Source organism: Pseudomonas sp. R1-15, from assembly GCF_051132085.1.
Classification (GTDB): Bacteria; Pseudomonadota; Gammaproteobacteria; order Pseudomonadales; family Pseudomonadaceae; genus Aquipseudomonas.
Genome location: NZ_CP071660.1, coordinates 4,020,407 through 4,249,452, shown reverse-complemented (window position 1 = coordinate 4,249,452; position 229,046 = coordinate 4,020,407). Strand labels below are relative to the sequence as shown.

204 protein-coding genes are annotated in these 229,046 nt (G+C 60.4%); 127 read left to right on the top strand and 77 right to left on the bottom strand.

What is annotated here, in order from left to right:
• The first annotated feature begins 221 nt into the window (after positions 1-221).
• From flhA to J3P97_RS19100, 14 genes are all read left to right on the top strand, one after another.
• Complete coding sequence (gene flhA / locus J3P97_RS19165) at positions 222-2,351, top strand: flagellar biosynthesis protein FlhA (protein WP_434572646.1); 2,130 nt, start codon at positions 222-224, stop codon at positions 2,349-2,351.
• An 11-nt stretch (positions 2,352-2,362) separates the two neighbouring features.
• Positions 2,363-3,712: a flagellar biosynthesis protein FlhF gene (gene flhF / locus J3P97_RS19160; protein WP_434572648.1), complete on the top strand. Its 1,350-nt coding sequence runs from the start codon at positions 2,363-2,365 to the stop codon at positions 3,710-3,712.
• 116 nt (positions 3,713-3,828) lie between these two features.
• The gene (gene fleN / locus J3P97_RS19155) at positions 3,829-4,659 is read left to right on the top strand and encodes a flagellar synthesis regulator FleN (RefSeq protein WP_003184001.1); all 831 of its coding nucleotides are present in this window, start codon (positions 3,829-3,831) and stop codon (positions 4,657-4,659) included.
• The gene (gene fliA, locus J3P97_RS19150) at positions 4,656-5,399 is read left to right on the top strand and encodes an RNA polymerase sigma factor FliA (protein ID WP_014337177.1); all 744 of its coding nucleotides are present in this window, start codon (positions 4,656-4,658) and stop codon (positions 5,397-5,399) included. Before fleN ends, fliA begins: the two co-directional genes overlap by 4 nt.
• Before the next feature lie 167 nt (positions 5,400-5,566).
• Entirely contained in the window at positions 5,567-5,938 is a 372-nt protein-coding gene (locus J3P97_RS19145) for a chemotaxis response regulator CheY (RefSeq protein ID WP_003183998.1), read from the top strand.
• Between the two features lie 18 nt (positions 5,939-5,956).
• Complete coding sequence (locus J3P97_RS19140) at positions 5,957-6,742, top strand: protein phosphatase CheZ (RefSeq protein WP_305499630.1); 786 nt, start codon at positions 5,957-5,959, stop codon at positions 6,740-6,742.
• A 30-nt stretch (positions 6,743-6,772) separates the two neighbouring features.
• Positions 6,773-9,016 carry a chemotaxis protein CheA gene (locus tag J3P97_RS19135; RefSeq protein ID WP_434672523.1) on the top strand — a complete coding sequence of 748 codons (2,244 nt, stop codon included), beginning with the start codon at positions 6,773-6,775 and terminating at the stop codon, positions 9,014-9,016.
• A 48-nt stretch (positions 9,017-9,064) separates the two neighbouring features.
• The gene (locus J3P97_RS19130) at positions 9,065-10,201 is read left to right on the top strand and encodes a protein-glutamate methylesterase/protein-glutamine glutaminase (protein WP_434572655.1); all 1,137 of its coding nucleotides are present in this window, start codon (positions 9,065-9,067) and stop codon (positions 10,199-10,201) included.
• On the top strand, positions 10,201-10,941 hold the full coding sequence (locus tag J3P97_RS19125; protein WP_305499634.1) for a flagellar motor protein: 741 nt from the start codon (positions 10,201-10,203) through the stop codon (positions 10,939-10,941). Before J3P97_RS19130 ends, J3P97_RS19125 begins: the two co-directional genes overlap by 1 nt.
• A 15-nt stretch (positions 10,942-10,956) precedes the next feature.
• On the top strand, positions 10,957-11,841 hold the full coding sequence (gene motD, locus J3P97_RS19120; RefSeq protein ID WP_434572659.1) for a flagellar motor protein MotD: 885 nt from the start codon (positions 10,957-10,959) through the stop codon (positions 11,839-11,841).
• 49 nt (positions 11,842-11,890) lie between these two features.
• Positions 11,891-12,682, top strand: a complete 792-nt coding sequence (locus J3P97_RS19115; protein WP_434572661.1) for a ParA family protein — start codon at positions 11,891-11,893, stop codon at positions 12,680-12,682.
• 96 nt (positions 12,683-12,778) lie between these two features.
• On the top strand, positions 12,779-13,663 hold the full coding sequence (locus J3P97_RS19110; protein ID WP_434572663.1) for a chemotaxis protein CheW: 885 nt from the start codon (positions 12,779-12,781) through the stop codon (positions 13,661-13,663).
• Positions 13,664-13,735: 72 nt separating this feature from the next.
• Complete coding sequence (locus J3P97_RS19105; protein WP_003199144.1) at positions 13,736-14,221, top strand: chemotaxis protein CheW; 486 nt, start codon at positions 13,736-13,738, stop codon at positions 14,219-14,221.
• Position 14,222: 1 nt separating this feature from the next.
• Positions 14,223-14,618: a DUF2802 domain-containing protein gene (locus J3P97_RS19100; protein ID WP_305499641.1), complete on the top strand. Its 396-nt coding sequence runs from the start codon at positions 14,223-14,225 to the stop codon at positions 14,616-14,618.
• A gap of 714 nt (positions 14,619-15,332) precedes the next feature.
• Here the strand turns inward: J3P97_RS19100 and J3P97_RS19095 are convergent.
• Both J3P97_RS19095 and J3P97_RS19090 read right to left on the bottom strand, forming a co-directional pair.
• Positions 15,333-15,662, bottom strand: a complete 330-nt coding sequence (locus tag J3P97_RS19095; protein ID WP_434572665.1) for an EscU/YscU/HrcU family type III secretion system export apparatus switch protein — start codon at positions 15,660-15,662, stop codon at positions 15,333-15,335.
• Positions 15,659-17,230, bottom strand: a complete 1,572-nt coding sequence (locus tag J3P97_RS19090) for a flagellar hook-length control protein FliK (protein ID WP_434672522.1) — start codon at positions 17,228-17,230, stop codon at positions 15,659-15,661. The genes J3P97_RS19095 and J3P97_RS19090 overlap by 4 nt, the downstream gene beginning before the upstream one ends.
• Positions 17,231-17,428: 198 nt before the next feature.
• On the opposite strand from J3P97_RS19090, the gene ccmA reads away from it, so the two are divergent.
• From ccmA to J3P97_RS19030, 12 genes are all read left to right on the top strand, one after another.
• Positions 17,429-18,064, top strand: a complete 636-nt coding sequence (gene ccmA, locus J3P97_RS19085; RefSeq protein WP_434629265.1) for a cytochrome c biogenesis heme-transporting ATPase CcmA — start codon at positions 17,429-17,431, stop codon at positions 18,062-18,064.
• Entirely contained in the window at positions 18,061-18,729 is a 669-nt protein-coding gene (gene ccmB, locus J3P97_RS19080) for a heme exporter protein CcmB (RefSeq protein ID WP_434672521.1), read from the top strand. Before ccmA ends, ccmB begins: the two co-directional genes overlap by 4 nt.
• A gap of 95 nt (positions 18,730-18,824) precedes the next feature.
• Complete coding sequence (locus tag J3P97_RS19075) at positions 18,825-19,580, top strand: heme ABC transporter permease (RefSeq protein ID WP_434672520.1); 756 nt, start codon at positions 18,825-18,827, stop codon at positions 19,578-19,580.
• On the top strand, positions 19,577-19,753 hold the full coding sequence (gene ccmD, locus J3P97_RS19070) for a heme exporter protein CcmD (RefSeq protein ID WP_007939192.1): 177 nt from the start codon (positions 19,577-19,579) through the stop codon (positions 19,751-19,753). Before J3P97_RS19075 ends, ccmD begins: the two co-directional genes overlap by 4 nt.
• Positions 19,750-20,211, top strand: coding sequence for a cytochrome c maturation protein CcmE (gene ccmE, locus J3P97_RS19065; RefSeq protein ID WP_434572675.1), 462 nt, complete (start codon positions 19,750-19,752; stop codon positions 20,209-20,211). The genes ccmD and ccmE overlap by 4 nt, the downstream gene beginning before the upstream one ends.
• Positions 20,212-20,214: 3 nt before the next feature.
• Positions 20,215-22,203 (top strand): heme lyase CcmF/NrfE family subunit, encoded by a 1,989-nt coding sequence (locus J3P97_RS19060; RefSeq protein ID WP_434672519.1) that lies wholly within the window; start codon positions 20,215-20,217, stop codon positions 22,201-22,203.
• Complete coding sequence (locus J3P97_RS19055; protein ID WP_095963989.1) at positions 22,200-22,736, top strand: DsbE family thiol:disulfide interchange protein; 537 nt, start codon at positions 22,200-22,202, stop codon at positions 22,734-22,736. Before J3P97_RS19060 ends, J3P97_RS19055 begins: the two co-directional genes overlap by 4 nt.
• A complete protein-coding gene (locus J3P97_RS19050) occupies positions 22,733-23,206 on the top strand; it encodes a cytochrome c-type biogenesis protein (RefSeq protein WP_434601454.1) in 474 nt (157 codons plus the stop codon). Before J3P97_RS19055 ends, J3P97_RS19050 begins: the two co-directional genes overlap by 4 nt.
• Positions 23,199-24,401, top strand: coding sequence for a c-type cytochrome biogenesis protein CcmI (gene ccmI, locus J3P97_RS19045; protein WP_434672518.1), 1,203 nt, complete (start codon positions 23,199-23,201; stop codon positions 24,399-24,401). The genes J3P97_RS19050 and ccmI overlap by 8 nt, the downstream gene beginning before the upstream one ends.
• 14 nt (positions 24,402-24,415) lie before the next feature.
• Positions 24,416-24,823, top strand: a complete 408-nt coding sequence (locus J3P97_RS19040) for a hypothetical protein (RefSeq protein WP_305499657.1) — start codon at positions 24,416-24,418, stop codon at positions 24,821-24,823.
• A gap of 236 nt (positions 24,824-25,059) precedes the next feature.
• Positions 25,060-25,935 (top strand): polyamine aminopropyltransferase, encoded by an 876-nt coding sequence (gene speE / locus J3P97_RS19035; RefSeq protein ID WP_434672517.1) that lies wholly within the window; start codon positions 25,060-25,062, stop codon positions 25,933-25,935.
• Positions 25,936-26,319: 384 nt separating this feature from the next.
• The gene (locus J3P97_RS19030) at positions 26,320-28,413 is read left to right on the top strand and encodes an LTA synthase family protein (RefSeq protein ID WP_434672516.1); all 2,094 of its coding nucleotides are present in this window, start codon (positions 26,320-26,322) and stop codon (positions 28,411-28,413) included.
• A gap of 57 nt (positions 28,414-28,470) precedes the next feature.
• Here the strand turns inward: J3P97_RS19030 and J3P97_RS19025 are convergent, their stop codons facing one another.
• Positions 28,471-28,623 carry a DUF3309 family protein gene (locus J3P97_RS19025; protein WP_018606531.1) on the bottom strand — a complete coding sequence of 51 codons (153 nt, stop codon included), beginning with the start codon at positions 28,621-28,623 and terminating at the stop codon, positions 28,471-28,473.
• A 412-nt stretch (positions 28,624-29,035) separates the two neighbouring features.
• On the opposite strand from J3P97_RS19025, the gene J3P97_RS19020 reads away from it, so the two are divergent.
• The 3 genes from J3P97_RS19020 (at position 29,036) to csrA (ending at position 30,579) form a co-directional block, all read left to right on the top strand.
• Positions 29,036-29,845, top strand: a complete 810-nt coding sequence (locus J3P97_RS19020; RefSeq protein WP_434672515.1) for an SDR family oxidoreductase — start codon at positions 29,036-29,038, stop codon at positions 29,843-29,845.
• Between the two features lie 63 nt (positions 29,846-29,908).
• A complete protein-coding gene (locus J3P97_RS19015; protein ID WP_434601449.1) occupies positions 29,909-30,241 on the top strand; it encodes a YnfA family protein in 333 nt (110 codons plus the stop codon).
• A gap of 146 nt (positions 30,242-30,387) precedes the next feature.
• Positions 30,388-30,579, top strand: coding sequence for a carbon storage regulator CsrA (gene csrA, locus J3P97_RS19010; RefSeq protein WP_434572688.1), 192 nt, complete (start codon positions 30,388-30,390; stop codon positions 30,577-30,579).
• On the opposite strand, the gene J3P97_RS19005 is transcribed toward csrA, so the two are convergent.
• The 4 genes from J3P97_RS19005 to J3P97_RS18990 form a co-directional block, all read right to left on the bottom strand.
• Entirely contained in the window at positions 30,576-30,803 is a 228-nt protein-coding gene (locus tag J3P97_RS19005; protein WP_305499664.1) for a YheU family protein, read from the bottom strand. The genes csrA and J3P97_RS19005 overlap by 4 nt on opposite strands.
• 182 nt (positions 30,804-30,985) lie before the next feature.
• The gene (locus J3P97_RS19000; RefSeq protein ID WP_434572690.1) at positions 30,986-32,176 is read right to left on the bottom strand and encodes an osmoprotectant NAGGN system M42 family peptidase; all 1,191 of its coding nucleotides are present in this window, start codon (positions 32,174-32,176) and stop codon (positions 30,986-30,988) included.
• Between the two features lie 163 nt (positions 32,177-32,339).
• A complete protein-coding gene (gene ngg, locus J3P97_RS18995) occupies positions 32,340-34,085 on the bottom strand; it encodes an N-acetylglutaminylglutamine synthetase (protein WP_434672514.1) in 1,746 nt (581 codons plus the stop codon).
• 3 nt (positions 34,086-34,088) lie between these two features.
• A complete protein-coding gene (locus J3P97_RS18990) occupies positions 34,089-35,861 on the bottom strand; it encodes an N-acetylglutaminylglutamine amidotransferase (RefSeq protein WP_434672513.1) in 1,773 nt (590 codons plus the stop codon).
• Positions 35,862-36,641: 780 nt separating this feature from the next.
• Here J3P97_RS18990 and J3P97_RS18985 point away from each other — a divergent pair.
• Positions 36,642-37,979, top strand: a complete 1,338-nt coding sequence (locus J3P97_RS18985; RefSeq protein ID WP_434672512.1) for an O-antigen ligase family protein — start codon at positions 36,642-36,644, stop codon at positions 37,977-37,979.
• 53 nt (positions 37,980-38,032) lie between these two features.
• Here J3P97_RS18985 and mnmC read toward each other — a convergent pair whose 3' ends face one another.
• Positions 38,033-40,015, bottom strand: coding sequence for a bifunctional tRNA (5-methylaminomethyl-2-thiouridine)(34)-methyltransferase MnmD/FAD-dependent 5-carboxymethylaminomethyl-2-thiouridine(34) oxidoreductase MnmC (gene mnmC, locus J3P97_RS18980; protein ID WP_434672511.1), 1,983 nt, complete (start codon positions 40,013-40,015; stop codon positions 38,033-38,035).
• 150 nt (positions 40,016-40,165) lie between these two features.
• Between mnmC and pap the strand changes: the two genes are divergently transcribed.
• Both pap and J3P97_RS18970 read left to right on the top strand, forming a co-directional pair.
• On the top strand, positions 40,166-41,677 hold the full coding sequence (gene pap, locus J3P97_RS18975) for a polyphosphate:AMP phosphotransferase (protein ID WP_434672510.1): 1,512 nt from the start codon (positions 40,166-40,168) through the stop codon (positions 41,675-41,677).
• Positions 41,678-41,783: 106 nt separating this feature from the next.
• Positions 41,784-42,968, top strand: a complete 1,185-nt coding sequence (locus tag J3P97_RS18970) for a thiolase family protein (protein WP_434672509.1) — start codon at positions 41,784-41,786, stop codon at positions 42,966-42,968.
• Positions 42,969-43,102: 134 nt separating this feature from the next.
• On the opposite strand, the gene J3P97_RS18965 is transcribed toward J3P97_RS18970, so the two are convergent.
• Positions 43,103-43,306 carry a DUF6316 family protein gene (locus J3P97_RS18965; protein WP_305499671.1) on the bottom strand — a complete coding sequence of 68 codons (204 nt, stop codon included), beginning with the start codon at positions 43,304-43,306 and terminating at the stop codon, positions 43,103-43,105.
• A gap of 188 nt (positions 43,307-43,494) precedes the next feature.
• Here J3P97_RS18965 and J3P97_RS18960 point away from each other — a divergent pair, with 188 nt between their 5' ends.
• On the top strand, positions 43,495-44,457 hold the full coding sequence (locus J3P97_RS18960) for a DMT family transporter (RefSeq protein WP_434672508.1): 963 nt from the start codon (positions 43,495-43,497) through the stop codon (positions 44,455-44,457).
• 54 nt (positions 44,458-44,511) lie between these two features.
• Here J3P97_RS18960 and J3P97_RS18955 read toward each other — a convergent pair whose 3' ends face one another.
• Positions 44,512-45,906 (bottom strand): class II fumarate hydratase, encoded by a 1,395-nt coding sequence (locus tag J3P97_RS18955; RefSeq protein WP_434672507.1) that lies wholly within the window; start codon positions 45,904-45,906, stop codon positions 44,512-44,514.
• A gap of 190 nt (positions 45,907-46,096) precedes the next feature.
• Here J3P97_RS18955 and J3P97_RS18950 point away from each other — a divergent pair, with 190 nt between their 5' ends.
• From J3P97_RS18950 to J3P97_RS18920, 7 genes are all read left to right on the top strand, one after another.
• A complete protein-coding gene (locus tag J3P97_RS18950; protein ID WP_030141033.1) occupies positions 46,097-46,618 on the top strand; it encodes a DUF2059 domain-containing protein in 522 nt (173 codons plus the stop codon).
• A gap of 13 nt (positions 46,619-46,631) precedes the next feature.
• Entirely contained in the window at positions 46,632-46,931 is a 300-nt protein-coding gene (locus J3P97_RS18945) for a BolA family protein (RefSeq protein ID WP_434601443.1), read from the top strand.
• 133 nt (positions 46,932-47,064) lie between these two features.
• On the top strand, positions 47,065-48,006 hold the full coding sequence (locus tag J3P97_RS18940) for a rhodanese-related sulfurtransferase (protein WP_434572706.1): 942 nt from the start codon (positions 47,065-47,067) through the stop codon (positions 48,004-48,006).
• Between the two features lie 3 nt (positions 48,007-48,009).
• Positions 48,010-48,645: a DsbA family protein gene (locus tag J3P97_RS18935; protein WP_434672506.1), complete on the top strand. Its 636-nt coding sequence runs from the start codon at positions 48,010-48,012 to the stop codon at positions 48,643-48,645.
• Positions 48,638-50,467 (top strand): ABC transporter ATP-binding protein, encoded by a 1,830-nt coding sequence (locus tag J3P97_RS18930; protein WP_434672505.1) that lies wholly within the window; start codon positions 48,638-48,640, stop codon positions 50,465-50,467. The genes J3P97_RS18935 and J3P97_RS18930 overlap by 8 nt, the downstream gene beginning before the upstream one ends.
• Positions 50,468-50,658: 191 nt before the next feature.
• On the top strand, positions 50,659-53,118 hold the full coding sequence (locus J3P97_RS18925; RefSeq protein WP_434572712.1) for an EAL domain-containing protein: 2,460 nt from the start codon (positions 50,659-50,661) through the stop codon (positions 53,116-53,118).
• Positions 53,119-53,197: 79 nt separating this feature from the next.
• Positions 53,198-53,968, top strand: a complete 771-nt coding sequence (locus J3P97_RS18920) for a TenA family transcriptional regulator (protein WP_434605177.1) — start codon at positions 53,198-53,200, stop codon at positions 53,966-53,968.
• Between the two features lie 180 nt (positions 53,969-54,148).
• On the opposite strand, the gene J3P97_RS18915 is transcribed toward J3P97_RS18920, so the two are convergent.
• From J3P97_RS18915 to J3P97_RS18895, 5 genes are all read right to left on the bottom strand, one after another.
• A complete protein-coding gene (locus J3P97_RS18915; protein WP_434672504.1) occupies positions 54,149-55,075 on the bottom strand; it encodes a GGDEF domain-containing protein in 927 nt (308 codons plus the stop codon).
• Between the two features lie 353 nt (positions 55,076-55,428).
• Complete coding sequence (locus J3P97_RS18910) at positions 55,429-56,169, bottom strand: YciK family oxidoreductase (protein ID WP_434601439.1); 741 nt, start codon at positions 56,167-56,169, stop codon at positions 55,429-55,431.
• 177 nt (positions 56,170-56,346) lie between these two features.
• Complete coding sequence (mupP, locus tag J3P97_RS18905) at positions 56,347-57,018, bottom strand: N-acetylmuramic acid 6-phosphate phosphatase MupP (protein ID WP_434601438.1); 672 nt, start codon at positions 57,016-57,018, stop codon at positions 56,347-56,349.
• A 4-nt stretch (positions 57,019-57,022) separates the two neighbouring features.
• The gene (gene ubiG / locus J3P97_RS18900) at positions 57,023-57,721 is read right to left on the bottom strand and encodes a bifunctional 2-polyprenyl-6-hydroxyphenol methylase/3-demethylubiquinol 3-O-methyltransferase UbiG (protein ID WP_434672503.1); all 699 of its coding nucleotides are present in this window, start codon (positions 57,719-57,721) and stop codon (positions 57,023-57,025) included.
• 60 nt (positions 57,722-57,781) lie between these two features.
• Positions 57,782-59,113, bottom strand: a complete 1,332-nt coding sequence (locus J3P97_RS18895; RefSeq protein ID WP_434601437.1) for a TRZ/ATZ family hydrolase — start codon at positions 59,111-59,113, stop codon at positions 57,782-57,784.
• 106 nt (positions 59,114-59,219) lie between these two features.
• Between J3P97_RS18895 and mtnA the strand changes: the two genes are divergently transcribed.
• The 21 genes from mtnA to J3P97_RS18790 all read left to right on the top strand — a co-directional run bounded on the left by mtnA (position 59,220) and on the right by J3P97_RS18790 (position 85,564).
• On the top strand, positions 59,220-60,296 hold the full coding sequence (mtnA, locus tag J3P97_RS18890; protein WP_434572721.1) for an S-methyl-5-thioribose-1-phosphate isomerase: 1,077 nt from the start codon (positions 59,220-59,222) through the stop codon (positions 60,294-60,296).
• A gap of 423 nt (positions 60,297-60,719) precedes the next feature.
• A complete protein-coding gene (gene gyrA / locus J3P97_RS18885) occupies positions 60,720-63,383 on the top strand; it encodes a DNA gyrase subunit A (RefSeq protein ID WP_434656521.1) in 2,664 nt (887 codons plus the stop codon).
• A 302-nt stretch (positions 63,384-63,685) separates the two neighbouring features.
• Positions 63,686-64,771, top strand: a complete 1,086-nt coding sequence (gene serC, locus J3P97_RS18880; protein ID WP_434601436.1) for a 3-phosphoserine/phosphohydroxythreonine transaminase — start codon at positions 63,686-63,688, stop codon at positions 64,769-64,771.
• Positions 64,771-65,865 carry a prephenate dehydratase gene (pheA, locus tag J3P97_RS18875; RefSeq protein WP_305499689.1) on the top strand — a complete coding sequence of 365 codons (1,095 nt, stop codon included), beginning with the start codon at positions 64,771-64,773 and terminating at the stop codon, positions 65,863-65,865. Before serC ends, pheA begins: the two co-directional genes overlap by 1 nt.
• Before the next feature lie 12 nt (positions 65,866-65,877).
• Positions 65,878-66,990: a histidinol-phosphate transaminase gene (hisC, locus tag J3P97_RS18870; protein ID WP_434629318.1), complete on the top strand. Its 1,113-nt coding sequence runs from the start codon at positions 65,878-65,880 to the stop codon at positions 66,988-66,990.
• Between the two features lie 28 nt (positions 66,991-67,018).
• Positions 67,019-69,226: a bifunctional prephenate dehydrogenase/3-phosphoshikimate 1-carboxyvinyltransferase gene (locus J3P97_RS18865; RefSeq protein WP_305501208.1), complete on the top strand. Its 2,208-nt coding sequence runs from the start codon at positions 67,019-67,021 to the stop codon at positions 69,224-69,226.
• Positions 69,223-69,912 carry a (d)CMP kinase gene (cmk, locus tag J3P97_RS18860; protein WP_434572729.1) on the top strand — a complete coding sequence of 230 codons (690 nt, stop codon included), beginning with the start codon at positions 69,223-69,225 and terminating at the stop codon, positions 69,910-69,912. Before J3P97_RS18865 ends, cmk begins: the two co-directional genes overlap by 4 nt.
• 119 nt (positions 69,913-70,031) lie before the next feature.
• Positions 70,032-71,720 (top strand): 30S ribosomal protein S1, encoded by a 1,689-nt coding sequence (gene rpsA / locus J3P97_RS18855; RefSeq protein WP_186704721.1) that lies wholly within the window; start codon positions 70,032-70,034, stop codon positions 71,718-71,720.
• A 202-nt stretch (positions 71,721-71,922) separates the two neighbouring features.
• Positions 71,923-72,201, top strand: a complete 279-nt coding sequence (locus J3P97_RS18850; RefSeq protein ID WP_434601434.1) for a hypothetical protein — start codon at positions 71,923-71,925, stop codon at positions 72,199-72,201.
• A gap of 145 nt (positions 72,202-72,346) precedes the next feature.
• On the top strand, positions 72,347-72,634 hold the full coding sequence (gene ihfB, locus J3P97_RS18845; protein WP_434572733.1) for an integration host factor subunit beta: 288 nt from the start codon (positions 72,347-72,349) through the stop codon (positions 72,632-72,634).
• A gap of 27 nt (positions 72,635-72,661) precedes the next feature.
• A complete protein-coding gene (locus tag J3P97_RS18840; RefSeq protein ID WP_434572735.1) occupies positions 72,662-72,895 on the top strand; it encodes a lipopolysaccharide assembly protein LapA domain-containing protein in 234 nt (77 codons plus the stop codon).
• Between the two features lie 539 nt (positions 72,896-73,434).
• The gene (locus J3P97_RS18835; protein WP_434672502.1) at positions 73,435-74,859 is read left to right on the top strand and encodes a sugar transporter; all 1,425 of its coding nucleotides are present in this window, start codon (positions 73,435-73,437) and stop codon (positions 74,857-74,859) included.
• Positions 74,860-75,149: 290 nt separating this feature from the next.
• The gene (locus J3P97_RS18830) at positions 75,150-76,352 is read left to right on the top strand and encodes a glycosyltransferase (RefSeq protein ID WP_434672501.1); all 1,203 of its coding nucleotides are present in this window, start codon (positions 75,150-75,152) and stop codon (positions 76,350-76,352) included.
• A 2-nt stretch (positions 76,353-76,354) separates the two neighbouring features.
• Complete coding sequence (locus J3P97_RS18825) at positions 76,355-77,389, top strand: polysaccharide biosynthesis protein (protein WP_434574137.1); 1,035 nt, start codon at positions 76,355-76,357, stop codon at positions 77,387-77,389.
• Between the two features lie 4 nt (positions 77,390-77,393).
• Positions 77,394-78,512 (top strand): UDP-2-acetamido-2,6-beta-L-arabino-hexul-4-ose reductase, encoded by a 1,119-nt coding sequence (gene wbjC / locus J3P97_RS18820; RefSeq protein ID WP_434672500.1) that lies wholly within the window; start codon positions 77,394-77,396, stop codon positions 78,510-78,512.
• A gap of 56 nt (positions 78,513-78,568) precedes the next feature.
• Positions 78,569-79,699, top strand: a complete 1,131-nt coding sequence (wecB, locus tag J3P97_RS18815; RefSeq protein ID WP_434572739.1) for a non-hydrolyzing UDP-N-acetylglucosamine 2-epimerase — start codon at positions 78,569-78,571, stop codon at positions 79,697-79,699.
• A 5-nt stretch (positions 79,700-79,704) separates the two neighbouring features.
• Positions 79,705-80,925: a glycosyltransferase family 4 protein gene (locus J3P97_RS18810; RefSeq protein WP_434672499.1), complete on the top strand. Its 1,221-nt coding sequence runs from the start codon at positions 79,705-79,707 to the stop codon at positions 80,923-80,925.
• 44 nt (positions 80,926-80,969) lie between these two features.
• A complete protein-coding gene (locus J3P97_RS18805) occupies positions 80,970-81,566 on the top strand; it encodes a sugar transferase (RefSeq protein ID WP_434672498.1) in 597 nt (198 codons plus the stop codon).
• A complete protein-coding gene (locus tag J3P97_RS18800) occupies positions 81,563-82,189 on the top strand; it encodes an acetyltransferase (protein WP_434572744.1) in 627 nt (208 codons plus the stop codon). Before J3P97_RS18805 ends, J3P97_RS18800 begins: the two co-directional genes overlap by 4 nt.
• Before the next feature lie 77 nt (positions 82,190-82,266).
• A complete protein-coding gene (locus J3P97_RS18795; protein ID WP_434672497.1) occupies positions 82,267-83,445 on the top strand; it encodes a DegT/DnrJ/EryC1/StrS family aminotransferase in 1,179 nt (392 codons plus the stop codon).
• Between the two features lie 124 nt (positions 83,446-83,569).
• Complete coding sequence (locus J3P97_RS18790) at positions 83,570-85,564, top strand: polysaccharide biosynthesis protein (RefSeq protein WP_434672496.1); 1,995 nt, start codon at positions 83,570-83,572, stop codon at positions 85,562-85,564.
• A gap of 144 nt (positions 85,565-85,708) precedes the next feature.
• Here J3P97_RS18790 and rffA read toward each other — a convergent pair whose 3' ends face one another.
• The 7 genes from rffA to J3P97_RS18755 form a co-directional block, all read right to left on the bottom strand.
• Entirely contained in the window at positions 85,709-86,848 is a 1,140-nt protein-coding gene (gene rffA / locus J3P97_RS18785; protein ID WP_434672495.1) for a dTDP-4-amino-4,6-dideoxygalactose transaminase, read from the bottom strand.
• Positions 86,845-87,615, bottom strand: a complete 771-nt coding sequence (locus tag J3P97_RS18780) for a class I SAM-dependent methyltransferase (RefSeq protein ID WP_434572751.1) — start codon at positions 87,613-87,615, stop codon at positions 86,845-86,847. The genes rffA and J3P97_RS18780 overlap by 4 nt, the downstream gene beginning before the upstream one ends.
• 24 nt (positions 87,616-87,639) lie before the next feature.
• A complete protein-coding gene (locus tag J3P97_RS18775) occupies positions 87,640-88,596 on the bottom strand; it encodes a lysylphosphatidylglycerol synthase transmembrane domain-containing protein (protein WP_434672494.1) in 957 nt (318 codons plus the stop codon).
• A gap of 121 nt (positions 88,597-88,717) precedes the next feature.
• Positions 88,718-88,954, bottom strand: coding sequence for an acyl carrier protein (locus J3P97_RS18770; protein ID WP_434672493.1), 237 nt, complete (start codon positions 88,952-88,954; stop codon positions 88,718-88,720).
• Positions 88,955-89,060: 106 nt separating this feature from the next.
• Entirely contained in the window at positions 89,061-89,690 is a 630-nt protein-coding gene (locus J3P97_RS18765) for a hypothetical protein (protein ID WP_434672492.1), read from the bottom strand.
• The gene (locus tag J3P97_RS18760) at positions 89,687-90,583 is read right to left on the bottom strand and encodes a DapH/DapD/GlmU-related protein (RefSeq protein ID WP_434672491.1); all 897 of its coding nucleotides are present in this window, start codon (positions 90,581-90,583) and stop codon (positions 89,687-89,689) included. The genes J3P97_RS18765 and J3P97_RS18760 overlap by 4 nt, the downstream gene beginning before the upstream one ends.
• Positions 90,584-90,586: 3 nt before the next feature.
• Positions 90,587-91,537 (bottom strand): glycosyltransferase family 2 protein, encoded by a 951-nt coding sequence (locus J3P97_RS18755; RefSeq protein WP_434572760.1) that lies wholly within the window; start codon positions 91,535-91,537, stop codon positions 90,587-90,589.
• A gap of 472 nt (positions 91,538-92,009) precedes the next feature.
• Between J3P97_RS18755 and J3P97_RS18750 the strand changes: the two genes are divergently transcribed.
• From J3P97_RS18750 to J3P97_RS18735, 4 genes are all read left to right on the top strand, one after another.
• Positions 92,010-93,716, top strand: a complete 1,707-nt coding sequence (locus tag J3P97_RS18750; RefSeq protein ID WP_434672490.1) for a hypothetical protein — start codon at positions 92,010-92,012, stop codon at positions 93,714-93,716.
• Positions 93,717-93,940: 224 nt separating this feature from the next.
• Positions 93,941-94,276: a ComEA family DNA-binding protein gene (locus J3P97_RS18745; RefSeq protein WP_434672489.1), complete on the top strand. Its 336-nt coding sequence runs from the start codon at positions 93,941-93,943 to the stop codon at positions 94,274-94,276.
• A gap of 217 nt (positions 94,277-94,493) precedes the next feature.
• Positions 94,494-95,495 (top strand): MraY family glycosyltransferase, encoded by a 1,002-nt coding sequence (locus J3P97_RS18740; protein ID WP_434674573.1) that lies wholly within the window; start codon positions 94,494-94,496, stop codon positions 95,493-95,495.
• A 183-nt stretch (positions 95,496-95,678) separates the two neighbouring features.
• A complete protein-coding gene (locus J3P97_RS18735; protein ID WP_434672488.1) occupies positions 95,679-96,530 on the top strand; it encodes an urea carboxylase-associated family protein in 852 nt (283 codons plus the stop codon).
• Positions 96,531-96,690: 160 nt separating this feature from the next.
• Here the strand turns inward: J3P97_RS18735 and J3P97_RS18730 are convergent, their stop codons facing one another.
• From J3P97_RS18730 to rfbB, 5 genes are all read right to left on the bottom strand, one after another.
• A complete protein-coding gene (locus J3P97_RS18730) occupies positions 96,691-96,858 on the bottom strand; it encodes a DUF2897 family protein (protein WP_003183831.1) in 168 nt (55 codons plus the stop codon).
• A gap of 118 nt (positions 96,859-96,976) precedes the next feature.
• On the bottom strand, positions 96,977-98,341 hold the full coding sequence (eat, locus tag J3P97_RS18725; protein ID WP_434572766.1) for an ethanolamine permease: 1,365 nt from the start codon (positions 98,339-98,341) through the stop codon (positions 96,977-96,979).
• 205 nt (positions 98,342-98,546) lie between these two features.
• Entirely contained in the window at positions 98,547-99,440 is an 894-nt protein-coding gene (gene rfbD, locus J3P97_RS18720; protein WP_434672487.1) for a dTDP-4-dehydrorhamnose reductase, read from the bottom strand.
• Positions 99,437-100,333, bottom strand: coding sequence for a glucose-1-phosphate thymidylyltransferase RfbA (gene rfbA, locus J3P97_RS18715; protein WP_434674572.1), 897 nt, complete (start codon positions 100,331-100,333; stop codon positions 99,437-99,439). Before rfbA ends, rfbD begins: the two co-directional genes overlap by 4 nt.
• Positions 100,330-101,412 (bottom strand): dTDP-glucose 4,6-dehydratase, encoded by a 1,083-nt coding sequence (gene rfbB / locus J3P97_RS18710; protein WP_434672486.1) that lies wholly within the window; start codon positions 101,410-101,412, stop codon positions 100,330-100,332. The genes rfbA and rfbB overlap by 4 nt, the downstream gene beginning before the upstream one ends.
• A 283-nt stretch (positions 101,413-101,695) precedes the next feature.
• Here rfbB and kdpF point away from each other — a divergent pair, with 283 nt between their 5' ends.
• The 6 genes from kdpF to J3P97_RS18680 all read left to right on the top strand — a co-directional run bounded on the left by kdpF (position 101,696) and on the right by J3P97_RS18680 (position 109,672).
• The gene (gene kdpF, locus J3P97_RS18705) at positions 101,696-101,785 is read left to right on the top strand and encodes a K(+)-transporting ATPase subunit F (RefSeq protein WP_003218754.1); all 90 of its coding nucleotides are present in this window, start codon (positions 101,696-101,698) and stop codon (positions 101,783-101,785) included.
• An 8-nt stretch (positions 101,786-101,793) separates the two neighbouring features.
• The gene (gene kdpA, locus J3P97_RS18700; protein ID WP_434672485.1) at positions 101,794-103,488 is read left to right on the top strand and encodes a potassium-transporting ATPase subunit KdpA; all 1,695 of its coding nucleotides are present in this window, start codon (positions 101,794-101,796) and stop codon (positions 103,486-103,488) included.
• 10 nt (positions 103,489-103,498) lie between these two features.
• The gene (kdpB, locus tag J3P97_RS18695) at positions 103,499-105,553 is read left to right on the top strand and encodes a potassium-transporting ATPase subunit KdpB (protein ID WP_434672484.1); all 2,055 of its coding nucleotides are present in this window, start codon (positions 103,499-103,501) and stop codon (positions 105,551-105,553) included.
• A 46-nt stretch (positions 105,554-105,599) separates the two neighbouring features.
• Positions 105,600-106,145 (top strand): potassium-transporting ATPase subunit KdpC, encoded by a 546-nt coding sequence (gene kdpC, locus J3P97_RS18690; protein WP_434601413.1) that lies wholly within the window; start codon positions 105,600-105,602, stop codon positions 106,143-106,145.
• Positions 106,146-106,273: 128 nt separating this feature from the next.
• The gene (locus J3P97_RS18685) at positions 106,274-108,925 is read left to right on the top strand and encodes a DUF4118 domain-containing protein (RefSeq protein WP_434672483.1); all 2,652 of its coding nucleotides are present in this window, start codon (positions 106,274-106,276) and stop codon (positions 108,923-108,925) included.
• Between the two features lie 48 nt (positions 108,926-108,973).
• A complete protein-coding gene (locus tag J3P97_RS18680; protein WP_434629402.1) occupies positions 108,974-109,672 on the top strand; it encodes a response regulator in 699 nt (232 codons plus the stop codon).
• A gap of 113 nt (positions 109,673-109,785) precedes the next feature.
• Here the strand turns inward: J3P97_RS18680 and J3P97_RS18675 are convergent, their stop codons facing one another.
• A complete protein-coding gene (locus tag J3P97_RS18675; protein WP_305499728.1) occupies positions 109,786-110,823 on the bottom strand; it encodes a patatin-like phospholipase family protein in 1,038 nt (345 codons plus the stop codon).
• A 207-nt stretch (positions 110,824-111,030) separates the two neighbouring features.
• On the opposite strand from J3P97_RS18675, the gene J3P97_RS18670 reads away from it, so the two are divergent.
• The 3 genes from J3P97_RS18670 (at position 111,031) to J3P97_RS18660 (ending at position 113,206) form a co-directional block, all read left to right on the top strand.
• On the top strand, positions 111,031-111,321 hold the full coding sequence (locus tag J3P97_RS18670) for a hypothetical protein (RefSeq protein WP_014337256.1): 291 nt from the start codon (positions 111,031-111,033) through the stop codon (positions 111,319-111,321).
• Positions 111,322-111,416: 95 nt separating this feature from the next.
• Positions 111,417-112,178, top strand: a complete 762-nt coding sequence (locus J3P97_RS18665) for a CHAD domain-containing protein (protein WP_434672482.1) — start codon at positions 111,417-111,419, stop codon at positions 112,176-112,178.
• Between the two features lie 230 nt (positions 112,179-112,408).
• Complete coding sequence (locus J3P97_RS18660) at positions 112,409-113,206, top strand: acyl-CoA thioesterase (protein WP_434672481.1); 798 nt, start codon at positions 112,409-112,411, stop codon at positions 113,204-113,206.
• A gap of 14 nt (positions 113,207-113,220) precedes the next feature.
• Here J3P97_RS18660 and J3P97_RS18655 read toward each other — a convergent pair whose 3' ends face one another.
• The 3 genes from J3P97_RS18655 to J3P97_RS18645 form a co-directional block, all read right to left on the bottom strand.
• A complete protein-coding gene (locus J3P97_RS18655) occupies positions 113,221-113,583 on the bottom strand; it encodes an Mpo1-like protein (protein WP_305499732.1) in 363 nt (120 codons plus the stop codon).
• Positions 113,584-113,870: 287 nt separating this feature from the next.
• Entirely contained in the window at positions 113,871-115,088 is a 1,218-nt protein-coding gene (locus J3P97_RS18650) for a methyl-accepting chemotaxis protein (protein ID WP_434672480.1), read from the bottom strand.
• Positions 115,089-115,294: 206 nt separating this feature from the next.
• Positions 115,295-116,101, bottom strand: coding sequence for a TatD family hydrolase (locus tag J3P97_RS18645; protein WP_434601408.1), 807 nt, complete (start codon positions 116,099-116,101; stop codon positions 115,295-115,297).
• Positions 116,102-116,336: 235 nt separating this feature from the next.
• On the opposite strand from J3P97_RS18645, the gene J3P97_RS18640 reads away from it, so the two are divergent.
• From J3P97_RS18640 to J3P97_RS18630, 3 genes are all read left to right on the top strand, one after another.
• The gene (locus J3P97_RS18640) at positions 116,337-117,758 is read left to right on the top strand and encodes a transglycosylase SLT domain-containing protein (RefSeq protein ID WP_434672479.1); all 1,422 of its coding nucleotides are present in this window, start codon (positions 116,337-116,339) and stop codon (positions 117,756-117,758) included.
• 100 nt (positions 117,759-117,858) lie between these two features.
• Positions 117,859-118,296, top strand: coding sequence for a DoxX family protein (locus J3P97_RS18635; RefSeq protein WP_434572789.1), 438 nt, complete (start codon positions 117,859-117,861; stop codon positions 118,294-118,296).
• 247 nt (positions 118,297-118,543) lie between these two features.
• Positions 118,544-118,852 carry a class I SAM-dependent methyltransferase gene (locus J3P97_RS18630; RefSeq protein WP_434572791.1) on the top strand — a complete coding sequence of 103 codons (309 nt, stop codon included), beginning with the start codon at positions 118,544-118,546 and terminating at the stop codon, positions 118,850-118,852.
• A gap of 11 nt (positions 118,853-118,863) precedes the next feature.
• On the opposite strand, the gene greB is transcribed toward J3P97_RS18630, so the two are convergent.
• The 3 genes from greB to J3P97_RS18615 are packed head-to-tail and all read right to left on the bottom strand — an operon-like array spanning position 118,864 to position 122,583.
• Positions 118,864-119,361 carry a transcription elongation factor GreB gene (gene greB / locus J3P97_RS18625; protein ID WP_434672478.1) on the bottom strand — a complete coding sequence of 166 codons (498 nt, stop codon included), beginning with the start codon at positions 119,359-119,361 and terminating at the stop codon, positions 118,864-118,866.
• A gap of 34 nt (positions 119,362-119,395) precedes the next feature.
• The gene (locus J3P97_RS18620; RefSeq protein WP_434672477.1) at positions 119,396-121,900 is read right to left on the bottom strand and encodes an ABC transporter permease; all 2,505 of its coding nucleotides are present in this window, start codon (positions 121,898-121,900) and stop codon (positions 119,396-119,398) included.
• On the bottom strand, positions 121,900-122,583 hold the full coding sequence (locus J3P97_RS18615; RefSeq protein WP_305499741.1) for an ABC transporter ATP-binding protein: 684 nt from the start codon (positions 122,581-122,583) through the stop codon (positions 121,900-121,902). The genes J3P97_RS18620 and J3P97_RS18615 overlap by 1 nt, the downstream gene beginning before the upstream one ends.
• A gap of 10 nt (positions 122,584-122,593) precedes the next feature.
• Between J3P97_RS18615 and J3P97_RS18610 the strand changes: the two genes are divergently transcribed.
• The 3 genes from J3P97_RS18610 (at position 122,594) to J3P97_RS18600 (ending at position 124,754) form a co-directional block, all read left to right on the top strand.
• Positions 122,594-123,199, top strand: a complete 606-nt coding sequence (locus tag J3P97_RS18610; protein WP_434629432.1) for an arylesterase — start codon at positions 122,594-122,596, stop codon at positions 123,197-123,199.
• 56 nt (positions 123,200-123,255) lie between these two features.
• On the top strand, positions 123,256-123,549 hold the full coding sequence (locus tag J3P97_RS18605; RefSeq protein ID WP_024776677.1) for a hypothetical protein: 294 nt from the start codon (positions 123,256-123,258) through the stop codon (positions 123,547-123,549).
• 233 nt (positions 123,550-123,782) lie between these two features.
• Positions 123,783-124,754 (top strand): L,D-transpeptidase family protein, encoded by a 972-nt coding sequence (locus tag J3P97_RS18600; RefSeq protein ID WP_305499745.1) that lies wholly within the window; start codon positions 123,783-123,785, stop codon positions 124,752-124,754.
• 128 nt (positions 124,755-124,882) lie between these two features.
• Here J3P97_RS18600 and oprI read toward each other — a convergent pair whose 3' ends face one another.
• Complete coding sequence (oprI, locus tag J3P97_RS18595; protein ID WP_011335311.1) at positions 124,883-125,134, bottom strand: outer membrane lipoprotei OprI; 252 nt, start codon at positions 125,132-125,134, stop codon at positions 124,883-124,885.
• A gap of 636 nt (positions 125,135-125,770) precedes the next feature.
• On the opposite strand from oprI, the gene J3P97_RS18590 reads away from it, so the two are divergent.
• Positions 125,771-126,052 (top strand): GNAT family N-acetyltransferase, encoded by a 282-nt coding sequence (locus tag J3P97_RS18590; protein ID WP_186610534.1) that lies wholly within the window; start codon positions 125,771-125,773, stop codon positions 126,050-126,052.
• A gap of 82 nt (positions 126,053-126,134) precedes the next feature.
• On the opposite strand, the gene J3P97_RS18585 is transcribed toward J3P97_RS18590, so the two are convergent.
• Entirely contained in the window at positions 126,135-127,211 is a 1,077-nt protein-coding gene (locus tag J3P97_RS18585; RefSeq protein WP_305499748.1) for a 3-deoxy-7-phosphoheptulonate synthase, read from the bottom strand.
• 265 nt (positions 127,212-127,476) lie between these two features.
• Between J3P97_RS18585 and J3P97_RS18580 the strand changes: the two genes are divergently transcribed.
• From J3P97_RS18580 to cysB, 4 genes are all read left to right on the top strand, one after another.
• Positions 127,477-128,430: a putative 2-dehydropantoate 2-reductase gene (locus J3P97_RS18580; protein ID WP_434601404.1), complete on the top strand. Its 954-nt coding sequence runs from the start codon at positions 127,477-127,479 to the stop codon at positions 128,428-128,430.
• A 20-nt stretch (positions 128,431-128,450) separates the two neighbouring features.
• Positions 128,451-129,356, top strand: a complete 906-nt coding sequence (locus J3P97_RS18575; protein ID WP_434572801.1) for a 5'-nucleotidase — start codon at positions 128,451-128,453, stop codon at positions 129,354-129,356.
• Positions 129,357-129,423: 67 nt separating this feature from the next.
• Positions 129,424-129,924 carry a universal stress protein gene (locus J3P97_RS18570; protein ID WP_305499752.1) on the top strand — a complete coding sequence of 167 codons (501 nt, stop codon included), beginning with the start codon at positions 129,424-129,426 and terminating at the stop codon, positions 129,922-129,924.
• Between the two features lie 112 nt (positions 129,925-130,036).
• The gene (cysB, locus tag J3P97_RS18565; RefSeq protein ID WP_003183769.1) at positions 130,037-131,011 is read left to right on the top strand and encodes an HTH-type transcriptional regulator CysB; all 975 of its coding nucleotides are present in this window, start codon (positions 130,037-130,039) and stop codon (positions 131,009-131,011) included.
• Between the two features lie 8 nt (positions 131,012-131,019).
• Here cysB and J3P97_RS18560 read toward each other — a convergent pair whose 3' ends face one another.
• A complete protein-coding gene (locus tag J3P97_RS18560) occupies positions 131,020-131,502 on the bottom strand; it encodes a GreA/GreB family elongation factor (RefSeq protein ID WP_305499756.1) in 483 nt (160 codons plus the stop codon).
• A gap of 2 nt (positions 131,503-131,504) precedes the next feature.
• Entirely contained in the window at positions 131,505-131,897 is a 393-nt protein-coding gene (locus tag J3P97_RS18555) for a hypothetical protein (RefSeq protein ID WP_434672476.1), read from the bottom strand.
• Positions 131,898-132,020: 123 nt separating this feature from the next.
• Here J3P97_RS18555 and earP point away from each other — a divergent pair, with 123 nt between their 5' ends.
• A complete protein-coding gene (earP, locus tag J3P97_RS18550; RefSeq protein WP_434672475.1) occupies positions 132,021-133,154 on the top strand; it encodes an elongation factor P maturation arginine rhamnosyltransferase EarP in 1,134 nt (377 codons plus the stop codon).
• Between the two features lie 48 nt (positions 133,155-133,202).
• Complete coding sequence (locus tag J3P97_RS18545; protein WP_003226785.1) at positions 133,203-133,772, top strand: elongation factor P; 570 nt, start codon at positions 133,203-133,205, stop codon at positions 133,770-133,772.
• 89 nt (positions 133,773-133,861) lie between these two features.
• On the opposite strand, the gene J3P97_RS18540 is transcribed toward J3P97_RS18545, so the two are convergent.
• The 3 genes from J3P97_RS18540 to J3P97_RS18530 form a co-directional block, all read right to left on the bottom strand.
• Positions 133,862-134,875 carry an alpha/beta hydrolase gene (locus J3P97_RS18540; protein WP_434672474.1) on the bottom strand — a complete coding sequence of 338 codons (1,014 nt, stop codon included), beginning with the start codon at positions 134,873-134,875 and terminating at the stop codon, positions 133,862-133,864.
• 35 nt (positions 134,876-134,910) lie between these two features.
• On the bottom strand, positions 134,911-135,330 hold the full coding sequence (locus tag J3P97_RS18535; RefSeq protein ID WP_305499765.1) for an organic hydroperoxide resistance protein: 420 nt from the start codon (positions 135,328-135,330) through the stop codon (positions 134,911-134,913).
• 932 nt (positions 135,331-136,262) lie between these two features.
• Entirely contained in the window at positions 136,263-136,724 is a 462-nt protein-coding gene (locus J3P97_RS18530; RefSeq protein ID WP_434572811.1) for a MarR family winged helix-turn-helix transcriptional regulator, read from the bottom strand.
• Positions 136,725-136,883: 159 nt separating this feature from the next.
• Here J3P97_RS18530 and J3P97_RS18525 point away from each other — a divergent pair, with 159 nt between their 5' ends.
• Positions 136,884-137,621: a sulfite exporter TauE/SafE family protein gene (locus J3P97_RS18525; RefSeq protein ID WP_434631224.1), complete on the top strand. Its 738-nt coding sequence runs from the start codon at positions 136,884-136,886 to the stop codon at positions 137,619-137,621.
• Here the strand turns inward: J3P97_RS18525 and J3P97_RS18520 are convergent.
• On the bottom strand, positions 137,611-138,465 hold the full coding sequence (locus tag J3P97_RS18520; protein ID WP_420764840.1) for a LysR substrate-binding domain-containing protein: 855 nt from the start codon (positions 138,463-138,465) through the stop codon (positions 137,611-137,613). The genes J3P97_RS18525 and J3P97_RS18520 overlap by 11 nt on opposite strands.
• A 97-nt stretch (positions 138,466-138,562) precedes the next feature.
• On the opposite strand from J3P97_RS18520, the gene J3P97_RS18515 reads away from it, so the two are divergent.
• Positions 138,563-138,784, top strand: coding sequence for a DUF1127 domain-containing protein (locus J3P97_RS18515; RefSeq protein WP_305499769.1), 222 nt, complete (start codon positions 138,563-138,565; stop codon positions 138,782-138,784).
• 64 nt (positions 138,785-138,848) lie between these two features.
• A complete protein-coding gene (locus J3P97_RS18510; protein ID WP_434672473.1) occupies positions 138,849-140,078 on the top strand; it encodes a winged helix-turn-helix domain-containing protein in 1,230 nt (409 codons plus the stop codon).
• A 134-nt stretch (positions 140,079-140,212) separates the two neighbouring features.
• Here the strand turns inward: J3P97_RS18510 and J3P97_RS18505 are convergent, their stop codons facing one another.
• Positions 140,213-141,559 (bottom strand): class II 3-deoxy-7-phosphoheptulonate synthase, encoded by a 1,347-nt coding sequence (locus J3P97_RS18505; RefSeq protein ID WP_434672472.1) that lies wholly within the window; start codon positions 141,557-141,559, stop codon positions 140,213-140,215.
• Between the two features lie 141 nt (positions 141,560-141,700).
• On the opposite strand from J3P97_RS18505, the gene J3P97_RS18500 reads away from it, so the two are divergent.
• Complete coding sequence (locus J3P97_RS18500; protein WP_305499774.1) at positions 141,701-142,456, top strand: spermidine synthase; 756 nt, start codon at positions 141,701-141,703, stop codon at positions 142,454-142,456.
• Between the two features lie 499 nt (positions 142,457-142,955).
• Complete coding sequence (locus tag J3P97_RS18495) at positions 142,956-144,629, top strand: DEAD/DEAH box helicase (RefSeq protein ID WP_305499776.1); 1,674 nt, start codon at positions 142,956-142,958, stop codon at positions 144,627-144,629.
• A gap of 186 nt (positions 144,630-144,815) precedes the next feature.
• Here the strand turns inward: J3P97_RS18495 and J3P97_RS18490 are convergent, their stop codons facing one another.
• Positions 144,816-145,583: a DODA-type extradiol aromatic ring-opening family dioxygenase gene (locus J3P97_RS18490; RefSeq protein WP_434601399.1), complete on the bottom strand. Its 768-nt coding sequence runs from the start codon at positions 145,581-145,583 to the stop codon at positions 144,816-144,818.
• 105 nt (positions 145,584-145,688) lie between these two features.
• Here J3P97_RS18490 and J3P97_RS18485 point away from each other — a divergent pair, with 105 nt between their 5' ends.
• The gene (locus J3P97_RS18485) at positions 145,689-146,393 is read left to right on the top strand and encodes a thiopurine S-methyltransferase (RefSeq protein ID WP_434572819.1); all 705 of its coding nucleotides are present in this window, start codon (positions 145,689-145,691) and stop codon (positions 146,391-146,393) included.
• A gap of 51 nt (positions 146,394-146,444) precedes the next feature.
• On the opposite strand, the gene htpX is transcribed toward J3P97_RS18485, so the two are convergent.
• Positions 146,445-147,332 carry a protease HtpX gene (gene htpX / locus J3P97_RS18480; protein ID WP_003183732.1) on the bottom strand — a complete coding sequence of 296 codons (888 nt, stop codon included), beginning with the start codon at positions 147,330-147,332 and terminating at the stop codon, positions 146,445-146,447.
• A 298-nt stretch (positions 147,333-147,630) separates the two neighbouring features.
• Positions 147,631-148,842, bottom strand: coding sequence for a pyridoxal phosphate-dependent aminotransferase (locus tag J3P97_RS18475; RefSeq protein WP_018603142.1), 1,212 nt, complete (start codon positions 148,840-148,842; stop codon positions 147,631-147,633).
• 220 nt (positions 148,843-149,062) lie between these two features.
• Between J3P97_RS18475 and msrB the strand changes: the two genes are divergently transcribed.
• From msrB to J3P97_RS18460, 3 genes are all read left to right on the top strand, one after another.
• Complete coding sequence (gene msrB / locus J3P97_RS18470; RefSeq protein ID WP_434672471.1) at positions 149,063-149,458, top strand: peptide-methionine (R)-S-oxide reductase MsrB; 396 nt, start codon at positions 149,063-149,065, stop codon at positions 149,456-149,458.
• A gap of 241 nt (positions 149,459-149,699) precedes the next feature.
• On the top strand, positions 149,700-150,185 hold the full coding sequence (locus tag J3P97_RS18465; RefSeq protein WP_434601396.1) for a glutathione peroxidase: 486 nt from the start codon (positions 149,700-149,702) through the stop codon (positions 150,183-150,185).
• Positions 150,182-150,643: a MarR family winged helix-turn-helix transcriptional regulator gene (locus J3P97_RS18460; RefSeq protein ID WP_434672470.1), complete on the top strand. Its 462-nt coding sequence runs from the start codon at positions 150,182-150,184 to the stop codon at positions 150,641-150,643. Before J3P97_RS18465 ends, J3P97_RS18460 begins: the two co-directional genes overlap by 4 nt.
• Here the strand turns inward: J3P97_RS18460 and J3P97_RS18455 are convergent.
• The gene (locus J3P97_RS18455; RefSeq protein ID WP_434672469.1) at positions 150,627-152,948 is read right to left on the bottom strand and encodes a response regulator; all 2,322 of its coding nucleotides are present in this window, start codon (positions 152,946-152,948) and stop codon (positions 150,627-150,629) included. The two genes, J3P97_RS18460 and J3P97_RS18455, sit on opposite strands and share 17 nt — an antisense overlap.
• A 163-nt stretch (positions 152,949-153,111) precedes the next feature.
• On the opposite strand from J3P97_RS18455, the gene J3P97_RS18450 reads away from it, so the two are divergent.
• Together J3P97_RS18450 and J3P97_RS18445 are read left to right on the top strand one after the other, a co-directional pair.
• A complete protein-coding gene (locus J3P97_RS18450; protein WP_434672468.1) occupies positions 153,112-154,002 on the top strand; it encodes an ATP-binding protein in 891 nt (296 codons plus the stop codon).
• Positions 153,999-154,481: a GAF domain-containing protein gene (locus J3P97_RS18445; protein ID WP_434572830.1), complete on the top strand. Its 483-nt coding sequence runs from the start codon at positions 153,999-154,001 to the stop codon at positions 154,479-154,481. The genes J3P97_RS18450 and J3P97_RS18445 overlap by 4 nt, the downstream gene beginning before the upstream one ends.
• On the opposite strand, the gene J3P97_RS18440 is transcribed toward J3P97_RS18445, so the two are convergent.
• The 7 genes from J3P97_RS18440 to J3P97_RS18410 all read right to left on the bottom strand — a co-directional run bounded on the left by J3P97_RS18440 (position 154,482) and on the right by J3P97_RS18410 (position 164,622).
• Positions 154,482-157,430, bottom strand: a complete 2,949-nt coding sequence (locus J3P97_RS18440; RefSeq protein WP_434672467.1) for an HD domain-containing phosphohydrolase — start codon at positions 157,428-157,430, stop codon at positions 154,482-154,484.
• A 77-nt stretch (positions 157,431-157,507) separates the two neighbouring features.
• On the bottom strand, positions 157,508-161,065 hold the full coding sequence (locus J3P97_RS18435) for a transporter substrate-binding domain-containing protein (RefSeq protein ID WP_434672466.1): 3,558 nt from the start codon (positions 161,063-161,065) through the stop codon (positions 157,508-157,510).
• Positions 161,066-161,139: 74 nt separating this feature from the next.
• Positions 161,140-161,766: a response regulator transcription factor gene (locus J3P97_RS18430; protein WP_305499795.1), complete on the bottom strand. Its 627-nt coding sequence runs from the start codon at positions 161,764-161,766 to the stop codon at positions 161,140-161,142.
• 323 nt (positions 161,767-162,089) lie between these two features.
• Positions 162,090-163,418 (bottom strand): deoxyguanosinetriphosphate triphosphohydrolase, encoded by a 1,329-nt coding sequence (locus tag J3P97_RS18425; protein ID WP_305499797.1) that lies wholly within the window; start codon positions 163,416-163,418, stop codon positions 162,090-162,092.
• A gap of 165 nt (positions 163,419-163,583) precedes the next feature.
• Positions 163,584-163,919, bottom strand: a complete 336-nt coding sequence (locus tag J3P97_RS18420) for a hypothetical protein (RefSeq protein WP_434572837.1) — start codon at positions 163,917-163,919, stop codon at positions 163,584-163,586.
• A complete protein-coding gene (locus J3P97_RS18415; protein WP_305499799.1) occupies positions 163,916-164,305 on the bottom strand; it encodes a phage holin family protein in 390 nt (129 codons plus the stop codon). The genes J3P97_RS18420 and J3P97_RS18415 overlap by 4 nt, the downstream gene beginning before the upstream one ends.
• 2 nt (positions 164,306-164,307) lie before the next feature.
• Positions 164,308-164,622: a DUF883 family protein gene (locus J3P97_RS18410; RefSeq protein ID WP_434572838.1), complete on the bottom strand. Its 315-nt coding sequence runs from the start codon at positions 164,620-164,622 to the stop codon at positions 164,308-164,310.
• Between the two features lie 327 nt (positions 164,623-164,949).
• Between J3P97_RS18410 and J3P97_RS18405 the strand changes: the two genes are divergently transcribed.
• Positions 164,950-166,158, top strand: a complete 1,209-nt coding sequence (locus J3P97_RS18405) for an ammonium transporter (protein WP_434601392.1) — start codon at positions 164,950-164,952, stop codon at positions 166,156-166,158.
• An 8-nt stretch (positions 166,159-166,166) separates the two neighbouring features.
• Here the strand turns inward: J3P97_RS18405 and J3P97_RS18400 are convergent, their stop codons facing one another.
• Positions 166,167-167,879, bottom strand: coding sequence for a cation:proton antiporter (locus J3P97_RS18400; protein WP_434672465.1), 1,713 nt, complete (start codon positions 167,877-167,879; stop codon positions 166,167-166,169).
• Between the two features lie 188 nt (positions 167,880-168,067).
• Here J3P97_RS18400 and J3P97_RS18395 point away from each other — a divergent pair, with 188 nt between their 5' ends.
• From J3P97_RS18395 to J3P97_RS18385, 3 genes are all read left to right on the top strand, one after another.
• Complete coding sequence (locus J3P97_RS18395) at positions 168,068-168,307, top strand: glutaredoxin family protein (RefSeq protein ID WP_434574141.1); 240 nt, start codon at positions 168,068-168,070, stop codon at positions 168,305-168,307.
• 91 nt (positions 168,308-168,398) lie between these two features.
• Positions 168,399-168,719, top strand: a complete 321-nt coding sequence (locus J3P97_RS18390) for a transcriptional regulator (RefSeq protein ID WP_434572844.1) — start codon at positions 168,399-168,401, stop codon at positions 168,717-168,719.
• A 70-nt stretch (positions 168,720-168,789) separates the two neighbouring features.
• Positions 168,790-169,680, top strand: a complete 891-nt coding sequence (locus J3P97_RS18385; protein ID WP_434672464.1) for a pseudouridine synthase — start codon at positions 168,790-168,792, stop codon at positions 169,678-169,680.
• Between the two features lie 77 nt (positions 169,681-169,757).
• Here the strand turns inward: J3P97_RS18385 and J3P97_RS18380 are convergent, their stop codons facing one another.
• Together J3P97_RS18380 and mobA are read right to left on the bottom strand one after the other, a co-directional pair.
• Complete coding sequence (locus J3P97_RS18380) at positions 169,758-169,979, bottom strand: YgdI/YgdR family lipoprotein (protein WP_025212647.1); 222 nt, start codon at positions 169,977-169,979, stop codon at positions 169,758-169,760.
• Between the two features lie 75 nt (positions 169,980-170,054).
• Positions 170,055-170,657: a molybdenum cofactor guanylyltransferase MobA gene (mobA, locus tag J3P97_RS18375; protein WP_434572848.1), complete on the bottom strand. Its 603-nt coding sequence runs from the start codon at positions 170,655-170,657 to the stop codon at positions 170,055-170,057.
• Between the two features lie 78 nt (positions 170,658-170,735).
• Here mobA and moaB point away from each other — a divergent pair, with 78 nt between their 5' ends.
• Both moaB and J3P97_RS18365 read left to right on the top strand, forming a co-directional pair.
• On the top strand, positions 170,736-171,275 hold the full coding sequence (gene moaB, locus J3P97_RS18370; RefSeq protein ID WP_434672463.1) for a molybdenum cofactor biosynthesis protein B: 540 nt from the start codon (positions 170,736-170,738) through the stop codon (positions 171,273-171,275).
• A 22-nt stretch (positions 171,276-171,297) separates the two neighbouring features.
• Positions 171,298-172,485, top strand: coding sequence for a molybdopterin molybdotransferase MoeA (locus tag J3P97_RS18365; protein WP_434674571.1), 1,188 nt, complete (start codon positions 171,298-171,300; stop codon positions 172,483-172,485).
• A gap of 50 nt (positions 172,486-172,535) precedes the next feature.
• Here J3P97_RS18365 and J3P97_RS18360 read toward each other — a convergent pair whose 3' ends face one another.
• Positions 172,536-172,844: a hypothetical protein gene (locus J3P97_RS18360; RefSeq protein ID WP_305499812.1), complete on the bottom strand. Its 309-nt coding sequence runs from the start codon at positions 172,842-172,844 to the stop codon at positions 172,536-172,538.
• A 338-nt stretch (positions 172,845-173,182) separates the two neighbouring features.
• Here J3P97_RS18360 and yegS point away from each other — a divergent pair, with 338 nt between their 5' ends.
• Positions 173,183-174,100 (top strand): lipid kinase YegS, encoded by a 918-nt coding sequence (yegS, locus tag J3P97_RS18355; protein ID WP_305499814.1) that lies wholly within the window; start codon positions 173,183-173,185, stop codon positions 174,098-174,100.
• Here yegS and J3P97_RS18350 read toward each other — a convergent pair.
• The 3 genes from J3P97_RS18350 to J3P97_RS18340 all read right to left on the bottom strand — a co-directional run bounded on the left by J3P97_RS18350 (position 174,084) and on the right by J3P97_RS18340 (position 176,337).
• Entirely contained in the window at positions 174,084-174,743 is a 660-nt protein-coding gene (locus J3P97_RS18350) for a response regulator (protein WP_305499816.1), read from the bottom strand. The genes yegS and J3P97_RS18350 overlap by 17 nt on opposite strands.
• Complete coding sequence (locus tag J3P97_RS18345) at positions 174,740-175,633, bottom strand: sensor histidine kinase (RefSeq protein ID WP_434674570.1); 894 nt, start codon at positions 175,631-175,633, stop codon at positions 174,740-174,742. The genes J3P97_RS18350 and J3P97_RS18345 overlap by 4 nt, the downstream gene beginning before the upstream one ends.
• 233 nt (positions 175,634-175,866) lie before the next feature.
• A complete protein-coding gene (locus J3P97_RS18340; RefSeq protein WP_434601388.1) occupies positions 175,867-176,337 on the bottom strand; it encodes a hypothetical protein in 471 nt (156 codons plus the stop codon).
• Between the two features lie 459 nt (positions 176,338-176,796).
• On the opposite strand from J3P97_RS18340, the gene J3P97_RS18335 reads away from it, so the two are divergent.
• Positions 176,797-177,720, top strand: a complete 924-nt coding sequence (locus tag J3P97_RS18335; RefSeq protein ID WP_214999118.1) for a chemotaxis protein CheV — start codon at positions 176,797-176,799, stop codon at positions 177,718-177,720.
• Positions 177,721-177,792: 72 nt separating this feature from the next.
• A complete protein-coding gene (locus J3P97_RS18330; RefSeq protein WP_434601387.1) occupies positions 177,793-178,602 on the top strand; it encodes an MOSC domain-containing protein in 810 nt (269 codons plus the stop codon).
• A gap of 100 nt (positions 178,603-178,702) precedes the next feature.
• Here the strand turns inward: J3P97_RS18330 and J3P97_RS18325 are convergent, their stop codons facing one another.
• Together J3P97_RS18325 and J3P97_RS18320 are read right to left on the bottom strand one after the other, a co-directional pair.
• The gene (locus tag J3P97_RS18325; RefSeq protein WP_003183665.1) at positions 178,703-178,987 is read right to left on the bottom strand and encodes a pyrimidine/purine nucleoside phosphorylase; all 285 of its coding nucleotides are present in this window, start codon (positions 178,985-178,987) and stop codon (positions 178,703-178,705) included.
• Positions 178,988-179,074: 87 nt separating this feature from the next.
• Positions 179,075-179,617, bottom strand: a complete 543-nt coding sequence (locus tag J3P97_RS18320) for an exonuclease domain-containing protein (RefSeq protein ID WP_305499825.1) — start codon at positions 179,615-179,617, stop codon at positions 179,075-179,077.
• A 322-nt stretch (positions 179,618-179,939) separates the two neighbouring features.
• On the opposite strand from J3P97_RS18320, the gene J3P97_RS18315 reads away from it, so the two are divergent.
• Both J3P97_RS18315 and J3P97_RS18310 read left to right on the top strand, forming a co-directional pair.
• A complete protein-coding gene (locus J3P97_RS18315) occupies positions 179,940-180,716 on the top strand; it encodes a substrate-binding periplasmic protein (RefSeq protein ID WP_434672462.1) in 777 nt (258 codons plus the stop codon).
• A 68-nt stretch (positions 180,717-180,784) separates the two neighbouring features.
• Positions 180,785-181,798 carry a GNAT family N-acetyltransferase gene (locus J3P97_RS18310; RefSeq protein ID WP_434672461.1) on the top strand — a complete coding sequence of 338 codons (1,014 nt, stop codon included), beginning with the start codon at positions 180,785-180,787 and terminating at the stop codon, positions 181,796-181,798.
• Between the two features lie 112 nt (positions 181,799-181,910).
• Here the strand turns inward: J3P97_RS18310 and J3P97_RS18305 are convergent, their stop codons facing one another.
• On the bottom strand, positions 181,911-182,459 hold the full coding sequence (locus tag J3P97_RS18305; protein ID WP_025212663.1) for an RNA polymerase factor sigma-70: 549 nt from the start codon (positions 182,457-182,459) through the stop codon (positions 181,911-181,913).
• A 281-nt stretch (positions 182,460-182,740) separates the two neighbouring features.
• Here J3P97_RS18305 and J3P97_RS18300 point away from each other — a divergent pair, with 281 nt between their 5' ends.
• Complete coding sequence (locus J3P97_RS18300) at positions 182,741-195,724, top strand: non-ribosomal peptide synthetase (protein ID WP_434672460.1); 12,984 nt, start codon at positions 182,741-182,743, stop codon at positions 195,722-195,724.
• Positions 195,725-195,915: 191 nt separating this feature from the next.
• Complete coding sequence (locus J3P97_RS18295) at positions 195,916-196,728, top strand: alpha/beta fold hydrolase (RefSeq protein WP_434672459.1); 813 nt, start codon at positions 195,916-195,918, stop codon at positions 196,726-196,728.
• 158 nt (positions 196,729-196,886) lie between these two features.
• Here the strand turns inward: J3P97_RS18295 and dsbG are convergent, their stop codons facing one another.
• Genes dsbG through dsbD form a run of 3 tightly spaced genes read right to left on the bottom strand, consistent with a single transcriptional unit; the run spans position 196,887 to position 200,226 of the window.
• Positions 196,887-197,654, bottom strand: a complete 768-nt coding sequence (dsbG, locus tag J3P97_RS18290; protein ID WP_434572866.1) for a thiol:disulfide interchange protein DsbG — start codon at positions 197,652-197,654, stop codon at positions 196,887-196,889.
• The gene (locus J3P97_RS18285; RefSeq protein ID WP_434672458.1) at positions 197,630-198,499 is read right to left on the bottom strand and encodes a prolipoprotein diacylglyceryl transferase family protein; all 870 of its coding nucleotides are present in this window, start codon (positions 198,497-198,499) and stop codon (positions 197,630-197,632) included. The genes dsbG and J3P97_RS18285 overlap by 25 nt, the downstream gene beginning before the upstream one ends.
• Positions 198,499-200,226 (bottom strand): protein-disulfide reductase DsbD, encoded by a 1,728-nt coding sequence (gene dsbD, locus J3P97_RS18280; protein ID WP_434672457.1) that lies wholly within the window; start codon positions 200,224-200,226, stop codon positions 198,499-198,501. The genes J3P97_RS18285 and dsbD overlap by 1 nt, the downstream gene beginning before the upstream one ends.
• A gap of 175 nt (positions 200,227-200,401) precedes the next feature.
• On the opposite strand from dsbD, the gene J3P97_RS18275 reads away from it, so the two are divergent.
• From J3P97_RS18275 to J3P97_RS18260, 4 genes are all read left to right on the top strand, one after another.
• On the top strand, positions 200,402-201,082 hold the full coding sequence (locus tag J3P97_RS18275; protein ID WP_305499838.1) for a response regulator: 681 nt from the start codon (positions 200,402-200,404) through the stop codon (positions 201,080-201,082).
• A complete protein-coding gene (locus J3P97_RS18270; RefSeq protein WP_434672456.1) occupies positions 201,079-202,413 on the top strand; it encodes an ATP-binding protein in 1,335 nt (444 codons plus the stop codon). Before J3P97_RS18275 ends, J3P97_RS18270 begins: the two co-directional genes overlap by 4 nt.
• Positions 202,414-202,674: 261 nt before the next feature.
• Positions 202,675-204,087 carry an aspartate aminotransferase family protein gene (locus tag J3P97_RS18265; RefSeq protein ID WP_434672455.1) on the top strand — a complete coding sequence of 471 codons (1,413 nt, stop codon included), beginning with the start codon at positions 202,675-202,677 and terminating at the stop codon, positions 204,085-204,087.
• Positions 204,088-204,171: 84 nt separating this feature from the next.
• Entirely contained in the window at positions 204,172-204,399 is a 228-nt protein-coding gene (locus tag J3P97_RS18260; protein WP_434572877.1) for an MbtH family protein, read from the top strand.
• Positions 204,400-204,518: 119 nt separating this feature from the next.
• Here the strand turns inward: J3P97_RS18260 and ppsR are convergent, their stop codons facing one another.
• Positions 204,519-205,337, bottom strand: coding sequence for a posphoenolpyruvate synthetase regulatory kinase/phosphorylase PpsR (ppsR, locus tag J3P97_RS18255; protein WP_434572879.1), 819 nt, complete (start codon positions 205,335-205,337; stop codon positions 204,519-204,521).
• A gap of 182 nt (positions 205,338-205,519) precedes the next feature.
• On the opposite strand from ppsR, the gene ppsA reads away from it, so the two are divergent.
• The 11 genes from ppsA (at position 205,520) to J3P97_RS18200 (ending at position 215,260) form a co-directional block, all read left to right on the top strand.
• Entirely contained in the window at positions 205,520-207,895 is a 2,376-nt protein-coding gene (gene ppsA / locus J3P97_RS18250; RefSeq protein WP_434629532.1) for a phosphoenolpyruvate synthase, read from the top strand.
• A 223-nt stretch (positions 207,896-208,118) separates the two neighbouring features.
• Complete coding sequence (locus J3P97_RS18245; RefSeq protein ID WP_434601380.1) at positions 208,119-209,108, top strand: alpha/beta fold hydrolase; 990 nt, start codon at positions 208,119-208,121, stop codon at positions 209,106-209,108.
• Between the two features lie 126 nt (positions 209,109-209,234).
• Positions 209,235-209,726 carry a ribonuclease E activity regulator RraA gene (rraA, locus tag J3P97_RS18240; protein WP_305499847.1) on the top strand — a complete coding sequence of 164 codons (492 nt, stop codon included), beginning with the start codon at positions 209,235-209,237 and terminating at the stop codon, positions 209,724-209,726.
• 25 nt (positions 209,727-209,751) lie between these two features.
• Complete coding sequence (locus J3P97_RS18235) at positions 209,752-210,747, top strand: zinc transporter ZntB (protein WP_434572885.1); 996 nt, start codon at positions 209,752-209,754, stop codon at positions 210,745-210,747.
• Positions 210,748-210,812: 65 nt separating this feature from the next.
• Positions 210,813-211,058, top strand: coding sequence for a hypothetical protein (locus tag J3P97_RS18230; RefSeq protein ID WP_014337331.1), 246 nt, complete (start codon positions 210,813-210,815; stop codon positions 211,056-211,058).
• 2 nt (positions 211,059-211,060) lie between these two features.
• Entirely contained in the window at positions 211,061-211,885 is an 825-nt protein-coding gene (locus J3P97_RS18225) for a mechanosensitive ion channel family protein (protein ID WP_305499852.1), read from the top strand.
• Between the two features lie 91 nt (positions 211,886-211,976).
• Positions 211,977-212,567, top strand: coding sequence for an RNA polymerase sigma factor SigX (gene sigX, locus J3P97_RS18220; protein WP_025212681.1), 591 nt, complete (start codon positions 211,977-211,979; stop codon positions 212,565-212,567).
• Positions 212,568-212,674: 107 nt separating this feature from the next.
• Positions 212,675-213,709 (top strand): OmpA family protein, encoded by a 1,035-nt coding sequence (locus tag J3P97_RS18215; RefSeq protein ID WP_058542369.1) that lies wholly within the window; start codon positions 212,675-212,677, stop codon positions 213,707-213,709.
• 351 nt (positions 213,710-214,060) lie between these two features.
• Positions 214,061-214,258 (top strand): nucleoid-structuring protein H-NS, encoded by a 198-nt coding sequence (locus J3P97_RS18210; protein ID WP_434674604.1) that lies wholly within the window; start codon positions 214,061-214,063, stop codon positions 214,256-214,258.
• Between the two features lie 261 nt (positions 214,259-214,519).
• On the top strand, positions 214,520-214,750 hold the full coding sequence (locus tag J3P97_RS18205; RefSeq protein WP_434674603.1) for a nucleoid-structuring protein H-NS: 231 nt from the start codon (positions 214,520-214,522) through the stop codon (positions 214,748-214,750).
• A 261-nt stretch (positions 214,751-215,011) separates the two neighbouring features.
• On the top strand, positions 215,012-215,260 hold the full coding sequence (locus J3P97_RS18200) for a nucleoid-structuring protein H-NS (RefSeq protein ID WP_434674602.1): 249 nt from the start codon (positions 215,012-215,014) through the stop codon (positions 215,258-215,260).
• A gap of 145 nt (positions 215,261-215,405) precedes the next feature.
• Here J3P97_RS18200 and cobA read toward each other — a convergent pair whose 3' ends face one another.
• The 8 genes from cobA to J3P97_RS18160 all read right to left on the bottom strand — a co-directional run bounded on the left by cobA (position 215,406) and on the right by J3P97_RS18160 (position 227,146).
• On the bottom strand, positions 215,406-216,161 hold the full coding sequence (gene cobA / locus J3P97_RS18195; protein ID WP_434601379.1) for a uroporphyrinogen-III C-methyltransferase: 756 nt from the start codon (positions 216,159-216,161) through the stop codon (positions 215,406-215,408).
• 10 nt (positions 216,162-216,171) lie between these two features.
• Complete coding sequence (locus J3P97_RS18190; RefSeq protein ID WP_434672454.1) at positions 216,172-218,889, bottom strand: nitrate reductase; 2,718 nt, start codon at positions 218,887-218,889, stop codon at positions 216,172-216,174.
• Positions 218,889-219,206, bottom strand: coding sequence for a nitrite reductase small subunit NirD (nirD, locus tag J3P97_RS18185; RefSeq protein ID WP_434629546.1), 318 nt, complete (start codon positions 219,204-219,206; stop codon positions 218,889-218,891). Before nirD ends, J3P97_RS18190 begins: the two co-directional genes overlap by 1 nt.
• The gene (gene nirB, locus J3P97_RS18180) at positions 219,203-221,656 is read right to left on the bottom strand and encodes a nitrite reductase large subunit NirB (protein WP_434672453.1); all 2,454 of its coding nucleotides are present in this window, start codon (positions 221,654-221,656) and stop codon (positions 219,203-219,205) included. Before nirB ends, nirD begins: the two co-directional genes overlap by 4 nt.
• 418 nt (positions 221,657-222,074) lie before the next feature.
• Complete coding sequence (locus tag J3P97_RS18175) at positions 222,075-223,745, bottom strand: protein kinase domain-containing protein (protein ID WP_434672452.1); 1,671 nt, start codon at positions 223,743-223,745, stop codon at positions 222,075-222,077.
• A gap of 9 nt (positions 223,746-223,754) precedes the next feature.
• Positions 223,755-224,966 carry a nitrate/nitrite transporter gene (locus J3P97_RS18170; RefSeq protein WP_434672451.1) on the bottom strand — a complete coding sequence of 404 codons (1,212 nt, stop codon included), beginning with the start codon at positions 224,964-224,966 and terminating at the stop codon, positions 223,755-223,757.
• Between the two features lie 378 nt (positions 224,967-225,344).
• Positions 225,345-225,920 (bottom strand): ANTAR domain-containing response regulator, encoded by a 576-nt coding sequence (locus tag J3P97_RS18165; RefSeq protein ID WP_047737436.1) that lies wholly within the window; start codon positions 225,918-225,920, stop codon positions 225,345-225,347.
• Positions 225,921-225,934: 14 nt separating this feature from the next.
• A complete protein-coding gene (locus J3P97_RS18160; protein WP_434601374.1) occupies positions 225,935-227,146 on the bottom strand; it encodes a CmpA/NrtA family ABC transporter substrate-binding protein in 1,212 nt (403 codons plus the stop codon).
• A gap of 233 nt (positions 227,147-227,379) precedes the next feature.
• Here J3P97_RS18160 and J3P97_RS18155 point away from each other — a divergent pair, with 233 nt between their 5' ends.
• Entirely contained in the window at positions 227,380-228,399 is a 1,020-nt protein-coding gene (locus tag J3P97_RS18155; RefSeq protein ID WP_434656661.1) for a quinone-dependent dihydroorotate dehydrogenase, read from the top strand.
• Positions 228,400-228,698: 299 nt separating this feature from the next.
• Here J3P97_RS18155 and rmf read toward each other — a convergent pair whose 3' ends face one another.
• Entirely contained in the window at positions 228,699-228,914 is a 216-nt protein-coding gene (gene rmf / locus J3P97_RS18150) for a ribosome modulation factor (RefSeq protein WP_003223300.1), read from the bottom strand.
• Positions 228,915-229,046 lie beyond the last annotated feature (132 nt).

Sequence of the window (229,046 nt, the reverse complement as noted above, 5' to 3'; positions counted from 1 at the left end):
TATCACCCTGTGGGAGCGAGCCTGCTCGCAAATGCGCCGATCCAGTCGATGCAGGCGCCGACTGACAAACCGCTTTCGCGAGCGGGCTCGCTCCTACAGGGTTGAAGTCGCTTCGGCCTTTCTATTTCAAGCTTTTGCAAAAGTTGGAAAGCTTCTTGCAATACCCCGTCTGCGCCCCCTCCGGGCGTCAAAAGTTTGCTTCACAGGAACGGGGAATATTGGTGGATCGCTCTCAGTTATTCAGCACCGCACGCAGCAACGTAGCCGACCTCAGCCGGGGGAATCTGGGTGTGCCGCTGTTGCTGCTGGTCATGCTCGCCATGATGATGCTGCCGATACCGCCGTTCCTGCTCGACGTGTTCTTCACGTTCAACATTGCGCTGTCCATCGTGGTACTGCTGGTTTGCGTATACGCTCTGCGGCCGCTGGATTTCGCGGTGTTTCCAACCATCCTGCTGGTGGCGACGCTGATGCGCCTGGCGCTGAACGTGGCGTCCACTCGCGTGGTCATGCTCCACGGCCAGGACGGCCACGCTGCCGCCGGTAAGGTGATCCAGGCCTTCGGTGAAGTGGTGATCGGCGGTAACTACGTGGTCGGTATCGTGGTTTTCGCCATCCTGATGATCATCAACTTCGTCGTGGTGACCAAGGGTGCCGGGCGGATTTCCGAGGTGAGCGCGCGTTTCACCCTCGATGCGATGCCCGGCAAGCAGATGGCGATCGACGCCGACCTCAACGCCGGCCTGATCGATCAGAACCAGGCCAAGGCTCGTCGTCTTGACGTGGCTCAGGAGGCCGAGTTCTACGGTTCCATGGACGGTGCGAGCAAGTTCGTGCGTGGCGACGCCATCGCCGGCCTGCTGATTCTGTTCATCAACCTCATCGGCGGGATGGCCGTCGGTATCTTCCAGCACGGTATGACGTTCGGTGATGCTGGCAGGGTCTACGCCTTGCTGACCATCGGTGACGGTTTGGTGGCGCAATTGCCATCACTGTTGTTATCCACAGCTGCCGCGATCATGGTGACCCGTGCTTCGGGCTCCGAAGACATGGGCAAGCAGATCAATCGCCAGATGTTCGCTTCGCCCAAGGCCCTGGCCGTGGCGGCCGGCCTGATGGCGGTGATGGGTATCGTGCCGGGCATGCCCCACGTGTCGTTCCTGAGCATGGCTGCCCTGGCTGCTGGTGGCGCCTACCTGTTCTGGAAAAAGCAGAACGGGCAAAAGGTCCAGGCGCTGGAAGAGGTCAAGCGTCAGCAGGAACTGCTGCCATCGCCGGCGCGGGCCATGGAAACCAAGGAGTTGGGTTGGGACGATGTGACGCCGATCGACATGATCGGCCTGGAAGTCGGCTACCGCCTCATCCCACTGGTCGACCGCAACCAGGGTGGTCAACTGCTGGCCCGGATCAAGGGCGTGCGCAAGAAGCTGTCCCAGGACCTGGGCTTCCTGATGCCCACCGTGCATATCCGCGACAACCTCGATCTGGCCCCAAGCGCCTATCGCCTGACGCTCATGGGCGTGATCCTGGCCGAAGCAGAGATCTATCCCGACCGCGAGCTGGCGATCAACCCAGGACAGGTCTACGGTTCGCTCAACGGTATTACCGCCAAGGATCCGGCTTTCGGCCTGGAAGCGGTGTGGATCGAAATCAGCCAGCGGGCCCAGGCGCAATCGCTCGGTTATACCGTGGTAGACGCCAGCACCGTGGTGGCGACCCACTTGAACCAGATTTTGTACAAGCACTCCAGCGAGCTGATCGGCCACGAGGAAGTCCAGCAATTGCTGCAAGTACTGGCCAAAGGCTCGCCAAAACTGGCCGAGGAGCTGGTGCCGGGCGTGGTGTCGCTGTCGCAGTTGCTCAAGGTGTTGCAGGCGCTGTTGGCCGAACAGGTCCCGGTGCGCGACATTCGCAGTATCGCCGAAGCCATCGCCAACAACGCTTCGAAGAGTCAAGATACCGCCGCGTTGGTCGCTGCGGTGCGAGTCGGCGTATCCCGCGCAATCGTCCAAAGCATTGTAGGCACTGAGTCTGAGCTGCCTGTGATCACTCTGGAGCCAAGGTTGGAACAGATATTGCTCAATAGTCTGCAGAAGGCAGGACAAGGCTCGGAAGAGGGTGTTCTGCTGGAGCCAAGCATGGCCGAGAAGCTGCAGCGTTCGTTGATCGAAGCAGCCCAGCGGCAAGAGATGCAAGGCCAACCGGTGATCCTGCTGGTGGCCGGTCCGATTCGCGCGATGCTCTCGCGATTCGGTCGCCTCGCGGTCCCGGGGCTGCATGTGCTGGCGTACCAGGAAATACCGGACAACAAGCAAGTGACCATCGTTGCGACAGTAGGGCCCAACGGCTGAGGTAGTGGTTTATGCAAGTGAAGCGTTTTTTTGCCGCCGATATGCGTCAGGCCATGAAGCTGGTACGTGACGAGCTGGGCGCTGAAGCAGCCATCATCGGTAATCGCCGGATCGCCGGCGGTGTCGAGCTGACGGCTGCCCTGGATTACAAATTGTCGGCGCTGGCCCCACGGGTTCCGAACATGGAGCTTGAGGATGAGCTGCGCAAGACCCAGTCGCGCATCGCCAGCGCCCAGGCCGAACTGAGCCTGCGCAGCAGCGAAGGCGAAGGCAGCGCGGGGACCAATCGTCAATTGTTCGCCGGCCAGCCACTGACGGCCGGCCTGCCGCTGACCGCTGCCGAACCGCTGATCGAGCCAGCCCAGGCCGAGCCGCGTCGTCCGGTACCGGCGCCAGCCGCGCCAGCCGCGGGTGTCGACCCACGTGCCCTGGACTCGATGCGCTTTGAACTCAACAGCCTGCGTGAGCTGATGGAAGTCCAGCTTGGCTCGTTGGCCTGGAACCAGCTGCAAGGCAGCCGTCCGGCCCAGGCCAACCTGTGGCGTCGCCTGCAACGCATCGGCTTGTCCGGCCCGTTGTCCCGCGACCTGCTGGCACTGATCAACGATATCGAAGAGCCTCGCCAGGCCTGGCGCATGCTGTTGGCGCACCTGGCGCGGATGATCGCCACGCCGGAAGTCGAGCCGCTGGAAGAGGGCGGGGTGATTGCCATGGTCGGCCCGGCCGGCATGGGCAAGACCACCACCCTGGCCAAGCTCGCCGCCCGTTATGTACTCAAGTACGGCGCCCAGAGCATCGCCCTGGTGAGCATGGACAGTTTCCGCATTGGCGCCCAGGAGCAACTCAAGACCCTGGGCCGGATCCTCAACGTGTCGGTGACCCATGTGGATCCGGGCCAATCGCTGGCCCAGGCGCTGGAACCACTGCTGCGCAAGCGCGTCGTGCTGATCGACACCGCCGGCCTGCAAGCCAGCGATCCGGCCCTGCGCATGCAGTTGGAAAGCCTGGCCGGGCGTGGCATCAAGTCAAAAAATTATCTCGTGTTGGCAACCACCAGCCAGAAACAGGTTCTAACCGCCGCATACCACAGCTACAAACGCTGCGGGCTGGCCGGCTGCATCCTGACCAAGCTGGACGAAACGGCAAGCCTGGGCGAGGTGTTGAGCCTGGCGATCGGTCATGAACTACCGGTGGCCTACCTGACCGACGGGCCGCGGATCCCGGATGATTTGCATCTGCCGCGCCGTCATCAACTGGTCAGTCGTGCCGTGAGTGTGCAAATGCAGGAAGAACCCAGCGACGAAGCCATGGCTGACATGTTCGCTGACATCTACCACAGCCCGACCAAGCAGGTCGGCTGAGGTAATCATGAATATTTTTTGTACCTACATCGATGGTCTGCCATGCATTGTTCCGTATGCGAACGCGCAGCCAGTAATGTGGCCTCCGTCTAAGTAAGACAAGGTAAAGAACGAACATGGGCAGCATGCATCCCGTACAGGTGATCGCGGTGACCGGCGGCAAAGGTGGCGTCGGGAAGACTAACGTGTCAGTGAACTTGTCCCTGGCTCTGGCAGAGCTTGGCCGACGGGTCATGCTGCTGGACGCCGACCTGGGCCTGGCGAACGTCGACGTGCTGCTGGGGCTCACCCCCAAGCGCACGCTGGCGGACGTGATCGAAGGCCGCTGCGAACTGCGCGACGTGCTCCTCCAGGGGCCTGGCGGGATTCGCATCGTGCCGGCCGCCTCCGGTACCCAAAGCATGGTTCACCTGACGCCGGCGCAGCACGCCGGCCTGATCCAGGCTTTCAGCGACATCGGCGACAACCTCGATGTGCTGGTGATCGACACGGCCGCCGGTATCGGTGACTCGGTGGTCAGTTTTGTCCGCGCCGCCCAGGAAGTCCTGCTGGTGGTTTGCGACGAACCGACCTCCATCACCGATGCCTACGCCCTGATCAAACTGCTTAACCGCGACTATGGCATGAACCGCTTCCGCGTCCTGGCCAACATGGCCCAGAGCCCGCAGGAAGGACGCAACCTGTTCGCCAAGTTGACGAAGGTCACGGATCGCTTCCTGGACGTCGCCCTACAATATGTCGGCGCAGTGCCTTACGACGAAAGCGTACGCAAGGCTGTCCAGAAGCAACGTGCCGTCTATGAAGCTTTTCCACGTTCCAAATGCGCGCTGGCGTTCAAGGCTATCGCCCAGAAGGTCGATACCTGGCCGCTGCCGGCCAACCCTCGCGGGCATCTGGAATTTTTCGTCGAGCGTCTCGTGCAACAAACGGCAGGGCCCGTGTTATGACAGCCAGCGGTTACAACCATCTCTACAAAAAATCGGCACGGGACGCCCAGTACGAACTGATCGAGCGTTATGCGCCGTTGGTCAAGCGCATCGCCTATCACTTGCTGGCACGCTTGCCGGCCAGCGTCCAGGTCGAAGACTTGATCCAGGCGGGCATGATCGGCCTGCTCGAAGTGTCGAACAAATACGACGCGAGCAAGGGCGCCAGTTTCGAAACGTATGCCGGTATCCGGATTCGCGGAGCGATGCTCGATGAAGTCCGCAAGGGCGACTGGGCGCCGCGTTCGGTGCACCGCAATACCCGTATGGTCAGTGACGCAATCCGCGCGATTGAAGCTAAAACCGGGCGTGACGCTAAAGATCACGAAGTTGCGGCCGAACTCCAGTTGAGTCTCGATGATTATTACGGGATTTTGAACGATACCTTGGGCAGCCGCCTGTTCAGTTTCGACGACCTTTTGCAGGACGGCGAGCACGAAGGGCTGCACGAGGACAATGCGAGTGCTCACATGGAGCCGTCGCGTGACCTGGAAGACGAACGTTTCCAGAGCGCGCTGGCGGATGCGATTGCCAATTTGCCGGAGCGTGAGCGACTGGTCTTGGCGCTGTACTACGACGAAGAGCTGAACCTCAAGGAAATCGGTGAGGTCCTGGGGGTCAGCGAATCGCGGGTCAGCCAGTTACACAGCCAGTGCGCGGCCCGCTTGCGGGGGCGTTTGGGGGAGTGGCGAGCGCGCTGACAGGCAGTGTGGGGACGCTGCGAGCGGGGCTGGCATGGCATGTGCCGGGCCAGTCTCCATCCGTGGGACTCCATACCGTTGTCGAGTGTTGTGCCGGATTGATTGAAATGGCGCGTCCAGGTGCTGGGCGCGTTTAAGACTGCTTGGAGGTCGAATTGGACAAGAACATGAAAATCCTCATCGTTGATGACTTCTCAACGATGCGGCGGATCATAAAAAACCTGTTGCGTGACCTCGGGTTCACCAACACGGTCGAGGCTGACGATGGCACCACTGCCATTCCAGTCCTCAACAGCGGGAGCATCGACTTTCTGGTGACTGACTGGAACATGCCCGGCATGACCGGTATCGACTTGCTGCGCCACGTGCGCGCCGATGAAAAACTCAAGCACCTGCCGGTGCTGATGGTCACCGCCGAAGCCAAGCGCGAGCAGATCATCGAAGCGGCCCAGGCCGGTGTAAACGGCTATGTGGTCAAACCCTTCACGGCCCAGGCGTTGAAAGAGAAGATCGAAAAAATCTTCGAACGCATCGGTTAACGGCGCCACGGGGGAGCTATGGACAACGAATCTTCAATGGGCGATTTCGAATCGACCCTGAAAAAACATGCCCGCGAACTGGTCGACAGCCTTGAAAAGGGCCGCTTCGGTGACGCGGTTCAAATGATTCATGAGCTCAACCAGACCCGTGACCGCGGTCTGTACCAGGAAGTCGGCAAGCTCACCCGTGAACTGCACAGCGCGATCGTCAATTTCCAGATCGATCCGAACATGCCACAGGCCGAGGAAGTCTCGCAGATCACCGACGCCACCGAGCGCCTGGGGTATGTGGTCAAGCTGACCGAAGCCGCGGCCAACCGCACCATGGACCTGGTGGAAAGCGCTACTCCGCTGGTCAACGGCCTGAGCGAGGAAGCCCAGGCGTTGAGTACCGATTGGGGGCGCTTCATGCGTCGCGAAGTCGGTGCCGAGGAGTTTCGCGAGTTGGCCCGTCGGGTCGACGGTTTCCTGACGCGCAGCAGCAGCGAAAACCGCGCCGTGGCGAGCAATCTCAATGACATCCTGCTGGCCCAGGACTACCAGGACCTGACAGGCCAGGTGATCAAGCGCGTGACCCAGTTGGTTACCGAAGTGGAAAGCAATTTGCTCAAACTGGTACTCATGGCCAGCCAGGTTGATCGCTTTGCCGGCATCGAACACGACCGTGCGGCGATACTTGCTGAAAAAGATCCACAAAAACATCTCTCTCAGGGTGAAGGTCCGCAGATTCATGCCGATAAAAGAGAAGACGTTGTGTCCGGTCAGGACGATGTGGACGATTTGTTGTCCAGCCTTGGATTTTGAGTTTTAGCCCTATTTTAGGAGCAGCCATTAATGAGCTTCGGCGCCGATGAAGAGATCCTTCAGGATTTCCTGGTTGAGGCCGGCGAGATTCTAGAGCAACTGTCCGAACAGCTGGTCGAGCTGGAAAGCCGACCAGATGATGCGGATCTGCTCAATGCAATTTTTCGCGGTTTCCACACTGTAAAAGGAGGCGCCGGCTTCCTCCAGCTCAATGAGCTGGTGGAGTGCTGCCACATTGCCGAAAACGTGTTCGACATCCTGCGCAAGGGTGAGCGTCGCGTTGACTCGGAATTGATGGACGTCGTGCTCGAAGCGCTGGATGCGGTCAACAGCATGTTCAGCGAAGTGCGCGAGCGTTCGCCGATCACCCCCGCCACGCCTGAGCTGCTTGCTGCATTGGCGCGCCTGGCCGAGCCGCAGTCGGCTGACGAAGCCGCGCCGGTTGCCGAGCCGGTGGCTGAAGAGCCGGTTGCCGAGGAATCGGGTGACATTACCGACCACGAATTTGAGTCGCTGCTGGACTCGCTGAGTGCCGTCAAGGCCCAGGCTGAGGCTCCGGCGGCACCCGCCGCAACCGCTGCGCCAGCCGCCGCTGCCGCCGGCAGTGATGAAATCACCGACGCCGAGTTCGAGTCGTTGCTCGACCAGCTCCACGGCAAGGGCCAGTTCGCCCCTGATGCCGTTGCCGCCCCGGTAACACCGGCCGCGCCGAAGGCTGCGGGGGATAACTCCGACATCACCGACGACGAGTTCGAAGCACTGCTCGACCAGTTGCACGGCAAGGGCACCTTTGCCGTCGATGCGCTGGATTCGGCCATCGCTGCTGCGCCAGCCCGGGCCAAGCCAACCGCGGCCGCCGCCGGTGGCGACCTGATCAGCGACCACGAATTCGAATCACTGCTCGACGAATTGCACGGCAAGGGCAAGTTCAGCGAAGTCGGGACGGCCACCGCCGCCACTGCTGCGCCGGCCGCCAAGGCCGTGCCCAAGCCCGCTGCCAAGGCACCGGAGCCGAAGGCCGAGACACCCAAGCCTGCCGCCGCCGCAGCGCCGGCACCAGCCCGCGCGCCGTCTGCGCCGCCTGCGGAGAAACCGGCCAGCGAAGCCGAAACCACCGTTCGGGTCGACACCGCGCGCCTGGACGAAATCATGAACATGGTCGGCGAACTGGTGCTGGTGCGTAACCGCCTGGTGCGCCTGGGCCTCAACAGCCAGGACGAAGCGATGTCCAAGGCCGTGTCGAACCTCGACGTGGTCACGGCTGACCTGCAGACCGCGGTCATGAAGACCCGGATGCAGCCGATCAAGAAAGTCTTCGGGCGCTTCCCGCGCCTGGTTCGTGACCTGGCTCGCCAGCTCAAGAAAGAGATCAACCTGGAACTGGTGGGTGAAGAGACCGACCTCGACAAGAACCTTGTCGAGGCCCTGGCCGACCCGCTGGTCCACTTGGTGCGCAACGCGGTTGACCACGGCATCGAGTCGCCGGAAGAGCGCGAGGCCTCGGGCAAGGTCCGCAGCGGCAAGGTGATCCTGGCCGCCGAGCAGGAGGGCGACCACATCCTGCTGTCGATCTCCGACGACGGCAAGGGCATGGACCCGCACGTACTCCGGGCGATCGCGGTGAAACGCGGCGTAATGGACAAGGACGCGGCCGATCGCCTGAGCGACACCGAGTGCTACAACCTGATTTTCGCTCCGGGCTTCTCGACCAAGACCGAGATATCCGACGTGTCGGGTCGTGGCGTGGGCATGGACGTGGTGAAAACCAAGATTTCCCAGCTCAACGGCTCGATCAACATCTACTCGACCAAGGGCCAGGGCTCGAAAATCGTCATCAAGGTCCCGTTGACCCTGGCGATCATGCCGACCCTGATGGTGATGCTGGGCAACCAGGCCTTCGCCTTCCCGCTGGTCAACGTCAACGAGATCTTCCACCTCGACCTGTCGCGCACCAACGTGGTCGACGGCCAGGAAGTGGTCATCGTGCGGGACAAGGCGCTGCCGCTGTTCTACCTCAAGCGCTGGCTGGTCAGCTCCGCCGCTCATGTCGAGCAGGGCGAGGGCCACGTGGTGATCCTTTCGGTGGGCACCCAGCGGATCGGCTTCGTCGTCGACCAACTGGTTGGCCAGGAAGAAGTGGTCATCAAGCCGTTGGGCAAGATGCTCCAAGGCACCCCGGGCATGTCCGGCGCCACCATCACCGGCGACGGCCGCATCGCGTTGATTCTCGATGTGCCTAGCATGCTCAAGCGCTACGCCGCCCGGCGTATTTGATTCTGGAGGGGTGCGGCCTGGCGCCGCGCCTCGTCTAACGGAGTGTTTATGGTAGTTAAAGTCCTGGTGGTGGACGATTCGGGGTTCTTCCGCCGCCGCGTCTCGGAAATTCTTTCGGCGGACACCAGCATTCAGGTCGTCGGTACGGCGACCAACGGCAAAGAGGCGATCGATCAGGCGCTGGCGCTCAAGCCGGACGTGATCACCATGGACTACGAGATGCCGATGATGGATGGCATCACGGCGGTGCGGCATATCATGCAGCGCTGCCCGACCCCGGTATTGATGTTCTCGTCCCTGACCCATGAAGGCGCCCGTGTCACCCTCGATGCGCTGGACGCCGGGGCGGTCGATTTCCTGCCGAAGAATTTCGAAGACATCTCGCGCAACCCGGACAAGGTCCGCCAGTTGCTGTGCGAGAAAGTCCACAGCATTTCCCGCAGCAATCGCCGGGTCAGTGCCTACAGCGCACCGGCGCCCGCGCCGGTTGTTGCGCCGACGTCCGCGCCCGCGTCTTCTTCCTCGTCGAGCAGCTTCAATCCGGCCCCGGTACGCAGTGCTCCGGCACCGGCGCCGGCGCGTTCGGCACCGGCCAGCGCAGCGTCGCCGGCACCCAAGCGCAAGGCCTACAAACTGGTTGCCATCGGTACGTCCACCGGCGGCCCGGTGGCGCTGCAGCGGGTCCTGACCCAACTGCCGGCGAATTTCCCGGCGCCCATCGTGCTGATCCAGCACATGCCTGCGGCGTTCACCAAGGCGTTTGCCGAGCGCCTGGACAAACTCTGCCGCATCAGCGTCAAGGAAGCCGAGGACGGCGACATCCTGCGGCCGGGGCTGGCGCTGTTGGCGCCGGGTGGCAAGCAGATGATGATCGACGGCCGTGGCGCGGTGAAAATCCTGCCAGGTGACGAGCGTCTCAACTACAAGCCTTGCGTGGACATTACCTTCGGTTCCGCGGCGAAGTCCTACGGCGACAAAGTTCTGGCGGTGGTCCTCACCGGCATGGGCGCTGACGGTCGCGAGGGCGCGCGCCTGCTCAAGCAGGGCGGCAGCGCGATCTGGGCCCAGGACGAGGCCAGTTGCGTGATCTATGGCATGCCCATGGCAATCGTCAAGGCCGACCTGGCCGACGCGGTCTACAGCCTGGACGACATAGGTAAACATCTGGTCGAGGCGTGCCTGTAATGGACGTGCTCAGCCTGATCGGCATCATCATGGCGTTCGTCGCCATCATTGGTGGCAATTACCTGGAAGGCGGTCACCTCGGCGCGTTGGCCAATGGCCCGGCCGCGTTGATCGTGATCGGTGGCACCGTAGGCGCTGCGCTGTTGCAGTCGCCGATGAGCGCCTTCAAGCGCGCCATGCAGGTATTGGTGTGGATTCTGTTCCCGCCGCGGGTCGACCTGGCCGGCGGCATCGACCGCGTGGTGAACTGGAGCCTGACCGCCCGCAAGGAAGGCTTGCTGGGGCTGGAAGGGGTGGCCGACGCCGAACCCGACAGCTACTCGCGCAAGGGCCTGCAGTTGCTGGTCGACGGCGCCGAGCCGGAAGCGATCCGCAGCATCCTGGAGGTGGATTTCTACACCCAGGAAAGTCGCGACATCGAAGCGGCGAAAGTCTTCGAAAGCATGGGCGGCTATGCGCCGACCATCGGCATCATCGGTGCGGTGATGGGCCTGATCCATGTGATGGGCAACCTGGCCGACCCGTCGCAGCTGGGCAGCGGCATCGCCGTGGCCTTCGTCGCTACCATCTATGGCGTGGCGAGCGCCAACCTGGTGCTGCTGCCGATCGCGGCCAAGCTCAAGTCCATCGCGTTGCGCCAGTCGCGCTACCGCGAAATGCTGCTGGAAGGCATCTTGTCGATCGCCGAAGGTGAAAACCCGCGCTCCATCGAGTTGAAGCTCCAGGGCTTCATGGACTGATGGAGGATATGGAAGATGGCGCGTCGCAGACATCGTGAAGAACACGTCAACCATGAACGCTGGCTGGTTTCCTACGCCGACTTCATCACGTTGCTGTTTGCCTTTTTTGTGGTCATGTATTCGATCTCCTCGGTCAATGAGGGCAAATACAAGGTCATTTCCGAAGCGTTGATTGGCGTTTTCACTGACTCGGACCGTGCTCTCAAGCCGATTCCCATCGGCGACGAACGGCCGAAGACGACGACCCCGGCGAAGCCGTTGGTCAAGGACAGCGAGCAGGTTGATGCTGGCATTGCCGGTGGCAGCGATCCGTTGAAAAGCATTGCCGACGACATCAGCGCGGCGTTCGGCGACCTGATCAGCTCCAACCAGATGACCGTGCGCGGCAATGAGTTGTGGGTCGAGATCGAGCTCAATTCCAGCCTGCTGTTCGGTAGCGGCGACGCGATGCCCAGCGACATGGCGTTCAATATCATCGATAAGGTCGCGGCGATCCTGAAACCGTTCGACAACCCGATCCACGTCGAAGGTTTCACTGATGACCAGCCGATCCGCACCGCGCAGTACCCGACCAACTGGGAGCTGTCGTCGGCCCGTTCGGCGAGCATTGTGCGCATGCTTGCCATGCAGGGCGTCAATCCCGGGCGCCTGGCCTCGGTGGGGTATGGCGAATTCCAGCCGGTGGCCAACAACGCCACCGCCGAAGGGCGCGCGCGCAACCGGCGGGTAGTGCTGGTGGTCTCGCGCAACCTTGATGTCCGGCGCAGCCTGACCGGTACCGGCACCGCCAATGCAAAACCCGATGCGGCATTGAAGCGGGCTGGCACACAAACTGCACCGACCCCGGTCAAGTCGCCGGAAAGACAGAACGCCGTCAATTCTCCGTCACCGGCTTTATAACCGAGCTATTTCTCGGTCGAACCCGTTTCGACCGGGAGGAACGATCCGAATGAGAGTCTGGGCAGTCGCCAATCAAAAAGGTGGTGTGGGCAAAACCACATCCTCCATCGCTTTAGCCGGTTTGCTGGCCGAGGCGGGCAAGCGCGTGGTCATCGTCGATCTGGACCCCCACGGCTCGATGACCAGCTATTTCGGCTACGATCCCGATAGCCTGGAGCACAGCAACTACGACTTGTTCCTGCACAAGGGCAGCGTGCCCGAGGGCTTGCCGGGCCAGTTGTTGCTGTCTACCAGTGACGAGCGGATTTCCCTGCTGCCATCGAGCACGGCCCTGGCCACCCTGGAGCGCCAGTCGCCCGGGCAGGGCGGTCTGGGCCTGGTGATCGCCAAGAGTCTGGCGCAGCTGTGGCAGGATTTCGATTACGCAATCATCGACAGCCCGCCATTGCTCGGGCTACTGATGGTCAACGCCCTGGCCGCGAGCCAGCAACTGGTGATTCCGGTGCAGACCGAGCACCTGGCTGTCAAAGGCCTGGAGCGCATGGTCAACACGCTGGCGATGGTCAACCGCTCGCGCAAGCAATCCCTGGCGTTCAACATCGTGCCGACCCTGTTCGACCGTCGCACCCAGGCGTCCCTCGGTACCCTGCGCGTGCTGCGCGATATGTACCCGGACGACATCTGGCAAGGTTATATCCCGGTCGATACGCGTCTGCGCGATGCCAGCCGCGCCGGAGTGACCCCTTCGCAATTCGATGGCAAGAGCCGTGGCGTCCTGGCCTATCGCGCGCTTCTCAAGCATCTGCTGGCCCAGCAGCTCGTTCCGCAGCAGGTGGCTTGAAGTGACGAAGTTTTCCACAGCCGTTGTGCTTGCTTGCGGGCGCTCAAGTCCTGACGTATCCATGCCGATAACCTTTTCAAGTGGCGCACAGTTCTCATGAACCGCCCGATCAAGACAACCTCGCGTCCGCAACTGGCCTTGCAGTCCTACCTGGACGGGCTCTTGCAGGAAGCGACCGAAGAATTGCCAGCGCCGCCGAGCGCGGCCGAGGCGTTGCCCGAGCCCGTCGTCGAAGCCGAAGCTGAAGCTGTACTGGACGAGTTCCAGGCGGCCGTGCTCGAAGAGCAGGCCCGTGATGCACGGATTTCCATGACTGCCGCAGCGGTCGAGGCGCCGCTCGTCAAGCCGAAGGTGGCCGTGATGGAAGCGCCCGCGCCGATCCTGGCGCCGGTCTCGACCGTTGCACCGTTGTTGCAGGGCCTGGTGACGCCGGTAGTGGAAATCCACTTGCCGCCGCCGAGCAACACACCGCCGCCGGTGCAGGGCGACGACCGTCCGGCCTGGGCCGCCGAGCCGTTCGAGTGTCTGTTGTTCGATGTGGCCGGGTTGACCCTGGCGGTGCCGCTGGTGTGCCTGGGATCGATTTATTCCCTGGCGGGGCAGGAATTGACGCCGTTGTTCGGCCAGCCGGAATGGTTCCTCGGGATCCTGCCGAGCCAGGCCGGCAACCTGAAGGTGCTGGACACCGCGCGCTGGGTCATGCCGGACCGTTATCGCGATGATTTTCGCCAGGGCCTGCAATACGTGATTTCAGTGCAAGGCTACGAGTGGGGATTGGCGGTGCATCAGGTCAGCCGTTCGCTGCGCCTGGACCCGAACGAAATCAAATGGCGCAGCCATCGAGGACAACGGCCATGGCTGGCCGGTACGGTGATCGAACACATGTGCGCCTTGCTGGACGTTTCCGAACTGGCGGAGCTGATCGCCAGCGGCGGGGCAAAACACCTGGGCGGCAGCAAGCCGGTCCAGAAACCGAAATAAGACAACCGGGGGCGCAGGGCGCCGCCGGACAGAACACACACCGCCACAGGCGGTTTTTCGAGGGGTCAGGGTATGAATGATAAGGCGTCGTCTCAAAAGGGTTCTGAAGATCCGATTCTGCAATGGGTGACCTTCAAGCTCGATAACGAAACCTACGGCATCAACGTGATGCGCGTTCAGGAAGTGCTGCGCTACACCGAGATCGCCCCGGTTCCAGGTGCGCCAAGCTATGTGCTGGGGATCATCAACCTGCGTGGCAACGTGGTCACCGTGATCGATACCCGTCAACGCTTCGGCCTGATGAACGCCGAGATCAGCGACAACACTCGGATCGTCATCATCGAAGCCGACAAGCAAGTGGTTGGCATCATGGTCGACAGCGTCGCCGAAGTGGTTTACCTGCGTCAGTCGGAAATCGAAACCGCGCCGAACGTCGGTAACGAAGAGTCCGCCAAGTTCATTCAGGGCGTGTGCAACAAGAACAACGAGTTGCTGATCCTGGTTGAACTGGACAAGATGATGAGCGAAGAAGAGTGGTCGGAACTGGAGAGTATCTGATTTGATTCTTGAGGTAGCAGTCATTGTCCTGTTCCTTTTCTGGGCAGGCACGCTGGCAATGTTCTTGTCCTACATACGCGGCCAGCGGCAGATCGCCGCTCAGCAGGCCCAGGGCGATGCGTTGCGCGATCAGCGCATCCGCGACCTGGCCAAGCGGGTCGACGACTATCAGAACGGCACCGTGCGCATGGGCGAAGCGCTCCATGAGCTGCGTGCCGTGGTCGGGCCATTGCCGGACAAACTGGCGCAGCTGGAACAGCGCGACCCCTCCAGCCTGTCCTTCGCCCAGGCCGCCCGCTTGGTCGGCATGGGCGCCAGCGTCGACGAACTGACCCAGGCGTGTGGTCTGACCCAGGCCGAAGCGGAATTGATGAGCAAGTTGCACAAGGGCGGTTGAAGCTATTTCTCCCCCTGAACCCTGTGGGAGCGAGCCTGCTTGCGAAAGCGGTGTGACAGTCAATGAAGATGCTGACTGACCGGACGCTTTCGCGAGCAAGCTCGCTCCCACAGGTTTTTCTGGCGTTCGAAATAATCAATCCAACCCCGCCCCCGTGGCGAGGGAGCGTTGTTGCTGGTCAGTAATCTTTCCCGCGGTCCGTGACGTCTGTGTGGGAGCGAGCCTGCTCGCGAAAGCGGTGTGACAGTCAATGGAGATGTTGACTGACCGGACGCCTTCGCGAGCAGGCTCGCTCCCACAGGTTTTTCTGGCTTTCGAAATAATCAATCCAACCCCGCCCCCGTGGCGAGGGAGCTTGCTCCCGCTGGGTCGCGCAGCGGCCCCAGGCTTTTTACGGCCGCTGCGCAGCCGAGCGGAGCAAGCTCCCTCGCCACGGGTAGCGTTGTCGCTGGTCAGTAATCATTCCCGCGGTCCGTGACGTCTGTGTGGGAGCGAGCCTGCTCGCGAAAGCGGTGTGACAGTCAATAAAGATGTTGACTGACCGGACGCCTTCGCGAGCAGGCTCGCTCCCACAGGTTTTTCTGGCGTTCAGAAATAGTCATTCCCACCCAGACCCCGCTCCCGCTGGGTCGCGCAGCGGCCCCAGGCTTTTGCGGCCGCTGCGCAGCCGAGCGGGAGCAAGCTCCCTCGCCACGGGGGTAGCGTTGTCGCTGGTCAGTAATCATCCCCGCGGTCCGTCACGTCCTTTTCGACATCCTGCGCGTGGGGGTCGAAGCCTTGGGGGAATTTGCCCTTCAGGTTCCAGGCAAAGGCAATGATCTCGGCGATCGTGCGATAGAGCTCCTCGGGGATGCTGTCGCCCAACTCCAGCCGCGCCAGCAATTTCACCAGTTCGGCGTTTTCATAGATCGGTACTTCGCTTTCCCGGGCGATGCGCAGGATTTCCTCGGCCAGGGCTTCGTCCCCCTTGGCGGTGAGGGTGGGGGCGTGGTGGCCGTCGTACTTGAGCGCGATGGCCTGGCGGGGTTCGGTATGGGTTGTCATGCGGTTTCGTCCACCCAGCGTTGATCCAGTCGGGTCTTGGGCCCTTGGGGCGGGGTGCCGAGGTGGCAATCCAGATCGCCGACGTTCAGCCCGCACGTCACCAGGCGCTCACGCAGGGCGGTCAGGTTGCTTTCGATCAGGCTTGCGGTGTACGGCCTTTGCGCCCACAGCTGGCTGGACAGGCTGCCGCCGAGCAACTGGGCCTGAATCTGCAACGGGCCCAGCGGCTCCATGTCGAACGCCAGCTCGACCTTCCACAATTGCTGTTTCGCTTCGCGTGGTTCGCGGCGCTCGTCCGGCTGCTCCCGGGCCGGGGTTTCCTCGCGTTGGAACTTGACCTGCAATGGCACGATGTCCTGCAGGTTGCGCATCGGGATCTCCAACTGCCAGGTGCTCATCAGCCGGCCATCGTCGGTCAGCCCGGTCTGCTCCAGGCTCGACAACTGATGGCTTTGCAGGCGCGAGACAGCGGCTGCGGCCAGACGCAACAGGTGCTCCAGATCGCCTTCTTCGTCCTGGCCTTTGAGCAGGCGTGAGGGCAGCGGAAAACTCGTGGGTTGCGGCTTGGCGCTGACCTGGCCAAGCATCCCCAAGGCACTGCGCACGAAGCTGGGCAGCGCCTGGGCCAGGGTGTTGGCGGCGATGATGGCGCTGAGATTGGTGGATGCGGGCAGGGCCGGTGTCAGTTGGGCGATCAGTTTCAGCAGGTCGCCTTTCATGTCCGGGGCGAGGCTCGGCGGTTGCCCGGCGAGGAGTTTGCTCTCCAGGAACATGCCGCTGGCGACCATGGCCTGGGCCAGGCCCTTGGGTGTGCTCAGTTGCTGGACGTCTGGCAGACCGGCCAACAGGCGCGTTACCGCCGCGCGCAGCTCGGGGCCGGCGTCGTCGCTGGCGGGAAGGTTTTGCAGGGCAGTGAGCAAGCTGTCCAGCGAACCCTGGCGGCTCACCTGCGTAACCAGTTGCTGGCTGACCGCCAATTGCTCCTGGCGGTTGCTCAGGGGGACGAACTTCAAGGTCTGCGCATCCTGCACCTGAGCGCTCAATAACGTGCCGATGCGCAATGGCTGTGGACTGTCGATGTCCAGGGTGCTGCCGGCCTGGACGGTGTTGAGCAAACTCACCAGCGAGCGATATACCGCCGCTTGCCCTGGCAACTGCGGCAGCGCCTGGCTGGTCAGGACTTTACCCTGCAACAAGGTGCCCACGGGCAATTGCGCAGTGTCGATGCGGGTCAGGGTGGCGACACTGGACGCGAGCGCCTGTTGCACGGTGATCGCCAGGTTGCTGGCGGACGGCTGGGTCACGGCCAGGCTGGTACCTTGCGGCAACGGCTGGGCGCTGGTGGCCTGCACCGTGGTCTGCCGGCCGCTTTCCAGGGTCAGCTTGAGCAACAGCTGGAAGGCCTGGTCCGCCTGCTTGAGTGACAACACCTCGGCCTTGGCTGTCTGGCCCGGGCCGATCAGCCCCTCGGCCGGCGCCAGCAACTTGAGCAGCTCGCCAGTCACCGCCGGCATGCGTGTCGTTGCCGTGGGCTGGGGCAGCGGCGGGATGTTCATGTCGCCTGTCATCTGCGGTCTTACCTTGGGGAAATCAGCGCTCTTTGGAGCGAGGCTTCACATGTATAATGCCGCCCGCCTTCCAGAGAGCGGCGAAAATCTTGCAATTGTTTGACGCAGCTCTGTGGAACGGGCCGTCAATGCATCTATGCTGCATCACTTTAACGGCCGCTGCACTGCCGACTTGAACCGTATAAGGCCCGCGATCCCTTGACCAGTCCTCTCTTGCAAACCATCGGCCTCGCCTGCGAGCGAGACCTGCGGCTGCTTTTCGAAAATCTCGAATTGAGACTCTCGCGTGGCGATATGGTGCAAGTCAGTGGCCCCAACGGCAGCGGCAAGACCAGCCTGTTGCGCCTGCTGGCCGGGTTGATGCAACCCACCGCCGGCCAGGTGCTGCTTAACGGCCAGCCCCTCGACAGCCAGCGCAGCGAACTGGCCCGCAACCTGCTCTGGATCGGCCATGCCGCCGGTATCAAGGACCTGCTGACGCCGGAAGAAAACCTCAGCTGGCTGTGCGCCTTGCACCGGCCGGCCGGTCGCGAGGCGATCTGGCAGGCCCTGGCGGCGGTAGGTCTGAAGGGTTTCGAGGATGTGCCCAGCCACACACTGTCGGCCGGCCAGCAGCGCCGCGTGGCCCTGGCCCGTCTGTACCTGGACAGCCCGCCGCTGTGGATTCTCGACGAACCCTTCACCGCACTGGACAAGCAGGGCGTCGCGCAGCTCGAAGAACACCTGGCCCGGCATTGCGAGAGCGGCGGCATGGTGCTGTTGACGACCCATCACACGTTGACCCGGATGCCCGCCGGCTATCGCAGCATTGACCTGGGGAACTGGGCGGTATGAGCGTCTTTGGCCTGTTGCTTGCCCGTGAAGCACGCCTGTTATGTCGGCGTCCGGCTGAACTGGCCAATCCGCTGGTGTTCTTTGCGATCGTCATCGCGCTGTTCCCTCTGGCGGTCGGTCCGGAGACTCAATTGTTGCAAACCTTGTCGCCAGGGCTGGTCTGGGTGGCCGCGCTTTTGTCGGTCCTGCTCTCGCTGGACGGGCTTTTCCGCAGTGATTTCGAAGACGGCTCCCTGGAACAGTGGGTCCTTTCGTCGCACCCCCTGGCCCTTCTGGTTTTGGCCAAGGTACTGGCACACTGGGTTTTTTTCGGCCTGGCGCTGGTGCTGCTCTCGCCGCTGCTTGCGATGATGCTGGGCTTGCCCGCCGCGTGCATGCCGGTGCTGCTGCTGTCACTGTTGCTCGGCACGCCGGTGCTGAGCCTGCTCGGCGCGGTGGGTGCGGCGCTGACGGTAGGGCTCAAGCGTGGCGGCTTGTTGCTGGCGCTGCTGATCCTGCCGCTGTACATACCGGTACTGATCCTCGGCAGTGGCGCCTTGCAAGCGGCGCTGCAAGGCCTGCCGGCAACCGGTTATCTACTGTGGCTTGGGAGCCTGACCGCCCTGGCGATAACCCTGACACCCTTTGCAATAGCCGCTGGCCTGAAGATCAGCGTCGGCGAATAATAATGCGGCCTGGTCAGGAATTGACCACTTCCACTGGAAGCGAAGGCTGACCTGGCGGCTCGTGAAGACGAGCCGCAACCGTGATGGAAACTGCAATGAACTGGACCTGGTTTCATAAGCTCGGCTCACCCAAGTGGTTTTACGGCATCAGCGGCAAGATGCTGCCCTGGTTGAGTATCGCCGCCCTGTTGCTGATCGGCATCGGCCTGGTCTGGGGCCTGGCTTTCGCGCCGCCGGACTACCAGCAGGGCAACAGCTTTCGCATTATCTATATCCATGTTCCGGCAGCGATGCTCGCCCAGTCGGTCTACGTGATGCTGGCGATCTGCGGTGTGGTCGGGCTGGTGTGGAAGATGAAGCTGGCCGACGTCGCGCTGCAATGCGCAGCGCCCATCGGTGCCTGGATGACCGCCGTGGCGCTGGTCACCGGGGCAATCTGGGGCAAGCCGACCTGGGGTTCATGGTGGGTCTGGGATGCACGACTGACGTCGATGCTGATCCTGCTGTTCCTGTACTTCGGTCTTATTGCGCTGGGCAACGCCATCAGCAATCGTGACAGCGCGGCCAAGGCCTGCGCGGTGCTGGCGATTGTCGGCGTGATCAACGTCCCGATCATCAAGTACTCGGTGGAGTGGTGGAACACCCTGCACCAGGGCGCGACCTTCACCCTCACCGAAAAACCGGCGATGCCGGTCGAGATGTGGCTGCCGCTGTTGCTGACCGTGCTGGGTTTCTATTGCTTCTTCGGCGCTGTGCTGCTGCTGCGCATGCGCCTCGAAGTGCTCAAGCGCGAAGCCCGTGCCAGTTGGGTGAAAGCCGAAGTACAGAACAACCTGGAGGCCGCTCGATGAGTTTCGCGTCATTCGGCGACTTCCTCGCCATGGGCCATCACGGCCTGTATGTCTGGTCCGCCTATGGCATCTGCCTGGCGGTGCTGGCCCTCAACGTGGCGGCGCCGATCCTGGCCCGCAAGCGGTATCTGCAACAAGAGGCGCGTCGTCTGCGTCGGGAGAACGGTCAGTGAATCCGCTGCGCAAAAAACGTCTTGTCATCATCCTGGCGATCCTGGTCGGCGTCGGCGCGGCGGTCGGTCTCGCCCTCAGCGCCTTGCAACAGAACATCAACCTGTTCTACACCCCGACCCAGATCGCCAATGGCGAAGCGCCCAAGGATACGCGCATCCGCGCTGGCGGCATGGTGGAGCAGGGCTCGCTGGTGCGTTCCGGTGATTCGCTGGACGTTAAATTCAACGTCACCGACTTCAACAAGACCGTGACCATTACCTATCGCGGGATCCTCCCGGACCTGTTCCGCGAAGGGCAGGGCATCGTTGCCTTGGGCAAACTCAACGCCGATGGCGTGGTGGTGGCCGACGAGGTGCTGGCCAAGCACGATGAGAAATACATGCCGCCGGAAGTGACCAAGGCCCTGAAAGACAGCGGCCAGTCGGCGCCCGCTCCCGCTCCCGTGAAGGAGGGTTGATCGATGAATGCCGGTCTGTTTATTCCTGAGCTGGGCCATCTGGCGATGATCCTGGCCCTGTGTTTTTCCCTGGTCCAGGCGGTTGTGCCGTTGCTGGGTGCCTGGCGTGGCGACCGCTTGTGGATGAGCCTCGCCCAGCCGGCGGCATGGGGGCAGTTTGCGTTCATGCTGTTCGCGTTCGGTTGCCTGACCTACGCGTTCATGGCCGACGATTTTTCCGTGGCCTATGTCGCCAGCAACTCCAACAGCGCCTTGCCCTGGTACTACAAGTTCAGCGCGGTGTGGGGTGCCCACGAAGGTTCGTTGCTGCTCTGGGCGTTGATCCTTGCCGGCTGGACCTTCGCGGTGTCAGTGTTCTCCCGACAGTTGCCGCAAGTGATGCTGGCCCGGGTGCTGGCGGTGATGGGCATGATCAGCATCGGTTTCCTGCTGTTCCTGATCCTCACGTCAAACCCGTTCGAGCGCATCCTGCCGCAAGTGCCGATGGATGGCCGCGACCTCAACCCGTTGCTTCAGGACATCGGTCTGATCGTCCATCCGCCGATGCTCTACATGGGCTACGTCGGCTTTTCCGTGGCCTTCGCGTTCGCCATCGCCGCTTTGCTCGGTGGTCGCCTCGACGCCGCGTGGGCGCGCTGGTCGCGGCCATGGACCATTGTCGCCTGGGCCTTCCTCGGGATCGGCATCACCCTCGGGTCGTGGTGGGCCTATTACGAACTCGGCTGGGGCGGCTGGTGGTTCTGGGACCCGGTGGAGAACGCTTCCTTCATGCCATGGCTGGTCGGCACGGCGCTGATCCACTCCCTGGCCGTCACTGAAAAACGCGGCGTGTTCAAGAGCTGGACCGTGCTGCTGGCGATCGCGGCGTTCTCGCTGAGCCTGCTCGGGACCTTCCTGGTGCGCTCCGGCGTGCTGACCTCGGTGCATGCCTTCGCCTCGGACCCCGAGCGTGGCGTATTCATCCTGATGTTCCTGCTGTTCGTGGTCGGCGGTTCGCTGACGCTGTTCGCCCTGCGTGCACCGGTAGTGAAAAGCCAGGTAGGCTTCAACCTCTGGTCCCGGGAAACCCTGCTGCTGGGCAATAACCTGGTGCTGGTGGTGGCGGCGTCGATGATCCTCCTCGGGACGTTGTATCCGCTGGTGCTCGATGCGTTGTCCGGCGCCAAGCTGTCGGTCGGCCCGCCGTATTTCAACGCACTGTTCATTCCGTTGATGGCGATCCTGATGGTGGTGATGGCGATCGGTGTGCTGGTGCGCTGGAAGGACACGCCGGTCAATTGGCTGCTGGGAATGCTCACGCCGGTGCTGCTCGGCACCGCCGCCCTGGCCGTGGTGGCGGGCATCGCTTATGGCGATTTCAACTGGGCGGTGCTGGCGACATTCGTGCTGGCGGCGTGGGTATTGCTGGCGGGCGTGCGGGATATTTTCGACAAGACTCGCCATAAAGGCCTCGTCAAAGGCCTGCCGACCCTGACCCGCAGTTACTGGGGCATGCAGCTCGCCCACCTGGGGATCGCCGTCTGCGCCCTCGGTGTGGTGCTGTCCAGCCAGAACAGCGCCGAACGCGACCTGCGCCTGGCGCCCGGCGAGTCCATGGACCTGGGCGGCTATCAGTTCGTTTTCGAGGGCGCCAGGCATTTCGAAGGTCCGAACTTCACGTCCGACAAAGGCACCGTACGGGTCATTCGCGACGGCCAGGAGATCACCGTGCTGCACCCGGAAAAACGCCTCTACACCGTACAGAACTCGGTGATGACCGAAGCCGGGATCGACGCCGGTTTCACCCGCGACCTCTACGTGGCGCTGGGCGAACCCCTCGGTGATGGCGCCTGGGCGGTACGCGTCCACGTCAAGCCGTTCGTACGCTGGATCTGGTTCGGTGGCCTGCTCACCGGCCTGGGCGGCGTATTGGCTGCGCTGGATCGACGCTATCGGGTCAAAGTGAAAACCCGGGTGCGCGAAGCCCTGGGCGTGACGGGAGCCACTGCATGAAACGTTGGTTGATGGTGTTGCCGCTGGCGCTGTTTCTGGTGATGGCGGTGTTCTTGTACCGCGGGCTTTACCTGAACCCGTCCGAATTGCCCTCGGCGATGATTGGCAAACCGTTTCCGGAGTTCTCCCTGCCATCGGTACAAGGCGACAAGACCCTGACTCGCGCCGACCTGCTGGGCAAGCCGGCGCTGGTCAATGTGTGGGGCACCTGGTGCATTTCCTGCCGGGTCGAACATCCGGTGCTGAACAAACTGGCCCAGAACGGCGTGGTGATCTACGGCGTCAACTATAAGGACGTCAACGCCGATGCCTTGAAGTGGCTGGCCGAGTTCCACAACCCGTATCAACTGGACATCCGTGACGAGGAGGGCACCCTCGGCCTGAACCTGGGCGTCTACGGTGCGCCGGAAACCTTCTTCATCGACGCCAAGGGCATCATTCGCGACAAGTTCATCGGGGTGATCGACGAACAGGTCTGGCGCGAGAAGCTGGCCGGCAAATATCAGGCACTGGTGGACGAGGCCAAGCCATGAAGCGCTGGTTAATTGCCGCCATCCTCGGCTTGAGCCTGGCGGGTGTGGCCCACGCCGCCATCGACACTTACGAATTTGCCAACGATGCAGAGCGCGAGAGGTTTCGCGAACTGACCAAGGAACTGCGTTGCCCCAAGTGTCAGAACCAGGACATCGCCGACTCCAACGCGCCGATTGCCGCCGACCTGCGCAAGGAGATCTTCCGCATGCTCGGCGAGGGCAAGGACAACCAGCAGATCATCGACTTCATGGTCGATCGCTACGGTGAGTTCGTGCGCTACAACCCGGCGCTGTCTTCCAAGACCGCGCTGCTCTGGTTCGGCCCCGCCGGGCTGCTGTTGGGTGGTTTCGTCGTCATCGCGGTGATCGTGCGTCGCCGCCGGGTCCAGCGCACCGCCGCCCCGGACACGCTTTCTGTCGAAGAGCGCCAGCGCCTCGACCAACTGTTGGATAAAACCAAGCATGATTGATTTCTGGCTCGCCGCAGGTCTGCTTCTCCTGGTTGCCCTGAGTTTTCTGTTGATCCCCGTGTTGCGTGGCCGTCGCGCCCAGTTGGAAGAAGACCGTACTGCGCTGAACGTGGCGCTGTACCAGGAGCGCGTCGCCGAACTGCAGGCCGAGCGGGAGGAGGGCGTGCTCAACGCCGCGCAACTGGACACCGGTCGCGCCGAGGCCGCCCGTGAATTGCTCGCCGACACCGAGGGCGCCGAAGCGCCGCGCGAATCGCGACTGGGCAAGCCGTTGCCGCTGCTCGCGGCGGTGTTGGTGCCGGTATTGGGCCTGGCGCTGTACCTGCATTTCGGCGCCAGCGACAAGGTCGAGCTGACCCGTGAATTCGCCCAGGCGCCCAAGTCCATGGAAGAAATGACTTTGCGCCTGGAGCGCGCGGTGGCGGCACAACCGGATTCCGCCGAAGGTTTGTATTTCCTCGGGCGGACCTACATGGCGCAGGATCGGCCGGCGGATGCGGCGAAGATCTTCGAACGTACCGTCGCGCTGGCCGGCCGCCAGCCCGAGCTGCTCGGACAGTGGGCCCAGGCGCAGTATTTTGCCGACGGCAAGAAATGGTCGGACAAGGTCCAGGCCCTCACCGACGAGGCGCTGAAGCTCGATCCGAAGGAAGTCACCAGCCTCGGCCTGTTGGGCATCGCCGCGTTCGAAGGCGAGCGCTATCAGGAGGCGATCGATTACTGGGGCCGCCTGCTGGCGCAGTTGCCCGAAGGCGACAAGTCGCGGGAGGCGTTGCAGGGGGGCATTACTCGCGCCACCGAGAAGCTGCAAGCCAATGGCGGCAAGGTTGCCCAGGCGCCAGTCGCCAAGGCTACGGCGCTGCTCAAGGTCCGTGTCGAGCTCGATCCGGTCCTCAAAGCCAAGGTGCAGCCGGGAGACAGCGTGTTCATTTTCGCTCGCGCCGTGTCCGGCCCGCCCGCGCCGTTGGCGGCCAGGCGCCTGACCGTCGCCGACCTGCCGGCCAGCGTCGAGCTGGGTGACGCTGACGCGATGATGCCGCAGCTGAAACTGTCGAACTTCCCTGAAGTCCAACTGGTGGCGCGCATTTCCCGAGCCGGCCAACCCACTGCCGGCGAGTGGATCGGTCGCAGCCAGCCCCTGGCGAGCAGCACCACGGCGCTACAACAATTGATTATCGACAGTCCGGACCAATGACAGGAATTCGCACCATGACCGCCATCGCTCGTATGACCCTGCTCACCCTCGTCCTGGGCCTGAGCGCTTGTGCGGTCCAGCGTCCACCGGAGCCTTCGGCGCCATTGCCACCGATTCCGCCTTCGACGCCGACCACCAAACCAGGCCCGTCGACCGCGCCCGGCAAACCCGTGACCCCGAACAAACCGGCCAAGCCGCTGCCGCGCACCTCCGCCAGTTTCGCCCCACCACCAGGCGGCAACAGCCACTGGGACGCCAAGCTCGGGGTCTATGTGCTGGACAAGCAGCCCAACACGTTCTATCGCCAGCGAACCTATTATCGTTGGAACAACGGCTGGAGCCGCTCCGTCAGCCCGAACGGCCCGTGGGAAGAAACCACTATCGAAGGCGTACCGGCGGGGCTCGGACAGAAGTTTCACTAAGCCCATTGCCGGCCCCTGTGGCGAGGGAGCTTGCTCCCGCTGGGCTACGAAGTAGCCCTGAGCTTTTCCTCGGTATTTCAGCCAGGCCTATCCAGTTCTTCTGGGGGCTGCTGCGCAGCCCAGCGGGAGCAAGCTCCCTCGCCACGAGAAGGTTCGACCTGTCATCCCCAGCGTCGTAGAATGCGCGCCTTTGCGAGCCTTCACTGGCCAACGCGTATTGATCGGAGCACCTGACCATGACGACCACCCCGACCGGCGACTACCTGGAAACCCTCTACGAAGGCTATGGCCAGCGTTTTCGCATGGACAAGCTGCTGCACGAAGTGCGCACCGAGCACCAGCACCTGGTGATTTTCGAAAACCCGCGCATGGGCCGGGTCATGGCCCTGGATGGTGTCATCCAGACCACCGAAGCCGATGAATTCATCTATCACGAGATGCTCACCCACGTACCCATCCTCGCCCATGGCGCAGTCAAGCGCGTGCTGATCATCGGTGGCGGTGACGGCGGCATGCTCCGTGAAGTGACCAAGCACGTCGGCATCGAGCACATCACCATGGTGGAGATCGATGGCACGGTGGTGGACATGTGCAAGGAGTTCCTGCCCAACCACTCCAAGGGTGCCTACGACGACCCGCGGCTGAACCTGGTGATCGACGATGGCATGCGTTTCGTCGCCACCACCCAGGAGAAATTCGACGTCATCATTTCCGATTCCACCGACCCGATCGGCCCGGGCGAAGTGCTGTTCTCGGAAAACTTCTACCAGGCTTGCCATCGCTGCCTGAACGAAGGCGGGATCCTGGTGACCCAGAACGGCACGCCGTTCATGCAACTGGGCGAAGTGCAGACCACCGCCGGACGCTTGCACGGCCTGTTCGCCGACTGGCATTTCTACCAGGCCGCTGTGCCGACCTACATCGGCGGCGGCATGACCTTCGCCTGGGGCGCGACTGATACCGCTCACCGCAAGCTTTCTCGCGAAACCCTGCGCGAGCGCTTCATTGGCAGCGGTATCGTGACGCGCTACTACAACCCCGAGATTCACCTGGGCGCGTTCGCCATGCCGCAATATGTGCTGCAGGCAATCAACAAGCCGAGCAACGACTGAAGCCTCGGCAATTGAGGCGAGATGCTTCTGTGGCGAGGGAGCTTGCTCCCGCTGGGGCGCGAAACGGCCCTCCTGGATCTACCTGACACACCCAGTTGCCTCAGCGTGTGTTGGGGGGCCGCTTCGCAGCCCAGCGGGGGCAAGCTCCCTCGCCACAAGAGCGCTGGGGTCCTTTTGTGTTTCCAGATATTCATTGAACGAAATTTTCACCAAGTCTTGTCGACAATCCCCCGCGCTCTGTCGCCAGCGGTTATTTAATGGCAATGCCATCGCCGTTCGTGCGACATTCGCGCACTTGCGCAAGCCCCGGGCCTGATATCTGGCCAACAGAGGGCGCGCCGTTGTTCTATTTGTCACTCCAACTCCAATAGGTCCTCAAACGACATGGCAATCCCGGACGCCCTGAGTCAGCAGCGCACCACGCATCGCCTGCTGCAACCGACCGTCAAATCGCACCTGGCCTACACGTTGCTCTGTGCGTTGGTGATGATGGTCATGCTGAGCCTGCTGCGCGTTGCGCTGCTGGTCTACAACCGCGAGATGATCCTTGATACACCGGCCTCTACCTTCGTCGAAGCGTTCGCCAACGGCCTGCGTTTCGACCTGCGCCTGGTGGTCTACCTGTGCATCCCGCTGCTGCTGGCCCTGTTCAGCGCACGGGCGATGGCGGCACGTGGATTCTTTCGTTTCTGGCTGACCGTCACGTCCAGCATCGCGCTGTTTCTCGGCTTGATGGAAATGGACTTCTACCGCGAGTTCCACCAGCGTCTCAACGGCCTGGTCTTCCAATATGTGCAGGAAGACCCGAAAACCGTCATGAGCATGCTCTGGTACGGTTTTCCGGTGGTGCGCTACCTGCTGGCCTGGGCCGGCGGCACGCTGATACTGGCCTTGGCCTTCAAGGGGGCAGATCGCGCTACCCGGCCACGCGGGCCGTTCAGTGGCGGCACCATCGGCACCCGCCAGATCGCCCCGTGGTATGGCCGCGTCGCGGTGTTCCTGGTCTGCCTGGTGGTGGCCGTCGCCGCCGCCCGTGGCACCTTGCGCCAAGGCCCGCCCCTGCGTTGGGGCGACGTCTATACCACCGATTCGAACTTCGCCAACCAGTTGGGCCTCAACGGTACGCTTTCGCTGGTGGCGGCGGCCAAGAGCCGGATGTCCGAACACCGTGACAATGTCTGGAAGGCAACCCTCGAGTCGTCGCTGGCGCAGCAGACCGTGCGCGACATGCTGGTGATGCCCGACGACAAGCTCGTCGACGCCGGGACTGCCGCGGTAAGACGCGACTACACGCCGCCGGCCGACAAGACACTGCCGATCAAGAACGTGGTGGTGATCCTGATGGAAAGCATGGCCGGTCACTCGGTGGGCGCCCTGGGCGCGCCGGGTAACATCACGCCATACCTGGACAAGCTGTCCAAGGAAGGCCTGCTGTTCGACCGCTTCTTCTCCAACGGCACCCACACCCACCAGGGCATGTTCGCCACCATGGCGTGTTTCCCGAACCTGCCGGGTTTCGAATACCTGATGCAGACACCGGAAGGCAGTCACAAACTCTCGGGCCTGCCGCAACTGCTCAGCGCGCGTGACTACGACGATGTGTATGTCTACAACGGCGATTTCGCCTGGGACAACCAGTCGGGTTTCTTCAGCAATCAGGGCATGACCACGTTCATCGGGCGCAATGACTATATGAACCCGGTGTTCTCCGACCCGACCTGGGGCGTGTCCGACCAGGACATGTTCGACCGTGGCCTGATCGAGCTCAAGGCGCGCGAGAACGGCAAGCCGTTCTATGCCTTGTTGCAGACCCTGTCCAACCACACGCCTTACGCACTGCCGACGCCGTTGCCGGTCGAGCCGGTCACGGACCGTGGTCGCCTGAACGAACACTTGACCGCCATGCGTTACTCCGATTGGGCGCTGGGGCAGTTCTTCGAGAAGGCGCGCAAGGAGCCTTACTTCAAGGAAACCCTGTTTGTCGTGGTTGGCGACCATGGCTTCGGCAACGAGCGCCAGATCACCGAAATGGACCTTGGCCGCTTCAACGTGCCGATGTTGCTGATCGGCCCGGGCATCCAGGAAAAATTCGGCCAGCGCAGCCACACCGTGGGCACCCAGGTCGATATCGTTCCAACCATCATGGGACGGCTCGGCGGGCAGGTGCGTAACCAGTGCTGGGGCCGTGACCTGTTGAACCTGCCGTCAGGCGACACCGGGTTTGGCGTGATCAAGCCGTCGGGCAGCGACCAGACCACCGCGATCATTCGCGACGACACGATTCTGGTGCTGCCGGAAGAAAAGGCCATGCCAGCGAAGCTGTTCCGCTATCAGCTGGGGGCCAATCCGCATGCCGAGATCATCCCGGACGCACCTGACACCGCAGAGATGAAACTCAAGCTCGAGGCGTTCCTGCAAACCGCGACCAAGAGCCTGCTGGATAACACCGCCGGTGTTGTTGACGGCAAGCCGGACTGATAATCGCGATGTATAAAAAAAGAGGCCTCAAAGGCCTCTTTTTTTACGCTTGGTGTTTTATATCTTGCCAAGTAACAACAAGATCAACAGCACGACCAGCACAACGCCGATGATACCGGACGGGCCATAACCCCAACTTCTGGAGTGCGGGAAGACCGGAAGGCCACCGATCAGCAGGAGGATCAGGATGATGATAAGAATAGTGCCCATTGTTGATTTCCTTATTGGTCAGTTCTGGAGTGATGTAAATTTCAACTGCCAGCGCGCGTGCGTTGAATCCGGGCGGCTTATTAAGTCCGACCGTAACGTCCTGTAAAAAATTCAAAAGTTTTTATTGTTGACCGTAAAACACAAGAGCACTGAAACCCCGTGGCGAGGGAGCTTGCTCCCGCTGGGCTGCGTAGCGGCCCTTTAATTGAAACCGACTCCGTTAACGAGGCGGCATCATGGAGGCCGCTCCGCGCTGGAACGCCAGCACGCCCAGCGAGAGCACTCCCTCGCCGAGGTGCCTCAACCTTCCACGGTTTGCCCTCGCCATTCAGCAATCTGATGGTGCATGGGTCTGTTCGGGTCCTTCGCTACACTCGGCGCATCTCTCCCGGAACAACAAGGCTGTTTCCCTATGCAAAATCGCATGATGATCACCGGTGCCGGCTCCGGCCTGGGCCGCGAAATCGCGCTGCGCTGGGCCCGTGAAGGCTGGCACCTGGCCCTGTCCGATGTCAGCGAGCCCGGCCTTCAGGAGACCCTCAGGCTGGTGCGCGATGCCGGTGGCGAGGGTTTCGTCCAGCGCTGTGACGTGCGCGACTACAGCCAGCTCACCGCATTCGCCCAGGCCTGCGAGGAGAAGCTTGGCGGCATCGATATTATCGTCAATAACGCTGGCGTGGCTTCGGGCGGGTTTTTCAGCGAGCTCTCGCTGGAGGATTGGGACTGGCAGATCGCAATCAACCTGATGGGGGTGGTCAAGGGCTGCAAGGCGTTCCTGCCACTGCTGGAAAAAAGCCGCGGCAAGATCATCAACATCGCCTCCATGGCGGCGCTGATGCAGGGGCCTGCCATGAGCAACTACAACGTGGCCAAGGCCGGCGTCGTGGCGCTGTCGGAAAGTCTGCTGGTCGAGCTGGCCCAGCAGGAAATCGGCGTGCATGTGGTATGTCCGTCGTTCTTCCAGACCAACCTGCTGGACTCGTTCCGTGGCCCGACCCCGGCCATGAAGGCCCAAGTGGGCAAACTGCTGGAAAGCTCGCCGATCACCGCGGCGGACATTGCCGATTACATCTACCAGCATGTCGCCCAGGGCGAATTCATGATCCTGCCCCACGAGCAGGGGCGCATGGCCTGGGCCCTCAAACAGAAAAATCCACAACTGCTGTACGACGAAATGACCGCCATGGCCGACAAGATGCGCGCCAAGGCACGGCAGGGCTGAGTTGACCTGATTGCCGGGTGTCCTCAGGATGGCGCCATTCGTGCCTTCCTGATGGACATAGCAATGCTCAATTACCTGTGGTTTTTTCTCGCCGCGCTGTTCGAGATCGCTGGCTGCTACGCCTTCTGGATGTGGTTGCGCCAAGGCAAGAGTGCCTGGTGGATCGTGCCGGCACTGCTCAGCCTTGCGTTATTCGCCCTGTTGCTGACGCGCATCGAAGCCACTTATGCCGGTCGCGCCTACGCCGCCTACGGTGGCATTTACATCATCGCCTCGATCGGCTGGCTGGCCGTAGTGGAACGGGTGCGGCCGCTGGGTTCCGACTGGGTCGGCGTGGCCCTCTGTGTCTTGGGGGCCAGCGTGATTCTGTTTGGTCCACGCTTTTCGGGGCCGTAAACTGCCGTTTCGGCGTGGTTTTGCAGGACGTTTCCTTCAGCCAACGGACAGTTGTTTGTAGGGGTTTACTGAATTCCCGTCGGTATCTTGTGCTCGGAAAACAGGCCGTGCATGGTCAATGTCCAATCACTCTTAAGGACAAGACCATGCTCGTATTAAGCCGTACCGTAGGTGAGTTGATTTCCATCGGTGATGAGATTTCCGTCCGCGTGCTGTCGATCAGCGGCGGAACCGTGCGCTTTGGCGTAGAAGCGCCTCGGCACGTGGAGGTTCATCGTTCCGAGGTCTACGACAGGATCCAGAGAAAAAAGGCCGAGTCTGACCGCAAGGTCGGTTAATCGAACAGATGTCTGGGCACATCGTGCTTGAGCATCAATTGGCACTGTTCGCTTTCGGGATCGAAGACAATCATGGCCTGGCCTTTGGTCAGGGCCTGCCGGACCCGCAGGACGCGGGTTTCCAGCGGGGTATCGTCGCCATTGTCAGTACCGTCACGGGTGACGAAATCCTCGATCAGGCGGGTGAGCGTATCGACTTCGAGTTGGTCGTAGGGGATCAGCATGGTGGGGCTCCGCAAAAACGATAGAGCGGATGCTACGGTGGATGCGCTGCTGCGGCTAGCCTGAATTCTGTAGAACCATGTGGGCTCATCGCGAGCAGGCTCGCTCCCACCTGGATGGCGTAATTACCTTGTGGGAGCGAGCCTGCTCGCGAAAGCATCGTAAGAATCGATAAGGGCTTGGTTCAGCTATCCGAGCGCTGCCCGATCAGGCTGTCCACCGACGGCACGCGGGTGTCGCTTTCCATCTGCGCATCGTGCTCGATCTGATGGCTGAAGCGATCCAGTGATCCCTGGGCCGGTTGGGCGTCGCTGGCAAATACCGGCGGGCTTAGAATGTAGGCACCGAGCAGGCGGCTCAGCGCGGCCAGGCTGTCGATGTGGGTGCGTTCGTAACCATGGGTCGCGTCGCAGCCAAAGGCGAGCAGGGCGGTGCGGATGTCGTGCCCGGCGGTAATCGCCGAATGGGCGTCGCTGAAGTAATAGCGAAACAGATCGCGGCGCGCCGGCAGTTCGTGCTCCTTGGCCAGCTTCAGCAAATGTCGCGACAAGTGGTAGTCGTACGGGCCTCCGGAATCCTGCATCGCCACGCTCACGGCGTGTTCGCTGGAGTGCTGGCCTGGCGCGACCGGTGCAATGTCTATCCCGACGAATTCGCTCACGTCCCAAGGCAGCGCGGCCGCCGCGCCGCTGCCGGTTTCCTCCGTGATGGTGAATAGCGGGTGGCAGTCGATCAACAGTTCCTCGCCGCTGTCGACAATCGCCTTGAGCGCCGCCAGCAACGCGGCGACCCCGGCCTTGTCATCCAGGTGACGGGCGCTGATATGGCCGCTTTCGGTGAACTCCGGCAAGGGGTCGAACGCCACATAGTCGCCGATGCCCACCCCCAACGTTTCGCAATCGGCGCGGGTGGCGCAGTAGGCGTCCAGGCGCAGTTCGATGTGGTCCCAACTGATGGGCATCTCATCCACGGCGGTGTTGAACGCGTGCCCGGAAGCCATCAGCGGCAGCACGCTGCCACGGATCACCCCAGTGTCGGTAAACAGGCTGACCCGGCTGCCCTCGGCAAAGCGGCTCGACCAGCAACCCACCGGCGCAAGCGTCAGGCGGCCGTTGTCCTTGATGGCGCGAACGGAGGCGCCGATGGTGTCCAGGTGAGCCGATACGGCCCGGTCGGGGCTGCTCTTGCGGCCCTTGAGGGTGGCGCGGATCGTGCCGCGCCGGGTCATTTCGAAAGGGATGCCCAGCTCTTCGAGTCGCTCGGCAACGTACCGCACGATGGTATCGGTGAAGCCGGTCGGGCTGGGAATGGCGAGCATTTCCAACAGGACTTTCTGCAGGTATGCGAGATCCGGTTCGGGAATTTTGCTGATCATGGAAACTCCTCGCGGAACGTTAAGTTTTGCATAGGGGAACCTTGTGGCGAGGGAGCTTGCTCCCGCTGGGCCGCGAAGCGGTCCTTCTTTTCAGACCTTGGGGCCTGAGCGACCGCTTCGCGGCCGGGCGGGAGCAAGCTCCCTCGCCACGGAGAGATTTGAGTCAGACCACTGCCTGGCTATGGGGAAACAACAGGTCCACAAAGCGCTCGGCAGTGGGTTGCGGTTCGTGGTTGGCCAGGCCGGCGCGTTCGTTGGCTTCGATGAACACGTACTCCGGTTGATCGGCCGCCGGTACCAGCAGGTCGAGGCCGACCATCGGTATATCCAGCGCCCGCGCGGCGCGCACCGCCGCATCAGCCAGGGTCGGATGGAGGATCGCGGTGACGTCTTCCAGCACGCCGCCGGTATGCAGGTTCGCGGTGCGTCGGACAAACAGATGCTCACCCGCCGGCAGCACGCTGCCATAGTCATACCCGGCCGCGCTCAGCGTTCGCTCGGTCTCGGCATCCATCGGGATCTTGCTTTCGCCCCCGGTAGCCGCCTGCCGCCGCCGGCTCTGCGCCTCGATCAGCGCGCCGATGGTGTGCTGGCCGTCGCCGATCACTTCTGCCGGGCGCCGGATCGCCGCCGCCACCACTTCAAAACCGATCACCAGAATTCGCAAGTCGAGCCCTTCGTGGAAGCTCTCCAGCAGCACGCGGCTGTCGAAGCGCCGGGCCGTTTCGATGGCGTTCTGGACTTCCTCGATGGTCCGCAGGTCCACCGCCACGCCCTGTCCCTGTTCGCCGTCCAGCGGCTTGACCACCACGCGCTCGTGTTCGTCGAGAAACGCCAGGTTGTCGTCGGCATTGCCCGCCAGCTGTTGCGCCGGCAGGTTCAGACCGGCATTTTTCAGCACCTTGTGGGTCAGGCTCTTGTTCTGGCACAGGGTCATGCTGATCGCACTGGTCAAGTCGCTCAGCGATTCCCGGCAGCGAACCCGCCGGCTGCCATGCACCAGGGTGAACAGCCCGGCCTCGGCGTCATCCACTTGCACTTCGATGCCACGCCGGTGCGCTTCCTCGACGATGATGCGCGCGTACGGGTTGAATTGCGCCTCGGGCCCCGGCCCGAGGAACAGCGGCTGGTTGATGCCGTTCTTGCGTTTGATGGCGAAGGTCGAAAGGTTGCGGAAACCGAGCTTGGCGTAGAGATTTTTCGCCAGGCGATTGTTGTGCAGCACCGACAGGTCCAGGTAGCTCAAGCCACGGCTCATGAAATGCTCGATGAGATGGCGCACCAGCACTTCGCCGACGCCGGGCCGCGAACATTGCGGGTCCACCGCCAGGCACCAGAGGCTGCTGCCGTTTTCCGGGTCGTTGAACGCTTTCTGGTGGTTGAGGCCCATGACGCTGCCGATCACCGCGCCGGTGTCGTCGTCTTCGGCCAGCCAGTACACCGGGCCGCCTTGGTGACGCGGGGTCAGGCGCTCGGGATCGATGGGCAGCATGCCGCGAGCCTGGTAGAGCTGGTTGATGGCTTGCCAGTCGCTGTCGCTCTGGGCGCGGCGGATCCGGAAGCCGCGAAACACTCGCGTGGCTTGGCGATAATCGCTGAACCACAGGCGCAGGGTATCCGATGGGTCAAGGAACAGGTGCGCCGGTTCCAGCCCCAGCACTTGCTGGGGCGCGGCGACGTACAAGGCGATGTCGCGCTCGCCGGGCTGCTCGTTGAGCAGCTCCTGGGCCAGGGTCGCCGGGTCCGGAAAGGTATGGCCGATGAGCAAGCGGCCCCAGCCGCAATGCACAGCGATCGGAGCGGCGCCCAGTTCGCTGCCATCTTCGGCCAGGCGCGCCTGCAAGCGTTCGTAGGACGGTGGTTGGCCGCGCAAAAGACGTTGGTTGTGAAGGGTCGGGTGGGGTTTCATCAGTCAGATTCCTTGCTCGCTGAGCCACAGGTTCAGCGCCGCCAATTGCCATAACCGCGAGCCGCGCAAAGGCGTGAGCTGGCCGTTGGGGTCGGTCAGCAGACGGTCGAGCATGGTCGGGTTGAACAAGCCGCGATCCTGGCTCGGGTCCAGCAGCAGTTCGCGAACCCAGGCCAGGGTATTGCCTTCCAGATGCTTGAGCCCCGGGACCGGGAAGTAACCTTTCTTGCGGTCGATGACCTCGCTGGGGATCACCCGGCGGGCCGCTTCCTTGAGCACCTGCTTGCCGCCATCGGGCAGCTTGAATTTCGCCGGCACCCGTGCGGAAAGCTCCACCAGCCGGTAGTCGAGGAATGGCGTGCGCGCTTCCAGGCCCCAGGCCATGGTCATGTTGTCGACGCGCTTGACCGGGTCGTCCACCAGCATCACGGTGCTGTCCAGGCGCAGGGCCTTGTCGACGGCCGCATCGGCGCCCGGCTGGGCGAAGTGCTCCTTGACGAAGTCACCGGCGGCATCGTTGGCCGTCAGCCATTCAGGCTGCACGGTCGCGGCATATTCTTCATGGCTGCGGTCGAAGAACGCGGCGCGATAGGCGGCGTACGGGTCGCTGGCGCCGTCCACCTGCGGATACCAGTGGTAACCGGCGAACAGTTCGTCGGCACCCTGGCCGCTTTGCACCACCTTGCAGTGCTTGGCGACTTCCCGCGACAACAGGTAAAAGGCGATGCAGTCGTGGCTGACCATCGGCTCGCTCATGGCGCGAAACGCAGCCGGCAGTTGTTCGATGATTTCTTTCTCATCGATGCGCAACTGATGATGGCGGGTGCCGTAGTGCTTGGCGATCAGGTCCGAATACTGGAACTCGTCACCGCGCTCGCCGCCGGCGTCCTGGAAGCCAATGGAGAAGGTGGACAGGTCTTCCACGCCCACTTCACGCAACAGGCCGACAAGCATGCTCGAATCGACACCGCCCGAGAGCAGCACGCCCACGTCGACGGCGGCGCGCTGGCGAATGGCGACGGCTTCGCGGGTGCTGTCGAGCACGCGATCGATCCAGTCTTCCAGGTTGAGGTTCTGTTCATCAGCCCGTGGGCCATAGGGCAGCGTCCACCAGGTTTTCTGCTCGGTGCGACCGTCCGCTTCGATGCGCATCCAGGTCGCCGGTGGCAGTTTTTCAATGCCCGCCAACAAAGTGCGTGGCGCCGGGACGACCGCGTGGAAATTCAAGTAATGATTGAGGGCGATCGGGTCTAGCACCGGATTGATGTCGCCACCCTTGAGCAGGGCCGGCAGCGCCGAGGCAAAGCGCAGGCGCTGGCCGGTACGCGACAGGTACAGCGGCTTGACGCCGAGACGGTCGCGAGCAATGAACAGCCGCTTGGCGTCGCGTTCCCAGATGGCAAAGGCGAACATGCCATTGAGTTTGGGCAGCAGGGCTTCGCCCCAGGCGTGATAACCCTTGAGCAACACTTCGGTGTCGCCGCCAGAGTAGAAGGTGTAGCCCAGGCCTTCGAGTTCGCTGCGCAGTTCCGGGTAGTTGTAGATCGCGCCGTTGAATGCCAGGGACAGGCCCAGTTGATTGTCGATCATCGGCTGGGCCGAACCATCGGACAGGTCCATGATTTTCAAGCGCCGGTGGCCGAGGGCGATCGGCCCCTGGCTATGAAAGCCCCACGCGTCAGGGCCGCGAGGGGCCAGGTGATGGGTGATGCGCTCTACGGCCGCAAGGTCCGCAGGTTGTTGATCGAAACGTAACTCTCCAGCTAATCCGCACATGTGGTGTGAACCCTTTGTATTTCGGCATGTGTGTCGCTACTGGTGATTCTCTCGTACCGTTTTCGTACCACTTCCCACTCGGTCCAGATTATCCAGCTCCGCCAGTCACTTTCGGGAAGTGATCCACTTGGCGTAGGCGGAAAGCAGTACTTGCACGCTGTGCCCGAGTCGAGCGGCGATGAATGCATGGATCCATGCCGGACATCAAACACATCGTGGCGTACATATGGCGCGTGTCATACATTCTGCGATGCCGAATTCCTAACTTCCGCAGCGCGCTCAGCCAGTAGCGTTTGGGACCTGTTTCGGATCGGGTGAATCGCTTCGGCCATCTCCCGATCATTCCGGCGCGAACGATATCGGATCGTTACGCCGTTAAGGTCTGGTTTTTTCGAGTACTCCTAACCCCGGATCGTTCAATAAAACTTCCAGAATGCTTTCGTCTTGGCACGCCTTGGTTCCACTCCAGTTTAGGCCGCTACAAGACAGTGCGGCCTTGGGCCGTACGGCGGTGGGGAAGGTAAGCGTCGATGGCCCGTAGACGCCGTGAGGCGCTGCGCCTCGGCCAGCGCGACTGATTCATGGGCGGAGCATGATGATTGGCGCATAGGACATGTGACTGATTTGCTACAGTGCAATGGCGGAAATCTAGAGAAACAATTCGCGTTAGCGTATCCTGCCACTCTCCGTCAATTGCTAGCGAGCTGAAGCGTGCCGATACAGCTTGATTGGTAGCGGTTCGGCTCCTCATAGACGATTTTAGATCCAGGAAGGGTTAGTATGTCTGCTGTACAAGAGTCCACACGAATAAACAGCCATAGCGAAGCGCTGGTGCCTACTGTTGCAGCCGCAATTTCGCTGCCGATAGTTTTATTTTCTCTCATGGGGTACGACATAAATCCGGCGTTTTTGCTGGCTCCCCTTATCGGTATGGCGTTTCTAAAGAGCTTTGGGCGAACAACGGTTGCCTATATGTCAGCAATGACGCTGGGGCTTGTTTCAATTTTCGTAGCTAACACATTGTTGCCTGATGGCGAGTTGGTCAGGCATATATTGTCCCTGGTCCTCATCATGTTTGCCCCGTCATTTCTTTTTCTTGGGAAATACGTATCCAAGAAACACGGTGTCGATAAGGCATTCTATTGGTTGTCGGTATTTTCGGCATTGTTTCTGATCGTTGTTACGGTTCGGATTTTCATGCTTGATCAAGCCGTTCGTATATATATTGGTCCACTTGGACTCGCCGCGATGAATGCGGAATTCTTCGGCTTGCCGGTATTCGCAACATTTGGCGTGTTGAGCCTCGCGCACCTTATCTGTTTGCAGGCAATGGTGCTTTGCGGGGCTTTTATCGCCGGCAAGGCTAGTAAGCCTATGCTGGCGTTATTCTGGATCGCGCTGTTCTGTGCCTCCTTTCTTATCATTGGCAGCGATTCGCGTAGCGCACAAGTTCTACTGGCATGGATCCTGGGAACGATAGTCGTTTATGCATGGCGTCATGCAGGTGCCCGGCGCTTCTGTGGCGTAGCTATACTTGCGATCTTGATGGCTTTTGCTGTTAGTTACTTCAGAGGCATAAGCGAAAGCCGATTGGTGTCTTCCATTGAAGCCTTCTCAGGTGATGAGGCTCCAGCAGCAAAAGAAAGTAAAAGTGCACCAAAGGAATGGGAAAAGCAGGCCGATCAATTCGCTACCGGCCGCATCGAATTAATAGTCGCTGGCCTCAAGGAAGTTTCTGTGAGCCCGGTTATCGGCAATGGCTTTGGAAGCTACGGGCGATATGGAGATTCGGCCAACGAACAATCGAAAGGTCTAAAGGCGAACAGTTCCACCCACGTCTATTACTTGACCCTGCTTTGGAAAGGGGGGGTAATTTTCTTTATTCCGTTTATTGCAATGATCCTGCTCAATCTGAGGGCAGCGGTCATCGGTACCAAGGCAACTGAAGGTTCAGCGGAACGCTTCTTTGCCTGGGCCGCCGTCCTAATGGCCTTTGGCCCGATGGCGTTGGCCTGGGACATTCTGATCGTTCCGAGCGCTGGTGCGTTGGCCTTTTTCCTGTTTGGTCTGTTGGGTGGCTTGAAGAATAGAGCCGCGGTGATTCAAGCAATCACATAATCTTCAGTCGGGTTCCAATTTTTTGGTCGGTAGATGGCCATCGTCAATCGATATCAGACCTTGCCCCGAATCACCGCCCGCAAGGCAAACCGGTTCGGGTGGCAGGCCTCGGCGACGCTTCGCGGCAGTGGCAGGGGTTCGTTGTCCAGCCAGGCGGCGATCAGTTCGCCCGACAGCGGCGCGGTGATCAGGCCTCGGGAGCCGTGCCCGCTGTTGACGTACAGGCCGTCGAGCCAGGGGCAGGGTGTGTTCGGCACTTGGCGCGCATCCTTGCCCAGGGCCGCGTAGGTTTCGACGAACGCCCGGCTGTCAGCCAGCGGTCCGACAATCGGCAGGTAATCGGGGCTGGTGCAACGGAACGCCGCGCGGCCTTCGAGGCGCTGCGGATCGAGGGTGTCGGCGTTCAGGCGGTCCACCAGATCGTGGGAGATTTCTTCGAGCATCTGCAGGTTGCCGGCGTGCTCGGCGGCGGTGGGGGTCAGGTCATCGCTGTGAAAATCGAAACTGGCGCCCAGGGTGTGCTCGCCCATTCGCGGTGGCGCCACGTAGCCTTCGGCGCAGACCACTGTCGCCAGGCGTTGGCTGCGGGTGGTTTGCGCCAGCCGCGTGATCTGCCCGCGAATGCGCTTGAGGGGTAGATCGGCCGCCGGTTCGAAGCGTTTGATCTCGGCAGCGCTGGCGAGGATTGCCACTGGGGCGCTGGCCAGGCAACGTTCGCCGTCCCAAGCCTGCCATTGGCCGTCGACACGTCGCAGTTCAAGCACTTCGCGATGTGGCTGCACGGTAATCGCGGCAGCCGAGGCTTGCCAGCGGCATAGGGCTGGCGGGTGTACCCAGCCGCCTTCGGGATAGAACAGGCCGCCACAGGCCAGGCCGATGCCGGACTGCGCCTCGGCTTCGGCGCGATCGACAATTCGCAGCAGACCCGCTGGAAACGCCTCGGCCAGTTGGCGCTGGCGTTGGCCTTCCTTCTCGTTGAAGGCCAGCTGCAAGACTCCGCATCCGTCCCAGTCGAGGCCCCGTTGCAAGTTTTCGAGCAAGCGCCGGGTGTAGCCGAAACCGCTGAGGATCATCTGCGACAACGCCGTGCCATGGGCCGACAACTTGAGGTACAGCACGCCCTGGGGGTTGCCCGACGCTTCCTCGGCCAACCCGGCGTGACGCTCCAGCAAGGTCACTCGCCAGCCGCGGGCCGCGAGACTCGCCGCGCTGGCGCAACCGGCCAGGCCGCCGCCGATCACCAGCGCATGGCGTTCGCCAGCCGGCGGAGCGGGGCGGGCATACCAGGGCTTGGCCGGGGCGGGTTTGGGCACCTGGTCCGGCCAGCCGAGAAATACCCCACGGAGAACTTCCCACTTGTGGCCGATGCCCGGGGTGCGCTTCATCTTGAAGCCCGCCGCATTGAGCAGCCTGCGCACCCAACCGGTGCTGGTAAAGGTGCTGAGGGTAGCGCCGGGCGCTGCCAGCCGCGCCAGTTCGGCGAACAGCTCGGCGGTCCACATATCCGGGTTTTTCGCCGGGGCAAAACCGTCGAGGAACCAGGCATCGATCTGTCCGTCCAGCTGCGGCAGTTGCTCCAGTGCATCGCCAATCAACAGGGTCAATGTCACTCGCCCGCCCGCCAGGGTCATGCGCTGGAAACCTTGGTGAATCGCGACGTACTGCTCAAGCAATTGATCAGCCTGGCACTTGAGCTCCGGCCACAGGGCCAGGGCCCGACGCAGATCCTCGGGGCTCAGGGGAAATTTTTCGACGCTGACGAAATGCAAGCGCGCACCGGTCGGTGCGCATTCTTCGAACAGCTGCCAGGCGCAGAGAAAATTCAGCCCGGTGCCAAATCCGGTTTCGCCGATCACCAGTCGTCCGTGCTCCGCCAGCGCGGCGAAACGCTCGGCCAGGTTGTTCTGCGCAAGGAACACGTAGCGGGTTTCTTCCAGGCCCGACTGGTCGGAGAAATACACGTCGCCGAATACCCGGGAGCGGGGGCGACCCTGGTCATCCCAGTCGAGTTGGGCGTGGTGCTGGATGGGCGTCATGGCTGGCTCGGTCAAAACAAGGTCGCCATTCTAGCCGATCAGCGCGGCAATGCCTGATCCACGGCAAGCGTGGGCACGTCTGAAGGGAATCTGCTGCGCAGCGGCGTATCCAATCCGCTAGTCTTGCCCCATTCCTGGAAGGAGCTGTCCATGTTCGAATCCGCTGAAATCGGTCACGTCGTCGACAAAGAAACCTATGACGCCGAGGTGCCGGCATTGCGTGAAGCATTGCTCGAAGCTCAGTACGAGTTGCATCAGCAAGGCCGCTTCCCGGTCATTATCCTGATCAACGGCATCGAAGGCGCGGGCAAGGGCGAGACGGTGAAGTTGCTCAACGAGTGGATGGATCCGCGGCTGATCGAGGTGCGCACCTTCGACCAGCAGACCGACGAGGAACTGGCGCGGCCGCCGGCCTGGCGCTATTGGCGGATGCTGCCAGCGAAGGGGCGGATGGGGATCTTTTTTGGCAACTGGTACAGTCAGATGCTCCAGGGGCGGGTGCATGGCGAGTTCAAGGACCCACGGCTCGATCAGGCGATCAACGGCGCCGAGCGTCTGGAGAAGATGCTCTGCGATGAAGGCGCGCTGATCTTCAAGTTCTGGTTCCACCTCTCCAAGAAGCAGATGAAGGCCCGCCTGAAAAGTCTCAAGGACGACCCGCTGCACAGCTGGCGTATCAGTCCGCTCGACTGGCAGCAATCCCAGACCTACGACAAATTCGTCAAATACGGCGAGCGCGTGTTGCGCCGCACCAGTCGGGACTATGCGCCCTGGCATGTGATCGAAGGCGTGGATGCCTGTTATCGCAGCCTCGCGGTCGGGCAGATTTTGCTCGAAGGCCTGCGCCAGGCCCTGGATCGGCCGAAGATCAGACCGGAAAAAGTCAACGTGGCGCCGTTGCCGGCGCTGGACGACCAGGTGACCTTGCTCGACAGCCTCGACATGACGCTACGCCTGGACAAGGCCGATTATGAGGAGCAGTTGATCACCGAGCAGGCCCGCTTCGCCGGGCTGCTGCGGGACAAGCGTATGCGCCGGCACGCCCTGGTGGCGGTGTTCGAAGGTAACGACGCGGCGGGCAAGGGCGGGGCGATCCGCCGGGTCGCGGCGGCGCTCGACCCGCGTCAGTACAGCATCGTGCCGATTGCCGCGCCTACCGAGGAAGAACGCGCCCACCCCTACATGTGGCGTTTCTGGCGGCACATTCCGGCGCGGGGCAAGTTCACCATGTTCGACCGTTCCTGGTACGGGCGGGTATTGGTGGAGCGGGTCGAAGGTTTTTGCAGCCGTGCCGACTGGCTGAGGGCCTACGGTGAAATCAACGACTTCGAAGAACAGCTGGCCGATGCCGGCGTGGTGGTGGTGAAGTTCTGGCTGGCTATCGACAAGGAGACCCAACTGGAGCGCTTCCAGGAACGCGAGGAAATCCCTTTCAAGCGCTTCAAGATCACCGAGGACGATTGGCGCAACCGTGACAAGTGGGATGCCTATCGGTCGGCAGTCTGCGACATGGTCGATCGCACCAGTACCGAGATATCGCCGTGGACCCTGGTGGAAGCCAACGACAAGCGTTGGGCCCGGGTCAAGGTATTGCGTACGCTCAACGACGCGCTGGAGGCCGCGTTCGAACGTTCCGCCAGGCAGGCGCGCAAAAAGAAATAGGCCGATGGCGGCGCATACGCGGGGTGAATGATTGTCGCGTTCGGTTATGGGCTGGATTTATCCTCGAATCCACTCCTGAACCGATAACAACAATGAGGTAACCGCCATGCGTGAAGTGGTGATCGTCGACAGCGTACGGACCGGCCTGGCCAAGTCCTTTCGCGGCAAGTTCAACATGACCCGCCCGGACGACATGGCGGCCCATTGCGTCAACGCGTTGCTGGCGCGAAATGATATCGACCCGGCCAGTGTCGAGGACTGCATCGTCGGCGCCGGTTCCAACGAAGGCGCCCAAGGCTACAACATCGGGCGCAACGTGGCGGTGCTCTCGCAGCTGGGCATCGGCACGGCCGGGATGACACTGAACCGCTTCTGTTCCTCGGGCCTGCAGGCCATCGCCATCGCCGCCAACCAGATCGCCTCCGGCTGCAGCGAGATCATCGTCGCCGGTGGCGTGGAATCCATCAGCCTGACGATGAAAAGCGTCAACACTGACAACCTGATCAACCCCTTGCTCAAGGAACAGGTGCCGGGGATCTACTTCCCCATGGGCCAGACCGCCGAGATCGTCGCGCGCCGTTACCAGGTCAGCCGCGATGAGCAGGACCGCTACGCCTTGCAGAGCCAGCAGCGCACTGCCCGGGCCCAGGCAGCCGGGCTGTTCGACGATGAAATCGTGCCGATGGCGGTGAAATATCGGGTCGAGGACAAGACCACCGGTGCGGTGCAGATCGTTGACGGGGTGGTTGATCGCGATGATTGCAACCGCCCCGATACCACGTATGAAAGCCTGGCCGGGCTGAAACCGGTGTTCGCCGAAGACGGTTCGGTGACGGCGGGCAACTCTTCGCAGTTATCCGACGGCGCCTCGATGACCCTGGTGATGAGCCTGGAAAAAGCCCTGGCGTTGGGGCTCAAGCCCAAGGCATTTTTCCGTGGCTTTACCGTGGCCGGTTGCGAGCCGGACGAGATGGGCATCGGCCCGGTGTTCTCGGTGCCTAGATTGCTCCAGGCCAAGGGTCTGCAGATCGGCGAAATCGATTTGTGGGAGCTCAACGAGGCGTTTGCATCCCAGTGCCTGTACAGCCGCAATAGGCTGGAGATCGATAACGAGAAATACAACGTCAACGGCGGCTCGATTTCCATCGGTCACCCGTTCGGCATGACCGGCTCGCGGCAGGTGGGGCATCTGGTGCGGGAGCTGCAACGGCGTAGCCTGCGCTACGGCGTCGTGACCATGTGCGTGGGCGGCGGGATGGGGGCAACGGGGTTGTTCGAGGCGGTCAGATAAACCCAGCCTTTCGTGGCGAGGGAGCTTGCTCCCGCTCGGCTGCGAAGCAGTCGCCGCTTTTTTCCTGGGGTAAACCGTAGGGGGCCGCTTCGCGGCCCAGCGGGAGCAAGCTCCCTCGCCACGGGTTTTTCTGCTTAGCTGGCAACCTTGGTCAGCTGCAGCATCCGCTGGATATACGCTGCTATCTCCCGCTCCGCAGCCTCGCGGCTTTCGAACGGACCTTCCTGGGTGCCTTCGCGCGTATCGAAATAGAACTTGCCATTTTCCCGGACGATCCGATCGCTGCTGCGGTAAATCGTCTTGGGAGCATCTGTATCTTCGGCGCGCGTTCCAGGCATTTCGGTCTCCATCGGGGGCTGCGTGGTCGTTTCAATTGAGCATATGTGGTGCCGCCGTTTTGCGCCTGTCCAGCCGATCGACGGCTACGACCCTTACAATTCCATCAGCGTCGCAGCGCCAACTGTCCCTGTGTTGCCGAGCGATTCGGACCTAGAATGCTCGTTCATGTATTGGCTTCGAGGGTTGCATGCACATATCGTCCGGTCGCTGGGTCTACGGCCTGTTCCTCGCCCTGCTGACCGCCTTGTTGTGGGGAATCCTGCCGATCAAGCTCAAGCAAGTGCTGCAGGTGATGGATCCGGTAACGGTGACCTGGTTTCGGCTGACGGTGTCCGGTGGCCTGCTGTTCATCTACCTGGCGGCAGCCCGACGCCTGCCCAGCCGCAAGGTGCTCGGCCCCCGTGGCGGTTGGCTGGTAGGCATGGCGGTGCTGGGGCTGGTGGGCAATTATGTGCTGTACCTGATGGGCCTGAACCGCCTGAGCCCCGGCACCGCCCAACTGGTGGTGCAGATGGGGCCGATCATGTTGCTGGTCGCCAGTCTGTTTGTATTCAAGGAGCGTTTCAGCGTGGGGCAGGGCATTGGTTTGCTGGTGCTGCTGATCGGTTTTGCGCTGTTCTTCAATCAGCGCCTCGTCGAATTGCTTACATCCCTGAGCGAGTACACCGCCGGCGTTCTGTTGGTGTTGCTGGCCTCGACTGTCTGGACGTTCTATGCCCTGGGCCAGAAGCAATTGCTGACGGTGTGGAATTCACTGCAAGTGATGATGGTGATCTACCTGTTCTGCGCGCTGTTGCTCACGCCGTGGGTGCATCCACTGGAAGCGTTGCAACTGAGCCCGCTGCAAGGCTGGCTATTGCTGGCCTGCTGTCTCAACACGCTGATTGCCTATGGCGCGTTCGCCGAGGCGTTGGCGCATTGGGAGGCCTCGCGGGTCAGCGCGACGCTGGCGATCACGCCGCTGGTGACCTTCGCGGCCGTGGCGATGGCTGCCTGGTGGTGGCCCGACTATGTGCATGCCGAGCAGATCAATCTGCTGGGTTACGGTGGGGCAGTGCTGGTGGTATTGGGGTCGGCGCTGGTGGCGCTGGGGCCATCGCTCATCGCCGGGCTCAGGGCCCGGCGCGAACGCCTGGCGCTGGGGCGTTAGCCCTCTGTGGGAGCGAGCCTGCTCGCGAAAGCGGTGGATCAGCCCATCGAAAACTCAGCCCTGGCCACCCGCCTCCAGCATGTTCTCCGGCCTGACCCAGGCGTCGAACTCTTCGTCGGTCAGGTACCCCAACTGCACCGCTGCCTCCCGTAGCGTCAGCCCTTCGCCGTAGGCTTTCTTGGCGATCTCCGCTGACTTGTCGTAGCCGATATGCGGATTCAGCGCCGTCACCAGCATCAGACCACGCTCCAGGTGCGCGGCCATCTGCTCGGCATCCGGTTCGAGGCCGGCGATGCAGTGCTGCTGGAAGTTGCTGCAGCCATCGGCCAGCAGGCGGATCGATTGCAGCAGGTTGTGGATGATCACCGGCTTGAACACGTTCAACTGCAAGTGTCCCTGACTGGCGGCAAAACCGATCGCCACGTCATTGCCCAATACCTGGCACGCCAGCATCGACAAGGCTTCACACTGGGTCGGGTTGACCTTGCCAGGCATGATGGAGCTGCCCGGTTCGTTGGCCGGCAATTTCACTTCGGCAAATCCCGCCCGTGGCCCAGAGCCCAGCAGGCGCAGGTCATTGGCGATTTTCATCAGCGTCACGGCCAGGGTTTTCAACGCGCCGGACAACGTGGTCAGCGGTTCATGACCTGCCAGCGCGGCGAACTTGTTCGGCGCGGTGACAAACGGCAGCCCGGACAGCGCCGCGAGTTCAGCGGCAATCGCTTCGCCGAAACCGTGCGGCGAATTCAGCCCGGTACCCACCGCCGTGCCGCCCTGGGCCAGCTCGCAGACCGCCGGCAACGAAGCGCGGATCGCCCGCTCGGCGTAGTCGAGTTGGGCAATGAAGGCGGACAGTTCCTGGCCGAACGTGATCGGCGTGGCATCCATCATGTGGGTGCGACCGGTCTTGACCAGTTTCATGTGGCGCGCCGCCAGTTCCGCGAGGCCGCCGGACAACTCGCTGATGGCCGGCAGCAATTGCTGGTACACGGCCTGGGCGGCGGCGATGTGCATGGCGGTGGGGAAGCAGTCGTTGGAGCTCTGGGACCGGTTGACATGGTCGTTGGGATGCACCGGGCTCTTGCCGCCTCGGGGGTTGCCCGCGAGCTCGTTGGCGCGCCCGGCAATCACCTCGTTGACGTTCATGTTGCTCTGGGTTCCGCTGCCGGTCTGCCAGACCACCAGGGGAAACTGATCGTCATGCTGGCCGGCCAGCACCTCGTTGGCCGCCTGTTCGATCAGGCGGGCGATGTCGGCGGGCAAGTCGCCATTGCGGTCGTTGACCCGCGCGGCGGCTTTCTTGACCAGCGCCAGGGCATGCAGCACCGACAGCGGCATGCGTTCGTTGCCAATGGCAAAGTTGATCATCGAGCGCTGTGTCTGGGCGCCCCAATAGGCTTCATCCGGGACTTCAACCTGGCCAAGGCTGTCGGTTTCGATACGGCTCATCGGGTCAAACTCCTGTAGGGCTGAATGCGCAGTTTAGGCCCTGACGGGCGTCACCGGTTCCCTCAATCTAGGGCTGGCCGGTTCGGCCCGTCAATCAGTCGAGCCAAGTACAGGGTTGAGCCCCGGCGTTTTTTAGGCGCAGAATGGTCGCCCTTGGGGTTTTACCTCGCCTGTTAGAAAAGGAAACTCGATGACCCGTCTTCGTGCCATCTGTACCGCAGTTGCTCTGGTGTGTGCCAGCGGCCCTGTTCTTGCCGATACCGCCAGCCACAACGCCAGTGCCGAAGCGTTCCTGACCCTGGCGCACGCTGACAAGCTGGGTACCCCGGTGTACATGCAGGTACAGCAGATGTTTGCCCAGCGCTTTGAGCAGACCAAGGCTCCCGAGTCGAAAAAAGCCACCCTGGAAACGTACCAGGCCAAGGCCAATGCCGCCCTGGACCAGGCGATCGGCTGGAACAAGCTCAAGCCGGACATGGTCAAGCTCTACACTTCCAATTTCAGCGAATCGGAGCTCAAGGACCTGGTGTCCTTCTATCAGTCTCCCCTGGGTAAGAAAGTCCTGGAAAAAATGCCGCAGCTGACCCAGCAATCGGCGCAACTGACCCAGGCCAAGCTGGAAAGCGCGGTGCCGGTAGTCAACAAGCTGCTGGCCGACATGACCGCCGAGCTCGAGCCGAAAGCCGCCGCCCCGGCCAAGAAAAAGCCATAAGCGGAGCCCTGGCATGAGCATGCAACAACGCATTGAATCGACCCTCGGGCTGCTGCAGCCCGAGCACCTGCAAGTGCTCGATGAAAGCCACATGCACAGCCGTGGGCTTGAGACCCACTTCAAGGCAGTGGTGGTCAGCCAGCAGTTCGAGGGGCTCAATCGGGTCAAGCGACACCAGAAGGTCTACGGCACGCTGGGCGAGCTGATGGGTGAATTCCATGCGCTGGCGCTGCACACCTACACGCCTGAAGAATGGGCCCAGGTCGACGCAGCCCCGGCATCGCCGACCTGTGCCGGTGGCAGTAAGCACTGATATTTGAGGCAAAGGCTCTTGCTCCTAAAGCCACATGTTTTTTGCTAGAATCCGCAACGCGCCGCTCACCCCGGCGCGTTTTTTTTCGCATCCGGTTCACCCTTTGCGAGGGTAGCCACCTGGAGAGATATCCATGACACCACCGATTGTCGTGGCGGCACTGTATAAGTTCGTCACCCTGGAAGATTACGTCGAGCTGCGTGAGCCCCTGCTCAAGGCGATGCTCGACAACGGCATCAAAGGAACCTTGCTGATTGCCGAGGAAGGCATCAACGGTACCGTTTCCGGCACCCGCGAAGGCATCGACGGGCTGATGGCCTGGCTCAAGAACGACCCGCGCATGGACGACATCGACCACAAGGAGTCGTACTGCGACGAGCAGCCGTTCTACCGCACCAAGGTCAAGCTCAAGAAAGAGATCGTTACCCTCGGCGTAGAAGGCGTGGACCCGAACAAGCGGGTCGGCACCTATGTCGAACCGCAAGACTGGAACGCGCTGATCAGCGATCCGGAAGTGCTGCTGATCGATACTCGCAACGACTATGAAGTCTCCATTGGCACCTTCGAAGGCGCGATCGATCCCAAGACCGCCAGCTTCCGCGAGTTTCCCGAGTACATCAAAGCCAACTTCGACCCGGCCCGGCACAAGAAAGTCGCGATGTTCTGCACCGGTGGCATTCGCTGTGAAAAAGCCTCGAGCTTCATGCTCAATGAGGGTTTCGAAGAGGTCTACCACCTCAAGGGCGGGATTCTCAAATACCTCGAAGAGGTGCCCCAGGAAGAGACCAAATGGCGCGGTGACTGCTTTGTCTTCGACAACCGCGTGACCGTGCGCCACGATCTCAGCGAAGGCGACTACGATCAGTGCCATGCCTGTCGCACCCCGATCAGCGCAGAGGATCGTGCTTCGGAGCATTATTCGCCTGGCATCAGTTGCCCGCATTGCTGGGACAAACTGAGCGAAAAGACCCGTCGCAGCGCCATCGACCGGCAAAAGCAGATCGAACTGGCCAAGGCGCGCAACATGCCGCATCCGATCGGCTACAACTACAAGCAATCATCTTCCGAGGCTTGAGCCATGGCGTCGCGCCTGCTGTATGTGATGGACCCGATGTGTTCCTGGTGCTGGGGCTTCGCGCCAGTGGCCGAAGCGTTGGCCGAGCAGGCGCAGGCGGCGGGCGTGGAGTTGCACCTGGTGGTGGGCGGCTTGCGCACCGGCAGCGGTTCGGCTCTCGAGCCGACGACCCGACGCTACATTCTCAAACACTGGCAGGCCGTTACCCAAGCCACCGGCCAGCCGTTCAAGCTTGAAGGCGCGTTGCCGGACGGTTTTGTCTACGACACCGAACCCGCATGCCGCGCCTTGGTGACGGCCCGCAGCCTGGCGCCGGACCTGGCCTGGCAGTTACTGAAGCTGATCCAGCAGGCGTTTTATGTGCAAGGCCGCGACGTGACCCACGCCAGCGTCCTGGTGGAACTGGCCGAACAGGCCGGGCTGCCCCGCATCGAGTTTGCCGCGGCATTCGACCGCGCCGACCAGCATGCCGCCACCGCCGCCGACTTCACCTGGGTGCAAGACCTTGGCATCGCCGGATTCCCTACGATGCTGGCCGAACGTGACGGCCAATTGGCCCTGCTGACCAACGGCTACCAACCGTTGGACCAGCTGTCGCCATTGCTGGGGCGCTGGCTAGAGCGTGCGGCCTGTGCCTGACCTGCCCGATGATGACGCATCGACCTCGCGGCGCATCGACCGGTTGAGCTGGACGGAAATCCGTCGTCTGGCCCTTACGCACAAAAAAGCCCTGTGGATCGCCAACGGCGTCGCCGTGCTGGCGACGTTGTGCAGCGTGCCGATTCCGTTGTTGCTGCCGCTGCTGGTGGACGAAGTGCTGCTGGGCCACGGCGACGCGGCATTGAAGGTCATGAACCAGGCGTTGCCGAGCGCTTGGCAGAGCGCTGCCGGCTACATCGGATTGATGTTGCTGGTGACCCTGGCCCTGCGCTGCGGCGCATTGCTGTTCAACGTGTTGCAGGCGCGGCTGTTCGCCAGTCTCGCCAAGGACATCGTCTATCGCATCCGCATCCGGTTGATCGAGCGCCTCAAGCGGATTTCCCTTGGCGAATACGAAAGCCTGGGCAGCGGCACGGTGACGACGCACCTGGTCACCGACCTGGACACCCTCGACAAATTTGTTGGCGAAACCCTGAGCCGGTTCCTGGTGGCGATGCTGACCCTGGTAGGCACCGCGGGCATCCTGGTATGGATGCATTGGAAACTGGCACTGTTGATCCTGCTGTTCAACCCGCTGGTGATCTACGCCACGGTGCAGTTGGGCAAACGGGTCAAGCACCTCAAGAAGCTGGAGAATGACAGCACCTCGCGCTTCACCCAGGCCCTGACCGAAACCCTGGATGCGATCCAGGAAGTGCGCGCCGGCAATCGCCAGGGGTTTTTCCTTGGACGCCTCGGCACGCGCGCCCGGGAAGTGCGCGACTACGCGGTGAGCTCGCAGTGGAAAACCGACGCCTCGAACCGCGCCAGTGGTTTGCTGTTCCAGTTCGGCATCGATATTTTTCGCGCGGCGGCCATGCTTACCGTGCTGTTCTCCGACCTGTCGATCGGCCAGATGCTCGCGGTGTTCAGCTACCTGTGGTTCATGATCGGCCCGGTCGAGCAACTGCTTAATTTGCAGTACGCCTACTACGCGGCGGGTGGGGCATTGAACCGTATCAACGAACTGCTGGCCCGCGCCGACGAGCCCCAGTACAGCGGTGGCGTCGATCCCTTCAAGGGGCGCGACACCGTGGGCATCGACATCCAGGGGCTCAGCTTCGGTTATGGCGAGGAAAAGGTGCTCGACCAATTGAACCTGTCCATTTCGCCGGGGGAAAAGGTCGCCATCGTCGGGGCCAGCGGGGGCGGCAAAAGTACCCTGGTGCAACTGCTGCTGGGGCTCTACACGCCACAGTCCGGCAGCATCCGCTTTGGTGGCGCCACCCAAGAGGAAATCGGCTTGGAAACCATCCGCGAACATGTCGCGGTGGTCCTGCAACATCCTGCGCTGTTCAACGACACGGTGCGCGCCAATTTGTCCATGGGCCGCGAGCGCAGCGATGAGGCTTGCTGGCGAGCCCTGGCGATTGCCCAACTGGACGAAACAGTGCGGGCGCTTCCGATGGGGCTGGAGAGCATCGTCGGGCGTTCCGGCGTAAGGCTGTCGGGCGGGCAACGCCAGCGACTGGCGATCGCCCGCATGGTCCTGGCCGATCCGCGCGTGGTGATTCTCGACGAAGCCACGTCGGCGCTGGACGCGGCTACGGAATACAACCTTCACCAGGCGTTGGCGCGGTTCCTGAGCGGGCGCACCACGTTGATCATCGCCCATCGGTTGTCGGCGGTGAAACAGGCTGACCGGGTATTGGTGTTCGACGGCGGGCAGATCGCCGAAGACGGCGACCACTTGCAGCTGATTGCCGAGGGTGGCCTGTACGCCCGGCTCTACGGTCATTTGCAACAAATACAGCGACCTTGAGTTTCGTGCACTTTTCTGTGCTTAGTATCGGAAAAAAATCAGCCAAATCCGTCGATTTTTCCAAATCTCCATCCTGAGCCGGGCGATCCGAACATCCAGTCCTTCGAAGGGTCGAAAACTAGCCTAGGCTGTTGAGTCAGGAACGGAATTCTCGCGGGTGCTCTATTGGCAATGCCTGTGCAAGGGACCTCATGAAGCAAAAGCGGACTCTCGGAACGCCTCGGTTGTTGGGCATCGTCTGGCCCTTTATCGCCGTCGTGCTATTTCAAGCATTGCTAGGAGGCGTCAGCCTTTATGTCCTATCCGCAGTTCGCGGCTACGTGGCGGGGGAGAGCCTTTGGTCCAAGGGCCAGAAAGACGCCATCTATTACCTCAATCTTTACGCCGACAGCCGTGACGAGGCGATCTTTCGCAAATACCAGCAAGCCATCGCCGTGCCCGAGGGTGGACACGATCTACGCGTGGCCCTGGATCGCCAGCCGCCGGATCTCGAAGCGGCGCGGGTCGGGATTCTCCAAGGCGGCAATCATCCGGACGACGTGGCCAGCCTGATCTGGTTGTACCTCAACTTTCGCCATTTCAGTTATCTGGAAGAAGCCATCGATCTGTGGACGGTTGGCGATGGTTACCTGACCGAACTGGATAACGTCGCCCGGCAGATGCATCGCAGCATCACGGCGGGAGAAGCCTCCGAGGCCGATGTCCGTGGCTGGAAAGCGCAGATTTTCGCCATCAACGATTCCGTTACCCCTGCCGCCAAGGCATTCAGCGACGCGCTGGGCGAAGGATCGCGATTTATCCTGCGCCTGTTGCTGGTGACCAATTTTGCCACCGCGCTGGGATTGATCGTGCTGGCGCTATTGCGCACGCACAAATTACTGGCGCAGCGGCAGGTCTTCGCCAATGCGCTGCAACTGGAGAAGGAGCGGGCGCAGATCACCCTGCAATCGATTGGCGATGGCGTGATCACCACCGACGTCGAAGGCGCCATTGCGTATATGAATCCCGCTGCCGAAGCGATGACCCACTGGAAAGCCGAGCACGCCACCGGGCTGCCCCTGGCGGCGCTGTTCAACCTGCTCGACGATAATGCCCAGACCGAAGGCCTGACCTTGATCGAGCACATCCTCAGCGGACGACTCGGCGGCGGCAGCGAGCATTCCAAGTTGATCCAGCGACTCGACGGTAGCACGGTGTCGGTGACCCTGGTGGGGGCGCCGATCCGTCATGCCGGCAAAGTCAGCGGCGCGGTGCTGGTGCTGCATGACATGACCCAGGAGCGCCAGTACATTGCCAACCTGTCATGGCAGGCTACCCACGACGCCCTGACCGGCCTGGCGAACCGCCGGGAATTTGAATACCGCCTCGAGCAGGCCCTGCACAACCTCACGCGCCAGGTCGGGCGCCACGCGTTGATGTTTCTCGACCTGGACCAGTTCAAGCTGGTCAACGACACCTGCGGCCACGCGGCGGGCGACGAGTTGCTGCGACACATCTGTGCCTTGCTGCAATCGGGGCTGCGGGAAAACGACACGCTTGCCCGGCTGGGCGGGGACGAGTTCGGCATCCTGCTGGAAAACTGCTCGCCCGAGGCGGCGGAAAAGATCGCCGAGGGCCTGCGCCAGACTGTGCAGAACCTGCATTTTGTCTGGAAAGGCCGACCATTCGTGACCACCGTGAGCATCGGCCTGGTGCACATCGCCCAAAGCCCGACGACGCTGGAAGCCTCATTGCGGGCCGCGGACATGGCCTGCTATATGGCCAAGGAGAAAGGGCGCAACCGGGTCCAGGTCTACCATGCCGACGACTCGGAGTTGTCCCTGCGTTTTGGCGAAATGGCCTGGGTGCAGCGCTTGCACATGGCGCTGGAGGAAAACCGTTTCTGCCTCTACGCCCAGGAAATCGCCGCGTTGGGCCCGGGTGACCACGATGGCGGGCATATCGAGATCCTGTTGCGCCTGCATGACGAGGCAGGGCGAATGATCCTGCCGGACAGCTTCATTCCGGCGGCGGAGCGTTACGGCTTGATGACCTCGCTGGACCGTTGGGTCGTGGAGAACGTATTCAAGATCATTCGCCAATGCCTGAATGAGTCGCGGCAAGGTCCGTTGGCCATGTGTGCGATCAACCTGTCAGGCACCACCATTGGCGATCAGGCGTTCCTGGATTTCCTGCGTAAACAGTTCGCTGCCTACTCGATTCCCCCGGAAATGATTTGTTTTGAAATCACCGAGACCAGTGCCATTTCAAATCTGGGCAGCGCGATTCGTTTTATAAACGAACTCAAGAGCTTGGGTTGTTACTTCTCGCTGGATGACTTTTGTGCCGGAATGTCTTCATTCGCTTACTTGAAACATTTACCTGTAGACTTCCTGAAGATCGATGGGAGTTTCGTAAAGGATATGCTGGACGACCCGATTAACCGGGCAATGGTCGAGGTGATCAATCACATCGGCCATGTCATGGGGAAGCGCACCATTGCCGAGTTCGTGGAAACGACTCAGATCGAACAGGCATTGTTGGAAATCGGCGTGGATTTCGCCCAGGGTTATGTCATCGAGCGTCCACAACTGTTTACTTGTGACACGTTGCAATGCCGGCCGGCCAGGCCTCAGCCACTGTTGTTCAAGGCCCCCGGCACGTTTCGCTGAACCTCTTGTTGATCCGAAAAAAATCACAATCAGAAGGAGCCCGACAGTGATCGACACATTCAACCGAACAGGCCCGCTCATGGACGCCGCCAGTTATCCACAATGGGCACAGCAGCTCATTGCCGACTGCAGCGAGAGCAAGCGCCGGGTTGTCGAACACGAACTGTATCAACGCATGCGCGACAACAAGCTCAGCGCCAAGACCATGCGCCACTACCTCATCGGTGGTTGGCCGGTCGTCGAACAGTTCGCCTTGTACATGGCACAGAACCTCACCAAGACCCGCTTCGCCCGCCACCCCGGCGAGGACATGGCGCGTCGTTGGTTGATGCGCAACATTCGTGTCGAGCTCAATCATGCCGATTATTGGGTCAACTGGAGCGCTGCTCACGGCGTGACGCTCGAAGACCTGCAGGCGCAGCAGGTGCCGCCTGAGCTTCATGCGTTGAGCCATTGGTGCTGGCACACCAGTTCGGCGGACTCGCTGATCGTGGCTATTGCCGCGACCAATTACGCCATCGAGGGGGCGACCGGGGAGTGGTCGGCACTGGTCTGCTCTACCGGTGTCTATGCGTCGGCGTTCGCCGAGGAAGATCGCAAGCGGGCCATGAAGTGGCTGAAGATGCATGCCCAGTATGACGATGCCCACCCGTGGGAAGCGCTGGAAATCATCTGTACGCTGGCGGGTATGAACCCGAGCAAGGCGCTCCAGATGGAACTGCGCCAGGCCGTTTGCAAGAGCTACGACTACATGTATCTGTTTCTGGAAAGGTGCATGCAGCTGGAACACTCGGGCGCTGGCGAAAAAGCCTCGGCTGGCCGTGAACGGCTGGCGCTGGCCAGTAACTGATACCTGATAGCTTCACCCTGTGGGAGCGAGCTTGCTCGCGATAGCGGTCTGCCTGGCAACCTTGCGTTGACTGGTCCGGCCTCTTCGCGAGCACGCTCGCTCCCACATTGGTTTTGTGGTGCTGGGTGGGAGCGAGCCTGCTCGCGAAAGCGGTGTGTCGGCCAGCAGAGAAGCCTGGTTTCAGCCCGCCATCGTCAACCGGTTCCGCCCTTCGCGCTTGGCTACATACAGCGCATTGTCCGCCCGGCGCACGAGACTTTCAGCGGACTCGCCCGGCAGCAACGTCGCGCAGCCCAGGCTCACCGTCAATTCGATCCTCGTGCCGTCGGCAAAATAATCCTGGGCCTGGGCGGCATACCGCAGTCGTTCACCGACCATGGCTGCCGCTTCCCGGCTGGTGTTGGCCAGCAGGATCAGGAATTCCTCACCACCGAATCTGAACACCATATCCACATTGCGCAACTGGCCCTTGATCGAGTCGGCAACGGCCTTGAGTACTTCGTCGCCGACCCCGTGCCCATGGCTGTCGTTGATGCGTTTGAAATGGTCGATGTCCAGCATCAGCAACGACAGCGGCTGCATATGCCGCCTGGCCATGTCGATTTCCCGCTCCAGCGTCTGGTCCATGGCAATGCGGTTGCCGGTGCCGGTCAGTGGATCGCGCAGGGCGCTCTGGGTGGCGGCGCGGTAGAGCAGTGCGTTACGCAGCGGGAAAAACAGCGCCGACAGGATTGACTCCAGGTCGCTCTGTTCCGCGCTGCTGAAGCGCTGGTTGCGCCGAAACACCAGCTCACCCAGATGCTCGCCCTCATGGCTGAGGTTGTAGCTGAGGTTGTGGTGCCCGCGCTGGCCAAACTCCAGGCGCAGATCGCTGGGTTTGTGCTGGTAAACCAGTGTGTCCAGAGGCACCAGCCGCTGGATTTCACGGAAGAACAAACCGAGAATCCTTTGCGGCTCCAGGCTGGTCTGCAACTGCTGGCCCAATTGCTGGCGCAGCTGCGTCAGGCTGATCGGCCGCGTCACGAGCGCCGACGGCTGGGTGAGGCCCAGGCGCTGCAACTTGGCGCTGTCGAAATCAATAGCATTGGTCTGCGTGGGCGTTTTCATATGGCGTGAGCCCCTGAACTGAATCGGTCCTGACCGGCGGGGGTGAAGCGGCTCTGGGCTGCGCGTCGTACTGATCCATCAGTCCCGAAGGACACTGAGTTGAGTCTAGTCCGCTTCGCTGTGCTGGCGGAGGTCTCGTCCCAATGTCCCGACTCGCCGGACACGGCGTGTTTGAATGGATTAGAGCGAAAGTCGTGCCATTCAGTTCATAGTGATAAAACTTGTCGACGAATCAATAAGTTGCAGGCTCGTAGCGTGAGCAACGGGCGGCAGGGCTTTGGCGTTTCGCCTGGCCGGGGGATCGAAGAGAGGCGCGCCGCGACGGCAAACCGCCGCGACGTCGAGTCTGGCGCTTACTGCGCGTTGAAAGCCTGGCCGTTGACGCCGGTACTGTCCGGGCCCATGAGGTACAGGTACACCGGCATGATTTCTTCGGGCGTCGGGTTGTTCAGCGGATTTTCTCCCGGATAGGCCTGTGCGCGCATGCTGGTGCGGGTGGCGCCGGGGTTGATGCTGTTGGAGCGCACCGGCGCTACGGTGTCGACTTCGTCGGCCAGGGTCTGCATAAGCCCCTCGGTGGCGAACTTGGACACGCCATAAGCGCCCCAATAGGCCCGGCCCTTGCGACCGACGCTGCTGGACGTGAACACCACCGATGCATCCTTGGACAGTTTGAGCAACGGCAGCAAGGTGCTGGTGAGCATGAACATGGCGTTGACGTTCACTTGCATCACCCGCATGAAGTTCTCGCCGGAAAGCTGTTCCAGCGGCGTGCGCGGGCCGATGATCGAGGCGTTGTGCAGGAGGCCGTCCAGATGGCCGAATTCGGTCTCGATCATTGCCGCCAGTTCATCGTATTGATGGGGCAAGGCGGTTTCGAGATTGAAGGGGATCACCGCTGGCTGCGGATGACCAGCCGCCTCGATTTCATCATAGACCTGGGTCAGGTTGGCTTCGGTCTTGCCCAGCAACAACACGGTGGCGCCATGGGCGGCATAGGCCTTGGCGGCAGCGGCGCCAATACCGCGACCGGCACCGGTGACCAGGATGATCCGGCCCTCGAGCAGGTCGGGGCGGGCGGAGTAGTCAAACATAAAAAACCTCAACAAATGGCAGCACGTACTTGTCACGCAGAGTCGTCATGGCTGATGAGCTTTTCGTGGCGAGGGAGCTTGCTCCCGCTCGGCGACGAAGTCGTCGCCAGACTCGGGACCGCTGCGGTCCAGCGGGAGCAAGCTCCCTCGCCACAAGAGCAATTTCGCCGAACGAGGTCAGCAACTGCACAACGCGTTATCCAGCACTTCGCGCAGCGCCAGGGGATGGTCGATTACCACATCCGCGCCCCAGTGCTTGGGGTTGTCGTCCGGGTGGATGTAGCCATAGGTCACCGCGCAGGTCTTGGTCCCGGCGCTGCGGCCGGACTCGATGTCCCGTAGGTCGTCGCCGATGAACAGCACGCTGGCCGGGTCGAGGTCGAGCATCTTGCAAGCGAGAATCAGCGGCTCGGGGTCCGGTTTGCTGTTTTTCACATGGTCGGGGCAGACCAGCACTTTCGACCGCTCGGCCAGGCCCAACTGCTGCATGATCGGCTCGGCGAAGCGCACTGGCTTGTTGGTGACCACGCCCCAGATGAGATTCGCCGCCTCGATATCGGCCAGTACTTCGGCCATCCCATCGAACAGATGGCTGTGGACCGCGCAACCCTTGAGGTAGCGGTCGAGGAACTCCTGGCGCAACTCCTCGAAACCCGGCGATTCCGGGTCCATGGAGAACGTCACTGCGACCATCGCCCGGGCGCCGCCGGAAATCTCGTCGCGGATGTGCTGGGTGTTCATCGGCGGCAGGCCACGGTCGGCGCGCATGGCCTGGCAGATGGCGATGAAGTCTGGCGCGGTGTCAAGCAGCGTGCCGTCCATGTCGAAGAGAACCGCTTTGAGACGCATCGACTTATTCCTCGCGCAGGGTCTGGATCATGTAGTTGACGTCCACATCGGCGGCCAGTTTGTAATGCTTGGTCAGCGGGTTGTAGGTCAGGCCTATGATGTCCTTGACGGTCAGCCCGGCCATGCGGCTCCAGGCGCCCAGCTCCGAAGGCCGGATGAATTTCTTGAAGTCGTGGGTGCCGCGTGGCAGCAGCTTCATGATGTATTCGGCGCCGATGATCGCGAACAGGTACGCCTTGGGGTTGCGGTTGATGGTGGAGAAGAACACCTGGCCGCCGGGCTTGACCATCTGGAAGCAGGCACGGATCACCGATGACGGATCCGGTACGTGTTCGAGCATTTCCAGGCAGGTGACCACGTCGAACTGGCCGGGCATTTCCTCGGCCAGGGCTTCGGCGGTGATCTGCCGGTATTCGACGCTGACGCCGGACTCCAATTGATGCAGTTGCGCCACTGCCAGCGGCGCCTCGCCCATGTCGATGCCCATTACGGTAGCGCCGCGCAGGGCCATGGCTTCACTGAGGATGCCGCCACCACAGCCGACGTCGAGGACTTTCTTGCCGGCCAGGGCGACGCGCTCGTCGATCCAGTTGACGCGCAGCGGGTTGATGTCGTGCAGCGGCTTGAATTCGCTTTCACGGTCCCACCAGCGATGGGCCAGGGCCTCGAACTTGGCAATTTCAGCGTGGTCGACGTTGCTCATGTGCAGTTCCTCGAAAAACTTGAAAAATCATTTGCCCCGAGCCGTGGCTCAAGGGGTGTGCTATTCGTTCTGGCCGCTGACCCGACGGCCCCAGTCCTGCGCCGTGGCGATCAGTTGCGATTCGTCCATGCGCGTCAGGCGGCCATCTTCCAGCAACGGCTTGCCGGCCACCCAGAGGTGTTTCACGCAATGGCGGCCGGTGGCGTAGATCAGTTGCGACACCGGGTCATAGATGGGCTGCTGCGCCAGGCCGGACAGGTCGAAGGCCACCAGGTCGGCGGCCTTGCCAACTTCCAGCGAGCCGACGATCGCCTCGATGCCCAGCGCGCGGGCGCCATTGAGCGTGGCCATGCGCAACGCCCGGTGCGCGTCCAGGGCCGTGGCTGAACCGGCGACAGCCTTTGCCAGCAGGGCGGCGGTGCGGGTTTCGCCCAGCAGATCGAGGTCGTTGTTGCTCGCCGCGCCATCGGTGCCGACCGCGACGTTGACGCCGGCCTGCCACAGGCGTTCCACCGGGCAGAAACCGCTGGCCAGCTTCAGATTCGATTCCGGACAATGGATCACGCTGCAATTGTGTTCTACCAGCAGCGCCTGGTCCTCGTCGCTGACCTGGGTCATGTGCACCGCCTGGAAGCGCGGCCCCAGCAGGCCAACGCGCGCCAACCGGGCCATCGGCCGCTCGCCGGTGTTATCCACAGCCTGCTGCACTTCGAAGGCGGTTTCATGAACATGCATGTGGATGGCCGCGTCCAGTTCCTCGGCGATCACGCGGATCTTTTCAAGGTTCTCATCGCCGACGGTGTACGGGGCGTGAGGGCCGAATGCGACTTTGATCCGCGGATGGTGCTTGAGGTCGCCAAACAATTCGATGCCCTGACGAATGGCTTCGTCGGCGCTGGCGGCGCCGGGGATCGGAAAGTCGAGGATCGGAATGGCGATCTGCGCGCGGATGCCGCTGTTATGCACGCGTTCGCTGGCCACCTTGGGATAGAAGTACATGTCGGAGAAACAGGTGATGCCGCCCTGGATCTGCTCGGCGATCGCCAGGTCAGTACCGTCGCGGACGAAAGCCTCGTCGACCCATTTACCCTCGGCGGGCCAGATGTGCTGTTCGAGCCAGGTCATCAGCGGCAGGTCGTCGGCCAGGCCACGGAACAATGTCATTGCCGCATGACCGTGGGCATTGACCAGGCCCGGACTGAGCAGCATGCCGGGCAGTTCGCGAACCTCCGTGGCGGCGCATTGCATGGCTTCGGCCCGTGGCCCGATGAACACGATGCAACCGTCGCGAATGCCCAGGCCATGATCCTTGAGCACGACACCGGCGGGTTCGACAGGCACCAACCAGGTCGGCAGCAATAATAAGTCGAGCGCAACGGCAGGCTTGGGCATCGTGGAACGGTTCCATGGGTTATAAAGGATGACGAAGTATACCCGAGCGTCTTCGCGGAGGGATCGCTATAATCGGCGGCTTTTGTTCTTGAGTGCGGGGTGAGGGATGCGCGATCGACTGTTGGCTGCGGAGAAGGTGAAGGCCATCGATTGGCGCGATGGCGCTCTTTACCTGCTGGATCAGCGTGTTTTGCCGTTCGAGGAAAACTGGATCGCCTACACCAGCGCGGCCGGTGTGGCCGAGGCCATTCGTTCGATGGTGGTGCGCGGTGCGCCGGCCATCGGCATCAGCGCCGCCTATGGCGTGGTGCTGGCGGCGCGGGCGCGGATGGCCGAGGGCGGCGATTGGCAAGCGGCGCTGGAAGCGGATTTCGCCTTGCTGGCCGATTCCCGGCCGACGGCGGTCAATCTGTTCTGGGCGCTGGATCGCATGCGCGACCGGTTGGGACGCTTGAAGGGGCATGCCGAACCGCTGGCGGTCCTTGAGGCCGAGGCCATTGCGATCCATGAAAGTGACCGCGAAGCCAACCTGACCATGGCCCAGCTTGGCGTCGACCTGATCCGCAAACATCAGGGCAACGCCCAGGCCATCTTGACCCATTGCAACACCGGGGCCCTGGCCACCGGCGGCTTCGGAACGGCCCTCGGGGTAATTCGCGGGGCGTTTCTGGAGGGCATGGTCGAACGGGTCTACGCCGACGAAACCCGTCCATGGCTGCAGGGTTCACGGTTGACGGCATGGGAGCTGGCGAACGAGGGCATTCCGGTGACGCTCAACGCCGATTCCGCCGCTGCCCACATCATGAAGACCAAGGGCGTGACCTGGGTCATCGTCGGCGCCGACCGCATCACCGCCAACGGCGACGTGGCGAACAAGATCGGCACCTACCAGCTGGCGGTCTGTGCCATGCACCACGGCGTACGTTTCATGGTGGTGGCGCCGAGCTCGACCATCGACATGAACCTGGCCAGCGGTGATGACATCCCGATCGAAGAGCGCGACGGGCGCGAGCTGCTGGAAGTCGGCGGCAAGCGGGTCGGGGCTGATGCCGATGCGTTCAACCCGGTGTTCGACGTGACCCCGGCGGACCTGATCGATGCGATCGTGACGGAAAAGGGCATCGTCGAGCGGCCGGATACGGCGAAGATGGCGCAATTGATGTGTCGCAAGCGGTTGCATTGATAGCAGGTTCTGTCTGATCCATTGCCTTCGCGAGCAGGCTCGCTCCCACAAGGGCGCCGTATCTCATTCATTGTGGGAGCGAGCCTGCTCGCGAAGAGGCCCTGATAGGCGACAGATACCTTGCATTTATCCTCTGTTTCACCATTCGGATCGCCTCTGAGCCCCTCTCGTCCCGTTCCAGCCTGTCATCGGTCAACTAACTACGCACCATGCGCATCAGGGGGATAGGTGCGTGGCGGCTCTTGTGATAACATCCGGCGGTTTCCAAGGCTGCCTCGCGAGGTGGCCTTTACTGCGCAGATCCATGGCATAACTCGTTGATTTGTCGTAAGTCGCTGCACGGCACTTGTCCTGCAGCGGCGAGCTTCGTTCATCCCATCTGGATGTAGCGAGGTTTCACCAGAAAAAGGAATCAGGCTTCTCATGGGCGAACTGGCCAAAGAAATCCTCCCGGTCAATATCGAAGACGAGCTGAAACAGTCCTACCTCGACTACGCGATGAGCGTGATCGTCGGGCGGGCGCTGCCGGATGCGCGCGATGGCTTGAAGCCCGTGCACCGGCGCGTGCTGTTCGCAATGAGCGAACTGGGCAACGACTTCAACAAGCCGTACAAGAAATCCGCCCGTGTCGTCGGCGACGTGATCGGTAAGTATCACCCCCACGGCGACACTGCCGTGTACGACACCATCGTTCGGATGGCCCAGCCGTTCTCCCTGCGCTACCTGCTGGTGGATGGCCAGGGCAACTTCGGTTCGGTGGACGGCGACAACGCCGCGGCCATGCGATACACCGAAGTGCGCATGACCAAGCTGGCCCACGAGCTGCTGGCCGACCTGCACAAGGAAACCGTCGACTGGGTGCCGAACTACGACGGCACCGAGATGATCCCGGCGGTCATGCCGACGCGTATCCCGAACCTGCTCGTCAACGGCTCCAGCGGTATCGCCGTGGGCATGGCGACCAACATCCCGCCGCACAACCTCGGTGAAGTCATCGACGGTTGCCTGGCCCTCATCGACAACCCCGAGCTGTCCGTCGATGAGCTGATGCAATACATCCCCGGTCCCGATTTTCCGACGGCGGCGATCATCAACGGTCGCGCCGGTATCATCGAGGCCTATCGCACCGGTCGCGGCCGCATCTACATGCGCGCCCGCTCGACCGTCGAGGACATCGACAAGGTCGGTGGCCGTCAGCAGATCGTCATCACCGAGCTGCCGTACCAGCTGAACAAGGCCCGCCTGATCGAGAAGATCGCCGAGCTGGTGAAAGAAAAGAAACTCGAAGGCATCACCGAGCTGCGTGACGAGTCCGACAAGGATGGCATGCGCGTCGTGATCGAGCTGCGCCGTGGCGAAGTGCCGGAGGTGATCCTCAACAACCTCTACGCCCAGACCCAACTGCAAAGCGTGTTCGGCATCAACATCGTCGCGCTGATCGACGGCCGTCCGCGGATCCTGAACCTCAAGGACCTGCTGGAAGCTTTTGTGCGTCACCGTCGCGAAGTGGTCACCCGGCGGACCGTATTCGAACTGCGTAAAGCTCGCGAACGCGGCCACATCCTGGAAGGCCAGGCCGTTGCCCTGTCGAACATCGACCCGGTCATCGCCCTGATCAAGGCCTCGCCAACCCCGTCGGAAGCCAAGGAAGCGCTGATCAGCACCCCTTGGGAATCCACCGCGGTGGTGGCGATGGTCGAGCGCGCCGGCGCCGACTCGTGCCGTCCGGAAAATCTCGATCCGCAGTACGGTCTGCGCGAAGGCAAGTACTTCCTGTCCCCGGAACAGGCGCAAGCCATCCTGGAACTGCGCCTGCACCGCCTGACCGGCCTGGAGCACGAGAAGCTGCTGGCCGAGTACCAGGAGATCCTCAACCAGATCGGCGAGCTGATCCGCATCCTCAACAGCGCCACGCGTCTGATGGAAGTGATCCGCGAAGAACTGGAAGTGATCCGCGCCGAGTACGGCGATGTGCGTCGCACCGAGATCCTCGATGCGCGCCTCGACCTGACCCTGGGCGACATGATCCCGGAAGAAGAGCGCGTGGTGACGATTTCCCACGGCGGCTACGCCAAGACCCAGCCGCTGGCCGCCTACCAGGCCCAGCGTCGTGGCGGCAAGGGCAAGTCGGCGACCGGCGTCAAGGACGAGGACTACATCGCTCACCTGCTGGTCGCCAACAGCCACACCACGCTGCTGCTGTTCTCCAGCAAGGGCAAGGTGTACTGGCTCAAGACCTACGAAATCCCTGAGGCGTCCCGTGCGGCTCGCGGTCGTCCGCTGGTGAACCTGCTGCCGCTGGACAGTGACGAATACATCACCACCATGCTGCCGGTGGAGGAATACACAGAAGGTCACTTTATCTTCATGGCGACCGCCAAGGGCACCGTGAAGAAGACCCCGCTGGAATCCTTCAGCCGTCAGCGCAGCGTCGGTTTGATCGCCCTGGAGCTGGACGAAGGCGACGTGCTGATTTCCGCTGCCATCACCGACGGCGAGCGTGAAGTCATGCTGTTCTCCGACGGCGGCAAGGTCACGCGCTTCAAGGAATCCGACGTCCGCGCCATGGGCCGTACCGCTCGCGGTGTTCGCGGCATGCGCCTGCCGGAAGGGCAGAAGCTGATTTCCATGCTGATTCCGGAAGAAGGCAGCCAGATCCTCACCGCTTCCGCGCGGGGCTACGGCAAGCGTACCGCCATCAGTGAGTTCCCCGAGTACAAGCGTGGCGGCCAGGGCGTGATCGCCATGGTCAGCAACGAGCGTAACGGCCGCCTGGTCGGCGCGGTCCAGGTGCTCGATGGCGAAGAGATCATGCTGATCTCCGACCAGGGCACCTTGGTGCGCACGCGCGTCGCCGAAGTGTCGAGCCTGGGTCGTAACACCCAGGGCGTGACGCTGATCAAACTCGCCAGCGACGAAACGCTGGTCGGGCTTGAACGGGTCCAGGAGCCGTCGGAAGTCGAAGGCGAGGAGCTGGAAGGCGAGGAAGGCGTGGCGTTCGACGGCACCCTCGGTGCCGATGTCGATGACGCCGTCGGCGATCAACAGCTCGATGCCGCTGCAGACGAAGAAGAACCGCAGGACTAAGCGGACACACAGGGGGCGGATGAAGATTCGCCCCCTTGTTGTTTGTTCCGTTTGAAAATTTGCGACACTGCACATTCCCTATGGGACTGCCCCTCTCTTGAGGCTTGTTTGATTTATCGTGGCGAGGGAGCTTGCTCCCGCTTGAGTGCGAAGCGCTCACAACAAAGAGGGGCCGCTGCGCAGCCCAGCGGGAGCAAGCTCCCTCGCCACGAATTCATCCATGCCTTGAGTGAGCGGTAGCCCTGCGGGATCGGTGCAAATCAGAAGATTTAAGTGACCACCAGATCAGAGCGAGATTGGATGTGAGCAAGAGAGCCTATAACTTCTGTGCCGGCCCGGCGGCGCTTCCTGAAGCGGTCCTGAAGCGCGCCCAGGGCGAACTTCTCGATTGGCATGGCAAGGGCCTGTCCGTCATGGAAATGAGCCATCGCAGCGATGAGTTCGTGTCCATCGCGACCAAGGCCGAGCAGGATCTGCGCGATCTGCTGAACATCCCGTCCAACTACAAAGTGCTGTTCCTGCAGGGCGGCGCCAGCCAGCAGTTCGCGCAGATTCCGTTGAACCTGTTGCCGGAAAGTGGCAAGGCCGACTACATCGACACCGGTATCTGGTCGCAGAAAGCCATCGAAGAAGCGTCGCGCTACGGCCACGTCAACGTTGCCGCCACCGCCAAGCCTTACGACTATTTCGCGATCCCCGGCCAGAACGAGTGGAACCTGTCCAAGGACGCGGCCTATGTGCACTACGCGCCGAACGAAACCATCGGTGGCCTGGAATTCAACTGGATCCCGGAAACCGGTGACGTGCCGCTGGTGGCCGACATGTCCTCGGACATCCTCTCGCGTCCTGTGGATATCTCCCGTTTCGGCATGATTTACGCCGGCGCCCAGAAAAATATCGGCCCGAGCGGCATCCTGGTCGCGATCATCCGCGAAGACCTGCTCGGTCGCGCCCGTTCCCTGTGCCCGACCATGCTCAACTACAAGGTCGCGGCCGACAACGGCTCGATGTACAACACCCCGCCGACTTTGGCCTGGTACCTGTCGGGCCTGGTGTTCGAGTGGCTGAAAGAGCAGGGCGGTGTCGAAGCCATCGGCAAGCTCAACGAAGTGAAACAGCGCACGCTGTATGACTTCATCGACGCCAGCGGCCTCTACAGCAACCCGATCAACAAATCCGACCGCTCGTGGATGAACGTGCCGTTCCGCCTGGCGGACGACCGTCTCGACAAGCCGTTCCTGGCCGGCGCCGACGAGCGCGGCCTGCTGAACCTCAAGGGCCACCGCTCGGTCGGCGGCATGCGCGCCTCCATCTACAACGCTGTAGACATCAACGCCGTCAATGCGCTGGTCGCCTACATGACAGAGTTCGAGAAGGAACACGGCTGATGTCTGAGCAAGAACTCAAGGCGCTGCGCCTGCGCATCGACGCCCTGGACGAAAAAGTCCTGGAACTGATCAGCGAGCGTGCACGCTGCGCCCAGGAAGTCGCCCGGGTGAAGATGGCTTCCCTGGCGGAAGGCGAAGTGCCGGTGTTCTACCGGCCGGAGCGCGAAGCCCAGGTGCTCAAGCGCGTCATGGAGCGCAACAAGGGCCCGCTGGGCAACGAAGAGATGGCGCGGCTGTTTCGCGAAATCATGTCCTCGTGCCTGGCCCTCGAACAGCCGCTGAAGGTTGCGTACCTGGGGCCGGAAGGCACCTTCACCCAGGCTGCCGCCATGAAGCATTTCGGTCACGCGGTGATCAGCAAGCCGATGGCGGCCATCGACGAAGTCTTCCGCGAAGTGGCCGCCGGCGCGGTGAATTTCGGTGTGGTGCCAGTGGAAAACTCCACCGAAGGCGCGGTCAACCACACGCTGGACAGCTTCCTCGAACACGACATGGTGATCTGTGGCGAAGTCGAGCTGCGGATCCACCATCACCTGCTGGTGGGCGAGAGCACCAAGACCGACAGCATCAGCCGCATCTATTCCCACGCCCAGTCCCTGGCCCAGTGCCGCAAATGGCTGGACGCGCATTACCCGAATGTCGAGCGAGTGGCAGTGTCGAGCAACGCCGAGGCGGCCAAGCGGGTCAAGGGCGAGTGGAACTCGGCGGCCATCGCCGGGGATATGGCGGCAGGCCTCTACGGCTTGACGCGCCTGGCCGAGAAAATCGAGGACCGTCCGGACAACTCCACTCGGTTCCTGATGATCGGCAGCCAGGAAGTCCCACCGACCGGCGACGACAAGACCTCGATCATCGTTTCCATGAGCAACAAGCCGGGCGCGTTGCACGAATTGCTGGTGCCGTTCCACGACAATGGGATCGACCTGACGCGGATCGAGACCCGTCCGTCGCGCAGCGGTAAATGGACCTACGTGTTCTTCATCGATTTTGTCGGCCACCACCGCGATCCGCTGGTCAAAGGTGTGCTGGAGAAAATCAGTCAGGAAGCAGTGGCACTCAAGGTGCTGGGTTCCTACCCCAAGGCAGTTCTTTAAGGGCGGATAGCAATGAGTGGCAACTTCCTCGCACTGGCGCAGCCAGGCGTGCAACAACTTTCGCCTTACGTTCCAGGCAAGCCTGTGGACGAACTGGCTCGCGAGCTGGATCTGGATCCGGCCAGCATCGTCAAGTTGGCGAGCAACGAAAACCCGCTGGGCGCGAGCCCCAAGGCATTGGCGGCGATCCGCGATGAACTGGCCGAGCTGACCCGCTACCCCGACGGTAATGGCTTTGCCTTGAAAAGCCTGCTGGCCGAGCGCTGCGGCGTCGAGCTGAGCCAGGTGACCCTGGGTAACGGCTCTAACGACATTCTCGAATTGGTCGCTCGTGCCTATCTGGCGCCGGGCCTGAACGCTGTGTTCAGCGAGCATGCGTTTGCGGTCTATCCGATTGCCACCCAGGCCGTAGGTGCCGATGCCCATGTGGTTCCGGCCAAGGATTGGGGGCACGATCTGCCGGCCATGCTGGCCGCCATCGACGCCAATACCCGCGTGGTCTTCATCGCCAACCCGAACAATCCGACCGGCACCTGGTTCGATGCCCAGGCCCTGGACGACTTCCTGCAGGACGTGCCCGAGCACGTGCTGGTGGTGCTGGACGAGGCCTACATCGAGTACGCCGAGGGCAGCGACCTGCCCGACGGCCTGGATTTCCTCGCCGCGTATCCGAACCTGCTGGTGTCGCGCACGTTCTCCAAGGCCTATGGCCTGGCGTCGCTGCGGGTCGGTTACGGCCTCTCCACCGCAGTGGTGGCCGATGTGCTGAACCGCGTGCGCCAACCGTTCAACGTCAACAGCTTCGCCCTGGCCGCCGCCTGCGCCGCCTTGCAGGACGAGGCCTACCTGGCCGAGAGCCGCCGCTTGAACGAGGCCGGTATGCAGCAGTTGGAAGCCGGCTTCCGTGAGCTGGGGCTGAGCTGGATTCCTTCCAAGGGCAATTTCATTTGTGTCGACGTGGGCTGCGTCGCGGCGCCGGTGTTCCAGGGCTTGCTGCGCGAAGGCGTGATCGTCCGTCCGGTGGCCAATTACGGCATGCCGAATCACCTGCGGGTCACCGTCGGCCTGCCGGCGGAAAACAGCCGTTTCCTGGAGGCGCTGAGCAAGGTCCTGGCTCGTGGTTGATGTCACCTCGCTGCAACCTGCGACACCTATGATCGGTCGCCTGGTGGTGGTCGGCCTGGGGTTGATCGGCGGTTCGTTCGCCAAGGGCCTGCGTGAAAGCGGGCTGTGCCGGGAAGTCGTAGGGGTCGACCTCGATCCGCAATCACGCAGGCTCGCCGTCGAGCTGGGCGTGGTGGATCGCTGCGAGGATGACCTGCTGGTCGCCTGCCAAGGGGCTGACGTGATCCAGCTGGCGGTGCCGATCCTGGCCATGGAGAAACTGCTGGCCCGGTTGGCCGGCATGGACCTCGGGCAAGCGATTCTCACCGATGTCGGCAGCGCCAAGGGCAATGTCGTGCGGGCGGCGACCGAGGCGTTCGGCGGCATGCCGGCGCGCTTCGTGCCCGGTCATCCGATTGCCGGCTCCGAGCAGAGCGGGGTAGAGGCATCCAACGCCGAGCTGTTCCGTCGTCATAAGGTCATTTTGACGCCGCTGGACCAGACCGATCCCGCGGCATTGTCGGTGGTGGACCGTCTGTGGCGCGAGCTGGGGGCCGATGTCGAGCACATGCAGGTCGAGCGACACGACGAAGTATTGGCCGCTACCAGCCATTTGCCGCACTTGTTGGCGTTCGGTCTGGTGGATTCATTGGCCAAACGCAATGAAAATCTTGAGATCTTCCGTTACGCTGCCGGCGGTTTCCGCGATTTCACGAGAATCGCGGGTAGCGACCCGGTCATGTGGCACGACATCTTCCTCGCCAACCGCGAAGCTGTCCTGCGCACACTCGATACATTTCGCAGCGACCTCGACGCCTTGCGCGACGCGGTCGATGCAGGGGACGGGCACCAATTGCTGGGCGTTTTCACGCGCGCCAGGGTGGCCCGCGAGCATTTCAGTAAAATCCTGGCCCGTCGGGCCTATGTGGACGCTATGAACTCCAACGATCTGATTTTCCTGGCACAACCTGGTGGCTCCCTGAGTGGGCGGATTCGTGTACCGGGCGATAAATCGATTTCCCACCGCTCGATCATGCTCGGCTCCCTGGCTGAGGGCGTGACCGAGGTGGAAGGTTTCCTCGAGGGCGAAGACGCCCTGGCAACGCTGCAAGCGTTCCGCGACATGGGTGTGGTCATCGAGGGGCCACACCACGGCCGCGTAACCATCCATGGTGTTGGCCTGCACGGTCTGAAGCCCGCTCCGGGCCCGATCTACCTGGGCAACTCCGGCACGTCGATGCGCCTGTTGTCCGGCCTGCTGGCCGCCCAGGACTTCGACAGTACCCTGACCGGTGATGCCTCGCTGTCCAAGCGTCCGATGAACCGCGTCGCCAACCCGCTGCGGGAAATGGGTGCGGTGATCGAGACCGCGGCTGACGGTCGCCCGCCGATGACCATTCGCGGCGGCAACAAGCTCAAGGGCCTGACCTACACCATGCCGATGGCCAGCGCCCAGGTGAAGTCCTGCCTGCTGCTGGCCGGTCTGTATGCCGAAGGCAAGACCACCGTCACCGAGCCGGCGCCGACCCGCGACCACACCGAGCGCATGTTGCGTGGTTTCGGTTATCCGGTCAGCGTTGACGGCGCTACCGCGTCTGTCGAATCGGGCAGCAAGCTGACCGCGACCCACATCGAAGTGCCGGGCGATATTTCCTCGTCGGCGTTCTTCCTCGTGGCCGCGTCGATCGCCGAAGGCTCCGACCTGGTACTCGAACACGTCGGGATCAACCCGACCCGTACCGGCGTGATCGACATCCTGCGCCTGATGGGCGCCGACATCACTCTGGAAAACCAGCGTGAAGTGGGCGGCGAGCCCGTTGCAGACTTACACGTAAGAGCGGCTAAACTCAAAGGCATCGAGATTCCCGAGGCGCTGGTTCCCCTGGCGATCGACGAGTTCCCGGTGCTGTTCGTGGCGGCGGCGTGCGCAGAAGGCCGCACAGTGCTGACCGGCGCCGAAGAGCTGCGGGTCAAGGAGTCGGATCGCATTCAGGTGATGGCCGACGGCCTGCTGGCCCTTGGCGTCAAATGCGAACCGACACCGGACGGCATCATCATTGATGGTGGCCAGATTGGCGGTGGCGAAGTCCATGGTCACGGTGATCACCGCATCGCCATGGCCTTCAGTGTTGCGTCCCTGCGCGCCAGCGCGCCGATCCGCATCCATGACTGCGCAAACGTCGCCACGTCTTTCCCGAACTTCCTGGCGTTGTGCGCGCAGGTCGGTATTCGAGTAGCACAAGAGGCACAGTCGTGAACATCAAGGCACCGGTCATCACCATCGATGGCCCAAGCGGCTCGGGCAAGGGCACCATCGCCGGCATGCTGGCCAAGCAACTGGGCTGGAATCTGCTCGATTCCGGCGCCCTCTATCGCTTGCTGGCCTTCGCCGCCAAGAACCATGGCGTCGACCTGACCAACGAGGAACTGCTCAAGGCCCTGGCCGCCCATCTGGACGTGCAGTTCATCGCCGCCACCGATGGCCAGTTGCAGCGCATCATCCTGGAAGGTGACGAAGTCAGCGACGTCATCCGTACCGAAAGCGTTGGCGCCGGGGCCTCCCAGGTCGCCGCGCTGCCGGCGGTGCGCGAAGCGCTGCTGCAGCGTCAACGGGCGTTCCAGGAGCCGCCGGGACTGGTGGCCGATGGCCGCGACATGGGCACGGTGGTATTTCCGGATGCGCCGCTGAAGATATTCCTCACCGCCAGCGCGGAGGAGCGGGCTCGCCGCCGATATTTGCAGTTGAAGGGCAAAGGCGAGGATGTTAGTCTGTCGAGTCTGCTAGATGAGATCCGTGCACGCGACGAGCGTGATACCCAGCGCGCAGTAGCCCCGCTAAAGCCGGCGGCCGATGCGATTCAGCTGGATTCCACGGAGTTGTCCATTGATCAGGTGTTGCAACGCATCATGAGCGAGATCGCGCTTCGCGATATCGCCGGGTGACAGGAAGCTCCGCAGGGGACCAGTCATAGTCCTGCGGCGCTTCTTTTATATGAAACTAACCCACATCGTCTGGGGTGTGGAGATGGGCGTTTACTTCGCCCTAATCAACAGGAATTAAAATGAGCGAAAGCTTTGCGGAACTCTTTGAAGAAAGCTTGAAAACCCTGAACCTTCAGGCAGGCTCCATCATCACCGGCGTTATCGTTGATATCGATTACCAGGCTCGCTGGGTAACCGTTCACGCTGGTCTGAAGTCTGAAGCGCTGATCCCGCTTGAGCAGTTCTACAACGACGCTGGCGAACTGAACATCAACGTCGGTGACGAAGTTCACGTTGCGCTGGACTCGGTTGAAGATGGCTTTGGTGAAACCAAGCTGTCCCGTGAAAAAGCCAAGCGTGCTGAATGCTGGATCGTTCTGGAAGCGGCCTTCGCAGCTGAGGAAGTGGTCAAGGGCGTTATCAACGGTAAGGTTAAAGGCGGCTTCACTGTCGACGTTAACGGCATCCGTGCGTTCCTGCCAGGTTCCCTGGTTGACGTCCGTCCAGTGCGCGACACCACGCACCTGGAAGGCAAAGAGCTGGAATTCAAGGTCATCAAGCTGGACCAGAAGCGCAACAACGTTGTCGTTTCCCGTCGCAGTGTCCTGGAAGCCGAGAACTCCGCCGAGCGTGAAGCTCTGCTGGAATCGCTGCAGGAAGGCCAGCAGGTCAAGGGTATCGTCAAGAACCTCACCGATTACGGCGCATTTGTCGATCTGGGTGGCGTCGATGGCCTGCTGCACATCACCGACATGGCCTGGAAGCGTATCAAGCATCCTTCGGAAATCGTCAACGTTGGCGACGAGATCGATGTCAAGGTTCTGAAGTACGATCGCGAGCGCAATCGTGTTTCCCTGGGCCTCAAGCAACTGGGTGAAGATCCATGGGTCGCTATCAAAGCCCGTTACCCAGAAGGCACTCGTGTTACCGCTCGTGTTACCAACCTCACCGACTACGGCTGCTTCGCTGAGCTGGAAGAAGGCGTTGAAGGCCTGGTACACGTTTCCGAAATGGACTGGACCAACAAGAACATCCACCCTTCGAAAGTCGTACAAGTCGGCGACGAAGTGGAAGTCATGGTTCTGGACATCGACGAAGAGCGTCGTCGTATCTCCCTCGGCATCAAGCAGTGCAAGTCCAACCCATGGGAAGACTTCTCTGGCCAGTTCAACAAGGGCGATAAAATCTCCGGCACCATCAAGTCGATCACCGATTTCGGTATCTTCATTGGTCTGGACGGCGGCATCGACGGCCTGGTTCACCTGTCCGACATCTCCTGGAACGAAGTGGGCGAAGAAGCCGTACGCCGCTTCAAGAAGGGCGACGAGCTGGACACCGTTATCCTGTCGGTTGACCCAGAGCGCGAGCGCATCTCCCTGGGTATCAAGCAACTGGAAAGCGATCCGTTCTCCGAGTACGTTCAAGAGAACGACAAAGGCGCAATCGTTAAGGGCATCGTGAAAGAAGTTGACGCCAAAGGCGCCATCATCACCCTGGCCGACGATATCGAAGCGACTCTGAAAGCCTCCGAAATCAGCCGTGACCGCGTTGAAGACGCGCGCAACGTCCTGAAAGAAGGCGAAGAAGTAGAAGCCAAGATCATCAGCGTTGACCGCAAGAGCCGCGTAATCCAGCTCTCCATCAAGTCGAAAGACGATGCTGAAGAGAAAGAAGCAATCCAGAGCCTGCGCGAGAAGCCAGCTACTGATGCTCCTGGTCCTACCACTCTGGGCGACCTGCTGCGTGCACAGATGGAAAAACAGAACTGAGTTCTGTCAGACCATAGAAAAAGGGCGACTTCGGTCGCCCTTTTTTGTGCCTGCGATTTCTCCACAGCTAAGCGTCATGGGTGGCTCAACGCTATGATCTTTCGAGGCATAGCGAAACCAACCGACCCGTCACGCTGTCTCTTTTATGAAGTAAATCAAATATATCCTGGGAAGTGCTCTGTCGACCTGTCTAAGGATCTGAATGAACAAGCTCTTATTGGTCGCGATGGCTTTGATACTGGCGGGTTGTGCTACCAGCGCCAAGACCCACGCAGTGCGCGGTGTCAGCGGCATCGAGATCGATTGCTCTGGGTTGGGCTCCGGATGGGAGAAGTGCCAGAAGCGGGCCGCCAAGGAGTGCAAGGGCGCGGGTTACAAGGTGATAACCCGGTCTGACGACGCAAAAGACCAAGATCAATACCCCTTTGGCTTCAACCCGGCAGGTTATGTGACCCGTACCATGTTGGTCATGTGTCGCTGATTTACAGATTCTCTTTGCTCTGCACGAAAAAAGGGCGCCTACGACGTACAGAAGATATGTCAATAGCCGGGCTGTTCAAATTCTTCCGGGCATGCTAAAACCTTCGAAGCGATTTTCCTAGCTGCTTGAAAAAGAAGGGAAAAACATGACGAAGTCGGAGTTGATCGAACGAATTGTCACCCATCAAGGGTTGCTCTCGTCCAAGGATGTGGAGCTGGCCATCAAGACCATGCTTGAACAGATGTCCCAATGCCTCGCGACCGGGGACCGGATTGAGATTCGCGGGTTTGGCAGCTTTTCCTTGCATTACCGCGCGCCGCGAGTGGGGCGCAACCCCAAGACCGGGCAGTCGGTTAGCCTGGATGGGAAGTTTGTTCCGCATTTCAAGCCGGGGAAGGAGCTTAGGGATCGGGTGAATGAGGAGGAGGACTGAAAAGTTTGATATGGATCAGGAGTCAGTATGCGTAGCCTTATAAATGCAGCAGTTGTGGTGTTTTTTCTGGTATTGGTCTTGATCATTGCTACGTTTGTACTAGAAAACCTACAAGGCATAACCTTGAGCTTCTTGGGCTTTTCTCTTCTGCACCTGCCATTGTCTGTTGTAGTGATTTCTGCTTTCTTGATTGGAATGTTGTTGGGGCCATTGTGTACATTTCTTTATGGGCGTATCGAAAGGAAGCGGCGTCGAGTGTAGATTCAGGTGAGTACCATTCGATCCGCGTATTTCCTGATCGAGAAAACATGGGAGCGAAGTTAATCACTGTGGATGGCGCTTTGATATCAAGCATGGAGATAAAATCGTCAACCGTGCATCTATAGCCACTTATGAAGCGTCACTACCAGGATCTGGCAGATACGTCCACGTTTGTTGCAATATTCCCTAGACTTCGCCCGAAATCTCCATTCTGGTGCCTTTCACCTACTCCAGTCTCTGGCACGTAGGTCCGATATCTGGGCATCAAGTACGCGTGTTCGGCGGTGAATGCGCTAAAATCCTGTTACGATTGCGCGCCCAAGAATCTGCGATTCTTGCATGCGCAGCAGTACGTGTCCTAGGTTCTCACATTTTAGGTCTACTGTTCCGGCAACTTGGCGCTAATAGAGCGTCTTGCCTGGAACTCGCAAACATGCGATCCTCTGCGCGGGAAAATTATCGGAATGATTTGCGCATCATTAGTGTAGGTTTCTCTATTTATATAAGTTGGCGCAAAAGCTAGGCGGAATCCAGATATTATGAATGTGTTCCTTAAAAAGTTACTACTTTATATTCCGGTGAAAATGGTACCAGCTGTTGCGGGTGTTTTCTTTGTTGTTTTTCTTTATAAATTTTTCCCTGAGGGTCAATACGTAAGCTACTCCGTTAGCATCTTTTGCGCACTAACGGCGGCTCAGTTATGCTCCGGCTGGGTTGGGAATTCATTTATTTATCATTATTCTGGTGTGGAGGACAAGGCGAGATTTCTGGTGAACTGTTTGGGTGTGGTTCTGGTGATCGCTCCAATTGCTTCCCTGCTGGCGGCAACGACTGCAGTTGCTGTTATCGACGAGAGCAGTTTATTCATATATGTCTGGACGTTGTGCTTTAGTCAGATTGTATTTTTCTTCCTGTCTTCGGTGTGCCAAGGAATCTATCTGGTTAAACAACAATTGATCGCAGTGCTTCTGCAAGCGTTTCTACAAATTGGATGGATAATTATTTTTTTTCAGTTTTGGAAAATTGATTTTAGGTATGCATTACTAGCGTCGGCAGTGGGGTACGCCGCCGCTGCTTCGTTTATGTTGTTTTCCACGCTACGTCTTCTCACCCCTTCTGGACCATTTTGGAATACTTATCTATTCAGGGGTGACTTGCATCGTATATATACCTATGGCGCGGCCCTGTCGCCGTGGATGTTAGGTATGTTGGTCATGGCTGGATCTGATCGGCTTTTGATTGGCTTATATGAAATTGAGCACGGCGATTCATACTTGTCACTTAAAGATCTGTTTATTGGTGGTGCTGGTTTATTAAGCATGCCATTGCTAATGATGGTTCATCCCTTTGTTATTAATAAGTTCAGGGCGGGTACATTTGCGATTGGGATAATAGAAAGTTCGTCCAGTTTTCTGGTTGTGGCATTTTCGTTGCTCTGGTCGGTTATCTATTTCGTTGGTTTGGATTTTTTTGAAAGGATAACTGGCAAGGGAATAGGGGCACCTCACGCTGTTATTTTTTTTGCATTTGTTGGCGTTTATATTAGTAGTGCAGCTGTGTATTTCCAGAAACGACTTGAAGTGCACAGGAAAATGAGATTGCTGGCGTATCTTTCATTGATCTGTGCAGCAATGTCGTTCTTTTTTGCTTGGGTTGGTGGAGTGATATGGGGGCTCTATGGCATATCTCTAGGGGTTCTTCTGGCTCAGGTCTTGTATTTAATAGCAGTCGTCGGAAGTATGTCAAAGCGGCTAAATTTTTATAAAAGTTTTGCGCTGCCTGCTATGGTCTCAATTTTTGCGTATTCTGCAGGCTACCTCCTCAATGTGATTGTTCAGTTTATAGAAACAGACATTTGGTGGATGAGGTCGATCTTATGGTTGACTGGTTTCACGATGGTTTCCCTGGTTTCATTTTGGAAGGGGGTCAAATGGAGAGAATTTTTAAACGCCACCACGTTGTGAATAGAACTCAAGCTGCTTCGGCTGCGGCGTTGTAAGGCGAGCGGTAAATATTAGGACGATTCTCTTTATTTAAGACGGCAGAGTGTGTGAAATGTCTTCGGAGGGACTGAGTAAATGGTTGTGCTCGAATACGTCAGGGCTTGGTCGACGGTTATTTCCGTAGAGTCGATGATGGTTAAAGCGAGAGTCCATGGCTCCTTGCTCACTGTCAATCGTGACTTCAGTAGGCATAGGCTCTGGTCATGTCGGGTTATTATGTATGTTCTCCGTCTAGGTTCCGAGAGGCCAAAATGAATAGAAAAATCGTCTTGTTGGGGTTCTATGTTGGAGATGAGTACTTTGACAAATATTCGAAAGGTGACCCGTATCCTCAAGTAGCCGCCTATAAGCTTGAGGGTCGGTTTCTGGATGCGCTTCACGTTGATGGTAATGTTGTTACTACAATTGCAAGTATTGCTGTGACAACATACCCACGTAACAAAAGGATTTGCTTCCCAGCGGCAAAAGTGGAAGGCGCTTGGGGGGGCGGGGTTGTTATACCGCTAGTGAATTTTCCATTGATTAAAATGCTCAGTCGCTTGTTTGGATCAATTGTCAACTTGTTTCGCCTGCGGAAAGCCAATGTCGATTGGGTGTGCGTCTATGCAGCCCATACGCCTAATCTGGTGGCTGCCTACATAGGCGCAAAGTTATTGGGTGTGCCATATTTTGTGTATATTCCTGATCTTCCAGTCTTCATGGATATGGGGGTGGCTAGAGGGAAGATAACCAGGTTACTGAAAAAAATAGATTCTTGGCTTATTGATATATTTGTATCCGGCGGCGCCGGTGTTTTCGTGGCCAGTAAATATATGGTTACGGACAGTGCCAAATGGTCCGGCAAGCCATTCTTGGTATTGGAAGGTATTGCCAACTCGGTAGCGATGCCCTCCGTTGCGGTGGAAGCGGACGTACCAAAAGAATTTATTTTTTACGCAGGCGGATTAAGTAAAGCCTACGGCATAGTAGAGTTGGTCGAGGGCTTCATCAAGGCTAATACTAAATTTGAGCTTTGGTTGTGTGGTCGCGGTGAGTTGGAGTTGTATCTTTCGGAAGTGTCAGAGCGCCATCCGTCGATAAAATATCTGGGCTTCCTTAGCCCTCGAGAGGTCGAGCGTGTCCAGGCTACTGCGGCAGGTTTGATTATGAATCGGAACCCGCATGAGCGTTATACTCGTTATTCGTTTCCGTCCAAATTACTCGAATACATGGTAAGCGGAATACCCATACTGACCACGCGGCTCGACGGGATTCCCGAGGAATATTTTGAGCACCTGAATGTCATAGACGATCCGTCTTCAGAGGGGATTAGCTCTGCATTGGTGGCTTTTGGTGCAATGGATCGGCAGATTTTGTCCAAAAAAGCGGCCTGTGCTAGAATTTGGGTCTTGGAAAATAAGACCAGCTCCGCTGTCGGACGAAAAATAGTAAATTTTATGGAGATGCATAATTGACCATTTTTAATGGAAAAACACTATTAATAACCGGTGGCACTGGGTCATTCGGTAATGCCGTACTCAAGCGTTTTTTGGATACCGATATTGCAGAGATTCGGATTTTTAGCAGGGATGAAAAAAAACAAGATGATATGCGTAAATCCTATGCAAGTTCAAAACTAAAATTTTATATTGGTGATGTGCGCGATTATCAAAGCGTCATAAATGCGACTCGCGGAATAGACTACATATTTCATGCGGCTGCGTTAAAGCAAGTTCCATCGTGCGAGTTTCATCCGATGGAGGCGGTGAAAACCAACGTAATCGGAACCGAAAACGTACTCGAGGCTGCCATACTGAATGGCGTCAAGCGGGTTGTGTGTCTTAGTACGGACAAGGCTGTTTATCCAATCAATGCCATGGGTATTTCCAAGGCGATGATGGAAAAAGTAATGGTCGCCAAGTCGCGCAGTGCCGACGATAACAAGACAGTTATTTGCGGTACCCGGTATGGCAATGTAATGGCTTCGCGCGGATCAGTTATTCCTTTATTTATTCAACAGATTCGGGATGGTAAACCACTGACGCTTACCGATCCGAATATGACGCGTTTTATGATGACGCTTGCTGATGCGGTTGATCTTGTATTATACGCATTCGAGCATGGAAATAACGGTGATCTATTTGTCCAGAAGGCGCCCGCTGCTACGGTGGAAATCCTTGCTAGGGCGCTGACACAACTGCTCGATCTTCCCGATCATCCTATTCAAGTTATCGGTACCCGCCATGGTGAGAAACTCTATGAGGCATTGTTGAGCCGTGAGGAAATGGCTTGTGCAGAGGATCGCGGTGACTATTTTAGAGTGCCACCCGACTTGCGTGATCTAAATTATTCGAAATTTGTCGAAGAGGGTGAAGAGAAAATTTCACACGCCGAGGATTACAATTCTCATAACACGGTAAGATTGGACGTAGAGGGAATGAAGCGGCTCCTATTGAAGCTTGATTTCATGCGTGCGATCCAGCGTGGTGAGCACGCTACACCCGAGGAGTGATAGCGTGAAAGTTCTGATCACTGGATCTAAAGGATTTGTAGCCAAAAATCTCATTGCGCATCTGAGTGAGCGTAATGACATTGAAATCGTGTATTTTACTCGTGAGAATAATGTCGCTCAACTTCCTGGTCTGCTAGCGGATGTTGATTTTGTATTTCACTTGGCTGGCGTAAACCGACCGCAGGACCCTGAGGAGTTTCAAACAGGTAATGCCGATCTCACTCGGATTATCTGTGAAGCTATTGGCGCGACGGGGCGTACCATCCCAGTACTTTATACATCCTCCAGTCAAGCAGAACTAGATAACGCTTACGGCGCAAGCAAACGTAATGCCGAGCTGGCTCTGATTGGGCTGGCTAACAGGCACGGAATAAAGGTCTGTATTTTTCGGTTGCCAAATGTCTTCGGCAAATGGGCGCGTCCGAATTACAATTCTGCTGTTGCGACATTCTGCCATAATATTGTCAATGGATTGCCGATTCAGATTAACGATCCAAATGCAATCGTGAATCTTGTTTATATAGATGATGTGGTTAAGCACTTTACTGAGGCTATGGACGGGAAGTTATCGGCCGCTCCTTTTGCTACGGTTGAACCTCAATATGCTATAAGTGTGGGGGCGCTGGCAAAGCAATTGGAGGCGTTTCGTGATAGTCGTAATAACCTTATTACTGAGCCGGTGGGGACGGGGCTGGTCCGTGCTCTTTATTCTACCTATGTCAGCTACCTGACGCCAAACCGTTTTACTTACGAGGTTCCGAAATACGGAGATCATCGAGGTGTGTTTGTTGAAATGCTTAAAACGGCGGACAGTGGACAGTTTTCATATTTCACAGCTCATCCTGGGATTACCCGTGGTGGGCATTACCACCATTCCAAAACTGAAAAATTCCTGGTGATTAAGGGTAAGGCTTGTTTTCGCTTTCGTCACATCGTGTCCAATGAATATTACGAGTTATTTACAACTGGCAATAAGCCTGAGATCGTAGAAACTGTACCTGGTTGGACTCATGATATTACCAACGTAGGGGAAGATGAAATGATCGTCATGCTCTGGGCTAACGAGATTTTCAATCGTGAGCTGCCAGATACCTATGTACGACCCATTGCCGAAGATGCTTAGGAAATGGTTCGGCTGTGGTTATAAAATTATTCTGATTATAAAGTGTGGCGCAAAAGATGAATAAACTTAAAGTCGTGACTGTAGTGGGAACCCGCCCGGAAATTATCCGTCTATCGCGCGTGATGGCTGCGCTGGATCAGTACTGTGATCATATTTTGGTCCATACAGGGCAGAATTACGATTACGAGCTAAATGAGATTTTCTTCCAGGATTTGGGGATCCGGAAACCGGATCACTTCCTGAATGCGGCGGGTTCCACTGGCGCTGAAACCATCGGCAACGTAATTATTGGCGTAGATCGTGTGTTGGCGGAGATCGAGCCCGAGGCGTTATTGGTGTTGGGCGATACAAATAGTTGTATGGCAGTCATTCCCGCCAAGCGTCGGAAGATACCGACGTTCCATATGGAGGCCGGAAATCGCTGTTTTGATATGCGCGTGCCAGAAGAAATCAATCGTCGTATTGTTGATCACACTGCAGATATCAACCTGACCTATAGCACGATCGCACGCGACTACCTGTTACGTGAAGGTCTTTCGCCGGATATGGTAATCAAAACCGGTAGCCCGATGTTTGAAGTGCTGAATTACTACCGCGAGGGCATCGAAGCGTCGGATGTTCTTACTCGTCTAGGTTTGGCGAAAGGTAAGTTTTTTGTTGTTAGTGCCCACCGAGAGGAGAACATTGATTCCGATAAGAATTTTGGAAAATTGGTCGATTCCCTCAACAAGGTGGCCGAGCAATATGGCTATCCTGTCATCGTATCGACTCACCCGCGCACACAAAAGCGCGTGGATGCGATGGGTGTGAAGTTTCATGCAAACATTCGTTTGCTTAAGCCTTTGGGATTCAAGGATTACAACAAACTTCAGCTGGATTCGAAAGCTGTTTTGTCGGATAGCGGCACGATCAACGAAGAATCCTCCATTCTCAATTTTCCCGCGTTGAATATTCGCGAAGCGCATGAGCGTCCCGAAGGTATGGAGGAGGCGGCTGTGATGATGGTGGGGCTCGAGGCCGAGCGCATAATTCAAGGTTTGCAGGTGCTGGATGGACAAGCTCGTGGTAATGAGCGCACGTTACGGCTGGTTGCGGACTACGCGATGCCTAACGTAGCTGAGAAGGTGGTTCGAATCATTCACAGTTATCGCGATTATGTCATGCGTACCGTCTGGAGAAGGTATTAAAACGAATGGCTATTCGTGTTTTACTGTTGACTCAATGGTTTGATCCTGAACCGACGTTCAAGGGCTTGGTCTTCGCTCGGGAGTTGGTTGCGCAAGGTTTCGAAGTAGAGGTTGTTACCGGGTTTCCTAACTATCCAGGCGGCAAGGTCTACCCGGGATACAAGATAAAGGCAGTGCAACGCGAGGTCATTGATGGCGTAAACATTACCCGGCTGCCTCTTTATCCGAGTCATGGACAAAGCGGCATTGGCCGTATATTGAACTATATTAGTTTTGCAGCTAGCGTTTTATTCTATGGGCTTTTTTTTGCAAAAAAACCAAGTGTTATCTATGCCTATCATCCACCGTTAACCGTGGGTGTTGCGGCGGCGCTCGTTCGTTTTTTTCGTGGCGTTCCGGTTGTATATGATATACAGGATATGTGGCCCGATACCCTTAGAGCCACTGGGATGTTTTCCAACGGAAAACTATTGAATATCGTGTCTCGTGCGTGTGACTGGGTTTACCGGCACGTAGATCAAATCGTGGTTCTTTCACCGGGATTCAAGCGTCTTTTGATTGAGCGGGGAGTGCCTGAGTCTAAAATAGATATTATATACAACTGGTGCGCAGAGGATATGGTGGAAGTTTCATCCGTCATTCGTCCGAATAACTTTCCGAGCGCTTCAAAATTTTGTGTTCTTTTTGCCGGAAATATGGGTAAGGCACAGTCACTAGACACTGTTATCTCTGCAGCGCAATTACTGCAAAAAATTAGTTATGAATTCGAATTTATATTCTTGGGCGGTGGGGTGGAAGCTTCGAGGCTTGAGGCTGTAAAGAATGGCAGTGGCTTGGATAATGTATATTTTATTCCGGCTGTTCCGATGCGTGAAGTAGGTGTTTATCTTGCCAGCGCTGACGCATTGCTTGTGCACTTGAAGAAAGACCCCTTATTTACGATCACTATTCCCTCGAAGACTCAAGCCTACATGGCGGCAGGTAAACCGATAATAATGGCTGTAGATGGCGATGCCGCTGATCTTGTGCGCGACGCTAATTGTGGCGTTATTAGCGAGTCAGATAATCCTCAAGCCTTGGCTGATGCTATTATTACGCTGATGAGTTTTTCAACTGAGGAGCGTAACAAGATGGCAGAGAGAGGGAAAGATTTTTATCAAAAAAAGTTGTCCTTGCGTGTCGGTGTCGGACGTTTTGGTGAACATTTCAGCCGTCTTTCGAAATGATTACCAATGCTGCGTTCCTTCTTTCCTAGGTTTAAGGACTTCCTATGCTAAAACGCCTTTTCGATATCTTCGCTTCCCTGGTCGGGCTGATTTTATTATCACCTGTAATCGCAATTGTCGCATATATGATCCGAAAACGTTTAGGGTCTCCGGTTTTGTTTCGTCAAATAAGGCCGGGCCTAGGTGGTGTTCCTTTTGAAATGGTTAAGTTTCGGACCATGCGAGATGGGTTGGATGTCAACGGCGATCCGCTACCCGACTCTGAGCGGATGACAGATTTCGGTAGGTTTCTTCGGGCGAGCAGCTTGGATGAGCTACCTGAACTTTGGAACGTACTCAGGGGGGATATGAGCTTGGTCGGTCCTCGGCCACTGCTGATGGAATATTTACCGCTATACAATGATCAGCAGTTCCGCAGGCATGAAGTACGTCCGGGGGTTACTGGTTGGGCTCAGGTGAACGGGCGGAACGCGTTATCTTGGGACGAAAAATTTAAACTCGATGTTTGGTATGTGAATAATCAATCGGTATGGCTAGATCTTCGGATAATTTTTCTCACGGTAAAAAAAGTATTGGTTCGTGAGGGAATTAGCGCCGATGGGGAAGTCACAATGAGCAAATTCAAAGGTTCAGAAAAATGAACAGACTCGCGATTCTCGGTGCAAGCGGGCATGGAAAGGTTGTCGCTGATGCCGCCGAATGCATGGGATGGCGATCTATTGAGTTCTTTGACGATGCTTGGCCGGCCATTACAACCATTGGTAAGTGGACGGTGCTCGGAGGCACCCTCGAATTACTTGCGCGGATAGAAGAGTTCGATGGGGTGTTGGTTGCTATCGGTAATAATGATGTGCGTCAAGAAAAGTTAAACGTATTGAAGTCCTTAGACGCTCGGCTTCCTGTGCTGGTACATCCCTCTGCGACAGTAAGTCGCTATGCAAGTATCGGAGCGGGAAGCGTCGTGTTCGCTTCGGCGGTGGTTAATGCTTATGCCTCTGTAAGTGACGGTGCGATTCTGAATACAGGTTGCAGTATTGATCATGACTGCATCCTGGGTTCATGTGTACATATCAGTCCCGGAGCTAGGTTGGCAGGGGCGGTAAGTGTAGGTGCTGGAAGCTGGATCGGAATTGGAGCCTGCGTCAAACAAAATGTCCGTATCGGCAGCAAGGTGATGGTTGGAGCTGGAGCCGCAGTGGTCGGAGATATTTCTGATAATATGACGGTGGTAGGGGTCCCTGCTCGAGCAATCGTTAGGGGTTGATCCGTCCGGCTGGAAGGACTGACTGGCGTCCGAGTTTTTGACGGTTTTTTTATTAATTATGGATAGCAGGTAAAAACGTGTTGAATACCCCATTTTCTCCTTGGCCTTCGTATACCCAGGAAGAGGCCGATGCCGTTCGAGACGTAATGCTTTCCAATAAAGTCAACTATTGGACCGGGCAGGAGTGCCGCGAATTTGAGAAGGAGTTCGCCGCTTGGGCTGGGACGGATTATGCGGTCGCTCTCGCTAACGGTACTGTCGCTCTTGACCTTGCTCTCAGAGCTCTGCGTATTGGTCCTGGGGATGAGGTTATCGTTACGCCGCGGACCTTCCTCGCCTCGGTATCCAGCGTCATTAATGCCGGTGCGATTCCTGTTTTTGCTGATGTGGATCGGGATTCGCAGAATATAACCGCAGAAACGATCCAACGAGTGCTGACTCCTCGCACTCGAGGAATTATCTGTGTGCATCTTGCCGGGTGGCCATGTGATATGGACCCAATAATGGCGCTGGCAAATAGCCATGGCATAAAAGTGATTGAAGATTGCGCCCAGGCACATGGAGCCAAATATCGGGGCCGTCCGGTCGGTTCTATAGGTCACATAGGTGCCTGGTCCTTCTGCCAGGACAAAATCATGACCACGGGTGGTGAAGGAGGCATGGTCACGACAAATGATCGAAGCCTTTGGTCGGAGATGTGGTCTTTCAAGGATCACGGTAAGAGCTGGGAGGCAATTTACGAGCGCGAGCATAAACCGGGCTTCCGTTGGCTGCATGAGAGCTTTGGCACGAATTGGCGGATGTTGGAGATGCAAGGGGTCGTTGGCCGTATCCAACTTCGCCGGATGGCTAATTGGCACGATTGCCGGATCAGCCATGCTGAGCGTATATGGTCATGTTCCCGGGAGCTGAAGGCACTGCGCGTGCCTGTGGTTCAGGACGATTGTGTTCACGCGGCTTACAAATGTTATGTTTTCGTCGAAACGCAGCAGCTGAAGCCCGACTGGAGTCGTGATCGTATCATTTCTGAAATTATCGCTAAGGGGGTGCCTTGTTACTCTGGCTCCTGTTCCGAAGTCTATCTTGAGAAGGCGTTTGACGATACGAGTTGGCGGCCGGAGGTACGGTTAGCGGTAGCTAAGGAACTGGGCGAGACGAGCCTTATGTTTTTGGTGCATCCGACACTTACTAATGCTGAAATTGACAAAACCTGTGAGGTAATCAGAAGCGTTCTCCTCGCGGCTGCCAAGGCCTAGAGAAGGACGCATCGCCTTTGGTTTAAACTACACTTGTAGAGTTTTCATGAGGTGGCGGGTTGCCAGGAGGCGTACCCGCCGCAGGCTATCGATAGGGGAGCGGTTTGTGGTAAACGACGGAGTTATGGATAAGTTGCGCGGTCTTTTGCTTGGACTACCACGTCGTCATAAGCGACTCATTCAGGTGTCTGCGGATATTGTCTTGGTATGGACGGCGTTATGGATTGCCTTTTTGGTCCGCCTTGGTATTGATGATATGATCAATCCACTTATTGTTCATACTTGGCTTTTTTTAAGCGCGCCGATCGTTGCGATCCCCTTGTTTATACGCTTTGGTATGTATCGTGCAGTAATGCGTTACTTTGGGAATGACGCGCTTATTGCGATTATTAAAGCGGTCAGTTTGTCGTCGCTGATATTGGGCGTCATTGTATATTGGTACAGTAATCATCAGAATTTAGTGCCGCGTTCCATCATATTTAATTATTGGTGGCTGAGTCTGATAATGGTTGGTGGATTGCGACTGGCGATGCGGCAGTATTTTCTGGGCGATTGGTTTACGGCTGCACAGCATGTGCCCTTTGCTAATCGAGACGATGGGCTGCCAAGAGTCGCAGTCTTTGGCGCCGGCGCCGCAGGGAATCAACTAGTGGCGGCCCTGCGAATGGGGCGTGCCATGCGCCCCGTCGCCTTTATTGATGATGACGGCAGTATTGCAGATAGGATTATTTCTGGACTACAAGTTTATAAGCCAAAGCACATACAACGAATGATCGAGGAAACCGGCGCGCAGGAGATCCTTTTAGCAATACCCTCTGCTACGCGTAGCCGCCGTCGCGAGATACTTGGTTTTTTGGAGGGGTTTCCCCTTCATGTTCGTAGTGTCCCAGGTTTTATGGATTTGGCCAGCGGTCGAGTCAAAGTTGACGATATTCAAGAGGTGGACATCGCTGATCTGTTAGGACGCGATTCAGTCCCCGCTCAAGCTGACTTGCTCGAGCATTGTATTCGTAATCAATCTGTAATGGTTACCGGTGCCGGCGGGTCCATTGGCTCGGAGTTGTGTCGCCAAATTCTTTCGTTGCATCCAACTACTATTTTGTTGTATGAACACAGCGAATTTAATTTATATAGTGTTTTTACCGAATTGGAACAACGGGTATCCCGCGAGTCGCTGTCGGTGCGCGTCTTGCCAATTCTGGGCTCCGTCCGTAATGAACATAAACTTCTGGACGTGATGAAAGCATGGGATGTAGACACGGTATATCATGCGGCAGCCTATAAGCATGTTCCTATGGTTGAGCATAATATAGCTGAAGGAATACTGAATAACGTTATTGGTACTCTTAATACTGCGCAGGCTGCATTAAAATCTGCTGTTTCCAACTTTGTATTAATTTCCACTGATAAGGCAGTCCGTCCTACTAATATTATGGGTAGTACAAAGCGCCTATCTGAAATGACGCTGCAGGCTTTGAGCCGTGAATTGGCTCCGGTCCTATTTAATGACAACAATAATGTTTCTCATGTTAACAAGACGCGCTTCACCATGGTTCGTTTTGGTAATGTCTTGGGTTCGTCAGGTTCGGTAATTCCATTGTTCCATAAACAGATAAAATCAGGTGGACCGATTACCGTAACTCATCCAAAGATTACCCGTTATTTCATGACTATTCCTGAAGCTGCACAGTTGGTCATACAGGCTGGCTCCATGGGGAAGGGCGGGGATGTCTTCGTTTTGGATATGGGCGAGCCCGTAAAAATTGTTGAGCTTGCTGAAAAAATGATTCATTTATCCGGGTTGACGGTGCGTTCAGAGAAAAATGTCAACGGAGATATAGCAATCAAGTTTACAGGACTGCGTCCCGGTGAAAAGCTATATGAAGAGTTGTTGATTGGAGATAACGTGGTCGCTACTCAGCACCCAATGATTATGAGTGCCCATGAGGATCATCTTACTTGGGATTCGCTCAAAATCATCTTGGGCGAGTTGTTGGTCGCGGTGGAGCAAGATGACTACGCGAGGGTGCGCCAGCTCCTTCGCGATACCGTCAGTGGTTATGTTCCTAATGATGAAATTGTCGATTGGATATACCTGCAGCGACGCCTTGAACCCTGAAGGGCGCAAGGCTGTTGGCCAACGTACTGGAACGATATTGGAGATAACATTGCCGCTCTTAGGGTTGTTGCTTGTCTCTTGATCAACCCTTTGCGGCCGCCTTGCGGGGGCCCTCCCGGCAGCATCGCATAGCCCGTTCCGTATTTAGGAAACGGCGCGCGCTAGCGAGCCTACAATGCTCGCCTGCTGTTCTTCTGTCAGCCCCACCCAAAGCGGTAAGCGAATCAATCGTTCCGACAGGACATCTGTATTCGCCATCTCCCCATGTGTACGACCATAACGCAGCCCTGCCGGTGAGGAGTGCAATGGCACGTAATGGAATACCGAAATAACATTATCGAACTTGAGTTTATCCAGCACCCGTTGACGGTCGGCATCAGGGGTTAGCAGAACATAATACATGTGGGCGTTATGCGTGCAATTAGTTGGGATAGTCGGCCGACGTATCGCACCTGTCATTTCCAATTGTTCGAGCGACTGATGATAGCGGTTCCAGATGCTGATGCGCTTTTGTGTAATTGAGTCGGCCTCGTCCAACTGTGCCCAAAGAAACGCGGCGGTCAGTTCTCCTGGCAGGTAAGAGGAACCAACCTCTTGCCAAGTGTATTTATCAACTTCGCCTCTGAAGAATCGGCTTCGGTCAGTACCTTTTTCTCGAATGATTTCGGCACGCAATGACATTGCCGAGTCATTAACTAACAGCGCGCCGCCTTCCCCGGAAATCACGTTTTTGGTCTCATGAAAGCTATAGGCACCCAAGTCACCTATGCTCCCCAAAGCTCTTCCTTTATACGACGCCATGACTCCTTGCGCAGCATCTTCGACGACGTAGAGGCCGTATCGGCGGGCAATCTCCATTATCGTGTCCATCTCGCATGCAACGCCAGCGTAGTGAACCGGAACGATAGCCTTGGTGCGAGAGGTGATCGCAGCCTCAATCAGTCTCTCGTCCAAATTGAGGGTGTCTTGCCTGATGTCAACGAATACGGGTATTCCACCCCGTAATACAAAGGCGTTGGCAGTGGAAACGAATGTATAAGACGGCATGATGATTTCATCCCCGGGCTGAATGTCGAGCAATAGAGCTGACATTTCCAGGGCCGCTGTGCACGAGTGGGTCAGGAGTACCTTTTCGCTGCAGCTGTGCTCTTCGAGCCATTGATGACAACGTCGGGTGAAGGGGCCATCACCTGCAAGTTTATTGAGGAGCTTGGCTTCTGCGATGTAGTCGAGTTCCCTCCCCGTCATGTAAGGGCGATTGAAAGGTATTTTATTTTCGCTCACTGAGTGCCTCCGGTTTGTCTTTTTTTAGCCAGCAGCAAGAGTGAGCCGCCGAAGGTGGGCCTAACGCCTGCTTTTAAAAGGTTAAGCTCCAATTTCATCAAAAATTCTAAGATGCGATTGGTTCGGTCAGAGATGTTAAATTCGCTGTTTCGCTCAGCTTCTTTCTGGCCCGGGCGTTGCCGTGCCAGCCACATCAACGGGACAAGTAGACTGACAAAAGACGTGATGTACTCAATCTGGAGGCCGGCGCGTTCAACTTTATCTATTAACTCGCGGCGTGAGTAGCGGCGCACATGGCAGGCACGCTCATCAGCGGCGGACCAAAGCCACTTGTGCTGGGGAACGGTCAACAGCAAATGACCATCTTTATGCAGAGCGCGAGTCAGATTGGTCAATACCAATTCATCTTCTTCGATATGCTCGATGACGTCAAAGGCACCTATTGCATCAAATCGCTCTCTATCGGTCATGAGGCGTGCGTCCAGCTGCTCAAAATTTGCGTTGGGCAGACGTCGGCGTGCATGCGTAAGGCCTTCATCATAGAACTCGGTACCAGACACTATTGCCTTAGGATATTCCCGTTGAATGCCTTCCAATACAAAGCCGGTGCCACAACCGATTTCCAAAAAATTATGGATACTACCAATGCGAGATTTTATTACCCATAAGATCAATCGGTTACGAGCCCGAAACCACCAATGGCGTGCCTCAGCCTTGGCTAGAGTCTCAAAAGCGGATTTGGGAAACGGGGTGCGGTCTGCATTCATTGATGGGGCCCTAAATATTGATATCTACCTTTTCAGGCGACTTTCTTGAACGGTGTCCCAAAAGTAGATAACGCCGCCGAAGGCGGCAGGGATCAGTACCATAATGGTGTAATTTGCGATAGAGGCGCCGACGGCTATATTAGCAGGCACGTCGAGCAGGCCATAAAAATATACAAAAAAACCTTCGCGAACACCGAAACCACCTATAGTTATTGGGACCATGGTCAGGATAGCGATGACAGGGTAGAGGGCGAAATGTTGAGCGAAGGGAATGTCGTAGCCAAAGGCACGGAAAACGAGATATACAACCATTATCAGCGAGATTTGATAACAGAATATATAGGGCAACGACGATGAAAGTGCCTTTCGGTAAGGGAAGCTTGCGGTGCTCGCGTGGAGTTTTTCTATGTATCTCATCACGCTAGCAATAACTGAGTTTTTAGTAATAAGGTTGCTGTAAAGGGCGTGGATTTTTTTGCTCGTCAGTAGGAGCTGAACGCCGACTGCTAAGCTAGTGATGATGCCGACAATGGTGGTGAGCAAGACGTAGTTGCCTGATGCTGGCAAAAACGGCAGAGCTGAGAGAGTCAGAATACATAACACCAGTAACCCAATCATTCGCTCTATTATTACAGTACTGCCTGCCTTCCCTCGCTTATCGGGATGACGGCGTTCGATGTGGAACATTCGAAAAGCATCACCCCCCTGCGAGGATGGAAAAATCAATCCTTGGAACTGAGAAGTCAGGCTTATTTTCCATAGGCTCGTTAACGTCTCATTGATTGAGTTGAGACGCAAGAAGACTTGCCAGCGGCTGACAGAGAAAAAAGAGCTTAAAGTGAGCGGAATGGCAACAGCTAGCGCTAGGTAGTGCGAAGCCTTTATTTCGCCAGTGAGTGCCGCCAGGTCTAGGTTAAATGTCTTTATCAGGAACAAAGAAATCAATAGGGCGATAAAAAATTTGATAAACATTAAACGCATGCGGAGCTCAACTGTTCAGGGTGCGTTGTGCGGTATTGAAAACAGGTAGAGTCGACCCTGTCACGGTTGAGCGCAGTGTAAGGGAGTAGACGGTCTTTTGCTCCCTTACATGGCCAGACCGTTATTGTTGCAGTTTAACTACATACTCTGCCAAGTCGTCAATAGTGCGTAGACTTTCGATATCTTGGTCAGGGATCTGAATCCCATAGTGATCCTGAACAGCTAGCATAATGGTAAATATGTCCATGGAATCGATGCCTTGATCGGTCAGGTTGATGTTGTCACGCAGCGTCGAGGCATCAGCGCCAACTTCAGCTTTGGAAATGATGTCTCTGATTATTACCTTTGTCTCAGACATGTTTAATATCTCTTTGTTGAATTTGATCTTACCTGATCGACACGTCCACTGGGACCAATGCCCTGATGATGGCGGGCGAGGTCGGCATGAGGCGCTGGTCGATAGACTATTCGACGTCAAGGGCGCTGAAGTATATCGTGCCAATATGCTCCGCGTTAAGCTTGACGCTGCTGCGCGTCAATCGGGTGCCCAGCGTTTGCTCAAGCGTCAGTTGAACCCCGCTTAGATTTTCGCTCAGCGGCCATGCGCTGCTTTCCCAGCGACAAAACACCCACTGACTGCTGCCAGGTATGCTCAGTTCTTTCAAGAGCAGGGCCTTGTTCATGGCTACAAGCACCTCGATTTGGGTGAAATTTTCTGGCATATCCCTCAGGCTAACTGATCGACCCGCAGAGGCGTAAACACATTGGTTCAGAACCGGCAGCTCGTCATAAGCGCGTCGCGTTTCAGCGTATTCATCAGCTTGAATCAATTTACCTTCATACTCAACGCCATCGATCTGAACGGTGAAGGATGCGGTAGTTTTTCCCTCCAGGGTCTGAGGGGCGGACTTTGGCCACCAATGGCAAGTGAGCATCTGATTGGTCATTGTACTGATCTTGAAGTCCAGCTTCTCGATCCGTGCGTAGGGTATGTGGCTGTTAATGGACTGCATCGTGGCGTTGAGCATATCCGTACCGTGTATGTAGGTGCGCTCGCCCTTAAATCCCAATGAAAGGGCATTAGAATGCTTCATTTCAGCTTCCTGATATGTGCCGTCATATTGGCCCTGTGGTTGAGCGCAAAGTTGCCCGATACGACACTCCCAGATGCGATATCGCCAATCACAACCGCCCCCATTTTTATCTCAACTGCATCGCCGATCACTAGTCCCTGCGCAATGGAGCAGGAGGCTCCGACCCATACACCTGTTCCCAGTCGAGTCCGTCCTGCAACGACAGTATTGCCAGAAACCACGCAATTTTCGCCAATCGCAGCACCATGACCGATGTTCGTCATGATACCAATTTGACAATTATTACTGACGGTCGTGGGTTGCTGAAACAAAGACCGCGCAATCACTGCGCCAGCGAGTATCTGGCAGCCTGATCCAATGCGTACGCCACCTTGATGTTTCACCGTTAACAGCGTGCCGTCGTCGTTGCGTAGTGTGATGAGACCTTCAGCGCCTATCACCGCGTTCGAGCCGATGTAGACGTTATCTCCAATCTCTACAGGGCCCTCAATGACCACGTTTGCCGAAATCTCGATATTGTTGCCCAATTTGGCTAATGGCGAAATAACAGCGCTCGGGTGAATTACGCAGTTTTGGCCAATGCTCGGTGCGTTTGCTCCGGCGCGAGTAGTCTCGTTACCGAGGCGATTGTAAAGTTGAAAAAACGCAGCGCGGGGGTTGGCACAGAATACAACTGTCTTTTCTGTCGCTAATACTTCGTTCTTTAAATTTTCCGGGCAGAGAATACATGCGACATTTGGCGTGGCCAATGCTTTGTGCAAATAATAAATGTTCTGACAATACACCAATGCTCCCGGTGTGCGAGCGTCCGTTTCGTCGAGGTGTTCGAAGACTCCACTGTTTAAGATGTGTTCGGCAGGGAAAAAATCCACGACGCGGTAGGCGGATGTCATTGTTTACTCTATATGTTCTTCGATGATGGGGAACTGACTAAGATGGGTGGCATTCTCGACCAGTCTGCCGAGATACTCTCCCTGGACTCCCAGTGCCAGAAGGATATTGCCAGCCAGGAACGATACCAGGATCGCGAGGGAAGCCCAGCCGGGCACAATATGGTCGGTCAGAAGGGTGCGCAGCAGAATGAAAACGGCAAACAGAATGCTCGACGCGCTGACCATGAAACCCCAGATCACTACGTAGCGTAGCGGCAGGAGCGAGTAATTGATAACCAGGAACGAAAGCGTCTTGAACATCTTGCCCAAGGTATAAGTGCTGGGCCCGCCATCGGCTCGTGACGCATGGCGGATTGTCACATTCGCCATCATGCTGACTGGCACTGAATTAAACAGCATCGCGGCGATGTGCGGATGAGAGCCCTGATATTTGGCGAGCTGTTTTGCCACCAGTTGACTCATGGCCCTATAACTGGATAGGCCAAAACCGGTCGGTTTGCCCATGATTTTACTGACCAGTTTCTGGTTGAGGGAAGACGCCAGATTGCGCCAGGCGCTGTGTCGTTTTTCAGTCATTGGAATTTTTCCGATGACGACATGCTTGCCGGCTTGGAGCTGTTCGATGAACAGAGGCAGGTCCTCGGGGAAGCATTGCAGGTCATCGTCGATTGTGACGACATAGCGTTTGCAGGCATAGCTGATGCCGCAAAGTGTTGCGTGTTGTTGCCCCTTGTTCTTCGCGAAGCGAACAGCTTTGACCCTGGGGTCTTGTTCATGAAGTGCCAGAGCAGCAAACCACGTCTGATCAGGGCTCGCATCATCAACCAGAACAATTTCCCAGTCATCGCAGAGTTGATCCAGGACCGTCCGTGCACGCGCGTAGAATTCCGGGAGCGTGCTTGCGCTTCTATAAACGGGTACAACCAAGCTAACTGAAACGGTTCTGTCGATCACCTTGAGCCTCATCCTGACCATTGGTATGTACGCTGGCGCTTGCTGCTGAAGCGTCCTGCCTGGTTCTTCAACAGATGTACGCTACACACCGGGCGAAGCATGCTGACAGGTTGCCCCGCCTAAAGGGTCGAATTTTAAGCTAAGGTGGGGACGGTGTCACGGCGGCTAGCAGTTATGGCTGACACGCACGTGCCCTTTATGCCTATCCGTGGTTGAACGCCTTTGGCATGGCCTGATGGACCGCGTTTCGTTGCGTTTCGCAAGAGCGGACGCGGCCATTTTCCGTGCACCAGCACTCATCGCGCCTTCCGGGAAGCTGGAATCCGCCATTGGTAAGATTGATATACGTTCCCAAGCAATCTGAATTTTTTTCGATTTTCTTAGGCGCTTTGCATTGCCTGGTGAAATATGACGTGCCGACAGGTCATTGTGGTTACAGCGTAGGTTGGATGCTAGGAGTGAGTTATTATGAGTGGCGAATAGAGAGCCGTTACAAAAAGTGGTGGTCATTTTTGATTCGATTGGATGTAATGTGATGAGAGATGTGGTAATAAAAAAAATACCTGTAATTGTCTTGGTTTTGTTCTTCGGGTTGCTCTTGAGTGGCGTGTTTCTTCCGATTTACTCCGATGAGGTGGTGACGAAGTTTAGGATTGCCCGGCTCTTTCTGGAGAGCGGAGATGCAGTAACTCTTTTTCCGCAGTGCACAGCCACCACAGGACGAGCAGTTTCCTGGATATTCTATCCGATCGGTATGTTGCTATCCGCCTTATATGCTCATTTGGGGCCTTTGGGCTTGAGAGTGAGCGGTATCGTTTTATCGTTGATCTGGTTTGTCTTGCTCGCTTATTGGTGTTGGGCTCAGACGCGGGATTCGGGCGTGGCTCTACAACGTTTTGCCGGTTTTGTCGCAGTAGGATCATTAGGTATTTTGCCCTTTCTTTGGGTCTTGTCGCGTCCGGAGCAGTTGTTGATATTGGCGATACTGATGCTTTGCCTCACGGCGCTTTTCTCGAGCAAGCCAAAATCCGCGAGGGGCCAGGTGAGCGTAGCTGCTGGGGTGGCACTGCTGTTATCTTTTCTATTCTACGCTCACCCAAAAAGCATGTTCTATACTCCATTCGCACTGGTGGCGGCCTGGTTGGCCACAGCGTCCTACCATAAAGTGATTCGCTATGGCTTGATCCTATTCGTCTTGGGGTCATGTGTTCAAGTGTTCCTTTATTTCAATGCGCTGGGAAATTGCCAGGATGCGCCGAGCATAAAGTTAATGCTTGGCGCTAATACGTTGTTGCCAGGGACGCTTTTTTCCGCACCTAATGAGTTTGTCAGCGCTGCGTTCAACAATTTGGTAAGTTTTCCTGAACGGCTACTGACGCACCTTACATTTAACGAGGCTTATCAATCGGGCTGGCTGCCTCCGTTGTCCGGTAGTTTTGCAGCGTTGCCATACCTCAATTGGGCCATTTATTATTTCTTGCTTGTATTCGTGGTGAGTCTCCATTTTTTGGCTGTTTCAATATTTCTGTTGCAGTTGATTCGCCGCCAAGTGACTGGAACTGTCCTGCTAGCCTTGTTATTGGTCGGAGCGAATGTCGGTAACGCTTTTTTTTACAATATTCAGAATTTTTATGCTGGCTCTCAGTTTGTTCCGGTAACCATCATCATTACCGCGCTTCTGATGCAATCCCAGCGTGGAGTTAAGAAAAATAACCCCCCTACGCTGGTCGCCTATTCGTTGTTGCTGTTGCTTTCGATAGCATCGATGATGACATCACTGGCGCTTGTGACCCCCAGCATTATGCGTAATACCTCTTCTGCTCAGTCCAGTTTGCCCGGACAGCCATTATCTATACCGGTGTTTGGGGTTCAATCTCACTTGAACTCAATCAGGAAGCTGGGAGCAGCGTGCGAAATACCCGCGAAGTCCACCGAGAGCGTCGTGGTGGATCACATGACTTATTTTGCTTTCGTACAGGATAAAAAACCGATCCATGTGCTGTACGTGACCGAGTTTGGATACGGTGGTGACCTGACAAATGGCAGGCTGCTCCCATTTCTCAAAGGGTTGAACAGTCCGGGGCTGATCACACGTTGCGAATGGGTGCCAAACGAATTTCGGCAGGCGCAGCAGACGGGGGAAATGGGCTATTGTTGTGTCAATTTCAGCAAAATGTGATCAGGCATCCCTGTCTGACCCCTCCTGCTGAATGTTAAACCGAGACGGGTGGATAAAGTTTATTCTAATACCAGTCGTGCGGAAGCTAATCAGCCTTATTATCATGATCGGTATTACGCTTCCTGTAACATTCTGATTTTTGACAACCCGTCCACGTCACCTAAGGTTGAGAAGCAGCTTCGGAAAAGCTGCTTCTCTCTTAACGATGTCATGGAGCGTCACTAATGCGTACAGGCTATTTCTACTCTCTGATTTTCGCTTTGCTCACCGGCGCCTCGATTGCTGCTGTCGCGGCGCCAGCGGTCGAGCCTGGCGCAGCGGCTGCACCACAGGCTGTTGAACAGCCGGCCCAAACGCAAAGCACCAAGGTGGACTTGAACGGGGCGGATGCTGCTACGCTGCAACGCGAGTTGGCAGGGATCGGCAAGAGTAAAGCTGAGGCGATTGTTGCGTATAGGGAGGGTAATGGGCCTTTCTCTACGGTAGAGGAATTACTGGAGGTTAAGGGGATCGGAAAGGCAATTCTCGACAGGAACCGTGACAGGCTGGAAGCCAATTGATCTGATGCGGTGAAAGAGGCCGGTGATGTGACCGGCCTTTTGCACACTTAGCCTAAAGTTAAGAAAAAAGGCGTTGTATATTATAGAGCTCTGATGAACGGTAGGTGATAAGACGCCGTTCCATGAGCGCATCGTGCCCCGCAACAGCAAAAAAACTCTACTATTACTATTAGAGTTTGATCGGAGCAGCATCGAGGAGTTTTTAGTGCTTTGGTTAATGTTCCCATTTATCGCTTTTTTTTCTTTCGTGCTGACGTGGCTCCTCAGTCGGTATGCATTAGCCCACGGTGTCATCGATTTACCAAACTTACGTAGCTCTCATACGGCTCCAACTCCCAGAGGGGGAGGTGTTGCCATTGTCTTTAGCTTTTCCGCTGCTAGTTTAACCTTGTTTTATTTTAATATGCTTCCGGCGGCTCAACTTGCTGCGCTACTTGGCGCTGGGGTATTTGTAGCTATCAATGGTTTTTGGGATGATCATGTTCATATTGCTGTGCGATGGCGACTTTTAGGCCATTTTCTTGCGTCCATCTGGGTTTTGTATTGGGTCGATGGTCTTGCCCCTCTTTCTTTTTTTAATTGGGTAATTGAATTAGGGGCTTTCGGTTATCTCCTATCAGCGATATTTTTGGTCTACATGCTAAATCTTTATAATTTCATGGATGGGATTGATGGTATCGCGGCTATCGAGGCGGTATCTGTTTGCGCTAGCGCCGCTTTCCTATATTGGGTAAAGGGAGAGGAAACCCAAATATATGGACCGCTGTTGCTTGCCTGTTCTGTCTTGGGATTTTTATACTGGAACTATCCACCCGCTAGAATATTCATGGGGGATGCGGGAAGTGGCTTTTTAGGAATTATATTCGGAATTTTTGTACTACAGGCCGCATGGATATCGTCCGATTTTTTCTTCGCGTGGCTAATCCTGCTCGGCGTATTCATTGTAGATGCAACCCTGACGCTGGTTCGTCGTTTTCTGCGCGGGGAGAAAATCTACGAAGCTCATCGGAGTCATGCCTATCAATCCGCTTCACGGTACTATGGGCGTCATCTGCCTGTGACATTGGCAACGGGAATACTTAACGTTTGTTGGTTGCTGCCGATTGCATTTCTGGTAGTGGATGAAAAGCTGGAAGGAGTTATCGGCTTGTTAATAGCGTACTTGCCTTTGTTGTTTCTGGCATTTAGATTTCGAGCAGGGGCAATGGAGGCTTCTTAGCACAAAAACTTAGTTTAAGCGGCTTCTTATAAAAGCCACTTAATAGGAGGGATGTTAGCTTAAATGGTCGATACAAGTGTTACGGTGTTTATGAAAGAACCCTGCCTATGGCGATACACTAGCACAAAGGCTTTGATTCAGGTGCTGACGCTTTTCGCCACACACCACTGATTGGGAGATGACATGCACAAAAACTACCCAGCCGCCTACCAACCCAGCAAAGGCTCAGCTTTGCAAGTAGACAAACCCTTCTACGACCGCATCCGCGCCGAGCAGGGCAAGCGCACGCTGATCGAGCAGTTCGAGGTGCCGATCCGTACCGGTCGCGCTTGGCATGTGCCAGCCGGGCATGTGTTTCGTGTCACCACGCCGGTGGGGCCGCAAGTGGGGGACTTCAACGTCTGGAATGCCCATGATCCGCGGGAGCGCCTGTGGGCTGCGCGTACTCGGCAACTTCAGGGCGCTCATGTCAGCACTCACGATCGGTTATGGTCAAACCTGCCGTTTCTACGTCCTCTGGTGACGATCACGGATGACAGCCTGGCCGGCTACGGCATTGACGAGCATGGCGGGCGTTTGCACGACTTGCTGGGGACTCGGTGTGATCCTTACGTGAACAAGATGCTGACCGGTGAGGATTTCCACCACCATTGTCACTCGAATCTGACCCGGGCGGTGTTGCCTCATGGTTTGACCGAGTTCGATGTGCACGATGTGTTGAATATTTTCCAATGCACCGGGCTGAATCATGACGACATGTATTTCATGAAGGCCTGTCCGGCGCAGAAGGGCGATTACCTGGAGTTTTTCGCTGAGATTGATTTGTTGTGCGCGTTATCGACCTGTCCTGGAGGCGACCTGTCGTTGGCGATGTGGGGGCCGGATGCCCAGGATCCTTTAAGCGTTTGTCGTCCGCTGGGGGTGGAAATCTATCGGTTGGAGGAGTCGTTGCTGCAGGGCTGGAGTCAGCCGGAGCGGGCGGCTTACAAGGGGCTGCATGGGTTGCATATTGCCAAGGCGGATTGGGAGAAGTAACTGCGGCTGCCTCTGTGGCGAGGGAGCTTGCTCCCGCTGGGCTGCGCAGCGGCCCCGAAGGCCCGGAACTCGATTAGCCTCACGCGCCTTGCCAGCAGGTTTTTTGGGCCGCTTCGCGCCCCAGCGGGAGCAAGCTCCCTCGCCACGAAAGCGGTGTGAATCAGCGATCCTTGGCTTCTTTCGCATCCATTTCCGCATTACGCTCGGCAACACGTTTACGTTGCTCATCCGTCAGTTCCACTTTGTTGGCGGTGTCGCGCAGCATCATCAGGCCGCCAACGATCGAGCCGATGGCGACGATCAGGATTAACCAGGCATACCAGGGCATAGGGTTCTCCTTGAGTGGGCAATGGCCAAGCGAGTATTCGCTGGCCATTGCCGCTACCACTTATGAGCGAAGGCTGTTCGCAGTGGTTCCATACTACGCCGGTTATCCCGGGTCCACCTTATAGCCCGGTCAACATCGCATCGGCCGGCGCATCTGCGCGCAGTTGGGCAGTCATCACGAAATACACGAAACCCACCGCCATGAACCCCAGGAAGATCAGCCCGATCAGCGTGTTGAACCAGGCCATCGCCACCAGGCACACCATCGCCAGTGCCAGGGCGATCCCCGGTACGATCGGATAGCCGGGAGCGCGGAACGTGCGTTCGAGATTCGGTTCGGTTTTGCGCAGTTTGAACAGGCTGAGCATGCTCATGATGTACATGACGATCGCGCCGAACACGGCCATGGTAATCATCGCCGCGGTCAGGGTCATACCGCCGAGGTTGATCAGGCCGTCGCTGTAGATTGCCGCGATGCCGATCAGGCCGCCGGCGATGATGGCCCGGTGCGGGGTCTGGAAGCGTGACAGTTTGGCCAGGGAAGAGGGGAGGTAGCCGGCGCGGGCCAGGGCGAAAAACTGGCGTGAGTAGCCGAGGATGATGCCGTGGAAGCTGGCTACCAGGCCGAACAGGCCGATCCACACCAGCATGTGCAACCAGCCGGAGCTTTCACCGACCACGGTTTTCATGGCTTGCGGCAGGGGATCGTTGATGTTTGACAGGGTGCGCCAGTCACCGACGCCACCGGCGAAGAACATCACGCCCATGGCCAGGAACACCAACGTCAGGATGCCGCTGATGTAGGCCTTGGGGATCGTGCGTTTCGGATCCTTGGCTTCTTCAGCGGCCATGGCCGCGCCTTCGATGGCGAGGAAGAACCAGATCGCGAAGGGAATGGCGGCGAACATTCCGGCAATGGCCGGTGCACCGAACACGTCGGAACCGGCCCAGCCGTTCAGGGCAAAGCTGCTGAAACTGAACGCGGGTGCGACCACGCCCATGAAGACCAGCAACTCGGCGACGGCAAGCACGCAGACGATCAGCTCGAAGGTCGCGGCCAGTTTCACTCCGAGGATGTTCAGGCCCATGAACACGATGTAGGCGCCGACGGCAGCGTGTTTCGGGTCGAGCGCCGGGAATTGCACATTCAGGTAGGCGCCGATGGCCAAGGCAATGGCCGGTGGTGCGAAGACAAATTCGATCAGGGTTGCCAGGCCGGCGATCAAGCCGCCTTTTTCGCCAAAGGCTCGACGGCTGTAGGCGAACGGGCCGCCAGCGTGGGGAATGGCGGTGGTCAGTTCGGTAAAGCTGAAGATGAAGCAGGTGTACATGGCCGCGACCATGAACGACGTCACCAGAAAGCCCAGCGTTCCGGCGACTCCCCAGCCGTAACTCCAGCCGAAATACTCACCGGAAATCACCAGGCCAACGGCGATGCCCCATAAGTGCAGGGTGCCCAGGGTGGGTTTGAGTTGTGTGTTCATCGGTGGCTCCCCTCGATAAATAGCAAAAGCGCTGGGGAGAGGGCAGTGCAGTGGGCGTGCCAGTAAGGCAGTCGCGGTCGTAATGGGTCGAATCAGGTCGTATCGGGGATGTTCCACACCGAATTGTGGTATTCGGTGCCCCAGTTCAGCGCCCTGGAGCCACGGCTTGCCGTTATCTCGTGCAGACTTGTGGCACCACTGGCTCTTACAAACGGGCGCCCTTCGAGAAAAGCTCGGTCTGGTCATCAAGGCATTCAAGCAGCGCCGCTTTCCAGTGGGGCTGGCTGATTGCCCAATCACGCTCCAACCGGCTGCAATCAAGTCTTGAATTAAGCGGACGTACCGCTGCCGCTGGATACTCACTGGAGGAAATAGGCAGCAAAGTTGCGCAAGGTTTGCCCTGTCGTTGCAACGTATCGCCGATAGCCTGGGCGAACCCGAACCAGGATACCTGGCCTTGAGCGGTCAGGTGATAGGTCCCCCATTTCGCTGTTCCGCGTTGCCACCCTTCGATGAGCGCCAGGGTGCTGGCAGCGATTGAGCCCGTCCACGTTGGGGCACCTATCTGGTCATCCACGACTCGCAACTCGGATTTTTCCTGAAGAAGCCGCTGCATGGTCAGTAGAAAATTGCGTCCATAGGACGAATATACCCAGCTGGTTCGAAGAATCAGGTGCTTACCGTTGACCACAGAAACGGCTTGCTCACCTGCCAGTTTGCTCTTGCCGTAAACGCCGAGCGGATTGGGTGCGTCATCTTCGTTGTAAGGCTCGGTTTTATTGCCGTCAAATACATAGTCAGTGGAGTAGTGAATCAGCGGTATATCGAGCGCAAACGCTTCCTCTGCCAAGACGCCGGGCGCTACGGCATTAAGAGCGAAGGCTGCCTCTGGCTCGCTTTCCGCCTGGTCGACGCCTGTGTGTCCGGCAGCGTTGATGATCAGGTCCGGATGGAGGTTTCGGACCGTTTGGCGGATCAACTGCGGCTGTGCCAGGTCGAGTTGGTCGCGCCCCAAGACGATCAATTCCCCGACGTTGCGCAGCCGCCGCTGCAGCTCACGGGATACCTGGCCATGTTGGCCGCAGATAAGCACTCTCATGGCCGCAGCCCGACGGAGTTGATCTCCTCTCCCGCTACTTGGGCGAGGTATTGACCGTAGCCGATCTTGCCGAAATAACGGGCGCGCTCAAGCAGCTGTTCGCGGCTGATCCAGCCATTGTGATAAGCGATCTCTTCGAGACAGGCCACTTTCAGTCCCTGGCGATGTTCGATGGTCTGCACGTATTGCGAGGCATCAAGGAGGCTGTCATGAGTCCCGGTGTCGAGCCAGGCGAAACCGCGACCGAAGCGCTCTACTTGCAAATCACCACGCTGAAGATAGGCATTATTGATGTCAGTGATTTCCAGCTCACCACGTGGCGAGGGCTTGACTGCCTTGGCAATGTCGATCACGTCGTTGTCGTAGAAATACAAGCCGGTAACCGCGTAGTTGGACTTTGGCTTCTGAGGTTTTTCCTCAATCGACAAGGCACAGCCATTGCTGTCGAAATCGATCACTCCGAAGCGCTCCGGGTCTTTTACCCAATAACCGAACACTGTCGCGCCAGAGGGACGTTCGGCTGCCCGTTGCAGCTGTGCGCCGAAGTACGCCCCATGGAAGATATTGTCGCCAAGAATCAGGCACACCGGATCCGTGCCGATGAACTCTTCGCCAATCAGAAAGGCCTGGGCCAGGCCATCCGGTGACGGTTGGATCGCATAGCTGAACCTGACCCCGAACTGACTGCCGTCCTGCAGTAGATTCCGGTATTGCGGCAAATCCTGAGGAGTGGAAATAACCAATATTTCCCTGATGCCAGCCAACATCAATACCGATATCGGGTAATAGATCATCGGTTTGTCATAAACCGGCAACAGCTGTTTCGATACGCCAAGAGTGATGGGATGCAAACGCGTGCCCGAGCCACCCGCCAATACAATGCCTTTCATTATGCGAGCAGCTCCTTTTTATTGGTGAATCCAAGGCGTTCGCCTTGATAACTGCCGTCTTGAACGCGACGGCACCATTCGAGGTTCTCCAAATACCATTTGACCGTTTTCCGCAGGCCTGACTCGAATGTTTCTTGCGGTACCCAGCCCAGTTCCTGCTCGATTTTCCCGGCGTCGATGGCGTATCGCTGATCGTGACCCGGACGGTCCTGAACGAAGGTGATCAGGTCGGCAAAGTGGGCGATGCCCTCAGGCTTTTGCGGTGCGAGCTCTTCCAGCAACTGGCAGATGCCCCGAACCACGTCGATGTTCTTTTGCTCGTTGTGCCCGCCAATGTTGTAGGTTTCGCCGACCTTGCCCGTGGTGACCACTTTGAGTAACGCCCGAGCGTGATCCTCGACAAATAGCCAGTCACGCACCTGCAGGCCGTTGCCATATACCGGCAGAGGCTTGCCAGCCAAGGCGTTGAGGATGACAAGAGGAATGAGCTTCTCCGGGAAGTGGAACGGCCCATAGTTGTTTGAACAGTTGGTCAGCAGCACCGGAAGGCCATAGGTGCGATGCCAGGCGCGGACCAGATGATCGGAGGCTGCCTTGCTGGCGGAGTAGGGCGAGCTTGGGGCGTAGGGAGTGGTTTCCGTGAACAGATCGTCAACGCCGTGCAGGTCGCCATAGACCTCGTCGGTCGAGATGTGATGGAAACGAAAGGCACTTTTCTCCGGCTCGGCAAGGGTTTGCCAATAGGCGCGGGTGGCCTCGAGCAGGCTGTAGGTGCCGACGATGTTGGTCTGGATGAAGTCCGATGGCCCGTCAATGGATCGGTCGACATGGGATTCCGCGGCGAGATGCATGATCGCTTGGGGTTGGAAACGCGCCAGGACCGCGCTGACGGTCGCCTGGTCAACGATATCGGCCTGCACGAATTCGTAGCGACTGTTGCTGGCAACGCTGACAAGCGATTCGAGGTTACCAGCGTAAGTCAGTTTGTCCAGGTTGAGGGCTTCATGATCAGAGTGCTCGATCAGCTCGCGAATCAGGGCAGAGCCTATGAAACCGGCACCGCCGGTGATGAGGATACGCATATGAGTCCAGCCTTTTCCCAGTAAGTCGATGACGCATGAACCGTAGCTTGTCGGCATGAGTCGGGTAGCGCAATAGAAGTGTCGGCCCGATTCGGGATTTGTAGAGCCTAGTCGATGGGAAAATAACTGACGCCGTCGGAGGCGGGCTTGCGAGTCCACCCCGATTACCCATTTTTTACAGATTCTTTATCCCCCACCCCCTGCCTCGATCTCGCGCCTTTACACCCTCCCTGCCGACAATCCCCCCCACACACGGCATGACGCCGTACCACGGAGAAATCCCATGAGTGTTCTGGACGGGGTGTCATTGCTGCTGGCAGTGGCGCTGTTCATTTATCTGCTGGTTGCGCTGTTGCGCGCGGATCGGAACTAGGAGCGGTTATGCACGGTTATGACTTCGGGCTGATCCTCGGCTTTTTTGCTCTGGTGCTGATTCCGGCACCGTTTCTGGGACGGTTTTACTACCGGGTGATGGAGGGCCAGCGTACCTGGCTGTCGCCGATTCTTGGGCCGATGGAGCGCGGTTGCTACAAGGTGGCCGGCGTTGATCCGACTGCCGAGCAGAATTGGCAGAAGTACACGCTGGCCTTGCTCGCGTTCAATCTGGCGGGGTTTGTGCTGTTGTTTGCGATCCTGTTATTGCAGGGGCATTTGCCACTCAACACTGAAAACCTGCCCGGCATGGAGTGGACCCAGGCCTTCAATACGGCGGTCAGCTTCGTGACCAACACCAACTGGCAGTCCTACAGCGGCGAGGCGTCCCTCAGTTATTTGAGCCAGATGGTCGGGCTGACGGTGCAGAACTTCGTCAGCGCCGCCACCGGCCTGGCCGTGCTGGTGGCGCTGTGTCGTGGGATCGGGCGCAAGTCCGCGACGACGCTGGGCAATTTCTGGGTCGACATGACCCGTGCCACCCTCTATGGACTGTTGCCGCTGTGCCTGCTGCTGGCGCTGTTTCTGGTGTGGCAGGGCGTGCCGCAAACCTTCGCGCAGTATGTGCACGGGGTGACGATGCAGGGCATCGACCAGGTGATTCCATTGGGCCCGGCCGCCAGCCAGATTGCGATCAAGCAACTGGGCACCAACGGCGGTGGTTTTTTCGGTGTCAACTCGGCGCACCCGTTCGAGAACCCGACGGCCTGGAGCAATCTGTTTGAAGTCGCATCGATCATCCTGATCCCGGCGGCACTGGTGTTCACCTTCGGCCATTACGTCAAGGACCTGCGCCAGAGCCGGGCGATCATTGCCTGCATGCTGGCGCTGTTCCTGATCGGCGGCGCGACGTCGCTGTGGGCGGAATTCCAACCCAACCCGGCCCTTGATAACGCGGCCGTTGAACAGGCCGCGCCGCTGGAAGGCAAGGAGTCACGTTTCGGCACCACGGCCACGGTGCTCTGGTCGGTGACCACCACGGCGGCGTCCAACGGCTCGGTCAATGCGATGCACGACAGCCTCAACCCGCTGAGTGGCATGGTCGCGCTGGTGAACATGATGCTGGGCGAAGTGATTTTCGGCGGTGTTGGCGCCGGGCTCTACGGGATGCTGCTCAACGTATTGATCGCGGTGTTCCTGGCCGGGTTGATGATCGGTCGTACGCCGGAATACCTGGGCAAGAAACTCGGCGCCCGGGAAGTGCAGTTGCTGGTGGTGACGCTGCTGGTGATGCCGGTGAGTGTGCTGGTGCTCGGCGCGATTGCCGCAAGCCTGCCCGGGCCCGCCGCGGCGGTGAGCAATCCTGGCGCTCATGGCTTCAGTCAGTTGCTCTACGCCTACACCTCGGCGGGGGCGAATAACGGTTCTGCGTTTGCCGGTTTCGGCGCCAACACGCCGTTCCATAACCTGATGCTGGGCCTGGGCATGTTGATTGGCCGTTTCGGCTACATCCTGCCGGTGCTGGCGTTGGCCGGCAGCCTGGCGCTGAAGAAAACCGCACCGATCGGCCAAAACAGCTTCCCGACCCACGGCCCGCTGTTCGTGACCCTGCTGACCGTGACCATCCTCCTGGTGGGTGGCCTGACATTCTTGCCGACCCTGGCCCTGGGGCCGATCGCCGAACACCTGAGCATGGGTTTCTGAGGAACAGATGATGAATATGCCAATGAGCAAAACCGTCGTCGCCAAGGCGCCGGAACAACCGCAAACCCAGCTGTCGGCGCTGTGGCGGCCAGCGCTGGTGCAAGCCTTCGTCAAGCTCGATCCGCGTCAGTTGCACCGTGCCCCGGTAATGCTGGTGGTGGAGCTGACCGCGATCCTCACCACCGTGCTCTGCCTGGTTCCCGACGACGCCGTGCCGACTTTCGTCGCTGCGCAGATTGCCCTGTGGCTGTGGTTCACCGTGTTGTTTGCCAACTTCGCCGAAGCCCTGGCCGAGGGTCGTGGAAAGGCCCGTGCCGACAGCCTCAAGGCCGGCAGCGAAGGCCTCAGCGCTCGTCGCCAGACGGCGGACGGCTTTGAAGTGATTCCCGCCACCCGTTTGCGCAAAGGTGACGTGGTGCGTGTCGCCGCAGGGGAAATGATCCCTGGCGACGGGGAAGTGATCGAGGGCATCGCGGCGGTCAACGAAGCGGCGATCACCGGGGAGTCGGCACCGGTCATCCGCGAATCCGGCGGGGATCGCTCGGCGGTCACCGGCAATACGCGGCTGGTCTCCGACTGGTTGCTGGTACGCATCACCAGCAATCCCGGCGAATCCACCCTGGACCGCATGATTGCCTTGGTCGAAGGCGCCAAGCGCCAGAAAACCCCGAACGAAGTGGCGCTGGACATCCTGCTGATCGGCCTGACGCTGATCTTCCTGCTGGTGGTGGTGACGCTGCAGCCGTTCGCCCATTTCGCCAGTGGCAGCCTGCCGCTGGTGTTCCTCGTGGCGCTGTTGGTGACCTTGATTCCCACCACCATCGGCGGGCTGCTGTCGGCGATCGGCATCGCCGGGATGGACCGTCTGGTGCGCCTGAACGTCATCGCCAAATCCGGCCGCGCGGTGGAGGCGGCGGGCGATGTCCACGTGCTGATGCTGGACAAGACCGGCACCATCACCTTTGGCAATCGTCGCTGTGCGGCGATCTATGCCGCTCCTGGGGTGAGCGCCAAGGAACTGGCTGAAGGCGCGTTGTTCGCCTCGTTGGCCGATGATACGGCCGAGGGCAAATCCATCGTCGAGTATCTGCGCGGCTTGCATCCCCAGCCCGAGCCGGCTTTGGACGCGCTGACGGCGGTGCCATTCAGTGCCGAAACGCGGTTGTCCGGCGTGGATCATCAGGGGCGCGTCTATCGCAAGGGCGCGGTGGATTCCCTGCTGAGTTTCATCGGCCTGCCACGCAACGAGCTGCCGCCGGTACTGGCGCGGGAAATCGACAAGATCGCCCAGAACGGCGGCACACCGTTGCTGGTCTGCGTGGACGGCAGATTGCTCGGTGCCATTCACCTCAAGGACGTGGTCAAGCCCGGCATCCGCGAGCGCTTTGCCGAGCTGCGCAAGCTGGGCATCCGCACCGTCATGGTCACCGGTGACAACCCGCTGACCGCTGCCGCGATTGCCGCCGAGGCGGGTGTCGATGATGTGCTGGCGGAGGCCACGCCGGAGAAAAAACTGGCGCGCATCCGTCACGAACAGAACGATGGCCGGCTGGTCGCCATGTGCGGCGACGGCGCCAACGACGCCCCGGCCCTGGCCCAGGCCGATGTCGGCATGGCGATGAACGACGGCACCCAGGCGGCGCGGGAGGCGGCCAACATGGTCGATCTCGACAGCGACCCGACCAAGTTGCTGGACGTGGTGCAGATCGGCAAGGAATTGCTGGTAACCCGCGGGGCGCTGACAACCTTTTCCATCGCCAATGACATCGCCAAGTACTTCGCGATCCTGCCGGCGCTGTTCGCTTCGATTTATCCACAGCTCGGCGTGTTGAACGTCATGCACCTGAACAGCCCACAGAGCGCGATCCTCTCGGCCATCGTCTTCAATGCCCTGATCATCGTCGTGCTGATCCCTCTGGCCTTGCGTGGCGTGCGAGTGCAGGCGGCGAGTGCGGCCGCGTTGCTGCGACGCAATCTGCTGATCTACGGCCTCGGCGGGATCGCGGTGCCGTTCGTGGGGATCAAGGCGATTGATCTGTTGCTGACGGGGTTGGGGTTGGTTTGAGCCTGAAGACATCCATCACAGATGTGTTTTCAACTGAGGATTTGAAATGTTCACCATGATTCGCCCGGCCCTGAGCCTGTTATTGCTGATGACCCTGATCACCGGCATCGCCTACCCGCTGTTCGTCACCGGCGTGGCACAAATCGCTTTTCCGGAGCAGGCCAACGGCAGTCTGATCCATGATGCCGACGGCAAGGTCCGCGGTTCTCGATTGATCGCTCAGGACTTCACTGGCGATGCCTGGTTTCATCCGCGCCCTTCGGCCGGCGCCTTCGCCACGGTCGCCAGCGGCGCGAGCAACTTTTCCCCGAGCAACCCGGCGCTGGCCGCCCGGGTCATCGATGACGCCGGCAGGCTGCAAGTGCCCGGCCAGGGACCGGTGCCCCTGGCGCTGCTGAGCACTTCAGGCAGCGGCCTGGATCCGCACTTGCCTCCGGCCGCGATTGCCTATCAACTGGCGCGTGTCGCCGCGGCGCGCAACTTGCCGGTGTCGACGTTGCAGCAGTTGCTCGACAGCCATATCGAGCGGCCTTTGGTGGGCCCGCCCGTGGTCAACGTGCTGGCGCTGAACCTGGCCCTGGAAAACCTGTAAACCGCTGTGGGAGCGAGCCTGCTCGCGAAAGCGGTAGCTCAGCCAACACTGTCGTTGACTGACCCACCGCATTCGCGAGCAGGCTCGCTCCCACAGGGTATCTTGATCAAATCTGAAAGAGACATAGCATGAGCGACTCCGGCCGCGCCGATGCACTGCTAGCCAACCTGCCACGCAACGACCGTGGCCGCCTCAAGGTTTTCCTCGGCGCCGCCCCAGGCGTGGGCAAGACCTACGCCATGCTGCATGCGGCCCATACCCGGTTGCGCCAAGGAACGAACGTCATCGCCGGGGTCGTCGAGACCCACGGGCGCGCCGAGACCGAAGCCTTGTTGAATGGCCTGGCGCAACAGCCGATGGTGCGTTCGGAATACCGCGGCGTGATGCTCGAGGAGATGGATCTCGACGGCCTGCTTGCCGCTCGCCCGAGCCTGGCGCTGGTTGACGAGCTGGCCCACAGCAACGCCCCCGGCAGCCGCCATGCCAAGCGCTGGCAAGACATCCAGGAACTGCTCGCCGCCGGTATCGACGTCTTCACCACGGTCAACGTCCAGCATCTGGAAAGCCTCAACGATCAGATTCGTGGCATCACCGGCGTGCAGGTGCGCGAGACTTTGCCGGACTGGGTCTTGCAGGAAGCCGATGAGCTGCTGCTGATCGACCTGCCACCGCGCGAACTGCTGGAGCGTCTGCGCGACGGCAAGGTCTATGTGCCGGAACAGGCCCGCGCGGCGATCGATGCGTTTTTCACCCAGACCAATCTCACCGCCCTGCGTGAGCTGGCCATGCAGACCGCTGCCGCCCAAGTGGACAACGACCTGGCCCAGGGTTATCGGCAACTGGGCCAGTCGGCTCCGGCGGTCCAGGGCCGGTTGCTGGTGGGCGTGGACGCTGATCACCAGGCCGAACGGCTGGTGCGCCACGCCAGCCGGGTCGCCCAGCGCCGGCATCTGCCCTGGAGCGTGGTGCATGTAGACAACGGCACGGCACGGGACGAGTCCTCGCGCCAGCGTCTGCAGAGCGCCCAGCAACTGGCGGAACGCCTTGGCGGGGAGGTGGTGCTGCTGCGGGCGGGAGAGGTCGCCAGGACGCTCATCCAGCACGCGATGCAACGGCGTGCCACGTTGGTGTTGGTCGGCCAGTCCCGCCGGCGTTTGCGCAGGCGCCTGTTCGGCGGCGGCCTGGCTTCGCGATTGCTGCGCGATGCCCGTGGGTTGGAGATCAACGTGCTGGACGGCGATGAAACACCGCCGCCGCCGCGCCTGCGTCCGGGCACCGTCCAGACCGGGTTCGACTATGCGCTGGCGGTGGTGGCGACGCTGGCCGCCAGTGCCCTGGCCTGGGGGGTTTCCGGGTTGCTTGCGTTGCCCAATATCTCCCTGGTATTCCTGATGGCGGTGTTGCTGGTGGCGGTGCGCAGCAGCCTCGGCCCGGCGCTGGCCTGTGCGGCGCTGTCGTTCCTGGCGTATGACTTTCTGTTCATCCCGCCGAATTTCTCCCTGACGATCCAGCGCGAAGAAGACGTACTGACGCTGGTGTTTTTCCTCTTGATGGCCGCCCTGACCGGCAACCTCGCGGCGCGCCAGCGTCGGCAATTGCAGGCGCTGCGCGACACCCAGCAGGAAACCGCTGAGCTGCTCGATCTGTCGCGCAAGCTGACGGCCGCGACCGATCGCCAGGCCGTGATCAGCGCCGCCGTGCAGCACCTCAACAGCGAGGGCGATTTGCAACTGTGCCTGCTCAAGCGCGACGCACAGCACGGCTGGCACGTCGAGACGGCTGAACCGTTGACCTTCACCGAGGCCGAGCGCGCTGCCGCCGACTGGTCCTGGCAGCACGATCAGCCGGCCGGCGCCGGCACCGCGACGCTGCCGTCCGGGCGCTGGTGGTGGTGGCCCTTGTCGTCCGAGGGTGGCCCGCTGGGCCTGTTGGGAGTCTGCCTGAAAGACGGCAAGCCGTTGAGCGGTCAGCGTCGCCGCTTGCTGGCGGCGCTCAGCCAGCCGCTGGCCCAGGCGCTGGCCCGGGCGCAGCTGGCGCAGGACCTGGAAGCGGCGCGGCTGCACGGCGAAACCGAGCAATTGCGCAGCGCCTTGTTGGCCTCCGTCTCCCATGATTTGCGCACGCCCTTGACTTCCATGCGCGGCAGCATCGACAGCCTGCTGGCGCTGGGCGAGGCGATCCCGCTGCAGGACCGTCGCGAATTGCTCGAAGGCACCCGCGACGAAGCCGAGCGCCTGGATCGTTATATCCAGAACCTGCTCGACATGACCCGCCTCGGCCACGGTGCGCTGAAGCTGGCCCGTGATTGGGTATCGCCGGTCGATATTGTTGCCAGTGCGTTGAACCGGTTGCGGGCGGTATTGGCGCCACTGGCGGTCAGCATCGAAGTGCCAACCGGCTTGCCGCTGTTGTATGTCCATGCGGCGCTGATCGAGCAGGCGCTGGTCAACGTGCTGGAAAACGCCGCGCGGTTTTCGCCGGCCCATGGTCGGTTGCTGTTGAGCGCCGCAGCGACGACTGATGAAATACGCTTCGCCGTGGCCGATGAAGGGCCCGGAATTCCCGAGCCGGAGCGTGAGAAAATCTTTGACATGTTCTACACCGCAGCGCGCGGCGACCGTGGCGGGCAGGGCACCGGGCTGGGGCTGGCGATCTGTCAGGGCATGGTCGGCGCCCATGGCGGGCGGATCAGCGTTGACGAGGGGCTCGATGGGCGCGGCACCTGCATCATCTTGCACCTGCCCTTGCAGGCACAACCGGGCATGGACGATGAAGCCTGACTGGCGCTGCGTTATGCTCTCGCCACTTGATGGAAATGAACGGACCCCATGAGCCAGAACGCGACCCTTTTGGTCATCGATGACGAACCGCAGATCCGCAAGTTCCTGCGGATCAGCCTGACCTCGCAAGGCTACAAGGTGCTCGAAGCCGAGACCGGCGCAGCGGGCCTGGCCCAGGCGGCGTTGAACAAGCCTGATCTGCTGGTGCTCGACCTTGGCCTGCCCGACATGGACGGCCAGCAGGTACTGCGCGAGTTTCGCCAATGGTCCGCCGTGCCGGTGCTGGTCCTGTCAGTACGCGCCAGCGAAGCACAGAAGGTCGAGGCGCTGGACAACGGTGCGAATGACTACGTGACCAAGCCTTTCGGCATCCAGGAGTTTCTCGCCCGCGTGCGCGCGCTCCTGCGCCAGGCGCCGGCGGGCGAGGCACCGTCGGCGGCATTGACGTTCGGCCCGCTGACGGTCGACCTGGCTTATCGCCGGGTCCTGCTGGACGGCGCCGAAGTAGCCCTGACCCGCAAGGAATACGCGGTGCTGGCGCAACTGGCGCGGCATCCGGGGCGGGTCATCACCCAGCAACAACTGCTCAAGGACATCTGGGGCCCGACCCACGTCGAGGACAGCCATTACCTGCGCATCGTCATCGGTCACCTGCGGCAGAAACTCGCCGACGACCCGACCCGGCCGCGGTTCATCGTGACCGAGGCGGGCGTGGGGTATCGGTTGTTGGAGGAGGGTGGGTTTTAGTCTTGTCCTGTCTGGCTGGCCTCTTCGCGAGCAGGCTCGCTCCCACACTTGAGCGCATTTCATTGTGGGAGCGAGCCTGCTCGCGAAGGGGCCGAAACAGTCACTCGAAGCCTTCAGCTCTGCTCGCTCTCATACCGATCCAGCGTATCGCTGGCTATCTCCCGTCCCAGCGCGATCAGCTCCGGCGCCTTGTAGAACTCGAAGAACCGGCACACCCGTTTTGGCACGTTGATCAGTACATCCGGCGGGTAGCCGGCGATCTTGTATTGCGCCAGCGACGTCTGCATCACCTCGAAGCTCTGGTTGATCAGATCGAGCAACGAGGCCGGTCCGACGTTATCGATGATGAAAGAGCCGGTGGCGGATTTCGGCGCGCCTTCGATTTCCGGCGCGGCGGCCGGTTGCTGGCCTTCCGGCTCGGCCGAATCAAGCCACGGGTTGATGTCGGCCGCCTCGGCCTTCAGCGCTTCCTGTTCCAACAGCAACAGTTGCTCGGCTTGTTTGCGGCGAAACGGCAACCGTGAGCCGAGGGAGCTGACCAGGGTGTCGAAGCGCCGTCGGAACGCTGCGGGGCGCTGGATCACGGGCAGCCTGTATTGCTTCTGGTTGGTGGCGTTGAGGTTGACCGCGATAATCAGGTCGCAATGGCTCGACACCACCGGCACGATCGGCAGCGGATTGAGCAAGCCGCCATCCACCAGCATGCGGTTGCCTTGCATCACCGGGGTGAACAGGCTGGGAATCGCCGCCGAGGCGCGCATCGCCTGGTGCAGGCAACCTTCCTGGAACCAGATTTCCTGCTGGTTGGTCAGGTCGGTGGCTACCGCCGTGTAAGGAATGCGCAGGTCTTCGATATTGAGCTCGCCGACGATCTTGCGGATCTGCCCGAAGACTTTTTCGCCGCGAATGGCCCCGAGGCGAAAGCTGACATCCACCAGCCGGAGCACATCCAGGTAGTCGAGGCTTTCGATCCAGTTGCGGTAGTCTTCGAGTTTGCCCGCCGCGTAGATTCCGCCAACGACCGCACCCATGGAACAACCGGCGATACAGGCGATGTCATAGCCGCGTCGTTCGATTTCCTCGATCACTCCGATATGGGCATAGCCCCGGGCGCCGCCCGAGCCCAATACCAATGCGACACGTTTTGTCATGAGCAGGCCTCTTGTAGAACAGACCTCAACAATGCACTCATCGACGGGCCGGCTCAATCGCTGTGGCGCAGGCGTCGTTTTTTGACACGTCGCAGCAGCATTTGCGTATGCTCGTGCCCACTTGAATATAGCGGCCGCGCCGAGGCACTTTTTGCCGGCGAAACCGTCTTACCAGCACGACTGTTGACCTGACTTGAGGTGTTATCGATGAAAGCCCGGATCTGCCTGCCCCTGGTGGCGTCCCTGATGGTTCTGGCCTTGGCCGGTTGTGCCGGCAAGACCGCTTACCGCGACAGCTGCGGCAGCCAGCTCGACAGCGCCTGGCGCGAACTTGACCTGGCCAAGGCCGAAGGCTTCGCTGGCACCGTCAGCTACTCCAAGGCTCTTTCATTGCTGACCGGGGCCAAGACCCAGCAGCAATTCGAAGCTTTCGAGGGCTGCGCCAAGAAAGCCGAGAAGGCGCGTTTCTACATTCGCGAATCCCGCGCGGGGCGATAAACACAGCGGCGAGCTGCAAGCTGTAAGCAGAAGCGAAACTGCTTTTTCCTGCGGCTTGTGGCTCGAAACTCGAAGCTGCGTGCGGAGTACGCCCGATGATCGATCGGCTGGTGGCCCGGATTCTGGGCCTGGAAGTTCGCCTGCTGGCCTGTCAGGCCCGCTTGGATGCTCATACCGACAGCGAGGCTTTGCATGACCTGCGGACCACCGTCCGCCGTCTGCGCAGCCTGCTTCGTCCACTGCACGGGTTGCCCGGCGTCGAGCAGTTGGAGACAGCCGCATCGGCAGTCGGCAGCCTGACCACCCCCTTGCGCGACCGTGAGGTGCTGGCAACTTATCTTCAGCAGCACGGCAAGACCGAGGCCGCGCAGCGACGCCAGCTGCAAATGGCGGAGGCCTATCCCGCCGTGGCCAGCAGTCCGGAGTTGGCGCACTTGCTGATGATCCTCGATGCGTTCCCACGCTTCATCCGTGCTGCCCAGCGCCAGGGTCTGCTTGCGGGGTTGCGCAAACGTGTCGAAAAGCGCCTCGACAAACAATGGAAAAAGCTCGGCGAAGCCTTGCGCGATCCGGCTCATGACCGCCACCGACTGCGCCTGCTGATCAAGCGCGTGCGTTATGCCATCGAAGCCTATCCCGAACTCGACCGCTTGCCGGAAGCGGCCATGCCCCGACTCAAAGCCGCCCAAGGCGCGTTGGGCGATTGGCATGATTGCTGGCAATGGCTGGCGCGTGCCGAGCAGGAAACCGACTTGCGGGCCTGCGTACCGGTCTGGCGGATCACCATGGAAAAGGCCGAGGCCAAGTCCGACCGGGTACTCGATAAACTCATCGTCAGCTGCTTCGATAAATCCTGAATCTACCCATAATCCCTGTGGGAGCGAGCCTGCTCGCGATAGCGGTGTATCAGTCAATCCTTATGCAAACTGACCCACCGTCATCGCGAGCAGGCTCGCTCCCACAGGGAATCAAGGCGTATTCAGAACACACGGCTTTTCTGTCAGCCTCTTTGGCCGGAATGAGCGCTGTACTGCCCGCTCGGGATAGTTAATATCCATCATCGTTTTCCCATCTCTTCGAGGTTGCCATGCGCTTTTCCGATTTGATCGATGCCGTGCGTCATCAGCCAGGCGCCGTCACCATTCCACCTGAGTGGGGTCAGGGCCGGGCCAGTTTTGGGGGCTTGGTAGCGGCGCTGCAATACGAGGCGATGCGTGCCCGGGTTCCGGCCGATCGCCCGGTGCGGTCGCTGGCGATCACCTTTGTCGGCCCGGTCGAACCGGATGTCCCGGTCAGTTTCGAGGTCGATATATTGCGTGAGGGCAAGGCTGTCAGCCAGGTGCTGGGGCGCGCTGTGCAGAAAGGCCAGGTGGTGACCGTGGTACAAGGCAGCTTTGGCGCATCGCGAAACTCGGTGGTGGCGGTACAGGCTGATTCCGCGCCACCGTTCAAGGACGTCGAGCAATGCCAGGAACTGCCCTACATCAAAGGCGGGACACCGGAATTCATGCGGCACCTGGCGATGCGCTGGAGCGTCGGCGGCCTGCCGTTTTCCGGTAACAAATCCCGAAGCATGGGCGGCTGGGTGCGCTTGCGTGGTGATGTGAAAGAGGAGTCGCTGAACGAAGGTCATATCCTGGCTTTGGTGGACGCCTGGCCCCCAGCGTTGTTGCCCCATCTGACGCAAATGGCGCCGGGCAGCACGCTGACCTGGACCATCGAGTTCGTCCAGCCATTGCTTGAGCTCACGACATTGGATTGGTGCCAGTACCTGGCCGAGATCGAGCACGCCCAAGATGGGTATGGCCATGTCGCAGCGAAGTTCTGGAGCGCCGATGGCCGCTTGATCGCCATGAGCCGGCAGACGGTGACGATTTTCGGCTGAGGCGTTACGGCGATTCAGTGACGGTGGCGATCCCGCCAGGCCCGCCACCATCCGCCGCTGAGGAAAAAGCGTGGGAAGGTCAGGAATTGTTCCACCAGCAGGCGCGACATGGCGTCCTTGCGATCGCTGAAAGGTTCTGAGGCCTGCGCCTCAAGACCATGGCCATGGCGCTGCAATCCGAGTGCGGCGAGTACACCGATCACGCCGATGGCGACATCGCCCAGGCTCAGGCTGAAGACGCCCGATACGATCAACAGAAACGCGACAATGAACAGCGGCACCGCGATCAGATGCAACACCAGGTTGGTCGGGTGGCGGTGATTCTCAGGGTAGGCGCGCCATTGCCAGGCCGGAAGGTTGGGGTGACGTTTGCCCATGATGCTTTATCCTTGAGTCCGTGAAATCCGAATAACCCAAGAATAGGCCGGGCCGGGCAGGGCGGCGAATCACGGTTGGCTATCGCAACGATAGGCGTCATAGGCATAAGGCTGTTGTGAATCTCCGTGTCCTGATGATAAAGACTTTCTTCATGAGCAGAATCCGCTCTCGTGGCGAGGGAGCTTGCTCCCGCTCGGTTGCGCAGCGACCGTAAAAACCTGGGGCCGCTGCGCAGCCCAGCGGGAGCAAGCTCCCTCGCCACAAGAGCTGTGCAGCAGATCCGGAATTACAGCTTCAACTGCCCAATCGCCCTGTTCAACTCACCCGCCAGCGTCGCCAGCTCATCGCTGGTGGTGGCCGAATCCACGGTCTGGCGCACGGTATTTTCGGTCACGTCGCGGATGCTCACTACGGCGCGGTTCATGTCTTCGGCCACCTGGCTTTGCTGTTCGGCTGCGACCGCGATCTGCGTGTTGCTTTCGCGCATCTGCGCCACCGCCTCGGTAATGTGCAGCAACGCGTCGCCGGCCTCGCAAGCTTGTTGCACGCAGTCGTCAGCCTTGTGCGAGCTTTGCTGCATGAACTCCACCGCATCGCGGGTGCCTGCCTGCAAGGCCGACACCATGGCGGTAATCTCGTCGGTCGAGGTCTGGACCCGCTTGGCGAGGTTGCGGACTTCATCGGCCACGACTGCGAAACCCCGGCCCATCTCGCCGGCTCGCGCCGCTTCGATGGCGGCGTTGAGTGCCAGCAGGTTGGTCTGCTCGGCGATGCTGTGGATCACGTTGACCACACCGTTGATCTTCTGGCTGTCTTCGGCCAGGCGCTGGATCATCTCGGCGGTCTGCTGCACGCCAGTGGACAGCCCGGTGATCGATTGCTGCACGCGACTGACCACTTGCCGTCCGTTACCCGCCAGGATATCGGTGGTTTTCGACAGGTCGCGGGTGGCGCCGGCGTGCTGGGCGATGTGATAGACCGTGGCGGTCATCTCATTGATGGCCGTGGCGGCCTGATCCGTTTCGCTCTGCTGGCCGAGCATGCCCTGGCGCACATCGTTCATGCTCGAAGCCAGGCGCGTCGCGCCGCTATCCAGCTGTCGAGCAGTGCTGGCAACGGTGTCGACCACCCGCTGGTAGCCGGCCTGCATGGCATTGAACGCAGCGGCCATCTGGCCCACTTCGTCCTTGCAGGCCAAGGGCACGCGGGCGGACAGGTCACCACTTTTCTCCACATGCAGCATCACGTCTTTCAACGTGTTGAGCTGACTGAGGAGAAAGCGGATCAATAGCTGCGATGCTCCCAACATCGCCAGCATCAGCACGAATACTGCCACGGCATATTGACTGAAGCGTTCGCCGAACACCTGGCCCAGGCTGACCCCTCGGACCTGCTGTTCAAGGTGCATGGCATAAAGCACCAACAGCAATGTGGTGACAAACGCGACCGCATTGACCGCCCAGAATTTGTACTTCAGCGAGATATTGCTAAGCCAGGCACCCATGGAAGGTCTTCTCTGATAGCGGAAACAGTTTTGGCAAGGTGCCAGTATTCTGCTGCTAGTCAGGGGGCGGGGTTTTGATGTGGGTCAATGGATGTCACCAAGCCCTGGTGGGAGCGAGCCTGCTCGCGAAAGCGGTCTGCCAGCAAGACTTTTGCAAGCAGATCCAGCGCTTTCGCGAGCAGGCTCGCTCCCACAGGGGGGTACGATCAAGAAACGCTAGGCAAGCCGAAAAACGCCCGCGCGCACGCCGTGCTGTGGGCCGCCAGGTCTTCCTCGCTTTCGCCCCGGTGCAAGGCCACTTCACGCAATACGTCTGTCAGATAGGCCGGCTCATTGCGACCGTTCTTGGGCTTTGGGCGCAGGGTGCGGGGCAGCAGATACGGGGCGTCGCTTTCGAGCATGAGCCGGCCGCGGGGAATTTCCCGCACCAACGGATGCAGATGTGTGCCTCGGCGCTCATCGCAGATCCACCCGGTAATGCCGATGTGCAAGTCCAGGTCCAGGTAACTGAACAGCGCTTTTTTCTCACCGGTAAAACAATGCACCACAGCGGCGGGCAATCGGTCGCGAAAATCCCGAAGAATTTCCAGCAGTCGCTGGTCGGCGTCGCGCTCATGGAGAAACACCGGCATTTGCAACTCCACGGCAAGCGCGAGGTGTTCTTCGAGGACTTTTTCCTGCTGCGGGCGGGGCGAGAAATCACGATTGAAATCCAACCCGCATTCACCCACCGCGCGCACACGGTCCTGCTTGAGCAGCTCGTGCAAATGCCTGGCGCTGTCAGCTGTCCAGTCGCTGGCGCTGTGGGGGTGGATGCCGGCGGTGGAAAACAGTCGCGTCCCGTCCTCGTCGAGCTGCTGGCACAGTTCGAAGGCCTGTTCGCTGCCCTCGATGCTGGTGCCGGTCAGCACCAACTGGCAGACCCCGGCGGCATAGGCGCGCTCAAGCACCGCCTGGTGTTTTTCGGCGAAACTGGGGTTGGTCAGGTTGACGCCGATATCGATGAGTTGCATGGTGCTACCTCGGCCCAAAGGCCAGAAAGCATACCAGAGCTGTAGATTTATAAGAAAAGCCAAGAACTACAATGAGTTGCGGCTGTCTGTTGAGGCCACGAGACAGGTCGGGGTGGTATCAATGCCATCGCTGTGCCAGTCTTTCGCACTTTTCAGCGCCCCACGGTGCTCTGTTTTGCCGAATCAACCACGGTTTGCCACCGGGTTGGCTCGGCAACATCCTTCCGGAGTGTGGATGGTTCGTCCCCAGGTATTGCTACTGCTGTGTTGTTCGCTGCTGTTGCCAATGGAGGCCGAAGCACGCCTGCCCGGACCGTTGCAAGTGGTGGCGCCGGGCACCGTGCGTGACCTGGCGCAGATCCGCAGCAGCCGGGTACTGAAGGTATTGGTCAACCAGAGCCGCAACAGCTCCGGTGAAGTCCAGGGCCAGCCCATCGGCGTCGAATACCATCGCTTGCGGGCCTTCGAACAGTACCTCAATGGTCATGCCCGGGATGGCCAGGAAATCACCCTCAAAATCATTCCCAAGGCCAAGGATCAATTGCTCGGCGCACTGCAGCGCGGGGAAGGGGATCTGGTGGCGCCAGGTGAATTGCTTGAGCCGCAAGCCGGCCATGCGGTGAGCGCCAGTGAGCCGATACGCACGGACGTGCCGTTGCTGCTGGTGGGGATCAAGGGCGAAAAGCGTTATTCGCGCGTGGAGCAATTGTCTGGCAAGACCCTGGCGCTGCCCAACGGCAGCGCGGCGGGGGATGCGGTCAGCCAGATCAATCAGAAGCTGGCGTTGCTCAAGTTGCCGCCGGTGAAAATCGAATGGGTCGATCCGACCCTGGCGGTGGAAGACGTGTTGGAGATGGTCCAGGGTGGGATCTTCCACCTCACCATCGTCGAACAACCCATCGCCGAACGCTGGGGCAAGATCCTGCCCAAGTTGCGTTTCGACCGCCAGGTGCTCATCGGCGAGCCGAGCGATGAATATTGGTTCGTCCGCCGCGACGCCGCCATGCTGCGGGCGAGCATTGATCGATTCCTCACCACCTATAAAGTCCCCGACAACCAGGACGCTGCATTCCTGCGTATCTACCGACGCTTGTACCAGGTTCACTATCCGCTGGCCCGGGCCAATCGCCAACGCCTGGAAAAACTTCGGCCGGTGCTGCAAAAACATGCCCAGGCCCAGGGCATGGACTGGCTCAACCTGGCGGCCCTGGCGTTCAAGGAGTCAGCTTTGCAACCCAACGCGCGCAGCGGCAGCGGGCCCACCGGCCTGATGCAGATCACGCCGTCCGCGGCCCAGCGGGTCGGGGTCAACAACATCCAGGACCTGGATGCCAATGTGCAGGCCGGCGCCAAATACCTGGCCATGATCCGCCGCAAATTCTTCTCCAGCCCCAAGCTAAACGAGCGCGAACGCATGGCGTTTGTCCTGGCGGCCTACAACATGGGGCCGGAACGCGTCCAAGGCATGCGAGCCGAGGCCCGGCGGCGAGGCTTGAACCCTGACCAGTGGTTTTTCCAGGTCGAGCGAATAGCCATGGAGCAGGTGGGCATGGGCGCCGTCAGCTACGTTAATAGCGTGAACAAGTATTACCTGGCGTTTGATCGAGAGCGTGAATCCCTGGAGCCGCAAGAGCGGAAAGTGGCTTCGACCAAATAATCTAATTTATAGATTGGTTTGGTGGGTTTTTTGCGCTTTTTACTCATAATTATTTGATTAATATGGCGGCCACACACATCTCTCCCAAGGAATGCACCTCATGAGCACTTTCATCAACAAGGTTCTGTTTTCCCGCGCCGGCTACGGCCTGACTGTCCTGCGCATCGTCGTCGGGGTCATTTTTGCCGCCCATGGCTCGCAGAAACTGTTCGGGCTGTTTGGCGGTTATGGGTTGGCGGGCACGGCGCAATGGATGGACAGCATCGGCCTGACGCCTGGCTACCTGATGGCAACCCTGGCCGGTGGCACCGAGTTTTTCGCCGGGCTGGCCTTGATCATCGGCCTGCTGACGCGCCCGGCGGCTTTGGGTCTGGCCTTCCTGTCACTGGTGGCGATTTTCTCCGTGCACATCGGCAACGGTCTGTTCATGGCCAACAACGGTTATGAGTTTGCCCTGGCCTTGCTGGCCGGCAGTATCGCGGTGTTGATCGAAGGTGCAGGCAAGCTGTCGGCAGATAACGCCATCGCCCGTCGATAACTCGCCCAAGACAACAAGGCCCGTCCAGTACGGGCCTTTTTTGTGCGCGTCGATTCTTGACACTGGCCAGTCAGCTTCTCTAGGATGCCGCTCATGCGCCGATTTAAACAGCTACTTGCGGGGCGCCAGGTGACTCATCCAGTCATCGACAGAAGCCATGAAACAAGGCTTCGAAATACCGCTAAAGCGCTGGTTCGGTGTTGCCTCTCACCTGCCATGCAGACTTTTGAGGCAGAGACACGACACAATGAACGCACCCAGCCCCCTCGTACGCCTGGCGCCGATCACGGCGAACCTGCTGCAACGCAATCCGAAAATTCTCCTGGGCGGTACCCATCAGCCTACGCTGTTGCGTTATCTCGACGGCTGGCCGCGACGCAGCCACGGCCCCGCGGCTTTCCTGATCCAGTTTGTCGAAGATGGTGAATCGCTGGCGCGTTTCGCCAATGACAGTTTCGACCTGGCGGTAATCCAGTCACCGAGGGCGGCGGACGCTGCCGAAATGATCCGGCACTTGACCCGTGTTGCACGGCAGGGGCTGATCACTCGCCGTTGAGGCGAGTCGGGCTACGGATAGCTGATATCGACGATGTAGACGAGCTTTTCTCCGGTTGGCGCCTGGACCCTGACTTCAGCGTCCAGCGTCTTGCCAATCAGGGCGCGGGCCAGGGGCGAGTCGATACTGATCAGGTTCTGCTTCAGGTCCAGCTCGTCAGGCCCGACAATGCGATAGCGCGATTCCTTGCCGTCCTCATCCTCCACGGTGACCCAGGCGCCGAAATACACCTTGTTCGGGTCGCTGGGCTTTTCGCTGACGACCTTGAGTGCTTCGAGGCGTTTGGTGAGGAAACGCACGCGACTGTCGATTTCCCTCAGCATTTTCTTGCCGTAGGTGTATTCGGCATTTTCCGAGCGATCGCCCTGGGCCGCCGCTTCGCTGACCGACTGGGTCACCTGGGGGCGGCGGACATGCCACAGCTCATGGAGTTCAGCGCGCATCCGCGCTTCACCCTCGGGGGTGATCAGCGCGGTGCCGGCGATACGGGGTGGACGATAGCGGCTCATGGCAACTTCTGGTGATGGCGTGGCCCGAAGTCTATCAACCCTCGCGCAACACTGTCAGTGGGCTGGCGTTGAGCGCCCGGCGAGTGCCAAATACGCCCGCCGCACCGATCAGCAACGCGCCCACCAGCGGCAATACCAGCAGCCATGGATGCGGATGCCACGGCAAGTCGAAGGCATAACGGTAGAGCACCAGGCTGACCAGTTCCGAACCCAGCGCCGCGAGCAAACCGCTGACCGCACCCAACAGGCCGAATTCGATGCGCCGGGCCTTGGTCAACAGCAACCGCTCGGCGCCCAGGGCACGCAGCAGCGCGCCTTGACGGATCCTTTCGTCGAGGGTGGCCTGCAAGCCGGAGAACAGCACCGCCATCCCCGCCGCCAGCACAAACAGCAATACGTATTCCACGGCCAGGGTCACCTGGGCCAGGATGCTGCGCAGTTGTTCGAGCAACGCCTCGACTTGCAGGATCGTCACGGCCGGGAAGGCGCGCGACAGGTCGACGATCTGCTGGTCATGGCCGGGAGCCAGATAAAAACTGGTGAGGTAGGTCGCCGGCAGGTCCTTCAGCGTACCGGGCTGGAAAATCATGAAGAAGTTCGGCTGGAAATTGTCCCAGTTGATTTCCCGCAGGCTGGTGACCTTGGCTTCCCGGTTGAGGCCGCCGACGTTGAACACCAGGCGGTCGCCCAGTTTGATCTTGAGGTTCTCGGCCACCTTGCCTTCCACCGAAACCCCCGGAATATCGTCCGGTGGCTGTTGCGGCCACCAGTTCCCGGCCGTGACGACGTTGCCCGCCGGCAGCTCCGCCGCCCAGGTCAGGCTCAAGTCGCGTTGCAGCGCACGGTCACCGGCCGAATCCTTGGTGACGAACTCCTTGGCCGGCTCGCCGTTGATGCTGATCAGCCGTCCCGGTACCACGGGGTAGAGCGGGGCCGACTGCGCTGACAACGCCATCAGCTTGTCGGTGAAGGCCTGCTTGTCGTTGGGCAGGATGTTCAAGGCGAAATAGTTCGGGGCGTTTTTTGGCAACTGGTTTTGCCAGGTGTCCAGCAACTCGCCGCGCAGCAGCGCAATCAAGGCCATGGACAACAGGATCAGGCCAAACGCCAGGGCCTGGCCGGCTGCCGCCAAGGGATGGCGCAACAGCTGACCGAGTCCCAACCGCCAGGGCAGCGAGGCCCGGGCCAGCATCCGACGCAGGCTCTGCAGCACCAGCAACAGCAGTCCGCCGAGCACCAGTGCGGCAACCACCCCACCACCGAGCAGCGCGAAAGTCAGCACCAGGTCCAGGCTCAGGCGCCACATGATCAGCCCGAGCGCACCGAGGGCCGCACCGTAGACCACCCAGCTACTGGAGGGAATCGGCAACATGTCCCGACGCAGTACGCGCAACGGTGGGACCCGGCCCAGTGCAGCGAGCGGCGGCAAGGCAAAACCCGCCAGTGCCACCAGCCCGGTGCCGATCCCGGCGATCGCCGGCAACAGGCCACCCGGGGGGACGGTGGTGGGCAGCAAGTCATGCAGCAAGGCAAACAATCCCAACTGGGCCACCCAGCCCAGCAGCGCACCGCTGATGCTCGCCAACAGGCCCAGCACGGCCAGTTGCAGGCTGAACAGCACCATGGTTTCCCGGCGCGACAGGCCAAGGCAGCGCAGCAATGCACTGGCATCGAAGCGTCGAGTGGCGAAACGATTGGCGGAGAGGGCCACGGCAACGCCGGACAGTAGCACCGCCACCAGGCTGGCCATGTTCAGGTAGCGCTCGGCCTTGCCCAGGGCGCCGCCGATCTGGCGATTGCCGTCGCGAGCGTCCTGCAGGCGCTGGTTCGGCTCAAGACCTGGCTTGACCAGGTCGCGATAGGTTTGCAGCGCCGACGCCGGGCCGCGCCACAGGTCGCGATAGCTGACCCGGCTGCCGGGTTGCACCACGCCCGTGGCGTCCAGGTCCTTGAGGTTGATCATGACGCGCGGGGTCAGGCTATAGAAATTACCGGCGCGGTCCGGCTCATAGGTCAGCACGCGGCTGAGGCGAACGGTCTTGTTGCCGACATCGATGCTGTCACCGATCTTCAGGTCCAGCGCCGTCAGCAGCCGTGCTTCGACCCAGGCCTCCCCGGGGGCTGGTCGTCCACCGGTCTCTTCCGGGGCGAAGGGCGCCGGGGCGCTTTTCAGTTCCCCGCGCAAGGGATAGATGTCATCGGCTGCCTTGACGCTGGACAGCTGGATACCGTTGTCGGTGGCGACAACGCTGGAAAACTCCACCACCCGGGCATGTTCCAGGCCCAGTTCGGTGCCGCTGCGGATCTGCTCCGGGCGGGCAGGGGAGCTGCCCTCGAGCAGCAGGTCGGCGCCGAGAAATTCGGTCGCGCGCATCATCATCGCGCCATTGAGGCGGGCGCCGAAGTAACCGATGGCGGTGCTCGCCGCCACGGCCACCAGCAGGGCGAAGAACAGCACGCGCAACTCGCCGGCGCGGGCATCGCGCAGCAACTGGCGCAGGGCAAGGCTGAACAGGCGCAACAGGGGCAAGCGTGCCATCAAGGCTCCAGGGGCGCGACCATCAGGCCGGCTTCAAGTCGGATCAGGCGCCGGCAGCGATGGGCCAGGCGTTCGTCGTGGGTCACCAGCACCAGGGTGGTGCCGCGTTCCTTGTTCAGCTCGAACAGCAGATCGCTGATGCGTTCGCCGGTGTGGCTGTCGAGGTTGCCGGTCGGCTCATCGGCGAACAGCACGTCCGGCTCGGCGGCAAAGGCGCGGGCAATCGCGACGCGTTGTTGTTCGCCGCCCGAGAGCTGGCGTGGCGAGTGGGTCAGTCGTTGGCCGAGGCCGACCCGTTGCAGCAGTTGCGTGGCGCGCTCACGGGCATCCTTGCGGCCATCCAGTTCCAGCGGCAGCATGACGTTCTCCAGCGCGTTGAGGCTGTCGAGCAGTTGGAACGACTGGAAAACGAAACCGACGTGTTCGGCGCGAACCCGGGCGCGCTGGTCTTCGTCCAGTGCGCTGAGGGCTTGGCCTGCGAGGGTCACTTCACCGCTGCTGGGCAAGTCGAGGCCGGCCAGCAGCCCAAGGAGCGTGGATTTGCCGGAACCGGACGCGCCGACGATGGCCAGGCTGTCGCCCTTGTTCAGTTCCAGGCTGAGTTCGTGCAGGATGGTCAGTTCACCTTCCGCGCTGGGAACCACTTTGCTAAGGTCCTTCGCGGTGAGAATGCTTGAGCCCATGGAGAATCCGATGCGAGTGTGGTTTTTGAGTGCCGGCCTGGCCTTGATGTGCATGGTCCAGAACGCAGCGGCGGGTACAGTCCTGATCGTTGGCGATAGTATCAGCGCGGCTTTCGGCCTGGATACCCGCCAAGGTTGGGTGTCGTTGCTGGAACAACGGCTCAAGGCCGAGGGTTTCGACGACAAAGTGGTCAATGCATCGATCAGTGGCGACACCAGCGCAGGCGGCCTGGCGCGCCTGCCGACGCTGCTTGCAGCCCATAAGCCGGAGCTGGTGGTCCTGGAGTTGGGAGGCAACGATGGCCTGCGTGGACAGCCGCCAACACAATTGCAACAAAACCTTGCAGCGATGATCGACAGCTCCCGCGCCAGCGGTGCCAAGGTGCTTTTGCTGGGCATGCAATTGCCGCCGAACTATGGGCGACGCTACACCGAGGCTTTCTCGAAGGTCTACAGCACCTTGGCCGAGGAGAAAAACGTCCCGCTGGTGCCGTTTTTCCTCAAGGATGTCGGCGGCGTCCAGGGAATGATGCAGGGCGACGGATTGCACCCGTCCGTCGCGGCCCAGGGCAAGTTGCTGGAAAATGTCTGGCCGACGCTGAAACCGCTGCTTTGACGCTTTTCTACAGGCGGTCTTTCGGCTAATGTGGCGCCCCCGATTTGGAGCCCCCGATGCCGCGTCCCGCCTGGTCCCTGTTTGCCTACCAACTGATCGAGCCTGACGAACAGCTGGATCTGTTCGCCTGCCAGGAAGTGCGGGTGCATCTGGTGACCCGGCAGCTGGAGCTCGGCGGCTCGGCCGACCGGACCCTTTGCGGCAGTCTTTTGCCGGCGCAGCCACGCTGGTCGGCCGTCGACCGCAGGATTTTCCAGGACCATCGCCTCTGCTCCTTGTGCCGGGCGATCCTGGAATCGCAGAAGCGCGGTACCTCGCCGATCTGGCCGGAGCTGCGGTTCGAGTTGTGATCCCTGGATCCGACGCCCTTGTGGGAGCGAGCCTGCTCGCGAAGACGGCCGCACGTCGGGCATCCATGCAAGCTGATCCATCACATTCGCGAGCAGGCTCGCTCCCACGGGATTGCGCTCCCGTCCAGAATGCTACACATCGGACGCATCGGCGCCGCTCTCCCCGAAATAACGGGACGCAGTGTACAATCGCGTTTTCATACCCTCTGTTCGATCTGCGAAGGATTTCCCGGATGTTGCCGCGCTTGCCTGCCGTCGCCCGCTGCCTGTCTCTTGCCGCCCTGTGTATGGCGGGTCCCGTTGCTGCATTGGAGTTGCCTCTGCCGCCACCGGGTGAAGACATCATCGGCCAGGTGCAGGTCATCAAGGCCAAATACGAAGACACCTTCGCTGACCTGGGCACCACCTATGACCTGGGTTACACCGAGATGGTCGCCGCCAACCCGGGCGTTGATCCGTGGTTGCCGGGTGCTGGCACTGAAATCGTCTTGCCGACCCGTTTCATCCTGCCACCGGGCCCGCGCGAAGGCATCGTGATCAACCTCGCGGAATACCGCCTCTATTATTTCCCCAAGGGGCGGAACGTGGTCTACACCTTCCCGCTGGGAATCGGTCGCGAAGGTTGGGGCTCGCCCATCGCCCACACCAGCATCATCGCCAAGACGCCAAACCCGACGTGGACCCCGCCGGCCTCGATCAAGGCTGAACATGCCGCCGACGGCGATCCCTTGCCAAATGTGGTTCCGGCAGGCCCCGATAACCCGCTGGGCCCGTTCAAGTTCACGCTGGGAACGCCGGGTTACCTGATCCATGGCTCGAACAAGAAGTTCGGCATCGGCATGCGTACCAGCCACGGCTGCTTCCGGATGTTCAACAACAACGTGCTGGAGATGGCCGGCATGGTGCCGGTGGGGACTTCGGTCCGGATCATCAACGACCCGTACAAACTGGGCCTGAGTGGCGGCAAGGTTTACCTGGAAGCCCACACTCCGCTGGACGACAAGGGCAACCCGTCGGTGGTGGATAAACACACCGCGGTCATCAACGCGATGCTCAAGCGTGAGGACATCACCAGCAACTTGCGCATGAACTGGGATGTGGTGCGTGACGTGGTGGCCGCTGAAGACGGCCTGCCGATAGAGATCGCTGTTCCGAGTGCCTCGGCACCGATGGTATCGAGCGCGCCGATCGACCTGACGCAATAGGGCGACGCGCCAACCTGACCCGCCCACATCCGAGGATGTCGGCGGGTTTTTTATCGCCGGGGAAAACTCCGGGCAATAAAAAAGCCGACCCAGTAATGGGTCGGCTCGATAACAATCCCGAAGGACTATTACTTGCGGCTAGCTTTTTCCAGCATGCGCAGAGCACGCTCGTTAGCTTCGTCAGCAGTCTGTTGTGCTTTTTGAGCAGCAGCCAGAGCTTCATCAGCTTTGCGGTAGGCTTCGTCTGCACGAGCTTGGGCGCGAGCTGCTGCGTCTTCGGTGGCAGTCAGACGTGCTTCGGTTTCTTTCGATGCGCTGCTGCAACCGGTAGCCAGAACTGCGGCCAGGGCCAGAGCAGAGAATTTCAGAACGTTGTTCATCGTGTTCCCCTTCAAAGGACTTTCTATTTAGTGACTGTCTCCCCAGAGTGAGGAGTTAGCCGGCGTACATACTACTCATTACTTGTAGTAAGTAAACTGACGTAGCGCAAGAAGCAAAAAAATTGTAGGCGGTGATTCTTTTTCAAGCAACTTTTCCGAGCGGTGTTTGAAAAATATCCAGCGCCAAGCCCCGGAATGGAGCACGGCGATGAAGAAAAGTTCCGTTGACGCGACAACTCACAGGCCTGCGCTAAAGTCGCTGTTTATTGATTCCCTTAGAGTTTTGTTCATTTTTTGTGCAATCGTCCCGGCATCTTTTTATTGCCGGTGACGGTGACTTTAACAATCGGCGCTCGTCCAAGACTCAACAACTGGCGATGTTCACCTATTGCGCCTTGGGCGACTACCGCGCGACCGTGTCGCTCAATCGATAAACCCGTCGGGGTTTAACACCTCGGTGACAGGCGTGCCTTGAGCATTTGCGTCATTGGTGCCTACTATTCACGACGTGCTCGGGTTTGAGCGATTGGTTTTTTGCGCTCGGTGACCAGACAGGCACGGGGTGGCGTAGATGTTCCTTCGCCGGAAAAACATCGGTAAGGTAGGGGTCGGCATTCAGACCCGCGAGGAGTAGTGATGAGCGAGGCGGTTTCCATCCACCATGACCAGGCTGGTCATCAGTTCGAGACCATTGTGGACGGTCATCGTGCCTATCTGACCTACATGGACCTGGGCAAACAGACGCTGGACATCTATCGCACCTTCGTGCCTAACGCGCTGCGTGGCAGGGGGATTGCTGCGAAGTTGACCGAAGAGGCGTTGAAGTATGCTGAAGAAATGGGCTACACGGTAATCCCGTCCTGCTCCTATGTGGAGCGCTACATGGAGCGGCACCAGCGGCACGCGGCGAAGCTCTGACGCAATGATTCCTGATAAAAAAACGCCGGACTGAGAAGCCCGGCGTTTTTTTATGTGTTGAAGTTTGGGGGATAAAGCCCGATCAGCTGCGCTGACGCTTTGGCAGCACGTCCTTGAGTTTGGCGTGCATGCCGCGCAGGGTCTTTTCGGTGGCGCTCCAGTCGATGCAGGCATCGGTGATGGAGACGCCGTACTGCAAATCGGCGAGATCCTTCGGAATCGCCTGGCAGCCCCAGTTCAAATGGCTTTCGACCATCAGGCCGATGATCGACTGGTTGCCCTCGAGGATCTGGTTGGCGACGTTTTCCATCACCAGCGGCTGCAATGCCGGATCCTTGTTGGAGTTGGCGTGGCTGCAATCAACCATGATGTTCGGCTTGATGTTCGCCTTGTTCAGCGCCTGCTCGCACAGCGCGACGCTGACCGAGTCATAGTTCGGCTTGCCGTTGCCGCCACGCAGCACGACGTGGCCGTAGGCGTTGCCCTTGGTGGTGACGATCGAAACGCCGCCTTCCTGGTTGATGCCCAGGAAACGGTGAGGACTGGACACCGATTGCAAGGCGTTGATCGCCACGGTGAGGCCGCCGTCGGTGCCGTTCTTGAAGCCCACTGCCGATGACAGGCCGGAAGCCATTTCGCGGTGGGTCTGGGATTCGGTGGTGCGCGCGCCGATGGCCGACCAGCTGATCAGGTCCTGCAGGTATTGCGGGGAGATCGGGTCCAGGGCTTCGGTGGCGGTGGGCAAGCCCATTTCGGCCAGGTCCAGCAGCAACTGGCGACCGATGTGCAGGCCATCCTGGATCTTGAAGGAGTCGTCCAGGTAAGGGTCGTTGATCAGGCCTTTCCAGCCGACGGTGGTCCGGGGCTTTTCGAAATACACCCGCATCACCAGGTACAAGGTGTCGGAGACTTCCGCCGCGAGCACTTTCAGGCGCTCGGCATATTCATGGGCGGCCTTGATGTCATGGATCGAGCAGGGCCCGATGACCACGAACAGGCGATGGTCGGTGCCGTCGAGAATGTTGCGGATGACTTCCCGGCCCTTGGTCACGGTGCGCAGTGCAGCATCGCTCAGGGGGATATCGCGCTTGAGCTGGTCAGGCGTGATGAGGGTCTCGTTGGAGGCGACGTTAAGGTCATTGATCGGTAAATCAGCCATCGTGTTACTCGTCAGGTCACGGGTGCCGGCCGCCAGCGATCCCCGCGCGGCGGTGCACAGCGGATTTAAGCGCGGCGGGGAGCCGAACCTTAGCGCGTTAAGAGGTGGCTCGACAATGGGCAGGGGCGGGTTTACTCCCCTATTTTCCGGGTAACCGTGATCGAGTCGGCCCGCGAAGGAATAGGTAACCGGGTGTAAGGACGTTTGCATGCCTGGCCGCTCGCGCCGATAGTGTGCAGGGATTGTTCACCAGAGGAGTCGTGTGATGCAGGCAGGCGGTAAACCGAGGATCGGGGTGATCGGCACCGGCGCGATTGGCGGGTTCTATGGCGTGATGCTGGCTCGTGCCGGCTACGACGTTCACTTTCTGCTGCGCAGCGAATTTGCCGCCGTGGCCGAGGCTGGCCTGCGGGTCGACAGCGCGGTGCATGGCGCGCTGACGCTCCAGCCGGCCCAGGCCTATCGCTCGGCGGCCGACATGCCGCCTTGCGACTGGCTGCTGGTCGGTGCCAAGACCACCAGCAATGCCGACCTGGCCCCAGCCATCATCCAGGCCGCGGCCGACGGCGCGAAAGTCCTGTTGCTTCAGAATGGCCTCGATGTCGAAGAGGAACTGCGACCATTGTTACCCGATTCACTGCACCTGCTTGGCGGCTTGTGCCTGATCTGCGTCAATCGGCTCGGCCCGGGCGTCATTGCCCACCAGGCGCTCGGGGCAATCAACATCGGTTACCACAGCGGTGCTGGGACGGATCAGGCCGCACGCATGGCGATCGTCGAGGAGGGAGCGGGGCTGTTCCGGGCTGCGGGCCTGGATTCCCAGGCCATGCCAGACCTCGGGCAGGCACGCTGGCAGAAACTGGTGTGGAACGTGCCCTATAACGGCCTTTCGGTTCTGCTTGGCGCGAGCACCACGCCGTTGATGGCCGACGACCACAGTCGTGGACTGATCCAGGCGCTGATGGCTGAAGTGGTGCGTGGCGCACAAGCCTGCGGTCATGAGATCGCGCCAGGCTACGCGGAATATCTGTTCACGATGACCGGAAAAATGCCCGACTATTGGCCCAGCATGTACCACGACTATTCCCAACGGCGCCCGTTGGAGCTGGAGGCGATCTACGCTCGGCCACTGGCGAGGGCCAGGGCGGCGGGGTGCGAGTTGCCGAAAATCGAAGCCTTGTATCAGGCACTGGCGTTCATCGATCGACGCAACCGCTGATCGGACGAAACGGGGGAAGCATGGCAAACAATATCGATGACAGGCTGGTGCTGGCGATTTCGTCGCGAGCGCTGTTCGACCTGAGCGAAAGCCACAAGGTTTACCTGTCGGGGGGCGTCGAAGCCTATCGGCAATACCAGATCGAACATGAGGATGAAGTCCTTGAACCGGGGGATGCCTTCGCGCTCGTGCAGAAACTGCTCAACCTCAACGAGCACCTGGGCCGTGCCCGCGTCGAGGTCATCCTGGTTTCGCGTAACAGCGCCGACACCGGCCTGCGGGTATTCAACTCGATTCACCACTATGGACTGGCGATTTCCCGTGCCGCGTTTGTCGGCGGTCGCAGCCCATACCCGTACCTCAAGGCTTTCGGCTGTGACCTGTTCCTCTCCACTCACGCTGAAGATGTACGCAGTGCCCTGGATGCCGGATTTGCCGCGGCGACGATCCTTTCGGGCGGTGCCAGCCGCGCCGCCAGCGAAGAGCTGCGCATCGCCTTTGACGGCGACGCGGTGCTATTTTCCGACGAGTCTGAGCGCGTCTATCAGGCTGGTGGCCTGGAGGCGTTCCAGGCCAGCGAACGTCAGGCCGCGCGCGAGCCGCTGCGAGGAGGGCCGTTCAAGGGGTTCCTGGCGGCGCTCAATGCGCTTCAACGCGAATTCCCCGAGGACGCCTGCCCGATCCGGACCGCGCTGGTCACCGCCCGTTCGGCGCCGGCCCATGAGCGGGTCATCCGCACGTTGCGCGAATGGGACATCCGCCTGGACGAGTCGCTGTTTCTCGGCGGCCTGACCAAGTCCGCCTTCCTCGAAGCCTTTGCCGCCGACGTGTTTTTCGACGACCAGACCGGGCACTGCGAACTTGCCCGGGAAGTGGTCGCCACCGGGCATGTGCCCCACGGCATCAGTAACGAAGTGAAGCCCTGAGCGCCCGTTCCCCGGGGCGCTGCTAAGCTGAATCAATCTCCGCCATCCTGGCACTCGAGGAGGTCACATGATTCGTTCGATGCTGTATGCCACGGACCTGGGGCTGTACGCCCCGTATGTGATGCAGCATGCCTTGGCGTTGGCACGGACGTTTGAAGCCGAGTTGTATGTGGTGCATGCGGTAGAGCCGATGGGGCTGTTCGCCGAATCGGTGTTGCAGAGCTATCTCGACGAGCAGGCGTTGAACGAATTTCATCGCCAGGGTCTGAGTACGGTGATGGCTAACATCGAGCAGCGGGTCCTCGACAATTTTCGCGAAGAGTTGGGCGAGGGGCAGCAGGACCTGAAATTGATCAAGTCGGTTCGGGTGTTCCAGGGCGACCCCTCCCAGGTCATTCTTGAACAGGCTGCGAAACTCTCTGTCGATTTGCTGATCGTAGGCAGTCATTGCCAGGGGGCGAGCGGCGAGACGCCGTTGGGCAGGACCGCCGCGCGGGTATTGCAGTTATCCCGCGTGCCGGTCTACCTGGTGCCGCTGGTCCAGCGCAGGCGCCAGGGCGAAGCTTGAGGCTAAATGATGGCTTTTTATAAAAAGTTCTAGATTTATTGGTGCGACCATTCATATAGTTATATACACCGTCGCTGATGCCCGTGACGTCCAACTGCTTTGAGGGATACATATGAAGCTTCAACAACTGCGCTACATCTGGGAAGTGGCGCACCACGACCTCAACGTTTCCGCAACCGCTCAAAGCCTCTACACGTCGCAACCTGGCATCAGCAAGCAGATCCGCCTCCTGGAAGACGAGCTGGGCGTCGAAGTCTTCGCCCGCAGCGGCAAGCACCTGACTCGCGTCACTCCCGCCGGTGAACGCATCATCACCACCGCCGGCGAGATCCTGCGCAAGGTCGAAAGCATCAAGCAGATCGCCCAGGAATTCTCCAACGAGAAAAAAGGCACCCTGTCCATCGCGACCACCCACACCCAGGCGCGTTATGCCTTGCCGCCGGTTATCAGCAATTTCATCAAGCAATACCCTGACGTGGCGCTGCACATGCACCAGGGGTCGCCGATGCAGATCGCCGAAATGGCCGCTGACGGCACCGTCGATTTCGCCATTGCCACCGAGGCCCTGGAGCTGTTCGGGGACCTGGTGATGATGCCGTGCTATCGCTGGAACCGCTGCGTGGTCGTGCCTCAGGGGCACCCGCTGACCAAGCTGCCGAAGCTGACCCTCGAAGCGCTGGCCGAATACCCGATCGTGACTTATGTGTTCGGTTTCACCGGTCGTTCAAAACTCGACGAAGCTTTCAGCCATCGCGGCCTGACCCCGAAAGTGGTGTTCACCGCTGCCGACGCCGACGTGATCAAGACCTATGTGCGCCTCGGACTGGGCGTGGGCATCGTCGCGAAGATGGCGGTCGACACCAAGCTCGACAATGACCTGGTGGTTCTGGACGCCAGCGAGCTGTTCGAATCCAGCGTGACCAAGATCGGTTTCCGCCGCGGTACGTTCCTGCGCGGATTCATGTGCGATTTCATCGAGAAATTTGCCCCGCACCTGACTCGGGAAGTCATGGCCAAGGCCATCCAGTGCCACAACAAGCAGGAACTCGAAGAACTGTTCGACGGCGTCGAACTGCCGGTGCATTAAGCAGACCTCTAGATCGCCTCGGTGACAGCGAACTGTTGCCGGGCGCCTGCCACGACAATCTCCACTTCATCCCCTTCGAATTTGCCCAGCAGGCCCCGTCCCAGGGGCGAGCGAGGGGTGATGACGGTAATCGGCTGCCCCACTAGCGAGACCTTCAGCCCCGCCGCGTCGGGTCCCAGGAACAGCCACTGCTGGCGACCCTCCTCATCTTCCAGCCCGATCAATGTGCCGACCTGGATGCCGCGTTCTTCATCGTACGGTCTCAGCGCCAGGTTCTGGCAGAGCACCAGTGCCTGGCGGATTTCCTCCACGCGCCTGGCTTGCCCGGCGGCAAGGTATGAAGCCTCCAGGCCCAGGGTGTCGTATTTGTTTTCGGCGATATTTTCCTCGTGGGTCGCGGTTTCGTAGGCGGTCTGCGCGGCGCGTTCGGCGATATCGAGGTCAATCCTGAGCTTGTCGAGAATCAGTTGGTGGACGGTCTGTTTGTTCATGTTCATTCGCAGAATTGCAGGACATTGGCGCGGCTTTTCTCGCTGGGCGCGTTTTGGTCCTGTTGCAGCCAGAATTGACACTTGGGGTTGGACAGGTTGCGAGGGTTGCTGCGGGCCTGGTCGAGGGCCTGGCGTTGCTCGTTCTTCTGCAGGTTCTGTTGATACTGCTCGAACATTGGGGTTGGCGTTGGGGTCGGCTCCGGGGCTGGCAGTGCTGTCGGCGGCTGCGCCAATTGATGAACCGCGGCGGCCACCGGAGCCAGTTGCTCATCGAACAGGAACCTGGACAACAGCCATCCCGTCAGCACGATGGCAAGGAATCCCAGCCACAGGCCCAAGGCGATGCCCAGCGTCAGTTGCAACGTCGTGAGGCGGGGAGAGGAGTGGTCGGGCATGTCTGCTTCCTGGCGATGAACATGGAGGATGCGTTGATTGTCGCATGAAGATTAATCGCCGTCGGCCCTTCTGCTTCACGGCTTTAATGCGGGACAATCAGGCTTTGCCACAGGGAGTCGGGAATGACTGTGCGTTGGGATATTTTTTGCACCGTCGTCGATAACTATGGCGACATCGGCGTCACCTGGCGCCTGGCTCGGCAATTGGTCGCCGAGCATCAATGCGCGGTGCGGCTGTGGGTCGACGACCTGCGCGCCTTCGAGCGGTTATGTCCGTCTATCGATGTCACGCTGGCCGAGCAATGGCAGCAACGCGTACAAGTGCGTCACTGGCCCAAGGACTGGCAGCCCACCGAAGCTGCCGATGTAGTGATCGCCGCATTTGCCTGCCAGTTGCCCAGCGCCTACATGGACGCGATGGCCGAGCGTCCGGCGGCGCCTTTGTGGATGAACCTCGATTACCTGAGCGCCGAGGACTGGGTGATCGGTTGTCACGGTTTGCCGTCGGTGAAGTACAAACATGTGCAGAAATATTTCTTTTTTCCGGGCTTTCAGGAGGGCACCGGTGGCTTGCTGCGTGAGGCCGGCTTGTTGGAGCGCCGTCGAGAATTTCAGCAGGATGGCGAGGCACAAAGGGCTTTCCTGCAAGGATTGGGCGTCGAGCGCGAGTCCGGGGCGCGGCTGATTTCGCTGTTTGCCTATGAGAACGACGGTTTGGCCAGCTGGTTTGATGCGCTGGCGACGGATGCTCGTCCGTCGCATGTGCTGGTTCCGGAAAGCCGCATCCTCGCCGATGTGGAGCGTTGGGTTGGTATCGACGGCCTGAAAGCCGGTGCCGTGCATCTCCGTGGCGCCCTGACCGTGCAGGTGCTGCCTTTCGTGCGCCAGGATGAATACGACCAACTGTTGTGGTGCTGTGATTTCAACGCCGTGCGTGGCGAAGACTCCTTCGTGCGCGCGCAGTGGGCCGGCCGGCCGCTGCTCTGGCATATCTATCAACAGGAAGAAGACGTCCACCTGGAAAAACTCGAGGCGTTTCTCCGCTTGTATACCGAGGGGCTCCCGGAGGCTGCGGAAAAAGCGATCAGCGGTCTCTGGCGGGCCTGGAACGCCGGCCAAGGCGTGGCAGAGCACTGGAGCGCCGCCTGCGAGCAACACCAGGTGCTCGCCGAACATGCCCAGGCGTGGTGCCAGAAACAGGCCTCTCGAGCCGATCTTGCCACGGCGCTGGTGAAGTTTTATCGAAATTGGATATGATACGCGGCCTAGATTTTTGTAAATCCCATCCAAATTCGGATATTCGCAATGAAAACTGGTAAAGAACTCAAACCCGGTACCGTGATTCGTATCGACAACGATCCTTGGCTGGTTCAGAAAGCTGAATTCACCAAGTCGGGTCGTAACAGCGCGATCATGAAGACCAAGCTGAAAAACCTGCTGACCGGCTACAAGACCGAAACCGTCTACGGTGCGGACGACAAGCTGGACGACGTGATCCTGGACCGTAAAGAGGCGACCCTGTCTTTCATCAGCGGCGATACCTACACGTTCATGGACACCACTGACTACACCATGTACGAACTGAACGCCGAAGACATCGAAAGCGTCCTGCCATTCGTTGAAGAAGGCATGACCGACGTCTGCGAAGCCGTATTCTTCGAAGAGCGCCTGGTTTCCGTGGAGCTGCCGACCACTATCGTGCGTCAGGTTGACTACACCGAAGGCTCCGCTCGCGGTGACACTTCCGGCAAGGTGATGAAGCCTGCCAAATTGAAGAACGGCACCGAACTGTCGGTTGCTGACTTCATCGAAATCGGCGACATGATCGAGATCGATACCCGCGAAGGCGGTTCCTACAAAGGCCGCGCTAAATAAGCGAAGCTTTCTGTATGAAAGAAAAGCCCGACCATTGAGTCGGGCTTTTTATTTCCTTCATTTTCGATCCGGGCTCTGTGGCTCCACCATTACTTCAGATGTTGCTTGAGTTCCTCGGACGCCTGCAACATCGCCGAACGCACCGCCGGCACCTCGCTCACAACGTTAAGCAAGCCATAGTCGTGGATCATGCCGTTGTAGCGCACGGCTGTAACCGGTACACCCGCCGCATCCAGTTTGCGCGCGTAGGCTTCACCTTCGTCGCGCAGCACATCAGCCTCGGCGGTCTGCACCAGCGCCGGCGGCAGGCCCTTGAGTTGTGCGGTAGTTGCCCGCAATGGCGAGGCATAGATCTCGTTACGCTGCCCAGCGTCGGTGGTGTAGTTGTCCCAGAACCACTTCATCATGTTCTTGCTGAGGAAGTGTCCTTCGGCGAACTGGTTGTAGGACGCCGTCTCGAAGCTGGCGTCGGTCACCGGCCACAACAATGCCTGGAAGCGGATCGCCGGCGTACCCTTGTCCTTGGCCATCAGCGCGACGACCGCCGCCATGTTGCCGCCGACGCTGTTGCCCGCTACGGCCAGGCGCTTGCCATCGACATTGATCTGTTTGCCATTCTCGGCCACCCACTTTGTCGCGGCGTAGGCCTGGTTGATCGCTACCGGGTAATGCGCCTCGGGCGATGGTGTGTAGTTGACGAACACCGCAACGGCACCCGAACCCGCCACCAGATCCCGAACCAGTCGTTCATGGGTGGGGAAATCGCCCAGTACCCAGCCACCGCCGTGAAAGAACATGAACGCGGGCAACTCACCCTTGACCCCGGCCGGACGAACGATGGTCAGACTGATCGACTGGCCATCGACCTGGATGGTTTTCTCGCTGACGTCGGCCTTGGGCAGCGTCAACTTCACCCCCGCCTGGGCGCCGACCAGTACGGCACGGGCATCTTTTGGCGACAGCTGCTCCAGCGGTTTGCCGGTGCCGGCATTCAGTGCGTCAAGGAACGCCTGGGTGTTGTGCTCGACGATGCCGTCGGCGAAGGCGCTGCTGATGCTCAGGGCGAGAAGGGTACCGGTCAGGGCTTTGCTGAGGGTGTTCATGTGAATCTCCTTGAAGGTCGGTCCGGGGTAGGGGTTTAGACGGTTACGTGCAGGCGAACATCAACGTTGCCGCGGGTGGCGTTGGAGTACGGGCAAACCTGGTGAGCGGCTTCCACAAGGCTTTGGGCGTCGGCCTGGTCAAGACCTGGCAGGCTGATGTGCAGGTCGATGTCGAGACCGAAACCACCGGGGATCTGGCCGATGCCGACGTGAGCGGTGATCGAGGCGTCGTCCGGGATCTTGCGTTTGCTCTGGCTGGCGACAAATTTCAGCGCGCCGATGAAGCAGGCCGAGTAGCCGGCGGCGAACAGTTGCTCTGGGTTGGTCGCAGCACCGCCCGCACCGCCGAGTTCCTTGGGCGTAGCAAGTTTGACGTCGAGGATGTTGTCGCTGGAGATGGCACGACCGTCACGGCCGCCGGTGGAGGTTGCGATTGCGGTGTAGAGAGTTTTCATGGTGGACGCCTCGTTTTATGGTTGGTTTGTTGCGCTAAATGTTTGCGCGCTAAGTAGGTGTGAAGAGAATGTAATGCGCAAATATTTTGCGCGCAATATAAATTTTTGAGATGAGTCTGAACAAATCAACCCTGGATGGCTGAAAGCCTTGGTTTAGAGCGGTTTAGGGGGGCTTAATTTTTTTGATGTGCGACGTCTGGCAGTCCGGCCAACGCTATCGCGAGCAGGCTCGCTCCCAGAGGGGATTGGTGGTGGCCAAGGATTTTGTGACCAGTGAAGGTCAATGTGGGAGCGAGCTTGCTCGCGAAAGCGGTGGTTCAGTTGGCGGCGATGTTGGAAGTGCCGGCGCCTTCGCGAGCAAGCTCGCTCCCACAGGGGATTGGTGGTGGCCACGGATTTTTGTGACCAGTAAAGGTCAATGTGGGAGCGAGCCTGCTCGCGAAAGCGGTGGTTCAGTTGGCGGCGATGTTGGAAGTGCCGGCGTCTTCGCGAGCAGGCTCGCTCCCACAGGGGATTGGTGGTGGCCAAGGATTTTGTGACCAGTAAAGGTCAATGTGGGAGCGAGCTTGCTCGCGAAAGCGGTGGTTCAGTTGGCGGCGATGCTGGAGGTGCTGGCGCCTTCGCGAGCAGGCTCGCTCCCACAGGGGATTGGTGGTGGTCACGGATTTTGTGACCAGCGAAGGTCAATGTGGGAGCGAGCTTGCTCGCGAAAGCGGTGGTTCAGTTGGCGGCGATGTTGGAGGTGCCGGAGCCTTCGCGAGCAGGCTCGCTCCCACAGGGGATTGGTGGTGGTCACGGATTTTGTGACCAGCGAAGGTCAATGTGGGAGCGAGCTTGCTCGCGAAAGCGGTGGTTCAGTTGGCGGCGATGCTGGAGGTGCCGGCGCCTTCGCGAGCAAGCTCGCTCCCAGAGGGATTGCCTGCGTCAGAAAATCAAAGGCTGTCCTGCAAATGCCCGCGCAGTTCCTGCAGGTCATGTTGCAGTTTTTTCAGTTGCTCCAGCGTCTGGCCGCTGGCGGCGAGGATGCATTGGGGGATGTCGAGGGCCTTTTTCTGCAGGGCGCGGCCCTGTTCGGTCAGCTCGACAATGACCACGCGTTCATCTTCACGGCTGCGGGTGCGACTCAACAGGCCTTCGGCCTCCAGGCGCTTGAGCAGCGGGGTCAGGGAGCCAGGGTCGGTGAGCAGGCGGTTACTGATTTCGCCGACGGTCAGCCCGTCTTGTTCCCACAGCACCATCATCGCCAGGTACTGCGGATAGGTCAGGCCCAACGCCTGGAGCAGGGGCTTGTAGACCTTGGTCATCAACAGCGACGTGGAATGCAGGGCGAAGCAGACCTGGTTTTCCAGCAGCAGGGCTTCGCAAGGATCGGGGGTGTCGTGTTGGGTAGTCATGGCAAAACCTTTCATCAATGATCGTTACGAATCTAGCGGACAAGCCTTTAATGCACCAGATAATTCTGACGTATTGATCAGCCGTTACGTTTCCTGGTGACCACCAACTGGGTAGGATAGGCGCCCTGATTAAGGGGAGAGTCGTCTGTGATCGAGGTCATGCTGTATTTGCTGTTGGGCGCCGCGCTGGGCACTTTGGGGGGATTGTTCGGCATTGGTGGCGGGCTGATCGCGATTCCAGTGCTGGGTGTATGGTTCGGCCTGGATCAGCACCTCGCCCAAGGTACGGCATTGGTGATGGTCGTCCCCAACGTGATGCTGGCGCTGTGGCGTTATCACCAGCGTAATCGTATCGAAATGCGCCATGTCCTGCCGCTGGCATCCATGGGCTTCTGCTTCGCGTGGCTTGGCTCCATCTGGGCCGTGGGCATTGACGCGCAAAGCATGCGGATTGGTTTTGTGGTGTTCCTGGTGGTCCTGGCGGCCTACAACCTGATCCGCATGTTCGCCGCGACGGCGCCGGCTTCGGCGCGGATGCGCCACGGCTGGCCTTGGCTAGCCGTGCTGGGGGCTGCGTCGGGCACCATGGGCGGACTGTTTGGCGTAGGCGGGGCGGTTGTCGCCACGCCAATACTCACCAGCGTGTTCGGTACTTCCCAGGTCGTCGCTCAAGGGTTATCCCTGGCGCTGGCCTTGCCCAGCACCGGCGTGACCCTTGCCACGTATGCATTTCACCATGAGGTGAACTGGTGGATCGGGCTGCCCCTGGCTGTCGGTGGGCTGATGAGCATCAGTTGGGGGGTGAAGGTCGCCCACGCGATGCCGGAGCGATTGCTGCGCGGGCTGTTCTGCGGTTTCCTGGTGCTGTGCGCGGTGTTGCTCCTGCTTAAAGTTTGAAACCTTCGACGATGTGTTCGGCCAGGCACTCGGTGATCGGCGACGGATTGTGCAGGTTGCGGATCAACATGATGCTGGCCTCGGGCAGCTCCGGCAGGTTCTCGGCCTCGCCGAGAACGCGCATGTCCGGGGTCAGCAGGCTCTCCAGTTGCGCGGTGATCGCCAGACCCGCGCCGACCACCGCCATGATCGCCGACAGGCTTGAGCTGTTGTACGCCACGCGATAATCACGCCCCATGGCGTCCAGCGCATTGCACGCCCATTGCCTACAGAAACAATCACTGTTGAACATCGCCAGCGGCAGCGGCGTTTGTTCATGAGTGTTGAAGCAGGCCGCCTCGGCCCAGACAAAACGTTCCTTGCGCAGCAACTGACCGATCTCGTCGCCTGGTTTGCGAGTGACGATGGACAGGTCGAGATCCTGGCGCAGCAGCAGTTGCTTGGACGATTCGCAGTGCACTTCGATTTCGATCAGTGGATAGAACTGGGCGAAGCGCTGCAGGATTCCCGGCAAAAAGCGCATCACATAATCGTCCGGCGTGCCGATGCGGACCGTGCCGACCATGTGCGGTTCGCGCAGCGTGTTGAACACTTCGCTGTGCAGCTTGAGGATCCGCCGGGCATAACCCAGCAACACCTGGCCCTCGGCGGTGAGCTTGACCTGCCGCCCGTCGCGCTCGAACAGGCGGCGCTGCAAGACGTCCTCTTCCAGGCGCTTCATCTGCATGCTGACGGCCGATTGCGTACGGTTGACCAGCTCCCCGGCGCGAGTGAAGCCGCCCTGGTCGGCGATGGCGACGAAGGTCCGCAGCACTTCCGTATCGATGCTCGGGTAACTCGACAATTGATCAATCTCCGAGATGTATTGCATAAGAAACATTCGTTGGATTGATCTTATCCCTGGCGCGAGACTAGAGCCATCCCCAACGGAGGACATCACGATGAAAGGTCAAAAAGGTTATTTGCTGATTGATAAATTCTCATCCCACGGTTTTTCGCTCAGCGCGCTGTTGCACAAGTTTAGCCGCTGGTACGAATTGCACCACGAGCGTGAACTGCTCGCCTCGATGAGCGATGAGGCGCTCAAGGACATAGGTGTCAGCCGTGCCGATGTTGAAAAGGAAGTGGTTCGGCCATTCTGGGATGACCCGATGCACAAATGAGCCATCCTTCCCTACACAAACCGCTTAATGGTGAGGTAGGTTGCGAGCAGACAAGGAGATCTCCATGCCCGCGACTGTGTCCTTTACCCTCAAACAGGCCCGACGCCTGGCGTTGGCCGCCCAGGGATTCGATGGGCGGCCATCGCCAGCTTCGGTGCAACCCGCGCGCCTCAACCGTCTGATCGAGCGCCTCGGCGTCGTGCAGATCGATTCAGTCAATGCGCTGGTGCGCTCGCATTACCTCCCGTTGTTCTCCCGCCTTGGTCACTACAATCGCGACTTGCTCGATCAGGCAGCCTGGAGCCAGGGGCGCCGCCGCACGTTGTTTGAATATTGGGGGCATGAAGCTTCGTTGCTGCCGGTTACGATGTATCCGCTGATGCGTTGGCGCATGGCGCGGGCGGCCCGTGGCGAAGGCATTTACCAGCAGTTGGCGCGGTTTGGTCGTGAGCAGCAGGACGTGATTCATCGGGTCCTTCAGGCGGTTCAGGAGCAGGGCGCGCTTGGCGCCGGCAGCTTGTCCACACGTCAAGAGAAGGCCGGTCCCTGGTGGGACTGGAGCGCCGAGAAACATGCGCTGGAATGGCTGTTCGCCGCGGGCAAAGTCACCGTAGCCGGGCGGCGTGGGTTCGAGCGGCTCTATGATCTGCCTGAGCGGGTGCTGCCCGAGTCGGTCCTGCGCCAACCGCAGCCGGACGAAGCCCAGGCCCAACGCGCGTTGCTCCTGCATGCGGCGCAGGCCTTGGGCGTCGGCACCGAGAAGGACCTGCGTGATTACTTCCGCCTGGATCCGGCCGACACCCGCGCTCGACTGGCCGAGTTGGAGGAGGCGGGTGAGTTGTTGCGATGTCAGGTGCAGGGCTGGAAGCAGCCGGCCTGGTGCCAACCCACCGTGAAAATCCCCCGCAGGGTCGCTGCCAGTGCCTTGCTGTCGCCGTTCGACTCGCTGGTCTGGGAGCGCAGCCGCACCGAGCGCTTGTTCGACTTCCGCTATCGGCTGGAAATCTACACGCCAGTGCACAAGCGCGTGTATGGCTATTACGTCTTGCCGTTTTTGCACAATGAGCGGATTGCGGCGCGGGTCGATCTTCGTGCGGAGCGGGCCTTGGGGCGGCTGGCCGTGCATGCCGTGCATGAAGAAGAGCCGGGGCTTGACGAGGAGGGCATGCAGGCGCTGGCGATGAATCTGCGGCGCATGGCTGACTGGTTGGGACTGGAGCGGGTGCAGCTCAATTGCCAGCGGGAGGGTGGGGTGCGGTTGGCGGTGGCGTTGGCGCGGGTTGATGGTGGCTGAATTGGCCTCTTCGCGAGCAGGCTCGCTCCCACAAGGTATTTATGGTGACCACGGCTTTTGTGTCCGCAGCCAATCACCTGTGGGAGCGAGCCTGCTCGCGAAGCGATTGAGCAGGCGAAGAAGCCCCTACTGAATCACCGCCGAACCTGCTTCAACGTCTCGGCAATCAAGAACGCCAGTTCCAGCGACTGATCGGCATTCATCCGCGGGTCGCAGTGCGTGTGGTAACGATCCGACAACCCATCTTCGGTGATCGGTCGGGCGCCGCCGATGCATTCGGTGACGTTCTGCCCGGTCATCTCGATATGAATCCCGCCGGCGTAGGTGCCTTCGGCTTCATGCACCTGGAAGAACTGCTTCACCTCGCCAAGAATCTGCGCAAAATCGCGGGTCTTGTAGCCGCTGCTGGCCTTGATGGTATTGCCGTGCATCGGGTCGGAACTCCACAGCACCTGCTTGCCTTCACGCTGCACGGCGCGCAACAGTTGCGGCAGGTGATCAGCGACCTTGTTGGCGCCCATCCGCGCGATCAGGTTCAGTCGACCGGGGTCGTTATCCGGGTTGAGCACGTCGATCAGGCGGATCAGGTCGTCAGGGTTCATGCTCGGGCCGACCTTGACCCCGATAGGGTTGTTCACCCCCCGCAGGAACTCCACATGCGCTCCGTCCAGCTGGCGGGTACGATCGCCGATCCACAGCATGTGGGCCGAGCAGTCGTAATAATCGTTGGTCAGGCTGTCACGGCGTACGAAGGCTTCTTCATAGTTGAGCAACAACGCTTCGTGGGCGGTGAAAAAACTGGTTTCGCGCAGTTGCGGCGAGCTGTCCATGCCGCAGGCGCGCATGAATGCCAGGGTTTCGTCGATGCGGTCGGCCAGGTGGCTGTACTTTTCCGCCAGGGCCGAGTTGGCGATGAAGTCCAGGTTCCACTTGTGCACCTGGTGCAGATCGGCGAACCCGCCCTGGGCGAACGCCCGCAGCAGGTTGAGGGTCGCGGTGGACTGATGATAGGACTGCAAAAGCCGCTCCGGATCCGGCACGCGACTTTTCTCGTCGAAGCCGATGCCGTTGACGATGTCGCCCCGGTAGGCCGGTAGTGTCACGCCATTGATCGTCTCATCGTTGGCCGAGCGCGGTTTGGCGAACTGCCCCGCCATGCGCCCGACCTTGACCACCGGGCAACCGGCGGCGAAGGTCATGACAATCGCCATTTGCAGCAGCACCTTGAAGGTGTCGCGGATCTTGGCGGCGGAAAATTCCGCAAAGCTCTCGGCGCAATCGCCGCCCTGCAGCAGGAATGCCCGACCCTGGGTGACTTCGGCAAACTGACGACGCAATTCCCGGGCTTCACCGGCAAACACCAACGGCGGATAACTGGCCAGGGTCTGCTCCACCTGCAGCAGATGCGCCGCGTCGGGGTAGCGGGGTTGTTGCTGGATCGGCAGGGCGCGCCAGCTGTCAGGGCTCCAGGGTTGGCTCATCATGATCTCTAGGTGGTTTACGCTCGGGTGCTCATGTTATCAGCAAATTAGTGCGTGACCTGTTCCGCTCGCTTCGCCGATAATCGCGCCTTTGCCCCGTTTGCGCGGGCTTGAGCCAGCACGGCAACATCAGGAGAGGAAATGACAGAGGAGCGCGTCGAGCATTTGCTCGCCGAGGTGCACGACGAGTTCGGCATGATCCGCGTACTCGAAGTGGCCGATTACCGGTTTCTCGAATTTGGCGATGCGATCGAGCAGAGCTGCGTGTTCACGGCTGATCCGAGCTGGCTCGAATATGACTACACCCGCGCCATGCTCATCGGTGCGTTGTGCCACGAGCAACCGGAGAGCGCGCTGTTCCTCGGGCTGGGGGCCGGTACGCTGACCCAGGCCTGTCTCAAGTTCCTGCCGCTGGAAGATGTCGAGGCCATCGAACTGCGCCCCGACGTGCCGCGCCTGGCCATCGAATACCTCGGGCTGGACGATGATCCGCGCCTGTACATCCGCGTCGGTGATGCCTTGGAGCTGCTTGAAACGGCTGAGCCGGCGGACCTGATTTTCGTCGACCTCTATACCGATGTTGGTCCCGGCGTCGGTCACCTGGCCTGGGGATTTCTGGAAAACTGCCAGAAGCGCCTCAATCCCGGCGGCTGGCTGGTGATCAACCAGTGGGCCACCGACGATGGCAAGCCGCTAGGCGCGGCGCTCTTGCGCGGCTTGTATCACCGGCACTACTGGGAGTTGCCGGTGAAGGAGGGCAACGTCATCCTGATCGTGCCGGCGGACCTGGACCAGGCACTGGACATGCAAGGTCTGGTGGCCCGTGCCGAAGGGCTCGCGCCGCGGCTGGGTTATTCGTTGCAATCGTTGATCAAGGCGATCCGCCCGGCGACTTGATCAGGATCTGCAAGAGTTCTTTGGATGGGTTCCCCCCGTGGCGAGGGAGCTTGCTCCCGCTGGGCCGCGAAGCGGCCCCTTCGATTCCAGATATCAACCCAGGCGCCTGCTTCGCAGCCGAGCGGGAGCAAGCTCCCTCGCCACAGGGAGCTCATCACAGGGGCTTAGCCATCCAAAGGTGAACCGTTTTAGCTAACGCCCTCAACGCCTGCTGGACAGCGCGCCACCACACCCTTCGTCGATAAAAAAATCTCCCTTTTTCAACGAATTCCGGTATAGTGCGCGCCGGCCTTTAGCCGGGCCGCGTCACGGTAGCGCAATTCCCCGAAGCCAGCTTCGGTTGCATGTCCGCACAACGGATGCTTCCACGACGTTCTTTTTCATTCATTCGTTTTCGCAAATCCCCGCCGACAAAGCAGCCAGGGCGACTCTTGAGTCTCAACACGGCATGCGCAGCTTTGGAGCATGGGTCTTTGCGGATGCACTTAGAGGCAGACCCATGACCCAGGAAACCGGCGGCTTCGCCGCTTTTAATCTCAACCCGAACATTCTTGCTGCCGTCATTGCGACTGGCTACGAAGAACCTTCGGCTATTCAGCAGCAATCGATCCCGATCATCATGGCCGGCCACGACATGATTGGCCAGGCGCAAACCGGTACGGGTAAAACCGCTGCGTTCGCCCTGCCGATCCTGCATCGCATCGATCCTGCCAAGCGCGAGCCGCAAGCCCTGATCCTGGCGCCAACCCGTGAGTTGGCGCTGCAAGTAGCAACCGCTTTCGAAACCTACTCCAAGCAAATGCCTGGCGTTACCGTTGTGGCCGTTTACGGCGGCGCCCCGATGGGCCCACAACTGAAAGCAATCCGTAATGGCGCGCAGATCGTTGTCGCCACCCCGGGCCGTCTCTGCGACCACCTGCGTCGTGACGAGAAAGTCCTCGCTACCGTGAACCACTTGGTTCTCGACGAAGCGGACGAAATGCTCAAGCTGGGCTTCATGGATGACCTGGAAGTCATCTTCAAGGCCCTGCCAGCGACTCGCCAGACTGTTTTGTTCTCGGCCACCTTGCCGCAATCGATCCGTGCCATTGCCGAGCGCCACCTGCGCGATCCGCAACACGTGAAGATCCAGACCAAGACCCAGACCGTTACCGCGATCGAGCAGGCTCACCTGCTGGTTCACGCTGACCAGAAGACTTCCGCCGTTCTCAGCTTGCTGGAAGTGGAAGACTTCGACGCCCTGATCATGTTCGTGCGCACCAAGCAAGCGACCCTGGACCTGGCCAGCGCCCTGGAAGCCAAAGGCTACAAAGCCGCTGCGCTGAACGGTGATATTGCCCAGAACCAGCGCGAGCGCGTGATCGATTCCCTCAAGGATGGCCGTCTGGACATCGTTGTGGCGACCGACGTTGCTGCCCGTGGTCTGGACGTTCCGCGCATCACCCACGTGTTCAACGTGGACATGCCGTACGATCCGGAATCCTACGTCCACCGTATCGGCCGTACCGGCCGTGCCGGTCGGGAAGGTCGCGCGCTGCTGCTGGTGACTCCGCGTGAGCGCCGCATGCTGCAAGTGATCGAGCGTGTAACCGGTCAGAAGGTCGCGGAAGTTCGCCTGCCGGACGCCCAGGCCGTCCTCGATGCCCGTATCAAGAAACTGACCAACAGCCTGTCGCCGCTGGTGGCTGACGCCGAATCGACCCACGGTGATCTGCTCGATCGCCTGACCGCCGACATCGGTTGCACCCCGCGTGCCCTGGCCGCTGCCCTGCTGCGCAAGGCTACCAACGGTCAGGCGCTGACCCTGGCGGCGATCGAGAAGGAACGTCCACTGGTGCCGAACAGCGCGCCGCGTGGCGATCGTCCCGAGCGTACCGGTGATCGTCCGGACCGTGGTGATCGCGAGCGTCGCGCGCCGATCCCGCTGGGCGAAGGCCGTGCCCGCTGCCGTACCGCGCTGGGTGCTCGTGACGGCATTGCCGCCAAGAACCTGCTGGGCGCGATCCTCAACGAAGGCGGCCTGGCCCGCGAAGCGATCGGTCGCATCCAGGTGCGTGACAGCTTCAGCCTGGTGGAACTGCCGGAAGAAGGCCTGGAGAAGTTGCTGACCAAGCTCAAGGACACTCGCGTGGCTGGCAAGCAGCTCAAGCTGCGTCGTTACCGCGAGGATTGATCGGCCCGCAGGCTGATTGATCGAGCATGAAAAAAATCCCCGACTGGTTCGGGGATTTTTTTTGCCTGTCATTTGCTGGTGGGATAGATGGGTGACGCCCTTCGCGAGCAGGCTCGCTCCCACACTGGATTTGTATTGCCTGTGGGAGCGAGCCTGCTCGCGAATTGGAGCGACTCGGTCTGCCGGTCAATCAAACCGATAAATGTCCATCCCCAACGTTCCCATCGTGAACCCTTCATGGGCAATGCTGAATTTACCACCTGCCCCCCGGGCAAAATACAGCGGCAGCAGGTGCTCGTCGCTGGGATGGCTGCGCACCGCATTGGGGGCCTGGCGGCGGTAATCATGCAACGCGAACTCGTCGTTGGCCGCCAGTTGCGCCACTATCCAATCGCGGAATGCCTTGGCCCAGGGCTCGATGCTGTCAGGGCCGGCGTTCCAGTCCAGATCCCCCAGGTTATGCGTGATGCTGCCGGAACCGATCAGCAGGATGTCCTGTTCGCGCAGTCCTGCCAGGGCCCGGCCGACCTGCGTCTGCAGTGTCGGGCCGCGCTGGCTGGGCAGGGAAACCTGTACCACGGGAATATCGGCCTCGGGGTACATCAACGACAGCGGCACCCAGACGCCATGGTCCGATGGCCGCCCTGTCTCCAGACGTGCCGGCAATTGCGCTGCATTGAGCAGTTCGGCGACCTGCGTTGCCAGCAGGGGATCGCCTGGCGCCGGATATTGCACTTCGTACAACGCTTTCGGGAAGCCACCGAAGTCATGCCATGTACGCGGTCGCGGGTTGGCGCTGACCAGCAGTTCATTGCTCTCCCAATGGGCGGACACAATCACGATGGCCTTGGGCGTCGGCATTTGCGTGGCCAGGCGAGCCAAGGCCGGGCCGCTCTCCCCGGGTTCCAGGGCAAGCATCGGTGATCCATGGGAGATAAACAGGCTGGGCAGCATGGACGGGCTCCTGAGCGTTAAGATGGGTTCATCTTCGGTCAGGTCAACGATCGAAATCTAATATAAGTTTTAACCCGTTTTGATCGAATTTATGGAGCGATTCCAATGGACCCCGAGTTTTGGCACAAGCGCTGGTCAACCAACCAGATCGGTTTTCATCTGCCGGAAGTGAACCCTTACTTGCAGCGTTTCTGGCCCCAGTTGGGATTGCCTGAAGAAACTCGAGTATTGGTGCCCTTGTGCGGCAAGACGCTGGATCTGCTGTGGTTGGCGCAACAAGGTTTTTCCGTGCTGGGGGTGGAGCTATCGGAAAAGGCCGTCACTGATTTTTTCCAGGAGCATCAGCTTGAGCCAAACGTGAGTGAGGAGGGCGCCTTCAAGGTATTTCGTTCTGGTGCCATCGAAATCCGCTGCGGTGATGTCTTTGCGTTGACGTCTTTGGACGTCGCGGATTGCGCGACGTTGTATGACCGTGCGGCACTGATCGCCCTGCCTGCACCGATGCGCGAGCGCTATGCGGCTCATCTGCAGAACATAATGCCGGACTGCGTCGGGCTGCTGATTACCCTGGACTACAACCAGGACGAGATGCCTGGGCCGCCGTTTTCGGTAGGACATGAAGAGGTGCAGCGGTTGCTGGGCAGGGCGTGGCAATTGCAAGTCTTGCAGGAGCAGGATGTGCTGGGCGAGAGTTGGAAGTTCTTGCAGGCGGGCGTGAAGCGGCTGGATGAGCGGGTATATCTGGTGTCCAGTCGTGGGGTGCGCTCAATGACCCCGTCCCGGACGGGCCCGCTGCCGCTTTTGACTTAGCAGGCAAAAGAAAGCCCGCATCGCTGCGGGCTTTCTTGTATCAGTTGGCGGTTAGCCGCGACGACGCAGTGCGTCGATTCGCTCTTCCAGCGGCGGATGGCTCATGAACATGCGAGCCAGGCCCTGCTTGATGCCGCCGTTGATGCCGAAGGCATTCAAGGTATCGGGCATGTGCACCGGCAGGCCTTGTTCGGCACGCAGGCGCTGCAGGGCGCCGATCATGGCGCTGGTGCCTGCAAGTCGCGCACCGGCGTCATCGGCGCGGAACTCGCGTTTGCGCGAGAACCACATGACGATGGCACTGGCAAGGATGCCCAGGACCAGCTCGGCGAAGATGGTCGCCACGTAGTAGGCAATACCCTGGCCTTCTTCGTTCTTGAAAATCACCTTGTCGACAAAGTTGCCGATGATGCGGGCGAAGAACATGACGAAGGTGTTCACCACGCCCTGGATCAACGCCAGAGTCACCATGTCGCCGTTGGCGACGTGACCGATCTCGTGGGCCAGCACAGCTTTCACTTCATCTGGCGAAAACCGTTCCAGCAGGCCCTGGCTGACGGCGACCAGGGCGTCGTTCTTGTTCCAGCCGGTGGCGAAGGCGTTGGCTTCGTACGCCGGGAAGATCCCGACTTCCGGCATCTTGATCCCGGCTTCACGGGACAACTGCTCGACGGTCTGCAGCAGCCATTGTTCGTGACGAGTGCGCGGCTGGCTGATGATCTGGGTGCCGGTGCTCATCTTCGCCATCCACTTGGAGATGAACAGCGAGAAGAGGGAACCGGCAAAACCGAACACCGCACAGAAGATCAGCAGCTGATTGAGGTTGAGATCAACCCCGTTGGCCGCCATGAACCCGTTGAAGCCGAAAAGGCTCAGGGTGATGCTGGCAATCAGCACGACCGCCAGGTTAGTGGCCAAGAACAGCAGGATGCGCATCATGGTGGTAGCAATCTCCTCATGCTAAAGATGTAGCGTTATGCGGGGTATATAAGGTGCTGCCGCAGGCTATTCAACTCGCCTTCTATTTCAAACTGTGTCCTACAGCGGTCCTCATTGTTTGAAAGACTTTTCTGAAAGTTGCGCCGGAAAAGAAATGTGGCCGCTGCGCCCCGTGAACGTTGCGTCTCGTCGTCCATCGGACAACGAGTCCCCGCGTCAGAAACCTGCGGAGACAGGAAAATGGATATGTTGCTGAATCAAACAGAGCGCGAGGCGAACGCCCCGCACTCCGTCTGGATCATTGACGGTAGGATTTGAGGAAATTGCCGATGCGGCCAATGGCCTGATCGAGGTCGTCAACCCGCGGCAGGGTCACGACGCGGAAATGGTCCGGCCATGGCCAGTTGAACGCCGTGCCCTGGACGACCAGCAATTTCTCCGACAGCAGCAGGTCGAGGACGAATTTCTCGTCGTTGTGGATCGGGCAGACCTTCGGGTCGATTCGCGGGAAGGCATACAGCGCACCCATCGGCTTGACGCAGCTGACGCCGGGGATGTCATTGAGCAGTTCCCAGGTGCGATTGCGCTGTTCCAGCAAACGGCCCTGGGGCAGGACCAGGTCGTTGATGCTCTGGTAGCCACCCAACGCCGTCTGGATTGCATGCTGGCTCGGCACGTTGGCGCACAGACGCATGTTGGCCAGCATGTCGATGCCTTCGATGTAGCTCTGGGCGTGGTGCTTGGGGCCGGAAATGGCGATCCAGCCGGAGCGGAAGCCGGCGACACGATAGGACTTGGAGAGGCCGTTGAAGGTCAGGCACAGCAGGTCCGGTGCCAGTGAGGCGGTGCAGACGTGCACGGCGTCATCGTAGAGGATCTTGTCGTAGATCTCGTCGGAGAACACCACCAGGTTGTGCTGGCGGGCCAGTTCGAGCATGCCCAGCAGCACCTCGCGGGAATACACCGCGCCGGTCGGGTTGTTCGGGTTGATGATCACCAGGGCCTTGGTATTCGGGGTGATCTTGGCCTTGATGTCCGCCAGGTCAGGGAACCAGTTGGCCTGCTCGTCGCACAGGTAATGCACCGGGTTGCCACCGGACAGGCTGACGGCGGCGGTCCACAGCGGATAATCCGGCGCCGGCACCAGCACTTCGTCGCCGTTGTTGAGCAAGGCCTGCATCGACATCACGATCAGCTCGGACACGCCGTTGCCCAGGTAGATGTCCTCGATGCCGATGCCTTCGACCTGCTTCTGCTGGTAATACTGCATCACGGCCTTGCGCGCACTGAACAGGCCCTTGGAGTCGCTGTAGCCTTGCGCGGTCGGCAGGTTGCGGATGACGTCCTGGAGAATTTCATCGGGGGCTTCGAAACCAAAGGGCGCCGGGTTGCCGATGTTCAGCTTGAGGATGCGATGGCCTTCCTCTTCCAGGCGTTTGGCGTGCTTGAGCACCGGGCCGCGAATGTCGTAGCAGACGTTGGCGAGCTTGTTCGATTTGCTGACCTGCATGGCGATGTGTTCCCGAAAATGAACGATCCAGGCGGCGTATGAACTACCGTACTGGGGATCCTGCGTCTGTGCCCGGGCCGGACGCGGTAGATGCGCCACAATCCATTTGAATGCGCATGACGTGACTGCCAGACTGGCGCCTGACGAGGCGCAATCATACGTGCCGCCCGATCTGCGGAAAAGCGTCGGATCGGGCTTTTTCAATTGCCGAGGTAGGACGATGGAAAAGTTGCAGAAAACCCTTGAAGAATGGCGTGAGATGCTCGACCCGGAGCAGTACAACGTCTGTCGCCTCAAAGGCACCGAGCGACCGTTCTCCGGCAAGTACAATGAGACCAAGACCGACGGCATCTACCGCTGCATCTGCTGCCACGAGCCGTTGTTCGATTCGACGACCAAATTCGATTCCGGCTGCGGCTGGCCGAGTTTCTACGCCCCGATCGAGGGTAGCGCGGTGGTGGAGGTGCGTGATGTCAGCCACGGCATGATTCGCACCGAGGTGGTCTGCGCCAAATGCGACGCGCATCTGGGCCATGTCTTCCCCGACGGCCCACCGCCCACTGGCCTGCGTTACTGCATCAACTCGGTGTGCCTGGATCTCGTGCCTCGCGAGTAAGCGTTGCGCAGTCCTTCGTGGCGAGGGAGCTTGCTCCCGCTGGGCGGCGCAGCCGCCCCATAACAACCTGGCGCATTTTTTTCAGGTTGATCGTGCCAGCCGGTCTTACGACGGCTGTGCCGCCGAGCGGGAGCAAGCTCCCTCGCCACGGGAGCCTTGATTCCGCATTAACGACAATTAAATTGCACACAATTTAATTGCTCGCTATCTTCGGCATCCAACTTCCCTCTGGAGCCGTGCCATGACCGACAATCTGCTGAGCATTCCTTGCACCACCATCAAGGGCGAGCAGAAGACGCTCGCCGATTTCGCCGGCAAGGCCGTGCTGGTGGTCAACACCGCCAGCCAATGCGGCTTCACCCCGCAGTACAAAGGTCTTGAGGCTTTGTGGCAATCCTACAAGGACCAGGGCCTGGTGGTGCTGGGCTTTCCTTGCAACCAGTTCGGCAAGCAGGAACCAGGCAACGAAGGGGCGATCTCCGAATTTTGCGAGCTCAACTTCGGCGTGAGTTTTCCGCTGTTCAAGAAGGTTGATGTCAACGGGGCCAACGCCCATCCGCTATTTGTCCAGCTCAAGCAGCGGGCGCCCGGTGTGCTGGGGTCCAAGGGCATCAAGTGGAATTTCACCAAATTCCTGATTGGCAAGGACGGCCAGGTGGTCAAGCGCTTCGCCCCGACCACCAAGCCCGAGGATCTCACCGGCGAGATCGAAGCCCTGCTCAAATGAGCGACCTGTCAGTCGATTCGCTGAAGCTCGACAGTCAGTTGTGCTTCAAACTTTACGCCGCATCACGGGCGGTGATTCGTGGCTACAAGCCGATGCTCGATCAGCTTGGCCTGACCTATCCGCAGTACCTGGCGATGCTGGTGCTGTGGGAATGGCAGGACAACACCCCGGAGCAGCCTACGGTCAAGGCGCTTGGAGAGCGTTTGCTGCTGGATTCCGGCACGCTGACACCGTTGCTCAAGCGCCTGGAGCAACTGAGCCTGATCCGTCGCCAACGCTCGGTCCAGGATGAGCGAGAGTTGCATTTGAGCCTGTCGGATGCGGGCCGCGCCTTGCGCGAGCAGGTCGGCCCGCTCAAGGCGCGCCTGCTGTGCGACAGCGGGATCGATCTGGATCGCGTGGGCGAGTTGCGCGATGGCCTGGATCACCTGCTCAAGCAGATCAAAGGGCTGACGTAGTCGGCACCCACTGGTCCAGCAATGCCGCCAGTTCCTCGCGACGGAACGGCTTGGACAGGTAATCGCTCATGCCGGCGGCCCGGCAGCGTTCGCGTTCCTCGGGCATCGCGTTGGCCGTCAGCGCGACGATCGGCAGGTCCGGCCAGCGGCCGCTGCGGCGAATCTGCCGGCTGGCTTCGTAACCATCCATGACCGGCATGTTGCAGTCCATCAGGACCAAGTCGAACGCTTGCTGTTCGAGCTGGTCCAGGGCTTCGGCGCCATGGGCCGCGACCACTACCTCACAGCCCAGCTTGACCAGCATGCCCTTGGCCACCAGTTGGTTGACCGGGTTGTCCTCCACCAGCAGCACCCGGCCACGCCGCGAGGGCGCCAGTGCTTCGATCTGCGCATCGTTGATGGTCGTCGCCTCGCTTTGCAGGGCCCGGCGCAGGATCTGGTAAAGCGCGTGGCGCGCCAGCGGTCGGGCCTGCTGCAGCAAAGGCGCGAGGGCGGCGGCTTCTTCGCTGGGCATGAAACTGCCATAGGCGGTGACGAGCAGGATCGGGGCGTCGAAGGTCGGGCGTAAATTGAACAGGCATTCCGGGCAATCGGTGATCAGGATGTCCGGCTTGAGCCCCAGCAAGCCGTCGTCCACGGTGCGTTGTATGTAGTCCAGTCCCCAGACCGGCAGCAACATGCCCAGCAATTCGGCCAGCCCGCTGTTGGCGGTGGTGATGGCGACCACGTTGCCCCGCAAGGTCTCGACGGGCGCGGCCGGGCTGTGGGCGGGCAGCGGCAGGTCGGCGCAGAACTGGCTTCCGAAGCCCGCCTCGGAACTGATCGTCAACCGGCCCTGCATCGCCTCGCAGAGGTTGTAGGTCAGTGCCAGGCCCAGCCCGGTGCCGCCGAACTGGCGGGTAATGCCCGCGCCGGCCTGGGTGAACGGCTGGAGAATCCGCGCCTGGTCCTCCTGGGGAATGCCGATGCCGGTGTCCCAGACCTCGACCCGCACGCCGCCGTCATAGTGACTCAAGCGCACATCGACCCGACCGAAACGGGTGAACTTCAACGCGTTGGAAAGCAGGTTGCTGACGATCTGGCGAACGCGGGTAGGGTCGCCCAGTACCTGGGCCGGGAACTGCGGGTCGATCAGACACGCCAGTTCGACGCTTGGCGCCGCGTTCTGCGACAGCAGGTTGGCGGTGTCTTCGACCAGCGCGCCAAGGTCGAACGGGATACGTTCGAGTTCCAGTTGGCCGGCGTCGAATTTGGACAGATCGAGAATGTCGTTGAGCAGTTCGACCAATACCTTGCCGGAGTCATGCGCTATCGACAGCTGTTGCTGTTGCTCGGCCGTCAACGGGCCATCCAGGGACAGGGCGATCATCCCGAGCAAGCCGTTGAGGGGCGTGCGGATCTCATGGCTCATGTTGGCCAGGAACGCGGAGCGCGCGTCAGCCATGTCCAGGGCGGTGCGCCGGGCAATATCCAGCTCCTCGTTGGACTGGCTGAGCCGGGCATTGATGGCCTTGAGCTCGGCCGTGCGCGCCGAAACGATATTCTCCAGTTGCGCCAGATAATCGGTCAGACGATTTTCAGCCGCGCGCCGTTGCTGGATTTCAGTGGAGACATTCTCGAACTGCTGGTTGGCGACCGATACCAGTACGCCGATTTCATCGTGTTGGTGGCCGGAAGGACACTCCAGCGGGCGCTGTTCGCTGCTGCCCGGGTCGCGGCTGCTGAGTTCGCGGATGACCCGCACCAAGGGTTTGGTCAGCATGACGTAGAACAGCGCCAGCAGCAGGCCGGTCAGGATCAGGCTGCGGGCGAAACCGTTGAGCAGCGTCACCTCGGCCCGGCGCAGGAAGCGGCTGCCGAACGCATAAGTGTCGACATCCAGTCGCAGCACGCCGAGGGACTCGGCCGGCAGATGATTCAGGTAGAGCCGGTCTTCGAACTGCCGTTGGGCGCCAAAAAGCGAGTCGCTGATAAACCGGTAACTGCTTTGCAGCTCGGGTCGCTTGACGCTGGCCAGCACCGTATTGTTGTTATCGATCAGTTCGGCGCCGACGATGGCCGGCGAGCGCAACAGGCCCAGGGCCAGTTCCTGGGCGAGCTCGGCATCGATGTTATAGGCGATGCGCGAGGCCGGGTTGTGGCTGATTTCCAGCAACGAGAGGATTTCACGGTTGATCGACGCGTCTTCGCTGGCATAATCGATGCCGATCTGTACCAGGCTTAGGAAGGTGCCCAGCACGAAACCCACCATGACGGTCAGTCGAGCCTGTTTGTACGACAGCCGTTGGGTGAATCTGATGTCCATGGGATGGTGAACCACTTACGTTTCCCTTCGCCGGTCAAGCATAGCTGATCATTTCCGAATACCGGTGCGGCCGGTTTGCATTGTCTGAAACAGACCCGCCGCTGGCCTCGTCGTTTCGTCGCTGTAGCGTCATCATTACCGTGAACTTGTCCGAGGAAAAGACGTGGACGCCCGATTGAATGCTTTTCTTGAGCGCGCCGATGCGGTGCTTGCCCGTATCGAGCCCTTGTTGCCCGCCCCGCGGCCCGACATCGACTGGAACCAGACCCTGGCCGCGCGCTGGCAACGTGACGGGCGCAGCGGTTTCCTGCTGCCATTGACGGTCAGCCTCGACATGCGCCTGTCGGACCTGATCGGTGTCGACCGTCAGGTTGAACAACTGGGCCGCAACACCCGTCAGTTCATCGATGGCATGCCGGCCAACCACGCTTTGCTCTGGGGCTCGCGCGGCACCGGCAAGTCGTCGCTGGTACGGGCCTTGCTGGCTGAGCATGCCGGGCAGGGCCTACGCTTGATCGAGATCGAGCGTGACCACCTGGCCGATCTGCCCCGGGTAGTCGAGCAGGTGGCAAAACTGCCCCAGCGTTTCGTGCTGTTCTGCGATGACCTGTCGTTCGAGTCCGGCGAAGGCGACTACCGCGTGCTCAAAAGCGTGCTCGACGGTTCGCTGGAGCAGGCGCCGGACAATGTGCTGCTGTACGCCACCTCGAACCGCCGTCACCTGGTACCGGAAAAGGAAAGCGACAACGAGAACTGGAAACGGGTCGACGGCGAGCTGCACCCCAGCGAGGCGGTGGAAGACAAGATCGCCTTGTCCGACCGCTTCGGGTTGTGGCTGTCGTTCTATCCATTTACCCAGGAGCACTTCCTCGATGTGGTAGAGCATTGGATCGGCGAGCTGGCGGCCAAGGCCGGGCTCGACTGGCAGCGTGACGAAGCATTGGACGTGCAGGCGGTGCGCTGGGCAACCGGACGTGGCAACCGCAACGGACGTTGCGCCTATCAATTTGCCCGTTATTGGGTGGGCCTCAAACTCCTGGAGCACAAGGCATGATCGATTTGACCCGTACCGGTGACGGCCTCGAAGGCTACGGCCTGTTGTCGGCACAGCTGCAATCGTTGCTGGCGGATGAACGCGACTTCATCGCCAATGCCGCGCAATTCTCGGCTTTCCTGTTCAGTCAGTTGGATGATCTGAACTGGGCCGGTTTCTACCTCAACCGCAGCGAGGAGCTGGTGCTGGGGCCGTTCCAGGGCCAGATTGCCTGTGTGCGCATTCCCTTCGGTCGTGGTGTCTGCGGCACGGCGGCGGCGACTCGCCAAACCCAGCGTGTCGAAGATGTCCACGCGTTTCCCGGGCACATTGCCTGCGACAGCGCCTCGAACAGCGAACTGGTGGTGCCGCTGGTCAAAGAGGGACGCCTGATCGGCGTGCTGGACCTGGACAGTCCGAAACCGGCGCGCTTCACCGAGCATGACCAGGCCGGCATCGAGCAACTGGCGGCAATCTTCCTGCGGCTGACCGATTGCTGATCACGCCTTCAGCCCAGCCTTGACCAGCAAACTGCCCGGGTCGATCTCATCGATCTGGCTCGGGTCCAGGAACTCATCGGCATAACGCAAGTAGATTCGCTCGTCGACAAACAGCTGGAACAGCTCGGGATCGATGTGGGCGTCGCGGCACATGGTGGCCATGATGCCGAGGGCTTCACTCAGTTGCTTGGCTTTTTTATACGGGCGATCCGCTGCGGTCAGCGCTTCGAAGATATCGGCAATCGCCATCATTCGAGCCGGCAGGCTCATCTGCTCGCGCTTGAGTCGCTTCGGATAACCGGTGCCATCCATTTTCTCGTGATGGCCGCCGGCGATTTCCGCAACGTTTTCCAGGTGGCTGGGGAAGGGCAGTTGGCTGAGCATCAGGATCGTCTGCACCATGTGGTGGTTGATCACATAACGTTCTTCGCGGGTCAGTGTGCCGCGCGTGATGCTGAGGTTGTAGAGTTCGCCGCGGTTGTATTTCCAGCGCGGTACATCAAGCTGGAAGCCCCATGGGTTGTCTGCCGGAATCAGCTCGGCTGCATGCCGCTCGATCAAATGCTCGGGTTTGTCCGCCAGCAGCGATTCAGTCACCGGAAGCGTCGGCGTGGGTGTGCGCGCCTGGCGTCGGCTTTCCTCCCAGGAAACTCCCAGGCGATCATCCAGGGTGCGCGTCCACGTGCGCCGGGCGATGCGTTGCAGACGCTGCAAGTCACGCTCGGCCATGGCTTCGGAGCCCAGGTTGCAGCGTGCGACAAAGGCAAAGTCATCATCGAGGGCGGCCAGCGTCGCGTCGCGCTGGCGGGCCAGGGCTGACGACTCGCCACCGGTTGCCAGGGCGTGCCAGTAATCGATCCAGGCGTCGCGCTTGAGTACCTCGAAGCGGGTACGGATTTCATGGATCCGGTCGTACAGGGTTTCCAGCTTGGTGGCCTTGTCCACTACATACTCGGGTGTGGTGACCTTGCCGCAGTCATGCAGCCAGGCAGCGATGTGCAGCGCTTCCCATTCATCGTCCGTTGGCCGGTAGGCGTCGAACGCCGGTGCCCGGCTGGCGGCCGCGGCCTGGGCGAGCATCAGCGTCAGGGCTGGCACTCGCTGGCAATGGCCGCCGGTGTAAGGGCTCTTGGCATCGATCGCCCCGGCGAGCAGTTGGATGAATGAATCCAGCAACTGCTTTTGCCTGGCTTGCAGGCGCTGGCTTTCGATGCTCACCGTCGCGGTGCCGGAAACGGCCTGGAGAAAGGCGATGCGGTCCGGCTGGAGTTTCTCCAGGTCGGCTTCAGCGCCGCTGTCTGTGATCAACAGCAACAGGATGCCAACGGTTTCCTGATGGCGGTTGCGCAAGCGGATGCCGATCAGGTGCACGCGCGGTGCATCCAGTTCCAGCAGGACGCTGCGCAAATCGGCAGCCTGCTCGAAGCCCAGCGAGGACACCAGGGTTTCCGCGGTGGCCAGTTCCTGTAACCACGGCGGGCTGTCCGCGCCATTCAGTGCGTAGCCTCGCAGGGCGAAGGCTTGCAGGTCCCGAGGCGTTCCATCGATCACCAGCCCGTAGGGCTTGACTTGCTCCTCGTCGTGTTCGCGCAGATAGATCAGACCGGCCTGGGCCTGGCCGATTTTCACCGTCTCGAACAACACCCGCTCCAATAGCGGGGCAAAGCGGGTTTCAGCGCGCAGGCTGGCCGTGATCTCGAAAAAACTCGCCAGGGTTTCTTTCATGCGGGCCATCGAAACACCCAGTCGATCGACCTCCAGCACCGGAGAACGGCGGGACACCGGATAGTTGAAGTCGAAGCTGCGAATGGCGTCGGCTTCCTTGACCAGTGCGCGCAAGGGCTTGACCAGGATTCGCGAGGTCAGCCAGCCGAGGGGCAGGCACATCAGCAACGTGGCGAGGGTGATCAGCGCGCCTTGCCAGCGCAGGCGATAGGCATCGGCGAGCAGTTCGTCCTCCGGCACTAGCAAGGCCAACTCCAGGCCCTGCGGCCCGCCCTCCTGCATGTGGCTGCGGGAAACGATCCATTGGCGTCCGGCCGCTTCCAGGCGTGGCGTGTCAGTGTGGTCATCGAGCGCAGCGGCGATGGCCGGGGCAAGGTCACGCGCCTTGATCAGGCGGGACGACTGAATGTCGGCGATCAACCGGGGACTGTCCGGATAGCCCACCGCGTTGCCTTGGGGATCGATCAGGACAATTTCGGTGCCGGCGCTCACCTTGTGCTTGGCCAACGTCTGTGACAGGGCGGCGAGGGTCAGGTCAGCGCCGATGACGGCCTGCGCGCCGCTGCGCCGCGCAAGGGTAGTGCCGATGTTTCGGGTGGAAAAGAACACGTAGGGTTCGGTGGTGATCTGTTCAGGGCTGCTCAAGGCGCTACGGAACCAGCCCCGGCTGCGCGGATCGTAGGTTTCGTCAGGATGTTGCAGGCGGCTGAGAAGGTTCAGGTCCCGGTCATAGAACAGCGATTGCGAGCGAACCAGGCCTTCGTTGCCGGCGCGCTCCACGGTCCAGACCTGATACAGCGCGCCGACCGGTGCCTTCATCGCGGCCCTCAAGGCATCGGTGCGCAACGGCCGGACCATGAAGAACTCGCCCTTGCTGTCACCCAGGTACAGCGACGCCAGGTTCGGGTTGTCTCGCAGCGCCTGGCTGAAGGGCACGAGCAGGTCCAGCCGTTGCGCCATTCCAGGCGCACGCGTCGCCGGGTAATCGGCCAGCAGGCCCAGCAGATGACGGATCGGTTCGTAGGTGTCGTACAGGTCGAGGCGTACGTCCTGTTCAATTCGATTGAACAGCTTTTCGCTGCTGGACAGGATGATCTGGGTGGTTTGCCGGTAGTTGAAGACGCCCAGCACGACGCCGGTCAGCAGCAGGAGCAGGGTAAACATCACGCTGATATGGACGTGCAGGGGAAACCGGCGTTTTTCCGGACGCGGTGCGCTGGGCATATCCGTCACTCCAAGTGTTCGGGGGGAGATCGCCCCCTGATACGCACTGCTGAGCCAACAGCATAGTAAACACTGGATTATCCTGCCTTGGCGATCTCCGTTTCCAGCGCCTGTTCCAGTTCGGTCATCGCCCGGTGGAGCGCTTTCGCGCAGTCGTCGATTTGTCCGGGTGCCTGCTCCTGATGACAGGCGATTTCCAGAGCCTCGCACAATTCGATCAGCCCATTTGCCTGCACGATACGGGCGACACCTTTTATCTTGTGCGCCGTTTCGGCGAGCGCTTGGGAACAGCCGGTACGGGCGGCTTGGAGCAGCTCCTGGCGGTCGGAACGGTTGCTGCTGAGCAGTTCCGCCAGCAACCGCCGGACGGAGATCGGGTCGCCACCGGTGAGCATGTGCAGGCTCTGGACATTGAACACGGCTGGGAGGCTCGCGGGTTTGATCGTGTTCATCCATTGGCTCAGGGTGCTCAGGTTGATCGGTTTGAACAGGCAATCGTCCATTCCGGCCTCCTTGCAGCGCTGCTTCTCCTCGGGTTGCGCATTGGCGGTGAACCCGAGGATGGTGCAGCGCGGCAATTGATGTTCGGCCTCGTACCGGCGGATGGCCCTGGCAAGCTCGTAACCGCTCATGACGGGCATGTTGCAGTCGGCGATGATCAGGTCGAAATCACCCTCATGCCAAGCCTTGAGTCCTTGCGCGCCATCGTTGGCGAGGGAGTGGCGATGACCGAGGTATTCCAGTTGCTGCGTCATCAGCAAACGATTGGCCGGGTGATCATCCACCACCAGGACGCTCAATCGGGCCGTGGCCGTTTCGACCGCAGGCTCAGCCGGGACGCCGATCGTCGTTTCAGGCAGGATGCTCGGCTCCAGGGTAAGCCGGACCTGGGTACCGACGCCCGGTTGGCTGTCCAGGGACAACTCACCGCCCATCATCTGGCACAACTGGCGGCTGATCACCAGGCCCAGCCCCGCGCCTTTGCGGGCCATCCGACTGCTGTTGTCGGCCTGGGCAAACGGTTCGAACAGGCGCTGCATGTCCTCCGGGCTGATGCCAATGCCGCTGTCGCTGACTTCTATCTGCATCCGCAACGTATTTTCGTGAGCGGTTCGGGAAAGCCTGGCGCGGACCTTCACCTCGCCCTGTTCGGTAAATTTCAAGGCATTGCTGATCAGGTTCGAGATCACCTGCTTGAATCTCGACGGGTCTATCAGGACGTCGTGTTTGTCGTCGGCGGGCTCTACTTGCAGTGACAACAGCAGATTCTTTTGCCGGGCCAGTCCCTCGAATACCCGGACCACCGAGCGCAGCAAGGCGCTGACATTCACTCGTTCAGGGGCCAGGGTCAGGTGGCCTGATTCGATGCGGGCAATGTCCAGGATATCGCCGATCAGCTCCAGCATGCCTGAGGCCGATTCGTACGCGACCGCTATGGTCGAACGGTCGACCTGTCCCTTGTCGGCATGCTTGAGGGCCAGTTCCAGCATGCCGATCACTGCGTTCATAGGCGTACGGATTTCATGGCTCATGGTCGCCAGGAAGGTGCTTTTCGCGCGATTGGCGGCGTCGGCCTGTTCCTTGGCGGCATGCAGTTCCTCGACAAGCTGGCGCCGTTCACTGATGTCGATCCAGCCACCGATGATGCCTTGCACGTGTCCCGCGGCGTTACGGTAGGGGAGGATCCAGTGATAGATCGTCAGCTTCCGAGCGCCAATATGCAGCGGCCGGTCGGTGATCAAGGCGGTGCCTTCGGCCATGACACGCTGGTAGTCCGCCCGATATTCCTGCGCTTCGAAAGCATTGCTCATGGATACCGCCGCGACGTCCTTGCCGATTACTTCTTCGCGTGTTGCGTTGAACGATTCCAGGTAACTGTCGTTACAGCTTTGCAGAAGCCCATGGCGGTCCCTCACGTAGATTGGATGGGGGGTGCCGTTGAGCAGGGCATGCATGAATTCAAGCTGGTCGTTGAGCGCCAGCTCCGCCTTCTGGCGTTGCCTGATCTGCCGCCGCATATAGGCATTCCACGCCAGGGACAGCAGCAACAACAGGCCGGCGCCTGCGACAAACTGCAGGAACAGCCGGTGATAGGTGCGCCAGGTAAGCTCCGCCGCCGAGATATGCCCTCGCCAGCGGTTGTTGATGACCCCCAGTTCGGCGGGTTCGATGCTGGTCAGGGCCTTGTCCAGGATCGAGCTCAACTCTGGTGAGTTCGTTGCGCTGGCCAACGAGAACAGGGCTTGTCGGGTGCCTACGGTGCTGCTGATCTGCAATGTGTCGCGCAGCGTGTGGGAAGACAGGAAATAATTGGCCATGACCAGCGAACTGACGCTGCCATCGGCCTCACCCTGGGCAAGCATATCGACGGCCCGCAGGGAGTCGGCGGCCTCGACCAGTTGGATATGCGGATATTCGCTGCGCAGCCAGTCGATGATGGGATTGCCCGCGGCGATTGCCAGACGCTTGCCGGCGAGCTGGTCGAGGGTCGCGGGCGTGTCGGATTGCTTGCGGGTCAGCAGGACAAAGGCGCTGTCGAGGTAGGGACGGCTGAACTTCAAGAACTGTTGCCGTTCGCTGCTGGGCAGGAGCGCGGCAATCATGTCGGCCTCGCCGTTCACCACCGCGGAGATCATTTCGCCGTCAGTCTGGCGCCGCTGGATCTCCAGGCGCAGGCCGGTACGCAGCCTGATCAGTTCCAGCAGGTCGGCGCTGATGCCGCGAAAATCACCGTCCGGATCGAAGAACGTAAACGGCGCGAACGTTTCGTTTACGGCCACGCGAACGACGGGATGCTTCGTCAGCCAACGTTGTTCGCGGTCAGTCAGTTGTATCCGCTGGTCCGTGAGGTACAGGTCGCTGCCGGCGCTCCAGCGTTTTGATATCGCCGTCTGCTCCGTAATCGGGAGCTGGCTCAGCGTGGCGTTCAGGATTTCCAGCAGCAGGGCATTATCCCGGCGGACCGCGAAACTGAAACCGTAGGTTTCGTGTTTTCCGAAGCTGGCCATGCGGACGTTGCTCAGGTAGCCCTTGTTGATCAGATAGTGGGTAGAAACGGTGTCGCCGAGAAATACGTCGGCCTGGCCGAAGGCGACGGCATTGATGGCGTTCTGGTAGGAGGTGTAGGTGGTGATCTGCGCCTTGGGATAGAGTTTTCTGATTTCATCCAGGGGCAGGTAGTGATAGGCCATGCTCAGCCGCAGCCCTTCGAGATCTTCGGTCAGGGACGGGCTGTCGCCCGTCCGGGTAACAAGGACGGGCTGGTCTACTGCATAGGGTTTCGACAGGGCGATGCCCGGATTGCTGGCCTCGAAACCGTTGGCGCTGCCGAGCAAGTCGATTTGCCCGCTTTCGAGCGCGGCAATCGCGTCGCCACGGGAACTGAAGCGCAATACCTTCATGGGCAAACCGGTCGCCTGGGCGACAACACCCGCGTAATCGGCAGTCATGCCTTCATAATCGCGGCCACTGGTGGAAAGATCGAACGGGGGATAATCCGGCGCGGATGTACCCAGGACCAGCTCCTGACGACCTTGCAGCCAGGCGCGATGGGGAGCGTCGAGTCTGATCTGCATGGGATCCGCCGTCGCCCGACTCAGCAGCGTATAGCGCTCGGGCAACTGCGGGGCGGCCATGAGAGTCGCGGCATAGAGTCCTGCGCACGACAGCAGAAGAAGTTCGCGTAGACATCTGTACATGCTGTTATTTCTCAAACCAGTGCGTTGCGCTTGGCCATCTCGATCAGATCTACCAGGGACTTGACCTTGAGTTTCTGCATCAAGCGTTTTTTATACGTGCTGACGGTTTTATTGCTGAGAAACATGCCTTTGGCGATGTCTTTGTTGGTACGGCCCTGCGCGAAAAGTTGCAGCACCATCAATTCGCGATCGTTGACGCTTTTGAAAAGATCCAGCTCGATACTGCGCGGATCATCATGACGCAGGGGCGTCAACGCCTGGCTCGGGAAATAGTTATAGCCGGACAGTACGGCCTTAATTGCGCTGATCAGTTCACTGAGGTCTTCCTGTTTACACACATAGCCGGAGGCACCAGATTGCATGCAGCGGATGCCAAACAGCGTCGGTGATTGCGCCGTGAGCACCAGCGTCTTGATAGGGGCGGTCATTGCGTTGAAGCGTGAAAGAATTTCCAACCCATCAAGCTTGGGAATGCTGATGTCCAGAATGACCAGGTCCGGCATACATTCACGGACCATTTGCATCGCGTCGACGCCGTTGTCGGTTTCTCCTACAACTTTATAACCTTCATGCTCCAGCAGCATTCGAACGGCGAGGCGGATGACCGGATGATCGTCGACAATGAAAACGGAGTTCATGAATAAATCCCCTGCGAACTGAATAAAGCGCGCACCTTAGCCCAGTTAAGTCAGGGTCGTACGAGGAGACGGGGCTACATTTCCAGTTTCGGAAGTTTCCTACAAGAAAAGAGGCAAGGTACTACGAAGTATTTAGGTTGTTGGTAGGCGAATGGAGTGGGACGAGCGCGTCTTATATTCTATTCGAGGCAAGGTGTTTAACTTTTAATCAGGCACGCGTAGTCCGTCAGTAGCTTGTTTCGCTCATTTCGTAGAGATAGCGAGTTTTAGAAAAGTTTGTTTATCTGCTGTTGAGTGAGCCGCCGATAAAGGCGGCGCTGAGCTCATTGACGAGTGCGACCGGTCATTTCCTGTGCCATTTCGCTGGCATAGCTGTCGGTCATGCCGGCGATGAAATCGATCATTCGCAGGAACGCGCTGTGCAAGGGGCCGTCAGGATCTGGCGCGTTGTTGCCCAGCAGATCGAGGATGCGCCGATTCTTGAACGAGGGTGTACGGCCGCCGTGTTGTTCCAGGGCGGCACCACAGAACCCGTTGAGCAGAATTTCCAGCGTGGTGTAGGCACCGATTTCGTGCAGAGTCTTGCGCTTGTCCTGGAATATCTTCTTGCGGGCCATGTCCTTGGCGTTCAAGACGCAGCGTTTGGCCGGGCCATGCATGTGTTCCACCAGGTCTCCCTGCAACGTGCCTGCCAGCAATGCCTCCTGCTGCTCGACGAACGCCCGGGCGGCGGCGTTGGTCAGGTGTTCGATGGCCTTGCCACGCAGGATCGCCAGTTTGCGCCGCCGGGAATCCAGCGGGCCAAGCTGCCGATAAGTCTCCGGCAGGTCATCGCCGACCAGATCCAGCAGCAGCGATTCCACCTGCGGGTATTCCAGCAGCTCCATTTCCACGCCGTCTTCCAGGTCGATGAGCGCGTAGCAGATATCGTCGGCGGCCTCCATCAGGTAGACCAGCGGATGCCTTGCCCAGCGCTGGTCCTCGATTTGCGGCAGGCCGAGCTTGTGGGCAATCTGCTCGAGCAACGGCAGTTCGCTCTGATAGCAGCCGAACTTGTGCTTCTTGTAGCCCAGGGAGTCCGCGTGGCGGGCAGTCCAGGGATATTTCAGGTAAGTGCCAAGTGTCGCGTAGGTCAGCCGGGTGCCGCCGTCGAACTGATGGTATTCGAGCTGCGTGAGGACCCGGAATCCTTGGGCATTACCCTCGAAGTTGAGAAAGTCATTGCGCTCGGCCTCGCTCATGGCATCCAGCCAGCCTCGTCCGGCCGCCTGTTGAAACCAGTAGCGGATGGCGTCTTCACCGGAGTGGCCGAACGGCGGGTTGCCGATGTCGTGGGCCAGGCAGGCCGATTGCACCACCATGCCCAGGTCGCTGGGTTCACACCAGTCTGGCAGGGCGCCGCGGATGGTTTCTCCCACGCGCATGCCCAGGGAGCGCCCGACGCAACTGACTTCAAGCGAATGGGTCAGGCGCGTGTGGATATGATCGTTGCTGGAGACCGGATGCACCTGGGTCTTGCGTCCGAGGCGACGGAATGCACCGGAAAAGATGATGCGGTCGTGGTCTTTATGGAAAGGGCTGCGGCCCAGTTCTTCCGGACTGTGCAGGGGTTTGCCCAGGCGTTCGCGAGTCAGCAGGGTGTGCCAATCCAAGGCCAGTTGCTCCGTTTGGTGAGTCGATGCCCTAGCTTCCCGGTTCGGGACGCGTCCTGCAAGGGCCGCAGGCATCGACCTGTTGTACCCGGGTGTTGCACGGACGGGTCAATCGGGCCGTTCCAATGGAAAGGCCCGTTCAGGGTCGGTCCGCGGACACGGCCGTCAGGGTTTGCGTACAGTCTTGGCCAGCTTGATCAGCGGCAGCAGCGCGGTTGCCAGCCGGATCAGTCGCGAGAAGCCACCTGAGCGTCCGCTTCGGGTCCGCTTGCCGCCGAGGAAGCCGAGCAAGGACACGGCGGCAACGCCCCAGAGTGACGCATGCTTCAGGCCGAAGCCCTCATGCCAGCTTTGGGTAAAGCCGCGCACCCGTTGCAGCGGGTGCAGCAGTTGCCGGGTTTCCTGGCGAATTTCCTGGCGGTGCATCTCCATGCGCAGGCGCACCAGCGCCTTGCGCATCTCCTGCCGGGTACGGGCTTGGGGAATATCGGGCCGACTCATGGCAACAGGCGCTCCCGGTCGTTGGCGAGTTCTTCGAGGGTGGCATGGAAAGGCGAGGACTCATCAAAAATCGCTGCCTTGAGCCGAAGCCCGCAGAACAACGCCGCCAGCAGATAAAACAGGCAGAGGCCGATGATTCCCGCCAGGCGATAGGTATCCCACACCAGAATCAGCACCAGTGCGGACAGCCCCACCAGCAGCAGCAAACCGAAAACCAGCGCGAGCCCGGCAAACAACAACAGGCTGACGGTACGGGCCTTCTGCTCCTGCAATTCGATGCCGAACAGTTCGACATGACTGTGCAGCAAGCCGAGGAATGCCGCGCCCAGGCGCCGCGCGGTAGGCTTCGTGCCCGATTCGGGCGAGCCGGATTCGTCGATGCCCATCATTAGCGCCGTGTCGCCAGCAGTCCGATCAAAAAGCCCACGCCCGCAGCGATGCCGACCGATTGCCAAGGATTGGCCTGCACATATTCTTCGGTGGCAATCACTGCAGCCTGACCGCGCTCGCGTACCGAGTCTTCGGTCAGTTGGAGGGTTTCACGGGCGCGCAAAAGGGTTTCGTGGATCTGGCTGCGTAATTCGTCAGCCTGATCACCCGCCAGGGTCGCCGTGTGGTCCAGCAACCGTTCGGTGTCCTTGACCAGCGTCTGGAAGTCTTCCTTCAAGGTTTCTTGAGCAGTCTTTGCCTGGGTTCTGGCCATTGGTGCATCTCCGTAAGTGACGTCTGAAGCGTTCGAGTATGAGCCTTGCCGGAAGGTTCAGTGAAACTGCTGGTACAACTTTTGCTCTGGCATCCGCCATGTACTGGTGCGTCAGCATGCGCCGGTGCGCTGAAGCTGGGCAAAAGCCCGCAGAACCTTAACTCAAATAATCAAAACCCGCGAAGCACCACGCTGCGCAACGTCGTGACAGCGGCTTTCGTGCACCAAAGCGGCTCGCAGGGGAGTGCGGCGTTTCAACTTGGTGCGTCGGCCGCTCGAATGAACCGCTTTGGTGCCTTTTCAACTTTCTTCAGGTCTGCCAACACCATGGAAAATCTGCAAAGCGCCGTGGACAATCTGGTCCACAGCTCCAACACGCTGTTCATCCTGCTCGGTGCGGTCATGGTTCTGGCCATGCACGCCGGCTTCGCGTTCCTTGAAGTAGGCACCGTCCGGCAAAAGAATCAGGTCAATGCGTTGTCGAAGATTCTCAGCGATTTCGCAGTGTCGACCTTGGCCTATTTCTTCATAGGCTACTGGATTTCCTACGGCGTGACCTTTTTGCAGCCGGCGGCGGTGCTCAGCGCTGACCACGGCTACAGCCTGGTGAAGTTTTTCTTCCTGCTGACCTTTGCCGCCGCGATCCCGGCGATTATTTCCGGAGGGATCGCCGAGCGTGCCCGGTTCGTACCGCAGTTGTGTGCCACGGTGCTGATCGTAGCGTTCATCTACCCGTTTTTCGAAGGCCTGGTCTGGAATGGCAACTACGGCCTGCAAGCCTGGCTGCAAGCCCGTTTCGGCGCCAGTTTCCATGACTTTGCCGGCTCCGTGGTCGTGCATGCCATGGGCGGCTGGCTGGCATTGGCCGCGGTACTGTTGCTCGGACCGCGCAATGGTCGCTACCGGGACGGGCGCCTGGTGGCGTTCGCGCCTTCGAGCATCCCGTTCCTGGCGTTGGGCTCGTGGATTCTTATTGTCGGCTGGTTCGGTTTCAACGTGATGAGTGCCCAGACGTTGCCTGGAGTCAGTGGGTTGGTGGCGGTCAACTCGTTGATGGCAATGGTCGGCGGGACCGTGGCGGCCTTGATCATCGGGCGCAACGACCCCGGCTTCCTGCATAACGGCCCGTTGGCCGGGTTGGTGGCGGTCTGTGCCGGTTCCGACCTGATGCATCCGGTGGGTGCGCTGGCGACCGGAGCCATCGCGGGCGGGCTGTTTGTCTGGTGTTTCACCGCGGCCCAGGGCAAGTGGAAAATCGACGACGTGCTCGGGGTCTGGCCCCTTCATGGACTGTGCGGCGTCTGGGGTGGCATTGCCTGCGGCATTTTCGGCCAGCAAGCCTTGGGTGGCCTGGGCGGCGTCAGCCTGGTCAGCCAACTGGTCGGCACCGCGTTGGGCGTCGTCATTGCCCTGGTTGGCGGGTTCGCGGTTTATGGTGCGATCAAGTTTGTGCTGGGCCTGCGGCTGACCCAGGAAGAGGAGTACTACGGCGCCGATCTGTCGATCCACAAGATCGGTGCCGTCAGTCAGGACTGAACACTGCGCTACGGTTCCTTGTCCTGGTTACCGGGATAGAACCCGTGCAGCAGGCCATAGCGTTCGTGACGAACCTGATCCACATGATGCCGGACCCGCTGCTCCGGCAGCCCGAGCATGACCAGCGCGTGAGAGGCGAGCATCAGGCTCGATTCAAGCAGTTCCGGGACCACTTCGGTCGCTCCGGCGGCCTGCAGTTCGGCCAGTTGGCTGTCGTCCCGAGTGCGCACCAGGATCGGTACCTGCGGGTTGACGCGTCGGGCTGCCCTGAGCACGGTCAGCGCGATGTCCGTCTTGTCGACCGCAATGACTAGCAGCCGGGCGCGGCTCAGTCCGACGGCGGCCAGCAGGTCTGCCCGGCGTGAGTCCCCGTAATGTACGCAACGCTCATCGACCGTGGCTTCCTGAATGATCACCGGGTCGTCGTCGAGGGCGACAAAGGCCAGGCCTTCGCGGCGCAGGAACCGCCCGATGGATTGGCCCACCCGACCATACCCGCAGATCACCACATGACCCGACAAGCCTGCATTGAGTTCGCTGATCTGGTCCAGTTGTGCTTCCTGGTTGGGTTTGCGGTGCAGGCGCGCGGCAATCGCCGGCGCTGCACGCAGCAAAAGCGGGGTCAGCAGCATCGAGCAGAATGTCGCGGCCAACAGCAGGCCGCCGATGTCGGCGGGCATCAGGCGGTTCTGCTGCATCAATGCCATCAGGGCAAAACAGAACTCGCCACCTTGAGCCAGGGCCAGGCCGCTGCGCCACGCGGTTTCGCCGTCGCTGCCGCGCCACTTGACCAGTGCGGCGACCACGCAGCCCTTGATGATCATCAAGCCGAGGGTCAATCCGAGTATCTGCAGGCCATCGTCGATGAACAGTCGAAGGTCGATCAGCATGCCGATGCTGACGAAAAACAGCCCCAGCAGGATGTCGCGGAATGGACGTATATCGGCCTCGATCTGGTGCCGGTAATGGCTTTCTCCCAGCAGCATGCCGGCCAGGAATGCCCCCAGGGCCGGTGACAGGCCGAGCAGGTGCGTCAGCCATGCGGTGAGCAGTACGATCACCAGCGCCAGCAGCACGAACAGCTCGGCGGACCGGGACGCGGCCACTTCGTGGAACAGCCGTGGCAGCAACCAGCGGCTGGCGAGCAGCAGACCGCAAAACAGTACCAGTGTCTTGCCCAGCGTCACGGGCAGCGCCCAATACCAGGCGTGCTCGCTGCTGCCCGCAAAGACCGGCACCAGGGTCAACAGCAATACGGCGACGACATCCTGGAACAGCAGCACACCGATAGCGTTCTGGCCATGGCTGCTGAAAATTTCTCCCAGGCTGGTCAACTCCTTGCTGACGATGGCTGTGGAAGACAAGGCCAGCCCGGCGCCCAGAAGCAGTGCCGCCAGCGCCGGGGCGCCACAGATCACCAATAGGCCCCCCAGCAGCGCCCCCGAACACACCACCTGCAAACTGCCGAGGCCGAACACGACCCGGCGCAGTTCGAGCATTTTCGACAACGAGAATTCCAGTCCGAGGGAGAACAGCAGGAAGACCACGCCGAGCTCGGCCAGATCCGGCAATTCCTCGCTGTCGTTCACCCAATCCAGGGCAGTGGGGCCGACGGCCAGCCCGACACAGAGGTAGCCTAGCACCGGTGGCAGGCGTAATCGCCTGAACAGGGCGATGACTACCAGGGACGAGGCTAGGATGATCAGCAGGTTGGCGAACAAGAGGAGCTCCGTTTCAAGACGCTGACATCCAGCTTAGGAGAGAAAATACGTCGAGCATTGCCGAAAAGACATTTGGGCTCAATGATTTGCGTCAGCGTTTTACTGAAACATGATGAGCCACGGTACGCCGCTCGACGGCCACGTGGAGCGAGCCTAGAATGACCGTCTATTTTTCGGGTCTACCTGCCATGCCGCCTGAATGCCAATTGTTCGGAACCCTGGGGTGCCACCTGTGTGAAGTTGCCGAGGGCGTGCTGATGCCTTTCGTCGAGCATGGCCTCTTGGTAGAACTGGTGGATATCGCCGAAAGCGAGGCCTTGTCCGAAGCCTATGGTTTGCGCATCCCCGTGCTCCGTCGGATCGATACAGGGGCGGAGCTGGATTGGCCCTTCGATGACCCTGACCGGGTTGCGGCGTTTCTGCGTTGATACCTTCCATCGCCTGAGTCCATGCATCGCCATTGGCGAAATGACATTCTTCGGTTACTGTATGCCCATACAGCAATCCGGAGTGCGTCCCTTGGTCAATGTCGAACAATTGAAAAACAGCGTGAACAGGATGTCCGCGGACGTTGTGCGCGAGGCGGTCCTGGAGTTGCGCCTGGATGGTCTGGTAACCGAAGGCAAGACACCCTTCAACAAGCTGCATTTCAACACCTGTTTTGCCGAGATCGAAGCGTTGTTCCAGCGTGCCGGTTACCACAAGCAACTGGACGTGGTGGGTTACCAGGGGTTGTTGTATGCGTTGTACGACCCGGGACGTTGGGAGGCAGTCGAGGTGCTGCGCTGGTTGAAGGAGTTCACCGAGGCAGCGGAAAAACCGACATCAATTCGCGCGTGAGCCAATCAGCACTGTGCCGGCTTGTGCGAGTGGCGGATAATACCGGTCCCGTAACGCTCAAGAGTTTTTAATGTCCGGTTCATCATTTTCCGCCGCGCACCATCAGGCCAGCACACTGTACTTGCCGCCTGGCTCCTGGCAGACGGTGCTGGAATGTCTTTGCGAGCATTTCAGCACGATCAGCCGCGAGCAGTGGCTGGATCGGATTGTTCGGGGGCGGGTGTTGGACGGGGAGGGGCGGGCGATCGGTGTTGACCTGCCCTATCGCGAAGGCATGCGGATCCACTATTTTCGCGAAGTGCCCGATGAAAAACCGATCCCGGTGGTGGAGTCGATTCTCTACGTCGACGAGCATCTGGTGGTGGCGGACAAACCGCATTTCCTGCCTGTCACGCCGGCGGGGGAATACGTGGAGCAGACATTGCTGCGCCGTTTGATCCGTCGCCTGGACAACCCCCATCTGGTGCCCTTGCACCGTATTGATCGGCATACGGCCGGGCTGGTCTTGTTCTCAGCCAATCGGCAGACGCGTTCGGCTTATCAATCGTTGTTTCCGACGCGGCGAATCGAAAAAAGTTATGAAGCCATTGCCCCCGCATTGCCCGGAGTGGCTTTTCCGTGTGTGCACAGAAGCCGGATGATCGACGGCGAGCCTTTTTTTCGGATGCAGGAGGGGCCAGGCGAGCCCAATACCGAGACGGCCATGGAAGTGCTTGAGAGGAACGGCGACCTGTGGCGGTACGGCCTGTATCCGGTTACCGGGAAAAAGCACCAGCTGCGGGTGCATATGAGTGCCTTGGGGGCTGGCATCTGCAACGATCCGTTTTATCCCGATGTGATTAGAGATGCCCAGGATGACTATGCCAACCCGCTCAAGCTGTTGGCCAAGAGATTAGGTTTCATCGATCCGATCACGGGTCAGGAGCGGGTCTTCGAGAGTGATATTGCCCTGCGCTGGTAGCCATCGCACTTTCCGCCAGGCATTAAAAAGCCCGCAATGCTTGCGGGCTTTTTTCTATCTGGCTGTAACGCTGAAGATCACAGGTCTTTAACGGTACGAACCTGGTCCTTGTTCACGCGAGTCTGCTTGCCGTCCAGTTGCTCGAATTCGTAGAAGCCGCTGTCTTCGTCGTATTTTGGCGTGTCGACGGCCTGGATTTCGCGACCGTCATTCAGGGTAATCACTGTTGGCGATGCACACCCGGCGAGAGTGGCGAGGCCCAGCGCGAGCATGAAAGTGGCGAGGGTCCGTTGAGTCATGGTGTTTCTCCGAAATGGATTCTTCAAGTTACTGACCGTAAGACGTATACATCGCATGTTAGTTCCTGGCTAGTGTCAATCTGACACGCCTGTATGCCGGGCCAGCAGTTCCGGCGTATTGAGATTGGCCAGCCGGGCATCGTTGGCCGGGCATTGCAAGGCGACGGCATGTAGTGTGCGCATGATGCGGCCGGGACTGCGTTCGCCTTCGTCCCAGGCCCTTTCAAAGTCTGCTGCCAGGCCCCGTGGGATGATGCATAACAACGGCTCCCAATGCTCACCCTGACGCACCATCAACGGCTTGCCGGGATGGCGGCTTGCCGTTTCGCGCATGCTGTCGAGCAGGCTTGAGTCGATTTGCGGAACATCACAAGGCAGTACCAGCAGATACGCATGTCGCGCCACCTTGAGACCCGCCCGGATGCCTGCCAATGGCCCGGGAAAATCCCCTTCGGCGTCATGCACCAACTGATCGGCATACAATGCGTAGCGCTCCGGGTTGCGGTTGCAAGAGATGATCAGATCGTCGCTCAGGGCCCGGGTCCGCCGATGAAGGTGGGCAATTAACGGTTCGCCTTGCCATTCCAGCAGGCCTTTGTCCTGGCCTCCCATGCGTTGTCCGCGGCCACCCGCCAGGAGCAGGATCGAGCAGGCTGGCAAGGGATCGTTCGAGGTCATGATGTGTCTCCGCACAGGCGAAAAAATGGGGCGCTGTGATATAACACCGGGCTGTTTCCCCTACAACTGGACGAGCCTATGAAAGCCAAGGCTGATGTACCTTTCGTACCGCTCAATATCGCGGTGCTGACTGTCAGTGATACCCGAACTCTGGAAACCGACACGTCGGGACAGGTTTTTGTCGACCGCCTCACGGAGGCGGGGCATGACCTTGCGGCCCGGGTACTGCTTAAAGATGATCTTTACAAGATCCGCGCACAAGTCGCCACCTGGATCGCCGACGACGTGGTGCAAGTGGTGTTGATCACCGGTGGCACCGGTTTCACCGGTCGCGACAGCACGCCCGAGGCCGTTACGTGCCTGTTGGACAAGCAGGTCGATGGTTTTGGTGAATTGTTCCGGCAGATATCCGTGGCGGACATTGGCACTTCTACCGTTCAGTCCCGGGCGCTGGCCGGCCTGGCCAACGGTACGTTGGTCTGTTGCTTGCCGGGTTCGACCAATGCGGTGCGTACCGGATGGGACGGGATCCTGGCCGAACAACTGGACGCGCGCCATCGGCCGTGTAATTTCGTCGCCCATCTGAAACAGGCTGCCCCTTGTGAATCCCGTGGGTAAACCGGGCAAGGCCGGCGCCCTGATGGCCGTCGAGGTCGCGCTGGAGCGGTTGCTTGAGATGGCGGCAGCCACGCCCATCACTCAGCATGAGCGCGTGCCGCTGGCTGAGGCGCAGGGGCGAGTATTGGCCGAGGACCTGGTCTCGACACTTGACCTGCCGCCCTGGCCCAACAGTGCGATGGACGGCTACGCCTTGCGCCTGAATGACTGGAGCGGCGAGGCGTTGGTCGTCAGTCAGCGGGTTTTCGCCGGGCAGGCTCCAGACGCTCTCGCCGCGGGTACCTGCGCGCGTATCTTCACGGGGGCGCCGGTCCCGCCGGGTGCCGATTGCGTCGAAATGCAGGAAAACGCCATTGTCGATGATGATCAGCGGGTAAGATTCACCCAGCCCATGGTCAGCGGACAGAACATTCGACCTCAAGGACAGGAAACAACCATCGGGGAGCGAGTCCTCGACGCCGGCACCCGCCTGGGTCCGATCGAACTCGGGCTCGCGGCATCCCTGGGGTGTGCATCGCTGCCAGTGGTGCGCAAAGTACGCGTTGCGGTGCTGTCGACAGGTGACGAGCTGGTGGAGCCTGGCCAGGCCCTGGGTCCAGGCCAGATCTATAACAGCAATCGTGTCCTGCTCTGTAGCTGGCTGCAGCGCCTGGGTTGCGATGTTGTCGACGCAGGTATCCTGCCCGATGATTTGCCCGCTACGCGTCGCTGTCTGGCCGGGCTGTCGGATGTCGACCTGATTCTTTCCACCGGCGGCGTATCGGTGGGGGAGGCAGATTTTCTCGGCGTTGCATTGCGCGAAGAAGGCGAATTGACGCTCTGGAAGCTCGCTATCAAGCCTGGAAAGCCGCTGACGTTCGGCCACTTCCGAGGCCTGCCGGTAATAGGCCTGCCGGGAAATCCCGCTTCTACGCTGGTGACCTTTGCGCTGTTGGCTCGACCTTACCTGCTGCGGCGCCAGGGCGTTCAGTCAGTGGCGCCCCTCAAGTTCAAGATACCTGCAGGCTTCACCTGGCCGAAGGCGGGCTCTCGCCGAGAGTACTTGCGAGGTCGCATTAAAAACGGTCAGGCGATCATCTACCGCAACCAGAGCTCAGGTGTCCTGCGCAGCGCCGCCTGGGCCGAGGGGCTGGTTGAAGTCCTCGAAGGGCGAACACTGGTCCAGGGTGATGAAGTGAGCTTCATTCCCTTGAGTGAAGTGCTGGATTAATCCTGGCAACGTTGTCCGCCCGATTGAGTAACCGTGCCTTATGCAGGCCTTTATCGCGACAGCAACGTCACCACCTGATCGAAGCGGCTATTCGCCACCCAGCCCAGCAGGCCGACCACCACTGCGGCTGCACCGGCCAGATAGGCGAGCCGGTGTCGGACCGCTTTCACATCGGTACGGATTTCATCCATGTCCCTGCGGATGTATTTGAGGTGAGTTTCCAGTTCAACGACGCGCGGTTCCAAATCAATTCCTCCTACGGGATTAATGCAACTTTTGCCTTCGTTTTGCTTATCGGCCCGCTCGCTCCTGAGCGGGCCAAATTGCCGGGGGGACAATTTGAATTCATGGCCGGGCATGAGGCGTTCCTCCGCTGTGTCCATGAGCCTTCAAATGATTGGTCCTGCCCCTGCGGGCCTTGATGTATCCATCCATGGGTTATTCATCCTTGTCTATTGGGTGTTTTTTCGATTCAGCGCAACAGAATGCCAAGGTGTTCCAATACGGCTGGAGGGTCAATTGAGCTGATTCGCCAGATCTTGTAGGAAAAGTCCTTGAATGAAGGGTTGCCGAGAAGAGGCAGTCCGCCGCCTCCTTCGAGGTGCTGGGTCTTATTTTGTATAAATTGAGCAGCGCCGGGCTTTTTCGGCTGAATGAGCGGTCCCATTTCCTGAACCTTCCAATGACGGAGACAACGATGAGCAAAGGCAAGGCGCTACTGATCCTGCACGGCAAGCAAGCGCTCAACGAAGAGGTTCGCGCGGCAGTGATGCTCAAGCGCAAACAGGGCTGGGACCTGGCGGTACGGTTGACCTGGGAAGCAGGGGATGCCCGGCGATGCGTCGACGAAGCACTGGATGCCGGTTACACCCGGTTGATCGCCGGTGGCGGTGACGGAACCCTGCGCGATATCGCCGAGGCGATGGTCCAGCGGCCTGGTGATGCCAGCCTGGTGTTGCTCCCCCTGGGCACTGCTAACGATTTTGCCCGGGCGGCCGGCGTCCCGTTGGAGCCGGACCAGGCCCTGGAGCTGCTGGATGTCACGCCCAGGGCGATTGATGTGGGCGAGGTCGGCGGTTGTATTTTCCTGAACATGGCGACGGGCGGCTTCGGTAGCCAGGTGACCGCCAATACCTCCGAGGACTTGAAGAAAGTCCTTGGGGGCGCCGCTTATCTGTTTACCGGCCTGTCGCGTTTCAGTGAGTTGAGCGCAGCCTATGGCGAACTGCAGGGCCCCGATTTTCACTGGCGCGGCGACTTGCTGGCGCTGGGCATCGGCAATGGTCGGCAGGCGGGTGGGGGGCATTTGCTCTGTCCGCAGGCGTTCGCCGACGACGGTTTGCTCGATATCAGCATCCTCCCGGCGCCTCAAGAGGTTGTCAGTACGCTCAAGGATCTGCTGGCCGGTGGCCTGGGCATAGACAACATGTTCGTACGAGCGCGTTTGCCCTGGGTGGAAATCAAGGTGGCGCAGGGCCTGGACATCAATCTGGATGGCGAGCCGTTGCAGGTCGACGATCTACGTTTCACCGTGCGCCCGAAAGCGCTACGGGTGCACCTGCCGTCGGATTCGCCATTGCTGGAGGGTGCGGCGCTGCTTAATCATCCAGGCTGATGATCTGTTCGCGGACCGCAAACAGTACCAGTCCGGCCACGTCATGGATCTGCAGGCGCTTCATGATCTGGGCCCGGTGCGTTTCCACGGTCTTGATGCTCAGGCTCAGGCCGTTGGCGATTTCCCGGGTGGACTTGCCACGAACGATCAGCCGTAGGATCTCCAGCTGGCGCGCCGTCAGGTTGTGGTTCTGGGCTGGATCGGGCTGATGTTTCTGAACGCGGGTCAGCGCCTGGTTGATCACGGTATGGGCGATGGCCGGGCTCAGGTAGCGTTCGTTGTTGCGCAACGCGTCCAGGGCGTGCGCCAGCTCGGTGGCAGTGGTGTCCTTGAGCAGGTAGCCATGGGCCCCTGACTCCAGCGCCTGCATGATCAGCGCGGGGTCAGTGTGCATGGACAGGATCAGCACCTTGCTCTGGGGGCGTACCTTCCTGAGTTGCTGCAAGGCTTCCAGGCCGCCGGTATCCTTCATGGAAATATCCAGCAGGACGATATCGGGGTTGAGGCGTTCTACCAGTTCCGGCAATTGCGCGCCGTCACTGGCTTCGCCGACGACGGCGTAGCCAGGGAGATCCAGGACCAGGGCGCGTACACCGGCCCGGATCAGCGAGTGGTCATCTACCAGAAGCAAATTACAAGTCAATGGAGAACCTTATTCTTGCTGGCCCGCTCAAGGGCACGCGGTGCCCAGGGAATACGAGCTTCGATATGCGTGCCTTTGCCGGCCTCGCTGGTGACCTTGAGGGTGCCGCCCAATTGTTCGACTCGCTCCGACATGCCGGCCATGCCGCGCTGTCCTTCGCGGCCGGGGTGGCTGGCCGGGACGAATCCCTGGCCGTCATCGCTGATCAGCAACGTCAGCCCTTCAGGAAGGCGTTGCAGGCGCACCAGCAGATTGCTCGCCTGGGCGTGGCGCAACATGTTGGTGACGGCCTCCTGGGTGATCCGAAAGGCGGCGACGGTCATTTCGTCCGGGATGCCGGTCATGCGCTGCTGACAATCGAGGCTCCATTTCACCGGCGTATTGGCCAATGTCTTGAGTAGATGAGCGCGGAGACTGGCTTCGAGCCCAAGGCTGGTCAGCTGCCTGGGATTGAGGATCGCCGAGACATCACGCACTTTGTTCAGGGTTTCGTCCAGCGTGTCGCTCAGTAAGCTGCATTGGCCCTGCAAGTCTTCCGGCAGGCGGCGCTTGAGCCATTCACTTTGCAGTTTTGCCGCGGTCAGCAGTTGGCCAATGTCATCGTGCAGTTCGCGGCTGAGCCGGTGACGCTCGTTTTCCTGGACCTCCAGCAGTCGGTCGGCCAGTTCCTGCGGCTGGAACTTGATGGACTTGCGCGATAGTCGATAGTGGATCCAGACACAGGCCAGCGCCGCGCCATTGAGTACCAGCAAGCCCAACGGCAGCGGATGGGCCAACAAGTAGGCCAGCAGGCAACCGAGGGTCGAGCAGATACACAGCAGCAATGTGAACCGGCGGGCGTTTTCTCGGGACGGTGGCCAGGTGATGATTGACTTGAAGCTGGCGTGCATAACGGATGGAGCCAATGAATGTTCGCTGCGGGCAGGCCAGTCAGCGCATCTGACGGGCCGGGTCGGGTAAATGTTTCAGGTCGGGGACGGCTTCGGTTGGCGGCTTCTTGCGCCGCTGTCCGAGGCGACTGACGCGAGACATAGTACCACTTCGGATTTCGTTGGTCGCGCCCGGCTTGGCGGCGGCAAAGCACGACGGGCCAGGCACATGATGTTGGTCGGCTGCTACCAGCTCACGCTTGTTTTTGTGCGTAAGGAACCAACGCCATCGGGCGCGGCGTCGGCACCGCCTCGCAGGGACTCTGGCCGACCTGGAAGGCAAATGCTTCGATCAGGGAAGTCTGTTCAGTGTTGTCCAGACTCAGTTTGCCGGTGGTGTGGTCGACGAGCTCCAACTGCCAGGCCATCAGGGTAAAGCAATCTTTCAGCGCGACCAGTGCCTGGTCGTGCAGCTCCATGTGGTGTTGCGCATGACTGAGCAAGCCATGGATATGCAGCGAAAACTCCGAAACGGCCTCCAATGCGAGAGCGTCGGCCTTGTTTGCCAGCTTCAGCAACGTGCTGAGCATGCAGTCGATGGCATCCTTGTCGTTGTTGATCAGCTCCAGATGGCTCAGGCATTCCTCCGACTTGGCCAAGAGTGTCTCGGCTTCAGTCAGGAACTCGGGAAGGCGCTGGCTCCAATTGTTGCGATCGTTCGGCATGCTTATCTCCACAACATCATGTCAGGCGAAAGCAGATCGCGTATGGCGAACGGCTGTGTCTCATGGCCGGTACGAACGAAGGTGCCTTGCGGATCGCAAACTCGGTCTCGCAAACGATTGCATTGAAATCGGTTGGGAGACTGGAAATCCGTTGTTCTGCAGTCGCGCACAAACGCCTGACTCCGTTCAGCAATGAGAATGGCGTCACATTAATGGCTATTGGATATCGGGAATATCAGGTTAGACCTGATTGTGCCTAGGGGAATCCCTTAGGCAGGGGAACTTACAGCGTCAACGGAAGTCGCGCAGCGGAAAAACGGATGTAAACGGAAGGCCAGTAAAGCATGATGTCTATGTGACATCAATGCCCGCGGCGGTATTTAATGTCGGGGTCAAGATCCGGCGCATACCGCCGATAGCGTCTTTACAGATTCATCCGAACAAGCCCAGGAGTCATCGATGGCCGGCATTCTCGACACAGTAGATCAACGAACCCAATTGGTGGGTGAGAATCGCCTGGAAATTCTCATGTTTCGCCTGGCGGGGCGCCAATTGTTCGCCATCAACGTATTCAAGGTCCAGGAAGTGCTGCAACTGCCGAAGCTGACCTTGATGCCCCAGCGCCACCCGTTCGTCTGCGGCGTGGTCAATCTGCGTGGCCAGACCCTTCCGGTGATCGATCTTTCCCAGGCCATCGGCATGCGTCCGCTCGTGCCGGGACCTAACAGCACCATCATCGTCACCGAGTACAACCGTTCGGTACAGGCGTTCCTGGTAGGGGGCGTGGACCGCATTGTCAACATGAACTGGGAAGCCATCCTGCCGCCTCCGACCAGTGCCGGGCGCGAGCATTACCTGACGGCTATCAGCAAGGTCGACGACCAGTTGGTGGAAATCATCGACGTGGAGAAAGTCCTCGCCGAAATCGTCCCCTACAACGCCAAGGTCTCACGGGACAAGCTCGAGGATCCGGTGCTGGAACGAGCCCGCGGTCGAGAAGTCCTGCTGGTGGACGATTCCAATGTCGCGCTCTCGCAGTTGCGTGACACCCTGGGCCAGTTGGGCGTGAAGATGCACATCGCCAGCGACGGCTTGAAGGCACTGAACATGCTCAAGGCCTGGGCCGACACCGGCGAAGTGATGACCGACAAGTTGCTGATGATTTTCACCGACGCGGAAATGCCCGAGATGGACGGCTACCGCCTGACCACGGAAATCCGCAACGATCCACGCCTGCGTGGGCTCTACGTGGTGCTGCATACCTCGCTGTCCGGCAGCTTCAACGATTCGATGGTCAAGAAGGTTGGCTGTGACAACTTCCTTTCCAAATTCCAGCCGGACAAGCTGGTCGACGTGGTGCGCCAGCGGTTGATGCTCGGCTGAGGCTGATCGAGGTTTGCTTCACCGGCTCGCTCGTATAAGGTTGCGCTCTTTCGTCATCAGGGAAAGTTGATCATGTTGCGGCTGAGCGCGCTGTATCGGTATCCGTTGAAGTCCGGCAAGGGGCAGCCGCTGCAGGGCATCGGCCTGGACAAGCTCGGGCTCGACGGTGATCGACGCTGGATGCTGGTGGATGAGGCCAGCGGGCGCTTCCTGACCCAGCGGGCCGTGGCAAAGCTGAGCCAGCTTTCGGCGTTGTGGAACGCGGCGGGCGGACTGACACTCAGCGCGCCGGGCTACGGCGCCATCGAGGTGCCGCTGCCGCCTTCTCTCGAAGAACAACGGCGTGGCGTGATCATCTGGCGCGATACTCTGCGTGTGCCGGATGCCGGTGACGCGGCGGCTGCCTGGGTCAGTGAGTTCATCGGCAATCGCACCCGGCTGGTCCATGTGCCGGTGGAGTTGGCTCGTACCACGGCAGCCGGCTACGGCAAGGATGACGACAAGGTGGCCTTCGCCGACGGTTTTCCCTTGTTATTGATCGGCCAGGCCTCGTTGGAGGATTTATCGGGCAGAGTTGGCCGCTCGCTGGAAATGCTGCGCTTTCGTCCCAACCTGGTGGTCGAGGGCAGCGAGGCGTTCGCCGAAGACGGCTGGAAGCGTCTTCGTATCGGCGAGGTGGAGTTTCGGGTGGTCAAGCCGTGTTCACGCTGCATCATGACCACGGTCGATCCGCAAACCGGCGAACGCGATCCGCAGCGCGAGCCTTTCGCCACTTTGCAACAGTACCGTTCTACCCCGGATGGTGCGATGTTCGGCCAGAATCTGGTCAACGATGGCAATGGCCGACTTGAGGTCGGCATGCCGGTCGAAGTGCTGGAATAGAAGATCCCTGAATAAAAAATGCCCGTGTCGCTGGACACGGGCATTTTTATTTATCACGCAGGCGCTTTTGTGGCGAGGGAGCAAGCTCCCTCGCCACGGCTCAGCCGCGATATTCGCAGAGGTAAGCCGTGTCGACGGCTACCTTGAGCTGGAACTTGCTGTTGGCCGGGACGTTGAACTGGCTACCGGCGGCGAAGGTTTCCCAATCGGTGCTGTCGGGCAGTTTCACGGTCAGGGCGCCGGAAACAACATGCATGATTTCCCGCTGCGCAGTGCCGAACTCATATTCGCCCGGTGCCATGACGCCGATGGTCGCTGGACCTTCGGCGGTGCCGAAGGCGATCGACTTGACGGTGCCGTCGAAGTACTCGTTGACTTTGAACATGGGCGATTCCTCGAGAAAGGGCTGAAAAAGGCCGGCCAGTATGCACAAGGCCACAACAGTCGTCATCTGTCGCGCCTGGCAGGGCGCTCAGCCCGTCAGCACCAGCGGCAACAATCGCGCCGTATTGCGGGCGTCCTCCAATGCACGGTGCTGTTGGCCGCAGAACTGCAGGCCGGCCAGTTGCAACGCCGCATTGAGCCCCAGCGGTCGCTCCAGCCGACGGGCCTTGGCAAAGCGCTGCTTGAGATTCATGTGCGGTACCTGGCCGAGCGCGCTGTGCAAGTGCTGGCCTTGCCATTCCTGAAGCAACTGCTTGCGGTCGTAGTCTCCCCAACTGACCCAGCCTTCGAGGTTCGCTCGATAAGGCGCCAGCCAGTGTTCGAATGCCGGCCAGACCTCGGTCAGCGGTGCGGCGCCGTCGATATTGGCCTGGCTGATATGCGTCAGCGTGCGACAGAAAGAGGTCAGCAACGGGCGCCTCAGCGGCCGTACAAAGCGCTGGAAATGATCCACCTCGCGCCCATCCCGATTCACCAGGGTGGCGCCGATTTCGATGATTTCCATTTCGGTAACCGGCCAGCCACCTTCGTCGGTGGTGGCTTCCAGATCAATCACCAGCCAGTAAGGCATTGCAAGGTTCCCGGTATCGGCGTGCAGATGGGTTTGAGCGTAGTCAAACCCGAAGCATCCGCCTAGTCCCTGATGACGCGCGAGCGACCAGACCGGCCTGATGGAAGTTGTCCTGCATGGAAGATGGCTGTTCGCTGTCCGAGCGCTTGCTTGGTTGCCTTGGCCAGCTTAAATTGCCCCGCGCGACCGGATGAAAGAAGAACAATGATCGAGCCGCTGCTTTAAATTGACCGTGCGGCTGGCTAAGCGGCTGAAACCGCCTAGCGTGAAGAGTGATGGGGACTTTGGGGGAGTGGTTATCTTGACGTGTTCGCCGATGGGGATGACCTCACGTACCTTGCTGGCCGTCCTGGCCATGTTCTTGACCGTGTCAGCTGAAGCTGCACAAGTGGTCCGGATCGGCGCGGCGCATTTCCCGCCTTATACCGTTCGTCCCGAAAACGGCGCCGACACCGGTCTGTTACCGCAATTGGTGGAAGCCTTGAATCGGTCACAGGCCGATTATGAATTCGTGCTGGTACCCACTTCGATTCCGCGCCGGTTCAACGATTTCAAGCAGGGCCGGGTAGACATGGCGATTTTCGAAAACCCCGACTGGGGTTGGCAGGATGTGCCCCATACTCCGGTAGACATGGGCCTGGAAGATGCGGAGATATTCGTCGCCCAACGCCAGCCGGATCGCCAGCAGAGCTATTTCGCCGATCTCAGGGGCAAGCGCCTGGCCCTGTTCAGCGGTTATCACTATGCGTTTGCCGAATTCAACGCCGATCCCAAGTTCCTCATTGGCCAATACAACGCCACGTTGACCTATTCCCACGACAGCAACCTGCAGATGGTGTTGCGCACACGCGCGGACATTGCCCTGGTGACCCGTTCCTACCTCAGCGATTACGTGTTGCGCAATCCGCAAGTGGCCTCGCAGTTGCTGGTATCCGAACGCATCGACCAGATTTACCATCATTACGCACTGATTCGGCCCCAGGCGCCCATTTCCCCACAAGCGTTCGCCCAGATGTTGCAGAAGTTGCGGGACGACGGCCAGTTGCTGGAAATCTTCCAGCCCTACCGGATCGAGCTGGTGCCGACCCACGCTCATTGAAAGCGGACCTTAAATTTATTTGCCTGGCTCACGTCACACGTTGACCACCGACGAAAACGTGAGCTCCCATGTCCAACCTCAATCAGCCGACGATATTGCCCTTGCCCGGCGGGCGCAGCCTGGGTGCCGATGAAACCGAACGCCACCTGAGCCTGATGCTCGAAGGCGCGCCGCTGATCCGCCTGCGCCTGGAGCGCGGTCCCCAGTTGCACGTGCATTTGCAGGAAAACAACGACCGGCCGGTCGGCCCGGCACTCTGGGCGGCCTGCTATTGGCTGTTTGCCAGGGATCCCGAATGTCAGCGCCTGGTCTGGCACCTCAATGAGCGTCCCGGTGAGGCCCTGCTCAGCGGTTTGCTGACGGGCGGGGAACTCAGCGACGAATACATCTGCGAACGCACCCTGTTCTGGCAACTGCCGCAGCCCTGGTTGGGAGAGTCGTTCAGCGGCAGTTATCCGCAACAGATGATCGTCACCGACGGCAAGCGCCATCCACGTCGCCCGATCAAGCCGCGCGGCGAGGTGTATCGCCGTTTCGACGCGCGGCTAGGGGCCTGGGTGTCTTTGCGCACGCTTGAAATCGAGCAAGACCTGACGCGATTCAACCGCTGGCAGAACAGTCCCAGGGTGGCGAGCTTCTGGCAGGAGGAGGGCAGCCTGGAACAGCACCGCGAGTACTTGACCAGGCTTGAGCATGACCCTCGGGTCTTGACCTTGATCGGTTGTTTCGATGAGCAGCCATTCGCCTACTTCGAAGCCTATTGGGCCAAGGAGGATCGAATCGCACCGTTTTATGACGCTCACGCCTATGACCGCGGCATCCACATGCTGGTGGGCGAAGAGCAGCATCGAGGTCCGCACAAGGTCGCAAGCTGGTTATCGGCGCTGGTGCATTACCTGTTTCTCGACGATCCGCGTACCCAGCGCGTGGTGGCCGAGCCTCGGGCCGACAATGCCCGGATGATCGGGCATCTGCATAACCAGTGTTTTCACTGTGAAAAGGAATTCGATTTCCCGCACAAGCGCGCGGCACTGATGATCCTGGGGCGCGAGCGGTTTTTTGACCGGTGTTCGTTGGTGTGAGGCTGTGTCACCGGTAGGCCCTCTTCGCGAGCAGGCTCGCTCCCACAGAATTCACGATAAAAATTGTGGGAGCGAGCCTGCTCGCGATTGGCCTGAAGCCTTTGCGCAGATTTCACCGCCGGGCGAACGTATCCCCACGCACCCCTGACACTTTGCGGCAATGCACCAGGGCGTCGCGGATCATGAAGTTCACCAGTGTCGGCGAGACGCCCAGTTCCTTGGCGATGTCTTTCTGCGGTACGCCGTGCAGGCGGTACATCTCGAAGGCGTAACGGGTTCGGCTGGGCAGCTCGGTCAGCGCGTCGGCAATGTGTTCGAGGGTGGAAAAGTTGATATGCGACGTTTCTGGCGAAGCACCCTGGATCACCACGTTCAACCCTTCTTCTTCCGGCCCCGAATATTTCTGTTCCAACGCCTGTTTGCGGTAGTGGTCGATCGCCAGATTGCGCACGATCTGGAACAGGTAGCTGAGTTGAGCCTTAAAGGACGAGGTGATCTGGGGCGCCGATTGCAACCGGAAAAACGCATCCTGGACCACGTCTTCCGCGCGGGAGCGGCAACCGGTGATACGCGCTGCGATCTTGACCAGGATCATCCGGTTGTCGACGAAGGCCTGGAGTAGCGGTGAGTCGCACCTGCTTGTGGATACTTGTTCCGTCATGGAATTCACCTTACTGCAAATAGTTAGCGGGACGACCCGTGCATCGGATCCGTCCTACATGTCGAGCGCCAAATTAGGCTTAATGATAATCGTTGTCAATTGAGAAGAAGAATTATTGATGGGCGGAAGTCCAGCCTGGAAACTGCGACCCGTTGCCGCGGCGTGGCGCCGACCGATGATCGTCCGGATGCGCGGAGGCAAGGCCTGCGACTAATTATTTGCCGGTGTAATCCGTTCCCAAGGGTGACCACTTGCAAGCCGAATCCAGGCAGGAACCCCACATGACCGACGCGTTCGAACTCCCCAGCACCCTGGCCCATGCCCTCCAGCGCCGCGCCGCGTTGACGCCGGACCGGGTGGCCTTGCGCTTTCTTGCCGACACCCCGCAGCAGGGCGTCGTGTTGAGTTATCGCGACCTGGACTTGCGCGCCCGGACCATCGCCGCCGCTTTGCAGGCCGAGGCGGAACTGGGTGATCGCGCCGTACTGCTATTCCCCAGCGGCCCGGATTACGTCGCGGCGTTTTTCGGTTGCCTGTACGCCGGCGTGATCGCCGTTCCGGCCTACCCACCCGAGTCCACCCGCCGCCACCATCAGGAGCGTCTGCTGTCGATCATCGCCGACGCCCAGCCGCGGCTATTGCTCACCAGCAGTGAGGTGCGCGACACGCTGCAGGCCATCGAATCGGCACCGCCGGTACTCTGTGTCGATACCCTCGATCCGGCCCACGCCGGCCAATGGCGGGCGCCGAACCTGCAAGACGATGACATCGCCTTCCTGCAATACACCTCCGGCTCCACTGCGTTGCCCAAGGGGGTGCAGGTGAGCCACGGCAACCTGGTGGCCAACGAAGCGCTGATCCGGCATGGCTTCGGCATTGACGTGAATCCCGACGACGTCATTGTCAGCTGGCTGCCGCTGTATCACGACATGGGCCTGATCGGCGGTTTGCTGCAACCGATCTTCAGCGGAGTGCCGTGCGTACTGATGTCGCCGGCGTATTTCCTCGCCCGACCGTTGCGTTGGCTGGAAGCGATCAGCGAGTACGGCGGCACCATCAGCGGCGGCCCGGATTTCGCCTACCGGCTGTGCAGCGAGCGGGTCAGTGAGTCGGCCCTGGAGCGCCTCGACTTGAGCCATTGGCGCGTGGCCTATTCCGGCTCCGAACCGATTCGCCTCGACAGCCTGGAGCGCTTCGCCGAAAAGTTTGCCTCGTGCGGCTTCACGCCGGACAGTTTCATGGCTTCCTATGGCTTGGCCGAAGCCACCCTGTTCGTCGCCGGCACGCCGCGTGGCCGAGGGATCCCCGCGATGCGAATGGATGACGCGGCATTGGCGCAAAACCGCGCCGAGCCGGGGCAGGGCAACGCAGTGATGAGTTGCGGCGTGAGCCAGCCGGACCACGCGATACTGATCGTCGAGCCCGCCACGCTACAGCCGCTGGCCGACAATCAGGTCGGCGAAGTCTGGGCCGCCGGGCCGAGCATCGCCCACGGTTACTGGCGCAACCCCGAGGCCAGCGCCAGGACATTCGTCCAGCATGCCGGCCGCACCTGGCTGCGCACCGGCGACCTTGGCTTTGTGCGCGAAGGCGAGCTGTTCATCACGGGGCGCCTGAAGGATTTGCTCATCGTGCGCGGGCATAACCTTTATCCACAGGACATCGAGCAAGCCGTAGAACGCGAGGTCGAGGTGGTGCGTAAGGGACGGGTCGCTGCATTTGCGGTCGACAACGGCGGCGAAGAGGGGATCGGGATTGCCGCGGAAATCAGCCGCAGCGTGCGGAAAATCCTCCCGGCCGAGGCCTTGATCAAAGCGATTCGCCAGGCCGTGGCCGATGCCTGCCAGCAAGCCCCGAGCGTGGTGGTGCTGCTCAACCCAGGGGCCTTGCCGAAGACTTCGAGCGGCAAGCTGCAGCGTTCGGCCTGCCGGGCACGACTGGCTGACGGCAGCCTCGACAGCTATGCACTGTTTCCCTCGGTCGAGGTGCAAACCCATGAGGCGGGCGCTTCATCGAAGCTGCAAACGCTGATTGGCCAGATCTGGTGCGAGCAGTTACAGGTCGACCAGGTCCAGGGCAACGATCATTTCTTCCTGCTGGGCGGCAATTCCATCGCCGCCACCCAAGTCATTGCGCGGCTGAGCGAAACCCTCGGCTTGGAGCTCAACCTGCGCCTGCTCTTCGAAGCCCCAACGCTCGGCGCTTTTGCCGCGGCGGTGGCGAACCTGCAGCAGGACGGCGGCCAGGCCCAGGGCGCCATCAGCCGGTTGCCACGCCACGAGCCGCTGCCGCAATCGTTGGCGCAAAACCGCTTGTGGCTGACCTGGCAGTTGGATCCGGCAAGCCGTGCCTACAACATTCCCGGCGCCATCCGCCTGCGCGGCGAGCTGGACGAAAACGCCTTGCGCGCCAGCTTCCAGCAATTGATCGAGCGCCATGAGTCCCTGCGCACGCGGTTCCTGGAACGCGATGGGGTGGCCTTGCAGCAAATCGATCCGGCCGGAGAGTTCAATCTTCAGGTGATCGATCTTTGCGACATGCCCGCTGACCAGCGCGAAGCGCGGGCGCGGCAGATCCGCGAAGACGAAGCCGCCACGCAGTTCGATCTGGAAAAGGGCCCGCTGCTGTGGGTCACCTTGTTGCGCCTGGATCAGGACGACCACCAACTGTTGGTGACGATGCACCACATCATCGCCGATGGCTGGTCGATGAACGTCCTGATCGAGGAGTTCTCACGGCTCTATGCCGCGGCGTCCCAGGGACAGGTCGCCGAGTTGGCGCCGTTGCCGTTGCACTACGCCGACTACGGCAGTTGGCAGCGCCAATGGCTCGGGCAAGGTGAAGCCGAGCGCCAACTGGCCTATTGGAAACAGCAACTGGGCGATGAGCATCCGACCCTGGCGCTGAGCACCGATCATCCGCGCAGCGCCCTGCATCAGCGCAGCGCCGCGCGCCACAGCCTGCGCCTGGACAAGGACCTCGGCGATGCCCTGCGCCGGACGGCCCAGGCCCATGACGCCACGCCGTTCATGTTCTTGCTGGCGGCATTCCAGGCGCTGCTGCAGCGCTACACCGGCCAGTCCGACATCCGCATCGGCGTGCCCAACGCCAACCGCCCGCGCCGGGAAACCCAGGGCCTGATCGGCTTCTTCATCAACACCCAGGTGCTGCGCGCGCAAACCGATTCGCGCCAGCCATTCGCCGCGCTGCTGGCCCAGGCCCGGGAAGCCACGCTGGGCGCCCAGTCGCATCAGGACCTGCCTTTCGAACAACTGCTGGAAGCGTACCCACAGGCGCGGGACCAAGGTCTGTTCCAGGTCATGTTCAACCATCAGCAGCGCGACCTCGGCGCGTTGCGGCGCCTGCCGGGGCTGTTGGCCGATGAGTTGCCGTGGCACAGCCGCGAAGCCAAGTTCGACTTGCAGTTGCATAGCGAAGAGGACCGCAACGGACGGCTGACGCTGTCGTTCGATTACGCTGACGAGCTGTTCGAGGCGACGACTATCGCCCGCTTGGCCGAACACTTTTGCAGCCTGCTTCGGGCGGTTTGCAGCAACCCGCAACAGGCGATCGGCGACGTGCAGCTGTTGAGCGACGCTGAATCCGCGCAACAGCTGCCATGGGGCTCGGCGCCTTGCGAGCCGGCCAGCCAGTGGCTGCCGGAACTGCTCAACGAACAGGCCCGCCGCACCCCGCAACGTACCGCGTTGCAGTGGGACGGTGGTGCGCTGGACTATGCCGAGCTGCACACCCAGGCCAATCGCCTGGCCCATTACCTGCGGGACAAAGGCGTCGGCCCGGACGTCTGCGTGGCGATTGCCGCCGAGCGTTCGCCGCAGTTGCTGATCGGCGTGTTGGCGATCATCAAGGCGGGGGGCGCCTATGTGCCGCTGGATGTCGATTATCCGGCCGAGCGCCTGGCCTACATGTTGGGTGACAGCGGCGTCGATCTGCTGCTGACCCAAACCGCCTTGCTGGACCGCTTGCCGGCCTGCGCAGGCGTCAGCGTCATCGCCATGGACGCCCTGCATCTGGAGCAATGGCCGAGCAATCCGCCGGGGCTGCATTTGCATGGCGAGCATCTGGCGTACGTGATCTACACCTCCGGTTCGACCGGTCAGCCGAAGGGCGTCGGCAACACCCATGCCGCCCTGGCCGAGCGCCTGCAATGGATGCAGGCCGCCTATGGGCTGGATGAAACCGACGTGCTCATGCAAAAGGCGCCGATCAGTTTCGACGTGTCGGTGTGGGAGTGCTTCTGGCCGCTGATCAACGGCTGCCAACTGGTACTGGCCGGCCCCGGCGAGCACCGCGACCCGCACCGTATCGCGCAGTTGGTCGAGCGGTTTGGCGTGACCACGCTGCATTTTGTACCGCCGCTGCTCAGCCTGTTCCTCGAGGAGCCGTTGAGCGCCCGCTGCATGAGCCTGCGGCGGATCTTTTCCGGCGGCGAAGCGTTGCCGGCCGAGTTGCGCAACCGGGTGCTGGCGCAACTGCCGGCGGCGCGGCTGCACAACCGCTACGGCCCGACCGAAACCGCTATCAACGTCACGCACTGGCACTGCAGCGAGGCCGATGGCGAGCGCTCGCCGATCGGTCGTCCGCTGGCCAATGTGCTCTGCCGCATCCTCGACAGTGACCTCAATCCGGTGCCGGTCGGTGTGCCGGGTGAATTGTGCATCGGTGGCCTCGGCCTGGCCCGGGGTTACCTGGGACGACCGGGGCTGACGGCCGAGCGGTTTGTCGCCGACCCGCTGGGTTCGGCCGGCGCGCGCCTGTACCGCACCGGCGACCGGGCGCGCTGGGGCGCTGACGGCGTCATCGAATACCTCGGCCGCCTCGACCAGCAGGTCAAACTGCGTGGTTTCCGGGTCGAGCCGCAGGAAATCGAAGCGCGACTGCTCGCCCAGGAGGGCGTCGCCCAAGCGGCGGTGCTGGTGCGTGACACGTCGGCCGGTGCGCAATTGATCGGCTACTACACCGCGGTCGATGTCGATGAAGATGAAACCGTCCAGGCTGCTCGCCTGAAAAACGCCCTCGTCGGCGAATTGCCCGACTACATGGTGCCTGCGCAATTGTTGCGCCTGGACGTCATGCCCCTGAGTCCGAGCGGCAAGCTCGACCGTCGCGCCTTGCCCGAGCCGCAGTGGCAAGTGCGCGAGCACGTCGAGCCGGTCAGCGCCCTCGAACAGCGGGTCGCCGGCATCTGGCGCGACGTGCTGGGTCTGGAGCGCGTTGGCTTGCGCGACGACTTTTTCGCCTTGGGCGGCCATTCGTTGCTGGCGACCCAGATCATTTCCCGCACCCGCCAGGCCTGCGATGTCGAGCTACCGCTGCGCGCGTTGTTCGAAGCCAGTGAGTTGGGCGCCTTCGCTGAGCAGGTGCGGTTGATTCAGCTAAGCGGCCAGACCAACCGCCAGCCGCCGATCGAGAAAGTCGACCGCAGCCAACCGGTGCCGCTGTCCTATTCCCAACAGCGTATGTGGTTCCTCTGGCAAATGGAGCCGGACAGCCCGGCCTACAACGTCGGCGGCATGGCGCGGTTGCGCGGGGTGCTGGATGTCGGACGCTTTGAAGCGGCGTTGCAGGCCTTGATCCTGCGCCATGAAACCCTGCGCACAACGTTCCCGAGCATCGATGGCGTGCCTCGCCAACAGGTGCACGGCGAGACGGGCCTGCGCATGGGCTGGAAGGATTTCTCGATGCTCGACGCCGACATGCGCCAGCAACGGGTCCGGCAACTGGCCGACAGCGAGGCCCACGAACCCTTCGACCTGGAAACCGGGCCGCTGCTGCGGGCCTGCCTGGTCAAGACCGCCGAGCATGAGCATTACTTTGTGCTGACCTTGCACCACATCGTCACCGAAGGGTGGGCGATGGACATTTTCGCCCGTGAGCTGAGCGCGCTGTATGAGGCCTTCGTCGATGATCGCGAGTCGCCGCTGGAGCCGTTGCCGGTGCAATACCTCGACTACAGCGTCTGGCAGCGCCAATGGCTGGAATCCGGCGAACGCCAGCGTCAACTGGACTACTGGACCGCTCAACTGGGCAGCGAACATCCCTTGCTGGAACTGCCGACGGACCGCCCGCGTCCGCCGGTGCAAAGTCATCGTGGCGAACTGTTCCGTTTCGAACTCAGCGATGAGTTGGCCGCGCGGGTCCGCGCCTTCAATGCCGAACGTGGCCTGACCCTGTTCATGACCATGACCGCCGCCCTGGCCGTGCTGCTCTATCGCTACAGCGGCCAGACCGACCTGCGCATCGGCGCGCCGGTGGCCAACCGCATCCGCCCGGAAAGCGAAGGGCTGATCGGCGCGTTCCTCAACACACAGGTGCTGCGTTGCCAGCTCGACGGGCAAATGTCGGTGGGCGAACTGTTCGAGCAGGTGCGCCACACCGTGATCGAAGGCCAGTCCCACCAGGACTTGCCCTTCGATCATCTGGTCGAAGCCCTGCAGCCACCGCGCAGTGCCGCATACAACCCGCTGTTCCAGGTGATGTGCAACGTCCAGCGCTGGGAATTCCAACAGAGCCGCACGTTGGCCGGCATGAGCGTCGATTACTTGGTCAACGACGCCCGCGCCACCAAGTTCGACCTCAACCTGGAAGTCACCGACCTCGATCAGCGCCTGGGTTGCTGCCTGACCTACAGCACCGATCTGTTCGATGAGCCGCGCATCGCCCGCATGGCCGGTCATTGGCGCAACCTGTTGGAGGCGTTGCTGGTCGATCCGGCTCGGCGGCTGAGCGAACTGCCGTTGCTTGGCGTCGGCGAGCAGCAGCAAATGCTCGACAGCCTGGGCGTCGAGCCCGGTGAGCATCGTCTCGATCAATGCCTCCACGTGCTGTTCGAAGAACAGGCCCGGACGCGTCCCGACGCAGCCGCGCTGACGTTCGCCGGGCAGACCCTGAGCTATGCCGAACTCGAACGCCGCGCCAATCGCCTGGCCTGGATGCTGCGCGAGCGGGGCGTCGGGCCGCAGGTGCGGGTGGGCCTGGCGCTGGAGCGCTCGCTGGAAATGGTCATCGGCCTGCTGGCGATCCTCAAGGCCGGTGGCGCCTACGTGCCGCTGGATCCGGAATACCCGCTGGACCGTTTGCACTACATGATCGAAGACAGTGGCGTCGGTCTGCTGCTCAGCGACCGGGCCATGTTCCAGGCCCTCGGCCCATTGCCGCCGGGCGTGCAGCGCTGGTGCCTGGAGGACGACAGCGAGGCGTTGGCGCAGTACCCGGACCAGTCGCCATCGCTGATCAATCTGCCGCAGCACCAGGCGTACCTGATCTACACCTCCGGCTCCACCGGCAAGCCCAAGGGCGTGGTCGTGTCCCACGGTGAAATCGCCATGCATTGCCAGGCGGTGATCCGCCGTTTCGGCATGCGCCCGGACGACTGCGAGCTGCATTTCTATTCGATCAATTTCGACGCGGCCACCGAACGCCTGCTGGTGCCTTTGCTCAGCGGCGCTCACGTGGTGCTGCGCGCCCAGGGCCAGTGGGATGCTCAGGAGATTTGCGGGCTGATCCGTCAGCACCGCATCAATATTCTCGGCTTTACCCCGAGTTATGGCAGCCAGTTGGCGCAATGGCTGGCGACCCAGGGGCAAACGTTGCCGGTACGCATGTGCATTACCGGTGGCGAAGCGTTGGCCGGCGAACACCTGCAGCGCATCCGCGCCGCGTTCAGCCCGAGCCTGTTTTTCAACGCCTATGGTCCGACCGAGACGGTGGTCATGCCGCTGGCGAGCCTGGCGCCGGAACAATTGGAGGAGGGCGCGGGCAGCGTACCGATCGGCAGCGTGATCGGCGCCCGACGGGCCTACATTCTCGACGCGGACCTGGCGTTGGTGCCGCCAGGCGCGACGGGTGAGCTGTACGTTGGTGGCGCCGGTCTGGCCCAGGGTTATCACCAGCGTCCGGGCATGACCGCCGAGCGCTTCGTCGCCGATCCGTTTGCCGCCGATGGCGGTCGGCTGTACCGCACCGGCGACCTGGTGTGCCAGCGTGCCGACGGCCAAGTGGAGTACCTGGGACGAATCGATCATCAAGTGAAGATTCGCGGTTTCCGCATCGAACTCGGGGAAATCGAAAACCGCCTGCTGGAGCACGCTGCCGTGCGCGAAGCGGTGGTACTGGCCCTCGACATGCCGGGCGGCAAGCAGTTGGCCGCTTATCTGGCCAGCGACATCGCCGAGCAGGACGCCATGGCACAAGTGGCCCTGCGCGAAGCGCTGAAGCAGCACCTCAAGGCGCAACTGCCGGAGTACATGGTGCCCACTCACCTGATCCTGCTGGCGAGCATGCCGCTGACCGCCAACGGCAAACTCGATCGCCGCGCCTTGCCGATGCCCGATCCGGAGCTCAATCGCCAGCAATACGTGGCGCCGAGCAATGCCTTGGAGCAAGCGCTGGCAGCGATCTGGTGCGACGTGCTGAACGTCAAACAGGTTGGCCTCAACGACAACTTCTTCGAGTTGGGCGGCGATTCGATCCTGTCGATCCAGGTTGTCAGCCGTGCCCGGCAGCAGGGCATCCACTTCACGCCGCGAGACCTGTTTCAGCACCAGACCGTGCAGGCCTTGGCCGCCATCGCCACCCGCAGCGAGCAGGTGAGTGTCGAGCAGGGGCTGTTGAGCGGTGAGTCGGGGCTTACGCCGATCCAGCACTGGTTCTTCGCCAGCGAGATACCCAACCGTCATCACTGGAACCAGGCGTTGCTGCTGGAGCCGACCACGCTGCTCGAACCACAGCTTCTGGAGCAGGCGCTGCAGGCTGTTTTCCAGCAGCATGATGCCTTGCGCCTTGGCTTCGCCAATACCACCGGGCATTGGCGCGCCGAGCACCAGCCCTTGTTCGATGGGGCGTTGCTGCAGCATCTTTCGGTGCAGTCCACACAAGCCTGCGAAGCGCTGTTTGCCCAGGCGCAGCTTGGCTTCCAGCTGTCGAGCGGGCCGTTGCTGCGCGCCGTGCTGGCGGACTTGCCGGACGGTCGGCAGCGCCTGCTGATCGCCATTCATCACCTGGTGGTGGACGGGGTTTCATGGCGGGTATTGATGGACGATCTGCAGACGGCTTACCGCCAATCGGCCGGCGGGCAAACGCTGCGGCTACCGGCCAAGACCAGCCCGTTGCGTGACTGGGTTGCGCGGTTGCAGGCCTACGCCGGCAGCGAATCCCTGCGCGAGGAGTTGACCTGGTGGCGCGACCAACTGAGCGGGCCGGACGTTACGCTGCCTTGCGCGAACCCTGGCGGCGGGCGGCAGGAGCGACACGCCGCAAGCGTCAGCGTGCGCCTGGACGCCGAGCGTACCCGGCAACTGTTGCAGCAGGCGCCGAGCGCCTATCGCACCCAGGTCAACGACCTGCTGCTCACGGCGCTCGCCCGCGTGCTGTGCCGCCAAGGCAATCAGCAATCGGCGCTGATCCAACTCGAAGGCCATGGCCGCGAGGCGCTGTTTGATGACGTCGACCTGACGCGCACCGTGGGCTGGTTCACCAGTGTCTATCCGCTGCGCCTGAGCCCGGCGGCCGATGATGTCGGCGCGTCGATCAAAGCCGTCAAGGAGCAACTGCGCGCGGTGCCCCACAAGGGCCTCGGCTACGGCGTGCTGCGTTATCTGGCGGACGCCGGCACACGCCAGGCGATGGCCGGTTTGCCGCAAGCCGCGATCACTTTTAATTACCTCGGTCAGCTTGACCATACGCTCGGCCAGGACGCGTTGTTCCAACCGCTGGATACGCCACTTGGCGCCATTCATGACCCTGACGCGCCACTGCCGAACGAGTTGAGTGTCGACGGCCAGGTCAGCGGCGGCGAACTGCTGTTGCGCTGGACCTTCAGCGCCGAGCGGCATGACCGTGAAAGCATCGTCGCGCTGGCCGAGGCCTATCTCGACGAGTTGCAGCGGCTGATCGAACATTGCCTGGCGGACGAGGCGGGCGGCCTGACGCCGTCGGATTTCCCGCTGGCAAAACTGACCCAGGCACAGTTGGACAACCTGCCGGTGCCGGCCGGGCAGATCGAGGATGTCTACCCGTTGACGCCGATGCAGGAAGGCATGTTGCTGCACACCCTGCTCGAGCCGGGCACGGGCCTGTACTACATGCAGGACCGCTACCGCATCAACAGCGAGCTGGACCCACAGCGTTTCGCCCAGGCCTGGCAGGCGGTGATTGCCCGCCACGAAGCCTTGCGCGCTTCGTTCTGCTGGAACGTCGGCGAAGACATGCTGCAGATCATCCACAAGCCCGGGCGCACGCCGGTGGAATACCTCGACTGGCTGCACGTGCCTGAGAACGATCAGGAGCCCAAGCTCCAGGCGCTGCTCAAACGCGAGCGCGAGGCCGGTTTCGATCTGCTCAACGAGGCACCGTTTCACCTGCGATTGATCCGGGTCGGCGCGGCGCGCTACTGGTTCATGATGAGCAACCACCACATCCTGATCGATGCATGGTGCCGTTCACTGCTGATGGATGATTTCTTCGAGATCTACACCGCCCTCGGTGAACATCGCGAGCCTCGGCTGGCGGTACCGCCGCGTTATCGCGACTACATCGGCTGGTTGCAACGCCAGGGCCTGGCTGAAGCCCGGCAATGGTGGAAGCAGAACCTGCAAGGCTTCGAGCGGACCACGCCGATCCCCGCCGATCGCCCGTTCCTGCGCGAACACGCCGGTGACAGTGGCGGCATGGTCGTCGGTGACTGCTACACCCGGCTCGACGCTCGGGACGGCGCGCGACTGCGAGAACTGGCCCAGGCCCATCAATTGACCGTGAATACGTTCGCCCAGGCCGCGTGGGCCCTGGTATTGCGCCGGGTCAGCGGCGATCGGGACGTACTCTTCGGCGTCACCGTGGCCGGGCGCCCGGTGGAATTGCCGCAGATGCAACGCACCGTGGGCTTGTTCATCAATAGTGTCGCTCTGCGGGTGCAGATCCCGGGCGATGACCAGCGTTGCAGCGTGCGTCAGTGGCTCAACGGCTTGCTGGACAGCAACATGCAGTTGCGCGAGTACGAATACCTGCCGCTGGTGAGCATCCAGGAAGTCAGCGAACTGCCCAAGGGCCAGCCGCTGTTCGACAGCCTCTTCGTGTTCGAGAACGCACCGGTGGAAGTCTCGGTGCTGGATCGTGCCCAGAGTCTCAATGCCACCTCGGACTCGGGCCGCACCCACACCAACTTCCCGCTGACGGCGGTCTGCTATCCGGGTGATGACCTGGGGCTGCACCTGTCTTACGACCAGCGCTATTTCGATGAGTCCACCGTCCAGGGCCTGCTGGGCGAGTTCAAGCGATTGTTGCTCGCCTTGATGGAAGGTTTTCACGGCGACGTGGCTGAGCTGCCGCTGATTGGCAGCGCGGAACAGGACTTCCTGATCGAAGGCTGCAACCAGAGCGAGCGCGCCTATCCGCTGGAGCGCAGTTACGCCGAGCTGTTCGAGGCCCAGGTGGCGGCCCATCCGCAACGCATCGCCGCCAGTTGCCTGGAGGCCCGCTGCACTTACACCGAGCTGAACGAGCGCAGCAATCGCCTCGGCCATGCGTTGGTCGCCGCTGGCGTCGGGCTTGACCAACCGGTGGCGCTGCTGGCCGAACGCGATCTCGACCTGTTGGGCATGATCATCGGCAGCTTCAAGGCCGGCGGCGGTTACCTGCCGCTTGATCCGAGCCTGCCGAGCCAGCGCCTGAGCCGTATCATCGAACTGAGCCGCACGCCGTTGCTGGTCTGCACCCAGGCCTGTCATGAACAGGCGCTGGCCTTGCTGGAAGAGTTCGCCTGCGCCGGCCGGCCAAAGCTGCTGGTCTGGGAAACCGTTCAGGCCAGCGATGTGTCGCGGGACAATCCGCGCCTCTACAGCGGGCCGGACAACCTGGCCTACGTGATCTACACCTCCGGTTCCACCGGCTTGCCCAAAGGCGTCATGGTGCAGCAGCGGGGCATGCTCAATAACCAGCTCAGCAAGGTGCCTTACCTGGCGCTGGACGAGACGGACGTGATTGCCCAGACGGCGTCGCAGAGCTTCGACATTTCCGTTTGGCAGTTCCTTGCCGCGCCGCTGTTCGGTGCTCGGGTGGACATCGTGCCCAATGCCATCGCCCACGACCCGCAAGGGCTGCTGGAGCACGTAAAACGCCAGGGCATCAGCGTGCTGGAGAGCGTGCCATCGTTGATCCAGGGCATGCTCGCCGAGGAACGCATCGGCTTGGAAGGCCTGCGCTGGATGCTTCCGACCGGCGAGGCAATGCCGCCGGAACTGGCCCATCAATGGTTGTTGCGTTATCCGGACATCGGCCTGGTGAATGCCTACGGTCCGGCCGAATGTTCCGATGACGTGGCGTTCTTCCGGGTCGACCTGGCTTCGACGCGCGGCAGCTACCTGCCCATCGGCACGCCGACCGACAATAACCGCCTGTACCTGCTCGACGGTGCGCTGGAACTGGTGCCGCTGGGCGCGGTGGGCGAGTTGTGCGTCGCCGGCATCGGGGTCGGGCGTGGTTATGTCGGCGATCCGCTGCGCACGGCGCCGGTGTTCGTGCCCGATCCGTTCGGGGCGCCGGGCGACCGGCTGTACCGCACCGGTGACCTGGCGCGCCGCCGCAGCGATGGGGTGCTGGAATATGTCGGGCGCATCGACCACCAGGTGAAGATTCGCGGCTATCGCATCGAGCTGGGGGAAATCGAAGCGCGGCTGCATGAACAGCCCGAAGTCCGTGATGCGGCAGTGGGCGTGCAGGAAGGCGCCAATGGCAGACATCTGGTGGGTTATCTGGTCGCCGCCGACGCGACGCTGAGCCCGACCGAGCGGTTGGATCGCATCAAGCAGCGCCTGCGCAGCGAATTGCCGGAATACATGGTGCCGCTGCACTGGCTGTGGCTCGACCGCCTGCCCCTGAACGCCAACGGCAAGCTCGATCGCAAGGCCTTGCCGGCCCTGGAGATCGGCCAGTTGCAAAGCCAGGATTACCAGGCCCCGAGCAATGAGCTGGAACAGACCCTTGCGGACATCTGGGCCGAGGTGCTGAAGGTCGAACGGGTGGGCGTACGCGACAATTTCTTCGAGCTGGGCGGACACTCATTGCTGGCCACACAGATCGCCTCGCGCGTGCAAAAAGCCTTGCAGCGCAACGTGCCGCTCCGGGCCATGTTCGAGTGCAGCACGGTGCAGGAACTGGCCGAATACATCGCAGGGCTGGGGGCCAGTGAAATCACCGGGGAGAAAGTCGATCGACTGAATGATTTGATGGCGGAATTGGAAGGAATGTAGTTTTGCGGCGTCTATAAGGACCCTTTCGCGAGCAGGCTCGCTCCCACAGTGGATTGGTCAACATGATCCATGTGGGAGCGAGCCTGCTCGCGAAGGCGTCTGCATGAACAACGCAAAACTCAAAGTTGACGACCCGCTCATCGCGGGCCAGTCTCCGAAGGTTTTTCCGGACTCAATCAAGGAATTCACTCATGCCCTTCGCAACGATCGACGGACAACCGCTCCATTACCTCGACCAGGGCCAGGGCCCCGTGGTGGTGCTCGGCAGCAGCTATTTGTGGGACCGCAGCATGTGGACGCCGCAGGTTGACGCCTTGTCGAAGCACTATCGGGTCATCGTCCCTGAACTGTGGGGCCACGGCCAGTCCGGGCGCTTGCCCGAGAATACGTCCTCGCTGAACGATCTGGCTCGCCAGGCATTGGCGTTGCTCGATCAGCTGGGCATCGACTGCTTCAGCCTGGTGGGGCTGTCGGTGGGCGGCATGTGGGGCGCGCGCCTGGCGCTGGCGGCGCCCGGACGCGTGCAGTCGCTAGTATTGATGGACACCTATGTGGGCGTCGAACCGGAGCCGACCCGTCTGTACTACTTTTCGCTGTTCGACAAGATCGAGGCCAGCGGTAGCATCCCTGAGCCGTTGCTGGACATCGTCGTGCCGATTTTCTTCCGGCCCGGCATCGACCCGCAATCAGCGCTTTACCAGCAGTTCCGCGCCACCTTGGCGGCATTGCCAGCCGACCGCCTGCGCGACAGCATCGTGCCGCTGGGGCGGATCATCTTTGGTCGGGACGACATCCTGGGGCAATTGCGTGAGTTGAACGCCGAGCGCACGCTGGTGATGTGTGGTGACCAGGACAAGCCACGGCCACCGTCCGAGGCGCTGGAGATGGCTGAATTGATCGGCTGCGAGCATGTGCTGATTCCCGAGGCGGGGCATATTTCCAACCTGGAGAACCCGGCGTTTGTGACCGAGGCGTTGCTGGGGTTCCTGAAACACAGGCATTGATTGCTGCTCAAACCCGTGGCGAGGGAGCTTGCTCCCGCTGGGCTGCGCAGCAGCCCCTGGTTCTCTTGCTGCGGTTCTTCAGATTGATTGCCTATGCTTTTTTGGGGCTGCTGGGCAACCCAGCGGGAGCAAGCTCCCTCGCCACAGGTGGCCGGTTTTTACTTCGGCCCGAGAATCTTCACCAGCTTGTCCGGCGAGGGCGCGCCTTGCTGCTGTTGCAGGTCGCCCTGGTCGTCCAGGTAGAAAATCGCCGGGGTCGCGGACAGCTCCAGTTCATCCATCAACTGCTGGTTGGCGTCCAGTTTGGCCTGGATCGCCGGCGGTATTTCTTTCAGCGGTTTCAGCGGGCTGCCCTTGCCGGCCTTTTCGTGGTCCGCCAGGGCTTTTTCCGGCTCTTTGGCGGCCAGCAATGCGGCTGATTTCCCCGGGCTGTCTTCGCGGATGATGCCCACCATGATGTGGCGCAACTGCACCTTGCCGGCATTGACCCACGGCCGAGCCTGCTCCCAGAACATGTTGCAGTACGGGCAGTTCGGGTCGCTGAACAGGTACACGGTGCGCGGTGCGTCCTTGCTGCCGTCGGCGATCCAGTTGCTGGCTTGCATCTTCGCCCAGATCTCCTTCGACATCGGATCGTAGACCAGCTTTTTCAGGGGTTCGAGGCTCAGGTCCTTGCCATCGGCGTCGTACAGGTTGCCCAGCAGCACATGCTGGCCGTCCGGCGTCAGATAGAGCGTCATGCCGCGGCTCTGGTACTGCGCCGCGTAGCCGCGCAAGCCGTTCGGTGCGTCGAAGGTGCCGACGATCTTCGCGCCCTTGGCTTCGATCTTCTTGATCGCCGCGGGCAGCTCTTCGGCCTGAAGCAGCGGCGCTTGTAGCAGTGCGCCGGCGAAGGCCAGGGTCAGCAGGTGGTGGAGGCGGGGCATGGCAATTTCCTTGTCGCGGGGTGGATCGCCGTGGTGGAACCCGGCGTTTCGAAATTTTCCAGGGCGCGGGCCAGGCTCGCTTCCGACAGTTCGCCCAGGTGGCTGCCCAGCAGGCGACCCTCGGCGTTGTAGAACAAGGTCGTCGGCAAGGCCATGGAGCCGACGGCCTGGCCGAGGCGTCCACTGCCGTCGAACAGCACGTTGGTCAAGCTCAGGCCCTGGGTGGCGAGGTAGGTGCTGACGCTTTGCATGCTTTCGGCCTGATTGACGAACAGGAACGTCAGGTCCGGCCGCTGTTTTTGCGCCTCTTCCAGGACCGGCATTTCCCGTCGACAAGGCGGGCACCAGGTGGCCCACAGGTTGATCACCAAGGGGCCGCCCTGGTAGTCGGCGAGGTTCACGGTTTCGCCTTCAGCGTTGCGCAGCTCGATCTCCGGCAGCCGGGTGCCTTGCTCGTAGATCGTCAGCGACATCGTCGCCACCAGCCAGAACAGCAGACCGCTGCCGACGCTGAAGCCCAGGGGCCGGCGCAGGGCCGGTCGGCGATGCGCCCAGAGCAGCGCGGCGACCAGCAGGACGATGATGCCAGGCCAGGCCAGGAATCCGCCGTCGCGTAGATCGACGATCTGCCAGAGGTCGTCCCGGTAATGGTTCCAGTACGCGGCGACGAAGCCGATTCTCGCGGCAAGCAGCCCCAGCAGAAACAGACCGAACAGCACCGACTCGGGGTTCTCGCCGCCGCGCTTGGCCACGCGCCAGCCGACGAAAGTCGCCAAGGCCAGTGCGCTGATCAGCAGCAGATGATTGAGGGCGATGGCAAAGGTGCCCAGGGTAAACGTCAGCATCAGCGTGCGTTCCGGGTCATGTTCCAACGTTCCAGGAACGCCTCGGCGTCCACTTCTCCGGTGATCCGCTGGCTGCGGCGCTCTTCACCGTCGGCACCGATCCACAACAGGCTCGGCGGCCCCGGCACTTTGTAGCGACCCAGCAGCTCACGGCTGGCGGCGTTGTCAGCGGTGACGTCCAGGCGTAGCAGGCGTACGCCTTTCAGGGCGCCGAGCACTTCGGCGCGGCCGAACACCTGTTTTTCCATGATCTTGCAGGACACGCACCAGTCGGCGTAGTAATCGAGCAACACCCATTGGCCCTGCGCCTTGGCGGCGTCCAGTTCGCGCTGCAGGGCGGCAGGCTCGCTGACCGTGACGAAGGCATCGTGGGCGCTGACGGTGGCGCTGCCCCTGGCGCCGCTGTAGACCTGCAGCGGCCTGAACAGATCGTCGCTGCCGCCCGCCGCGCCAATCACCAGCACGCTACCCCACAGGCCGAACAGCAGCGATACGCTGCCCCACAGATAGGCAGCGCGACCGAAGCCCTGGGTCTGGCGCCAAGCGCAATAGGCGGCGACAACCAGTAACGCGCCCCACAGTCCGATCCACAATGAGCCATCGATGACCGGGCGGAGCATCAGCAGCGCGGTGCCCAGGAACAGGAAGCCGAACACGCCCTTGAGCAGGTTCATCCAGGCACCGGGCTTGGGCAGGAAGCGATTGCCGACGGTCACCAGCAACAGCAGCGGCAGGCCCATGCCGACCCCCATGGTGAACAGGATCAACCCGCCATGCAGCGCGTTGCCGCTCTGGGCGATGTACAGCAGCGCGCCGGCCAGGGGCGCGGTCATGCAGGGGCCGACCAGCAGGCCGGACAACGCCCCGAGAATGCCGGCGCCCACCAGGCTGCCGCCGCGGCGCTGGCGGCCGGCATTTTCCAATCGATCACGCAGAGCGGCTGGCAGTTGCAGTTCGAAGAAACCGAACATCGGCAGCGCCAACACCACGAATACCGCGGCGAAAGTGCCCAGCAGCCAGGGTTGCTGGAGCAGTGCCTGAAGATTGGCGCCCAACAGCGCAGCAAGCACGCCCATGGCGGCGTACACCAGCGCCATGCTGATGACATAACTGCCGGCCAGTGCCAGGCCGCGCCGGGGCCCTGCACCGCTGCCCACCACCAGCCCCGCCAGGATCGGCAGCATCGGCAGCGAGCACGGGGTAAACGCCAGCAGCAGCCCCAGGCCGAAGAACACCAGCAGGCTCCAGCCCAGCGCGCGCTGTTGCAGGCCGCTGGCCAGGGCCTGGTCCTGCGCCTCGCCACTGGCCGTGGCCGGTGCGTCGCCGCCCAGGTCGACCACCTGGGTCTGGGGCGGATAGCAGAGGCCCGCGTCGGCACAACCCTGGAAACCGACCTTGATCTTGCCGGTGGCCCCGGCGGGAATCTTCAGCTCCAGTGCCTGGCGATAGACTTGCTGGTCGCCGAAGAACTCATCGCTGTGCGCTTCGCCCTCGGGCAGCCTGGGCTTCTGCGCGTCGGCCAGGCCGTCGAATTTGAGCCGTTGCTGATACAGGTAGTAACCGTCGGCGATCTGCCAGAACAACTGGGTCTCACCCGAGTCCAGGCGTTCGGAGGTAAAGACGAAGGCCTTTTCCACCGGCAGGAAGTCGGGTTTGGTCTCGAAAGGATTGGCGGCCTGGGCCAGACCCGAGATCAGCAGTAGACACAGCAAAAACAATCGACGCATGGATAAAGCCTTAGAACGAAGCAAGTGGAATGCACATTGGTGGCTGGCGATTAACCGTCGATTAACCCGGCGACGGCCGGTTTACAGCGAAGATCACCCATGCCTGGCGTACTCGTCGCATAATGTCGACTTAATCGGCCGGCGGCCTAATGTACCTTTTTCCACGGGGCTTACCATGCGCGTACTGGTCTGCGAAGACGACGAGTTGATCGCCAGCGGCATTGTCGCCGGGCTCACGGCTCAAGGCCTGACCGTCGAACACGTCGCCACCGCCTCGGCGGCGCGGGCGATGCTGGGTGTCGCCGAATTCGATGTCATGGTGCTCGATCTTGGCCTGCCCGATGAAGATGGCCTCAAGCTGCTCAAGCAATTGCGCCAGCAAGGCCTGGAGACGCCGGTGTTGATCCTCACCGCGCGGGACTCGGTGACCGATCGGGTCGACGGCCTGCAGGCCGGGGCCGATGATTATCTGCTCAAACCCTTCGATCTGCGGGAACTGGCGGCACGCCTGCATACCTTGCTGCGGCGCGTGGCGGGGCGCAGCGTCAACCTGATCGAGCACGGTCGCCTGACCTACGACCCCAGCAGCCGCGAAACCACCCTGGGCGGCCAGCCGGTGGACCTCTCGCGCCGCGAGCAGTCGCTGTTGCAGGCGCTGCTGCACAGTCGCGGTCGTGTGTTATCCACCGAGCAACTCAAGGACAGTGTCTATGGGTTCAGTGACGAGCTGGAAAGCAACGCCTTGAACGTGCATATCCACCATCTGCGCCGCAAGTTGGGCAACGGCATTGTCGAGACCGTGCGTGGCCTGGGGTATCGGCTGGGGCCGGCGGATGGCGGGGAATCCTCCAAGTGATGAGCCTGCGACTGCGGCTGAGCCTGACGCTCGGCGCGGCCTTCACCCTGATCTGGGCCTTGGCCGCGGCCTGGATGCTCAGCGACCTGCGCAACCAGATGATGTTTTCCCTCGACCAGCGCCTGGTGGCTTCGGCGCGGATGGTCGCCGGGTTGCTGGAGCAACTTCCACCGGTGCCCAGCAAAGGTGAAGGCACGCACTTGAGCTCGGAGCAGTTGAGCATTCCGGGCGGCATGGCCTGTCAGGTCAGTTCCTTGCGCGGCGAGATCCTGGCGCGCAGCCACGGTAACCCGGAACAGGCCTTGGAAGCCGAGAAGACAGGCTTCCATGATCAGATGATCGACGGTGCGCCATGGCGCAGCTTTACCCTGGTTCGAGGCGATTTGCGCATTACCACGGCCGATCGCCAGATCGAACGCGAAGCGTTGAACCTGTCGGTGCTGCTGGCAGCGTCGGTGCCGGTCGGCGTGGCGTTGCTCGGTTGCCTGTGCCTGTTGTGGCTGGGCATCGGACAGGGCCTGGCGCCGCTCAATCGCATGCGTGATGCGTTGATGCGCCGTAACGCCGACTCCCTCGAACCCCTGCAGATCCATCCGCTGCCCAGCGAGCTGCGGCCCTTGCTGGAAACCCAGAACCAGCTGTTCCAGCGTATCGGCAAGACCATCGAGCGCGAGCGCCGGTTGACCGGTGACGCTGCCCATGAATTGCGCAGCCCGCTGACGGCCATCAAGACCCACCTGCAAGTGGCGCGCATGACCGAGGGGGCTGCGCGTGATCAGTCCCTGGCCCGGGCAGAGGAGGGCGCCGACCGCTTGCACCGTACCCTTGAGCAACTGTTGCTGCTGGCGCGGGTCGAGGGCAGCCTTTCGTTTGATGATGGCGTGCAATGCAACGCCGAGCAGGTCGCGCGACTGGCGATCCAGGATGCGGCCGGCGGCGCGCCCCAGCGGATCAGGCTGCACCTATCGCCGCCGCTGTCCGATGCGCCGGTGCAAATGCCGGCGGTGCTGGCCATCGCCGCGTTGCGCAACCTGCTGGAGAACGCCCTGCGCCACACCCCGGCCGATACCGAGGTCGAACTGAGCCTGGAGATGATCGGCCAGCGCGTGCGTTTCCTGGTACGTGATCATGGCGACGGAATCGCCGCCGAGGATATCCAGCACCTGACCCAACGCTTCTGGCGCAACGGCCACAGCACCGGCTGCGGTCTGGGCCTGGCGATCGTCCAGGCTATCGTCCAGCGTTGCGGCTGCGGCCTGCATTTCGACAGCCGCCCGGACGGGCTGCGGGTTGAACTGACCGTGCCAGTGCAAGTCTCTTCGGGCCAGTAGATCTCGTGGCGAGGGAGCTTGCTCCCGCTGGACCGCGCAGCGGGCCCAAACTTTTCACCTCGGTCAATCTGATCTACCGCGTGCTCTGGCTTGAGGGGGCTGCTGCGCAGCCCAGCGGGAGCAAGCTCCCTCGCCACGGGGTTGCGATCGGAAGTAAATCCTTGCCTCGCTGATGCGTTTCCACAACAGGAAACCTGCATGTGCGCCTTGAATGCGCACCTGTCCGGTGTGCCGTTTGGTCACTCATCGCGGGGTCGAGAAATGTCAGTCGCCAATCCTTCTGTCGAAGCAGCGCCAGCGCGGGTCAGTCCCGCGTCGGGCGAGACGCTCTATCAATTCAACGAATCACCGTTGCTGGCCCGCCAGAGCCGGCAGGAATCCAATGCCCGCAGCTATCCACGGCGGATTCCCCTGGCCCTCAAGCGCGCCAAGGGCCTTTACGTCGAGGATGTCGAAGGCCGGACCTTCATCGATTGCCTGACCGGCGCCGGCACGCTGGCCCTCGGGCACAACCACCCGGTCGTGATCGAGGCGATCCGGCAGGTGCTCGCCGACGAGTTGCCCCTGCATACCCTGGACCTGACCACGCCGGTCAAGGACCGGTTTGTCCAGGACCTGTTCGGCCTGTTGCCGGCGAGCCTCGCCGCCGAGGCGAAGATCCAGTTCTGCGGCCCCACGGGGACCGACGCGGTGGAAGCGGCACTCAAATTGGTGCGCACCGCCACCGGGCGTAGCACCGTACTGTCGTTCCAGGGCGGATATCACGGCATGAGCCAGGGCGCGCTGAGCCTGATGGGCAGCCTGGGGCCGAAGAAGCCCTTGGGGGCATTGCTCAGCAACGGCGTGCAGTTCATGCCATACCCCTACGATTATCGCTGCCCGTTCGGGCTCGGTGGCGTCGAGGGGGTCAAGGCCAATCTGCATTACCTGGAAAACCTGCTGAACGATCCCGAGGCCGGGGTGCAGTTACCGGCGGCGGTGATCGTCGAGGTGGTGCAGGGCGAGGGCGGGGTCATACCGGCCGATCTTGATTGGCTGCGCGGCTTGCGGCGAATCACCGAGCAGGCCGGGGTGGCGCTGATCGTCGATGAAATCCAGAGTGGTTTCGGTCGCACCGGCAAGATGTTCGCGTTCGAGCACGCCGGCATCATTCCGGATGTGGTGGTGCTGTCCAAGGCCATTGGCGGCAGCCTGCCACTGGCGGTGGTGGTGTATCGCGATTGGCTCGACACCTGGTTGCCGGGTGCCCATGCCGGGACCTTCCGCGGTAACCAGATGGCGATGGCGGCGGGCAGCGCGGTGATGCGCTACCTGGTCGAACACAACCTGCCGGCCCACGCCGCCGCCATGGGCGAGCGCTTGAGCGAGCATCTGCATATCCTGCAGAGGGATTTTCCGCAATTGGGTGACATCCGCGGTCGCGGCCTGATGCTCGGCGTCGAGCTGGTGGACCCGACCGGCAAGCCGGACGCCTTGGGCCATCCTCCGGTGGACGCACGGCTGGCGCCGCGGTTGCAGCGTGAATGCCTCAAGCGCGGCCTGATCCTGGAGCTGGGTGGACGGCAGGGTGGCGTGGTGCGCTTCCTGCCGCCACTGATCATTACCGCGGTGGAAATCGACCGCGTGGCCGAGCTGTTCCGGCGCGCCCTGGAGGCTGCCGTGGCCGACGCCTAATTTTCATCCGGCCCGGTACGTTCCTTTTCATACCTTGGCTGCGCCCATGGCGCGGCGAACCTTGAGCAACGACGGAGAAACACCATGACTTCAGTATTCGACCGCGAGGACATCCTCTTCCAGGTCGTGGTCAACCACGAAGAGCAGTATTCGATCTGGCCGGACTACAAGGCCGTTCCGGAAGGTTGGCGGACCGTGGGCAAGAGCGGCTTCAAGAAGGAGTGCCTGGCCTACATCGAAGAGGTCTGGACCGACATGCGCCCGTTGAGCTTGCGCAAGAAAATGGAAGAGCAGGCGACGATAGCGCAGTAGACCAAGACTCTGTGGGAGCGAGCCTGCTCGAAGGCATTCTCTCTGCCAGCCATTGATGGACTGGAAGACTGCTTTCGCGAGCAGGCTCGCTCCCACAGGTGTAACGATGTGCCAGCGGTCTACTTGAACCGCCGCTCCACCCCTTTCTCCACCAGGATCTTCGCCGAAATCTCCTCCACGGAAAAATGCGTGGAGTTGATGTGGGGAATATTCTCCCGCCGGAACAGGTTTTCGACTTCGCGCACTTCGAATTCGCACTGGGCATAGCTCGAATAGCGGCTGTTGGGCTTGCGCTCGTTGCGAATCGCGGTGAGCCGGTCCGGGTCGATGGTCAGGCCGAACAGCTTGTGCTGATGGGCGCGCAAGGCGTTGGGCAGTTGCAGCCGCTCCATGTCGTCTTCGGTCAGCGGATAGTTGGCCGCGCGGATCCCAAATTGCATCGCCATGTACAGACACGTCGGCGTCTTACCACAGCGCGACACACCCACTAGGATCAGGTCGGCCTTGTCGTAATAATGCGTGCGGGCGCCGTCGTCGTTGTCCAGCGCGAAGTTGACCGCCTCGATCCGCTCCATGTAGTTGGAGTTGTGGCCAATGGAATGGGACTTGCCGACCGAGTAGGAGGAGTGTTCGCTCAGTTCCTGCTCCAGGGGCGCCAGGAACGTGGAAAAAATGTCGATCATGAAACCATTGGACGTTGCGAGAATCTCACGGATGTCCTGATTGACGATGGTATCGAAGATGATCGGGCGAAAACCGTCGGTTTCGGCGGCTTTATTGATTTGCTGTACCATGGCCCGCGCCTTGTCGACGCTGTCTATATACGGCCGTGTCAGCTTGGTGAAGGTTATGTTTTCGAACTGCGCCAACAGGCTCTGGCCCAGCGTTTCGGCCGTGATGCCGGTGCCGTCGGAGATAAAGAAAGCGGATCGTTTCATTTGCGCCTTGGGCCTTAAGCTAGTGAGCTAGTAACGATTCTTGGATATGATAGGCGCGATTTGCCGGCCGCCCGTGGCCCGCATTCTCACTTATTTTCCAGGTCCAGGCCATATCGCCGGCGATTGCTCCCTGGAGCTGCCGGTACTTGAGCTTTTCCAACACAGTCAGTGGAGAGATCACCTTGGTAGAGTACGTAGTTTCCCTCGATAAGCTCGGCGTCCATGATGTAGAGCATGTGGGGGGCAAGAACGCATCCCTGGGCGAGATGATCAGTAACCTCGCCGGCGCCGGTGTCTCGGTGCCAGGTGGCTTCGCCACGACCGCCCAGGCATATCGTGATTTCCTGGAACTGAGCGGCCTGAACCAGCAGATCCACGATGCGCTCGACGCCCTCGACGTCGATGACGTCAATGCCCTGGCCAGGACCGGTGCCCAGATCCGCCAATGGATCATGGAAGCCGAGTTCCCCGAGAAACTCAACGCCGAGATCCGTACTGCTTTCGCCAAGCTGTCCGAAGGCAATCCCGACATCGCCGTCGCCGTCCGCTCCTCGGCCACCGCTGAAGACCTGCCGGACGCCTCGTTCGCCGGTCAGCAGGAGACCTTCCTGAACATCCGTGGCGTGGAAAACGTCATCCGGGCGGCCAAGGAAGTCTTCGCTTCCCTCTTCAACGACCGCGCCATTTCCTACCGCGTGCACCAGGGCTTCGACCACAAGCTGGTCGCCCTGTCCGCCGGCGTGCAGCGCATGGTCCGCTCCGAAACCGGCACCGCCGGTGTGATGTTCACCCTCGACACCGAGTCGGGCTTTCGTGACGTGGTGTTCATCACCGGCGCCTACGGCCTGGGCGAAACCGTCGTGCAGGGCGCGGTGAACCCGGACGAATTTTATGTCCACAAAGGCACCCTGGAAGCCGGCCGCCCCGCCATCCTGCGTCGGAACCTCGGCAGCAAGGCGATCAAGATGATCTACGGCGACGAGGCCAAGGCCGGTCGCTCGGTCAAGACCGTCGAGGTGGACAAGGCTGATCGCGCGCGCTTCTGCCTGACCGACGCCGAAGTCAGTGAACTGGCCAAGCAGGCGATGACCATCGAGAAACACTACAAGTGCCCGATGGACATCGAGTGGGCCAAGGACGGTGACGACGGCAAGCTGTACATCGTCCAGGCCCGCCCGGAAACCGTGAAGAGCCGCACCCAGGCCAACGTCATGGAGCGCTACCTGCTCAAGGAAACCGGCACCGTGCTGGTGGAAGGCCGGGCCATCGGCCAGCGCATCGGCGCGGGCAAGGTGCGGATCATCAAGGACGTCTCGGAGATGGACAAGGTCCAGGCCGGCGACGTACTGGTTTCCGACATGACCGACCCGGACTGGGAACCGGTCATGAAGCGCGCCAGCGCCATCGTCACCAATCGCGGCGGGCGTACCTGCCACGCGGCAATCATCGCCCGTGAACTGGGCATCCCGGCGGTTGTTGGTTGCGGCAACGCCACCCAATTGCTCAAGGACGGCCAGGGCGTCACTGTTTCCTGTGCCGAAGGCGATACCGGCTACATCTTCGAAGGCGAGCTGGGCTTCGACATCAAGAAGAACTCCGTGGACGCGATGCCGGAGCTGCCGTTCAAGATCATGATGAACGTCGGCAACCCGGATCGCGCCTTCGACTTCGCGCAGTTGCCGAATGCCGGCGTGGGCCTGGCCCGCCTGGAGTTCATCATCAACCGCATGATCGGTGTGCACCCCAAGGCGCTGCTGAACTACGACGGCCTGCCGCAGGAAATCAAGGACAGCGTCGACAAGCGCATTGCCGGCTACGACGATCCGGTCGGTTTCTACGTCGAGAAGCTGGTGGAAGGCATCAGTACTCTGGCGGCGGCGTTCTCGCCGAAAAAAGTCATCGTGCGCCTGTCGGACTTCAAGTCCAACGAGTACGCCAACCTGATCGGCGGCAAGCTCTACGAGCCGGAAGAAGAGAACCCGATGCTGGGCTTCCGCGGGGCTTCGCGCTATATCAGCGAGTCGTTCCGTGACTGCTTCGAGCTCGAATGCCGGGCTCTGAAGCGCGTGCGTAACGAGATGGGCCTGACCAACGTCGAGATCATGGTGCCGTTCGTGCGCACCCTCGGCGAAGCGAGCCAGGTGGTCGACCTGCTGGCGGAAAACGGCCTGGCCCGTGGCGAAAACGGCTTGCGCGTGATCATGATGTGCGAGCTGCCGTCCAACGCGATCCTGGCCGAAGAGTTCCTTGAGTTCTTCGACGGCTTCTCCATCGGTTCCAACGACCTGACCCAGTTGACCCTGGGCCTGGACCGCGACTCCGGGATCATCGCCCACCTGTTCGACGAGCGTAACCCGGCGGTCAAGAAGCTGCTGGCCAATGCGATTGCCGCCTGTAACAAGGCCGGTAAATACATCGGCATCTGCGGCCAGGGCCCTTCCGACCACCCGGACCTGGCCAAGTGGCTGATGGAGCAGGGCATCGAGAGCGTTTCGTTGAACCCGGACTCCGTGCTGGAAACCTGGTTCTTCCTGGCTGAGGGTCAGGCTGCGGTCTGATTGAGTGAATGGGCTTCGCTGGTGATGTAAACCGGGGAATGTCTTGTGGGAGCGAGCCTGCTCGCGATTGCGGAGTGTCAGCCGATACGGGTTCTACTGACCCATCGTCTTCGCGAGCAGGCTCGCTCCCACAGGTTCGCGGGCGACCAATCTCCCGGACCCCTTTTGATTTGAAGCAGGGCGGGCTCCACCAGGATGCCGCCCTTTTTTGTGCAAGAAGATCATGCAAAGCAGCAGCAACCTATTTCCTGTCGCCCTGATCAGCGCCGAGCGGCGCGGTGATCTGAGCGAAGATGTGTATCGCCTGAAGCCTGGCAACAGCCCAGACTACAGCGTCGAAGTGGCCGTTACCCGCCTGGGCATGGCCGATGCCGGCGAGGTCCGTGGTGTTCCGGTGATCCTGCTCCACGGCAGTTTTTCCAACCGGCGCTTCTGGTATTCGCCCAAGGGCCTGGGGCTTGGGGCGTACCTGGTGCGCCTGGGGTTCGATGTCTGGATTCCCGAGATGCGTGGCCATGGGTTATCCCAGCGCAACCAGGGCTACCGCAATAACCGGGTCGCGGACTACGCCCGTTACGATCTGCCGGCCATCGGCGCCTTTGTGCGCGAGCAAAGCGGGCAAGTGCCCCACTGGATTGGCCATTCGTTGGGTGGCATCACCCTGGCGGCAGCCTTGGGCGGCCATTACCTGGGCGAGCCCGCCGTGGCGTCGGCAGCTTTTTTCGGCACCCAGGTCAGCCGCACGTACTGGCCCTTGAAAATCCCCCCGGTGGAGTGGAGCGGGCGCTTCATTCTCAAGCGTTTTGCCCAATTGTCCGGCCCAAGGCTCAAACGCGGCCCGGAAGACGAGCCTATCGGCCTGGCTCTGGAGAGCATGCGCTGGTATGGCCTGTTCGGGCGTTTCGGCGATGCCGAGAAGAACTGGTGGGCTGGCCTTGCGGACGTGCAAGTGCCGGTACTGGCGGTGAGTGCCGCCGGCGATCAGCAGGATCCGACCTGGGCGTGTCGAAAACTTTTCGAGCAGATCGGTTCCGAGCGCAAGCAGTTTGTCTGCCTGGGCCGGGCGCAGGGCTTCGGTGAGGATTTCGGTCATGTCGAAATGCTTGTCAGCAAAGCCGCGCAAGCCGAGGTCTGGCCGCTGGTGGCGCGCTGGCTGGAAGATCAGCGCGCGCCGCTGTCGACAGAACAGCCTCGCCTGGCCGAAGCGGTTTGAGGGGAAGGCTCTGACAAGGGCATTCCGCTCTGGTCGGCTTGCGGCTAAGATATGACGCGCTACGTTATTTCGGTCACAAACGGTTATTCATTCAGCCAGACGTCCAACCCTTGCAGGAGCTGCCCGATGAACCATTACCTCACGCCCGACCTGTGCGATACCTACCCGGACCTGGTGCAGGTGTTGGAACCGATGTTCAGCAATTTCGGTGGCCGCGACTCCTTTGGTGGTGAAATCGTGACCATCAAGTGCTTCGAAGACAATTCACTGGTCAAGGAACAGGTTGAACTCGAAGGCAAGGGCAAGGTGCTGGTCGTCGACGGTGGCGGGTCGCTGCGGCGGGCCCTGTTGGGTGACATGCTGGCCGAGAAAGCGGCGAAGAATGGCTGGGAAGGGCTGGTGATCTACGGCTGCATCCGCGATGTCGACGTCATTGCCCAGACCGACCTCGGGGTCCAGGCCCTGGCCAGCCACCCGATGAAAACCGACAAGCGCGGCATTGGTGATCTTAATGTACCGGTGACCTTCGCTGGCGTGACGTTTCGCCCGGGCGAGTATGTCTATGCGGACAACAACGGCGTGATTGTTTCGCCGAGCCCGCTGAAAATGCCTGAATGAAGCGCTACAGCCATAAGGGATGAGGATGTTCGAGGAAGAAAACGCGCAGTGGGGATTGGTGCATGCCCTGGTGCTGGATGGTAAAGGCGGCGCGCGTTCGATAGCCCGGACCGAACTGGACGACTTGCAGTTGCAGGCTCATGAAAGCCTGTGGCTGCATTGGGACCGCAGTCATCCGCAAACCCACACGTGGTTGCGCAAATCCAGCGGCCTGAGCGAATTCAATTGCGACCTGTTGCTGGAAGAGAACACCCGGCCGCGCCTGCTGCCGCTGCCCAATGCCGAGCTGCTGCTGTTTCTTCGCGGGATCAACCTCAACCCGGGCGCGGAACCGGAAGACATGGTCTCGGTGCGCATCTTCGCCTCGGCCCAGCGCGTGATTTCCCTGCGTTTGCGCCCGTTGCGCGCCACCGATGAGTTGCTGGCGGAACTGGCCGAGGGCAAGGGGCCCAAGACGGCTTCGGAACTCATCCTTTATATGGCGCAATACCTGACCAACAAAGTCCAGGACCTGGTCACCTGTCTCTCGGAAATCGTCGACGGCGAGGAAGAAAAACTCGATACCGACGAACGGTACACTCCCGAGCACGACGCCATTTTGCATATCCGTCGAAGGGCGGCCGGACTGAAGCGATTCCTGGCCCCGCAGCGGGATATCTTCGGCCAGATGTCACGGATCAAATTGCCCTGGTTCGTCGAGGACGACGGCGACTACTGGAATGAATTGAACAACAGCCTGACCCGTTACCTGGAAGAGCTGGAATTGACCCGGGAGCGCGTGGGGCTTGTGCTGGAGGCCGAGGACCGGCGTCTTTCGGTGCGCATGAACCGTACGATGTATCGCTTCGGCATCATCACCGGCATCTTTCTGCCGATGAGCTTTCTCACCGGGCTGCTGGGGATCAATGTCGGCGGCATTCCGTTTTCGGAAAGCCCCTACGGTTTCCTCGTTGCCTGCCTGTTGATGCTGTGCGTGGCCCTCGGGCAGTGGTGGCTGTTTCGCCGTTTGCGCTGGGTGTGACGAGGCTTCATGTGACCCGACGAAATCTGATCGCGTCTTCCACAGACATCACGAGAGGTGCGCGTATGCACGATCCGTTTGAACAGTCTCTGCGCGACATGCTCAAGGCCTCGCCGTCCAGCCGGGACGACGACGCATGCCTGGGACGCGTACTCAAAACCGCCAACCGTCAGGTTGGCGCCGGTGATCTTTTCAGCCTGCTGGGCCGCTGGCTGCCCGCGCTGATGATCGCTCTGAACAACGGGTCGGCCCATGTCTCGCCGGTCTCCCGTCGCAAACCCGTTACTCGCACCGCTGATAAGGCTGACTGAATATGGAACTTGATCTCTGGACCCAGAGCCTCGTCACGGCAATGACTGCGTTGTGGACCAAAGTGGCTAACTTCATCCCCAACCTCTTTGGCGCCCTGGTGGTGCTGTTGCTAGGTTTCGTGGTGGCCAAGCTCCTCGACACGCTGCTCTCAAAATTGCTCGCCAAACTTGGCCTTGACCGCCTGATGGGCGGTACCGGCCTGACCAAGTTGCTGTCGCGGGGCGGCATCCAGGTTCCGATCTCGACGCTGGTGGGCAAGATCGTCTACTGGTTCGTCCTCCTTATTTTTCTGGTTTCGGCGGCTGAGTCCCTGGGGCTGGAGCGGGTCTCGGCTACGCTCGACATGCTTGCGCTCTATCTGCCAAAGGTCTTCGGTGCCGCGTTGGTGCTGCTGGTGGGTGTACTGCTGGCGCAACTGGCCAACGGGCTGGTGCGTGGCGCGGCCGAGGGCGTCGGGCTGGACTATGCCTCGGGCGTTGGGCGTATCGCCCAGGGCCTGGTGATCATCATCAGTATTTCGGTTGCGATCAGCCAGTTGGAGGTCAAGACGGACCTGCTCAACCACGTGATCGTGATCGTCCTGATTACCGTTGGTCTGGCAGTCGCGCTGGCAATGGGGTTGGGGAGCCGGGAAATCGCCGGTCAGATTCTTGCGGGAATCTATGTGCGTGAATTGTATGAGGTTGGGCAACAAGTGCGTGTTGGCGAGGTCGAAGGCCAGATCGAAGAGATCGGCACGGTGAAAACCACATTGCTGACCGAGGAGGGCGAACTGGTATCGCTGTCTAATCGGATCCTGCTGGAGCAGCATGTGAGTAGCCGCTAACCCGGCAAATCCTGCTAATGTATGCCGCCGCAAAATGCCCGCCACGGCGGGTTGCGGCGCACATTGACCTAGACTGTCGGCCCGACTTGTTTTGAACAAACCCCAATCGCTATCCACGCGCTACGACCCCCGTGATCTCTCTGATGAGGAGTTGGTCGCGCGCGCGCATACGGAGCTGTTCCACGTCACGCGCGCCTATGAAGAGTTGATGCGCCGTTACCAGAGAACTTTATTTAACGTTTGTGCACGATATCTTGGGAACGATCGCGATGCTGATGATGTCTGTCAGGAGGTGATGTTGAAGGTGCTTTACGGGTTGAAGAACTTCGAGGGGAAATCGAAGTTCAAGACCTGGCTGTACAGCATCACCTACAACGAATGCATCACGCAGTATCGAAAGGAACGGCGAAAGCGTCGCTTGATGGACGCTTTGAGCCTGGACCCCCTCGAGGAAGCGTCTGAAGAGAAGGCGCCCAAGCCCGAGGAAAAGGGTGGGCTCGACCGCTGGCTGGTTTATGTGAACCCGATCGATCGGGAGATTCTGGTGCTACGATTTGTCGCAGAACTGGAATTCCAGGAGATCGCAGACATAATGCATATGGGTTTGAGCGCGACAAAAATGCGTTACAAGCGCGCGCTCGATAAGCTGCGTGAGAAATTTGCAGGCATTGCCGAAACTTAGTTCGGCGCAAATATCTCTTACGTGTAGGCAAGTTCTGATAGACTTGCCGCCGAGTTGTCCCCCGGTTTGCGGGACTGCTTCACAATCACCAGATGGGGATTTAACGGATGAAACTGAAAAACACCTTGGGCTTTGCCATTGGTTCTTTGATTGCTGCCACTTCGTTCGGCGCTCTGGCACAAGGCCAAGGCGCAGTTGAAATCGAAGGCTTCGCCAAGAAAGAAATGTTCGACAGCGCTCGTGATTTCAAGAACAACGGCAACCTGTTTGGCGGTTCGGTTGGTTACTTCCTGACCGACGACGTTGAACTGCGTCTGGCCTACGACGAAGTGCACAACGCACGTACCGACGACGGCACTAACGTCAAGGGCGCCAACACCGCTCTGGACGCTCTGTACCACTTCAACAACCCAGGCGACATGCTGCGTCCTTACGTCTCTGCCGGTTTCTCGGACCAGAGCATCGACCAGAATGGCAGCAACGGTCGTAACCGTTCTACCTTCGCCAACGTTGGTGGCGGCGCCAAGCTGTATTTCACTGACAACTTCTACGCCCGTGCCGGCGTTGAAGCTCAGTACAACATCGACCAGGGCGACACCGAGTGGGCGCCTAGCGTTGGTATCGGTGTGAACTTCGGTGGCGGTTCCAAGCCAGCCGCTGCTCCAGTTCCAGCACCTGCTGAAGTCTGCTCCGACAGCGACAACGATGGCGTGTGCGACAACGTCGACAAGTGCCCTGACACCCCAGCCAACGTAACCGTTGACGCTGATGGCTGCCCAGCTGTTGCTGAAGTCGTACGTGTTGAGCTGGACGTCAAGTTCGACTTCGACAAGTCGGTCGTTAAAGAAAACAGCTACGGCGACATCAAGAACCTGGCTGATTTCATGAAGCAGTACCCATCCACCAGCACCACTGTTGAAGGTCACACTGACTCCGTCGGTCCTGACGCTTACAACCAGAAGCTGTCCGAGCGTCGTGCAAACGCCGTCAAGCAGGTTCTGACCAACCAGTACGGTGTTGAATCGTCCCGCGTTCAGTCTGTTGGCTACGGCGAATCCCGCCCAGTTGCTGACAACGCCACTGAAGCTGGTCGTGCAGTTAACCGTCGCGTAGAAGCGCAGGTTGAAGCCCAAGCTAAGTAATTAGCCCAAAGCTTTGGAAAAGCCCGGCTCAGGCCGGGCTTTTCTTTGCCTGCGATTTGGTGGATTAGTGGCCGGCTGGAAAAACCAGGAACCTGTGGGAGCGAGCCTGCTCGCGAATGTGGCTTTTCAACCGGCATATCTTTACCGGTCGTACTCCGATTCTATTGTGGGAGCGAGCTTGCTCGCGATGGCGGCCTGACAGTCGGCCTGGGGTTTGTTGACGGGGTACATATCCGTTGCTGCGGTAACGGCTGCTTAGGGTTCCGCCCTTACGGCGGGTCACTTTTTTCAGACGCCAAAAAAGTAACCAAAAAGGCTTTGCCCCACCACTCGGCACCTCGCTTAGGCTCGGTGTGCCCTCACTCCGGCATTGCTCCGTGGGCCCGCCGCGAAGGGCCGTCCCTGGCCCAGCGCGGCTATCCCGGCATCCATGCCGGGATGCCCACTGCACAATGCCTGCGTTCGGCCAGCGTGGTTAACGGGGCGTTTCAGATCAAGATCAAGACCAAGATCAAGATCAGGATCAGGATCAAGAGCAAGGCGGTCTGATAGGCGGTCTGTCTCTTCAGCTTTACCCCGATCTAACTGTGGGAGCGAGCCTGCTCGCGAATGCGGCTTTTCAACCGGCATATCTTTACCGGTCGTACTCCGATTCTATTGTGGGAGCGAGCTTGCTCGCGATGGCGGCCTGACAGTCGGCCTGGGGTTTGTTGACGGGGTACATATCCGTTGCTGCGGTAACGGCTGCTTAGGGTTCCGCCCTTACGGCGGGTCACTTTTTTCAGACGCCAAAAAAGTAACCAAAAAGGCTTGCCCCACCACTCGGCACCTCGCCAAGGCTCGGTGTGCCCTCACTCCGGCATTGCTCCGTGGGCCCGCCGCGAAGGGCCGTCCCTGGCCCAGCGCGGCTATCCCGGCATCCATGCCGGGATGCCCACTGCACAATGCCTGCGTTCGGCCAGCGTGGTTAACGGGGCGTCTCAGATCAAGATCAAGATCAAGATCAAGATCAGGATCAAGATCAAGATCAAGGCGGTCTGATAGGCGGCCTGTCTCTTCAGCTTCGCCCCGATCTAACTGTGGGAGCGAGCCTGCTCGCGAATGTGGCTTTTCAACCGGCATATCTTTACCGGTCGTACTCCGATTCTATTGTGGGAGCGAGCTTGCTCGCGATGGCGGCCTGACAGTCGGCCTGGGGTTTGTTGACGGGGTACATATCCGTTGCTGCGGTAACGGCTGCTTAGGGTTCCGCCCTTACGGCGGGTCACTTTTTTCAGACGCCAAAAAAGTAACCAAAAACGCTTGCCCCACCACTCGGCACCTCGCCAAGGCTCGGTGTGCCCTCACTCCGGCATTGCTCCGTGGGCCCGCCGCGAAGGGCCGTCCCTGGCCCAGCGCGGCTATCCCGGCATCCATGCCGGGATGCCCACTGCACAATGCCTGCGTTCGGCCAGCGTGGTTAACGGGGCGTTTCAGATCAAGATCAAGATCAAGATCAAGATCAAGATCAAGATCAGGATCAGGTTCAGGTTCAAGAGCGAGGCGGTCTGATAGGCGGCCTGTCTCTTCAGCTTTGCCCCGATCTAACTGTGGGAGCGAGCCTGCTCGCGAATGCGGTGTGTCAGTCGCCATTAAGGTTGCCGGTAGATTGCCATCGCGAGCAGGCTCGCTCCCGCGTTGGGTAAGGGGTTGTCTGTTACTGGGCTGATGCCTGGGCGAAGACCGGCGGGGAGGCAGCCAGTTCGGCTGCACCGGCCACCGCGCCAATCACCAGGATCGCCGGGCTCTTGAGTTGAAACGCGACGGCATCGGTCTCCATCGAGGCCAGGTCGCTGCGGCAGTCACGTTGATGGGGCAGGGAGGCGTTTTCGATCATCGCTACCGGTGTGTCCGCTGCCAGTCCGCCGGCCAGCAGTTGCTCGCGGATCTCGCTCAGTTTCGCCACGCCCATGTACACCACCAGGGTCGTGCCACTTTGCGCCAGGGCTTGCCAGTTCAGGCTGCTGCCGTCCTGGGTGTGAGCCGTTACCAGGGTCACGCCCCGGGCAACCCCGCGCAGGGTCAGTGGGATGTCGCACTGGGTCGCGCCCGCAAGACCGGCGGTGATGCCATTGACCAGCTCCACCTCGACACCGTGCTCGCGCAGCCACTGTGCTTCTTCACCGCCCCGGCCGAAGATGCACGGGTCGCCGCCTTTGAGGCGCACCACGCATTTGCCTTGGCGGGCATAACGCAACATCAGCCGGTGGATAAACGCCTGGGGAGTGGAGCGGCAGCCGCCGCGCTTGCCGACGGCGATGATGCGCGCACTGGGGCAATGCTCCAGCACCGCGTCGTTGACCAGGTCGTCGATCAACACCACGTCGGCCTCGCCCAGGGCGCGCACGGCTTTGAGGGTCAGCAATTCAGGGTCGCCAGGACCCGCACCTACCAGCCAGACTTTTGCGTTCATAGTGTTTTCCTCACGAGATCGCGGCGACCGGTTGCTCGGTGGCAACCAGCAGGCGCTTGATTTCCGGTACGCAGGAACCGCACTGCGTGCCGCAGCCCAGTTCTTTTTTCAGGCCCTGCAAATCCAGGCCGCGCTCGATGCCCGCGCAAACCGCACGCTGGCTGACATTCATGCAGTTGCACAGCGTCTTCCCACCAGCCGTGGCGGCGCCGGTGTTACCCGGCGGTGCGCTCAAGGGGGCCAGCAGCCAGCGCCGCAACTGGTCGTCGGCGCGCCCTTCCAACCAGAGGTTTTGCAACCAGTGCCGGGCCAGGGTTTCGCCGGCCAGGCGAATGGCGGTGATGCGGCTGTTTTCGATCCGTACCCGCTTGCCAATGGCGCGGCGCGGGTCGTCATAGGCCAGGACCGGACCTTCGATCAGTCCCAGCTGTTCGTCGATCGCCTGCAAAAGCTGCGGTTCGGGCGCCACGGCGCTGGCAGCGCGTATCAGCAACGCGGGACGGTCGCGGCCGGTCAGGCTAAGGCTGACGTAGGCAAACGCCTCACACAGCGGACGCAACGCCTCCAGATGCTGTTGAACATTGCCTTCAACCAGAGCGAACAGCTGCCAGGGCAGGTTCACTGGTTCCAGGCGTACGCCGCTGTGCTTGAGTTCCGGCTGTTTCGACAACGGGTCGAATGCCGGTTGAGTCAGGATGTTGACCCCGCCCTTGAGAAACCGGTCGCCCCAGTGCATGGGCAGGAAGGCCTGGCCGGGGCGCACGCTGTCGTCGCTGTCCACGGCCACGATCACGCTGCCGCGACGGCTCTTGAGGCTGACCAGGTCGCCAGACTGCAGGCGATGGCGAAGCAATTCGTCGGGATGCAGGCTGAGCACCGCTTCGTTCACATGGCCGAACAACTGCGCGGCGGTACCGGTACGGCTCATCCCGTGCCACTGGTCGCGCAGCCGACCGGTGTTCAGCGTCAGGGGGTAGCGGGCGTCGCGCAATTCCTTGGCGGCGCGATAAGGGTCGGCCTCGAATCGGGCGCGGCCGCTGTCAGTCGGGAAAATCCCGTCCCCGTACAAGCGCGCCGTTCCGACCGTGGCGCCCTCCGGGAACGGCCATTGCTGAGGGCCGAGGCGGTCGATCACGTCATGGCTGATGCCGGACAGGTCCAGGTCGCGGCCACGGGTCAGTTGCTTGTATTCATCGAACAAATGAGCCGGGGTTTCAAAGGCGAACAGGCTGGGCTGGCCGGGGCGCAGGCGTTTCTCCAGTCGTTGTGCGAAATCCACCGTGATCGCCCAGTCCGGCCGAGCTTCACCCGGTGCGTTTATCGCCCGGCGAACGTGGGAAATGCGTCGTTCGGAGTTGGTGACCGAGCCTTCTTTTTCGCCCCAACTGGCCGCCGGCAGCAGCAGGTCGGCAAAGGCGGCGGTTTCGGTAGTCCGGAAGGCCTCTTGCAACACCACGAACGGGCAGGCTTGCAGGGCTTCGCGGACGGCGGCCTGGTCCGGCATCGACTGGGCCGGGTTGGTGCAGGCGATCCACAGGGCCTTGATCTTGCCGCTGCGAACCTGCTCGAACAATTCGATGGCGCTCAAGCCGGTGGTGCTTGGCAGTTGCTCAACGCCCCAATAGCTGGCGACCTCGGCGCGATGCTCCGGATTGCCGGCTTCGCGATGGCCCGGCAGTAGGTTGGACAGGCTGCCGGTTTCGCGGCCGCCCATGGCGTTGGGCTGGCCGGTCAGCGAGAACGGTCCCGCGCCCGGTCGGCCGATCTGGCCGGTGGCCAGGTGCAGATTGATCAGCGCGCTGTTTTTTGCGCTGCCGGCAGTCGACTGGTTCAAGCCCATGCACCACAACGAGAGGAAACTTGGCGAGGTGCCGACCCACTCGGCGCATTGGTGCAGTTGCTCGACGCTGATCCCGCACAGCTGGGCAACCATGGCGGGGGTGTAGTCGCGCACCAGGTTCTTCAGGTCCGCCAGGCCTTCGGTGTGGGCCTTGATGAAGCTGCGGTCGACCCAGTCTTCCCACAGCAGCAGATGCAAGATCCCGTGGAACAAGGCGACATCGGTGCCAGGCAGGATCGCCAGGTGCAGGTCTGCCAGGTCGCAGGTGTCGGTGCGCCGAGGGTCGATGACGATGACTTTCATCTGCGGCCGGCGGGATTTGGCTTCTTCGAGCCGACGAAACAGGATGGGATGGGCGTAGGCCATGTTACTGCCGACGATCATCACGCAGTCGCTCAGCTCCAGATCCTCATAGCTGCACGGTGGCGCGTCGGCGCCCAGGCTGCGCTTGTAGCCCACCACGGCGGAAGACATGCACAGCCGGGAATTGCTGTCGATGTTGTTGGTACCGACCAGCGCCCGGGCGAGTTTGTTGAAGGCGTAGTAATCCTCGGTCAGCAGTTGGCCGGAGATGTAGAAGGCCACGCTGTCCGGTCCGTGCTCGGCAATCGTGTCGGCGAAGACGTTGGCGGCATGGTCCAGGGCGCTGTCCCAATCGGTACGGCCACGGGCCAGGCCTTTGCCCAGCCGCAGTTCGGGATAGAGGGCGCGCGCGGCGAGGTCGCCGGTCAAGTGCAGGGTCGAGCCCTTGCTGCACAGTTTGCCGAAGTTGGCCGGATGGGTGGGATCGCCACTGACGCCGAGAATACGCTCGCCGTCATGTTCGATCAGCACGCCGCAACCGACCCCGCAGTAACAGCAGGTCGAGGCAGTCGTCTGGCGGTTCATCAGCTTGCGTCCCGCAAGGCCAGCATCACCCGACCGTTCTCGACGCGGGCCGAATGATGATGGGCGCAGCCCACGTCCGGGGCCTGGGCCTGGCCGGTTTCCAGGTCGATCTGCCAGTTGTGCAGCGGGCAGGCCACGCGCTTGCCGTAGATCAGTCCTTGGGACAGCGGGCCGCCCTTGTGCGGGCAACGGTCGTCGAGTGCGAATACTTCATTGTCGCTGGTGCGAAAAATCGCGATATCGCCTTTCGGCCCGTTGATGATGCGTGAGCCCAAGGCGTTGATGTCTTCCAGCGCGCAGATATCCAGCCAGTTCATGCCAGTACCTCCAGGTTCTTCACGGGGATGACCTCGAACTCTTTTTTCAGTTGCGGTTGTTCCAGCCGTTGTTTCCAGGGGTCCTGCTCCAGCGACAGGGAAAACTTCAGGCGCTCGTGCAGGGCCTTGCGCCGCTCCGGGTCTTCCAGCACGGCTTTCTTGATGTGTTCCATGCCGACGCGCTGCATGTAGTGCACGGTGCGTTCGAGGTAGAAGGCTTCTTCGCGGTACAGCTGCAGGAAGGCGCCGTTGTATTCGCGCACTTCTTCGGCGGTCTTGAGCTTGACGAAAAACTCGGCGACTTCGGTCTTGATCCCGCCGTTGCCACCGATGTACATCTCCCAGCCGGAATCTACGCCGATGATGCCGACGTCCTTGATGCCAGCTTCCGAGCAGTTGCGTGGGCAACCGGAGACCGCCAGCTTCACCTTGTGCGGCGACCACATGTTGAACAGGTCGTGCTCCAGCTCGATGCCCAATTGGGTGGAACTCTGCGTGCCGAAGCGGCAGAACTCGCTGCCCACGCAAGTCTTCACGGTGCGAATGGATTTGCCATAGGCGTGGCCGGACGGCATGTCGAGGTCTTTCCAGACGCCGGGCAGGTCTTGCTTCCTGATGCCCAGCAGGTCGATACGCTGGCCGCCGGTGACCTTGACCATGGGCACGTTGTATTTGTCGGCCACGTCGGCGATGCGGCGCAGCTCGGATGGGTTGGTCACGCCGCCCCACATCCGTGGGACCACCGAGTAGGTGCCGTCCTTCTGGATGTTGGCGTGGGCGCGTTCGTTGATCAGGCGCGACTGCGGGTCATCCTGGGCTTCGCCGGGCCAGGTGGAAATCAGGTAGTAGTTCAGGGCCGGACGGCAAGTGGCGCAGCCGTTCGGCGTGCGCCAGTTCAAGTAGCCCATGGTCCCGGCGATGGTCAGCAGGTGCTGGTCGCGGATCGCCTGGCGGATCTGCCCATGGTTGAGGTCGCTGCAACCGCAGATGGCTTTTTCGCTTTTTGGCTTTACGTCCGCCGCGCCGCCGACGGTGTTGATCAGGATCTGTTCCACCAGGCCGGCGCAGGAGCCGCAGGAGCTCGCGGCCTTGGTGTGCTTTTTCACGTCATCGACGCTGAACAGGCCGTGTTCCTGGATCGCCTTGACGATGGTGCCCTTGCACACGCCATTGCAGCCGCAGACTTCGGCGGTGTCGGCCATGCTCATGGCTTTGTCCTGGCCTTGGTGGCCGACGTCGCCTAAAGCGTTTTCCCCAAACATCAGGTGATCGCGGATCTCGCTGATGCCGTGGTTCTCACGGATCTGGCGGAAATACCAGCCGCCGTCCGCGGTATCACCGTACAGGCAGGCACCCACCAACACGTCATCCTTGATCACCAGTTTCTTGTAGACGCCACCGATCGGGTCGGAAAGGGTGATGGTCTCGGTGCCTTCGCCGCCCATGAAGTCGCCGGCGGAAAACAGGTCGATGCCGGTGACTTTCAACTTGGTTGACGTCACCGAACCCTTGTAAGTGGCGAAGCCCAGTTGCGCGAGGTGATTGGCGCAGACCTTGGCTTGCTCGAACAGCGGCGCCACCAGACCATAGGCGGTGCCGCGATGGTTGGCGCATTCGCCGATGGCGTAGATGCGCGGGTCATAGGTTTGCATCGTGTCGTTGACGAGGATTCCGCGGTTGCACGGAATGCCCGATTTTTCCGCCAGTTCGGTATTGGGCCGGATACCGGCAGCCATCACCACCAGGTCGGCGGGAATGATGTCGCCGTTCTTGAACTGAACCGAGCCGACCCGGCCGTTGCCGGCGTCGTGCAAGGCCTGGGTCTGCTCGCTGAGGCGGAATTTCAGTCCACGGTTTTCCAGGGCGGTTTGCAGCAGCTGGCCGCTGGTCTTGTCCAGTTGGCGTTCCAGCAGCCATTCGCCGATGTGCACCACGGTCACGTCCATGCCGCGCAGTTTCAAGCCATTGGCGGCTTCCAGGCCGAGCAGGCCGCCACCGATGACCACCGCGTGTTTGTGGGTCTTGGCCGTATTGATCATGGCCTGGGTGTCGGCGATGTCGCGGTAGCCGATCACGCCATCCAGAGTGTTGCCAGGGATCGGCAGGATGAACGGCGTGGAGCCGGTGGCGATGAGCAGGCGATCGTATTCGGCTTCGCTGCCGTCCTCGGCGATGACCCGGCGCTTGACCCGGTCGATCTCCACCACCTTGCGGTTGAGCAGCAGCTTGATGTTGTTGTCCAGGTACCAGCTCAGGTCGTTGAGCACGATTTCTTCGAATGTCTGTTCCCCGGCCAGCACGGGCGAGAGCAGGATGCGGTTGTAGTTGGTGTGGGGCTCGGCGCCGAAGACCGTGATGTCGTAGAGCTCGTTGCTCAGTTTGAGCAGTTCCTCGAGGGTGCGAACCCCGGCCATGCCGTTGCCGATCATTACCAGTTTGAGTTTTTTCATCAGGGTTCTCCGCAAGCTCAGGCCCGTTTCATCACGGCGGTCGGGCTGGCTCGGCAATTTTTTCGAAAACAAAAAAAGGCGTCTCGCTAGCAAACTAGCGAGGACGCCTTTGTCCTGGTCCCGTTCTCTCGGGAAGCACCGCCTTCATCGTTGGAGGCGTTGCTTTATGTATGGTGGAAGAGGTTATGCAGTGGTTGTGCCAAGTGGCGCGAGGGCTTGGATTTACTGGAGGAGGCGCGGATTGGCCGCGTTGCGGGGGGATTTATTGCACCGAATCAAAGCGTGTTGCCCGGTAATGGAGCGTCAGCCTTGGCACAGGTAGTGGCTGTTACACCGCTTTCGCGAGCAGGCTCGCTCCCACAGGAGACCGCGATCAACCTGTGGGAGCGAGCCTGCTCGCGAAGGGGGCAACTGGGTTTCAGCTATGAAACACCAGAAACAGCAGCACAACATTCACCACCAACGACACCAGGGCCAACGTCCGCCAGACCTTCAGCGGCTCCCGCTCAAGCAATGGCCGGGGCCTTACGCTCAAGCTTCGCCGCTCGCCCTGTTCCAGCTGCAACAGCCATTCTTCTGCCGTTTCAAAGCGCTGCGCAGGGTCTGCCGCCACGGCGCGTTCCAGGCTTTGCCCGAGCCATTCGGGCAGGTCCGGTCGATAACGATTGGCGCTCACGGGCACACCAAAGCGCGGTCGCTGGAAGGCTTCGATTTCGCCGTAGGGGTAATGCCCGGTCAGCAGGAAATACAAGGTCACGCCGACCGCATACAAATCCTGTTGCGCCGTCGGCGCGGCGCCGCCGAAGGCTTCCGGCGCTATGTAGCTGGGGGTGCCAGGCAAAACGTTGGCCTGGTCTTCGGACAAACCGGGGCAGTACGCCAGGCCAAAATCCAGCAAGCGCAACTCCCCATCGTCGCCCTGGTGCAGGTTTTCCGGCTTGATGTCGCGGTGGTAGATCTGTCTTCGATGCAACAGGCCCACCGCGCGCACCAGTCGCTGCGCCAGCTCCAGCCATTGAGCCAGGGGCAACGGACCGCTTTGGTTGAACAGGCCGGCCAGGGTCACGCCCGAATATTCACGCATCACGTAGTACAGATGTTGGCGCTGGGGGACGCCATGCACCTCCGGAAATTGCCGACCCGCGACCCGCTTGAGAAACCATTCCTCCGACAACAGCGCCTGGCCGGCGCGGGTGTCGTCCCGTAGCTGCACGGGCAAGGTTTTCAACAGCCAGGATTGGCCGTGACCATCGTGTACCCGGTAGAGCAACGACTGCTGGCTCTGGCCGAGCAGGCTTTCGATCTGCCAGCCTTCGAACACCTGGCCCGCCTTCAGTGCAGGGGGCAGCGGCCACTGTTGCAGTTGGATCAGCGCGTCGCCGATGCTCGCTTCGCCCACCGCATCGACCCGCACCAACAGCGCGCTGGCGTTGTCCTGGCTACCGGCCAGGTGCGCGGCGTTGACTAGCGTCTGCGCCGCGCGATCCAGGTCCGGCTGGTCGCGCAGGATGCCGGCAATGGCCGTGTCTCCCAGTACCGCCCAGACGCCGTCGCTGAGCAGCACGAAGGTTTCATCTTCACGCAGCTCACCGTCGAGGAAGTCGAGTATCAAATGCTGATCCAGCCCCAAGGCACGCTTGAGCACATGTTGCATGCCCTGTTGTTCCCAGACGTGATCTTCGCTGACCCGTTGCAAATGGTCGGCGTGCCATCGGTAGACCCGGCAATCGCCGACGTGCGCCAGGGTGAAGCGCCGCCCCCGCAGGACCAGCGCGCTGACCGTGGTCAGCAGCGGTTGGCCGCCGCCGTTGGCTTGCAGCCAGCGATTCTGCGCCAGCAGCAGCCGGTCCAGCGCCTGGGCCACGCCCCAGGTCTGCGGCGTGGAATAGTAGTCCAGGGCGAGTGCCTGCAAGGTCGAACGCGCGGCCAATCCGCCATCGGCGCATTGGCTCACGCCGTCGGCGATGGCGAACAGGTAACCCTTGCTGGCGGCCAGGGCCGGGGCGGGAGTGACCAGGCGCAGGGCGTCCTGGTTTTCCTCTCGGGGACCCGTGGCGCTGGCTTCGGCAAAACTCAGTTGCAGGCTCATGGTTGCAGGTTATACCCGAGCCGCGGTGACCGCTGCCGAACCCCAGGTGGTCCTCCAGCGACGCTTGACCCCGTGCAGGCCGAACCAGGCCAGGACACCGAGGCTGGCGAACAACCACAGCGCCAGCTGGTAGCTGCCGGTGCTCTGCTTGATCGCGCCCATGCCCGCCGCCAGGGCGAAGCCGCCGATGCCGCCGGCCATGCCGATCAGCCCGGTCATCACGCCGATCTCGCGACGGAAACGTTGTGGCACCAGTTGGAACACCGCGCCGTTGCCCGCCCCCAGGCCGAGCATGGTGCAGACGAACAGGGCCAGCGCCGCATAGGAACTCGGCAGGTTGAAGCCGACCGCGGCGATGCAGACAGCCGCCACGATGTACATGCCCAGCAAGGTGCGGATGCCGCCGAAACGGTCCGCCAGCGCGCCACCCAAGGGCCGCATCAGGCTGCCACCGAAAACGCAGGCCGCGGTGTAGTAGCCGGCGGTCACCGGGCTCAGGCCATACTGGTCGTTGAAGTAGCCGGGCAGGGCGCTGGCCAGGCCGATGAAGCCGCCGAAGGTCACGCTGTAGAAGAACATGAACCACCAGCTGTCGCGGTCACCGAGGGCCTTGAGGTAGTCAGCCATGGATTTGGCCTTGGGCCGCTCCGGTGCGTTCTTGGCCAGCCAGGCAAACAGGACCAGGGTAATGACCAGCGGGATCACCGCGAAGCCGAACACGTTGGTCCAGCCGAAGGCCACCGCCATCACCGGAGCGATCAACGCGGCAAGCACGGTACCCGAGTTACCGGCACCGGCGATGCCCATGGCCTTGCCCTGGTGCTGTGGTGGATACCACTGGGAAGCCAGCGGCAGGGCCACGGCGAACGAAGCGCCGGCCACGCCCAGAAACAGGCCCAGCAGCAGGGCTTGTTCGTAGCTGTGGATGCCCAGTTTCCAGGCGCAGAACAGCGCGCCGATCACGATCACCTGGCCGACCATGCCGGCGGTCTTCGGTGAAATGCGGTCGGCCAGCAGGCCCATGAACAGGCGCAGCACGGCGCCGGCGAGGATTGGCGTCGCGACCATCAGGCCGCGTTGCTGGGTGGTCAGGTGCAGGTCGGCGGAGATCTGTACCGCCAATGGGCCGAGCAGGTACCAGACCATGAAGCTCAGGTCGAAATAGAGGAAGGCCGCGAACAATGTCGGGGTGTGGCCGGATTTCCAGAAGCTTGAATTCATCGCGCACCTCAGCTGTAAAAGTCTCGAGAAATGAGTCAGTGCTTTGAGCAGTGCGCCGTCTGTGGTCGCACCACCGGCCCCGCGGGGCCAAAACAAAAAAACGCCGCAACCCGGATCGCCAGAGAGGCGAGGAGGGTGTGCGACGTCTTTGTCGTAGGTGGGGCAACCGCCGTTGGTTACCTGTGGGGTTGCTTAAGCGAGATCTGTGCCAACCTGCGAGGTTCGGGGGAGGCCTTCGCGAGCAGGCTCGCTCCCACAGTCGATCGGTGGGGTGCACAAATGCTGTGTTCACCCAGACCCACATGGAATCAGAGTGTTCTCCGAACCTGTGGGAGCGAGCCTGCTCGCGAAGGCGTCTGGCCAGGCGCTACAAGGCTTTCAGCCGAGCAACTCGTTCATGGCAATGATCTGCTCCGCCACCTGGATCAGCTTCTGCTGGCGGCTCATGGCCTGGCGGCGCATCAGGGTGTAGGCCTGTTCCTCGTTGCAGTCCTTCATTTTCATCAGCATGCCCTTGGCCAGTTCGATGCGCTTGCGTTCGGCCAGTTGCTGGTCCCGGGCCAGGAGTTGCGCACGCAGGGCCTGGTCGCTTTCGAAGCGGGCCATGGCCACGTCGAGGATCGGTTGCAGGCGTGCGGCATGGATGCCTTCGACGATGTAGGCGCTGACGCCTGACTTGATCGCCTGGCGCATCACATCCGGGTCGTGCTCGTCGGTAAACATGACGATCGGTCGTGGCTGGTCACGACTGACCAGCACCACTTGCTCCATGACGTCGCGCCCGGGTGACTCGGTATCGATCAGGATCACGTCCGGACGCACCGTTTCGACGCGCGCCGGCAGGTCGATGGTCAATCCGGATTCGTCGATCACTTCGAATCCGGCTTCAATCAGGGCCGCCTTGAGACGCCCGACTTTTTTCGCGGTGTCGTTGATCAGCAGGATACGCAGCATAATCGAGGCTCCTGTCAGCGGCTGGCGAGAAGGGGAGCCGCATCGCTCAAGGCGTGCAGTTTGAAGCTGCGGGCATACCCGACCGGGTCCGAGCCGTCCCAGGTCGTGCCGTCGATCAGTTGACTGCTGCGCATGTCCTGGCGAGGCGACGTCACGCCCAGCGCCGCGCAGGCTTCACGATACAGCTTGAGCTGTTGGACCTGGCAGGCCACGGCCAGGTAGTCCGGGTCTTCGCGCAGCAGACCCCAGCGCCGGAACTGGGTCATGAACCACATCCCGTCGGACAGGTACGGCAGGTTCACCTCGCCGTCCCCATGAAAGCGCATGGCGTGGGGATCCTGCCAGCTGTTGCCCAGGCCATCGGAATAAATCCCGAGCAGGCGCGGCTCGATGCAATCGAGCGGAGCGTCGAGGTATTCCGGGGCGCTCAACAATTGCGCGGTACTGCGGCGGTTTTCAGTGCTTTGTTCGATGAAGCGGCTGGCTTCGAGGATGGCCATCACCAGCGCGCGGGCAGTGTTGGGGTATTGCTCGACAAACGCGCGGGTACAACCCAGGACTTTCTCCGGGTGGTCGGGCCAGATGGTCTGGGTAGTCGCCAGGGTAAAGCCGAGGTTCTGCTTCACGGCGCTGGCGCACCAGGGCTCGCCGACGCAGAAACCATCGATGCGCCCGGCTTGCAGGTGCGCGATCATCTGCGGCGGTGGCACCACTACGCTGTCGACATCCGACAACGGATGGATGCCCTGGGCGGCGAGCCAGTAATAGAGCCACATGGCATGGGTGCCGGTGGGAAAGGTCTGGGCGAAGGTCAGTTTCGGGCGAGTTTGGTGCACATGCTGCTCCAGTGCCTCAGGACTGGTCACGCCTTGCGCCTGCAAACCATGGGACAGGTTGATGCTCTGGCCGTTCTGGTTCAGCCCCATCAGCACGGCCATGTCGGTCGGCGCGACGCCGCCGATGCCCAGGTGCACGGCATAAACCAGGCCGTACAGGCTGTGGGCCGCGTCGATTTCACCGCTGACCAGTTTGTCCCGCAGGTTGGCCCAGGAGGCCTGGCGCTTGAGGTTCAGCGTCAAGCCGTAGGGCTGGGCGAAGCCCTGGGTGGCGGCCACGACCACCGGGGCGCAGTCGCTCAGGGCCATGAAGCCGAGGTTGACCGCGCTCTTTTCCGGGGCATCGCTGCCATTGACCCAAGCCAGGGGGGTGGCTGGAATTTCGTTCATCGCGCATCACCTTCCGCATAAAAAAGCGCCGCTTCCGGGCCGAGGAAGCCGGACGACGACGCCGTTGTCCCTTAAATCAGTGTGGCGCTCATTCCGTCACTGGCATGGGCGCTGATGACCAAAAGGGTGCAAGGCATATGCCAGCGCTATTGTTTTGTGCGGGCGCCTCGCTTGCGTTGCCGTTGCCCGGCTATAATCGCCGCCTCATTTCGTCGCCCGAGTCAAAGCCGCCCATGTACACCCTGGCCCGTGAACTGCTGTTCAAACTTTCCCCGGAAACTTCCCATGATTTGTCCCTGGACCTGATCGGCGCGGGTGGACGTTTGGGGCTCAACGGGTTGCTGTGCAAGGCCCCGGCAAAATTGCCGGTGACAGTCATGGGCCTGGAATTTCCCAACCCGGTCGGCCTTGCCGCTGGCCTGGACAAGAATGGCGCGGCCATCGACGGGTTCGCCCAGCTGGGGTTCGGCTTCGTTGAAATCGGCACCGTGACGCCGCGTCCGCAGCCGGGCAATCCCAAGCCACGGCTGTTTCGTTTGCCGCAGGCCGAGGCAATCATCAACCGCATGGGCTTCAACAACCTGGGCGTCGATCATCTGCTGGCCCGTGTGGCTGCTGCCAGGTACAAGGGTGTGCTGGGGATCAACATCGGCAAGAACTTCGATACGCCGGTGGAGCGCGCCGTCGACGATTACCTGATCTGCCTGGACAAGGTCTACGCTCACGCCAGTTATGTGACCGTCAACGTCAGTTCGCCGAACACACCAGGGCTGCGCAGCCTGCAGTTCGGCGATTCGCTCAAGCAACTGCTGGCCGACCTGGCGCGACGTCGCGCGGAACTGGCGGTGACGCACGGCAGGCATGTGCCGCTGGCTATCAAGATTGCCCCGGACATGAGCGACGAAGAAACCGTCCAAGTGGCCCAGGCCTTGATCGAGACCGGTATGGATGCGGTGATCGCCACCAACACCACGCTGGGCCGCGAAGGTGTAGAAGGCCTGGAGCATGGTGACGAGGCGGGCGGCCTGTCTGGCGCTCCGGTGCGCGACAAGAGCACCCACACGGTGAAAGTGCTGGCCGGCGAATTGGCGGGACGCTTGCCGATCATCGCGGCGGGCGGTATTACCGAAGGCCGGCATGCCGCCGAGAAAATCACGGCAGGGGCGAGCCTGGTGCAGGTTTATTCCGGGTTCATCTACAAGGGCCCGACGTTGATTCGCGAGTCGGTGGATGCGATTGCGGCGTTGGGTTGATTAACCCTTTCTTGAAGGCGAAGCAGACCCCCTGTGGCGAGGGAGCTTGCTCCCGCTGGACTGCGCAGCAGTCCCAAACCCATCACCGCGGTGTGCCAGGCTGATACCCGTCAGCTTTTATGGGGCTGCTGCGCAACCCAGCGGGAGCAAGCTCCCTCGCCACGGGGTTTTGGGAAGCCCATTAAAAAGGGCTCCTCAAGGGAGCCCTCTGGGCCGTAGCCCGCCGCCCGGATGGGACGTGCGTGGTTAAAACGATTTGAATGTCAGATTGTCGGGTTTTTGATTATCAGGGCCCTGTGTCAGCCGACGGCGTGAAGTTCGTTGAGTCTGTGGATACCCGCAGTGCCGGTCATACCGTCCCAGTTGTCGCCGCGTCCTTCTCGCCAGCCGTTGATCCAGGCTTGACGTACCGACGGTAGAGTAAAGGGGCAAAGCTCACGGGATTTACCACCAACGCCATATTGGTAACCGCGTAAAAATGCTCTTTCCAACGGATCACGCTTAAGTCTTCTCATAGGGTGTTGCCCTCACTTGTTGACTGTTGCTTAGCGTCGACCTCTATCGAGGCCGGGGCAGAATCATTCTGCCGTTGGTGGCTCGTTGCCGGCGTGACGAGCCAAGGGTGTTGACGCCGTTGCGACGTCAAC

Bases quoted from the DNA above. Each gene is read 5' to 3' on its own strand.
- flhF (WP_434572648.1), top strand. From the start codon at position 2,363: ATGCAAGTGAAGCGTTTTTTTGCCGCCGATATGCGTCAGGCCATGAAG.
- fleN (WP_003184001.1), top strand. From the start codon at position 3,829: ATGGGCAGCATGCATCCCGTACAGGTGATCGCGGTGACCGGCGGCAAA.
- fliA (WP_014337177.1), top strand. From the start codon at position 4,656: ATGACAGCCAGCGGTTACAACCATCTCTACAAAAAATCGGCACGGGAC.
- J3P97_RS19145 (WP_003183998.1), top strand. From the start codon at position 5,567: ATGAAAATCCTCATCGTTGATGACTTCTCAACGATGCGGCGGATCATA.
- J3P97_RS19140 (WP_305499630.1), top strand. From the start codon at position 5,957: ATGGACAACGAATCTTCAATGGGCGATTTCGAATCGACCCTGAAAAAA.
- J3P97_RS19135 (WP_434672523.1), top strand. From the start codon at position 6,773: ATGAGCTTCGGCGCCGATGAAGAGATCCTTCAGGATTTCCTGGTTGAG.
- J3P97_RS19130 (WP_434572655.1), top strand. From the start codon at position 9,065: ATGGTAGTTAAAGTCCTGGTGGTGGACGATTCGGGGTTCTTCCGCCGC.
- J3P97_RS19125 (WP_305499634.1), top strand. From the start codon at position 10,201: ATGGACGTGCTCAGCCTGATCGGCATCATCATGGCGTTCGTCGCCATC.
- motD (WP_434572659.1), top strand. From the start codon at position 10,957: ATGGCGCGTCGCAGACATCGTGAAGAACACGTCAACCATGAACGCTGG.
- J3P97_RS19115 (WP_434572661.1), top strand. From the start codon at position 11,891: ATGAGAGTCTGGGCAGTCGCCAATCAAAAAGGTGGTGTGGGCAAAACC.
- J3P97_RS19110 (WP_434572663.1), top strand. From the start codon at position 12,779: ATGAACCGCCCGATCAAGACAACCTCGCGTCCGCAACTGGCCTTGCAG.
- J3P97_RS19105 (WP_003199144.1), top strand. From the start codon at position 13,736: ATGAATGATAAGGCGTCGTCTCAAAAGGGTTCTGAAGATCCGATTCTG.
- J3P97_RS19095 (WP_434572665.1), bottom strand. From the start codon at position 15,662: ATGACAACCCATACCGAACCCCGCCAGGCCATCGCGCTCAAGTACGAC.
- J3P97_RS19090 (WP_434672522.1), bottom strand. From the start codon at position 17,230: ATGACAGGCGACATGAACATCCCGCCGCTGCCCCAGCCCACGGCAACG.
- ccmB (WP_434672521.1), top strand. From the start codon at position 18,061: ATGAGCGTCTTTGGCCTGTTGCTTGCCCGTGAAGCACGCCTGTTATGT.
- J3P97_RS19075 (WP_434672520.1), top strand. From the start codon at position 18,825: ATGAACTGGACCTGGTTTCATAAGCTCGGCTCACCCAAGTGGTTTTAC.
- ccmD (WP_007939192.1), top strand. From the start codon at position 19,577: ATGAGTTTCGCGTCATTCGGCGACTTCCTCGCCATGGGCCATCACGGC.
- J3P97_RS19060 (WP_434672519.1), top strand. From the start codon at position 20,215: ATGAATGCCGGTCTGTTTATTCCTGAGCTGGGCCATCTGGCGATGATC.
- J3P97_RS19055 (WP_095963989.1), top strand. From the start codon at position 22,200: ATGAAACGTTGGTTGATGGTGTTGCCGCTGGCGCTGTTTCTGGTGATG.
- J3P97_RS19050 (WP_434601454.1), top strand. From the start codon at position 22,733: ATGAAGCGCTGGTTAATTGCCGCCATCCTCGGCTTGAGCCTGGCGGGT.
- ccmI (WP_434672518.1), top strand. From the start codon at position 23,199: ATGATTGATTTCTGGCTCGCCGCAGGTCTGCTTCTCCTGGTTGCCCTG.
- J3P97_RS19040 (WP_305499657.1), top strand. From the start codon at position 24,416: ATGACCGCCATCGCTCGTATGACCCTGCTCACCCTCGTCCTGGGCCTG.
- speE (WP_434672517.1), top strand. From the start codon at position 25,060: ATGACGACCACCCCGACCGGCGACTACCTGGAAACCCTCTACGAAGGC.
- J3P97_RS19030 (WP_434672516.1), top strand. From the start codon at position 26,320: ATGGCAATCCCGGACGCCCTGAGTCAGCAGCGCACCACGCATCGCCTG.
- J3P97_RS19025 (WP_018606531.1), bottom strand. From the start codon at position 28,623: ATGGGCACTATTCTTATCATCATCCTGATCCTCCTGCTGATCGGTGGC.
- J3P97_RS19020 (WP_434672515.1), top strand. From the start codon at position 29,036: ATGCAAAATCGCATGATGATCACCGGTGCCGGCTCCGGCCTGGGCCGC.
- J3P97_RS19015 (WP_434601449.1), top strand. From the start codon at position 29,909: ATGCTCAATTACCTGTGGTTTTTTCTCGCCGCGCTGTTCGAGATCGCT.
- csrA (WP_434572688.1), top strand. From the start codon at position 30,388: ATGCTCGTATTAAGCCGTACCGTAGGTGAGTTGATTTCCATCGGTGAT.
- J3P97_RS19005 (WP_305499664.1), bottom strand. From the start codon at position 30,803: ATGCTGATCCCCTACGACCAACTCGAAGTCGATACGCTCACCCGCCTG.
- J3P97_RS19000 (WP_434572690.1), bottom strand. From the start codon at position 32,176: ATGATCAGCAAAATTCCCGAACCGGATCTCGCATACCTGCAGAAAGTC.
- ngg (WP_434672514.1), bottom strand. From the start codon at position 34,085: ATGAAACCCCACCCGACCCTTCACAACCAACGTCTTTTGCGCGGCCAA.
- J3P97_RS18990 (WP_434672513.1), bottom strand. From the start codon at position 35,861: ATGTGCGGATTAGCTGGAGAGTTACGTTTCGATCAACAACCTGCGGAC.
- J3P97_RS18985 (WP_434672512.1), top strand. From the start codon at position 36,642: ATGTCTGCTGTACAAGAGTCCACACGAATAAACAGCCATAGCGAAGCG.
- mnmC (WP_434672511.1), bottom strand. From the start codon at position 40,015: ATGACGCCCATCCAGCACCACGCCCAACTCGACTGGGATGACCAGGGT.
- pap (WP_434672510.1), top strand. From the start codon at position 40,166: ATGTTCGAATCCGCTGAAATCGGTCACGTCGTCGACAAAGAAACCTAT.
- J3P97_RS18970 (WP_434672509.1), top strand. From the start codon at position 41,784: ATGCGTGAAGTGGTGATCGTCGACAGCGTACGGACCGGCCTGGCCAAG.
- J3P97_RS18965 (WP_305499671.1), bottom strand. From the start codon at position 43,306: ATGCCTGGAACGCGCGCCGAAGATACAGATGCTCCCAAGACGATTTAC.
- J3P97_RS18960 (WP_434672508.1), top strand. From the start codon at position 43,495: ATGCACATATCGTCCGGTCGCTGGGTCTACGGCCTGTTCCTCGCCCTG.
- J3P97_RS18955 (WP_434672507.1), bottom strand. From the start codon at position 45,906: ATGAGCCGTATCGAAACCGACAGCCTTGGCCAGGTTGAAGTCCCGGAT.
- J3P97_RS18950 (WP_030141033.1), top strand. From the start codon at position 46,097: ATGACCCGTCTTCGTGCCATCTGTACCGCAGTTGCTCTGGTGTGTGCC.
- J3P97_RS18945 (WP_434601443.1), top strand. From the start codon at position 46,632: ATGAGCATGCAACAACGCATTGAATCGACCCTCGGGCTGCTGCAGCCC.
- J3P97_RS18940 (WP_434572706.1), top strand. From the start codon at position 47,065: ATGACACCACCGATTGTCGTGGCGGCACTGTATAAGTTCGTCACCCTG.
- J3P97_RS18935 (WP_434672506.1), top strand. From the start codon at position 48,010: ATGGCGTCGCGCCTGCTGTATGTGATGGACCCGATGTGTTCCTGGTGC.
- J3P97_RS18925 (WP_434572712.1), top strand. From the start codon at position 50,659: ATGAAGCAAAAGCGGACTCTCGGAACGCCTCGGTTGTTGGGCATCGTC.
- J3P97_RS18920 (WP_434605177.1), top strand. From the start codon at position 53,198: ATGGACGCCGCCAGTTATCCACAATGGGCACAGCAGCTCATTGCCGAC.
- J3P97_RS18915 (WP_434672504.1), bottom strand. From the start codon at position 55,075: ATGAAAACGCCCACGCAGACCAATGCTATTGATTTCGACAGCGCCAAG.
- J3P97_RS18910 (WP_434601439.1), bottom strand. From the start codon at position 56,169: ATGTTTGACTACTCCGCCCGCCCCGACCTGCTCGAGGGCCGGATCATC.
- mupP (WP_434601438.1), bottom strand. From the start codon at position 57,018: ATGCGTCTCAAAGCGGTTCTCTTCGACATGGACGGCACGCTGCTTGAC.
- ubiG (WP_434672503.1), bottom strand. From the start codon at position 57,721: ATGAGCAACGTCGACCACGCTGAAATTGCCAAGTTCGAGGCCCTGGCC.
- J3P97_RS18895 (WP_434601437.1), bottom strand. From the start codon at position 59,113: ATGCCCAAGCCTGCCGTTGCGCTCGACTTATTATTGCTGCCGACCTGG.
- mtnA (WP_434572721.1), top strand. From the start codon at position 59,220: ATGCGCGATCGACTGTTGGCTGCGGAGAAGGTGAAGGCCATCGATTGG.
- gyrA (WP_434656521.1), top strand. From the start codon at position 60,720: ATGGGCGAACTGGCCAAAGAAATCCTCCCGGTCAATATCGAAGACGAG.
- pheA (WP_305499689.1), top strand. From the start codon at position 64,771: ATGTCTGAGCAAGAACTCAAGGCGCTGCGCCTGCGCATCGACGCCCTG.
- hisC (WP_434629318.1), top strand. From the start codon at position 65,878: ATGAGTGGCAACTTCCTCGCACTGGCGCAGCCAGGCGTGCAACAACTT.
- J3P97_RS18865 (WP_305501208.1), top strand. From the start codon at position 67,019: ATGATCGGTCGCCTGGTGGTGGTCGGCCTGGGGTTGATCGGCGGTTCG.
- rpsA (WP_186704721.1), top strand. From the start codon at position 70,032: ATGAGCGAAAGCTTTGCGGAACTCTTTGAAGAAAGCTTGAAAACCCTG.
- J3P97_RS18850 (WP_434601434.1), top strand. From the start codon at position 71,923: ATGAACAAGCTCTTATTGGTCGCGATGGCTTTGATACTGGCGGGTTGT.
- ihfB (WP_434572733.1), top strand. From the start codon at position 72,347: ATGACGAAGTCGGAGTTGATCGAACGAATTGTCACCCATCAAGGGTTG.
- J3P97_RS18840 (WP_434572735.1), top strand. From the start codon at position 72,662: ATGCGTAGCCTTATAAATGCAGCAGTTGTGGTGTTTTTTCTGGTATTG.
- J3P97_RS18835 (WP_434672502.1), top strand. From the start codon at position 73,435: ATGAATGTGTTCCTTAAAAAGTTACTACTTTATATTCCGGTGAAAATG.
- J3P97_RS18830 (WP_434672501.1), top strand. From the start codon at position 75,150: ATGAATAGAAAAATCGTCTTGTTGGGGTTCTATGTTGGAGATGAGTAC.
- wecB (WP_434572739.1), top strand. From the start codon at position 78,569: ATGAATAAACTTAAAGTCGTGACTGTAGTGGGAACCCGCCCGGAAATT.
- J3P97_RS18810 (WP_434672499.1), top strand. From the start codon at position 79,705: ATGGCTATTCGTGTTTTACTGTTGACTCAATGGTTTGATCCTGAACCG.
- J3P97_RS18805 (WP_434672498.1), top strand. From the start codon at position 80,970: ATGCTAAAACGCCTTTTCGATATCTTCGCTTCCCTGGTCGGGCTGATT.
- J3P97_RS18800 (WP_434572744.1), top strand. From the start codon at position 81,563: ATGAACAGACTCGCGATTCTCGGTGCAAGCGGGCATGGAAAGGTTGTC.
- J3P97_RS18790 (WP_434672496.1), top strand. From the start codon at position 83,570: ATGGATAAGTTGCGCGGTCTTTTGCTTGGACTACCACGTCGTCATAAG.
- J3P97_RS18780 (WP_434572751.1), bottom strand. From the start codon at position 87,615: ATGAATGCAGACCGCACCCCGTTTCCCAAATCCGCTTTTGAGACTCTA.
- J3P97_RS18775 (WP_434672494.1), bottom strand. From the start codon at position 88,596: ATGCGTTTAATGTTTATCAAATTTTTTATCGCCCTATTGATTTCTTTG.
- J3P97_RS18770 (WP_434672493.1), bottom strand. From the start codon at position 88,954: ATGTCTGAGACAAAGGTAATAATCAGAGACATCATTTCCAAAGCTGAA.
- J3P97_RS18765 (WP_434672492.1), bottom strand. From the start codon at position 89,690: ATGAAGCATTCTAATGCCCTTTCATTGGGATTTAAGGGCGAGCGCACC.
- J3P97_RS18760 (WP_434672491.1), bottom strand. From the start codon at position 90,583: ATGACATCCGCCTACCGCGTCGTGGATTTTTTCCCTGCCGAACACATC.
- J3P97_RS18745 (WP_434672489.1), top strand. From the start codon at position 93,941: ATGCGTACAGGCTATTTCTACTCTCTGATTTTCGCTTTGCTCACCGGC.
- J3P97_RS18740 (WP_434674573.1), top strand. From the start codon at position 94,494: ATGTTCCCATTTATCGCTTTTTTTTCTTTCGTGCTGACGTGGCTCCTC.
- J3P97_RS18735 (WP_434672488.1), top strand. From the start codon at position 95,679: ATGCACAAAAACTACCCAGCCGCCTACCAACCCAGCAAAGGCTCAGCT.
- J3P97_RS18730 (WP_003183831.1), bottom strand. From the start codon at position 96,858: ATGCCCTGGTATGCCTGGTTAATCCTGATCGTCGCCATCGGCTCGATC.
- eat (WP_434572766.1), bottom strand. From the start codon at position 98,341: ATGAACACACAACTCAAACCCACCCTGGGCACCCTGCACTTATGGGGC.
- rfbD (WP_434672487.1), bottom strand. From the start codon at position 99,440: ATGAGAGTGCTTATCTGCGGCCAACATGGCCAGGTATCCCGTGAGCTG.
- rfbB (WP_434672486.1), bottom strand. From the start codon at position 101,412: ATGCGTATCCTCATCACCGGCGGTGCCGGTTTCATAGGCTCTGCCCTG.
- kdpF (WP_003218754.1), top strand. From the start codon at position 101,696: ATGAGTGTTCTGGACGGGGTGTCATTGCTGCTGGCAGTGGCGCTGTTC.
- kdpA (WP_434672485.1), top strand. From the start codon at position 101,794: ATGCACGGTTATGACTTCGGGCTGATCCTCGGCTTTTTTGCTCTGGTG.
- kdpB (WP_434672484.1), top strand. From the start codon at position 103,499: ATGAATATGCCAATGAGCAAAACCGTCGTCGCCAAGGCGCCGGAACAA.
- kdpC (WP_434601413.1), top strand. From the start codon at position 105,600: ATGTTCACCATGATTCGCCCGGCCCTGAGCCTGTTATTGCTGATGACC.
- J3P97_RS18685 (WP_434672483.1), top strand. From the start codon at position 106,274: ATGAGCGACTCCGGCCGCGCCGATGCACTGCTAGCCAACCTGCCACGC.
- J3P97_RS18680 (WP_434629402.1), top strand. From the start codon at position 108,974: ATGAGCCAGAACGCGACCCTTTTGGTCATCGATGACGAACCGCAGATC.
- J3P97_RS18675 (WP_305499728.1), bottom strand. From the start codon at position 110,823: ATGACAAAACGTGTCGCATTGGTATTGGGCTCGGGCGGCGCCCGGGGC.
- J3P97_RS18670 (WP_014337256.1), top strand. From the start codon at position 111,031: ATGAAAGCCCGGATCTGCCTGCCCCTGGTGGCGTCCCTGATGGTTCTG.
- J3P97_RS18665 (WP_434672482.1), top strand. From the start codon at position 111,417: ATGATCGATCGGCTGGTGGCCCGGATTCTGGGCCTGGAAGTTCGCCTG.
- J3P97_RS18660 (WP_434672481.1), top strand. From the start codon at position 112,409: ATGCGCTTTTCCGATTTGATCGATGCCGTGCGTCATCAGCCAGGCGCC.
- J3P97_RS18655 (WP_305499732.1), bottom strand. From the start codon at position 113,583: ATGGGCAAACGTCACCCCAACCTTCCGGCCTGGCAATGGCGCGCCTAC.
- J3P97_RS18650 (WP_434672480.1), bottom strand. From the start codon at position 115,088: ATGGGTGCCTGGCTTAGCAATATCTCGCTGAAGTACAAATTCTGGGCG.
- J3P97_RS18645 (WP_434601408.1), bottom strand. From the start codon at position 116,101: ATGCAACTCATCGATATCGGCGTCAACCTGACCAACCCCAGTTTCGCC.
- J3P97_RS18640 (WP_434672479.1), top strand. From the start codon at position 116,337: ATGGTTCGTCCCCAGGTATTGCTACTGCTGTGTTGTTCGCTGCTGTTG.
- J3P97_RS18635 (WP_434572789.1), top strand. From the start codon at position 117,859: ATGAGCACTTTCATCAACAAGGTTCTGTTTTCCCGCGCCGGCTACGGC.
- J3P97_RS18630 (WP_434572791.1), top strand. From the start codon at position 118,544: ATGAACGCACCCAGCCCCCTCGTACGCCTGGCGCCGATCACGGCGAAC.
- greB (WP_434672478.1), bottom strand. From the start codon at position 119,361: ATGAGCCGCTATCGTCCACCCCGTATCGCCGGCACCGCGCTGATCACC.
- J3P97_RS18620 (WP_434672477.1), bottom strand. From the start codon at position 121,900: ATGGCACGCTTGCCCCTGTTGCGCCTGTTCAGCCTTGCCCTGCGCCAG.
- J3P97_RS18615 (WP_305499741.1), bottom strand. From the start codon at position 122,583: ATGGGCTCAAGCATTCTCACCGCGAAGGACCTTAGCAAAGTGGTTCCC.
- J3P97_RS18610 (WP_434629432.1), top strand. From the start codon at position 122,594: ATGCGAGTGTGGTTTTTGAGTGCCGGCCTGGCCTTGATGTGCATGGTC.
- J3P97_RS18605 (WP_024776677.1), top strand. From the start codon at position 123,256: ATGCCGCGTCCCGCCTGGTCCCTGTTTGCCTACCAACTGATCGAGCCT.
- J3P97_RS18600 (WP_305499745.1), top strand. From the start codon at position 123,783: ATGTTGCCGCGCTTGCCTGCCGTCGCCCGCTGCCTGTCTCTTGCCGCC.
- oprI (WP_011335311.1), bottom strand. From the start codon at position 125,134: ATGAACAACGTTCTGAAATTCTCTGCTCTGGCCCTGGCCGCAGTTCTG.
- J3P97_RS18590 (WP_186610534.1), top strand. From the start codon at position 125,771: ATGAGCGAGGCGGTTTCCATCCACCATGACCAGGCTGGTCATCAGTTC.
- J3P97_RS18585 (WP_305499748.1), bottom strand. From the start codon at position 127,211: ATGGCTGATTTACCGATCAATGACCTTAACGTCGCCTCCAACGAGACC.
- J3P97_RS18580 (WP_434601404.1), top strand. From the start codon at position 127,477: ATGCAGGCAGGCGGTAAACCGAGGATCGGGGTGATCGGCACCGGCGCG.
- J3P97_RS18575 (WP_434572801.1), top strand. From the start codon at position 128,451: ATGGCAAACAATATCGATGACAGGCTGGTGCTGGCGATTTCGTCGCGA.
- J3P97_RS18570 (WP_305499752.1), top strand. From the start codon at position 129,424: ATGATTCGTTCGATGCTGTATGCCACGGACCTGGGGCTGTACGCCCCG.
- cysB (WP_003183769.1), top strand. From the start codon at position 130,037: ATGAAGCTTCAACAACTGCGCTACATCTGGGAAGTGGCGCACCACGAC.
- J3P97_RS18560 (WP_305499756.1), bottom strand. From the start codon at position 131,502: ATGAACAAACAGACCGTCCACCAACTGATTCTCGACAAGCTCAGGATT.
- J3P97_RS18555 (WP_434672476.1), bottom strand. From the start codon at position 131,897: ATGCCCGACCACTCCTCTCCCCGCCTCACGACGTTGCAACTGACGCTG.
- earP (WP_434672475.1), top strand. From the start codon at position 132,021: ATGACTGTGCGTTGGGATATTTTTTGCACCGTCGTCGATAACTATGGC.
- J3P97_RS18545 (WP_003226785.1), top strand. From the start codon at position 133,203: ATGAAAACTGGTAAAGAACTCAAACCCGGTACCGTGATTCGTATCGAC.
- J3P97_RS18540 (WP_434672474.1), bottom strand. From the start codon at position 134,875: ATGAACACCCTCAGCAAAGCCCTGACCGGTACCCTTCTCGCCCTGAGC.
- J3P97_RS18535 (WP_305499765.1), bottom strand. From the start codon at position 135,330: ATGAAAACTCTCTACACCGCAATCGCAACCTCCACCGGCGGCCGTGAC.
- J3P97_RS18530 (WP_434572811.1), bottom strand. From the start codon at position 136,724: ATGACTACCCAACACGACACCCCCGATCCTTGCGAAGCCCTGCTGCTG.
- J3P97_RS18525 (WP_434631224.1), top strand. From the start codon at position 136,884: ATGCTGTATTTGCTGTTGGGCGCCGCGCTGGGCACTTTGGGGGGATTG.
- J3P97_RS18515 (WP_305499769.1), top strand. From the start codon at position 138,563: ATGAAAGGTCAAAAAGGTTATTTGCTGATTGATAAATTCTCATCCCAC.
- J3P97_RS18510 (WP_434672473.1), top strand. From the start codon at position 138,849: ATGCCCGCGACTGTGTCCTTTACCCTCAAACAGGCCCGACGCCTGGCG.
- J3P97_RS18505 (WP_434672472.1), bottom strand. From the start codon at position 141,559: ATGAGCCAACCCTGGAGCCCTGACAGCTGGCGCGCCCTGCCGATCCAG.
- J3P97_RS18500 (WP_305499774.1), top strand. From the start codon at position 141,701: ATGACAGAGGAGCGCGTCGAGCATTTGCTCGCCGAGGTGCACGACGAG.
- J3P97_RS18495 (WP_305499776.1), top strand. From the start codon at position 142,956: ATGACCCAGGAAACCGGCGGCTTCGCCGCTTTTAATCTCAACCCGAAC.
- J3P97_RS18490 (WP_434601399.1), bottom strand. From the start codon at position 145,583: ATGCTGCCCAGCCTGTTTATCTCCCATGGATCACCGATGCTTGCCCTG.
- J3P97_RS18485 (WP_434572819.1), top strand. From the start codon at position 145,689: ATGGACCCCGAGTTTTGGCACAAGCGCTGGTCAACCAACCAGATCGGT.
- htpX (WP_003183732.1), bottom strand. From the start codon at position 147,332: ATGATGCGCATCCTGCTGTTCTTGGCCACTAACCTGGCGGTCGTGCTG.
- J3P97_RS18475 (WP_018603142.1), bottom strand. From the start codon at position 148,842: ATGCAGGTCAGCAAATCGAACAAGCTCGCCAACGTCTGCTACGACATT.
- msrB (WP_434672471.1), top strand. From the start codon at position 149,063: ATGGAAAAGTTGCAGAAAACCCTTGAAGAATGGCGTGAGATGCTCGAC.
- J3P97_RS18465 (WP_434601396.1), top strand. From the start codon at position 149,700: ATGACCGACAATCTGCTGAGCATTCCTTGCACCACCATCAAGGGCGAG.
- J3P97_RS18460 (WP_434672470.1), top strand. From the start codon at position 150,182: ATGAGCGACCTGTCAGTCGATTCGCTGAAGCTCGACAGTCAGTTGTGC.
- J3P97_RS18455 (WP_434672469.1), bottom strand. From the start codon at position 152,948: ATGGACATCAGATTCACCCAACGGCTGTCGTACAAACAGGCTCGACTG.
- J3P97_RS18445 (WP_434572830.1), top strand. From the start codon at position 153,999: ATGATCGATTTGACCCGTACCGGTGACGGCCTCGAAGGCTACGGCCTG.
- J3P97_RS18440 (WP_434672467.1), bottom strand. From the start codon at position 157,430: ATGCCCAGCGCACCGCGTCCGGAAAAACGCCGGTTTCCCCTGCACGTC.
- J3P97_RS18435 (WP_434672466.1), bottom strand. From the start codon at position 161,065: ATGGCCGCCCCGCAGTTGCCCGAGCGCTATACGCTGCTGAGTCGGGCG.
- J3P97_RS18430 (WP_305499795.1), bottom strand. From the start codon at position 161,766: ATGAACTCCGTTTTCATTGTCGACGATCATCCGGTCATCCGCCTCGCC.
- J3P97_RS18420 (WP_434572837.1), bottom strand. From the start codon at position 163,919: ATGAGTCGGCCCGATATTCCCCAAGCCCGTACCCGGCAGGAGATGCGC.
- J3P97_RS18415 (WP_305499799.1), bottom strand. From the start codon at position 164,305: ATGGGCATCGACGAATCCGGCTCGCCCGAATCGGGCACGAAGCCTACC.
- J3P97_RS18410 (WP_434572838.1), bottom strand. From the start codon at position 164,622: ATGGCCAGAACCCAGGCAAAGACTGCTCAAGAAACCTTGAAGGAAGAC.
- J3P97_RS18405 (WP_434601392.1), top strand. From the start codon at position 164,950: ATGGAAAATCTGCAAAGCGCCGTGGACAATCTGGTCCACAGCTCCAAC.
- J3P97_RS18395 (WP_434574141.1), top strand. From the start codon at position 168,068: ATGCCGCCTGAATGCCAATTGTTCGGAACCCTGGGGTGCCACCTGTGT.
- J3P97_RS18385 (WP_434672464.1), top strand. From the start codon at position 168,790: ATGTCCGGTTCATCATTTTCCGCCGCGCACCATCAGGCCAGCACACTG.
- J3P97_RS18380 (WP_025212647.1), bottom strand. From the start codon at position 169,979: ATGACTCAACGGACCCTCGCCACTTTCATGCTCGCGCTGGGCCTCGCC.
- mobA (WP_434572848.1), bottom strand. From the start codon at position 170,657: ATGACCTCGAACGATCCCTTGCCAGCCTGCTCGATCCTGCTCCTGGCG.
- moaB (WP_434672463.1), top strand. From the start codon at position 170,736: ATGAAAGCCAAGGCTGATGTACCTTTCGTACCGCTCAATATCGCGGTG.
- J3P97_RS18365 (WP_434674571.1), top strand. From the start codon at position 171,298: ATGGCCGTCGAGGTCGCGCTGGAGCGGTTGCTTGAGATGGCGGCAGCC.
- J3P97_RS18360 (WP_305499812.1), bottom strand. From the start codon at position 172,844: ATGCCCGGCCATGAATTCAAATTGTCCCCCCGGCAATTTGGCCCGCTC.
- yegS (WP_305499814.1), top strand. From the start codon at position 173,183: ATGAGCAAAGGCAAGGCGCTACTGATCCTGCACGGCAAGCAAGCGCTC.
- J3P97_RS18345 (WP_434674570.1), bottom strand. From the start codon at position 175,633: ATGCACGCCAGCTTCAAGTCAATCATCACCTGGCCACCGTCCCGAGAA.
- J3P97_RS18340 (WP_434601388.1), bottom strand. From the start codon at position 176,337: ATGCCGAACGATCGCAACAATTGGAGCCAGCGCCTTCCCGAGTTCCTG.
- J3P97_RS18335 (WP_214999118.1), top strand. From the start codon at position 176,797: ATGGCCGGCATTCTCGACACAGTAGATCAACGAACCCAATTGGTGGGT.
- J3P97_RS18330 (WP_434601387.1), top strand. From the start codon at position 177,793: ATGTTGCGGCTGAGCGCGCTGTATCGGTATCCGTTGAAGTCCGGCAAG.
- J3P97_RS18325 (WP_003183665.1), bottom strand. From the start codon at position 178,987: ATGTTCAAAGTCAACGAGTACTTCGACGGCACCGTCAAGTCGATCGCC.
- J3P97_RS18320 (WP_305499825.1), bottom strand. From the start codon at position 179,617: ATGCCTTACTGGCTGGTGATTGATCTGGAAGCCACCACCGACGAAGGT.
- J3P97_RS18315 (WP_434672462.1), top strand. From the start codon at position 179,940: ATGACCTCACGTACCTTGCTGGCCGTCCTGGCCATGTTCTTGACCGTG.
- J3P97_RS18310 (WP_434672461.1), top strand. From the start codon at position 180,785: ATGTCCAACCTCAATCAGCCGACGATATTGCCCTTGCCCGGCGGGCGC.
- J3P97_RS18305 (WP_025212663.1), bottom strand. From the start codon at position 182,459: ATGACGGAACAAGTATCCACAAGCAGGTGCGACTCACCGCTACTCCAG.
- J3P97_RS18300 (WP_434672460.1), top strand. From the start codon at position 182,741: ATGACCGACGCGTTCGAACTCCCCAGCACCCTGGCCCATGCCCTCCAG.
- J3P97_RS18295 (WP_434672459.1), top strand. From the start codon at position 195,916: ATGCCCTTCGCAACGATCGACGGACAACCGCTCCATTACCTCGACCAG.
- dsbG (WP_434572866.1), bottom strand. From the start codon at position 197,654: ATGCCCCGCCTCCACCACCTGCTGACCCTGGCCTTCGCCGGCGCACTG.
- J3P97_RS18285 (WP_434672458.1), bottom strand. From the start codon at position 198,499: ATGCTGACGTTTACCCTGGGCACCTTTGCCATCGCCCTCAATCATCTG.
- dsbD (WP_434672457.1), bottom strand. From the start codon at position 200,226: ATGCGTCGATTGTTTTTGCTGTGTCTACTGCTGATCTCGGGTCTGGCC.
- J3P97_RS18275 (WP_305499838.1), top strand. From the start codon at position 200,402: ATGCGCGTACTGGTCTGCGAAGACGACGAGTTGATCGCCAGCGGCATT.
- J3P97_RS18265 (WP_434672455.1), top strand. From the start codon at position 202,675: ATGTCAGTCGCCAATCCTTCTGTCGAAGCAGCGCCAGCGCGGGTCAGT.
- J3P97_RS18260 (WP_434572877.1), top strand. From the start codon at position 204,172: ATGACTTCAGTATTCGACCGCGAGGACATCCTCTTCCAGGTCGTGGTC.
- ppsR (WP_434572879.1), bottom strand. From the start codon at position 205,337: ATGAAACGATCCGCTTTCTTTATCTCCGACGGCACCGGCATCACGGCC.
- J3P97_RS18245 (WP_434601380.1), top strand. From the start codon at position 208,119: ATGCAAAGCAGCAGCAACCTATTTCCTGTCGCCCTGATCAGCGCCGAG.
- rraA (WP_305499847.1), top strand. From the start codon at position 209,235: ATGAACCATTACCTCACGCCCGACCTGTGCGATACCTACCCGGACCTG.
- J3P97_RS18235 (WP_434572885.1), top strand. From the start codon at position 209,752: ATGTTCGAGGAAGAAAACGCGCAGTGGGGATTGGTGCATGCCCTGGTG.
- J3P97_RS18230 (WP_014337331.1), top strand. From the start codon at position 210,813: ATGCACGATCCGTTTGAACAGTCTCTGCGCGACATGCTCAAGGCCTCG.
- J3P97_RS18225 (WP_305499852.1), top strand. From the start codon at position 211,061: ATGGAACTTGATCTCTGGACCCAGAGCCTCGTCACGGCAATGACTGCG.
- J3P97_RS18215 (WP_058542369.1), top strand. From the start codon at position 212,675: ATGAAACTGAAAAACACCTTGGGCTTTGCCATTGGTTCTTTGATTGCT.
- cobA (WP_434601379.1), bottom strand. From the start codon at position 216,161: ATGAACGCAAAAGTCTGGCTGGTAGGTGCGGGTCCTGGCGACCCTGAA.
- J3P97_RS18190 (WP_434672454.1), bottom strand. From the start codon at position 218,889: ATGAACCGCCAGACGACTGCCTCGACCTGCTGTTACTGCGGGGTCGGT.
- nirD (WP_434629546.1), bottom strand. From the start codon at position 219,206: ATGAACTGGCTGGATATCTGCGCGCTGGAAGACATCAACGCCTTGGGC.
- nirB (WP_434672453.1), bottom strand. From the start codon at position 221,656: ATGAAAAAACTCAAACTGGTAATGATCGGCAACGGCATGGCCGGGGTT.
- J3P97_RS18175 (WP_434672452.1), bottom strand. From the start codon at position 223,745: ATGAGCCTGCAACTGAGTTTTGCCGAAGCCAGCGCCACGGGTCCCCGA.
- J3P97_RS18170 (WP_434672451.1), bottom strand. From the start codon at position 224,966: ATGAATTCAAGCTTCTGGAAATCCGGCCACACCCCGACATTGTTCGCG.
- J3P97_RS18165 (WP_047737436.1), bottom strand. From the start codon at position 225,920: ATGCTGCGTATCCTGCTGATCAACGACACCGCGAAAAAAGTCGGGCGT.
- J3P97_RS18160 (WP_434601374.1), bottom strand. From the start codon at position 227,146: ATGAACGAAATTCCAGCCACCCCCCTGGCTTGGGTCAATGGCAGCGAT.
- J3P97_RS18155 (WP_434656661.1), top strand. From the start codon at position 227,380: ATGTACACCCTGGCCCGTGAACTGCTGTTCAAACTTTCCCCGGAAACT.
- rmf (WP_003223300.1), bottom strand. From the start codon at position 228,914: ATGAGAAGACTTAAGCGTGATCCGTTGGAAAGAGCATTTTTACGCGGT.